Source organism: Kutzneria viridogrisea DSM 43870 (assembly GCF_000525635.1).
Classification (GTDB): domain Bacteria; phylum Actinomycetota; class Actinomycetes; order Mycobacteriales; family Pseudonocardiaceae; genus Kutzneria; species Kutzneria viridogrisea.
In genome coordinates this window covers 3,952,423-4,183,108 of the sequence record NZ_CP007155.1, presented here as the reverse complement: position 1 = coordinate 4,183,108, position 230,686 = coordinate 3,952,423, and the positions used below count along the sequence as shown (strand labels likewise).

Genomic DNA, 230,686 nt, shown 5'->3' with positions numbered 1-230,686 from the left:
AAGGCCCGCGCCGCAGAACCCGGCCAGGCTCCAGCCCGCGTGGAAGCTGGACATGACCGGCCGACCGTAGCCGTTCTCCACCACCACGGCCTGCGCGTTCATCGCGATGTCCAAAGTGGACTGGAAGGCGCCCCAGACCACCAGCGCCAGGAACAGCCCCAGCCAGGACTCCGCCAGCCCGAGCCCGACCGAGAGCAGGGCGTACCCCGCAAGCGACACGGCGACGACCGGCCTGCTCCCCCACCGCGACACCGCCAGGCCCGCGACGAACATCGCGCACACCGACCCGAACGGCGCACCCAGCAGGGCCAGGCCCAGCGTGCCGTCGGTCAGCCCGAGGTGCTGCTTGACGGCGGGGATGTGCGGGGTCCACGCGGCGAAGATCACCGCGTGCAGCGCGAAGACGGCGGTGGTCGACCACCTGGCGGCTCGCGGCGCTCGTAACTGCACACTCTCAGACAAGGACGACCTCCACCCCTTGGGCCTGGAACTGTTCCACTTGCTCGGCGGGCGCCGCGCTGTCGGTCACCAGGACGTGCACATCGCTCACCGGGCACACCCTGCCGAACGCGGTGCGCCCCAGCTTCGAGGAGTCCACCGCGGCGATCACCCGCTTCGAGGCGTGCACGGCCGCGCGCTTGACCTGTGCCTCGCCCAGGTCGTACGCGGAAACCCCGTCGCGGGCGGTGATCCCGCAGCAGCCGAGCACGGCGGTGTCCAGCCGGACCACGTCGAACACGTGCTCGGTCAGCGGGCCGACGAAGGACTGCTCGGCGGGACGGAGGTCACCGCCGGGCACGACCAGCCGCAACTGGTCCGAGCCGCGCAACACGTCCACGGCGTGCAGGGACAGCGGCAGCACCGTGAGCCTGCGGTCCACCAGGCACTTGGCCACCTCCAGCGTGGTCGTGCCGCTGTCCAGCGCCACCGACTCGCCGTCATCGATCAGGTCGGCCACCGCGGCGCCGATGCGCTGCTTGGCGGCCACCTGGTGTCGTGAGCGCGCCGGGTACGGGGTCTCCTCCCCGGTCAGCACGCCCACGGCCGCGCCCCGCACCCTGCGGAGCAAGCCGTTGCGCTCCAACAGGTCCAGGTCCCGGCGCACGGTCATCTCCGAGCAGCCGGTCAGCTCCGCCAACTCCGCGACGGGGACCCGGTCCCGGTCGCGGAGCGCACGCAGGATCAGCTCATGTCGCTCCGCACTGTCCACGCGTTCATATGAACACACTTCCTGTTCGCAGCGCCAGCCCGATAGGGTGCCGCAGTGGTATGGACCACACTGCGCCCAGGGAGGACCCCAGCATGGACTACGGCCAGTTTCTGCGCGATGCGCTGCACGAGGTCGAGGAGCACAACGCCGAGGCACTGGACCAGGTCGCCGAACTGCTGTTGAACTGCGTGCGCGCGGACGCCACCGTGGTGACCGCGGGCGCCGGGCACTCGCTGGCCGCCGTGGCCGAGACCTTCTACCGCGCCGGCGGGCTCGCCTGCGTGCGCCCGCTGTACCACCCCTCGTTGCTGCCCATGCACGGTGCGGTCGCCAGCACCACCGCCGAGCGGCGGTCCGGGCTCGCCGCCGAGGTGCTCGAGGAGGTCAAGCTCAGCGAGGACGACGTGCTGGTCGTCTTCTCCACCTCCGGGGTCAACCCGTACCCCGTCGAACTCGCGCGCGCCGCCCGCTCGGCCGGGACGCCCGTGGTCGCCTTCACCTCCGTGACCGCCAGCTCCGTCGCCCCGCGGCGTGCGGGCTCCACGCTCGCCGAGGAGGCCACCGTCGTGCTCGACAACCTCGTCATCTCCGGGGACGCCGCCTACCCGCCCGAGGCCCCCGCCACCGCGCCCTCCTCCTCGCTGGCCAACGCCTTCCTGTGGAACCTCGCGCTCGTGCGGCTGTCCGACCTCGCCGTACAGGCCGGTGTCGAACTCCCCCTGTGGCGCAGCGCCAACGTCGTCGGCGGCGACGCCGCCAACAAGGCCCTGCTCGCCAAGTACACCGCCCGCATCCCCGAACTGGCCTGACCCCGGCGCCGCCCCGCCCCGCACCACCACGTCATGAAGGTGCCCTTCACGACGCCCAATGCCCCAAAGGGCACCTTCATGACTCGGCCGCCAACCCAGGCCCGCACCCCTCGCGTCACGAAGGTGCCCTTCACGACGTGGTGAGCACGCCTCGGAAAAGCCCTGATCGGCACCTTCACGACACCCCCACAAACCCGTGACCGAGTCGACACCGGCTGTGCGTAGGACTACCCAGGACAGCGTGCCCCGCAGGCGTTACGGTCCGCCTGACGAGGTTCGACTAGGGGGGACGACAAGTCCATGCAGTCCAAGACAAGACGCTGGATCCTGGGCAGCGGCGGGGCGGCGGTGCTGGCGATCATCGCGGTCACCGGCTACCTGGTGTTCGCACCGGGACCTGCCTCGCGCGGCGGCGGCGGCCAGCAGGGCGTCGCACCGGTGAAGGCGACGGCGGATTCGGTGGCGACCAGCTACCTGGCCGCGTTCTCGGGGCAGTCGACCGAGGGCGCGGCAGCGCTGACGGACGACCGGACCACGGCGAGTGCGGCCTTGGCCAAGGTGTACCAGGGCATGGGCAAGGCCTCGCTGACCACCTCGCGCGACGGGGGGACGGAGACGGCGCAGGACGGACTGTCGGCCACGGCGCGCTTCGGCGTGAAGTGGACGCTGCCGGGTGGCGGCACGTTCAGCTACCAGGATTCGATGCAGTTGCGTCGCAACGGCGAGGACTGGCAGGTGCACTGGTCGGACGCGCTGGTGCACCCGGACCTGACGAAGGGGCAGAGCCTGGCGCTGCGCACGGAGACGGGCAAGTCGAGCCTGCTGGACCGCGCGGGCAAGCCGGTGACCTCCGACAGCGGCATCCCGGCGGGCGTGTTGCAGGGCGTCCGCCAGGAGGTCGGCGAGGTCAACGGCACCGACGGCTGGCGCGTGGTGGCGGTGGACTCCGCGGGAGCGGACGGCAGGACCCTCCAGGAGAAGAAGGGCAGCACCCCGGAGCAGTACACGGTGACCATCGACGCCAGGACGCAGAAGGCCGCGCAGGACGCGGTCTCGGCGCAGAGCGGGGCCGCGGCGGTGGTCGCGCTCTCCCCCGCCGGCGAATTCCTTGCCGTGGCAACGAATTCGGCCTACGACGCGCGCAACGAGAGCCCGCTGACGGGCCTGTACACGCCCGGGTCCACGTTCAAGATCGTCACAGCCACGGCCGCGCTGGAGCAGGGACAGGTCAGCGGGGGCTCCACGGTGTCCTGCCCGCCCACGATCACCATCGGCCAGCGCACGATCCCCAACGACGGCAACCCGCCGTTCGGCGGCGGCGCGGCCCCGGACTACTCGGTGTCGCTGCGCACCGCGTTCGCCCTGTCCTGCAACACCACGTTCTCCACGCTGGCGTCCAAACTGGACACTTCCGCCCTGCCCGCGACCGCGCGCCAGCTCGGCATCGGCGTGGACTTCACGATCCCGGGAGTCACCACCAACACCGGCAGCATCAAGCCGGTTTCCAGCCCCGCCGAGCAGATCGAGGACGGCTTCGGGCAGGGCACCGACACCACCAGCCCGTTCGGGCTCGCGGTGCTCGCCGCCACCGTGCAGTCCGGCAAGCTGCCAACGCCCACCCTGATCCGCGGCAAGCAGACGCAGGTCACCGGCCAGGTACCCGCGCCGTCTCCCGGGGTGCTGGCACAGGTGCGCCAGATGATGCGTGACGTGTGCACCACGGGTACGGCGAAGTCCCTGGCGGGCTTCCCCGGTCTTGCGGGCAAGACGGGCACGGCCGAGGTCGGCGCCGGGCAGAGCAAACAGGCCCACGGCTGGTTCGTCGGCTACCGCGAGGGCCTGGCCTTCGCGGTGCTCATGCCGGACGCGGGCACCTCGCACACCGCGGTGGACACCGCGGGCGCGTTCCTGCGCGGCCTGGGCTGAGCCAGGCCGCAGCTCCACTCTGGGTCCCCGGACGGCCGAACGGGTCGTCCGGGGCCAGTGCCTCGGCCTGGACCGGCCTACTTCTTCTTCGTCCTGGTGGCGCCGCCGCGACCGCGCAGCTGCACGCCGGACTCGGACAGCACTCGGTGCACGAAGCCGTACGAGCGCCCAGTGGACTCGGCCAGTGCGCGGATGCTGGCGCCCTTCTCGTACTTCTTCTTCAGGTCAGCGGCCAGCTTGTCCCTTGTCGGCCCCGTGATCCGGGCGCCCTTCTTCAGGTCAGCCACCTTGTCCCGCCTTCCGTGGGAGTGCAGGTCGGGCCGCTCGCGGCCCCTGTCGTCGCAATGATCGAACACGACGGCCGGGAACGCCAGGCGATCAAGCAAAATCTTCGCTGGGTGATCGACATGTCACCCCTGGCTGATCACTGGTGTGGGTGAAGTGATCAGTGGGGTGCGTGTGTCGGCCGGTGACCTGGACCTGGGGATCAGGCGAGTTCGATGAGTTCCAGGTAGTCATCCGACCAGTGGTCCTCCGTACCATCCGGCAAGAGGATCACCCGCTCGGGTTGCAGGGCGGACACGGCGCCCGGGTCGTGGGTGACCAGCACGACCGCTCCCTCGAAGCGGCGCAGCGCGTCGAGCACCTGCTCGCGGCTGGCCGGGTCGAGGTTGTTGGTCGGCTCGTCCAGCAGCAGCACGTTGGCCGCGCTGGAGACCAGCCCGGCCAGGGCCAGCCGGGTCTTCTCACCGCCGGACAGCGTGCCCGCGGGCTGGTCCAGCTGCTCCCCGGTGAACAGGAACGTGCCGAGCAGGGAGCGCAGCTGCTGCTCGCCGGTGTCCGGGGCGGCGTGCCGGATGTTCGCCCAGACGCTGGCCCCGTGGTCCAGGGTCTCGTGCTCCTGGGCGTAGTACCCGACCCGCAGCCCGTGCCCGGGCACCAGGCGCCCGGCGTCGGGCTGGTCCATCCGCCCGAGCAGGCGCAGCAGGGTGGTCTTGCCCGCGCCGTTGAGCCCGAGCACGACCACCTTCGAGCCGCGGTCGATGGCCAGGTCCACCCCGGTGAAGATCTCCAGCGAGCCGTAGGACTTGCTCAGCCCCTCGGCCATCAGCGGGGTCTTGCCGCAGGGCGCCGGTTCCGGGAAGCGGATCTTGGCGACCTTGTCGGCCTGCCGCGCGTCCTCCAGCCCGGACAGCAGCTTCTCGGCGCGCTTGGCCATGTTCTGCGCCGCCACGGCCTTGGTGGCCTTCGCGCGCATCTTGTCGGCCTGGGCCATCAGCGCCGAGGCCTTCTTCTCGGCGTTGGCGCGCTCCCTGCGGCGGCGCTTCTCGTCGGTGGCGCGGGCCTCCAGGTACTTCTGCCAGCCCATGTTGTACATGTCCACCTCGCCGCGCGTGGCGTCGAGGAACCAGACCCGGTTGACCACGTCGGCCAGCAGCTCCACGTCGTGGCTGATCACGATCAGGCCGCCGGTGTGGCTCTTGAGGAAGCTGCGCAGCCAGGCGATCGAGTCGGCGTCGAGGTGGTTGGTCGGCTCGTCCAGCAGCAGCGTGGTGCCGTCCTTGCCGCCCGCGCTGGACTCGGAGGCGCCGAACAGGATCCTGGCCAGCTCCACCCGGCGCCGCTGGCCACCGGACAGGGTGCGCAGCGGCTGGGCCAGGATGCGGTCGGCCAGGCCCAGGTTCGCGCAGATCCGCGCGGCCTCGGACTCGGCCGCGTAGCCGCCCAGCGAGCCGAAGCGCTCCTCCAGCCGCCCGTACTTGCGCACGGCGGCGTCCAGCTCGTTCTGGTCCACCAGCTCGGCCATGGTGGTCTGGGCCTTCTCCATGTCGCGCAGGATCTGGTCCAGGCCGCGGGCGGAGAGCACCCGGTCCTTGGCGGTGACCGACAGGTCGCCCTCGCGCGGGTCCTGCGGCAGGTAGCCCAGCTCCCCGCTGCGGCGGACCTCGCCGCCGTAGGGCTGACCCTCGCCCGCGAGCACGCGCAGCGAGGTGGTCTTGCCCGCGCCGTTGCGGCCGACCAGTCCGATGCGGTCGCCGGGCTGCACGCGCAGCGTGGCGCCGGAGACGAGGATGCGCGAGCCAGCACGCAGTTCGAGATCGGTGACGGTGATCAAGACAGACTCCGGGATGATGTGATCGCGGGCAGGACTTCTCGGCCCGTCGGCCGCGGCCGACGGGCGGCGTCGCCGCCTAGCAGATGAGAACGATCACGAACCCCAGTCTACGGGACGTTGCGAACGGTTTTCGCCACGGTGCGCGTAGTGGACGGGTGAGACCGGACACGGCCCTATGCTCGTGATCTCCCCGCTCCCGCACGGAGAACGGTGTGCCGCCCATGAGTCGCTCCGCCCGGCCGCGTGCCACCGCGCTGCTGGCCGTGCTGGCGCTGGCCGCCACGACCGCCACCCAGTGCGCGGGCCCCGAACCGCTCGGCTGGACGCGGGAGACGGGCGGCTCGAACTACGACTTCTACGGCCTGGCCGGGCGCTGCGACCGGGAGGGGTTCGGCGTCATCAACGGGTTCGCCAGGGGCAGGGACACCATCACCGCCCAGCTGGCGCAGATGTACCGGGCGGGCCAGCGCAGGCTGCGTATCGGCGTCTTCCACCACCGGGGGCCGGACACCGGCACGATCATGGACTCCACCGGCGGCGACCTGTCCCCCGCCAACCGCCGCAACCTGGCCGACCTGCTCGCCGCGGTGCGTGCGGCCGGGTTCGCCGAGGTCGAGGTGGCCATGCAGCCCTCGGACGAGAACCACCCGGACTGGTCGCACTGGCGGGAGGACCTGTACCAGGAGAACTGGAACCTGGTCGCCAACCTGCGGCCGGTCATCGCGGCGGCGGGCATCCCGTACCGGATCGACCTGCTCAACGAGGGCTCGCCGATGAGCACCGAGCCCGCGCTGCGCCGCTACGCCCAGCGGCTGTGGCAGGACTACACCGCCAACTTCGGCAAGGCCGACACCGTGGGCTTCTCCATGACGGTCTGGATCGCCGACCGGGCCACCCAGTTGGCCGCGGTGTACGGGGACAACCCGCCGGAGGTGTTCGACGTGCACCTGTACGGGGATGCGCACAACGGGGACGAGCGCACGCAGTTCGTGGACGCGGACCGGAAGATGCGTGAGCTGGGTTACACCCAGGACTGGATCATCGGCGAGGCGTACTTCGACGACCGGACCGCCGCGCGGGGCATCGCGCAGGCCATCGCGCAGACCGGCCGCACGGTGCGCTACCTGGCGCAATGGCCGCTCACCAGGGCCAGGTCCTGTGCCGACGTGGACGTGGCCGCACCGATCGCCTTCGAGGCCTACGGCCGTCTGCCGCGGTGACCCCCTAATCGGATGAGGGGTTGACTGCCCCAACCGTCGCACAGTTCACTCATCCGGGTTACAGCAACCGGGTGACACGGTCACTCTGTGCGACCAGTTTGGGGTAACCATGAAGCGGCTCTCCCACCTGTGCTGTGCCCTGGTCACGACCACCGTGGTCGGCACCACCGCGCTGACCGGCGCGGCGAGCGCACAGCCGATGGGCACCACCGCGCTCGCGGGTGGTTCGAACTACGACTTCTACGGCGAGAGCGGTTGCGACCGCGAGCCCTTCGGCGTGGTGAACTCCTTCGACACCGGCCGGGCCACCATCACCGCGCAACTGGCGCAGATGTACCAGCAGGGCCAGCGCAGGCTGCGCATCGGCCTGTTCCACCACCACGCGGGCGACTCCGGCACCGTCACCGACTCCACCGGTCCGGTCTCCGAGCACTACAAGCGCAACCTGGCCGACCTGCTCGCCGCCGTGCGCCAGGCCGGGTTCGCCGAGGTGGAGTTCTCCTACTACCCGGTGGACGCCAACAACCCCGGCAACTGGTCGCGCTTCGACGAGAAGCTGTACCAGGAGAACTGGAACTTCGTCGCGCAGGTGCACCCGGTGCTCGCAGCGGCGGGCATCCCGTACAAGGTGGACCTGCTCAACGAGGGCATGCCGATGACCGGCCAGCAGGTGCGGCTGGAGTACGCCAAGCGCCTGTGGGCCGACTACACCGCCAACTTCGGCAGGGCCGACACCGTGGGCTTCTCGATGACCGTGTGGCTGGCCGACCGCGCGAACCAGCTGAGGGCGGTCTACGGGGACAACCCGCCGGACCTGCTCGACATTCACCTGTACGGGGACACCCACAACGGGGATGAGTACACACAGTTCGTGAACGCCGACAAGAAGCTGCGCGAACTGGGCTACACCCAGGACTGGGTCATCGGCGAGACCTGGTTCAACGACACCAACGCCGCGCAGGGCATCGGCCGCGCCATCGCCGAGACCGGGCGGCGAGTGCGCTACCTGGCCCAGTGGCCGCTGGCCCGCACCCACCACTGCGACTTCGTGGACAGTGCCCCGCCCATCAAGTACGACGTGTTCCGCCAACTCCAGCCCTGACGGACAAGTACGTCACCGACTGATCAACTCCGCCACGGCGGCCGGGTCCTCGGCGTGCGCGTTGTGGCCGAGTCCGGGCAGCACGACCGCCTCCGGGTCCAGCGCGCGCAACTGCTCGGGGCGGCACATCGGGTCCTCGGCGCCCGCGGCCAGCACCACCGGGCAGCCCGCGCCGTCCAGCAGGGCCCGCATGTCCGGTGCGCCCACGCCGAACGCGCGGTTGTCCAGCGCCAACCCCCAGCCGCCGGGCTCCCGCACCAGGCCCGCGTCGGGGGCGTCGGGGCCGGTCAGCCCCGCGACCTTCAGGTAGCGCTCGGCGGCCTCCTCGCGAGTCGCGAAGAGCTTGCCGGGACGCGCCGCCATCGCCGCCGCCCTGTCCAGTTCCTCCTGTGCCCACACGACCTTCACGCCGATGGCCAGCACCGACCGCGCCCGCACCCGAGCGGCCAACGCCAGGGCGAGCACCCCGCCGAGCGAGTGGCCCACCAGCACCGGGTCCGGCGGCACGCAGGGCGCCAGCGCGTCCGCGAGCCGGTCGAAGGTGTACTCCGCCAGTCGCCGCGAGCCGCCGTGGCCCGGCAGGTCGGGCGCGATCCAGGAGCCGGTCAGCCGCTCGGTGACCCCGTCCCACACCTCGCTGGTGGCCCCCAGCCCGTGCAGCAGCACGATGTTCGGCTCTCCGGTGCCACCAGTCCGTACCCGCAGTTCGTCCACGCGGTGGATCTTTCCCGAACCGGGGCCGTGACGGCTAGCGTCGGGCCATGACCGGCATCCTCGATCCCGACACCTACGTGCGCGGCGTGCCCTACGAGCAGTTGGCGCTGCTGCGTGAGCGCGCCGCGGTGAACTGGGTCGAGGAGCCGGACGGCCCCGGCTTCTGGGCCGTCCTGCGGCACGCCGAGGTCCGCCACGTGCTGCGCACCCCGCAGGTCTACTCCTCACACCTGGGCACCACGCAGATCCGCGACCCGGCCACCGAGCAGGACCTGCGCTACGTGCGGCGCATGATGCTCAACACCGATCCGCCCGACCACTCGCGGCTGCGCGGGCTGCTCACCAAGGCGTTCACCCCGAAGGCCGTGGCCGCGATCTCCGAGCGGGTGAGCCGCTGGGCCGGGGAACTGGTCGCCGCCGTCGCGGACCGCGGCGAGTGCGACTTCGCCAAGGACGTGGCAGCCGACCTGCCGCTGCTGACCCTGGCCGAGGTGTTCGGCGTGCCCGCGGGCGATCGTGGGCTGATGTTCGACTGGAGCAACCGGGTCATCGGCTACCAGGACCCGGAGTACGCCGTCAGCGCGAGCGTGCGCGGCCCGGAGGTCAGCGACCTTGCCAGGGCCGCGCTGGCACTGCGACCCGAACCGGGTCCCGACGGGACCATGCCCGATCCGCGCACCCGTGCGGGCATGCCGGACCTGTACGCGTACGCGCACTCGCTCGGCGAGCTCAAACGCCGCGAGCCCGGCGAGGACGTCATGAGCAACCTCATGCGCAGTCCGGTGTCGATCGAGGAGTTCGAGAACCTGTTCTGGCTGTTCTCGGTCGCGGGAAACGAAACCCTGCGCAACGGTCTGCCGGGCGGAATGCTCGCCCTGCTGACCCACCCCGAGCAGTACCGGCGGTTGCTCGCCGACCGGTCGCTCGTGGACAGCGCCGTCGAGGAAATGCTGCGCTGGTGGACGCCCGTCATGCATTTCCGGCGCACTGCCGCCTCGGACACCGAATTGGCCGGGGTGCGGATCAGTCGCGGCGACAAGGTCGTGGTGTTCTTCTCCGCCGCGAACCGGGACCCGCGCGTGTTCGACTCCCCCGACATCTTCGACGTGACCCGCTCCCCCAACGAGCACCTCACTTTCGGGTACGGACCGCACTTCTGTCTCGGCGCGCACCTGGCCCGCGTGCAGATGCGCGCGATGTTCACCGCCGTGCTCGACCAACTCGGCCAGGTCGAACTGGCCGGCGACCCGGTACGCCTGCGCTCGACCTTCCAGAACGGCCTGAAGAGCCTGCCCATCCGCTGGCCCCCACCCCGCGAGTCCCGCTCTGGCGCACGCGAGTCCCGCTGAGCCGTGCGGCGAGTCCCGCCCAGCCGACTGCCCGAAAAGCACTCGCCACACCGGGCCGCGCCCTCGAGGCTGACGGCGTGCACAGCATTCGCGTGGCCAGGGCGGAGGACCTCGAACCGGTGATCGCGCTGCTGGCGCGGTCGCAGGCGCGGCCGGAGTACCTGATCGGCTACCACGGGGAAACGCCCGAGGAGCTGGCACAGGAACTGGCGGAGATCAGCCCGGACTGGGCGTCCTGCACCGTGCTCGCCGAGCGGGACGGGCGGCTCGTCGGGCTGCTCACGGTGGACGTGCACACCGAGCAGCGGCGCAGTTGGCTGCAAGGGCCGTACGCGGAGGTGGACACGGGGTGGGCCGAACTGGCCGACGCGCTGTTCGCGGCGGCCAGCGACCTGCCGGTGATGCGCGGCGTGCACCGGTTCGACCTGTTCGGGCACGTGCGGCACACCCGGCTGGCGGAGTTCGCGGGGCGGCACGGGTTCACCACGGGCAAGCCGGTGAGCGTGGTCCAACTGGACGGGGACGCACTGCGCGAGCTGATCAGCACGCCGAGACCCGCGCCCGTGCTGACCGAGCGGCAGCGCAGGGCCGTCACCGAGTTGCACGAAGAACTGTTCCCCGATTCGTACATGACGGGCACGGACCTCCTGGGGCGCACAACCGTCATCTGCGAAGAAGGTGGTTACGCGGCGGGCAGGGCGCACGAGGCGGAGTACTTCGTGGACTTCGTCGGCGTCGAGCCACGGCACCGCGGTCGGCGGCTCGTGGCACGACTGGTGGCCGACCTGCTCGCGGCGCTGGCGGCCGAGCACGGCCCGCGCCCCGCGGCCTGCGCCACGATCGCCCTGGGCAACACCGCCTCGGAGCGGTCCTTCGCCGCTGCGGGCTTCCGCGTGCTGCTCGATCTGGTGAGCTACCAGCGAGTAACATCCGCCGCATGACTGCACAGGACTTCGTCGGCAAGGCAGCCCTGGTCACCGGGGCGAGCCGGGGCATCGGGTACGCCATCGCCAGGGAACTGCTCGCCAGGGGCGCCTCGGTGACGATCACCTCGCGCAAGCCCGACGCCGTGGCCGCCGCCGTCGAGGAGCTGACCACCGAGGTCGCCGACAGCGAGAAGCGGGTGCTGGGCGTGCCCGGCAACGCGGGCAACGGCGAGGACCGCGAGCGCGCCGTGACCGAGACCCTGGAGCGGTTCGGCTCACTGGACGTGCTGATCAACAACACCGGGATCAACCCGACCTTCGGCTTCCTGCCCGACGCCGACCTGGACGCGGTGCGCAAGATCTTCGACGTGAACGTGGTCGGCGCGCTGGGCTTCGTGCAGCTGGCGTGGAAGGCGTGGATGTCCGAGCACGGGGGCAGCATCGTCAACGTGGCCTCGGTGGCCGGTCTGCGTTCCTCCGGCGTGCTCGGCGCCTACGGGGCGAGCAAGGCCGCGCTGATCCGGCTCACCGAGGAGCTGGCCTGGCAGCTGGGCCCCAAGGTGCGGGTCAACGCCGTCGCGCCCGCCGTGGTGAAGACCAAGTTCGCCGAGAGCCTCTACACCGGCCGCGAGGAGGAGGCCAGCCAGGCCTACCCGCTCAAGCGCCTGGGCACCCCGCAGGACGTGGCCTCGCTGGTGGCGTTCCTGGCCTCGGAGGGCGCCGGCTGGATCAGCGGTGAGACGGTCCGCGTGGACGGCGGCCTGCTGGCCACCGGCACGATGGGCTGAGCCGCTCAGCGATCACTCGTTCGGCGAGTACCCGGAAGGATCGCCCGTCCGGCAGGGTCGCAGGTCAAGGTCGGGGCCGATCCAGGTGGTCGGTCCCGTCACCGTGGCGACCTTCCGGGAGGATCCTGTGCGGCTACGACGCCTGCGCGGCATGACCTGCTACTGGCAAGACGGGTCCTTCGTGGTGCACTGCCATCCCGGTCCCGGCCCGGTCCGGGTGCGGCCGGCGGTGGTGGAGGTGCTCGCGGCGTTCGACACCTGGTCAACGGTCGAGGAGGCCAGCGAGGCGCTGGACCACCTGCGGCCCACCTCCGTCGCCGAGGCCGCGGGCACACTGCGCGAACTGGGCCTGCTGGTGGAGCAGGACGTCGAGGAGCACAGCGCCCCGCAGCCCCCGCGTGCCACGCGCATCCTGCTGCCACGCATTCCCGGGCCGCGCACCGGCAGCACCACGGGGGTGTCCAGCGCCCCGGTCGCACTGTCCGTGCTGTCCACACTGCTGGCGCAGGTCTTCGGCCAATCGGAGCTGGACGCCTACCTCGGTGTGGTCACCGTGGACGGGGTCGAACCGGGCGTATACCACTACAACTCGCAGGAACACAGCCTCGAACAGCTCGTGGACGGCTTCAGCCACAGCGAGGCCGCCCGCCTGTGCGCCGGCTGGCCCGGCATCGACCAGGCCGCGTTCGTCGTGTTCGTGACCGCCACGCTCGACCGCATGTGGACCAAGTACCGCGTGAGCCTGCTCGACGCCGGGCGGCTGGAGCAGCACTTCGCCCTGTGCGCCACCACGTTGGGACTCGGCACCTGCCGCGGCACCGCCTTCGACGACCGCGCCGTCGCACGCAGGCTCGGCATCGACGGTGTGTCCGACGTCCCCGTGCACGCCTTCGCCGCCGGCGTGCCCGCGAGCGAGGTGGTCGGCTAGCGGCGTGCTTGTGTCATGAAGGTGCCGTTCGCGGCGTTGGACGCCGCGAACGGCACCTTCATGACATGTCGGCGGGCCCGGCGCCGCCCCGACCTACCTGCCGGAGCGGGACTCACGCTTCCCAGGCAGGTACTCACGCTCCCCTGCGCGGGACTCGCCGGGTTCAGGCGACTGGGTCCCGCACGGTGATCTCCACGGCGCGGGCCTGCTCGGCGGCGTCGTCGAGCACGGTGCGGCGGGGTTCGGGCACGTCGAGCACGCGGGGTTCGGCGCGGTCCAGCAGGGCGGTGAGCCGCCGGTCGGCGCGCAGGGCCTCCAGCGCACGCCGGTCGCCGCCGAGCACGAGGGCGTCGAGTTCGTGGGCCACGGGCAACAGGACCCGCACGGCGTCCTCGGCGGCGGACTGGAGGGCGACGCGGGCCTGCCCCTCGCGGCGGCGGGCGAAGCGCTGCTGGGACCAGCCACCGGCCTTGTTGCGGCCGTGCACCTGCTTGCGGTCGGTCGTGGACACGAGCACGCGGCCGTCCTGCGCGACGCCGATGCTGTGGCCGCCGAGCCGGACCAGCAGCAGGCCGATCCGCCGCGAGCGGCTCACGTGCTCGACGAGCGCGGACACGGCGAGCACGGGGTACTCCCCCAGCCCCTCGGTGAGCGGCCCGTACGGCACCTCCGCGGTGGCGAGCGCACCGTCCACGGCCTGGACCCGTACGGACTCGCCGGTGATCACGGTGCTGGTCGTGCCGCCGTGCTGGCTGACGAACCGCTCGAACCACCCGGCGACCCGTTCGGGCGCGACCTCCACCGCCCGCCCGCCGCCCGCGACGGACCGGACCCGGCTCACCGGCTCACCTCACTGGCGCTCGTCGCACTGGCGAGCCGGACCGTGCTCACTGGTGCGCTCACGGCGCGACCGCCACCCACACCGGCAGCGGGTGGCCCGCCTCCTTGGGCGACAGGCGCTGCACGGCGGCGAACCCGGCGCCGGTCAGCGCCTCGGAGATCTGCTCCTTGGACAGCACCTGGTGCCGGGTGGCCACCGAGCGGACGAGCTCCCAGCGACCCGCGCTGCGGGCCAGTTGCAACACCTCAAGCCCGTAGGAGCTGCCGTCCTCGGCCCAGTCCCACAGCTGCACGGTGACCTGCCGGGCCTCGCCACGACCGGACACGCGGGGCGGTGGCGCGGTGGGCCGCAGCCTGCGCAACCGGTCCAGTTCGGGGACGGCGGCCACCAGCAGCCCGCCGGGGCGCAGCGCCAGCCGGGCCGCGTTGAGCGCCGCCTCCAGGCCGTTCTCGTGCGCGAGCCGGGGCAGCAGGTCGTCACCGGCGCGCACCACGTCCACGGGGTGGGCGGGCATCTGCGCCAGCACGTCGAGCAGGTCGGCCCCCGAGTGCGGGCCGGGTCCGAGTACGGCGGCGGCGACGTCGGCGAAGACGTCCTCGCGTGGCGGCCCAGGAACGGTCACCGCGCACACAGTACGGACCCGTGAACAAGTCACATCGGGTGATCCCCCGGGGCGCCGGCACACCTTCGGGAGAAATCCGGCACACTGGTGAACTCACCCAGTCGAGCGACCGTCTTACCGACCAACGCTAGACATTTGATAACCCGGTGTAATAGTTTACGCCGGAAGGAGTAGCTACTGACTCCGTTCAGAGGTGCCATGATCAAGCGCCCACCCAGTAGTGTCACTCCTGCGTGACAAGTTGACAGCGAGGAGTCACTATGACGATCGCTGCTGGTCATACGGACCTGTCGTTCGTCGACACCGTGCCAGCTGATCGGGAAGAGTTGGTGGGCCTGTTGGCCACCGGCCCGTTCCCCGATGCCTTGCGCGCCGCGATCAAGACCAGCAGGTTGAGCCTGGACCGCATCCAGCACCGGCTCGGCCTGCGGGGCATCACCATCAGCGTCGCGACCCTCAGCTACTGGCAGTCGGGCCGTCGCAGGCCCGAACGGCCGGAGTCGCTGGAGGCGCTCCGGCACCTGGAGGCGGTGCTGGGCGTGCCGCCGAGCGCGCTGACGGCACTGCTCGGGCCGCCCCGGCCGCGGGGTCGGCGCAGCAGGCCCACCCGGGTCCTGCCGATCGACGCGCTGTGGTCGCGGCGTGAGCGGCTGGCCAGCCTGCTCTCCAGGGTGGACACCAGCTCCGACTGCCGACTGGGCAGACTCAGCCAGCACGACCGGGTGGAGGTGGCCGCCGACGGCGGGCAACGCTCCCTGTGGGTGCGGCAGGTGCTGCGCGCCGAGCAGGACGGGGCCGACCGCTGGGTGCTGGTCTTCGACTCGGAGTCGGCGCCGGGCACCATCCCGGAGCTGGGCAACCTGAGCAACTGCCGGGTCGGCCGCACGGCCGTGGACGAGGAGGCCAGCATCCTGGTGGCCGAGCTCGTCTTCGACCGCACGCTGGCCCGCGGCGACACGGTCATCATGGAATACCAGCTGACCCACCCGGCACCGCCGTACCCGGCCAGTGGCAACGCCTACTGCCGCAAGTTCCGGCTGCCGGTGCGCGAGTACGTGCTGGAGGTGCGCTTCGACCAGTCCCGGCTGCCCGCGCGCTGCCAGCAGTACGCGGTGCCCGCGGGCGAGGAAGGTCCCTCGCGCCGTCGCAACCTGGCGCTGGACCCGTCCGGCGGGGTGCACTCGGTGGCACTGGGCTTCGGACCGGGTGTGTTCGGCATCCGCTGGGACTGGCCGACCCGCTAGCAACCAGTTCACGAAGGTGCCCTTGACGAGGCTGGACCTCGGCAAGGGCACCTTTTTGCCGCGCGGGCGAAGATGGTTGTCCACAGCCGCCGACCTGTCCACAGCAGCCCCCGTATCAAGATCAACCAGGGGGTGCGGGCGGTAGGCTGGGATCGGGGTCGCCCCCCAGGGAGTGGCGGGGGATGTTCATGGGTGGGTACAAGATCACCACATCTGTGGTACCCGGGGTCACCACCACACCCGTGGTGGTGACCCCGGCTCACATCAGGCCTCGTAGCCGTTGAGGTGCAAGGAAACCGCGCGGATCGAGCCGCTGTCGGCCGCTCCGCCGTCGACCACCTTGAAGGTCCACGTGCCGTCGGCGGTGTCGGCGAGCAGGCCGGACAGCGCGGTCTGCGGCTTCCACGTGCCGGTGAACGGCGCCTGCGTGGAGGTCACCGAGGCGAAGGCCGCACCGGCCCCGTCGTCGAAGACCACCTGGCACAGGTTGTGCCCGGTGCCGCCCTTGCGCTGGAACAGCACCGCCGAGGCACCCGAGGGCGAGGTGAGCGTGCCGACCAGGTCGCTGACGTAGCTGTGGTCGATGCCCACCGTGGTGGACCCGACCGCGGTGGAGCAGGCCGTGCCGTCGATGGAGAAGGTCACCTTGGAGGCGCGGCCGATCCCGCTGACGGTGATCGGCACACTGGCGCCCACCGTGCTGTTGTCCGGGATGGCCACCGGGGCGCCGGTGTAGGCGAAGTCGTGCACCACCGAGGAGGGCTGGCCCACCGGCACCGGGAAGCTCACCGTGGTCGGCGAGTGGGCCCCGGAGAAGGTCACCTTGGCGCGCAGCACCACCGGCACGCCCACCTGCTGGGTGGCGGGCACGGTCAGCCCGAAGGTGTTGATCACGGTCTGGCCCGACTCGATGGTGCCGTACCGCTTGGACCGCGGGGTGATCGTCACGCCCGGGGTCGGCGAGTCCAGCACCACGCTGGTGGAGGCGGCCGTGCCGTCACCGCCGTTGGACACCGGCAGGGTGATCGTGCCGGTGTCGCCGGGCTTGAGGTACGCGCCGCCGCTGGCGGAGCGCACCGTGGGCGCCTGCGCCACGGCGTAGGGCTGCGGGCTGGCGCCGGTGTAGGCGAGCACCTTGTCGGCGAGGATCACGCCCACGCCGGTGCGGGAGTCCACGCCGGGGGCGCCGATGTCCACCGCGGTCTTGGTCAGCGCCTCACGCACGTCGGCGGGCGAGATGCCGGGGTTGCCCGACAGCACCAGCCCCGCGATGGCCGCGGCGTGCGGGGCCGCCGCCGAGGTGCCGAAGAACGGCGCGAACCCGGCGACCGAGGTGGCCACGCCGTCGGCGGCGGTCAGGTCCGGCTTCTGGCGCACCTGGCTGCCACCGCTGACCGGGCTGCCGTCGGCGTTGAAGAAGACCTTGCGGGGGCCGTCGGAGGAGAACCGCTCGATCTGCGTGGCCGAACCGAACATGCCGGGGAAGGGACCGGCGGGGTTTGCCGGGTCCCCGGGCTCCAGCGGACGGCCGAACGCGGCGGCGGCGGGGGCCGCGGCCACGCTGTAGGCGTCCTTGGCCGCGGAGTGGCCGCTGGTCATGCCGGGGGTGACGAACTTCTTCAGCCCGTCGGCGGAGTCGGCGAACCGCCCGCGCAGCGCGGACAGCGACAGGTACTTGTTGGCGCCCTTGAACTTCACCACGGCCAGCCGCTGACCGGAGGCCGAGGTGGTGTTGATCCGCTCGTAGGGGTCCTGGGTGCCGTTCTGGATGTTCTGGCTGAACGAGATGACGTTGCCGTTGCCGTCCAGCAGGTAGAGGTCGTAGTCGTCGGTGGCGGCCCTGAGCGGGTCGTTCCACCACAGCGTCACCGGCACGCCCGCCGAGCCCGCGGACAGCGGCTCGTAGATCTGGGTGCCGCCCGCGCCCGCGAAGTTGTGCGCGGTGCCCGCGAACTTGGCCACGCCCTGGCCGGAGTCGACGAAGTCGCCCTCCCAGTGGCCGGAGGTGCCGTCACCGGTGTTGCCCTCGTTGCCCGCCGAGGAGAAGTACAGCGCGCCCGAGGCGGTCACCTCGTTGACGGCCTGGGCGATCGGCCCGTCCTGGAACGGGGCCTCGTTGAAGTAGAAGACGTCGTCCACGATGACGTCGCAGTGCTCCTGAGTGCGCAGCGCGCGGATGTTGTCGGCGAAGCTGGCGTCCCCGTTGAACGCCGTGGCGAAGCCCAGACTCGCGCCCGGCGCCAGGTCGTGCAGGATCTCCAGCATCGCGGTGCCCTCGTCGCCGCTGCCCTCCTGGCCGGGCAGCACGTCGACCGGGGACAGCTCGCCGGAGGCCACCGAGGCGGCCAGCGAGTCCACACCGTCGGACAGGGCGCACAGCTTGACGCCGACTCCGGTGACCCCGTTGGACTGGCGGGCCGTGTCGGCGGCGTGCACGCGGTCGCCCTGGCTGGTGACCGCGGCCGCCGCGGTGCGGGCCTGCTTGGACTGGATCGCGGCCTTGGTGCGCTGCTCGATGCGCGCGGTCTTCTCGGCCTTGGACTCGGCCTCGGGCGCGTCGGAGCGACGGCCGGGGGCTTGCTGAGAGGTCATCGCATCGGAACCGGACTCGACGCGCCGCACGTCCTCCCGGCCCGCCAGCGTGGTCAGCGCCGACAGCGGGACCTGCGCCCGCACGGTGGCCCCGCGCTGGGAGACGACGCGGACCTGGCCGCCCACCTTGCCGATGGCGGCCACGAGGTCCTCGCTGACCTTCGTGGCGCGCACGTCGACGAGCACGCCGCCGTTCGCGTCGACGTTGATTCCGGACTGCACGCGGGCCAGCGCCGAGTTGCTCGATTGGTTGGTGCGCTGCTTCTGCTCGACGAGCAGGCGGCTGTCCAGTTTGGACTCGGTCTTGGTGGCCGCGGTCTTCACGCTCTGCAACGCCGCGATCTGGGCCGCCGTGCTGTCCGACAGCGAGCCGGGCCCCGCGGCGGGTTGGGCCACGACGGGGGCGGCCAGCCCCAGCATGGCGGTCAGGCAGGCCAGCCCGGCAGCAGCCAGACCGGTGGTTCTGGAGGGTCTACGCACTCGTTCTCCCCAAGTCCGCGTGCCCCCGACGCACGCCCCAGCGGTCGGTGATCACCGACCGAGGAGGAGAACGTAAAGTTTTCGTACAGTGACAAACATCAGCCGGGCGGGTGACGCTCACCTGCGTTAACGGTCACAGTGCGTCACAGCACAAAGCTCTCGGTCCAGAGCTGGCCCGTGCGCCCGGACAACGCGTCGAGCAGGGCGGCGGCCTGTCCGTCGGTCAGCGAGGCCACGAAGTCCACCACCGCGCGGCCCCTCGCCAGCGCGCGCACCGCGTCGGTGCCGGTCGGTGGCTCACCGGCCGGACCGGCCAGCACGTGCGGTGCGGTGCGGGCCAGCGCCCGGTACTCGGTGTCGGCCAGTTCCACCAGGTCGTGCAGGCGGCGCGGCAGCCGGTCGGCCTCGTGCCGGTCGGACATCCACTGGTCGAGGGCGTCCACCAGCTTGGTCAGCAACCTGGCCTGCCCGCGCTGGTGCAGGGCCAGGTCGGGGCGCAGCAGCACGAAGCGCCGGTGCACGAACTTGAGCACGGCCACCTCGTGCCACTGTGCGGCGGCCAGCACCACGTGCCCCGACCTGGTCGTCGGGTTGAGCAGCACCTCCACGCCCTCGACGAGCCGGGTGCTCCACCGGCTGAAGAACCCGGCCACGGTCTGCTCGGCCTCGGCGGAACCGTCGAAGGGCACCGCGAGCAGCCCGTCGACCAGCTCCGCGCGGACCCGGGCCACGGCGGCGGCGAACGCGTCGTCGTCGACGATCCACGAGTCCTTGGCGTGCAGCCTGCGCCGCAGCGCCTCCAGCGAACGGCCCGGCCTGCGCGACTGGGCGGCCAGTTCGGCGTCGCTGAGCTCGGCCAGCGCGAGCGCCTCGGTCAGCCAGGTGCCCAGCTCGGCGGCGACGGTGGCGTGTTGCAGCACGCCCACCCGGTGGAAGTCCTCCACGTCGTGGATGGCGTAGGCGATGTCGTCGGCGGTGTCCATCACCGAGGCCTCGACGGTCTGCTGCCAGTCGTCCACCCGGCCCAGGAACGGGGCCCGCGCCTGCACGAAGTCGTCCAGTTCGGTGACGTAGGCGGAGAACTTGGCCGAGCCGCTGCCCGGCGCGTCCGAGGGTTCGGCGGCCCCGCGCGGCGGCTGGGCCATCGTGCTGGGGTGCGGGTCCGGGTGGGACAGCCGGGTCCACGGGTACTTCAGGATCGCCGCGCGCACCGCCACGGTCAGGTCCATGCCGACCCCACCGGGCCCGCGCACGTCGGTGGTGGTGACGATGCGGAAGGACTGCGCGTTGCCCTCGAACCCGTCGGCCAGGCCGAAGCGGTTGCGGGCGACGCGGTCCAGGATCTGCTCCCCCAGGTGCCCGAACGGCGGGTGACCCAGGTCGTGAGCCAGGCTCGCGGCCTCCACCACGTCGGGGTCGCAGCCGCCGAACTTGTCCACAGTGGCCGCGACCTCGGGCTTGGCGGCCAGCCGCTCGGCGATGGCGCGGGCCACCTGCGCGACCTTGAGGCTGTGCGTGAGGCGGTTGTGCAGCAGCAGGCCCGAGCCGCCGGGGCTGATCACCTGGGTGACGCCACCCAGCCGGGCGAAGAACGGGGAGCTGGCGATCCGGTCGCGGTCCGCGCGGTACGGGCTGGCCGCCAGGTCGGGGGTGTCCTGGCCGGCGGATCGGCGTTCCTGACGGCTCGTCTCCTCGTGCATGCACCGACGTTAGCCTGAGCTGGTGCTGGACGTGCTGGTGGTCGGGGCGGGCCCGGCCGGGTTGGCGCTGGCGGCGAGCTGCGCGCGGGTCGGGCTGGCGACGGCCGTGGTGGACCGCGCGCCGCAGCGGCCGTGGCGGGCCACCTACGGCGCGTGGGCCGACGAGCTGCCCGCGCTGCCCGACACGGCCATCGCCGCGCGGGCGAGCCGGGTGCGGGCCGTGGCGCTGACCGAGCACGTGCTGCCCCGCGAGTACGTGGTGCTGGACAACGCGGGACTGCGCGCGCACCTCGCCCACCCCGAGGTGGACCTGCGCACCGGGCGGGTCGTTGCCGTGCGCCCCGGCGAGGTCGAACTCGCCGACGGGACCCGCATGCCCGCGCACACCGTGGTCGACGCCAGCGGGGCACCGGCCGCTCGCGGCGCCGCCGAGCAGACGGCCGTGGGCGTGGTGCTGCCCGAATCGTGCGGAGTGCTCGCGCCGGGCGAGGCCGTGTTCATGGACTGGCGGCAGGTGGCGCCCGGCGAGCCGACGTTCTGCTACACGCTGCCGCTGGGTGGGGGCGAGGTGCTCGTCGAGGAGACCTCACTCGCCCGGCGGCCCGGCCTGCCGCTGCCGGTGCTGCGCGAGCGCCTGGCGGCCCGGCTCGCCGCCGCTGGGCTGTCCGCGGGAGGCAGGGAGGAGCTGGTCCGGTTCCCGCTGGACGTGCCGACGCCGCGGGGCCGCCTGGCGTTCGGGGCCGCGGCGGGCATGGTGCACCCGGCGAGCGGCTACAGCGTGGCCACCGCCCTGGGCGCGGCGCCCTCGGTGGCCGAGGCGATTGCCGTGACCAATTCACCTGTTCGGCGAAACATCTGGCCACTTCGTGCCAAGATGGTGCACGCACTGCGCCTGCGGGGGCTGGCCGTGCTGCTCCGGTTGCCCGCGCGGGACGTGCCGCTGTTCTTCGAGCTGTTCTTCACGCTGCCGCCTGGCCTGCAGCGTGCCTACCTCTCCGGGAGGACCGACCCGAGCGGAACTACCGCCGCCATGCTGGCGCTATGGCGAGCAGCACCCTGGCGGTTACGCGGCGTGATCGCACGCGCTGCTACGACTAGGTGAACACCTGGTGAAGGCACTCGGCAACTGCGCGTGAGTGCAGCAGGATCGTGCCCGTGACCGCGCTGCTGGACGACGTGCGCTTCGCGTTCCAGCCGCTGTTCAACCTGCACACCGGCGGCGTCGTGGCGATCGAAGCGCTGGCAAGACCCTCCGACCGATCCGCGTACGAGCTCCTTCGGGACGCGGCCAGAGCAGGCGTGCTGCTCGAGACGGACGCCGCGCTGGCCGCGGCAGCCGTCCGGGCGGCCGCCGAACGTGACACTCTGTTACCACTGCACATCAACCTGCTGGCCGCGACGGCGGCGAAGGCGGCCGAGGCCGTCGGCCCGTTGCTGGAGGCGTTGCAGGAGACCGGCCGCCGCGCCGAGGACGTGTGGCTGGAGATCGGCACACCGTTCTCCCGGCTGCGCCGCGACGCCCTGTTCACCGGGCTGGACCTGCTCCGCATGAGCGGGTTCCACCTGGTGCTGGACGGGGTCGGCGACGGGGACGTGCCGCTGAGCCTGTACACCGAGCTGGCGCCTGAGATGATCAAGCTGGACCGGCGGGTGGTGGCCGGACTGGCCGAGGACCCCGGCAAGGCGGCACTGGTCACGGCGCTGACCGTGCTGTGCGAGCACAACCAGGGCCAGCTGGTCGCCGAGGGCGTGGAGACCGAGCTGCAACTGGCCGCGGTGCGCAGGCTGGGCTTCGGCCTGGCCCAGGGCAACCTGCTGGCGCCGGCCAGCCGCCGGCCAGCGGTGGACGCGACCATCTCCCCCACGCTGACCAAGCTGCCCGAGCACGAGATGACCGGGCCGGTGCGCCGCGCGGCGGGCCCCCGGGTCACCGACTTCCTGCACCCGGCCACCGCGCTGTCGGTGGAAGCCACCGCCGAGGAGGTGCGGGCGGTGTTCGCCAACCAGGCCGCGGTCAGCGGGGTCGTGCTGGTCGACGAGCAGGGGCGGCCGAGCTGGACGGTGGACCGCAACCGGTTCCTGCTCGCGGTGACCGGGCCGTACGGGCACGCGCTGCACGCCAAGCGGGAGGCCGCGCGGCTGGCCGATCCGCCGTACATCGTGCCCACCGACGCCACCGCGCTGGACCTGCTCGACCTGCTGGCCCACGCCGAGCGCTCGCGAATGAGCGACGAGGTCGTGGTGGTGGACAAGAACGACCGCTGCCTGGGCGTGGTGCGGGTCTCCGACGTGGTGCGCGGCATCGCGGAGATGAAGGTGGAGCAGGCCGCCGCGCTCAACCCGCTGACCCGGCTGCCCGGCAACGACGCCCTGGCCCGCGAGGTGGACCGGCGCATCGCCGCCAGGGAGATCTTCGCGGTGGGCTGGCTGGACGTGGACGGGTTCAAGATCGTCAACGATTCGGCGGGCTTCGCCGCGGGCGACGACCTGATCCGCGAGATCGGGCGTGGGCTGGCCGACGCTGCCGCGGTGCTGCCGACCGTGCAGGTGGGCCACATCGGCGGAGACGACTTCGTGTTCGTCACCGGGCTGGACGACCTGGTGCCGCTGTCCTCCGGGCAGCTGGACACCCCGCGTTCGGCCGGGGGCATGGCGGTGTCGATGTCGCTGGCCACCCTGGTCTGCGCGACGGGCAGCGTCGCGGACTACCGCGAGGTGTCCCGGCTGCTCGCCCCGCTCAAGAAGCAGGCCAAGGCGCTGCGCGGGTCCAGTTGGGTGCTGGGCAGGCCGGGCTCGGACCGGATGGACGTGCTGCGCGGCACCGCCCCCGCATCGGCGGTGCCGCCAGCGCAGCGTGGGGCGGTCAGCGCCTGAACCGGGCGCTTACGTGAAAGCTTGCGCAATTTCGCAACAGAATTGCGCAAGCCTGGCGTAATTTTGCGACTTTGTGTTCAGTTATTGCATCCAGATTCGGCGGGCGCCTAGGTTTCACGGCACCCTGCAGCCGAACTGGAGACAATGATGTCCGCACATCCCACTCCCCTGCGCGCGGCCGCACTCGGCATCGGCGCGGCGGCATTGGCCGGACTCGCGTTCACCGCGATTCCGCAGACAATTCCCACAGCATCGGCCGCGATCGCCGGCGGGCGCGGCGCCACTGTTCCCTTCACCGAGTACGAGGCCGAATCGGCGGCCACCAACGGTTCCGTGATCGGCATGGACCGCACCGCGGGAACGCTGGCCAGTGAGGCCTCCGGGCGCAAAGCGGTCACCCTGTCCGGAAACGGCAAATACGTCGAGTTCACGCTGACCGCTCCCGCGAACGCGGTGACCGTGCACTACTCGGTTCCCGACGCGGCGGGCGGGGCGAACTACACCAGCCCGCTCGCGGTCTACGTCAACGGGGCCAAGAACCAGGACCTGACGCTGACCAACAAGTACAGCTGGTACTACGGCAGCTATCCGTTCACCAACGACCCGGGGCAGGGCAAACAGCACCACCTGTACGACGACGTACGCGCGATGTTCGGCAGCACGCTCGCCCAGGGCACCAGGGTGCGGCTGCAACTGGACGCCTCCTCGGTGCCGGTCACCGTGGACACCGCCGACTTCGAGTCGGTGGCCGCGCCGATCGGCCAGCCCGCGGGCTCGCTGTCGGTGACCTCCTACGGCGCGGACCCCAGTGGGGCCGCCGACTCGGGGCAGGCCATCACCAACGCCGTCAACGCGGCCTCCGCACAGGGCAAGGTGCTCTACATCCCGCCGGGCACCTACACGGTCAACCAGCACATCATCGTCAACAACGTGACGGTGCAGGGCGCGGGCCAGTGGTACTCGGTGCTGCACGGGCTCGGGGTCGGCGTGTACGGCAACTACGCGCCCAACCCCAGCGGCAACGTCAAGCTCAGCGACTTCGCGATCATGGGCGAGACGGTGGAGCGCAACGACGGGGACCAGGTCAACGCGATCGGCGGCGCGCTGGGCGGCGGCTCGGTGGTGGCCGACATCTGGATGCAGCACACCAAGTGCGGGCTGTGGCTGGACGGCCCGTTCGACGGGCTGACCGTCAGGGACAACCGGATCCTGGACATGACCGCGGACGGGCTCAACCTGCACAACGGGATCAGCCACGTCACGGTGACCAACAACTTCCTGCGCAACCTCGGCGACGACGGGCTGGCCATGTGGTCGGAGCAGAACGCCGACCACGACAACACCTTCTCCTTCAACACCGTGGAACTACCCATCCTCGCCAACAACATCGCCCTCTACGGCGGCCGGGACAACAGCGTCACCGACAACCTGCTCAGCGACACGCAGACCCAGGGCGGCGGGCTGCACGTGGCCAACCGCTTCAACGCCGTGCTGCTGGCGGGCACGACCACCCTGGCGCGCAACACCCTGGTCCGGACCGGGGTGCTGGACCCCAACTGGCAGTTCGGGGTCGGCGCGCTGTGGTTCGACGCGCAGAACGGCGCGCTCAACGGGACCGTGAACGTCTCGGACACGGACCTGATCGACAGCTCCTACGAGGCGATCCAGACCGTGGAGGGCTCCACGGTCAGCAACCTCAACTTCACCAACGTGCGCATCGACGGCACCGGCACGTTCGCACTGCAGTTGCAGACCGGCGGCTCGGCCACGTTCGCCGGGGTCACCGCGGCGCACGTCGGGGCGTCCAACCCGATCTACAGCTGCCTGGGCAGCGCGTTCACGATCAACCAGGGTGCGGGCAACTCCGGTTGGTACACCAGCACTCCCTACTGCGGACCGTGGCCCGCGCCGAACTACACCTACCCCGGCGATGGCGGCACGACCACGACTCCCCCGACCACCACCACGACTGAGCCCAACGCGAACCTGGCCGCGGGCAAGCCCGTCTCGGCCAGTGGTTCCACCCAGGTCTACGGCCCGGGTAACGCCGTCGACTCAGACGCCGCCAGCTACTGGGAGAGCGCCAACAACGCCTTCCCGCAGTGGATCCAGGTCGACCTCGGCTCGACGCGGACCGTGGGCCGCATGGTGCTGAGGCTGCCGCCCTCCTCGGCCTGGGGCGCGCGCACGCAGACCCTGTCGGTGTCCGGCTCCACCGACGGCTCCTCGTTCAGCACCGTGCTCGGCTCGGCCGGGTACCGGTTCGACCCGGCCACCGGCAACTCGGTGACCATCCCGGTGCCCGCGACGAGCCAGCGCTACCTGCGGCTGACCTTCACCGGCAACACCGGCTGGCCCGCGGGCCAACTCTCCGACTGGCAGGTCTACCAGTCCTGACCTGGCGGTGCACACCGCGTAAGCCCTCGCCATGAAGGTGCCCTTTGGGACGTTCAACGTCTCGAAGGGCACCTTCATGGCCTTGCCACCAGGCCGACGCGTGCGGTGCACGCCCTACGCACTGGACAGACTGGGCTTAAGCCGAAACCACACAGACAACCCCAAACCATTGACTATTCAATTAGCGACACCACACCACTGGGTGATTGCAACAAGGCTTAACTTAGGTCAAGAATCACCCCAAGGCTCTCGGCCAAAAAATCCACACATGCCGGAGAGCATCTCGAAAAATGGAGAACCTATACCAGATGGGCATTGACCCCGAGCGCACACCCTACGCCCACCAATTCACAAAGGAAGCTAATCAACGCGCAAAACGCGCACGAAATCTGACATGGCAGCTCACACATAAATACTTCACCCCACTCTCCCAAGAACTACTCAAAGAAGGCGTTCTTGAGCTTTTCGAGAAAGTGACTTCGATAGCTTCACGCGAGCCCTTTGAAACAGCTTCCGCAGTAGAGATCGGCGAATGGTTGATCGAGCAGCGCATCGGAAGCAGGGACTCACTACAGATAATCCTGAAGGCAATCGCGATAGAAATACAGCATAGTACTCCACGACACAAGCAAAAAGCTCTTCACGAACGCGCGACAGCGGTACTCGCAGCGGTTTCGCAAGGCTACATAAACAGGATAGGCGATGAAATTCTCGACCAGCAGTCGATGCTACATAGCGCCCATCTAAGAGTTTCACATGATCAATTCACCAGGCTGCATGCCGTCAACTACCTGAACCCCAAGGCCGCAGCCACATTTGGCAAGGATGGGCATTTTCTTGAAGCCAACCACGCATGGACCGACCTGGCCGGAGTCACTGCAGAAGAACTCACGCACACCAAATTGAGCTCTCTACTGTTACTGGGCAGCGAAGATCATGAGCTTGGCTACCCGAGAGACTTGTTCACAGGAAAGCTTCCCAAGTGCGTAGCAAAGTCGAAGATGCTCACCAAAGGTCGGGGTGAAGTTGCTGTAGAGCTAATCTTCTCCCCCTTAGCGCCAGGGGCGGTCCACGACAGCTACGCCGTCGTAGTTGCGGTTCCTGTCGCAAGAATCTCTTTAAAGAGAATACTTAAAAGAATCCTGCTGGAGCTCGGGCTAACTCCACCGAAACGCCCCTTGGCCGCCACGCAAGAAAAACTGGAGGATGCGGCGAATGCCGCCGTCAACCAAGCCTATAGCCACATAATCCGCGTAATCAATCGAGCAACCGAAGAGCAGTCTAAAATAGCTCACCACAAAGGTGGTAACAGGTGAGGGATCGAGCCACTATCAACTCAATTCCGGGCGATGAGTGGCTTGGAACCACCGTTCTCGACCATGTGCGCCAGCTCCACAACTACTCACCAGATATCGCAGATAAAGTACTTGAAATGGCTGCAGAACAGCTCAAGTTTCAACGCGAAATGGACGAGAAGCAAAGTCGACACACCTGGCGGCTCGAATGGGCATGGTTTGGCTTCAGAGTACTGATGGCCACTCTCGGATTCACGGCATTGGTAGTCTATTCCACCGTTTCTGTAAGGCTCATAGAGTCGGGTGATGCGCTGCATGCGAGCCTTGTTCTCGGCGCGGGTACAGCATCTGTTGTCGCCATCTTCGTGACAGGTCGTAGCGCAGGACCGCTTCTCGTCCGGAAGAGGGCGGATCACACCACGTCCGCGCCAGCAGACCGCCTGGACGACTAGTCAGATCGCAGTGGTCCAGCGAGCGGAGATCCTCCCGTCGTGAAGGTGCCCTTTGGGACGTTCAACGTCTCGAAGGGCACCTTCATGACGTGGATCAGAAGCCGTAGATCTGGAACTTGAAGCTGGCCGAACCGCTGGTGCCGTTGGCCTCCTTGGCGGTCACGGTGACCGTCGTGGTGCCCGCAGTCGTCGGCGTACCGGAGATCAGACCCGAGGAGCTGATCGTCACACCGGCGGGCAGACCCGTCGCGGAGAAGGTCAGCGCACCACCGTCACTGGCAGTGGCCTTCACCTGGATGTTCTGGAACAGCTTGTACCCCTTGAAACCCCACTGGTCACCAGGACTGGTCACCGTGACGGTACCGGTGGGCGGCGGGGTGTCGCCGACCGTCCACTTGAAACTGGTGTTGCCGGACGCCTTGGTGTCGTCGGTGACGGTCACCGTGACGTTCGAGGTGCCCGCGGTGCTGGCGGTGCCGGTGATCAGGCCGCTGGCCGAGTCGATGGACAGCCCGGCGGGCAGGCCGCTGGCGCTGTAGGTCAGCTTGGCGCTGGACGAGGAGTCGGTGGCCTTGATCTGGAGGTTCACCGAGCCGCCGACCTTGGTGGTCTGGTCACCGGGGTTGGTGACGCTCACGGTGTTGCCGGTGGGCGTGCCGTTGAGCACGGTGAACAGCCCGCTGCCGTTGTACGAGCCCCAGCCGGTGACCTGGTCGTAGCCGGCCTTCGCGCTGAAGTCGGTGTTGCTGCCGGAGGTGATGTCGTGGAACGCCTTGCCGTAGTCGGCACCGGCACCGATCTGGTAGAAGGCCTGGTTGCCGTTGCCGAGCTTCTTACCGGCCTTCTGGTTGTACAGCGCGGCCCAGCCGGCCCACATCGGCGCGGCGCAACTCGTGCCGCCGTACTGCTTCCAGCTGCCCTGGGTGTAGATCGCGTAGCCGGTCTGCGGGTCCGCGTCCAGTGCCACGTCGGGCTCGGTGCGCTTGCCGTTGACCCCGGTCTGCCAGCTCGGCGCGTCGAACACGGTGGAGGTACCGCCGCCGGAACCGCTCCAGCCCCGCTCGGAGCCGTAGGTGTTGTTGCTGCCCACGGTGAGCGTGGTGCCGCCGACACCGGTCACCGAGGGAGAGGTCCCCGGCCAGCCGGCCGAGACCACGCTGGACCCGGAGTTGCTGCGGGTGCAGCCGCGCGAGCCGTCGTCGCCGGTGGCGGCGAAGAAGCTCTGGCCCTGCGCCTCACCCTGCTTGTAGGCGTTGTTCACGTTGGTCATCTGCGAGGTGGCCATGTCCTTCTCGCACAGGCCCCAGGAGATCGACGTGATGGACGCCTTGTTGTCCTTCACGATCTGGTTGACCATGTTCAGCTCGCCGGGATCGCTGTTCTCGGCCTCGTACACCAGCGTGGACGCCTTGGGCGCCATCGCCTGCACCAGCTCGATGTCCAGGGTCACCTCGTCCTGGCCGGCGCCCGGGTTCGAGTCGTAGTTCTGGCCGTTGACCGGAACCGTGACCGGGGCCGAGGAGCCCAGGTTGTAGTTCTTGTCGTAGTAGGCGATGTCGGACTGCTTGTAGCCGTCGAACTCGTAGAGCACGACGGTCTGCCCGCTGCCGTCCCCGCCGATCGGGTTGGTGTTGTAGATCGAGCGCAGGGCGTCGGGCGCCAGGCCCGAGGCGTTCGGGTTGGCGCTGGGCGCGGCGACCTCGCTGTGCTTGCGCACCGCGTGGTTGTCCAAACCGGACACACCCTGCACCAGCTCGGCCACGCCGCTGGGCAGCAGCGGTGCCGAGTCGTTGGCGAAGAACTGGCGGTTGGCCGCCGGGTCCTGGTAGACGCCGAGCCTGGTGCCGAACGCGGCGCTGACCTGCTCGGCGCTGCCGGTGGCGTTGACGACCTGGTTGTTGGTGCCGGTGACGTGCAGGCCCTTGCCCGTCAGGAAGGAGCTGACGCGGTCCAGCTCGGCCTTGGTGGGGCCGAAGCGGTCGGCGAACTGCTGCGGGGTCAGGTAGTGCCCGTACATGGCGGATCTCGGGTTGCTGACCTGGGCCAGGAACCCGTCCAGCTCGGCGGTGTTGTGCAGCTTCAGGCCGACCGCGACCGACAGCTGCCGGTCGGCGGGCAGGTCACCGGCGCGGTGGCTGGTGGCCACGGCCGGGTTGACGTTGCCCGGCACGGCGACCTGGGCCTGCGCGGCCTGGGCGACGCCGCCCAGTGCCACCGCGGCGACGATCGGCAGGGGCGCGATCGCCAACGCGATCGCACGGACTTCTCTTCTCACAGGATCCTCCTGGGCAGGGCTGAGGAAACTCGGGACTCGCGGGAGTCGACGGCTGGCGCGGGCGGCCGGGTACCCCCGAACGCCACGCCCGGACCGGCCGCCGTAGGGGAAACACGGCAGCGGAGTCCGGTCAACTCCCGAAGCGGTTCAAGCACAGACCATTTCAGACAGGTCACCGACCCGTTCCACGACGAGCACAAATCCCTCTTGAACTGCACCGATCACACCAGGTGGCGAAATTGGCCGCAGGTGGACCGGAAACGGTTCAGCAGAGTTCGAGCAGGTCACCCGCTGGGAATCGGACATCCCGCGAGTCGGCGTTTCCCCGTGGCGACGCACGATGTTCACCGTGGTCACGGCCAGGTCAGGCTGGCAGCGGACAACACGGCCAAGTCCGAAAAAAGGGACAGAACCGACGTGCGACAACCAGTGAGGCGAACGACGTGCGGGCATTGTGGAGCTGTCCTTCCTTGCCGGGCGAAGGGGCAGGGACCTCGTCGAAGGACTGTTCTTAAGTGTTATGACGCATATTCAGTTGATCCTCACGAAGTAAATGCCAAGCCGCAACCGAACGTCAAGGGGCAAAGGAAGGGCTATTGTTCGCACTGCGTCAACGGTGAATGCGCGGAGCCCCGTCCTGACCCTGGGTTACCCCGCTCGGCGCACTCGGACCACGGCGGACTGGTCACCAGCCGCCGTCCGGCTTCCCCGCAGACACCGCGAGTGCGTGCGGTGCGTCCGTTCGGGGAGAGGGCGGAGCAGGTGCCCCCGATAGTGCGCAGCAGACCACACCAACGCCGGACGCGCGTAGAAGGTGATCACTCCTAGCATTGCCGCGGTGACAGAGCGCACTCTGCCACATTCCTGGTGTCCGGTCAGGCGGACGGGCGGGAGTTCCAGTGCAGACCAGCAAGATCGGAGAGAAATTAGCTTCGCCAGTGGGACCGACGGTGGTCCCCGCACCGCGCGCGGTGCCCAGCAGAACGGGGGTGGCCCAAGCACTGACAGTGGGCGTCGAGGAGGAGTTCCTGCTCGTCGACTACCGGACCCGGCGGGTCGCGGCACGGGCACCACTGGTGCTGAGCGCGAACGCGGGCAAACTGCCGGGATTGCACCCGGAGATCACCCAATTTCAGGTGGAAACGACAACAACGGTGTGCCACACCATGGAGGAGGTGTCCCGGCAGCTGTCCACCAGCCGGGCGAAACTGGCCAGTGCCGTGCGCCAGCACGGGCTGCGACTGGCCGCGGTCGGAGCCCCGGTGCTGGGCAGGGCGGTGCCACCACCGCTGACCGACAACCCCCGCTACCACCAGATGGCCGCGGAGTACGGCGCGGTCACCGACGGGCTGTCGATCTGCGGTTGCCACGTGCACGTGGGCATCCCGGACCAGGAGGCGGGCATCAAGGCCAGCAACCACCTGCGTCCCTGGCTGCCGATCCTGTTGGCGCTCAGCGCGAACTCGCCGTTCTGGGAGGGCCGGGACACCGGCTACGCGAGCTGGCGCTACCTGGTGTGGGCGCGCTGGCCCAGCGCGGGACCGCCACCGGTCTTCGAGTCGCCCGACCAGTACGAGCACGCCGTGCGCGCACTGCTACAGGCGGGCGCGGCGATGGACCGGGGCATGGCCTACTGGGACGTGCGGCTGTCGCACCGGCACCCGACGATCGAGCTGCGGGTGTGCGACGTGGCGGCCACCTCCGAGGAGGCGGTGCTGATCGCGGCGCTGGCACGGGCGATGGTGGCCACGGCGCTGGCCGATGACCGGCCTCCCCTGCCGATGCCGCAGCACGTGCTGCGGGCGGCGACCTGGCGGGCGGCCCGCGACGGGCTGGACGGCTACTGCGTCAACCCCGTCACCGGGCACACCCTGCCCGCACCGGTGCTGCTCAAGCAGTTGATCGGACGAGTGCGGCCGGCGCTGGAGGAGGCCGGGGACCTCGACCTCGTCCTGGACTCGGCCGCGGAGCTGGTGGCCAAGGGCTGCGGGGCACACCGGCAGCGCAAGGCATACGCCCGCACAGGCAAGCTCACCGACGTGGTCGACCTGCTGACCGCGCAGACCGCCGGCGCCGCGGACCTGGTCTAGGCGTCAGCGCAACCGGGGCTCACTCCCCCACCTGTCCGTCGGCCAACTCGCGCAGGACGTCGAGGTGGCCGACGTGGCGGGCGGTCTCCTGGCACACGTGGGCCAGGACCCAGCGCACCGTCCGGTGCTGCCCGTGCACCTCGCGCCGGGCCAGGTCCTCTGGGGCCATGCCGGACAGGGCATCGCGGGACAGGACCCACTCCCGCTGGTACGCCGCGACAACGGAGTCCGGCGTGTCCTGTTCGGACAGTCGGAAGTCGATGTCGCGGTCCGGGCTGTCCCAGGCGTTGGGCAGCTGGACCCCGCCGCCGACCAACGAGATCCACCAGCGCTCCACCGAGGTCAGGTGCTTGATCACGCCCAGCGCGCTGAACAGCGGGGAACTGGGCAGCGGGGTGGCAGCGGCCTGCTCCCGGCTGAGCCCGGCCAGCTTGTTCACCGCGGTGGCGCGCAGGAAGTCCAGGAACTCCCACTGCAACCGCAGTTCGTCCCGTGCGACCTGCTCCGGCCAGCTCCTCGAAACTGTGTTCGACATGCCCCGGATGCTAGTTCACCGTGAGTTTCGCGGTCAGGCTGCGGCGTCGGCCCAGGCCAGACGGATCGCCTGGATTTGTTCGGGGGTGGGGTCGTCGGTCAGGTCGGCACGGAATTGGGCGGCGATGAGTACGCGGCGGAGCTTGGTGAGCATGTCCTGGTAGCTAGGGGGGTTTGGTGGTGTACCAGCGGGCGCGAGGTCCGTGCTCGGTGACGACCTTGGGTGAATGCCCGGCCAGGTGGTACCAGACCACGACGAGGGTTTGGGCGAGCATCACAAACGGTGCGGTGCGCTCGACCGCTCGTCGGGTGCGGTTGCGGGCCTCTCCTGCTCCGGTGATGTGTTTGGCGTCGGCGAGGGCGACTTCGATGGCCCAGCGGGCGGCGTAGCACTCGATGATCCGCGCTGCGGGTGTGGTGAGGTCGGTGGTGACCAACGCGAAGCCGGGTTTGCGGGGTTCGCGTACGGCGAGCACGCGGATCGGTTGGCTGCGGAACACGCCGTACCACAGGCACCGACGTTCGTGCACGGTGACCGTGCTGGTCCGACCGTAGCGGGTCACCGTGGTTGGCACGCCGGGAGTTGCCGCGGCTAGCTCGGCCGGGGTGCCGATCCGCTCGCCGCGGACGCGGGGGCGGCCCCGCCGCCGCAACGGCCGTGCCTGGGCGGTGTCGGGGTGGGCCTCGTAGAGGCCGGCGTGGCGCGGCGGCGGGCCGGTGAGGGTGACGCTATCCGGCAGGTGCCGCAGCGTGCGGCACAGGTAGGCGCCGTCGGCGACCACATGGACACGCCGGTCGGGGCGGGCGCGGGCGATCAAGGTGACCAACTGGAAGGCCAGCGCGGGCTTGCTCGGGCCGCCCGGCTGCCACAACCGGAACAGCACCGACAGCGCGATCGGACGCTGCAGGAACGGCAACTCGACCACGAGGGCCGCGACGACGAACGTGGCGAACGTGGCGAAGGTGAAGCACGGCTGGAACGCGTCCAGTAAGCACCGCAACGACTTCGACAGGTGTGGCCGAGGCACAAGCCACGGATCCTGGCCCCGCGATCCGGCGCATGGGCACGCGACACGCCACCAGTACCACCAGCCGCCGCCTCATGGGCGATGTGGACACGATCACTGGTGCGTCGTGCGTTGCGGGGAGGTCAGGTAGGCCAGGGCCATCTCGGTGGTCTCGTCGGCCCAGCTGGTCCAGGTCAATCCGTCCGGCCAGGACTGGCAGGTGGCGGCCCGGTGCACGCATGAGCTGGTGATGGTGCGGGCGGCCACCCGCAGGGCCAACCCGGGGTTCGCCCTGCGGATGTCGTCCCGGTACGGCTCGGCGGCCTCGGCGAGGGCGTCCTGGATGACCGCGAGCGCCAGCAGGCCGCGCTCGACCCTTTCCGCGCGTTGGCCGCTGAGCAGGTCGGGGAAGATCCGGTCGTGGTGGGAGAACGTGCGTGCCATCGCGTGGGTGAACGCGGCGACCACGCCGTCCAGTCCGGACTCCGCGCAACGGAGTGCCTCCGCGACACCGGTTTCCAGCTGGCCGAGCAGCTGGTCCTTGACCGCGTGGAGCAGTTGCTCCTTGCCGGTGAACCGCCGGTAGATCGCGCCAACGGACACGCCAGCGTGTTCGGCGACCGCCGCGACCGTGAACTCCTCGATGCCGCTGGTGGCCAGCACGTGCTCGGCGGCGGCCAGCACCTTCCGCAGGGACATCCGGCTGCGGGCTTGCTGCGGAGGGCGGAAGGCGGGGTCGGCGTGCTGCTGGCTCACCGGTGTGACGTTACTGCCCGCCGAGGGACGGGTGGCCGCCACCCAGATGCGAATGATAATTTGCGTTCACATCTGGCGCGGCACCGTCGCCCGGCGCAGGCGCACGACAGGAGGGGGATACCCATGCGAATCGACCGCGACGTGACCGTCCCGACCAGGGACGGCACACCGATCGTCATCGACGTGTTCCGGCCCGACGGCGAGCAACCGGTGCCCGTGATCGCTTCGATGAGCCCCTATGGCAAGGACGTGCACTGGCCGGAGCGCTACCCCATGTACGAGCTGGTCGACCAGGGCGAGCACATGGTGTGGGAGACGCCGAACCCGCAGTGGTGGACCGAACGCGGGTACGCCGTCGTCCGTGCCGACGCGCGCGGCACCGGCAAGTCCGCCGGCCGCCTCGACGTCCTCAGCCGCAAGGACGCCGAGGACTTCTACGAGGTCATCGAATGGTGCGGCGTGCAGCCGTGGTCGACCGGCAAGGTCGCCAGCAGCGGCATCTCCTGGTACGCGATGATGGGCTGGCACGTCGCCGCGCTCCAGCCGCCGCACCTGGCCGCGATCGTCGCCTGGGAGGGCTGCACCGACTTCTACCGGGAATGGGGCCGCCAGGGCGGCATCTACACCAACGCCACCGAGAGTTGGTGGCAACGGCAGATCATCCCGCAGTTGGGCGGCGAGGACCACGCCAGCATGCCCGAGGACCTCAGATCACGCGAGCTGCTCGACGACTGGTACCGCGAGCGAACCGTCGACCTCACCCAGGTGCGGGTGCCCGTGCTGTCGGCGGGGAACTGGGGCTCGATCCACCTGCACCTGCGCGGCAACATCGAAGGGTGGCTCGACGCCGCCTCCGAGCACAAATGGCTCGTGGTCCACGTCGGCTCCCACATCGACCCCTACTACGCGGACTGGGCCAAGGACCTCCAGTTGCGGTTCCTGCAACGCTTCCTCGGCGGCGACCAGACCGCGATGGACGGCGTCCCACCCGTCCGGCTCGCGATCCGCCGCGGCCACGACGTCGAATGGCGCGACGAACAGGACTGGCCGCTTCCCCGCACCCAATGGCGCCAGCTCTACCTGGGGCAGAAGGAACTCAGCTGGCACCAGCCAGCCGAGGACCGGACGCCGTACCCGGCCACCTTCGACTTCACCGCCACCGAACGGCTGGAACTCACCGGCCCGCTCGCCCTGCGGCTGTGGGTCTCGCACATCGCCGACGACCTGGACGTCTTCGTCCAACTCGAACAGTACGAGGTCGACGGCCAGCGCATCCCCGCGATCGGTCCCGGCGGGACGGCCACACCGGTGCCGATGGGCATCGGCTGGCTGCGCGCCTCCCACCGCAAACTCGACCCCGAACGCACCCTTCCGCACCGCCCGTGGCACAGCCACGACGAGATCCAGCCCCTCGAACCCGGCGTGCCAACCCTGCTCGAAGTGGAGATCTGGCCCACCTCCATCACACTCGAACCCGGGCAACGCCTCCAACTGCGCGTCCAAGCCGAGGACGACAACATGGGACTGCTCGCCCACAACGACCCGGACGACCGCAAGAGCGGACACGGTGCCACCATCCACCTCGGCGGCGACCACGCCTCACACCTGTACGTGCCGGTCATCCCCCACTGACACGGCAAACCGTGTTGTGCCAACGTCGCTTGCTTACGGTGCGGTGGACGACTGGTGGCCGTTCAGCAGCACAGGCAGTGCACGATGTCCGTTGGAGATGAACGAGTCCAGGTGTCGTAGCTCGTCCGGGGCAATCGCGAGTGTCATGTTCGGGAACCGCTCGAACAACGCCGGTAGTGCGATCGCCGCCTCCAGCCGGGCCAGTGGCGCGCCGAGGCAGTGGTGCACGCCGTAACCGAACGCGACGTGCGACTTGTCGGTGCGGGTGAGGTCGAACTGGTCGGCGTCCTGCCCGTGCAGTGCCGGGTCACGGCCGGCGGCCGCGTAGCCGGCCAGAATCGCCTCGCCCTGTCGGATGACGACCTCGGCGACGTGGATGTCCTCGACCGCGTACCGCAATGGCAGGTGCGCGACGGGCGCCTGCCAGCGCAGCGTCTCCTCGACCGCGTCCGGCCAGCCGATCTGCCCGGCGCGCAGCAGGACGAGTTGGTCGGGATGGGTCAGCAGCGCGGTGATTGCCTGGTCGAGCAGGTTCACGGTGGTTTCGTGGCCGGCAGAGATGAACAGGATCAGGGTGTCCAGCAGTTCGGTCTCGTCCAGCCGGGCGCCGTCGTCCTCGCTGTGAGCGGCAATGAGCGCGGTGGTGAGGTCCTCGCCGGGGGTCACGCGTTTGGCGGCGACGAGGTCGGTGAGGATCGTGTGGATGTCCTGATACGCGGCCAGCACTGTCTGCTGGCCTGCCGAGGTCTGGAAGAAGGTATCGACGGCGTGGCGTAACCCGGGGCGGGCGGAGTCGGGCACCCCGAACAGTTGACAGATCACCTCGATGGGCATCGGATAGGCGAAATTCTCGCGCAGGTCAACGGGTTTGTCCGTGGGCATGGCCGCGAGCGCCGCCAGCAGGTCGGTGACGATCTCGGTGATCCGGGGTTGCAGCGTGGCGATCCGACGCGCGGTGAATGCCTGTGTCACCAGCGAACGCAGCCGTTTGTGGTCGGCGCCGTAGGCGGTGAACATGTTCCGCACCGAGACCCACACGAGCAACGGCCAGTCCTTGCTGACCTCGGCCAACGCCGGCCAGTGTTGCCGGGCGTCCTTGGACACGCGGGGGTCGCTGAGCAGGCTGCGCAGCAGCTCGTAGTTCGTCACCGACCAGGCCACCACACCGCCTGGCAGTTCGACCCGGGCAAGCGGACCGTGTTCGCGCAGCCGCTCGTTCTCGGCGTGGATGTCGTGGCCGTTCGGGTCCAGCGCGAGGGGGTGCGTCACCAGCGATCTCCCTTATCTAAGGGAAGTGAAGCGATTTCAGTGTGCCAGCGGACCCATCGTCCAGCTATTCGCCAATCGGTGATGTTTGACATCTTGTCGCCGCGAGCGGTCATTCGCTCAACAACGACCATCCGCTATTGCCGCTGAGTGCGCACCTCCGAGCATCGAACGCGTGGGCGACCAGGGCGCGAAGGTCGAGAGTTCACCCGGGCGCGCGGTGGTGCCCGCAGGCGACGGCACGGGACGATCAGCCCGTGAACCACGACGCCACCTCACTGGACGGCTTACGCTTCGAGGGCGACCCGCTGGCCGATGCCGTGATCGCCGACCTGGTGTCCACCGGGCAGATCGCGGCGGTCAACCGGGTCCTCGCCCAGTTCCGGCACAACGACCAGCCGGTGCCACAGGACCTGCCCGCCTCGGTGCGGGACTACCTGGTCACCACCGACGACCCGCCGGAGTGGGCCGACCTGGACCGAGTGGCACGGGCCTACGAGTTCTTCGTGGACGACGGGGTGCACGTGGCCTCCGTGCTGTCCTTCGGCGCCATGGTCAACTGCTACGCGCAGCCCCGCCCCTCGCGGGTGCTCACGCTGACGCACCGGCTCAACCAGCCCCACCGGCGCCTGTCGGAGACCTCCCAGTTCGTGCTGAACATGATGGGGCGCAACCCCTTCGGCTCCGGCGGCGCGTTCGTGCCGACCATCCAGAAGACCCGGCTGATCCACGCGGCGGTGCGGCACCTGATCACCGAGTCCGGGGAGTGGGACACCGCCGCCGAGGGCGTCCCCATCTGCCAACTGGACCTGCTCGGCGCGATGCTGATCTTCTCCGTGCAGGTGGTGCAGGGCATGCGCCGCATCGGCGTCTCGGTCACCGAGGAGGAAGCCGAGGACTACTACTACGTCTGGCAGGTCACCTCGGCCCTGCTCGGCATCCGCACCGAGGCCGTGCCGAAGACCTACGCCGAGGCGGCCGCGCTGAGCGCCACGCTGGTGGAGGCGAGCTACGGCCCCTCCCCCGAGGGCGTTGTGCTGACCCGCTCCCTGCTCGACCTGTACGAGAAACTGGTGCCGGGCAAGGCGTTCGACGGGGTGGTGCCCGCGATGGTCCGTCAGGTGGTCAATCCCGAGGTCGCCGACTGGCTGGGCGTGCCGCACTCGCGGGGCTGGACGAGGCTGGTCGGTGCCGGGACCCGCCTGATGCGGCTGCTGGAACGCTCCGAGGACAACAGCCGCGTGGCCCGCGCGGTGCTGGACAAGGCGGGGCAACTGCTGCTGACGGGCAGCGCACGCACCCTGTCCTCGGGCCAGCCCACCTCGCTGTGCATCCCGGAGGACCTGCGGCAGCGCTGGTCGGCCGAGGGGCGCAAGATAGGTCCATGATCACTCGTCGCGAACTGCCCACCGACCACGCGGCCGTGCACGCGGTGCACAGCGAGGCCTTCGGCCAGCCGCTGGAGGCCGATCTCACCGAAGCGCTGCGCGCCGACGAGGGCTTCATCCCCGAACTGTCCATTGTGGCCGTTGTCGATGATCACGTTGTCGGACACGTCATCTGCACCCGTGGGCACGTGGGCGAAGCCCCCGCGCTGGGGCTGGGACCGCTCGGGGTGGCGCGCGGGCACCAGCGGTCCGGGGTGGGCAGGGCGCTGGTGCACGCGGTGCTCGGCGCGGCCGACGCACTGGGCGAGCCGCTGGTGGTGCTGCTCGGGGACCCGGGCTACTACAGCCGGTTCGGCTTCGAGCTCGCGGTGCCGTTGGGCATCACCCCGCAGCAGGCCGAGTGGGAGCCACACTTCCAGGTCAGGCGGCTGACCACGTACCGGCCCGGACTGCGCGGACCGTTCCGCTACTCCGCGCCCTTCGACCTGATCTAGGGCTCAGCGCGCGCGGCCCGCATCGCGGCGCTGCCGCCAGCTCACTCCGGGCAACGCCTGCCCGCGCAGCGCCCCGTGCAGCGCGGGCAGGGTGGCCCCGAGCACGGCGCGCACGGTGTCCTCGCCGATCTCCGGTGAGGACAGGTAGAGCAGGTTCGTGGTGGAGGCGTGCGAGGCCAGCACGAAGGCGTAGTCCTCGTCGATGCCGGGCAGCCGCTGCCGGGTCTGCGCGATCTGGCCGTCGAACATCTCCAGGGTCTGCTCGTCGTAGGGCCCGGACAGGTAGTAGGCGGCGGCCCCCCGGTGGCGCTGGGCGATGCGCCGCAGCCGCAGGTTGACCGTGATCAGGTACTCGGTCCAGTCCGCCACTTCGGGCGCGGTCACCTCCAGCGAGGACAACACGCGCGCCCCGGCCAGCACACGCAGGGCCTCCCGGCTGCGCACGTAGTTGTAGATCGTGCTGTCGCGCACCTCCAGCCGCCGCGCCACCTCGGTGACGGTGAACGAGTCCAGGCCGACCTCCTCCACCACGTCCAGGATCCGCCCCAGCTCCAGGCTGGCCGGACGGCCGACAGCACGCTTGCCCATGCCCGGATCCTAGGTACGCCGCCACCGGCCCCTGGTCACCGACACGAGTTTATGAGACGCTCTCGTTAATCGAGTGCGAGGGGGATCCGGTGCGGCGCAGCGCGTGGTTGACGGCCGTGGTCGCGGGCATCGGCCTGCTCGCGGCCTGCGCCCCCTCCCCCGCGACGGGGTCGGCGCCTGCCGAGCCGGGCTTCCCGGTGACGATCAGCCACGCCAAGGGCTCGGCCACGGTCGGGCACCGGCCCCGGCGCGTGGTGGTGCTCGGCTCGGCGGACGCGCAGATCGCCTCGGCCCTGGACCTGCCGGTGGTCGCGGCGGTGCGCAGCCCGTCCAGCGCCGACGGCAACTGGCCGGGCCTGGCCAAGCCGCTGCCCGCCGCGGTGCTGACCCTCGACGCGCTCAACCCCAGGTTGGAGGCCGTCGCCGCGGCGGCGCCCGACCTGATCCTGGCCACCTCGGCCCAACCGGCGTACGGCGCGGTGTACGACAAGCTCGCCGCGATGGCGCCGGTGATCACCTACCGGCACGGGCTGTTGCAGGACGACGGGGACGAGCTGGTGACGATGATCGGGCAGGCCGCGGGCGAGGAGGCGCGGGCCCGTGAGCTGGTGGCGAGCTCGCACGCCGCGATCGAGGCGGTGAAGCGGGAACTGCCGGGACTGGCGGGCAGGAAGGTGGCGTTCGGGCAGTACACCGGGGGCAAGACCTACCTGGCCGCCAGCGATCACGCGCTGTCGGTGCGGCTGCTCGGGCAACTCGGGCTGCGCGTGCCGGAGCAGCTGTCCGCGCTGGCCGGGCAGGCCGAGGGCTACGCCGCCTCCTTGGGCATGGTCACGCCCAGCGCGGAGAACCTCGGTGTGCTCGACAGCGCCGACCTCGCGCTGATCAGCACGTACGGCAGCGGGGCCCGCGAGGAGTTCACCCGCATCCCGCTGGTGGCGAAGTCCTCGCTCGCGGCGAGGGGTCGGCTGAACCTGATCAACCAGGACCTGGCCACGACCCTGCTGACCCCGACCCCGGCGACCACCGGCTACCTGCTGGAGCAGCTCAAGCCCTTGCTGGCCAAGGCGGTGAGCTGAGGCGTGCACAGCATCAGCGCGGGCATCCGCAGGGTCATGGCGAGACGCGGGCACCAGGTGCTGACCTGTCCGGTGACCTTCGTGGGCAGCAGGCAGATCAGTGCGAACTACCACCGGGTCACCCTGCGGGGCGAGGGCCTGCGCGGCTACCGCGACCCGTTGCCCGGGGACGCGTTCAAGCTCGCGCTGCCCGCGGTCCGCTGCTACACCGTGCAGAGCTTCGACCCGGACAGCGCCACGCTGGAGTTCGACCTCTTCGTACGGCCACAGGGCTTCGGCGCGCGCTGGCTGCGCACCGCACGCCCCGGCGAGGAACTGTCCCTGACCGGGATGCGGGTGGACTTCCACCGGGTGCCGGACGCCCACCACCTGGTGATCGCCGACACGGCCGGGATTCCCGCCGCGGCAACGATCCTGCGGTCCTGTGTGCGCGCCGAAGCCGTGGCCCGGGCCGACCCCGGCGACCGCGGCCTGCTCCCGGAGCGCACCCGCTGGGCCAGCGGTGCACTGCTCGACGCGGTGCGACCGCCAGACCCCGGCACGCAGGTGTGGATCGGTGCCGAACACGCCGTCGCGCAACAGATCCGCAAGTACCTGCTGCACGAATGCGCCGTACCGCAAGAAAACCTGCACGCCAGTCCATATTGGACCAGTGGACTCGACTGGGAGAGGACCTTCGCCGAGTCCATGCGCAGGTTCACCGACGCGGCGGCGGCCGGACTCGACACGGGCGATCCGCTGCTGTTGCAGGCACTCGCCTTCGAGTGACCCACGAGCCCCGGGGGAGGGATCGTGTCCGCCAGCGCACACCCCCAGACTGCGCGGCGACACGAGGACCGGCGCGGCCGTTCCCCAGCAGCCGCGCCGGTCCGTTCACCCGGTACGACAGAAGCGCCCGGGATGTCCCGGGCGCTTCTGCGAATAGTTGCTCAGCAGTCAGTCGGCTGGATCAGGTCCCACCGGTTGCCGTACAGGTCGCGGAAGACCGCGACCGTGCCGTAGGGCTCGTGGCGGGGTTCCTCCTCGAACTCGACACCCGCCGCCTTCATGCGCGCGTGATCGCGGTCGAAGGACTCGGTGTTCAGGATCCAGCCCACGCACCCGCCGGTCTGGTCCCCGACCCTGGCCTGTTCCACGGGGGTCGAGGCCCTGGCCAGCAGCAAGGCGGTCTCCCGCGTGCCCGGTGGGCGCACGACCACCCACCGGGTCACCTCGTCGACCCGGGTGTCCTCCAGCAGGTCGAAGCCGAGTGCGTTGACGTAGAAGGCAATCGCCTCCTCGTACTCGCGCACGAGGAGGGCCACCAGTCCCAGATGGGCCATGCCTCAGACGGTGAAGCCGAGTGCCCGCAGCTGGTCGCGGCCGTCGTCGGTGATCTTCTCCGGGCCCCACGGCGGCATCCAGACCCAGTTGATCCGGAAGTCGGAGACCAGCCCGCCGCCGGGTCCGCCGGTCAGCGCGGCCTTGGTCTGGTCCTCGATGACGTCGGTCAGCGGGCAGGCCGCCGAGGTCAGCGTCATGTCCAGGGTGCAGACCCCGTCCTCGTCCACGCGGATGTCGTAGACCAGACCGAGGTCCACCACGTTGATGCCCAGCTCGGGGTCGACCACGTCGCGCATGGCCTCCTCCAGGTCCTCCACCGACGGTACGTCGGCACGAGGAGCCTGCTCGGGCAGGCTCGCGGCAGTCCGGTCCAGCTCGGACTCGCCTGTGGTGGTCACTGGTCCACCTTCCTCTCCATGCGCGCGTGGCAGGCGTGCAACGCGGTCAGGTCAACAGTCAACGGGAACGGGTAGTCGGTCTCGAACAGCCCCTCGGCCCTGGCCGCCACCCGGTACGCGCCCTCGTGCAGGCGGTACGCGGTCAGCGACCCGGCTCCGGCGAGGTCGACCACCCAGTAGTTCGGGATGCCGGCGCGGGCGTACTCCACCGGCTTGAGCACGGTGTCGGTGGACACCGAACCCGGGGAGAGCACCTCCACGGCCACCAGCACCTGCTGCGCGGTCAGCGCGGGCGCGTCCGCACCGACCAGGTCCTCCGCGTACACCACGACATCGGGTACCCGCACGCAGGCGGGGTACTCGGCCTTGGTCACGACCTCCACGCAGAACAGGCAGCTCCACGCGCCGGGCAGCTGCTCGTTGAGGGCCAGCGCCAGGCCGGACACGGCGCGCTGGTGCGCGAGCTCCGGGTGGGGGCGCGCGATCAGCACCCCGTCCTGGAGCTCGTAGTGGCGGCTGTTGTCCTCGGGGAGCTCCAGGAACTCCGCCAGGCCCAACAGGTGGTCCGCCTGCGGGATCATCAGGTCCCGGCCACCCTCGCCACCGCGTCCTTGAACGCCATCCAGCCCAGCAGCGCGCACTTCACCCGCGCAGGGTACTTCGCCACACCGGCGAAGGCGACCCCGTCCTCCAGCACGTCCTCGTCCGGTTCCACCTGGCCGCGGCCCTGCATCAGCTCCAGGAAGGACTCCATGGTGCCGAACGCGTCGTCCACGGTGCGGCCGATCACCAGGTCGGTCATCACCGAAGTGGAGGCCTGGCTGATCGAGCAGCCCTGCCCGTCGTAGGACACGTCGAGCACCTTGGCCTCGCCGCCGGAGCCCTCCAGCTGGACCCGCACGGTGATCTCGTCACCGCAGGTGGGGTTCACGTGGTGCACCTCGGCCCCGAACGGCTCGCGCAGGCCGTGGTGGTGCGGGTTCTTGTAGTGGTCCAGGATGATCTCCTGGTACATCTGCTGAAGCTGCATCTCAGGCCACCCCGAAGAACTTCTGTGCCTCGCGCACGGCGTCCACCAGCGCGGTGACATCGTCGAGGTCGTTGTACAGGTAGAAGCTGGCCCGCACGCTGGCGGGCACCCCCAGCCTGCGGTGCAGCGGCCACGCGCAGTGGTGGCCCACGCGGATCTCCACGCCCAGGCTGTCCAGCACCTGGCCCACGTCGTGCGGGTGCACCCCGTCGACCACGAAGGCCACCGGGCCGGTGCGGTCCACCAGGTCGGTGGGGCCGACGATGCGCACGCCGGGGACCTCGGCCAGCCCGGCCAGCGTGGCGGCGGCCAGGTCGTGCTCGTGCGCGGCGACGCGGTCCATGCCCACCTCGGACAGGTAGTCCACCGCGGCGCCCAGGGCCACCGCCTGCGAGCTCATCGGCACGCCCGCCTCGAACCGCTGCGGGGGCGGCGCGAAGGTGGAGTGCTCCATGAACACGGTCTCGATCATCGAGCCGCCGGTGAGGAACGGCGGCATCACCGAGAGCAGTTCGGTGCGCCCGTAGAGCACGCCGATGCCCGAGGGGCCGAGCATCTTGTGCCCGGAGAACGCCGCGAAGTCCACGTCCAGCGCGGACAGGTCCACCGGCATGTGCGGCACCGACTGGCAGGCGTCCAGCACGGTCAGCGCGCCGACCTGCTTGGCGCGGGCCACGATGCGGGCCACCGGGTTGATCGTGCCGAGCACGTTGGACAGGTGTGTGAAGGCCACGACCCTCGTCCGCTCGGTGACCAGTTCGTCCAGGTTGGACAGGTCCAGCCGACCGTCGTCGGTGACGCCGAACCAGCGCAGGGTCGCGCCGGTGCGCTGCGCGAGCTGTTGCCAGGGAAGCAGGTTCGCGTGGTGCTCCATCTCGGTGACGACCAGTTCGTCACCGGGACCGAGCACGAACCGCTGCGCGGCCTGGTCCCCCGAGGTGGCCGCGTTGCCCATGGCGTAGGCGACCAGGTTGATGCCCTCGGTGGCGTTCTTGGTGAACACCAGCTCCTCGGCCCGCGTCCCGACGAAGCGCGCGATCTTCTCGCGGGCCTCCTCGTAGGCGTCGGTGGCCTCCTCGGAGAGCTGGTGCGCACCGCGGTGCACGGCAGCGTTGGAGTTCTCGACGAAGAACCGCTCGGCGTCCAGAACCTGTTTGGGCCGCTGGGAGGTGGCGCCGGAGTCCAGGTAGACCAGCCGTTTGCCGTCGCGCACGGTCCGGCTCAGGATGGGGAAATCCGCGCGCAGTGCTGCGACGTCCAGGGGTGCAGCGGTGGTGGTCACTGCCGGACGCCTCCTCTCCAGTCGGGATGTGCTGCTGGGTACAACGTCAGCCGGCGCTGGTGACTTCCTGCTTGCCGGTGTACTTCACGTAACCCTCGTCCTCCAGGCGCGCGGCGAGCTCCGCGCCACCGGACTCGACGATGCGCCCGCCCGCGAAGACGTGCACGAAGTCCGGGGTGATGTGCTTGAGGATGCGGGTGTAGTGGGTGATCAGCATGACGCCGACCTCGCCGCTGGCCCGGTACCGGTTGACCCCGTCGGAGACCACGCGCAGCGCGTCCACGTCCAGGCCCGAGTCGGTCTCGTCCAGGATGGCGATCTTCGGCTTGAGCAGGGCCAGCTGGAGGATCTCGTGCCGCTTCTTCTCGCCGCCGGAGAAGCCCTCGTTCACGCTGCGCTCGGCGAACGACGGGTCGATCTCCAGCTCGGTCATCGCGCCCTTGACCTCCTTGACCCAGTGGCGGACCTGCGGAGCCTCGCCACGGACCGCGGTGGCCGCGGTGCGCAGGAAGTTGGACATGGACACGCCGGGCACCTCGACCGGGTACTGCATGGCCAGGAACAGGCCGGCGCGGGCCCGCTCGTCCACCGACATCTCCAGCACGTCCTCGCCGTCGAGCAGGATCGAGCCGGAGGTGACCTCGTACTTGGGGTGGCCGGCGATCGCGTAGGACAGCGTGGACTTGCCGGAGCCGTTGGGGCCCATGATGGCGTGCGTCTGACCGGCCTCGATCGTCAGGTCGACGCCCTTGAGGATCTCCTTGGGGGCGTCGTCGGTGACGACCGAGACGTGCAGGTCCTTGATCTCCAGGGTGGCCATGGGTCCTTCGTTCTCCTGTGTGGCGGTGCGAAACAAGTCAGTTGGTCCGGGTGTCCACGTCGACGTGCACGTCACCGTCGATCACGGTGACCGCGTAGACGGGCACCGGCTCGGTGGCCGGTGGTGTGGACGGCGCCCCGGTGCGCAGGTCGAAGCACGAGCCGTGCAGCCAGCACTCCAGGCCGTTGCGGGTCAGCTCCCCCTCGGAGAGCGAGACCTCGGCGTGGGTGCACTCGTCGCGCAGCGCGTGCACCTGCTCGCCCTGGCGGACGAGCACCACGGGGGTGTCCGCCAGCTCGACCGCGAAGGGCTTGCCCTCGTCCAGGTCCGCCAGCGGACACACCCTGTGCACGCTCACGCTCCGACGGCCTGCAGCTCGGCCTCGATCGCGGCCTCCAGGCGCTCGCGCACCTCGGGCACCGTGATCTTCTGCAGCACCTCGTGGAAGAAGCCGCGCACCACGAGGCGACGCGCCTGCTCCACCGGGATTCCCCTGGCCTGCAAGTAGAACAGCTGCTCGTCGTCGAACCGGCCGGTGGCGCTGGCGTGGCCCGCGCCCTCGATCTCACCGGTCTCGATCTCCAGGTTGGGCACCGAGTCGGCGCGCGCCCCGTCGGTGAGCACCAGGTTCCGGTTGAGCTCGTAGGTGTTGGTGGCCTCGGCCGCCGCGCGGATCAGCACGTCGCCGATCCACACCGTGTGCGCGCCCTCGCCCTGCAACGCGCCCTTGTAGACCACGTTGCTGCGGCAGTTGGGCACCGCGTGGTCCACGAAGGTGCGGTGCTCAAGGTGCTGGTCGGCGTCGGCGAAGTAGAGCCCGGTCAGCTCCGCGTCCCCGCCCTTGTCGGCGTAGGTCACGGTGGGGCTGACCCGCACCAGGTCCCCGCCGAGGGTCACCACGGTGTGCTTGAGCACCGAGTCCCGGCCGACCTTGATGTGGTGCGCGCCCACGTGCACGGCGTCGTCGGCCCAGTCGTGCACGGTGACCACGGTCAGCCGCGCGCTGTCGCCGAGCACGACCTCCACGTTGTCCGCGTAGGTGCCCGAGCCCCGGTAGTCCAGCACGACCACGGCCTCGGCGAAGGCCTCGGCGCGCACCTGCACGTGCCCGAAGGCCACCCCGCCCTGGCCGGGCCCGGTCACGGTGACCAGGGTGGGCCGGGAGGCCTTGGTCTCCTTCGGCACGGTGACCAGGGTGGCGGTGGTGAACGCCGACCAGGCCTGTGCGGCCACCCGGTCCACGGGCACCCCGCCCTCGCCGATGCGCTGGTCGTCTCGGGCGACCCGCTCCACGCGGACCTCCGGCGACTCCCGCACCTCCACGGTGGCGGTGCCGCTGGCGACCGCCGTGCCGTTGTGCAGGCCGTTCAGCCGCTTGAGCGGGGTGAACCGCCAGTCCTCCTCGCGACCGCCGGGCACCTCGAAGGCGTCCACGTCGTAGGAGGTGAAGCGGTCGCCGCGCGAACCCAGCGGGACGACCTTGCCGCCGCCGTGCGAGTGCTCCGACAGCCCGTGCTGCGTCGTTGGCGCTGCCATCTCAGCCAACGGCCCCTTCCATCTGCAGTTCGATAAGCCGGTTGAGCTCCAGGGCGTACTCCATGGGCAGCTCGCGGGCGATCGGCTCCACGAAGCCGCGCACCACCATCGCCATGGCCTCGTCCTCGGTCAGTCCGCGCGACATCAGATAGAACAGCTGGTCCGCGCTGACCTTGGACACGGTCGCCTCGTGGCCCATGGACACGTCGTCCTCGCGCACGTCCACGTACGGGTAGGTGTCCGAGCGGCTGATCTGGTCCACCAGCAGCGCGTCGCACTTGACCGTGGAGGCCGAGTGGTGCGCGCCCTTGTTGACCCGGACCAGGCCGCGGTAGGAGGTGCGGCCACCGCCGCGCGCCACCGACTTGGACACGATCGTCGAGGAGGTGTGCGGGGCCAGGTGCACCATCTTGGCGCCCGCGTCCTGGTGCTGGCCCTCACCCGCGAAGGCGATCGAGAGCACCTCGCCCTTGGCGTGCTCGCCCATCAGGAACACCGAGGGGTACTTCATGGTGACCTTGGAGCCGATGTTGCCGTCGATCCACTCCATGGTCGCGCCCTCTTCGGCCTTGGCGCGCTTGGTGACCAGGTTGTAGACGTTGTTCGACCAGTTCTGGATGGTCGTGTAGCGGCAGCGGCCGCCCTTCTTGACGATGATCTCCACGACCGCGGAGTGCAGCGAGTCCGAGGAGTAGATCGGGGCGGTACAGCCCTCGACGTAGTGGACGTAGGCGTCCTCGTCGACGATGATCAGCGTCCGCTCGAACTGGCCCATGTTCTCGGTGTTGATGCGGAAGTACGCCTGCAGCGGGATGTCCACCTTGACGCCCTTGGGCACGTAGATGAACGAGCCGCCCGACCACACCGCGGAGTTCAGCGCCGAGAACTTGTTGTCCCCGCTGGGGATCACCGAGCCGAAGTACTCCTGGAACAGCTCGGGGTGCTCCTTGAGACCGGTGTCGGTGTCCAGGAAGATCACGCCCTGGGCCTCCAGGTCCTCGCGGATCTGGTGGTACACGACCTCGGACTCGTACTGGGCGGCGACACCGGCGACCAGACGCTGCTTCTCCGCCTCCGGGATGCCCAGCTTGTCGTAGGTGTTCTTGATGTCCTCGGGCAGGTCCTCCCAGGAGGCCGCCTGCTTCTCCGTGGACCGCACGAAGTACTTGATGTTGTCGAAGTCGATGCCCGACAGGTCCGAGCCCCAGTTCGGCATGGGCTTGCGCTCGAACAGCTTCAGGCCCTTGAGCCGGTGCTCCAGCATCCACTCGGGCTCGTTCTTCTTGGCGGAGATGTCCCGAACGACGTCCTCGTTCAGGCCCCGGCGGGCGCTCGCGCCTGCCACGTCCGAGTCGGCCCAGCCGTACTCGTAGTTCCCGAGCGTCGCCAGGGTTTCCTCCTGGGTGAGCGCGGGCTGTGCCGTGGTGGGCGTGCGCTGCTCGGCAGCGGCAGTCATGCGAGCTCCCCTCCGTCCGGGGTGGGTGTACTTGTCGTGTTCGGGGTCGTGCTGGGTGCCGGGGTCAGCGGGACGTGCGTGGTGCACGCCGCGTCACCGCGGGCGATCGTCGCCAGCCGCTGCACGTGGGTGCCGAGCATCTCGGCGAACGCCGCCGTCTCGGCCTCGCACAGCTGGGGGAACTCGGCGGCCACGTGGGCCACCGGGCAGTGGTGCTGGCACAACTGCTCCCCCGCACCGACGTGGCGGGCCGTGGAAGCGTAGCCCTCACGGGTCAGCGCCACGGCCAGGGCCTTGGCCCGTTCGGCGGCGTCACCGTTGGCCACCACGGTGGCCCGGTGCCGGTCCACCATCGCGGCGACCCTGCGCTCGGCGAACGCCCGCACGGCCTGCTCCCCGCCGCTCTCCGCCAGGAAGCGCAGCGCGGCGACGGCCAGGTCGTCGTAGGCGTGCCCGAAGCGGGACCGCCCCGACTCGGTGAGCAGGAACAGCTTGGCCGGGCGACCACGTCCCCGGCGACCGCGCTGCGGCGCCTCCCTGGTGCACGCCTGGCCGTCGGCCAGCAGTGCGTCCAGGTGCCTGCGCACCGCGGCGACGCTCAGCCCCAGCTCCTCGGCGACCTCCACAGCGGTGGACGGCCCCCGTTCCAGCAGCAGCCGGGCCACGCCGTCGCGGGTGCGCCCGTCAACGGGCGTCGCGGTGCCCGACCCGGTGCGGGTCGTGGCCTCCTCCGCGAGCTCGTCAGCGGTCCCGGCGTTTTTCACAACACAAGTGTTGCCTATTTCCTCGCGGGGGGCAAAGCGAGTCCCGGTGATCAGTGACTCGACTCACACCTGGTCCCCCTCGCGGCGGCTTCCGCCCAGCTCACGACTCCACCCCGTGATCACCGCCACCGATCCGCAACACGCCGACACGGCGTACCGCAAGCGCCGACACGCGCTGTCAACCCCGCGTGTCGGCGCTTCCCGTGCGGTGTGTCGGCACTTCCCGTAGGCGTACACGGGCCCCACCCCGGCCCCGATAGGCTCGCTCGGTGCTGGTGGCCCGTCTCAAACACCTGGTGACCTGGCTGGCCGGGGATCCCCGGCAGCCCGTGCTCACCCCCGTCGAACAGACCCCGGTGCGGTTGGACCGCGCCGAGCGCCGCCAGCTCGACGGCATCCGCCGCTTCGGCACGGTCGGCTCCCTGCTGATGGCCTGCGGCGGGCTCGGCGCCGGGGCCTCGCCGGTGATCAACCCGCTGCCCGGCGTGCCGATGCTCGGCCTGTTCCCGCGCATCCCCACCGTGGCCATCGCCAGCGCCTTCACCGGCATGGCGATGCTGGTGCTGGCCTGGCTGTGGCTGGGCCGGTTCACCTGGCCAGGCAGGCCGCGGCTGCTGTCCCGCGCGCAGATGGACCGCACGCTGGTGATGTGGACCGTGCCACTGGTCCTGGTGCCGCCCATGTTCAGCCAGGACGTGTACAGCTACCTGGCGCAGAGCTGGGCCGTGGACAAGGGCCTGGACCCGTACACCAGCGGGGCGGCGGCCGGGCTCGGGCCCGACGACGTGCTCGCGCAGAACGTGCCCACGATCTGGCGGGACACGCCCTCCCCCTACGGCCCGCTCTTCCTCACGCTGGGCCGGCTGGTGACCTCGATCTCGGGCACCAACGTGGTCATCGGCGTGCTGCTGGAACGGGTCCTGATGCTGATCGGGCTGGGGCTGATCGTCTGGGCCCTGCCCCGCCTGGCGCGGCGCTTCGGGGTGCCGCCGATCAGCGCGATCTGGCTGGGCGCCGCCAACCCGCTGGTGATCTTCCACCTGGTGGTGGGCGTGCACAACGAGGCGCTGGGCATCGGGCTGATGCTGGCCGGGTTCGTGATCGCCCTGCACCGGCTGCCCGCGGTGGAACCGGGCGACCCCGTGCCGCCACTGGGACGGCACGAGCTGCTCGGGCTGCTGGCCGGGGCCGTGGTCATCACGCTCGGCGCGGGCATCAAGATCCCCGCGCTGGTCGCACTGGGTTTCCTCGGGGTGATGATCGCGCGCCGCTGGGGCGGCACGTTCCGGCAACTGGTGTGGGCCGGGGCCGCGCTGGTGGGCATCGCCGGGCTGGTGACCGCCGGGATCACCGTGGCCAGCGGGCTGGGCTGGGGTTGGACGGGCACGCTCAACGGCGGCACGATCGTGCTGAGCTGGCTGTCCCCGGTGACCCTGGTCGGGCTGGCCGCCAGCGGGGCGGGCATCGCGCTGCAACTGGGCAACCACACCAACGCCATCGTGGGCACGATCCGCTTCCTGGGCTGGCTGGTCTTCGCCGGGGGCAGCGCGCTGGTGCTGTGGCGCAGCTTCAAGGGCCGCTACTCCGCCATGTACGGCATGGGCCTGGTGCTGGTGCTGTTCGTGGTGTTCGGGCCGGTCGTGCAGCCCTGGTACGTGCTGTGGCCGATCATCCCGCTGGCCACCGCCGTGACCAACCCCAGGTTCCGGCTGTGGGCCACGGTGATCTGCGCGCTGGTGGCGATCGTCACCCCGCCGACCGGGTCCACCTTCGACGGTCGGGTGTTCGTGCTGCCGCAGTCGGCCGTGGCCGCGATCGTGCTGACCGCGATCCTGTTGCTGCTGGTCAGGGGCCGGTTGCCCGCCCGCGAACCGCGTGGCAAGGACGCCGAGGTGCGCCCGGTCACCGCGGAGCCGGTGGGGTGAGCCGGATCGAGACGCCCGTCCCGGACGGCCTAGGCTGCCGTGCCGTGACTACCCACCCCGATGCCCCAGTGGTCGAGGTGTCGGGTCTTGTGAAGCGCTACGGCTCCACCGTCGCGGTGAACGGTCTCGACCTGCGCGTGGAACGCGGCACCGTGCTGGCCCTGCTGGGGCCCAACGGCGCGGGCAAGACCACGACCGTCGAGGTCTGCGAGGGCTTCCTGCGGCCCGACGCGGGCAGCGTGCGGGTGCTGGGGCTGGACCCGGTGCGCGAGGGCGCCCAGTTGCGGGCGCGGATCGGCGTGATGCCCCAGGGCGGCGGCGCCTACCCCGGCGTGCGCGCGGGCGAGATGCTGCGGCTGGTCGCCAGCTGCGCGGCCAACCCCCTGGACCCCGCCTGGCTGCTGGACGTGCTCGGGCTGACCGGCGCGCACCGCACCCCGTACAAGCGGCTGTCCGGCGGCCAGCAGCAGCGGCTGTCCCTGGCCTGCGCGCTGGTGGGACGTCCCGAGCTGGTGTTCCTGGACGAGCCGACCGCGGGCATGGACCCGCAGGCGCGCAGGCTGGTGTGGGAGCTGGTGACCGCGCTGCGCGGTGACGGGGTGGGCGTCGTGCTGACCACGCACCTGATGGACGAGGCGGAGACGCTGGCCGACCAGGTGGTGATCGTGGACCACGGCCGGGTCGTCGCCGGGGGCAGCCCGCAGCAGCTGACCTGCGGCTCCGACGGGGAGCAGCAACTGCGCTTCCGCGCCCGCTCGGGCCTGGACACCAGCCTGCTGGTCTCCGCGCTGCCGGAGGGCTGCACGGTGGACGAGGTCGGCCCGGGTTCCTACCTGGTCGGCGGCCGGGTGGACCCGCAGGTGATCTCCACGGTGACCGCGTGGTGCGCGCAGCAGGGCGTGCTCGCCGAGGAGATGCGGGTGGCCAAGCGCAGCCTGGAGGACGTGTTCCTGGAGCTGACCGGACGGGAGCTGAGGTCGTGAGCTCACCATCGAGCACAGGGCGCCCGCTCGCGGGCCGACGAGCGTCAGCGAGGAGTGTCCCGTGAGCACGTTCGAACCGGGCATGTTCGTGCCCGCGCCGGGACGCGGCAGGCTGGGCCGGATGCTGCTGGTGCAGGCCCGCACCGAGGCCACTTTGGCGCTGCGGCACGGGGAGCAGGTGCTGCTGACCCTGCTCATCCCGCTGGCGCTGCTGGTGGGCATGACCCTGGTGCACGTGGTCGCGCTGCCCGAGCCGCGGGTGAACTCCGTGACGCCCAGCGTGTTCGCGCTCGCGGTGATGTCCTCCGCGTTCACCGGGCAGGCCATCGCGCTGGGCTTCGACCGCCGGTACGGCGTGGTCAAACGCCTTGCCGCCACGGCGATCCCGCGCTGGCTGCTGGTGGCGGGCCGCCTGCTCGCCGCGTTGATCGTCGTGGTGCTGCAACTGGTCGTGCTGGGTGCCGTGGCGCTCGCGCTGGGCTGGTCCCCCACTCTGGGCGGCATCGCCTGGACCGCGCTGCTGGCACTGCTGGGCACGCTGGCCTTCGGTGCGCTAGGCGTGCTGCTGGGCGGTTCGCTGCGTGCGGAGATCGTGCTCGCCGTGGCCAACATCGTGTGGTTCGCGCTGCTGCTGGCCGGGGGCATCGTCGTGCCGCTGAGCGCGCTGCCCAGCGGGCTGGCCGCCGTGGTGCAGTTCCTGCCCTCGGGTGCACTGGCCGAGTCGCTGCGCGCGGTGCTCGCCACCGGCGCGGCTCCCGGCGTGCAGCCCGTGCTGGTGCTGCTGTTCTGGTGCGTGGCCGGTGCGGGCCTGGCCGCCAGGACCACCCGGCTGACATGACGATGACCGCACGGAACGAGCCCTCGCTGGCCAAGGCCAGCGGCTCCATGGCGATCGCCACGCTGACCAGCCGGATCACCGGCTTCCTGTCGAAGTTCCTGCTGGCCTACGTGATCGGCCTGAGCGCGGGCGCGGTCAACGACTCCTACACCGTGGCCAACACGGTGCCCAACATCCTCTACGAGCTGTTGCTGGGCGGGGTGCTGACCAGTGTCGTGGTGCCGCTGCTGGTGCGCGCCAAGCACGAGGACGCCGACGAGGGCGAGGAGTACACCCACCGGCTGCTCACTGTCAGCTTCACCCTGCTCACCGCACTGACCGTGGTCGCGGTGCTGTGCGCCCCGCTGGTGCCCAAGCTGTTCGTGTCCGGCACCGACACCTCCAACCCGGCGCTGGTCACCGCGTTCGCGTACCTGCTGCTGCCCGAGATCATCTTCTACGGGCTGTTCGCGATGTTCGGCGCGATCCTCAACTCCCGCACGGTGTTCGGGCCGCCCGCCTGGGCGCCTGTGATCAACAACCTGGTGCTGCTCGTCACCATCGGCGTGTACTACGTGCTGCCCGGCGAGATCTCCACCAACCCGGTGGAGATGGGCAACGTCAAGCTGCTCGTGCTGGGCATCGGCACCACGTTGGGCATCGTGGCCCAGGCGGCCATGCTGGTGCCTCCCCTGCTGCGCAGCGGGTACCGCCCGCGCTGGCGGTGGGGCTGGGACCCCAGGCTCACCGAGTTCGGCGGCCTGGCGGCCTGGGTGGTCGGCTACGTGGTGGTCAGCCAGGTCGGCTACGTGACCATCACCCGCGTGGCCACCGGGCACGCCACCGGCGGCATCTCCATCTACACCTACTCCTGGCTGCTGGTGCAGATGCCCTACGGGGTGCTGGGCGTGTCCCTGCTGACCGCGATCATGCCGAGGATGAGCAAGGCCGCCGCCCAGCGCGACATCCCCGCGCTGATCGAGGACCTGTCCCTTGGCAGCCGCATGTCCGCGGTGATGCTGGCCCCGATCAGTGCGCTGATGACCGTGCTGGGACCGGCGATCGCGGCCGGTCTGCTCGTGTTCGGCAAGGCGGGCGCGGACTCGGGGCGGCTCGGGCTGGCGATCACCGCCTCGGCCTTCGGCCTGCTGCCCTACGGCCTGACCATGTTGCAGATGCGCGTGTTCTACGCGATGAAGGACGCGCGCACGCCCACCCTGATCAACATGATCATGATCGCGGTGAAGGTCCCGATCTGCGTGGCCGCCGCGTACCTGCTGCCCTCCCAGATGGTCGTGTTCGGACTGACCTTCTCCGACGCGATCAGCTTCACCGTGGGCACGGTGGTCGGCGAACTGTGGCTGCGCAAGAGGTTCGGCCGGATCGGCAGCCGCAGGGTGGCCCGCACCTACGTGAAGGTCGCCGTGTCCGCCGTGTGGGGCGCCGCGGCAGCGCTGGTGATCGAACTCGGTGTGGCCAAGTTCGTGCCCGGCGGGGTGCACGGTGCCGCCGGGGCGTGGATCTCCTTGCTGCTGGGCGGGATCCTGGGTCTGCTGGCGGCCTTCGGCATGATGGCCCTGCTGCGGGTGCACGAGCTGCGGCCCGCCCTGGACAAGATCACCAGCCTGGTGCGGCGATCCGCGTAGCGTTTCCTCGTCACAGCCTGGAATTCCGCGCTAGAGCGGTGCTCGAACCCGACTGGTTCGCGCCCGCGCGCGTCCGGATCGGGCCCCGGCCAAGGGTTCTCAGCAAGCCCGACCTACCATCGAAGGGTGTCGCTGAAAGCCTGGATCGACCGCCTGCCAGCTCTGCCCCGTCGTGCCGAGCGCGGGCTCGCGTTGGCCGCGGTGATCGGCCAAGTGGTCATCGCCGTGACCGGCGCCGTGGTCCGCGTCACCAGTTCCGGGCTCGGGTGCCCGACCTGGCCGCAGTGCGCCCCCGGCAGCCTGGTGCCGATCGCCGACCCGCTGGAGGGGCAGCTGCACCAGTGGATCGAGTTCGGTAACCGGATGCTGGGCGGTCTGCTCGGCGTGGTCGGCGCAGCCTGCGTTCTGATGGCCCTGGCCGCCCGGCCGCGTCGGCGGCGGGTGGTCGTGCTGGCCGCGATGATGCCGATGGGCGTGGTGGCCCAGGCGGTGATCGGCGGGATGACCGTGCTGGCCGGCCTTCAGTGGTGGACGGTGGCCCCGCACTTCCTCGCCTCGATGCCGCTGATCTGGCTGTCGGTGCTCCTGTACCGCTCGCTGGACGAGGGCGACGAGCCGCTCCGGCCGACCGTGCCGCGCCCGCTGCTGCACCTGCAGGCGGCGCAGGCCGTGGTGCTGGTGCTGCTGCTGATCGCCGGCACGCTGGTGACCGCGGCCGGGCCGCACTCAGGGGACCGGCGCACGCCCCGGTTGGACGTGCCGGTGGAACTGCTCGCCCAGATCCACGCCGACCTGCTGTTCCTGTTCCTCGGCATGATCGTGGCGCTGGGCTTCGGGCTGCGGATCACCTCGGGCAGCCCGGTGCTGTGGCGGCGGTACTGGCTGCTGGTGGCCGTGGTGCTCGCCCAGGGCGCGGTCGGGATGATCCAGTACTGGACGGGGGTGCCGGCCCTGCTGGTGCTCGGGCACGTGTTGGGTGCCGGCCTGGTGGTGGCGGCCGGTGCCAACCTGTGGACCGCCTGCCGCGACCGCGGCCCTGCTCCGCGAGCCGTCACCCAGCCCGCCACCGACCACGCCGAACCGGCCCCGGTGTAGTCAGGTACGGCGAGTCCCGCTGAGCCGCTGACGAGTCCCGTCCTGGGGCGGCCGAGTCCCGCCCAGCGGGCGGCGGCTACTTCGGCGGCGCGGGGCGGCGTTCCCACACCCCGGGCAGCTCCGCGGCCAGCCAGCCGTAGAGCTCGTCGATGGCCCGCAGGCGCAGCGCCCGCTGCGGGTCCCCGCTGAGCAGGCGCAGACCGGAGGAGGTCAGCTCCCTGGTCTGCGCGAGCGCACGCAGCCGGCGGTTGACCATGTCGTGCCAGCCCTGCTCGTTGAGCTTGTACTCGGCGGCCTGCCGCCCACGGCGGGTCGTCTTGGTCACCACGCCGAGGTTCATCAGCAGGCGCACGTTGGTGCTGATCGACCCGCTGCTGGCCTCCAGCTCCTCGGACAGCTCGGCGGCGGTGCGCTCGACCGGGTCGCACACCAGCAGGTAGGCCAGGATGCGCCCGCCGATCAGCGGGATGCCCTCCGGCACGAAGTGCGCGGCCATCTGCTCGATCCAGACCGAAAGCTGGCTCTCTCGGACCACCGGTGCCCCCTGAGATCGACTTCAATCGACACTGAAGTCCTAGTGTAACCGGAGGTTACGGAGCGAGCGAGTGGCCACGCGGCAGAACAGCGCGTGTCGGCGCTTCCCGCACGGTGTGTCGGCGCTCGGAGGACGGTTTCCCAATTCGTGGGATTTCGTACCGAAACCGCCGACACGCGGCACCGGAAGCGCCGACACGCGCTGGGGTTGAGCGGGGTTCGCGCGCGGCTGAGCGGGACTCGCGTGCGGGTCAGCGGGGTTCGCGCGCGGCTGGGCGGGACTCGCCGGTGGGCTGGCGCAGGGTGGCGGCGGCGTCCACGTCGCGCACGGTCAGCGCGGCCGCCGCGGCCAGCAGTGCCAGGGTCGCGGCGGTGAAGAACCCCGCGTGGTAGGCGATCAGCCCCGAGTCGCTGTCGGGTACCGGCCCGAACACGGTGACGACCGCGCTGAGCAGGGCCACGCCGATGGCCGACCCGAGCTGGCGGACCGTGTTGAACAGGGCGGCGGAGCGGCCCAGCTGCTCGACGGGCACGGCGGCGAAGGCGGCGGTCTGCGTGGGCAGGAAGACCCAGCCCATGAACACGCCGACCCCGAACATCATCGCGGCGATCAGCCACTGCTCGGTGCCCAGGTCCACGGTGCCGAGCAGGCTGATCGTCAGCCCGACACCGGTCAGGCCGAACAGCTGCAACCGGCGCGGGCCGACCCTGGGGTAGATCCGGCCGACCACCTGCACCGAGCAGAGCACGCCCAGGGCCTCGGGGAAGGTGGTCAGCCCGGAGGACAGGGCGGAGGCGCCCCGCACGTTCTGCAGGAACAGCGGCATCAGGTACAGGGTGCCGAGGAACCCCGCGGTGGCCAGGAAGATGACCAGCGAGTTGGACCGGAACAGCCTGCTGCCGAACAACCTCAGCCGCAGCATGGGCTCGGCGGAGCGCAGTTCCACCAGCACGAGCAGGACCAGCAGCGCCAGGCCGCCCAGGCCGGTGGCGAGCACGTCCGGGGAGCTCCAGCCGCTGATTGGGCCCTGGCTCAGCGCGTACATGCTGGCGCCCAGCCCGAGGCCGGTCAGCACGAAACCCGGCAGGTCGAACCGACCGGCTTCCGGCTCGCGGCGCTCGGTGAGCATGAACGCGCCGAAGGCGAAGGCCAGCACGCCCAGCGGGATGTTGATGAAGAAGACCCAGCGCCAGGACAGCCGGTCGGCGAGCAGGCCGCCGATCACCGGACCGCTGGCCGGGGCGAAGATCGTGGGCAGGGAGAGCAGCCGGGAGGCGCGGGCCCGCTCCGCCGGCGGGAAGGCGCGCAGCATCATCGCCAGGCCGACCGGGGTGAGCAGCCCGCCGCCCGCGCCCTGCACCACCCGGAACAGCACCAGCTGCGGCAGGTTGGCGGCCAGCCCGCACAGCACCGAGGCGCCGACGAACACCGCCAGCGCCACCAGGAAGACCCGCTTGCTGCCCCAGCGGTCACCGAACCAGCCCGAGGCGGGCAGGAACACGGCCAGGCTCAGCAGGTAGCCGATGACCACCGAGTGTGCGTCCACCGGGGCCACCCCGAACTCCGCGGCCATCTTGGACAGGGTCACGTTGACGACCGTCGAGTCCAGGATTGTCATGAACAGCGCGGACACGTAGACCACGCCGACAACGACCTTGGGGCTCACCCTGCCCGACACCACGCCACGTCCCCCACACCCGCACGGCCAGCCGATTCAGGCATCCTATGGCACGAACGGGTGAAGATCGGAGGTCTCAGGCCTTGCGGGCCCTCGGCCCCGCCATGCGCCGCCGGTGCTTCGCACCGATCTTCGCCGCCGCGGTGGTGTCCCGGTCCCACTCGGACTGCTCCAGGTCGGCGACCGCCGCGCAGAGCGCCTCCCCGGTGGCCACGTCGGCGACCACCACGTCGCCCATGGCACCGTCGGCCCCGACCAGCACCACCCGGGCACCCATGCGGCCGATGTTCTCCACCACGGCGCGCGCGGGCGTGCCGTGCGCGGAGACGAAGGACTTGGCCGCGGCCACCGCGCGGGCCGGTGCCGTGACGGCGACGGTCTGCTCAGACATGACACGGAGGTTAGTCGACGACGACTAGATTCAGTCCACGTGACCGAGCACACGCCCGACTTCGTGGCCGACTTCATGGCCTGGTACCTGGACGCGAACCCGATGCACGCGGCGATGTTGGGCCGCACCGAGCAGGAGCACACCTTCGGCGACCTCAGCGAGTCGGGCTGGCTCGACCGCGAGCGGCAGTCCGCGGGCTGGCTGGACCGGCTCGCCTCGGTGCGGCCAGCAGACCAGGACGCGGCCATCGACCGGGACCTGATCGTCTCGCACCTGCGCGGCCAGCGGGCCCGCGCGCAGTGGCCCACCTGGCGCCGCGATCCCGCCGTGTACGCCGGGTCGCCGATCCAGTCCCTGTTCGGCACCTTCCTGCACCGCCAGCAGCCCGAGCCCGAACTGGTCGCCTCCGCGCTGTCCAGGCTGGCCGAACTGCCCGGGGTCTTCGCGGCCTGCCGGGCGAACCTGGATCCCGAGCTGTCCTGCGAGCTGCTGGTGCGGCGCGCGCTGAGCTCGCTGCGCACGGCCCGGCAGTTCCTCACCGTGACGCTGCCTGGTGAGGTGGCCGACGAGTCCCTGCGGGCGAAGCTGGCCGAGGCGGGCGAGTCGGCGGCGGAGGAGGCGGAGTCGCTGGCCACCTACCTGGAGTCCTTCGCGGAGCGAGCCACCGGGGACTGGCGGATGGGCGAGCAGCTGTACTCGACCCTGCTCACCGAGTGCGAGATGCTCGGCTACGGGGCCGGTGAGCTGCACGAGCGCGGGCTGGCCGCCTACGAGGAGTTGGCCGCCGAGGCACGCGCGCTGGCCGGGGACGACTGGCAGCAGGCGATCCGCGCGTTGCAGGAGGACCACCCGGCCACGCTGGCGGAGCTGCTCGCCGAGTGCACCTCGGAAACGGAGCGGGCCAGGCAGTTCCTCCTCGAGCGCGACCTGGTGAGCTTCGCCGACGGGGAGCTGTGCCGCGTGGTGCCCGCGCCGGTCTTCCTGCGTCCGCTGTTCGCGGTGCCGTTCTACATGGCCCCGCGCCAGCTCACCGCCTCCCGCACCGGCCACTACTTCGTGCCGTTCACCCCGGAGGACGCCGACCAGGAGCAGCTCACTCACCGGTTGCGCGGCAACTTCCGCGCGCAGGTGACCTCGGCGGCGGTGCACGAGGCGTACCCGGGGCACCACTGGCACCTGTCCTGGCTCGCGGGCAACCCCAGGGCCGTGCGCAAGGCGCTGACCACCTCGTACTTCACCGAGGGCTGGGCGCTGTACGCGGAGAAGATGATGCGCGAGCAGGGCTACTTCACCGACCCGGGCCGCGAACTGGCGCACCTGGACATGCGGATCTTCCGCGCGGCGCGCATCGTGGTGGACACCGCGCTGCACTGCGGGGACATGACCGTGGCGCAGGCGGAGCAGTACATGGGCAGCAGGTCCTCGCTGAACGAGGGCATGGCCAAGGCGGAGGTGAACCGGTACTGCGCGTGGCCGACCCAGGCACCGTCCTACCTGACCGGGGCGCTGGAGATCGACCGGATCCGCGCGGACTACCTCGAAGCGGGGCTGGGTGACCTCAAGTCCTTCCACGACAGGATCGCCGGGTCCGGGGCGCTGCCGCTGGGGCTGGCCCGCCGCGCGGCGCTGGGAACAGCGGCGGCCTGAGCGCTGTTGGCACCGATCAGGTAGTTCGTCACGAGGAGGCACGGATGCGGGCGGTGCAGGTCCAGACCACGGGTGGCCCCGAGGTGTTGCGGGCGGTCGAGGTCGACGATCCGGTGGCGGGCGAGGGCCAGCTGCTGGTGGAGGTCGCGGCCAGCGGGGTCAACTACATCGACACCTACCACCGGACCGGGGTCTACCCGCTGCCGCTGCCGTTCACGATCGGCCTGGAGGGCGCGGGCACGGTCGTGGCGGTCGGCGAGGGCGTGACGCGTTTCGCCGTGGGCGACCGGGTGACCTGGGCCAGCGCGCCGGGCAGCTACGCGGAGAAGGTCGCCGTGCCGCAGGACCAGGCGGTGGCCGTGCCGGACGGGGTGGCGCTGGACGTGGCGGCGGGCGCGATGTTGCAGGGCCTGACCGCGCACTACCTGACCGCCTCGACCTATCCGGTGCAGGCCGGTGACGACGTGCTGGTGCACGCCGCGGCCGGTGGCATGGGGCTGCTGCTGACCCAGCTGGTCAAGGCCCGTGGCGGCCGGGTGATCGGCACGGTGTCCAACGCGGAGAAGGAGAAGCTGGCCCGCGAGGCCGGTGCGGACGAGGTCATCCGCTACACCGAGGTCGAGGTGGCGCCGGAGGTGCGCAGGCTGACCGGCGGCGAGGGTGTGGCGGTGGTCTACGACGGGGTCGGCAAGGACACCTTCGACGCCAGCCTGGACAGCCTGCGGGTGCGCGGGGTGCTCGCCCTGTACGGGGCGGCCAGCGGCCAGGTGCCGCCGGTGGACCTGCAACGGCTCAACAGCGGCGGGTCCCTGTTCGTGACCCGGCCCTCGCTGGGCCACCACCTGCGCACCCGCGAGGAGCTGGAGTGGCGGGCCGGGGAGGTGCTCGGCGCGGTGGCCCGCGGCGAGCTGACCATCAGCATCGGCGCGCGCTACCCGCTGTCCGACGCCCGCCAGGCCCACGAGGACCTGGAGGGACGCCGGACCACGGGCAAGGTGCTGCTTCAGCCCAGCGCGTAGCTGAACACGTGGGCCTCACCGCCAGTTGTGGTGGCGGGCAAGGTGATCGTGCGGACCTGCTTGCCCGGCGTCAGCGTGATCGGCGCCGTGGCGAACAGGTAGGCCTTGTAAGGCCGTTGCAGGCGGAACATGTAGCGCGGGAACGCCGAGTTCACGTACGGGGTGGTGGCGACGACCGCGTTGCCGAACTGGGGCTGTTCGGTGCCGCCCTTCAGCAGCCACTCGGACAGCCCCAGGTCGGCGGTCTGCGTGCTGCCGTCGGTGTAGGTGATCGTCACCGTGCCGTGCGCGTCCCCGCCGACCGCGGCGCCGAGGAAGGACAGCTTGGTGGCGCCCGGTGAGTCGGGGGCGGTCAGCGTCTGCCCGGCGGCGACCACGTTGTCCGGGTTGCCGCCGGAGGCGCTGGCGGGCCAGGTGAAGGCGAGCCCGTTGGCGTTGACCTGCTTGCCTGGCTGGACCCCGGCGGCGGCCAGGGCCTGCGCCGAGTAGGAGAAGCCGTAACCACCGGGGTACAGGTCGGTGGTGCCGAAGTCCCCCAGCCAGACCTTGCTGTCCTCGGTGACCCCGGTGTTGCCGTAGCTGGCGATCATGCTGCCCGGCTTGCCGATCGTCACGCTCAGCCGCGCCGCGAGCTGCCCACCGAAGGCCACCGGCACGGTTGTGCTGCCCTGCTTGGTATCCGCACTCGCCCGCAGGTGGATCTCCTGCTGCGCCTTGCCGTTCGAGCCGACCGTCAGCGTGCCGCTGCTCGGGGTCACGGTCACGCCCGCGGGCGGATTCGCCTGCCAGGTCACGGTTCCGCTGCCGGTGATGCCCTCAGCGGTGACCGTCGCGCTGGTGGACTGCCCGCCGGGGTCGAGCACCACGGAGCCCGGTCCGACCGAGCCGCGCACCGGCACCTCGCCCTCGCGGAAGGACGGCGGGGCGTCGGCCGCGGCGGCGCCCCAGCTCGTGTTGGGCGTGGCCGCCAGCGCGTAGTCCAGGGTGCCGCCGTCGACCGCGAAGGACTCCGGCAGCCAGGCCTTGCCGGTGCTCTTGCCGTTGACGCGCAGGGACTGCACGTACTTGCCGTCCCCTGCGGAGTTGATCGTGATGCGCTGGCCGGAGCCGCGGGTCACCGTGATGTGCGGGAACATCGGGCTGGCCAGCACCAGTTCGGCCCGGCCGGGCGCCTCCGGGTACATGCCCAGCGCCGCCCACACGTACCAGGCCGAGGTCGCGCCGAGATCGTCGTTGCCGGGCAGGCCGTCCGGGGTCGGCTTGAACAACTGCTCAGCCGATCGGCGCACGAGGTCCTGCGTGCGATACGGGGCGCCCGCGTAGGCGTACTCCCACGGCACCTCGAAGGAGGGCTCGTTGGCCATGAAGGCGTAGGGCTCGTCCGCGCTGGTGTTGAGCTTGGTGAAGAAGGTGTCCAGGCGCCGCACCGCCGCCTTGTCCCCGCCCATCGCGTCGAACAGGCCGCGCACGTTGTAGGGCACCATCCAGGTGTACTGCGCCGCGTTGCCCTCCTGGTAGCGCATCTCCTGGTGGTTGGCCGGGTCGAACGGGGTCAGGAACTGCCCGTTGCGCAGCCGGGTCTGCAGGTAGCCGCTGGCCGGGTTGTAGACGTTCTCCCAGTACTGCGCCCGCTTCATGAACTCCTGGTGCACCTGCGACTGCCCGAGCCGCTGGGCCAGCTGCGCGATGCCGAAGTCGGCGCTGGTCTCCTCCAACATGTCCGAGACGTTGTCCGGGTGGTAGCCCAGGGTCAGGTAGTCCCAGAGCCCGGGCCGCTCCAGTGCCCGCTCCCCCGCCTGCTGGACCCGTGTCGCCCCGCGCACCATCGAGGCCAGCGCGCCCTTCACGTCGAAGTCCTTGGCGCCGAAGGCAACCGAGCTCGCGATCATCGAGTGGTACGGGTCGCCCGCCATGACGCCCATGAAATCGTTGTTCTGCGACCAGCGGTCCCAGATGCCCCCGGCCTGCGTGGCCTGGTTGTACAGCGACTGGGAGATGTCCGAGGTCTCGTGCGGGGCCAGCAGCGCGAGCAGTTGGATCTCGTCGCGGTAGACGTCCCAGCCCGAGAAGTTCGCGTACTGCGCGTGGCCGGGCGCGGCCCGGTGCACCTTGTTGTCGAACCCCGTGTACCGCCCGTCCACGTCCGAGAACACGTTGGGCTGCAACAGGCAGTGGTACAGCGCGGTGTAGAAGGTCGTGCGCTGGTCGGCGGTTCCCCCGCCGATCCGCACCTGGTTCAACCGATCGTTCCACTGGCGGCGCGCCTGCTGCCGGACCTGGTCGAACGAGCGCTCACCCTGTTCGGCCGACAGGTTGCGCCGCGCGCCGTCAGCGTCCACATACGACAGTCCAACTCGGACGTTCACCGGCCTGTCCTGGGCGAAGGTCAGGTACGCACCCGAGCCACCGTCCGCCGTGACCACCTGCTTGTCCCAGGTCGCCTTGCTCAGGTTGCCGCCCTGCGCGCTGGTCGCGCCCGGCTTGACGGCACCGTCCTGCCACACCCCGTACGCCGTGAACGGCTGGTCGAACTTCGCCGTGAAGTAGGCCCGGTACTTGTTCGGCCCCGCACAGAAGTGCCCGCTGGACACCCAGCCCGACACGGTCCGGTTCGCGGGGTCGATCGTCACCGCGGCCTCGTCACTGCCCATCGCCGAGTCCGCGACGTCCACCAGCAGGTTCGCCGTCTTGCCCGCGGGGAACGCGATCCGCCCCAGCCCGGTGTGCGTGGTCGCCGTCAGCTCGGTGGTGACCCCGGCATCGGTCGTGACCTTGTAGTACCCCGGCGAGGCGCTTTCCCTGTCGTGCGAGAACGTGGCGTAGTAGTGCGCCTGGTCGGCCGCCGGTGAGGTCGTCACCTCGCCCGCGTATGGGATGAACGGCAGGTCGCCCGCTGCTCCGCCGCAGCCCGCACCGTTGAGGTGCGTGAGGCTGAAGCCCCGCAGGCGGTTGTCCTCCCAGGCGTAGCCGCCGTCCCGGTCCCGGCTGTAGTACCGGCCCGTGCCCTGCGGCGCCTTGGGCTGCAACGGGTTGTCCGGGCTCCACTGCACCATGCCGAACGGCACGTCCGCGCCGGGGAAGGTGTCCCCGGCGTAGGTGTTGCTCTCGGCCTGCTCGCCCGCCTTCGCCCCGACGAACGGGTTCACCGCGGCCGCCAGGTCCTGCCAGGCCTCGGTGTCCGCCGAGACCGGCGCGGCGACCGCCCCCAGCAACAGGGTCGCGGGGATCAGCAGCCCCAGTGTTCGACGCATCCCAGGGTGTTCCCTTCAGCAACGGTGACAACGTTGTCAGGACGGCTGGCGGCGACCCGGGAAGACAACCAGCCACCGAACACCCCGTCAAGGATCCTGTCCAGTACCGGACCCACCCGGTCATCCCGCGCACACCAGCAAGTCATGAACGTGCCGTTCGAGACATTTAGTGTCTCGAACGGCACGTTCATGACATCACCGCGGGCTGGCTGGGGGCTCAGCTCACGGTGATGGTGGCCAGTGCGACGTCCTGTCCGGGGTCCAGGGAGCACTGGGGGTCGAAGGTGCCCAGGCCGGTGGGCGTGCCGTCAGCCTTCTTCGGCGTGATCTGCGCGGCGAAGGTGCTGCCGAGCGCGAAGGACACCTGACCGGCCGCCTTCGGGGTCAGGCCGGGGATGGGTCCGCTCAGCGTGAGCGAGGTGGGGCCGGTCTCGGGAACCGGGCTGTTCGGGATGGCCAGGCCGTTGAGGGTCACCCCGATCTCGGTGTCGTTGATTTTCACGTCGACACCGGCGGAGGCCTTGTCGCCCTCGACCGTGGTGGCGCCAATGAGCCGCAGACCGGCGGTGGCATTGTCGGGCAGGGTGAGTCCGACACTGAAATCGGTGGGCTGAATGACCGATCCCACCGCGACCGAATCGGGGAAGGTGATGGCCAGGACGGCATTCACCTGCTGCTGGCCGATCAGCGGGAAGTTGCAGGTGTAGGTGAGGTTCTTGGTGACGGACCCGCTGGTCCGAACTGGTGCGGCGGCACTGGTGGCGGCAGTGGTCAGCGCGGCGAGCGCGAGGGCGGCAACCAGTACCGGAATTCTATGTCTGAACACAGGTGTCTCCTCAACCACGCACAGGGGAAGTGATCGATCTCACCGATGGCAGTGACGTTACCAACACGTATCGCGACCGGCAACAACCAATTTTGTTGTCACAAAGCGCGAATTCACGAATAGCGTGTTGACCGAATGGGACAGAGATGCGCCCTGCGGCGGGCGTGGGGCAGCACCTAAGCTGTGCGGCGGCAGAGGTTCCCGCGCGGGAAGGTGGTGTGGTGGCGGCAGGTCAGCTGGACCGGACCGGCTCGGTGCCACTGTGGCGGCAACTGCGCGAGGACCTGCTCGGCAGGCTCGGCGCGGGCGAGTTCGGCGAGCAGTTCCCCGGGGAACTGGCCCTGGCCACCGAGTACGGCATCAGCCGGTACACCGTGCGCCAGGCCCTGCACCAGCTGCGCGCCGACGGCACGGTCACCGCCGAGCGCGGGCGCCAGCCGCGGATCGCCCCGCCCGCGGAGATCCGCCAGCCGCTGGGCGCCCTGTACAGCCTGTTCGCCTCGGTGGAGGCGGCCGGTCTGACGCAGCGCAGCGTGGTGCGGATCTTCGACCAGCGCGCGGACGCACTGGTGGCCGAACGGCTCGGACTGGAGGCCTCCGCCCCGCTGGTCTACCTGGACCGGCTCCGACTGGCCGGGGAGGAACCCCTGGCGCTGGACCGGGTGTGGCTGCCCGCCGCGCTGGCCGCTCCCCTGCTCGGCGCCGACTTCACCCGCACCAGCCTGTACGCGGAACTGGCCGCACGCACCGGGATCCGGCTGGACAGCGGCCGTGAGGACGTGCGCGCCGTGCTGCCAACCGCGGCTGAGCGCGCGCAACTGCGCTGCCCGCAGGGCACGGCGGTGTTCGCGGTGAACCGACTCAGCCGCGCCGGAGACGTGCCGGTGGAGTGGCGGCACACGGTGGTACGCGGGGACCGGTTCGCGCTGACCGCCGAGTACTCCGCGGCCACCGGCTACCGGCTCACCGGGGCCTGACCGCGTCCACCAGCATGAACGCGGCCACCGCGAGCAGCAGCACGGCGAAGGCCCTGCGCAGTGCGGTACCGCTGAGCTTGGCGGCCAGCCGCTTGCCGTCCCAGGCACCGAGCACGGCGGCACCGGTGAACGGGGCCAGCGCCGACCAGTCCAGCGCGGTGTGCGCGGTGATGAGCCGGGCGCCCAGTGCTGCCACCGAGTTGACCGCGATCACCAGCAGGCTGGTGCCCACGGCGGCCCGCATCCGCAGTGACAGCACGGAGACCAGCGTGGGCACCACCAGGAAACCGCCGCCGACCCCCAGCAGCCCGGTCACCGCGCCGAGCCCGGCACCCGCGCCGAGGGCCATCGGCGCGCCGGCGCGGTGTACGGCCGGGCTTTCACCGCGCAGCATGGTGATCGCGGCCAGACCTGCCAGCACCGCGAACGCCGCGGTCAGCACCGCGTGCGGCAGCTGGCGCGACACCACGGAGGCCGCCACCGCGGGCAGCAGCCCGGCCGAGGCGAACACCAGGCCGGTACGCCACCGCACCGCACCGGCCCTGGCGTGGGTGCACAACGCGGTCAGCGAGGTCACCGAGACGATGACCAGGCTCGCGGTGGCCGCGTCGTTCGGGGCGACCCCGACCAGGTAGGTCAGCGCGGGCACCGCGAGCACCCCGCCACCTCCGCCGAGCGCGCCCACCGCCAGCCCGATCACGGCCCCGGCGGCCAGCGCCAGCAGCAACGCCGTCACCTGACCGGGAACCCCGCGTCCAGCCAGGCGCCGAACCCGCCCCTCAGGTCGGTCACCGAGGTGAACCCGTTGGCGCGCAACCAGGACGCGGCGGTCGAGGAGCGGTTGCCGCTGGCGCAGTACACCAGTGTCGGCCGTTCACGGTCCAGCTCGGCGACCCGGGAGGTCAGCTCCGGCAACGGGATCAGCTGCGCGCCGGGGATCGAGCCGGTGCCCGCGATCTCGCCCAGGCCGCGCACGTCGACCACGTGGAACTCGGGCAGCCGACCGGCCAGTCCCTCGGCGGTGGTCCGGTCGGCGGTACGCAGGCCGCCCGGCCCCAGCTCGTCGGCGAGGTGGCCCAGTACACCGTCGAACCCGATCCTGGCCAGCCGGGTGCGGGCCTCCCGCCGGGTGCCGGGCAGCCCGACCAGCACGATCGGGTCGGTCGGTCGCAGCACCTGCCCGGCCAGCTCGGCGAACCGGCCGCCGAGCCAGATGTTGACCGCTCCGGCGCGGTGCCCGGCCGCGAACTCCTCGGGCTCGCGGACGTCCAGGATCACCGCGCCCTCGGCCCGCTCGGCGGTCACCGGCTCGACCGGCTCCTGTTCGTCCAATGTGGACCGGTTCTCGCGGTTGCGTTGCGCGGTGTAGGAGAAGTACTGCGGCACAACAGGTTGATCGACACCCACTGCGCGCACGAACTGGTCCTCGGTCATCGGGGCGAGCGCGTAGTTGGCGAGCCGCTGCTCACCGATCGTGCTGCTCGTGCTGGCGGACAGGTTCCTACCACAGGCCGAGCCCGCACCGTGCGCGGGGAAAACCCTTGTGGCGTCAGGGAGAGTGAGCAGCCTGTCGTGGATCGAGCGGTACAGCGCCCTGGCGAGCCGCTCGGCCGACCAGCCACGAGCACCCAGCAGGTCGGGTCGCCCGACGTCGCCGACGAACAGGGTGTCCCCCGTCAGCACGCCGAAGGGTTCGGGCCCACCGGTCCAGACCACGGCGCAGATCGACTCCGGGGTGTGGCCGGGGGTGTGCCGGATCTCCAGTTCCACCTCGCCCAGTGCGATCCGCGCGCCGTCCGCGAGCCGGCTGATCGGGAAGTCGACCTCGGCCTCGGCCCCGTAGCAGATCCGCGCCCCGGTGGCCCGGGCCAGTTCCAGGTGGCCGGACAGGAAGTCGGCGTGCACGTGGGTCTCCAGCACCAGCTCGATGTCCAGGCCGCTCTCGCGCGCGTCCGCCAGGTACTGGCCGATGTCGCGCTGCGGGTCGACCACCACCGCCCGGCCGGTGCCGCGATCGCCGACCAGGTAGGAGGCGTGCGAGAGGCAGTCCAGGTAGTACTGCCGGAACACCAAGGGGTTCACGCCACACCCCGCAGCATCAGGTTCCAGTAGAACCACGGCAGGCCGTGTCGCTTGAGGTACCACATGTCGGTGCGCTCCTTGGCAGTGTTGATCAGCGGGAAGGACGGCCGCGGGCGCATCGAGTAGTCGAACTCGGCCAGCACCACCTTGCCGCGTGCGGTGGTCAGCGGGCACGAGGCGTACCCGTCGTAGCGGGCGACCGGTGTGCCGCCCCGCATCGTGGCGAGCAGGTTGGCGACCACGACCGGAGCCTGCTTGCGCACGGCCGCACCGGTCTTGGACGTCGGCGCGGAGCAGACGTCACCGAGCGAGAAGACGTTGGCGTACCGCACATGTCGCAAGGTGTGCCGGTCGACCTGCACCCACCCGGCGGGGTCCTGCGGATCGGTGAGCGGACCGCCCTTGAGCCAGTCCGGCGCGCTCTGCGGCGGCACGAGATGGGCCAGGTCGTAGGGCAGTGCCGTGGTGGCGCCGGAGGTGTTGTCGCGCACCAGGAGTTGGCGCGTGTCGGCGCGGACCTGCGTGACCTCACTGGACAGGTGCACGGTGATGCCGTAGCGGCGGACGACCTCGCCGAGGACTCGCCCGTACTCGGGGATGCCGAACAGGGCGGGGGTCGGCAGCACCAGGTGGATCTCGATGCGGTCGAGTAGGCCCGCCCGGCGCCAGTGGTCGGCGGCCAGGTAGGCGATCTTCTGTGGGGCGCCCGCGCACTTGATCGGCCCCGGCGGCATCGCGAACACGGCGGTGCCCGAGCGCAGATCGCGCACGAACCGCCAGGTCCTGGTCGCCAGCTCGGCGGTGTAGTTGCTGGACACGCCGTCCCGGCCGAGTGTGTCGGTGAGACCGGGGATGGCCGCCCAGTCGAGTTGGATGCCCGGGCACACGACCAGGTAGTCGTAGTCCAGGACCTGCCCGTCGGCCAGGCTGACCTCGCGCGCCTCGGGATCGATGCCGGTGGCGCGTCCGCGGACCCAGCGCACCCCGCGTGGCAGCACGGCGCTCTGCGGCCGGGCGCTGGCCGACACCGGGGCGCGTCCGCCGCCGACCAGGGTCCACAGCGGCTGGTAGTGGTGCGTGGCCGAGGGCTCGATCAGCACTACGTCGCGCTGCCCCGCCCGGCGCAGTCGCGCGGCCACCGACATGCCGGCGCTACCCCCGCCGACGATCACGACCCGGTGCCTGTCCATACATTTAAAGTACGGACATTTGTGGCCCGACTCAACCCGTGCGTGTCGGACGCTCCGGAACCGCGTGTCGGCGCTGGCCGTACGGTGTGTTGGCGCTTCCGGTACGGCGTGTCGGCGCTGGCCGTACGGCGAGTCCCGCTCAGGAGCACGCGAGTCCCGCCGAGCCGACGACGAGTCCCGCTCAGCGGGGTCGGAGCTCGGAGCGGGTTCGGTCGGCAGGACTCGCGTGCTGCGGAACGGGACTCGTTGTGCTGGTCAGCCGGACCGCAACGCCCCGATGGGCGGACCCGCGCACGGCAGGTCGGGACTCGCGTGGCCCAGAACGGGAGTCGGCCGCCGCCTGTGGGATTCGCGCCCAGTACGCCGGGACTCGGGGCACGGCGGGCGGGACTCGCGCGCCCGTGGACGGGACTCACACCCCAGTGACCGGGACTCGGGCCCACGTGGGCGGGACTCGCGCGCCGATGGGCGGGACTCGCACGCCCTGGGGGGCGGGACTCGGCCCGAGGGGCGGGAGTCACACGCCCCAGAACGAGACTCCCGCCCTGGTGAACGGGACTCGGGGCACAGCTGGCAGGACTCGCGGCCCCGTGGACGGGACTCCTGCTCCCGTGGGCGGGACCCATGCGCCGGTGAACGGGACTCACGCCCCGGCGGACGGGACTCACACGCCGGTGAACGGGACTCGCGCGCCCGTGGGCGGGACTCGCGCGCCGGTGAACGGGACTCGGGCCCATGTGAGCGGATTCGGGCACGGCGGGCGGGAGTCACATACCCAAGAACGGGACTCGCGCCCCAGTGACCAGGACTCCCGCGCCGGTCGACGGGACTCACACCCCAGTAACCGGGACTCGCGCCCCCGTGGACGGAACTCGCACGCCGGTTGACGGGCTCCTCCTCCCATGGGCGGGACTCGCGCGCCGGTTGACGGGACTCACGCCCCAGCGGGCGGGCCCCACGCGCCGCCGCGAACGGAACTCCCGCCCCAGTGAACGGGACTCGCGCGCCAGTGAACGGGACTCGCGTGCCCCAGAACGGGACTCGTCCACCTCAGCACGGGACTCACGCGCCGGTCGACGGGACTCACACCCCCGCGAGCGCAACTCACCGCACCGGAACGTCCAACACGCGCGACCGGAACGTCCGACACGCGCCACACGAAACGCCGACACGCGGCACCGGGAGCGCCGACACGGGGGGGCGCTGGGGTTAGTCGGGGCGGGTGGCGATGCGGGTCGCGGCCTCCTGGCTCCAGCCGAGCATGGCGTCGGTCATGCGCAGGGTGAGGTCCAGCGCCAGGTTGTGCGAGCCGTGCGGCGGGGACATGCGGGCACTGCGCTCCATCACCGCCACCAGGCCCGCCCGCTGCTCGGTCCACACCTGGACCTCCCGCTCCAGCACGGCGAGCGCGTCGTCACGGCAGAGCACCGTGGACAGCAGGAACGCCCGCAGGTAGATCTCACTGCGCATGGTGCGGTCCGGCTCCACCTCGACCAGCCAGCGACGCAGCTCCTCGCGGCCGAACTCGGTGATGGCATACGTGCGCCGCCCGCGGGCGCCCTCCTCGACCACCTCGACGTGCCCGTCGGCGGCGAGCCTGGACAGCTCGGGGTAGAGCTGGTGGCTGCGGGCGTTCCAGATGCCGCGCAGCGTGTACTGGAAGTGCTTGGCCAGCTCGTAGCCGCTGCTCGGCGAGAAGTTGAGCAGCCCGAGCAGTGCGTGCCGCAGCGACATCACGCCTCCTTCGCGGCGGGCGCGTCCAGGTACGCCGCGGCCTGCAGGGTGAACAGGTGCGCGTACTGGCCGTCGACCCGCATCAGCTCGGCGTGCGTGCCGGACTCGACGAGCTCGCCGCCCTGGAGGAACAGGATCCGGTCGGCCTGGCGCACGGTGGAGAACCGGTGCGAGATGTACAGCGTCGTGCGACCGTGCGAGAGCCTGCGCAGCCGCGCGAACAGGTCGTACTCGGCCTGGGCGTCCAGCGCGGAGGTCGGCTCGTCCAGCACCAGCAGCGGGGCGTCACGCATGAAGGCCCTGCTGAGCACCACCTTCTGCCACTCCCCGCCGGACAGGTTGGCGCCCTCGTTGAACCACCGGCCCAGCGGGGTGTCGTAGCCCCGTGACAGCCCGGTGAGCAGCTCGTCCGCGCCACCGGCGGCCGCCGCCGACTCCACGCGGGGCCGGTCCTCGACCCGGCCGAGGTCGCCGAGGCCGATGTTCTCCGCGGCGGTGGCCTGGTAGGTCACGTAGTCCTGGAACATGGCGCTGATGTGCAGGCGCAGGTCATCGGGGTCCAGCTCGCGCAGGTCAACGCCGTCGAGCAGGATGCGGCCCCCGGTCGGGTCGTACAACCGGCACAGCAGCTTGAACAGCGTGGACTTGCCCGCCCCGTTGCGGCCCACGACGGCGGCGGTCTCGCCGGGCCGGATCTCGAAGCTGACGTCGGACAGCGCGGGCCGCTCGCTGCCCTGGTAGCTGAAGGAGACGTGCTCGAAGACCACGTGCCCGCGCACCGGCTTGGGCAGCTCGCGGGGCCGCTCGGGGCGGGTGATCGTCGGCTCGGTGGCCAGCAGCTTGTACAGGTTGTCCAGGTACAGGTTGTTCTCGTACATGCCGGTGGCCCCGCTGAACAGCGCGGACACCGAGCCCTGGACCGAGCTCGTGGCCTGGGTGAACAGCAGCAGGTCGCCCAGGGTGAGCCTGCCGTAGACGGCCTCCAGCGCGATGTAGAGGTAGGTCAGCGAGCCGGTCAGCGTGGTGAGCATGCCCCAGCCGGTGCTGCGCAGGGTGCGCTCGGTGGACAGCTTGCGCTGCCGCGCGAAGTAGACCTTGCCCAGCTGGCGGAACCGGTCCACGAAGTAGGGCCCGAGCCCGAAGAGCTTGACCTCCTTGGCGTCCTCGTCGGTGGTGACCAGCCTGCCGAGGTAGTCCATGCGGCGGCGGATCGGCGAGGTCCACAGCGCGAACCGGTAGGTGCGCAGCCCGTACCGGGACTCGGCGATGAACGCCGGGATCGGCGCGAGCACCGCGACCGCGGCCAGCAGCGGGCTGATCGTCAGCAGCAGCGCGATCATGCTGCTGAAGGTGATCAGCGTGCGGATCAGCCCGAACGCCCCGTTCATCATGGACATCGGGCGGCTGGGCGCCTCCTGCTGGGCCTGCCGCAGCAGGTCGTAGGAGGCGGAGTCCTCGAAGAAGGCCAGGTCCAGCTTGCTGGCGTGGTCCATCACCTTCAACTGGATGGTGTGCGACACCCTGTCCTGCAACAACCCCTGGCTGACCTGGGACACGGTGTTCATCACGGTGGTCACGGCGGTCAGCAGCAGCTGGAGCACCGCCACCGCGATGATCATCTGCACGGTGTCCAGGGTGAACGGGCCCAGCACCGCCTGATCGGGCAGGTGCTGGGTGTGCACGAGTACCGCGTGGGTGACCGAGTCCAGCAGCAGCTTGGCCATGTAGGCCGTGGCCGCCGGGCTCAGGCCGCTGATCACGGTGGCCAGCGCGAGCCAGGTGGTCAGCCAGGGCCCGGCCTCCCAGGACAGCCGCACCACCCGGGGCAGCCCGCGCAGCACCGCCGAGACCGACTGCCGCAGCCGGGCCCACCGCGAGCGCAAGTCGTTGTCCTGCTTGGGTTCCTCCGGCTCCGGGATGTCCACCGAGCCGGTGAGCCCACTGTCCGGCACGGTGCTGATCATCGCGCGCCGACGAGCGCCTCCTCGCGCCACTCCCCCACCAGTCCTTTCCGACCTGTCGAGTTCGACTGGTCAGACGGTACCCGAATGCCCCCGGCACGTCACCGGAATAGTCGCCCGCCCGTCCCGTACCTTGTGATCGTGAGTTCCAGCCCCTTGCACGACGAGGAGTGCCAGGTCTGGTGGGCACGGCCCGACCAGGTCGACGAGCAGCGCATGCTCGCCGTGGTGAGCGAGGCCGAGCGCGCGAGGGCCCAGCGCTACCACCGCCCGGTGGACCGGCTGCGCTCGCTGACCGGCTGCTGGCTGCTGCGCACCGTGCTGGCGGCCAACCTCGGGGTGGACGCCAGGCAGGTCGTGCTGGACCGCACCTGCTCGGACTGCGGGCTGCAACACGGCAGGCCCCGGCTGCTCTCCGGCATGGGCGTGCACCTGTCGGTCAGCCACGCGGGCCAGCGGGTGGCCGTGGCGATCACCCGGCTTGGCGAGGTCGGGGTGGACGTGGAACACCTGCGCACCGACGGGCCGCCCTTCGACGAGGAGCTGGCCGAGAACACGCTGAGCGCGCAGGAGCTCAAGGCCCTGTTGGCGGCTGCGCCCGAGGACCGGCACACCGACTTCCTGCGGCTGTGGGTGCGCAAGGAGGCGCTGCTCAAGGCCACCGGGCACGGCCTGCGGCTGCCGATCGACCAGGTCGAGGTGAGCCCGGCCGACCAGGAACCGGCCCTGCTGCGCTGGCCGCTGCCGCGCCCGCCGGAGCAGGTGCGCATGGCCGCGCTGGACGCGGGCAGCGAGCACCTGGCCGCCGTGGCGGTGCTGACCGGCTCCCCGCTGACCGTGCGGGAACTGGGCGCCTCCACTCTGCTGTGAGGCTTGCGCGGCCGCCGAAAATTGGTTAAGAAGGTTTCCTAACAGTAAGTCTTCACTTGCCGCCGCCCCGGCCAGTACGGAGACGTCATGACCCTGCGAACACTCGCCACCGCCCTGTCCGCGACCCTCGCGCTCGCCGCACCCAGCGCGCACGCGGGTACCACCTACACCGTCGCAGCCGCCGGAGACATCGCCGAGCGGTGCAAGGCCAGCGACAGCAAGTGCATTCACCCCAAGACGGCCGCGCTGGTCAGCGCCATGAAGCCCAGCGCCGTGATCACCATGGGCGACAACCAGTACGACGACGCCCACCTGTCCGACTTCAAGAAGTACTTCGACACCACCTGGGGCAAGTTCAAGTCGATCATGCACCCGGCCCCGGGCAACCACGAGTCCTACGACGACACCCCCGAAGCCGGTTACAAGGCCTACTTCGGCTCGATCGCGACCCCACAGGGCAAGACCTACTACAGCTGGAACCTGGGCAACTGGCACTTCATCGTGCTGGACTCCAACGAGTTCGTCACCCACGACGACTTCAGCGCCGCGGAGTCGGCGCAGATCAGCTGGCTGCGCAAGGACCTGGCCGCCAACTCCGGGCACTGCCTGGCCGCCTACTACCACCACCCCAGGTTCAGCTCCGGCGACCACGGGGACAACATGGACAGCGCGCAGCTCTGGCAGATCCTGGTGGACAGCAAGGTGGACCTGGTCCTCAACGGGCACGACCACGACTACGAGCGGTTCGTGCCACAGGACGCCAAGGGCAAGCCCGATCCCGCCGGACCGGTGGAGATCGTCGCGGGCAACGGCGGGGCCGACCCGTACAAGGTGCACTCCGAGCACGCCACCACCGCCAAGCTGCTGGCCAACACCTTCGGCGTGCTGCGGCTGACGCTGACCGACAACACGTTCAGCACCCAGTTGGTGGGGCTGGACAGCAAGGTGAAGGACGCCAGCCCGACCTACACCTGCCACCACTGAGGTGTACCTGGCATCGACCCGCAGCCCCGTCTCCGGACGGGGCGGCGGTCAGGTCGCACGCACCGTGTTCGCGCTCGGACTGGTCAGCCTGATCACCGACGTGTCCAGCGAGATGGTCAGCTCCGTGCTGCCGCTGTACCTGGTGCTCGGGCTCGGGCTGAGCCCGTGGCAGTTCGGCTTCCTGGACGGGGTGTACTCCGGGGTGACCGCGCTGGTGCGGGTGCTCGGCGGGCACCTGGCCGACCGCTTCGGGCGGCTCAAGCTCGTCGCCGGGGTCGGCTACGCCCTGTCCGCGGTCAGCAAGCTCGGGCTGCTGGCCGCGGGCGCCTCCCCGGTGGCGCTGGGCGCGGTGCTGGCCGTGGACCGCACCGGCAAGGGCGTGCGCACGGCCCCGCGCGACGCGCTGATCTCGTTGAGCAGCAAGCCCGAATCCCTCGGCAGGGCCTTCGGTGTGCACCGCGCGATGGACACCGCGGGCGCACTGCTCGGGCCGCTGGTGGCGATGGGCGTGCTCTGGGTGGCGGTCGGCCGCTACGACGCGGTGTTCGTGGTGAGCTTCTGCTTCGCCGCGCTGGGCGTGCTGGCGCTGGTCGTGACCGTGCGCGACCACGAGCCAGGGCAGGCACGCCCCGCACCCCGCGTGCTGCTGTCCCTGCTGCGGCACAAGGGATTGCGCCGGATCTGCGCCTGCGCGGCGCTGCTCGGGCTGGTGACGATCAGCGATTCCTTCCTGTACCTGCTGTTGCAGCGCCGGTGGGAGCTGGCCGCCACGTACTTCCCCCTGCTGGCAATGGGTACCTCGGTGTCCTACCTGCTGCTGGCGGTGCCGCTGGGCCGGCTGGCCGACCGGATCGGCCGCTGGCCGGTGTTCCTCGGCGGGCACCTCGCCCTGCTCGCCGCGCTGCTGCTCGCGCTCGGCCCGTGGGCGGGCTGGCCGGTTCTGCTGCTGCACGGCGCGTTCTACGCCGCCAGCGACGGCGTGCTGATGGCGGCGACGAGTCCGCTGCTGCCAGAGTCGCAGCGTGCCAGCGGCATGGCGGTGGTGCAGACCGTGCAGGCAGCCGCCCGCAGCGCGTCCTCGGTGCTGTTCGGCGCCGCGTGGACGGTGTGGGGTCCGGAGGTGGCGCTGGCCGTCATCGCGGTGGCGCTGGCAGCGGCAGTGGGTGTGACGGCAGTGCTCCGACCGGTGCGAGGTCAGTGATGAAGATCCTGTTGGCGGTGCTCGCGGTGCTCGCGCTCGTGGGCGGCGGCACGCTGTACGTGCTCAACGCGCGGCAGGAGGTGCAGGCGGACAGTGTTGTGACAGCGGTGATAACGCCGGAGCAGCTGCCGTTCCGGGACAAGTCCGGGCAGGTCGCGCTCGCGCCGCGCACCGATCCCGGTGGCCAGCGGACGCTGACCGGCCTGCACTGCGATCGGTTCCACTTCGCCGCGAAGACCGCGGTGTGCCTGCGCGTCCGGGCCGGTGCGTTGACGCCGACCACGGACGTGATCGTGCTGGACGAGAAGCTGCACGAGCGCCAGCGCGTGGAGATCCCCGGCACGCCCAGCCGCGCACGGGTCTCCCCCGACGGCCGCATCGTGGCGTGGACCGCGTTCGTCACTGGTGATTCCTACGCCACTACGGGTTTCTCCACCCGTGCCGGGCTGCTCGACCTGTCCGACGGCCAACTGGTCAAGACGATCGAGGAGTTGCCGGTGCTCAAGGACGGGCGCCGCTACTTCGCCGCCGACGTCAACTACTGGGGCATCACCTTCGCCAGGGACAACGCCACCTTCTACGCGACCATGGCCAGCAAGGGGTCCACCTACCTGGTGCGCGGGGACTACCCCAGTTATCGCGGCAAGGTGTTGCGGGACAACGTGGAATGCCCCTCGCTGTCACCGGACGGCTCGCACCTGGTGTTCAAGAAGAAGGTGGCCGAAGGAGACCAGCCCTGGCGGCTGTACACACTCGACCTGGCCACGATGCGCGAAACCCCACTCGCCGAAACGCACAGCGTGGACGACCAGGCGGCCTGGTTGGACGAGCACACCGTCCTGTACGGGCTGGGCGGGGACGTGTGGGCCGTGCCCGCCGACGGCAGCGGTGCCCCGCGACAGCTGATCGCGGGCGCCTCCTCGCCCGGGGTCTGACCGGCGCGGCGATGCCGCGGTGACGGTCGGCGCCCAGACTCGGTCGCGCAGGAGCACGCCGTCCCGAGGAGGACCGCCATGTCCGATCTGATCACCGCCTGGCTGCGCACGGTCGTACCGGGCCTGTGGGCCTCGCTGCTCGGCGTGCTGGTGGCGCACGGGCTGCTGCCCGCCTCGCTGGTGGACCAGGCCACGGCGCTGGGCGGCACGCTGACCGTGGCCGCGATCGGGCTCGCGCTGGCCGTGTGGAAGTACGTCTGGTCCACGGTGGAGCACCACCTGCCGCCGTGGCTGACCGCGATCCTGTTGGGCAGCAACAAGACCCCGACCTACTCCCAGGCCAGCTCCTAGGCCACCGACACACCCGCGAGGCCGATGCCGCCGAACGGCGTCGCCGCCACGTCGTGCAGTCGCTCCGACCACACCGCGTGACCGTGCGCTGTCCACAGTGGAACAGCGGGCAGGTCGCGGACCAGTTGCGCCTCGACCACCCGGCAGGCGCGGCCCAGTTCCTCCGGGGAACCGGCGCCGTCGGCCGCGGCGAGCAGGTCGGCGAAGCCCTCGTCGGCGTAGCCGGTGGCCTTGGCGATCGCCGCGAACAACTCGTGCGGGCTCGGGCTCGCCAGCGACACGGTCAGCGCGAAGGGCCCGTCCGCGTCGGCGATCGTGACCGGCACACCCAGCACCCCGTGCACCTGCTCGCCCATCGGCTTGGCCCACACCTGGTCGCCAGCGGCCACGCGAACCGTTGCGGCACCGGTGAACCCGGACTGGCTCACCAGCGCCTTGGCCGCCGCACCATCGAAGACGCAGGCCCGGCAGGCATCCCCGGCCGGGCCGGGCGAGTCGGCGGGCGGCAGCACCCCGCGCGCCGGGTCGACCTGGCTGCCCAGCGGGCCGGCCGCCAGCTTCGCGCGGTCCACCGCCAGCGCGAACCCGTGCCGCACCGTCGGGTCCTCGAAGCGCTTGTCCGCCACCGGGAACGCCAGGTACGTCGCCTCCGGCAGCGCCCACATCGCGTGCCGGTCCGGGAAGTCGGTGTGCATCGCCCCGTGGCGGTCGCCGGGGACCTCGGTGGCCAGGTCCAGTTCGCCCGCCTTGACCTGGTCGTACTGTGCGGACGGGTCGCCGACGCGCAGGTCCACCTCGTGTGCCTTGCCGGGCACGTCGGCCACCCGCACCAGCGTGCCGCCCTGCCCTGGCCGCCAGGGTGCCGTGAGCCGGAACGGCCCGTTGCCCACCGGCTGGCGCGCGAACCCCGCCCAGTCGTGCGAGGTCAGCACGGACGCGGGCAGCGGTACCAGTCCCGGCGCCGACAGCACGGCGGGCACCTGGCCGAACGGCCGCTCCAGGGTGAGCGCGATCGTGGTGTCGTCGGGCGCGGTGATCTCCTTGGCGCGCAACGTGTCCGCCAGCAGGGCGGCGGTGGCCCAGTGGCTGGCGGAGATCGCCTGCCAGGTGTCCACATAGGACTTCGCAGTGACCGGCGTGCCGTCGTGGAACCGCCCACCGGGACGCAGCCGCACCACCCAGTGCACCTGGTCGGTGCTGGTGATCGACTCCGCGGCCCGGGGCGTGAGCTTGCCGCTGGCGGGGTCGTAGTCGGCCAGCGGGGTCCACAGTGCCGAGGTGACCAGCCGACCGGCCTGGTCGCGAACCTCGGCGGGCAGCAGGGTGGCCGGTTCGCGCAGACCCGCGGTGAGCACCCCGGGCTGGGACACGGTGGAGGTGCAGCCGCTGAGCAGGAGCAGGGCGAGGACCGGAGCGGCGAGGACGCGCAGACGCATGGAACTGTCATAGCAGCAACAGCATCCGACGAAAGCAGGTTGTAGGCGGCTGACTACCGAACGTAGAGTGCGGACGTCTCTCAGGGAGGTCCGTGTGCGCAGCCGACTGCTCCGATCCTGCCTCGTGATGGGCACCGCTGCCGTCACGCTGCTGGCGACCGCGCTCCCCGCCGCCGCATGCGGTGCGGACGACAAACCCGCCGACAGCGCCCCGCACCTGACCGGGACGCCGGGGGCGGTGCGGGGCGTCAAGACCGTGGGCAGCGTGCCCGACGCGCAGGGCGCCATCTCACTGAACTTCCTGCGCTACGGCGGCCGCGAGGTCATGGTCGTCTCTGGCGACTTCGGGCTGCGCGTCTACGACCTGGCCAAGCCCACCGCGCCCAAGCTGATCGGCCAGTGGAAGATGCCCGGGCTGTGGGAGACCGAGAACACCGAGGTCGACGCGCGGCGCAAGCTGGTGTTCCTGGCCCGTGACCCGCGTGCCTTCAAGGGCAACACGCACACCGGCGAGTCCGGGGTCTACGTGGTCAGCCTGGCCCAGCCGGACAAGCCGGAACTGCTGAGCTACACCCAGATGCCCGCGGGCCACACCACCAGCTGCGTCAACGACTGCCAGTACCTGTGGACCGGCGGCCCCGCCAAGGCCGACAACCAGCCCGCGGACTGGGGTGGGCGGCCCATCTGGGTCACCGACGTGCGCGACCCGCGCCACCCCGTGCTGTCCCCCGAGCCGATCGAACTGGCCCGCAACGACGGGCAGACCGACTACGCGCACGACGTGCAGGTGGACGAGGACGGGGTCGCCTGGGTCTCCGGCCGGGGCGGGGTCCGCGGCTATTGGACCCAGGGCTGGCACCACGATCCCGTGCAGAACGTGGACCGCGAGGCCACCGCGCTCAAGCCCGTGCCCTACGCCGGTGGCGGCATCGCCGAGACCGCGGCGCCGTCCAGGTTCATGCACAACAGCTACCACGACGGCGACCTGATCTACGCCACTGAGGAGAACTTCGTGGACGGCTGCGCGGGCGACGGGGTGCTGACCATCTCCTCGCTCAAGGGCTCCTACCACGGCGAGGGCTGGCGCTCCACGCCCGACAAGCCGTTCCGGCTGCGCGCCCTCAGCTCCTGGGGCGTGGCGGGCAAGGAGGGCAGCGACCCCGCCTCCGGTGACTGCTCCGCCCACTACTTCGACATCGACGAGCACGTGCTCGTGCAGTCCTTCTACGCCCAGGGCACGCGGTTCCTCGACGTCAGCGACCCCACCAACCCGCGGCAGATCGCCTACTTCCGGCCCGCCGACGCCAGCTCCTGGGCCCCGTACTGGCACCACGGCTACGTGTACGTGGCCGACCACACGCGCGGGGTGGACATCCTCAAACTGATGGTCTGAGCGTTCCCTGTCCAGGTGGTTCCGCTCACCCGTTGGAGGCTTTCCGGCTGACTGACCTGGGGGTGGCGCGGTTGACTCCCGGCATGGACACCGCACCTCGGTCCCGAACGCACCGACTGCTCGCCGCCGCACTGGTCGGCTGCGCCGCACTCCTCGCCGTTCCCGGCACGGCCGCCGCCGCGCCGGTCGCCGTGCACTCACCGGCCAAGAAGCACCTGACCATCTCGGCCAAGCCGGTCAAGGACCACGTCAAGGTACACGAGAAGACCCAGGTCAAGGGGCGCCTGGACATCAAGCCCTCGGCGCGCTCGGCCGAGGACCTGGAACTGCTCGTCGTGCAGCGGTTGCAGGCCGGGGTGTGGATCGACCTGGGCGGCACCGAAACCCCCTGCCAGCCGAACGGGAACTTCTCCGTCGACCTCAGCTTCGACGTCTCGGCCGAGCTCACGTTGCGGGTGTTCCACCCGGACTCCTCGCTGTACGCCGAGTCGTATTCGGACGTGTTCGCCTTCGTCGTCCTCTGATCGGTCCGGCCAGGGGCGCCCACCTCGCGGTGGACGCCCCTTCGCATGGGTTCACCGACCGCGCGGGGTGGACATCCTCAAGCTGACGGTCTGCGCCCGTACCCTGCCCCGCATGGGGATCGAGGCCAACAGCGGGTTGCGGAGACTGGGCTCGATCAGCGGGGTGAACTGCTGGATCGCCGTCAGTCGCACGCCGTGGAACCTGCCCATCGAGGCCATCGTGCTCTCGGTGGGCAGGGGCCTGGGTGATCTCGGCGCCGCCGTGGCCAACCAGTACCGGGGCGTGGACTGGGGCAGGGTGGACTACGGCCAGATCCGGCCCGATGCACCCGAGTTGCTCCCGCTGCCCGAGGTGCCGGGGCGCAGCCTGGACCTGGCGGTGCTGGCCTCGACCAAGCCCAGTCCCGGCCTGGATCCCGATGCCAGCTCGATCCGGACAGCGGCGCGGGCCAGTGTCCTCGCGGCGAGCCGGTCCCGGTCGATCGGGATCTCGTTGCTGGCGGCTGGGGCGCTGGGCTTCCCGGTGACCGAGTCAGCGCTGGCCGTGGTGACCGGGGCCGTGGACGCCCTGCACAGCGCCGAGCACAAGGCGCTGGGCGACCTGGTCTTCCTGTGCGGGGAAGCGGAGGCCTCCGAGGCGGTCCGCGCCGCGTGGCGGACCGTGCCTCCTCCGGAGCTGGCTGGTGGGATCAGCACCGACCTGGTGGACCCGAACCAAGCGCTGCCGCTGTCGGAGGACCAGCTCGGGATCGCACCGTACGTGTCCATGCTCGCCTCGGTGATCACGGCGCGGGACACGCCGCTGCCGCTGTCCATCGGGGTGTTCGGCGACTGGGGCTCGGGCAAGAGCACCTTCATGGCCATGCTGCGCGGCCAGGTGGACGCGCTGGCCGGGACCGACCCGCGCCGCTGGTGCGGGCAGGTGGTGCAGATCGGCTTCAACGCCTGGCACTACACCGACAGCAACCTGTGGGCCAGTCTCGCCGATGAGATCTTCACCCGGCTGGCCGGTCCCGGGCAGAGCCCGCAGGACCGCGCCGAGCGGCTGCGCGTGGAGCTGGCCGCCCTGCTGGACGAACGCCGGAGGCTGACCGCCGCCACCGAGCAGGCCCGCGCCACCGTGGCACGGCTGCGGGCCGAGGTGGACACCAGCCGTTCCCGTTCGGTCCGGGAACTGCTCACGGCGCTGCGCCGCTCGAAGACCGTGCGGACCGAGGTGGACCAGGTGTGGCGCCAACTGGGCGTCAGCGGGGAGGTGGAACAGGCCAGGCTGCTCGCCGAACAGCTGCGCGGCACGGTGGACGAGGCTGAGGCCCTGCGCCGCGTGCCGCGCACCCGCCAGGGCAAGCTCGTGCTCGCCGCCGCCACACTGGTGCTGGGCGGCGGCCTGATCGCCCCGCTGCTGGCCCCGGCGCTGGGACCGTGGCTGGCGGGTCTGGGCCTGCTGGGGCTGGGCACCGGGGTCGGCGTGCTGGCCAACGCCCGCGCCGGGCTGCGCAAGCTGCTTGCCCTGTGCGAGGAACTGCGCGCTGACCTGGCCGAGTCCGCGCCCCTGCGCGAGGCCGAGGCCGAACAGCAGGTGGCACAGGCCCAGCTGGCCCAGGTACTGGAGCAGGTCGGGGAGCTGGGCAGGCAGCTTGCCCAGCTGGAACCAGGGCAGCGGGTGTACTCCTTCCTGGCGGAGCGGGCCGCCAGCCCCGACTACTCCGGCAAGCTGGGGCTGATCTCCACCATCCGCAAGGACTTCGGGCAGCTGGTGGAGCTGATGCGGCGCTGGCGCGCGGAGCCGGACCCCAGGGTCAAGCCCATCGACCGCGTGGTGCTCTACATCGACGACCTGGACCGGTGCGGGCCCAAGCAGGTGGTGGAGGTCCTGCAGGCGGTGCACCTGCTGCTGGCCTTCGACCTGTTCGTGGTGGTGGTCGGGGTGAACCCGCGCTTGCTGCTGCACTCGCTGGGCAGGCACTACGAGGAGATCATCGCCGAGCACGGGATCAGTCCCGAGGACTACCTGGAGAAGATCCTCAACATCCCGTTCGTGCTGTCCCGGATGCCCCGGGGCGGCCTCGGGCAGCTGCTGCGCGCGCTGGCCCGCCCCGTCGGCCCGGCGCCCGTGACGCGAACCCCGTTGCCGGCACAGCGGTCCAGCTCAGGGGCGATCACCATCGAACCCGGCTCCGAGCTGGACACCGAGCAGCAGCGGCCCGCGCCCGCCCGGCACGCCCCACACCCACTGACCGAACCGGAACTGGACCTGCTGGCGGCGCTGGAGCCGCTGATCGCCACCCCGCGTGCGGCCAAACGACTGTTCAACCTGTACCGGATGATCCGTGCCACCCGGGACCTCTCCAGCAGTTCCCGGTTCCTGGGCGAGGACGAGTCGCCCGGGGAGTACCAGCCGGTGGCCCTGCTGCTGGGCCTGCTCACGGCCGACCCGCACCTGTTCGGACCCGTGGTCGAGGCGGCACCAGGTGAGCGGGCCGGGGGGCTGGCGCACCGGTCCCGTACCGAACTCTGGTCGCGGTTCGTCGCCGACATGGCACCCCGCGAGACCGAACTGGGCTGGGGCAACGGGATCCTGGGCCCGATCACTGAACGGGACCTGGGCCGGTGGCGGTGCCTGCACCAGGGCATCGCCAGCGCCTCGGAGTCCGCCGACGACCTGGAGCTGCGGTACTTCCAGGTCTGGGTGCCCCCGATCCGGCGCTTCTCCTACGCACTGGGCTCCTCGGCGGCCTGAGCTGCCCCTTCACACCGGTTCGCCAGCTGTTCGTCCCGCCTTCAACCCGAACGGCTGCCGGGACGGCGCTCGCCCTGGTACACCTCACGGCCGGGAGTTCGCCTGCCGCTGGGAGGAATTCGATGCTGTTACGCAGATCCGCCGGTGTCGCCGCCGCCGCGGTCGTTGCCGGGGCACTGCTGGTACCGACCGGCGGGGCCGCGCTCGCGGTGTCGCCGGACGTGGTGATCAGCCAGGTCTACGGGGGTGGCGGCAACTCGGGTGCGCCGTACACCAACGACTTCGTGGAGCTGTACAACCGGGGCGCCAGCAGCGTCTCGCTGGCGGGCTGGACGGTGCAGTACGCCTCGGCGGGCGGCTCGTCCTGGTCGCGGACCAACCTGACCGGCAGCATCGCGCCGGGCCGGTACTACCTGGTGCAGGAGGGTGCGGGCGCGGGCAGCGGCACGGCCCTGCCCACCCCGGACGCCACGGGCACGATCGCGATGAGCGCGACGGCGGCGAAGGTCGCGCTGGTGACCAACGGCACCGCGCTGACCTGCTCCACGGGCTGCGCCACGGCCGCTGGGGTGCGGGACTTCGTGGGCTACGGGTCCAGCGCCAGCTCCGCCGAGGGCTCGCCGACGGGGACGCTGTCCAACACCACCGCGGCCGTGCGCAACGGCGGCGGGGCCACCGACACCGACAACAACGCCGCCGACTTCTCGGTGACCGCGCCGACCCCGCGCAACTCCGCCTCCGGCGGGGGTGGCGGCGGCACGCGCATCCACGACATCCAGGGCGCCAGCCACCTCTCACCGCGCAACGGGCAGCAGGTCAGCGCGGTACCCGGCGTGGTGACGGCCACCAGCGGCACCGGGTTCTGGTTCCAGGACCCGCAGCCCGACAGCGACCCGGCCACCAGCGAGGGCCTGTTCGTCTACACCGCCAGCGCGCCCACCGTGGCCGTGGCCGACTCGGTCACCGTCAGCGGCACGGTCAGCGAGTACCGGCCGGGTGGCAGCGGGGGCAGCACCAACCTGACCACCACCGAGATCACCGCGCCGACGATCACCACCGTGGCGCACAACGTCGCACTGCCCGCGCCGACACTGGTCGGCTCCGGTGGCCGGGTGCCGCCCGCGACGGTCATCGAGGACGGCACCACCGGTGACGTGGAGACCAGCGGCACCTTCGACGTCACCGCGCACGGCATCGACTTCTGGGAGTCCCTGGAGGGCATGCGCGTCGAACTGGACAACGCGGCCGTGGTCGGCCCGCGCAGCAAGTACGGGGACATCCCGGCGGTCCCCGCGGGCAGCACCACCCGCACCGCCCGGGGCGGGATCGTGCTCCAGGCCAGCGACACCAACCCCGAGCGGGTGCTGGTGGCCAACGCGCTGGCGCAGACCCCGGTGGTCAACGTGGGCGACACGCTGACCGGTGCGACGGTGGGCGTGCTCGACTACTCGTTCGGCAACTACAAGCTGGAGGTCACCGCCAGCCCGACCGCGGCCAGCGGGGGCATCGCTCCGGAGGTCACCGCCGCGCCGGGTGCGGGGCAGCTGGCCACCGCCACGTTCAACGTGGAGAACCTCAACCCGACCAACCCGCAGTCCAAGTTCGACGGGCTGGCCGCGCAGATCGTGACGAACCTGCGCTCCCCCGATCTCGTCGCGCTGGAGGAGATCCAGGACAACAACGGGGCCACCGACGACGGCACGGTCGCCTGCGACCAGACGATGAGCAAGCTGATCAGCGCGATCAGCGCCGCGGGCGGCCCCGCCTACAGCTACCGGCAGATCAACCCGACCGACGACGCCGACGGCGGTGAGCCGGGCGGCAACATCCGGCAGGTCTTCCTGTTCCGCACCGACCGCGGGCTGGCGTTCGTGGACCGGGCCGGTGGCACCGCAACCACCGCCAACTCCGTGGTCAACACCGGCGGGGTGCCCTCGCTGCGCTACTCCCCCGGCCGCATCGACCCCGGCAACTCGGCCTGGAACTCCAGCCGCAAGCCGCTGGCCGGTGAGTTCACCTTCGGTGGCAGGACGGTCTTCGTGATCGCCAACCACTTCAACTCCAAGGGCGGGGACCAGCCGCTGTTCGGCCACTTCCAGCCGCCCAGCCACCCCTCGGAGACCCAGCGGCACAACCAGGCCACCGCGGTGAAGTCCTTCGTGGACCAGATCCTGGCCGTGGACGCCAACGCGGGTGTGGTCGTGCTCGGCGACCTCAACGACTTCGACTACTCCCAGACCACCGACATCCTCACCGCGGGCGGCTCGCTCACCGACCTGCCGCGCACCCTGGGTGTCGCCGAGCGGTACACCTACGTCTACGAGGGCAACTCCCAGGTGCTCGACCACATCCTGCTCTCGCCCGGCCTGTCGGCCAAGGCGTACAGCTACGACGTGGTGCACGTGAACTCCGAGTTCGCCAACCAGCTCAGCGACCACGACCCGCAGATCGTGCGGATCCCGCTGCCCTGACCCACCACCCCATGCCATGAAAGTGCCGTTCCTCGCGTTCAGTGCAAGGAACGGCACTTTCATGACACCGCAAGCACCGGTGTGTCGCGGGGCAGCGAATTCGGCCCGAAGATCCCTCGGCCCGAAGATCCGTTGACTGTGCCGCAACGGCATGGTGTCTGCTGGAGGGTGGGGCTGTTCGCGTCGGGCGGCCCGGTGTTCGGGGGAGTGGCGGCCGTGGGGCGCAACACCGGTGGACCTCTCGTGTCCAGACCGGTTTCCGGCTGCTACCAGGGAGGATTGCACCCTTCTCGTGGATGTGAGCCAGCCTCGTCCGGGTACCGGGTGGCCGGGGGCGATCGCTGAGCGAGGAGGAAGGCATGGAGACGGGCCAGTGGCTCAAGCAGTACTCGGAGAAGCTGGAGGGGCTCAAGAAGGCCGCCGCCGAGGTGACGGACAACCTCGCGGCCTCGACCGTGACGACGAGCTCGCAGGACGGGGCGGTGACGGTCACGATCGGCCCGAACGGCAGCCTGCGTGACCTGCGGTTCGGCCCGCGCGCGAGCCAGCACAGCCACACCCAGTTGGCGGCACTGGTGATGAAGACCGTGGCCCAGGGCCAGCGCGCGGCGGCCGAGAAGGTGGCGGAGGCCTTCGCGCCGATCGGGGCCGGTACCAGTGCGATGGACGCGCTCACCCGGTTCATGCCCGCCGAGGAGCCCGAGGACCGCCCGGGGCCCTCGGCCTACGACGCGCCAGCGGCCTACAACGCCCCCGCGCCGCCCCCTCCCCCGGCCGCCGCACCGCCGCCACCGCCGCGGCCCGGCCCGGCGCCGGTCCCCGCGGCCCGGCCGCGACCCGCACGCCCGGCCCGCGACGAGGCCGAAGACTTCGATGAGAGGCCCTGGTGAGCATGCAAGCACTGGCCGACCAGAGCCCCGGCAGCCAGGTCAGCGGCAAGATCTACAGCAACCACGACTCGGCCGTCAGCCAGATCGAGAACTCCGTTGAGCAGCTCGGGCAGAGCCTCATCGGCCAGTCCCCCTCCGACGCGGTGTCCACCGCCATCTCCTTCGCGACCGACCCGGTCGGCACGGTCATCTCCTTCGGCCTGGACTTCCTGATGGGGGCGGTCCAGCTGGTCATGGAGCCCCTGCAACACCTGGACGTGGACTCGGGCGAGGTCGGGTCCTCCGCCGACGGCTTCCACCAGCACGCGCAGGCGCTCGGCCAGCTGGCCCAGGAGCACACCGAGGACGCGAACTCCCTGAGCGGGGACTGGGACGGCGAGGCCGCGTCGAGCTACTTCCAGGTGGCCAGCGACACCAGCGACCGGCTGTCCTCCATGGGCCGGGTGCTGACCGGGGCGGGTCAGGTGACCAAGGCCTCCGGCGGCCTGGTCAGCGGAGTCCGCAGCCTGGTGACCAAGCTGATCAGCGAACTGGTCGAGCGGCTGCTGCCCGGCGGGCTGTCCGCGCTGGCCTCCGCCCCGGAGACCTTCGGCTTCTCCATCGTCGTGTTCGTGGCCGAGGCGCTGGGCACGGCCATCCAGGTCGGTATGGAGATCGCCAGCAAGATCAGCGAGCTGGTGAACGCCATGAGCCAGATCGGCCAGTTCATGGACGACCTGGGCGACATGGTGGAGCAGCTGGCCGACAAGCTGTTCGGGGATGGCGACGGCGGGTCCGACTCCGACGAGCAGGGGCCCCGCGCCGAGGTCGACGGACCGCAGGACCGGCCCGAGGGCCCGATCGGCCGGGTCGGCGGGGTCATCGGGACCGAGGGTGGCATCGGCTGGCCCGAGGACGAGGACCTCGATGACGAGCTGGACGACTCCGGACCGGAGAGCCCGCGCCCGTTCAACGTGGGCCAGCCCGGACCGGAAAGCCCGCGGCCGTTCAACATGGACCAGCCCGCACCGGTCAGCCCACGGCCGTTCAACATGGACCACCCCGCGCCGGAAAGCCCGCGCCCGTTCAACACGGACCAACCCGCACCAGTGAGCCCACGGCCGTTCGAGGCCGTCACCCGCCCGAGCACCGAGAGCCTCACGCCAGCACACGCCGGCAACTCGCCCGAGACGCCCCAGGCGCCCACTCACGCCGCGCCGAACATGCCCCCTGCGCCCTCGGCTCCCACCATGCCCTCGATCCCGTCGATGCCCACCATCCCGCCCCCGACCGGCGGCGCGGGCCCGAGCGCCACGGCTCCCGCCCACACCCCGCCCAGCGTGAGCGTCCCGCCGATCACCGCGCCCACCATGCCCAGTAGCAGCACCCCGGCCGCCACGCCACCCTCGATGCCCACGCCCCCGACGGCACCCGTGGCCCCCTCGGCCCCGCCGCCGAGCACCGGCCCCGCCTCCTACACGCCGCCCAAGATCACGGCGCCGCCCATGCCGTCCCCGGTGAACAGCACCCCCAAGCCCGTGACCTCGCCGACGCCACCGCCCATTCCGCACCTGACGCCGCCGCGCACGGACCCGGCCACCAGCACCCCGACACCCAACAAGACCGAGCCCCGGATCCCGCCGAGCTCCGGCTCACCCAGGCAGCCCGACAGCCTCACCAACGAGACCCTGCACAAGGTGGAGCAGGCCGTGGACAAGGCCATCGAGTCCATGCCGGGCTTCACCGACGGCCCCAACTCCGAGGTGCTGCACAAGGTGGAGGAGGCGGTCAACCGCGCGATCGAGTCCACCCCCGGCTGGCAGCCCGACCCGGCCCCGCCCGCGCCCGCCTCGGTCCACCCTGGCCCTGGCGGCACCACCTCGCTGCCCCACGCCACACCCGGACCCGCCATGCACGGCGGTGGCCCGGCCATGCCGGGTGGCGGTCCCGGCCAGTCCCCGTCCAGCCCGGGCACGGTCACCGGTGCGGCGCCCGAAGCCCCTGCGCCGCAGTCCGCGCCCGCGCCCGCACCCCAGCAGCACCCGACCGCCCCGCAGCAGGGCGGTGCGCCGATGGGTGGCATGGGTGGCATGCAGGGTGGCCGAGGTGGCGGGGGCGAGGACCAGACCCGCAAGTCCCCCGGGTACATCAAGGGGGACAACACCTTCTTCAAGCCGCAGGGCGAGGAACTGCCGCCCTCGGTCATCGGTGAGCGGCAACCCGGCCGGGCGCAGGACAGGAGCCAGTGATGCGACGCGGGGGTTTCTCCGTACACGCCCCGTCCCTGCACGAGCACGCGGGCAAGACGAGCAGGCGGGCCGAGCAGGTGTCCCAGGCTGGCAGCGGCGTGGGCAGCGCGGGCCTGTCCGGCAAGGGGCTCGGCCAGGTCGGTGCCTCGACCGCGGGCGCGCACCAGCGGCTGGTCTCGCGGATGCAGTCCTCGCTGGGGCGCTCCGGCGAGCGGCTGCGCGGCCAGTCCGACCGGCTGCGCCAAAGCGCGGACAGGTTCACCGCGGCTGACGAGGAGCACGCGGGCCAGCTCCGTAGCATCCACACCCGGTCCGGCGGACCGCCCACCCTGCCCGCGGGCAGCGGCGGGGGCGGACACCAGAGCACGAGCGCCGGTGGCCGCCCGATCCGGCCGCCCCGGCCGCACCAGACCGGCGCCGGGCGCCACCATCCCTATGCCCGCCCAGGTGGCGGTGGGTCCGGTCGGCCCGGCGGCCCCTCCGGTGGGTCCAGTCGACCCGGCGGCCCGTCCGGCGGGGCTGGGCGCCCACCGGCTCAACAGCCACCACCACCGCCGCCACCGCAGCAGCCACCACCGCCTCCGCCGCCCTTGCGGCCGGGGGACCCCGGCTGGCGCCCGTCCAACTTCAAGCCCGACATCCCCGGCGATGTCCACGAACACGTGGCCTACGGCGGCTGGAACGACAACACCGGCAAACCGACCGGTGGGCACATGCTGCACACCGATCTGCCGGGTCCGCACCCGAACCCCGCGGGCTACGCGGCCGGTTCCTCGGGCCACGGTTCGAGGCCGTCCGCGTACGGCACGCACAACATGCAACCCAACGGCGTCTACACCGCCGCCTACCCGGAAGTCAGGTTCGACGAGCAGTACGGCTCCGGCGGGTGGCACTCCAAGCAGTCGGACAACCACACGTACTTCCCGCAGGGGATCAGCTACCCGGGCAACCAGCAGATGGGCCACAACGCCTGGAACAGCCCCAACGCCCGGATCTGGGAGAACGGGGACGGATCGGGCGGTGGCTGGACGGGCCCGGCCACGATCCCGCCCGGGTACCCCGGCGCCGGTATGCCCATCAAGATCAACGGCAGGTACGACGGGGACGGGTACGTGACCACCTACCACCCCGCCCAGTACCAGTAGGAGGTGATCTGAGGCGATGTTCGACACCGGCGAGGAAATCAGCTTCGGCTACGACCAGTGGCACCGGCTGCGGATCACCATGGTGCCGGACTACCGGCCGCTCGCGGCCTGGCTGCACACCGACGTGCAGCCGAACCTGGCGGCGCTCGACCAGTTCTCGCGAGTGCTCCGGCAGGCCGCCAGCAACAGGGAGACCGTCAACGGCAACGGCTGCTGGATCGACTTCCAGCCCGCTGGGGTGCTCATCGGCAGCCTGTACGACCGGTGGCAGCCGCTGCCCGTGCCCGAGGCCCTGTTCTGGCCCGTGCTCTCCGGGCTGCGCGCCTTCCTGCTCAACTCCGCCGCCGACCCCGCGCTGGCCCGCCCGGACGGGTACCCGGCGGTGGGCCGGATGACCACGCACCGCACCCCGCCCACCGGCGGCCGTCCGGCGCTCGTGGACCGCACCCACTTCCCACCCGACTGGTCGGCACAGGAGGTGCAGGAGGCCGCCACCGGCGCGTGGCACAGCGCCGAGGCCCGCTACGACGAGCAGACCGGCGCCTGGTCCGGCCTGTGGCGTGACCTGGAACTGGCCGGGTACTACGACCCGGCCACCGGGGCCGTCCAGACCTACTTCCCGGTCCTGGCCCCCTAACTCGGTGCCATGAAAGTGCCGTTCCTCGCACTGAGTGCGAGGAACGGCACTTTCATGGCGTCCGGGTCAGGACTGGTAGGCCTCCAGCGGGGGGCAGGAGCAGACCAGGTTGCGGTCGCCCTTGGCCCCGTCGATGCGGCGCACCGGCGGCCAGATCTTCGTCGCGCCGACCCCGGCCGGGAACACGGCCTCGTGCCGGGTGTAGGGGTGCTGCCACTCCTGCTCGGTCAGGCAGGCCGCGGTGTGCGGGGCGTTGCGCAGCGGGTTGTCCTCCACCGACCACTCGCCCGAGCCGACCCGGTCGATCTCCCGCTTGATGGCGATCATGGCCTCGCAGAAGCGGTCCATCTCGGCCAGGTCCTCGCTCTCGGTGGGCTCCACCATGAGCGTGCCCGCCACCGGGAAGGACATGGTCGGCGCGTGCAGCCCGTAGTCGGCCAGCCGCTTGGCCACGTCGTCCACGGTGACGCCGGTGGCCTTGGTGATCGGCCGCAGGTCGAGGATGCACTCGTGGGCGACGAAGCCGCCCTCGCCCACGTAGAGCACCGGGAAGTGCTCGTCCAGCCTGCGGGCGATGTAGTTGGCCGCGGCGACCGCGGTCAGCGTGGCCCGGCGCAGGCCCTCGGCGCCCATCATGCGCACGTAGGCCCAGGAGATCGGCAGGATCGAGGCGCTGCCCCAGGGCGCACCGCTGATCGGGCCGACACCGGTGGCCGGGCCCGCGGTGGGCTGCAGCGGGTGGTTGGGCAGGAACGGCGCAAGGTGCGCGCGCACGCCGATCGGGCCGACGCCGGGGCCGCCGCCGCCGTGCGGGATGCAGAAGGTCTTGTGCAGGTTCAGGTGTGAGACGTCCGAGCCGAACTTGCCGTACTGGGCAAGGCCGATCAGCGCGTTGAGGTTCGCACCGTCCACGTACACCTGGCCGCCCGCGTCGTGCACCAGCCCGCATACCTCGCGCACGGTGTCCTCGTACACCCCGTGCGTGGACGGGTAGGTGATCATGATCGCGGCCAGGTCGTCCCGGTGGGCGTCCACAGTGGACCGCAGGTGCTCCAGGTCGATGTTGCCCTTGTCGTCGCAGCGGACCACGATCACGCGCATGCCCGCCATGACGGCCGAGGCCGCGTTGGTGCCGTGCGCGCTGGCCGGGATCAGGCAGACGTCGCGCTCACCGTGGCCCTGCGAGCGGTGGTAGGCGCGGATCGCCAGCAGACCGGCGAACTCGCCCTGGCTGCCCGCGTTGGGCTGGATGCTCACCGCGTCGTAGCCGGTGATCTCGGCCAGCCAGTGCTCCAGGTCGGTGACGATGCTGAGCAGGCCCTCGGCGTCGGCGGCCGGGGCGAACGGGTGCAGCTGGGAGATCTCCGGCCAGGTGATGGACTCCATCTCCGTGGTGGCGTTGAGCTTCATGGTGCAGGAGCCCAGCGGGATCATGCTGCGGTCCAGCGCCACGTCCTTGTCCGACAGCGAGCGCAGGTAGCGCAGCAGCGCGGTCTCGGAGCGGTGCTGGTGGAACACCGGGTGGGTCAGGTACTCCGAGGTGCGGCGCAGCGCGACCGGCACGGCGTCGGCGGTGTCGTTGTCCAGGGCGTCCACGTCGGGCACCGTGACGCCGAACGCCTGCCACACCAGCGCGAGGTGCGCGCGGGTGGTCAGCTCGTCACAGGCCACGCCCACGTGGTCGGCATCCACCAGGCGCAGGTTCACGCCCAGCTCGCGGGCCCTGGCCACGACCTGCTCGGCGCCACCGGGCACCTCGGCCAGCACGGTGTCGAAGAACTCGCCGTGCACCACGGTCACGCCGCCCTCGGACAGCCCGGCCGCCAGCACGGTGGCCATGCGGTGCGCGCGCTCGGCGATGCCGCGCAGCCCCTCCGGCCCGTGGTAGACCGCGTACATGGAGGCGATCACCGCGAGCAGCACCTGGGCGGTACAGATGTTGCTGGTGGCCTTCTCCCGGCGGATGTGCTGCTCGCGGGTCTGCAACGCGAGCCGGTAGGCGCGGTTGCCGTCGGCGTCCTCGCTCACCCCCACCAGGCGGCCCGGCAGCTGGCGCTCGAAGCCCTGGCGCACCGCCATGTACCCGGCGTGCGGGCCGCCGAAGCCCATCGGCACGCCGAAGCGCTGGCTGGTGCCGACCACCACGTCGGCGCCGATCTCACCGGGGGCGCGCAGCAGGGTCAGCGCGAGCAGGTCGGCGGCGACCACCGCGGCGGCACCGGCCTGGTGCACCTCGGCGATCAGCGCCTCCTGGTCGCGGACCACGCCGCTGGCGCCGGGGTAGGACAGCAGCACGCCGAAGAAGTCCCCGCCCAGGCCCAGGCCCTCGATGCCCTGGGACAGGTCGGCCACGACCACCTCGATGCCCAGCGGCTCGGCCCTGGTCTCGATCACCGCGATGGTCTGCGGCAGGGTGTCGGCGTCGACCACGAAGCGGCTGGACTTGGACCGGCCCGCGCGGCGCACCAGGGTCATCGCCTCGGCCGCCGCGGTGGACTCGTCGAGCATGGAGGCGTTGGCCACCGGCAGCCCGGTCAGGTCGGCGACCATCGTCTGGAAGTTGAGCAGCGCCTCGAGCCTGCCCTGGGAGATCTCCGGCTGGTACGGGGTGTAGGCGGTGTACCAGGCCGGGCTCTCCAGCACGTTGCGCAGGATGACCCCGGGCGTGACCGTGCCGTAGTAGCCCAGGCCGATCATCTGCACCAGCGGGTTGTTGCGGTCGGCCAGCGCGCGCAGCTCGGCCAGCGCCTCGGTCTCGGTGGCCGGCGCGGGCAGGTTCAGGGCCACGTCGCCGCCGCGGATGCCCGCGGGCACCGCGCGCTGGGCCAGTTCCTCCAGCGAGCCGACGCCGATCACGTCGAGGATCTTGGCCAGCTCTGCGGGGCGCGGTCCCACGTGTCGGTCGGCGAAGGGGGTGCCGTGCTCCAGCGCTGCGAGCGGGATGCGGTCCATCGTCATTCAGGGCCTCCGGGTACAGGGCACAGGCCGCACACGGGTGTGTGCTGCCGTTGCCCTCCCCCTCTGTCCCCGCCCGGCTACGGGCGCCTGAGAGCTTCACCCGCGAGCGGGCTTGCACCGTCGGCGGGGCCGGCACGAGGCCGACCCGCTTTCCAGAGGCGTCTCACCCGTGCGGTCCTGGCCGCCTGAGAGGTTCCGGGGAGGGGTTGCTCCTTCGGCGCCGAACCGGCTGGCTACCGGCCCGAACTCTCCCGCACGGGGTTTACGACTTGCGGGGCAAGCCTACCCCGCGAGTGTTACGACTAGCGAACACCGTGAGTCAGCCGGTGCGGCGGGCGCGCCTGCGGTGCGAGAGCTCGTCCTGGGACAGCGGCTCCAGCTCCTCGACGACCCCGTCGGCCCGTTCGGCCTGGAACTCGTGGATCGTGCCGCTGATCTCGCGCATGGCCCCGCTGACCGCGATGCCGAACACGCCCTGCCCGCCCTGGAGCAGGTCCACGACCTCTTCCGGGGACGTGCACTCGTACACGGTCGTACCATCGCTGAACAGCGTGATCCTGGCCAGGTCGCGCACTCCCCTGCGGCGCAGGTGGTCCACGGCGACCCGGATGTTCTGCAGGGAGACCCCGGTGTCCAGCAGCCGCTTGACCACCTTGAGCACCAACAGGTCCTTGAAGGAGTACAGCCGCTGGCTGCCCGAGCCGTGCGCGCTGCGCACGGTGGGCGCGACCAGGCCGGTGCGCGCCCAGTAGTCCAGCTGCCGGTAGGTGATACCGGCGATCTGGCAGGCCGCGGGGCCGCGGTAGCCGACCATCTCGTCGGGCAGCGAGGCGTCCGGGAACAGGGCACCCTGCTCGCCGGCTGCGGCCCTGCTGGGCCCCTCATTGTCGAGGCTCTGCTCGACCACGACTGCCTCCCCTCGCCCGGTCTGACGACCGGCGACGACACGGGACGCACTGGTGGCTGACCACGACGCGCGCCCGACTCCTCCCTGACGGTAAGTCGGGCCATGGGACGGGTCAACGCGACGCGCGGGAGGCCAAACCCTCAATGTCGACTTGATGGTGACGCTCCGCAGTGGAGCTTCCCCGAATCGATGAAGCGATCTACGGAGAGTGAGGAAAGAGTTTTCCCTGTCAACCAGTACCGGGAAAACTCTTTCCTCAAGATCACCGAGACGAGATCGACACGTGCCGGAAGCGCACCGAGAGGTTCGGGAAGCCGTCCCCGGGATTGTTCTGGTCGTCCTCACCGGCCGCGGCGATCTTGCGCAGCACGTCCATGCCCGCGGTGACCCGGCCGAACGGGGTGTAGGCCGGGGACAGCTTGGTGTCCTGCCAGACGAAGAAGAACTGGCTGCCGTTGGTGTTCGGGCCCGCGTTGGCCATGGCCACCGTGCCCGCCGGGTAGGTCGCCCCGGTCAGGTTCTCGTCGGGGAAGGAGTAGCCGGGGCCGCCGCTGCCGGTGCCGGTCGGGTCACCGCACTGCAACACGTAGATCCGCTGGGTGGTCAGCCGGTGGCAGTGCGTGCGGTCGAAGTAGGCGTGCTCGGCGAGGAAGCGGAAGGAGAAGGTCGTGCACGGGGCCTTGTCGGTGAGGGCCTGGAAGGCGATCTCGCCCTGGCTGGTGTGCAGTCTGGCCGTGTACGGCTTGGCGGCCTTGGCGGCGTCGAACACCGGGATGCCCTTGAACCGGTCGGCGGGCACCGCCTTGGTGTAGGTGCAGGCCGTGTCGGCGGCCGCGGCCGTGGCCGCCTGCCCCGACTGGACCGTGGCGGGTGCGGCGCTGGCGGACACGACTCCGGTCACGCTCAGTGCGATGGCGAGCGTGGCGATGGCGAGGACCCGGCTCCTGCGCATGGGTTGCTGACCTCTCGCTAGACGATGGCGGTCGGCCAGCCTAACCAGCACACCCCACCCCGACAGCCCCCAAAAGTCGGGAGCCCACCCACCCCGCCAGGAGCGCCAGCCTCGGGGGCCCCGCCGCGATCCGGAGGATCGCCAAGAGCGCAGCGGGCACCGTCTCCGCGCCGGTCTCTGGACCGCCCCGAGTCAGGCCGACCGCGTCTGTCCAGCAGTCAAAAGAGACCAGTCACGAGCGAGGGCACCACACTCCGCCAGCCCCGGGGGCCGCGTCTTCGCACCGGTCTCTGGACCTAAGCGGAGACGCCGCGATCCGGAGGATCGCCAAGAGCGCAGCGGGTCACGTATCGGCGCCGCGGAAGTCCTCTGGGGAGATCGAGTCCAGGAACTCCCGGAACTTCTCGACCTCGTCCTCCTGCTCGTCCGGGATGATCAGCCCGGCCTCGGCGAGCACGGCCTCCTCGGCGTGCACCGGCACGCCCACGCGCAGTGCCAGCGCCACCGAGTCGCTGGGGCGCGCGGAGACGCGGATGTCGCCCTCGAAGACCAACTCGGCGAAGTAGGTGCCTTCCTGCAGGTCGGTGATGCGGACCTGCTGCAACTGCCTGCCCAGTGCGCCGATCACGTCCTTGAGCAGGTCGTGGGTGAGCGGTCGTGCGGGCCGCACACCCTGCAGTTCGATCGCGATCGCCGTGGCCTCGGCCTGACCGATCCAGATCGGCAGGTAGCGGTCGCCGTTGGCTTCACGCAGCAGCAGGATCGGGCTGTTCGCGGGCAGCTCCACCCGGACGCCGACAACGCGCATCTCACTCATCGGGTCTCGCCTCCCTCAGTGCACGACCGTGGCGTCCCCGTACTCACGAGGATCCCCCACCGTGTGATCCGACGCTACCCGCCATGCGGGCACGACGCTCGCCTGTAATACAGTTGCCAAGATCACCAGGTCACCCACCGACGGCCCCTCGCAGCCCGGTCTTGACCAGGAGTACGTGCAGTGCCACCGAGAGCGAGGCCAGCTCGCGCACGACCTCGTCGGCGCGCTGGCGGGCGTCGGGGTCACGCTGGCGGTAGAGCGGGGCGACGATCTGCTGGAGCAGACCGATCTCCCGGTCCGCCGAGGCGCGGAAGGCCCGCAGGTGACGGGGTTCAACACCGAAGCCGGTCAACGCGACGGCGGTGCGCACCAACTGCGCGGCGTCGGCGTCGTAGAACCCGGCGGCACCGGGCCGGACCAGGCCATAGGTTTCCAGCTCGGACAGCATGCGCGCGTCCACGCCGGTCTCGGCGAACAGCTCCTCACGGGTCATCCGCACCTCGTGGCCGCCTGCGAAGTCCTCGGGGATGGGCAGGCCGTCGCCCTCGCGCAGTGCCCGCAACGGCCGCGGCTGGGCTGAGCCGTCCGCGGCGTCCAACTGCTCCTTGATCACCTTCAGCGGGAGGTACTGGTCCCGCTGGGCCGCCAGCACGAACCTCAGCCGAGCGACGTCGGCCTCGGTGAACTGGCGGTAACCCGAGGGTGTCCTCGCCGGGCGGACCAAGCCTTCCGACTCCAAGAAACGGATCTTGGAGATGGTCACGTCGGGGAACTCGGGGCGGAGCTGCGTCAGCACCGCCCCGATGCTCAACCCATCGCGCTGTGGCCGCCCGGCCGAGGTCACTGCGCCCCCTGGCCCCCGGAACCCGGGCCGGTGAGGAACACCAGGCGGAACTTGCCGATCTGCACCTCGTCGCCGTTGGCCAGCACCGCGTGGTCCACCGGCTCCCGGTTGACGTAGGTGCCGTTCAGGCTGCCCACGTCGATCACCAGGAACTCGCCGCCCTCACGGCGGAACTCGGCGTGACGGCGGGAGACCGTGACGTCGTCGAGGAAGATGTCGCTGTCGGGGTGCCGACCCGCGCTGGTGGTGTCCTGGTCGAGCAGGAACCGGGAACCCGCGTTGGGGCCGCGCTTGACGACCAGCAGGGCCGACCCGGCAGGCAGTGCGTCGACACCGGCGACAGCCGGTTCCTGGACCGGGGCCTCGACGCCCTCGGCGTCGGCGAGGAAGTCGGCCCGGAAGATCGTGGTCCGCTCCGGGGACTGCTCCGGCGGAACACCGGGCCCGTCGTTCGTGCTCACCTGAGCTCGCCTCCTGCTGGTGGATCCTTCGGGACCGCTCAAACCTACCGTGCCGGACTGATCGCGCCGGGAGCGGCTCCCCATCCAGCCGAACAGCTTCTGAAAGATCGACATCAGCCCTGGTCCACCAGTTCCCTGTAGCCCGCACCGTCCAGCAGCTCGTCGAGCGCGCTCGCGTCGTCCAGCCGCAGCTCGACCATCCAGCCCGCGCCGTAGGCATCGGTGTTGATCAGTTCGGGGCTGCCGTCCAGCTCGTCGTTGCGCGCGGTGACCTCACCGGCCAGCGGCGCGAAGATGTCCGAGACGCTCTTGGTGGACTCCACCTCACCCAGGGTCTGGCCCGCGGTCACCCGCTCGCCGACCTCCGGTAGCTGGACGAACACCACGTCCCCGAGCTGGTTCTGGGCGTAGTCGGTGATGCCGATGCGCACCACTGACTCACCGACCAGGACCACCCACTCGTGCTCGGGGGTGTACTTCAGTTGCTCGGGAACCACCTAACGAGCCTTCCTTCTGCCTGCTGATCACCGGATTGGGCGAGCGTAGAGGACGAGAATCCCATCAGGTCCGCACGCACCGCCGCTCCACGGGCCCCACCGTACCGAGATCGTGATCTACCGGGCCAGGCTGAGGCCGCCCGTTGAGCAGTTCGAGCACCCATTGGAGTCGCGGACCCAGCGCGACAGACCTCTGGGGCGCCGAACCGGACCACTGCCGCGCCGCTCCGCCAACACCGTACAGTAAGTGTGATGCGCGCCACATCTCCAGGTGTTGATTCGACGAGCACGGCGGAATTCTCGCGGACAGATCAGGGCGGTCGACGACGGACTCCACCAACACCCGGCGAGGTGTTGTGCGAGTTGGCACGAAGTGGCCACGATTCGATTGCCGTGGGGCGACGGCCCGGCATGCCGGGTAAATGGCCAGCACACCAATGGCAGGCGAGAATTCCTCGCCGAACTCGACTCCAGCCAGGTGATCTCGGCATCTCAACGCCGCGACGCGCGCGGCCGGGCCAGCACCGGGACCGGGTCGGTGGCCATGACGGTGACGGTGCGGCCGGTGCGGTGCCGGAACCGCTGCGCGGAGTCCTCGGCCGCGGCGGGCAGGTCGGTGGCCAGCTCGACCAACCCCCGGACCAGTTCGTCCAGGGCGCAGCGCCCGCCCCAGCACCAGCCAGCTCACCAGTGCCACCAGCGCGGCGATGACCGCGGTGCCCCGAGGACGTACTGGAGGAACGCGGTGTCTGTCCGGTCCGCCTCGGTGCAGTCCTGCGCCACCATCGCCGCGCCGCCACCGGGCAGCGGCCTGGTCAGCAGGCCGTGCGGCTGACCGGCGATGAGCAGGGCCTCCTGCGGGTCGTGCACGCCCTGACCGGTGCGCGCCACCACCAGGTCGGTCGCGGCGGCGGGGTGGCTCCGGCGCGGAACAGGGTGATCACGGTGTCCGCGCGGTCGCTGAGGCCGCGGTCCAACCGCGATCGACCGGGCAACCCCGTGCGGCGGCTGCCAGTTGACCACCGTGGTCGCGGTGCCGTGGCAGGGTCGAAGAAGCAGGACATGGTGGGATCTCCTCGAACCGGGAATCCCGACGCCTTCGACACTGCCACGCGCACAATCCAGTACCTGAGCCGTGGACTGTCCCGCGACTCGCGATGAGGACGCGGCGGATCCTGGGAGGACCGCGCACGCGGTCACAACGGGGGCAACAGATCCGCGATGGTCGCCACGTCCTTGAGCAGCGCGTCCGACGGACTGCCGTGCACCGGCTCGGTCTCCGCGACAACCATGAGCCGCCCGTCGGAGCGGGACGCGTAGTGCATTCCCGTGAACTTGATGCCGCCCAGCGCCAGTGCCTCGGTGCCGAACTGGGTCACGTCACCGCTGCCGCCAACGTCCTCAATGGACTTTAACTCAGCGGCCGACGCGGTTGAGGGCATCGTGACCCACACGACCGATCCGAGGATGTCGTTGCCCTGACCGTCACTGACGAGGAAGAGCAACTGGTCGAGCTTGTCACAGGGATGTCCCAGGAAGTACCGCTGGACCGCACCGGTGGACTGGACACCACAGCGGAGCTGATGGGTGACCTGCCTCTTGATCTCCTTGAGGCCAGCCCGTTCCCAGGCGGTGAGCCGGTCCCCGCGGCCCGCGGCGTCCCGGCTCTTCGCGGTGTTGCCCGAACCCGACCGCGCGCTCGCCCCGGCGTCCAGCGCGGACCCGATGGAGGCACTGGTCCCGGCGCCGCTCGCCGTGGCGACCAGTCCGGCCACCACAGCCGCCCCGACGACCGTCCCCGCCGTAGATCCCTTGACCCATCTTCCCTTCTCGTCCCTGGGTTGGTCCTGACCGCTGGGCACGTGCACTCCTCACGACGGCGGCGGTGAAGGCATCAGCATCGCCAGGGCCTCCGTCGACGTGCAGGACATTGGGCTCGGTCCACACGAATGTCGTAACACACCGTTGACCGCTGATTGCTTTGCGCAATAACAATGTCCCGGAGCGGGCTTGCTCCGTCCCGCTAGCCCTTGGGCGGTACAGCAGGGCAGTGCGTGCCAGCCCGAAGGTGCCCGTTGCCGGGTGCGCCCAGTCCAATGGGCAGGGTCAGAGTGGCGCAGTCCAGGGCGGTGTTCTCCGCACACGGATGTCAGGCGAGCAGGCTCGGTGTCGGCGCGATGGTGTTGGCGAGCAAGGACTTCCCGTTCGTGGCGCGCTCCAGCCTGGCAGCGGAGAGCCCCCTGGGGTAGTTCCCTCGCCTCCCGGTCGCGCGCATCCTGTTCTGCGGTAAGGGCTTCCCGCCGGAAGGTTCTCCTCGCTCGAGGACCTGCCCGAAGAGGACTTCCGGCACAGGTGGCGCTGGCGTGGGCAGTGGCTCGAGGTCGGCACGCGGGGCCCGGACGAGAACCGTGGATCCGATCCGGGTTTCGTTTCGCGGATGGTGTGGCCGCTGGGCTGCCATGACGCGGGTTCGTTTGGCGTGCTGCCCGGAGCGCGCGGGGACGGCAGACTGTCATCTGACGGTAAAGGTCACTGGGCAACTCGCCCCGGACCGCGTCGCCCCGCCCCCCGGGAGAGCAGACTCCGGACGGTTCCATGCCGCGGTCCGGAGTCTGCTCTGAGGCGGGCCAGGGTAGGTCGCGGAGCAGGGTCTGGTGGGGCGGTCGGCCGTAGGCTTCGCGGTAGTAGTGGGCGAAGCGGCCGGGGTGTGAAGAAGCCCCAGCGGGCGGCGACCTGGGTGACCGTGACCCCGGTGCCGGGATCGGTGGCCAGCAGCTCCTGGTGGGCCTGCCGCAGACGGGCCTGGCGGAGGTAGCCCATCGGACTGGTGTCGAGGTGACGTCGGAAGGCGTACTGCAGCGCACGGATGGTGACGTGGGCGGCCGCGGCGATGTCGGCGGCGCTGATGTCCAGGTGCGCGTGGTCTTCGATGAGGACGATGGCACACCGCAGGGTGCGCGGGTGGGCGTCGCGCCGGTCCTCGATCGTGGGCTCGGTGAGCGCGGTGTTCGGGAAGATCGCCAGCACTGTCGCGCTCAGCAGCCGCCCGGCCGCACCGGCCACGAGCGGTTCCCGCATGGCGCCGTCCAGGTAGTCGATCATTCTTGTCAGCGGGCCCGCGGCGGCCGATGTGCTGGGGCGCGGCTCGGTGAACCGGAGCGGCGTGTCCTCACGGGCCTCGGCAGTGGTGGCGACCTGGCCCAGCAGGATGTACCGCGCGGTCGTGGTCGGAGGTCTGGAACAGCAAGTCCTGGGACGGCGCAGGCGAGGCAGCCACGGATCACTGCTCCTGGACGGTGCAGGACAGCGTGTGGCCGGGAGACCGGCCGTAGGTCGCGCGGTAGAGGGCGGAGAACCGGAAGAGCGTGCCGAACCCCCAACGGCGCGCGATCATCGGGACGGTGTCGCCACTCGCGGGGTCGGCGGCGAGCAGGTCCTGGTGGGCGCGGTCCAGGCGCACCCTGCGCAGGTAACCCAGCGGGGTGGTGCTGTGGTGGGACCGGAAGGCGTACTGCAACGCTCTCGGGCTCACCCTCGCGGCGGCGGCGATGCCGGACAGCGTGAGCGGCTGGTCGGCGTGGGCCTCGATGAACGCGACCGCCCGGCGCAGCGTGGCCGGGCCGACACCACCGGGGCCGGGCAGGTAGTCGGCGGTCATGGTGGAGTTGGGGAACGTGGCGAGCGCCAGACCGGCGAGCAGGTCCATCATCTGGGCGTGGACCAGCGGCTCGCGCAGCACGCTGTCCGGCTCGCACAGTTGCCTGCGGGCGAAGTCGCCCGCGGACCTCCAATAGGCCTGCATCTGCGCGCTCACCGGGGCCATGGCCAGGAAGCGAACCTGGTCGTGGCCGAACCGCTCGGCCGCCACCCGCCGCACCGCGTCGGCGGGCAGTGCCATGACGTACTGGTCCAGGTCCCGCAGGGTGTAGGCAATCGCATCACGCGTCGGATGCGTGTAGGTGAGCCCGGTCTGGCCGCGCAGTTCCTCCCGCCGGGTGGTGCCGCTCCACCGGCCACTCCGCAGGAAACCGAACCACAGGTCCCGGAAGGGTTCGGTGTCCATCGACAGCAAGCCGCGGCACCGGACCTGGTCTATCCCCAGATCGCCAACCGCGTGACGGCTCACCCGCAAGGTGAAGCCACCTCTATTCGAGTGGTGGGTCCGGTTCTTCACGTACAGCTCGCCGATCTTCGCCTGCACGACCTCGGGATCCGAGGTCGCGAAGTCGAAGCGTTCGACCGCCAGCAGGGCACCGCGTTCGGGCACGACCGACTTCCCTCCACTACGACCGGATGATGCAGGGCACCGGTGCGCAATCCGGGTGAGGCGAGTGAAATCAGCACGGCGTGGAACCCGCGCCCCGGTGCGCCGCACAGTGTTCGCAGCCCGGTTGTACGACACCAGGGCCGAAATCCCCTAATCAGGAATCAGCTGCGGAGTCAGTTCGCGTTCCGAGAGCGCACACTCCGGAAAACCGTGTAACAATTCACCTGTTCGGACTCAGTAGTGCATACCACGAACGGACCCTGGCGGGCGACACCAAATCGACACTAGGCTGACCGGGACCGAAATTGAGGTAGCCTCATGAATCCCGTAGCGGACACTGCCCAGAATGTCATCCTGCCGAGCTCGGTCTTCGACGCGGGCACAACGCTGGAGAAGCTCCTCCAGACGGCTTTGCAGGTGGAGTTCTCGGCCATTCCGCCGTACCTGACGGCGATGTACTCGATCACGGACAAGACCTCCCGCGCCTACCAGCTGATCCGTAGCGTCGCCATGGAGGAGATGCTGCACCTGAACCTGGCGTGCAACCTGCTCAACGCCATCGGCGGCAAGCCCGAACTCGTCATCAGCGGAAAGTTCCCGCCGCGGTACCCCGCACATCTGTCGGACGAGGCCAGCGGCGGCGGGGTGTACCTCCAGCTGATGCCCGCCTCCCGGCAGCTGATCCGCGAGGTGTTCATGCGGATCGAACAGCCCGCGCAGCCCGACGCCCCCGCCCAGCCCGCGCAGTTCTCCACCATCGGCCAGCTCTACAAGGCGATCAAGGACAGGCTGGCGGACTACCAGGGTGGCTACGACACCAGCAGGCAGACCACGAGCTGGAACTTCGGCAACAACGGCGGAACCGTCATCGAGGTCCGCGACAAGAAGTCCGCGATGCAGGCGATCAATGAGATCGTCGAGCAGGGAGAGGGCGCGGACATGGCGCGGGAGCTGAATCCGGACGAATACCAGATCAGGCAACCATGGGGTCAGTACGAGTACTACGGTCCACGGGCCGACGGCACCTACGGCCCGGTGCTGGGCACCCCGCTGGAGATGTCGCACTACTTCAAGTTCAAGGCGATAGCCGACGGCACGACCCCGCTTCCCGAGACCTACCCGATGGCCCCCAACCCCTCGGTGGACAAGTTCGAGAACCAGCTTGCCGTCGAACTGGGCAACCTGTTCAACGCCAGCTACAGCATCATGGTCGACGAACTCCAGAAGGCGCTGCACGGTGACACCGAGGTCTTCTTCACACACGCGGTGCCGCTGATGCGCACGGCAATGCCCGTCCTGGCAACGCAACTGATGCAGACCCCCGTCGCCGCCAAGGGGTACACCAGTGTCGATCCCGCAGCTGGGCCCCCCTTCCGGTACGTGGCGGGCGTGACCGTCCAGGAGATCACCCGGGCAGTCGACCGGCTCGCCGAGGCCGTCACCGAGGGACGGCACCCCAGCGCTCCGAGCACGCTCGTGGCCGCGCTGTACAAGGTGCTCAGGAGCCTCTCGTGACCGGCGGCACGACCACACACCACGGGAGGTGACGACGATGTCCAGGTTCCAGGTCTTCCCGGCGATCGGCGTGGCCCGGGTCGGGAACGGCACCAGGGACTACTACCTCGCGCCCGAGACCCCCGGCGGCCTGCCCCTCCGAACGGACGGACTACCGTTCACGGTGGCCGACTTCCGGGACGAGGACCGCAAGCTGCGCAGGCAGGCGGCCAGGTTCCGGGTCCACCTCACCGGCGGCGACCTCCCGGTGAAACCCGGGGACACGGTGGACGGCAGGACCGTGCGGCACATCGAGTGGACCGTTCACCTGGCCAACAAGAAGGCGGTCTGGTACCGGTTCCAGCAGCTGGTCGGCGAGCGGGGCAAGCCACCGGACCGGCCACTGCGCAACCTCGGTGTCACCGGTGCGCAGGCGCGCAAGAAGCTGATCATCGATCCCGGTCCGCGCACGGTGCGCAGCACCGAGACCGGCACCGAGTCCAAGGAGTTCCACCGTTCCGGCGGCGGCACCTTCCCACCCGTCACCAAGCCGGACGAGATCAACACCCTCGGCGAGGTGATCGCCGACCGCAGCGGAACGCTGGTGGTGCTCGGCGGGCACGGTCACACCGGGTCCTGCTACCCCAAGCCCCGGCTCACCAGCGACACGAACAACGACGGCTGGTGGGACGACACCTCCGACGGTCCCGTCTCGGCCACGGTCGTCTTCACCGACGGCAGCCGCGTGGACGCGGGCACGGCGTGGGTACTGGTCGGGCCGCCCGCGTACGCACCGCAGATCCTCAACATGGTCAGCCTGTACGACACGATGTTCGACCTGCACGTGCGCCATGCCGGGCTGCGGCCGGCGATGTACCGCGATTCGCACTGGCAGTCCGACTACCGGCCCAGCTTCGACCTGGAGATCAGGCCCATCCTGGAGCGGGCGTCGAGTTACCGCTGGGTGGTGGCGATGCCGCCGAAGGTCCACACCTTCGACTTCAAGCGACTCGGGGACCCGCGCGCCGAGTACGACGAACTCCGCGGCTACTACTTCGAGGCGGTGCGGCCACCGGAGAAGACCAACTCCCTGAGTTCGCAGACCACGGGGTACCGGATGATGCCCTACCTGGCCGGGGACGACACGAGCAGCCAGGCGAGCTCGCGGTACCTGACGGTCACCGAGACCCAGTACTTCCTGCTGATGCAGTGGGCCAACGGGAACTTCCGGACCAGCGGCGTGAACGAGCGGTCCGAGGTGGAGACCGCGGCCGGGCACCAGCTGACGATCGCGGCACTGGAGAACTGCGTCGGCGGCTCGTTCTCCCCCGGGATCGAGATGGGTTGGCTGTGCCGCGACCGCGAGATCTACGCCGAACCGTTCCGCTTCAAGCCGGTCAGCCCGCTCCCGGCGCAGGCCGGTCAGCTCAGCCTCGAATCGGACCTGTCCGCGGGACTCGAACCGGGTGACGCCACCAAGCAGATGGCCGTGCCGTGGCAGGCGGACTTCAACGGTTGCGGGGGCGACGTGGCCCAGGACCACGTGCAGTGGTGGTGGCCAGCGCAGCGCCCGATCTTCGTCTACGCGAGGCACGCGGTCGACTCCGAGTGGAACCACGTGCCCTGGATCGGCACCGCTCGCGACCAGCGGGCCGACGACTACGTCGCCTTCGACGACAACTTCGACATGGTGACCCAGTGGAGTGAACTGGGGTTCGTCGTGCACAAGGCAACCCCGCGCCGCGGTGACCGCTCGCTCTCGGCCGGGCCCCAGGATCCCGACTACGTCGAGGTACAGAGGACCCTGCACCGTGACGGCTACCTCAGCGACTGACACCGAGGTGGCCGTCATCGGCGCTGGCCCGGCCGGTGCCGCCACCGCGCTGGTGCTGCGCCAGGCAGGCCGGGACGTGACCCTGGTGGCGCCGGACGGGGAACTGGACGGGCACCGCACAGTGGAGTCGGCGCCACCCGCGGTCCACCTCCTGCTCGACGAACTGGGGGCGCCGACAGCGGGGTACGCGGACTGCCTGGGCACGGCCTCGGCCTGGGGCGGACCCGAGCTGGCGTACCGGGACTACCTGGTCGACGGGCTCGGGAACGGCTGGCAGCTGGACCGGGCGCGCTTCGACCGGTCGATGCTGGACGCCGCGGGGCTGGCGGGCGCTAGGTTGCTCCGGACCCGGTCGCTCGGCGCGCTCCGGGCGGACGGCCGCTGGTCCTTCCCACACTCCGGTGGGCTGCTGACCGCGTCCTTCGCCGTCGACGCCACCGGGCGCAAGTCCACGTTCGGGGTTGGTCAGGGCGCGCGACGCCAGGTCGCCGACCACCTGGTCGCCGTGGCCGCCGTGCACCCGCGCTCCGGTTACCTCGGCCACAGCGTGGTCGAGGCCGTGGCACACGGCTGGTGGTACGCCGCCGCGCTGCCCGACATGCGGCTGCAAGTCGTCCTGCTGTCAGACGGTGACCTCGTGCGGCGTGCGGGGTGGGCCGAACCGACCGCACTGGCCAGGGCGTTGCGGGACACCCACCACGTCGGCCGCCTCGTCGACACGATCGAACCACGGCCCGTCACGGTTCGAGCCGCGAACTCGCAGGTGCTGACCCCGTGCGTCGGTGACGGCTGGATCGCGGTCGGCGACGCGGCGATGGCCGCCGATCCGCTGTCCTCAGCCGGTGTCCTGGCAGCGCTGCGGTCGGGCATGACGGCCGGGCGGGCGATCGTGTCCGGCGAACTCGCCGACGCGGCCGCCCGCCAGGACCACGACCGGTGCAACCGCCAGCGGTTCGCGACCTACCTCCGGCAGCGGCAGTACTACTACGGTCTGGAACAGCGCTGGGACACCTCCTTCTGGCTGCGTCGGCGTTCGGCGTGACGCCCCGCGCTGAGCCGGGTGGCGGCCAGGGTCAGCAGCACGCACCCGACGCCCATCACCAGCAACATGATCCGCGGGCTGCTGGTCTGCGCGATGGGCGCCAGCAGCGCGGTACCGGCGGGTATCAGGGCACGGTCGGTGTTGGCGATGCCCAGGATGCGGCCGCGGATCCCTTCGGGGAGCGCGAGTTGCAGTGCCGCGCGGTTCGCGGTGCGGTAGGTCTGGCCCACGATCCCCACGGCGACCATGGTCGCGACGGTCGCGGGCACCGCGGCCGTTTCCGGTGCCAGCAAGGCAGACAGCAGCAGACCCAGCAGCGCGCCGCCGAGGGCGACACCGGTGACCGCGGCGAGGCGGCCGGGTCTGCGCATGGGCCATCGGCTCAGGCTGACCGACGCGGCCAGGGCACCGGCCGCTCCGGAGGTGAGGAGCACACCGACGGTGGATGCGTCGCCATGGAGTAGGTCCGTGGCCAGCAGGGGCATCAACGAGGTGTAGGGGAAGGCGAACAGCATCGGGCCGACCGCCAACGCCAACTGGGCCCGCACCACCGGGTTGGCCCGGATGAAGTTCCACACCGAGACAGCTGCCCCTGCGGGCTTCGATGCCGCGGCCGTATGCGCCCCAACGGGGACAATGGTGAGACAGCACAAGGAGATCAGGCTGCACCCGGCGTTGAACCAGAAGACGGTGGTCAAGGGGCCGCAGGCCAGCAGCAGGGACCCGATCGCCGGACCCACCACCATCGCCAGGTTCAGGCAGGCGGAGTGCATGGCCACAACCGTCGCCAGCGGCCGGGTCCCCCGCAGCAACGGCAACATGGTCTGCCTGAGCACTGGTTCCGCACAGCCCGCCAGGGCACGGAACAGGACGGCCGCCAGAAGAATCCACAGTGGACCGTCATCGGCGACCGCGATGGCCACGCCCAGTGTGGCGGCGAACAACAGGATCCGGGTACCGGCGAGCAGCCGCCTGCGGTCGTAGCGGTCAGCCAGCCACCCGGCCGGAGCCGTGCAGAACACGATCGGGGCCAGGCGCAGCACGTTGACCAACCCGAGCAGCACCGGGGAGTTCGTGCGCTCCAACACGTACCAGTTCAGCGCGAGCAGGTCGGCGTTGTCGCCCACGCGTGAGGCCGCTGTCCCGGTCAGGAACACACCGAGCGCCGTGCGGGCGGTTCCCGTGGCCGTCACGGTTGGCTGTGGTGCAGCGGGTTGGATAGCCAGCAGTGCTGGGCTTCGCCCGCCCCGGCCAACCGCATTCTGGCCAGCGCCTTCTGCGGCAGCCTCGGCGCCAGCAAGGCGGTCAGGTCCTCACCTGCCCATGGCATTCCGGCGAGTACTCGCCGCATGGTCTGGCGCACGATGTCCCACAGCGGCCGGGCCGACGTGTCCGTGATGGTCACGAGCAGGTCGATCACGTCGGCGAGGTTGGCCTGGAGCACGGCGTGCGCGAGCTTGCCGTGGACCTCGCCCAGGTCCTCGGTGATGGTGACCGACCCCTCGTGCGGGATGAACACGACACCGGCTTGCCGCATCCGGCCGCGGTGCCCGCGCAGTCCAGCGAAGTCGCGCAACAGCAGTCGAACCGGCCGCCCGTGCCGCACCACCAGCAAGGTGTTCTGCAGATGGGCCTCAAGGGCGATGCCGTAGCGGGACAACAACGGAAGCGCGGCGCAGAGCAGCAAATCCGCGTAGGAGGTCAAGAACCGTTGTGCGGCAAGGCTGGGATCAGATGTCCGCTGGCAGCCCAGCAGGTCCGCGAGCAGGGGCTGCCCGCTGGACGGCGAAATCGCTCGAAGCGCACACGCGGAGAACGCCACCTCGCCGTCGGCGAGCAGGTCTGCGGGGTCCTCCCGGAGCAGGCAGGACAGCCCGCGCAGGCGAGCATCGGAGGCGAGGGAGCCCTCCGGTGGGCGGAAGGCGGATCCGGCGATCTCGGGCACGCAGGCGACCCGATCGCGGGCAAGCGGCTCGTCCGCGACCAGGCGGGCGAGCAGGGCGCTCAGTCGCGGCCCGTTGCGGGTGCTGGCCGGGGAAATGGCCCGCCTGGTCGAGGTGATGAGCACGTCCAGCGAGGTCTTGACGGTCAGTCGACGACCGTGGCGGCCGGGCGCGGCCGTCACCAGGCTGCGCAGGGAAACCGTTGGCCGACAAGCCAATTGTGCTTCGCGGATCGGAACCACACACCCCAGCGCCACCTCGTCCGCGTAGTGCCTTGGCAGCGCGTTCCTGACCTGCCAGGGATGCGCCGGGACGAGGTGGTACCGCTCGGGGTCGTACCCGCGCCGCTGGAGCCCGTTCACCGCCTGCGCGAGGACTCCCGGGTAGTGGTCGCCGATCAGGTCACCGACCGAACGGCCCGATTCGTCGGGGGTGTTCAGCACCAGGTCGCGGCGAACGGCGACCAGTTGCACGCCAACGGTTTCCGCGTTCTCGGCCGCGTAGGCCGTGGAATCGTCCACATCGAACTCGCCGCGGCCCCGGCCGCACGGGTGCATCAGGTGTCCCTCGGCGCACAGCGCGTCCAGGTCGAGAATGGTGTCGCTGGCCGAGCGGCCCGTGGACAACGGCTCGAACCACGCGGCGCGGTGGCCGGTCACCTCGCGCCTGCGCGCCACGCTGGCCCGGGACAGGGCGAGGTTCCTCACGGAGTCCGCCAGGTCCTGGTGGATTCCGGTCGGGAAGGTGTCAGGCAGCGCGCCGACCAGTCCCCCGACGGTGTCGATCGTCCGGACCTCGGTGCCGTCATCGACCAGTACCGGCCCGGTCACCTCGTTGAACCCGAACGCCGCGTCCGCCTTGGCACCGGCCACCAGCACCCCGCCGCCCACGAGGCGCAGGCACAACACTGTGCTCGTCCGACCTTGAACCTGCTCGGCCACGGCGCGGAACAGCCGCAGCGGCATCCAGTCCGGCACCTGGGACGCCGAGCACCGCACCCGCTCCACCTCGCCGAGAACACCCTCGCGGATCAGCGCTCCGAGCGAGCGGTACACAGTGGACAGTTCAGCACCCGCCAACTCGTTCAGCCATCGCGGTGCGAGGTCCGGGTCGGTATCCAGCAGCCGCGCCAGCATCTCGCGTTGCGGCACGTCGGGTCCGGCGCATTCGATCAACGGACGTGCGTTGCGCAGCGGATTCGGCGCGTCCACGTAACGCTGGTCGGTCACCAGCGAAGCCAGCCGCATCGCCAGCATGGTCTTGTACCGCCACGGCAGGTTCAGCAGCGCGTCGACGTCCTGCTGTGCGTCGGCGCGTTCCTCGGTGGAGGCGGCCGAGGAGATCAACCGGTTGGCCGTCGTGACCACGCACTGCCGGACGCCCGCCCACAACTGGTCCTGGTCGCACTGCGCCGCGGTGGCGATGGCGGCGATCAGCTCGCCGAGGTGGTTTCCGAAGAGCGGGAAGAAGAGCTTGGCACGCAGGGACTCCGCGTCGGTTGCCCGCAGCGCCGAACCCGTTGCCAGTTCGACGGAGAACCCCCTGCGGGCCAGCCTGGGCAGCAACAGCCGCGCGCCACCGAGATCACGGAGCATGCTGCGCACAGGCCGCTTGCCGCGTAGAACGACAACGGTGTTCTGTGGATGAGGTTCCAGGGCGATCCCGTATCGCACCAGCAGGGTGAGCGCCGGCGGAACGCACAGTTCCACGTGTTGGCGCAGCCAGTCCTGGGCGACCTCGGCCAGGGTCACCGAACCGTCCGCGGTTTCGGCGTGCAACTCGGTGAGCAGGTCGGCGACCACGGAGTTGCCGGTCAGCGGGGAGGTCGCCAGCAGCGCGGCGACGGGCAGCGCCAACTCGTCAGGCTCCACTTGGGACTCCACGTCCTCGCGGAGCACCGAGCACAGCGAGCGTTGCCGGGCAAGAGCCTTCTCCCCGTCCAGGGACTCCCACTGCTGGCAGCGCCTTTCCGTTGGGACGTAGCCGATTCCGGCGAGTTCCTCGCACACCGTGAACTGCCTGCGGCCGTCCGCGGTCGTGCGCGAAAGATCCAGGTCGCCCGCGACGATGCGTCCCAGCAGGGCCGAAACCCTGGGTCCGTTGCGAAGCGCCGCCTGGGAAACCCCGCGCACCGCTCCGGTGATCTGGACCTCCAGCGCCGTCTTGACGTGCAGCCCAACTGGTTCGGCCGGTTCACGGACCGACAGGGTGCGCACCGACATGAGCGGTTCGGCCGGGATCGTGGTGGTCAGGATGCGCACGGTGCCGTCGGCCAGCGCATCGCTGTGCAACGTGGGCACCGCGTTGTCCCGCTGGTGCGGGTGGACCAGGACGAGCACGTAGCCGTTCGGGTCGAGGCCGAGTGCGAGCAGTTCGGCCTCAGCGGCCGCGACCGCGCTGGGGAAGGCGATGCGGAGAAGGGCACGAGCGCTGTCCAGACAGGCATCCGGGTGCACGTCCTCGCCCGTGACGGCGACCGCCGCGTGTCGTGCCACCGCGATGAGACCGACCCCGAAGGAGGGCGCGAACTCCGGTCCGTACCGAACACTGTCCACTGAGGACATGCCAATCCTGATCTTGGCGCCCGGGTGCAGCGGATGGCCGTCGACGACGAGTTGTTCGAAGCAGACCAGCAGTGAGCCGTGCCCGCCGTCCGCACGGAGCCCGGCGACCAGGCCGGAGAAGGGCGCGCCGCGGTCCACCTGTGGCGCAGACCGGCGCAGGCGGTCCGCACGACACCCCGCGGCCACCAAGGCCAGCGCCTGCCCAGTGACGCTGTTGCCCACTTCCTCCCGAATCCGTTGCCACCCAGTGGGATCACCCGTCCCCAGGCCGAGATCGGTGATCACGTCGAGCAGGTGGACCGGATCGGTGACCACCGACTCCGCGCCCGCCCCGTCGCGGACCAGCACCGGTCCGGTCAGCACCAACCGTCCCGTGCTGGTGGCCTGGGCTACTCGTAGGAGAATTCCGTGTTCTGCTGCCGTGTTCTGGTCGAGTAGGCGCTCCCGGAGCAGGGCTGACACCAGTCGGCACAGTATCGATTGCCTGGCATATCCGAGCGTTGCCCGGAATTTGTCGGCCAGTGCAGTTCCGTTCACCGTGTCGTAACGTTCCAGCTCGGTGACTACCCGCTTCTCGTGGGGGGCGAGTACTTGCGGCCCAGAAATCTGACGCTCTCTGGTCGACATGACGCCAACCATAGGTAAGACAAGGGAAATCGAACAGGGCTGAGTAAGAGCGAGGACTGGCCGAACAGTGCCATGGCCACCCCGCGTCTCCCCCGAAACGCGCACAGGTGAGGAATCCGTCCATCACTTGATCTCGTGGCAGTGCAGCGAATCCGGGATTCCCGCCCTCACGCGGCGGTGACTCGTGCACCCCTCTCACCCAGCAACACCGCGGCTGCGGCGCCGACCTGTTCGCCGGGTATGAGGTAGTTGGCCGTGTGCCCGCCCGCGAAGCCGGCCAGTACCGGGATCGACGCAACCTGGAGTGCCCGCAGGCCCTCGTGCACCCGTCGTGCGCAGTCCCCGTCGTCCTGGCTGACAACCGACAAGCGTGCACAGTTCGCGGTGGCACCGGTGAGCAGGTCCGAGCAAAACTCGCCCAGCCGCTCCACCCCAGCGCGGGTGAGGCAGACCAGGACCACCTCGCTCGCGGCTACGGCGCTGTCCACCTCCGAGCCCAACCGCGGCAAGGCGGACAGCGCCCGCGAAGTGGGCAGCGGCGCGATCGTCAGCCCCGTCGTGCAGACCAGCGCCTGCACCCCGGCCCCGGACTCGTCGCTGAACTGGACCCCCTCGGTCGCGGTCACCTCCGTTCCGCACTGCGCGCCGACCCGTCGCACCAGCATCGGTACCCGGTGGCGCCACCCCGCGGACACGGCTCTGCCCTGCACCACCTGGTTGCCCAACGCGGCGAGCAGGCTCAGCGCCGGATAGCTGACCCGGGTCAGCCGCCTGCCCGCGGGGAGCAGGCCCGGATCGCAGGTCAGCACACCGTCGACGTCCTTGACAATCTCCACGCGGGCGCCCAGCGCCGCCCCCACCGCGACGGCGGTCAGGTCGCTGCCGCCCCGGCCGAGCGTGATGATCTCGCCAGTGCCGTCCACGGCCTGGAAGCCCGCGACGACCGGAATGGTGCCCGCGGCGAGGATCGTCCGCAGCCGCTGCGCGGTGGCCGCACTGACGAACGGCTCACTCCGCCGATCGGCTGCGCACAGCACGGCCTTGCCCGCGGCCAGCGTGACCGCCGGCATGCCGCTGGCGGTGAGCAGGTGGGCGGTGAGCGCCGTGGCGATCGCCTCACCGCAGGACAGCATGAGGTCACGGGTGTGTCGCGTTGGCCGGACGCCGTTGGCCAGCAACAGGTCCAACAGCGTGTCGGTGGCGTAGGCGTCACCGCGGCGTCCCATGGCCGACACCACGACCACGGGTGACATGCCGCGGTGCACCGCCCTCGCCACGTCCTGGACCACCAGTGCGCGGCTGACCTCGTCGGCGAGCACCGTGCCGCCGAACTTCATCACCAAGGGCAGCACGGGCTTCACGGGGACCCCACGGGGCTGCTCTGTTCCACGGCCGCGATCAGGATGGCGCAGGCGGTCTCCACCACCTCGGCGGTGACGTTGAGCGGCGGCAGTATCCGGACGACGCAGTCCTCCCGGCCACCGAGCTCGACGATCAGCCCGTTGCGCAGCGCACGAGCCTGCACCCGTGCCGCCAGTGCGCCCGCCGGGCGGCCGTCGGCCGGGTCGGCGAGCTCGACACCCCACATCAGTCCGCGCCCGCGCACCTCGCGCACCCAGGGGTGCTCGCGCAGTCCCGCGAGCAGGTCGGCGATCTGCTCCCCGCGTTGCCGCACGTTGTCCAGTATCCGGTCGCGCCGGACGATGCCCACCGCCACGGTGCCCGCGGCGAACGCCAGCTGGTTGCCGCGAAAGGTCCCGGAGTGGGCGCCGGGCGCCCAGGTGTCCAGCCGCTGGTGGTACAGGATCAGCGACACCGGGGAGCCGATCCCGCTCAGCGCCTTGGACGCGACGATCACGTCGGGTTCGATGTCGTACTGCTCGAAGGCGAACCACGTGCCCGTGCGCCCGCACCCGGTCTGCACCTCGTCCACGATCAGCGGGATGCCCAGCTCGCTGGTCAGCGCGCGGACCCGCCGGACGAAGTCCCCGCGGGCGGGCACGACCCCGCCCTCGCCCTGGACCAGTTCCAGGATCACCGCGGCGGGTGAGGCGATGCCCGCGTTGCCGTCCCGCAGTGATCGTTCGAGGTAGCTGACGCAGTTGGTGGTGCAGGTGTCCCGGACCAGGTCCAGCGGGCACCGTCCGCAGTAGGAGTACGGGAAGAAGTGCACCCCGGGCAGTCCGTTGGCCACCGGGCGCTTCTGCGCGACCGACCCGGTCAGCGCCATCGCGGCGTGCGTGCTGCCGTGGAAGCTGCCCTGGAAGGCGAGCACGTCGCCCCGTCCGGTCGCGGTCTTGCAGAGCTTGACCGCGGCCTCGACCGCGTTGGCGCCGGTCGGTCCGCAGAAGTGCACCTTCATCCGGTCGCGCAGGCCCGGGGGCAGCATGGACAGCTGGGCCTCGCTGAAGGCGTCCTTGGCCGGAGTGGGGAAGTCCAGGCCGTGGGTGAGCCTGCCGAGCTGGTCGGTGACGGCCCGGACCAGCTCGGGGTGGTTGTGGCCCAGGGACAGCACGCCAGCGCCGGTGAGGAAGTCGATGAACACGTTGCCGTCGAGGTCGCGGACGAAGCTGCCCGCGGCCTCGGCGATCGCGATGGGCAGACGCCGCGGATAGGCCCGTGCGCTGGATTCCCATCGCTCCTGGCGGGCGAGCAACTCGGCCGAGCGGGGACCCGGCAGGTCGCAGGTGACGTGCGGGCCCTGTCGGGCCGCGGAGTGGTCGAGCAAGGTCATGAGAGCTCCCGGGGTCGGGCCAGTGGGGCGTGTGCGATGGCTGGTGCCGGAGGCGCACCGATCTGCCTGGCCGGGTTTCCCCGCCACCTGCTGCCAGCGGCGACCTCCTCCCCCTTCATGAGGAAGGAGTCGGCGTCGAGCACGGCGCCCTCCCCCATCCTCACCGCGTAGTGGACAAGGGCGTTGATGCCCACCGTGCAGTCCGCGCCGATCGTGATGTGGTCGGATTTGAAGACGCCGTCCTCCAGCGAGTGGCCCTGGATCGTGCTGCCCTCGTTGAGGGTGCATCCCCTGCCCAGGGTGACCAGGGACCGCTCGGATATGACGCAGCCGTTGTCGAGGACACGGCCGCCCGTCCGCACTCCCTGCAACCGCAGCACCACGTTCTTGAACGTCGTGCCGTTGAGCACCCGCTGGTACTGCAACGCGCTGAACTTCCAGAACCGTTCGTGCAGCCAGTAGTAGGGATCGTAAATCGAGCAGAACCGCGGTCGGAGCTTCCGAAAGGCCATGGCCGCGCGTTCCATGAAAACGAAGTACCCGATCGTGACCACCGGGGCGACCACGATGTACAGCGCGAAGGTGGTCGGCCCGAACTCCGGGTAGAGCTCACCGGCGATCATCACCAGCAGCAGCTGCACGAGGAAATGGACCCAGTGCGCGAACAGGTAGATGCCGATGGTGGCGGCGTTGTGCCGGTTCTTCGCGGCAAGGCGGCGTCGTCGCAGCGGGCCGCCGGCCAGCTCGGTGAACCGCGCGTCGCGGCGGACCGATCGCGGTATCTCGAAGCTGGGTGATCCCAGCAGCCCGACGCCCTCGCGGGCCGGACCGTCGACCGGGACCATGACCTTCGTCGCGAACAGGCAGTTGTCGCCGGTCGTGGCGCGCGCGGGGTAGACGACGTTGGTGCCCAGGAAGCTGCGCGCCCCGATCCTGGCCCGCGACAACCGGAAGGAGCTGCTCGAGTAGTCGGCGTTGATCACCGACAGGCCGTCGGAGACCATCGTGCCGGTGCCGACGGCGACGTGGAACGGCGTCTCGTGCTTGAGCGCCAGCCCGAAGTTCGACCCCGTCTGCTCCACCACGCCCAGGTCGTACCCGAGCCAGATCAGGTAGTGCACGATGTAGGAGCTGTCGCCGAACAGGTTCATGAACGCCTGGCTGTTGGTCAGGCGCGCGATGACGCGGTGCGCCCAGTAGTGGAACCCGTAGAGCGGGTAGACCACGTCCGGGCGGAGCACCAGGTTCAGCACCTTGGGAACCGTGCCCACGAGTACGAGGCCGAGGAGCAGTGCGCCGAGGAACACCACGCCGGACAGCACCACGGCATCCCGGTAGAGGACCCAGTTCGACAGCACCGCGGCCGGGGATCCGGACAGTTCGGTGAAGGTCGGGAACAGCTGCACCAGCTTGACCACGAGCCCGACGCCCAGCGGCAGGTACAGGCACAGCACGCCGCACAACTGCGCCAGGCAGAACGCGATCCGCCGCACCGAGCCGCAGCCGACGGGGCCGATCACCCGGTAGTCCACATCGGACGGTTGCGCGGGCGAGCCGTGCCAGCTCTGCCCGGCGGGCACGGTCTGGGCGGTCTGGAGCGAGGAGTTGTGCCCCAGCTGGGACCAGTCGCCGAGCGAGGTGCCCAGGTCGAGCACCGTGGCCTCGCCGACGAGCACGTGCCTGCCCAGGTGGACGGGCCCGGTGTGGATCAGCCCCGACCTCGCGCGGTAGCAGGTGAAGTAGGAGTCCTTGCGGATGACCGTGTTCGCCCCGATGGTGAGCAGGTCGGTGCACACCGGCACGATCCTGGAGAAGATCACGACCCGTGGACCGATCGTGGCGCCCAGCGCCCTGAGGTAGAGCACGTACAGGGGGGACCCGGTGAACAGCACCAGTGGACTGGAGCGGATCAGCGCCTTGACCGCCCAGAAGCGCAAGTAGGCCAGGCTCCACACCTGGATCTGCTGCGGTTTCCAGCGGCCGATGAGCAACCATTTCGCGATGATCGGCACGGCGCACAGCCCGGTGAAACCGGCCACCCCGTACTCGACCGCGCGCAGGTAGGTGGCCAGCAGTCCGTCGCCCTGAGAGATCCAGGCGTACCCCCCGACGGCGAGCAGCGCGACACCGTAGGAGTAGGCGAGGAAGAACAGGAACTGCAACGCTCCACAAAGGACGTACCTCAGCGTGCTGACGGCCGGCTCGGTGGCCGCCTGGTCGCCGGGTTCCGGGGTGGCGGGCGTGCCGGGTGGCTGTGCGGCGGCCAGGCTCCGGATGGTCGGGTGCAGGTAGACCTCCCGCATCGACACCGGCATGAGGTCCCGGTGCGCCCTTGTCCGCGCGCACAGCCGTGCCATCAGCAGCGAGTTGGCGCCGAGGTCGTCGAAGAAGTGGCTGTCCACCGACACCTGCTCGACGCGCAGGATCTGGGCGAGTTCCGCGGCGAGGTACCGCTCGGTGTCCGTGGCCGGGGCGACGAGGTGGTGCGGCGCGGCGCCGCCGCGTTCCCCGCTGGGCGCGGGCAGCCGCTTGCGGTCGGCCTTGCCGCTGGCGAGCACGGGAATGGCGTCGAGTTCCTCCAGATAGGTGGGCACCATGTAGCCGGGCAGGTGGTCGGCCAACCACTGGCGGACCAGCCCCGGGTCGACGCGGCCCCGGCTCCTGCTGGCGGTGTAGTAGGCGACCAGTTCCGGCATCCCCGGCTCGGGCTCGTACGTGCTGACCACCGCCTGCGCGATTCCCGGCGCCTGGGACAGCACCGACTCGATCTCGGTCAGCTCCACGCGAAAGCCCCGGATCTTCACCTGGGTGTCGAGTCGGCCGTGGTACTCCACCTCACCTTGGTCGTTGACCCGCCCCAGGTCACCGGTGCGGTAGATCCGTCCCGAGGGGTTGTTCCCGATGCCGAGGAAGTCCGGCACGAACGCCCGGTCGGTGAGGTCCTCACGGTTGACGTAGCCCTCGGCAAGGCCCGGCCCGGCGATGCCGATCTCGCCCAGTTCGCCGCGGGCCAGCGCCCGGTCCTCGACCGGGTCGAGTACCACCACGGAGTAGGTGGGCAGCGGGACACCGATGGTCACCGGCCGGTTGGGGTGCAACGTGGTCCAGGTCGCGGTGACCGTGGCCTCGGTGGGACCGTAGACGTTGAGGAACCGGCGACCGGGCAGGTGCCACCGGTTGACCAGGTCCTGTGGGCAGGCCTCGCCGGAGACCAGCAGGAACCGCAGGTCCGGGAGGTCCTCCTCCAGCGTGGCCAGCAGTGTCGGCACGCAGCACAGCGCCGTGACGGCCCTGGCGGTCAGGAACTGGTGTAGTTCGGCGCCGATCAGCGGGCCGCCACCGGGTTTGGGGACCAGGGTCGCGCCGGTCACCAGCGGCACCCAGATCTCCTCCACGGAGAAGTCGAAGGCGATGGTCATGCCCTGGTAGACGCGATCCTGTGGGCGCAGCCCGTAGACCTCCGCTGCGACGCGCACGAAGTTGCAGATGCTGGCGTGCTGGATCGCCACGCCCTTGGGGCGGCCGGTGGACCCGGAGGTGTAGACGATGTAGCACAGCTCGTCGACCGGTTCGCCGCGTTCGGACTCGGTGAGGCAGCTGTCGTCCTGCTCGTCCACGAGTCGCTGCGCCTGGTCGAGGCTGACCACCGTGCGGGTTTCGGCGCGCTCGGGCAGGTCCGCCGAGCAGAGCACCATCCGCACGCCGGCGTCCCGCAGGATGTAGGACAGCCGGTCGGGTGGGAAGCCCGGGTCGAGCGGCACGTAGGCGGCGTTGATCTTGAGTACCGCCAGCATGCCGAGGTAGCAGTGCACCGGCTGGTCGAACAGCAGACCGATCCGGTCCCCCGGCCGGGCGCCGAGGGCGAGCAGGTGCCGGGCGAGTTGGTTGGCGCGCCGGTCCAGTTGGTCGTAGGTGAGCGCCTGGCCGTCGGCGTCCACGGCCAGGCGGTCGTGGTGGCCGCTGGCGCGCAGCACGCGGCAGCGCTGCTCGAACAGGTGGTGCAGTCGTTCACCGCGTCGCCAGCGCGGCCCGCGCTCGCTTGCCGCGCCCACCAGGACCAGCTCCGCGAGCCGAGTGGTCGATTCGATCCCGGTCACCAATCCTCCTTCTGCACAAGCCGCGACTGAATCCGCAGTCATGCCGGACAGACAGCCCACTGGTCGGCGCACGCGAAACGATCAGAATCAACACCCGACTCGGCGGCTTTAGATTTTCATTACCAATTCACGCCGTATTCGAAAGTAGCAACAATTCACGTGCCAGCGGCGTAACCGCCGCGCACGCCCATTTCCTGCTCGTTCAGCGCTCCAGTTCGCCCCGGATGAACCGTTCCACGGCCTGGTGTGCCTCGGCGTCGGAGTACTGCTCGGGCGGGGACTTCATGAAGTAGGAGGACGCGGACAGGATCGGGCCACCGATACCCCGGTCCAGGGCGATCTTCGCGGCGCGGATCGCGTCGATGATGATGCCCGCGGAGTTGGGGGAGTCCCAGACCTCCAGCTTGTACTCCAGGTTCAGCGGCACGTCCCCGAACGCGCGGCCCTCCAACCGGACATAGGCCCACTTGCGGTCATCCAGCCACGCCACGTAGTCCGACGGGCCGATGTGCACGTTGCGGGCGCCCAGGTCCCGGTCCACCTGGGAGGTCACCGACTGGGTCTTGGAGATCTTCTTGGACTCCAACCGGTCGCGCTCGAGCATGTTCTTGAAGTCCATGTTGCCGCCCACGTTGAGCTGCATGGTGCGGTCCAGCAGCACCCCGCGGTCCTCGAACAGCTTGGCCAGCACCCGGTGGGTGATCGTGGCACCGACCTGGGACTTGATGTCATCACCCACGATGGGCACCCCGGCCTGCGTGAACTTGGCCGCCCATGCGGGGTCGGAGGCGATGAACACCGGCAGGGCGTTGACGAAGGCCACCTTGGCCTCCAGGGCGCACTGGGCGTAGAACCGGTCAGCGTCCTCCGAGCCCACCGGCAGGTAGGACACCAGCACGTCGGCCCCGGTCTCGCGCAGTACCCGCACCACCTCGACCGGGTCCTCGTCGGACTCCTCGATCGTCTCGCGGTAGTAGCGGCCCAGCCCGTCCAGGGTGTGCCCGCGCCGCACCGGCACGCCCAGCGGGGGCACGTCGGCGATGGTGACGGTGTTGTTCTCGCTGGCCACGATCGCCTCGGACAGGTCCCGGCCGACCTTCTTGGCGTCCACGTCGAACGCGGCGACGAACTCGATGTCCCGCACGTGGTAGTCACCGAACTGGACGTGCATCAGCCCGGGCACCCTGCTGCCGGGCTCGGCGTCACGGTAGTAGTGCACGCCCTGCACCAGGGACGCCGCACAGTTGCCCACGCCGACAACAGCCACCCGCATACCCCGGTGGCGCCCGCGTACTTCTGGTTCCGTTCGTTGGTTTGTCATGTGGTCCGCACCCTGCCTTCCCGGTGAGCACTGGCGTGATCACCCAGATCCAGCTCGACCGGTTCGGTCGCATAGCGGTTCTGCTCGGCGAGCAGCCGCGCGAACACGCCTGCCCGCGCCTTGAGTTGCCGGTAGGTCCCCCGTTCGACGATCCGGCCGCCGTCCAGCACGGCGATCTCGTCCACGTGGCCGAGCATGGCCAGCCGGTGCGAGATCATGATCACCGTGCGGCCCTCGGTGAGCCGTTCGATCGCGCGCATCACCTCGACCTCCGCCTCGACGTCCAGGCTCGCGGTCGGCTCGTCGAGCACGAGGATGGGCGCGTCGCGCAGGATGGCCCGCGCGATCGCGATCCGTTGTCGCTGCCCGCAGGAGAAGTTGCCGCCGTGTTCGTGCACGGGAGCGGCGTAGCCGCCGGGCAGTTCCATGATCATGTCGTGCAGGCACGCCTGGCGTGCCGCGGCGACCACTTCCTCGTCGGTGGCCCCGGGTCTGCCCAGCAGCAGGTTCTCCCGGACGCTGCCCTCGAACAGCACCGAGTCCTGTAGGACCATCCCGATGTTGCCGCGCAGGAACTCCAGCGGGTGCTCACGGGTGTCCACACCGTCGACGGTGATCGAGCCCTGCCACGGCTCGTGCAGGCGCGCCAACAGCTTGACCATCGTGGACTTGCCGCCCCCGGACAGGCCGACCAGCGCCAGCCGAGTACCGACCGGTACCTCCAGGTCCACCCCGCGCAGCACCGGTTCGCCCGGCCGGTAACCGAAGACCACGCCCGCGAAGGCCACCTCGCCCCGCGCCCGGCCCGGCAGGACGCGAGCGGGCCCGCCCGGCAGCTGGTCCTCCCTGGGCTGGTCGAGCACTTCCTGGACCCGCTCCACCGCCGCGGCGGCGGCCGACACCTGCAACATGAGCTTGGACAGGTCACGCATGGGTTGGTAGAGCAGCTTGGAGTAGGCCAGGAACACCGTCAGTGTGCCCACGGTCAGGCTGCCCGCCGGGATCGTGACCAGCCACAGCGTGAAGTCGTGTCCGGCGGCGACCCACGCGCCGACCACGACGATCACCGTGTTGCTCACCGTCAGCAGGAGGATGACCAGTGGGCTGAACTCCGCCTGCCGCCGTCCCGCCCGCAGCGCGGGCCGGCGCTGCGCCTCGGCGCGCTCGGCGAACACGCGCCCGGCCCACCGCTCCAGGGTGAACACCTTGACCTCGGCGATGGCGCCGATCATCGAGGCGGCCACCTCGGCGACCCGGCCCGCGGCCCGGGCGGCCTGTTTGGACGCTCGCTTGGTGTGGTGCGTGTAGCAGGCGACGATCACGAAAAGCGGTGGCACCACGCACATCGACAGCACGGTGAACTGCCAGCTGATCGCCAGCATCACCACCAGGATGCCGACCAGGGTCAGCAGCCCGGACAACAGGTCCACCAGGCCGTCGGTGACCAGCTTGCCGATGTCGGAGATGTTGCCGCTCAACCGCTGCACGACCTCCCCCAGCCGCTGCCGGCCGTGCCAGGCCAGCGGGGTGCGCACCAGGTGGTCGAAGACGCGGGTGCGCAGTGCCGCCTCCAGGTCCTGGCCGACGAAGGCGGCCACCGACCGCCGGACGAACGCGACCAGTGCCTCGGCGGCCCCCAGGAGCAGCAACACCGTCGCGGAGGCGAGGATGACGGCGAACTGCGAGTGCCCCGGGGACACCGGCCGCGGCCCACCGGGCGCCAGGCCGTCCAGGGCGGTGAGCAGCGGGGCGAGCGGGGGCAGGCTCGGATCACGGTCGTTGATGATCTTGTCGAGTATCCACTTGAGCGGGAACGCGGCCAGCACGCTGCCCGCCACCCCCACGAAGGTCAGGCCGATCGCGGTCAGCACCAGCACCCGGCGCCCGCGCAGGCCGTGGAACAGGAACCCGATCATGCCGCACTCACCGCCCCGCTCTCGAAGCGCCGCAAGCAGTCCCATGCCACGGCCAGCGCGGCGTGCAGCGCCCGTGGCCGGGGGCTGGCGACGCGGCGGGAGTGCCGTGAGGCGATCTTGAGCAGTACGGCGGCCTCGTAGAGGTGGGCACGTCGGCGCACCTCGTCCACCTCCCCCTCGGCGAGACCGCCGGCGAGCAGGCCGTCGAGGTGCACCTCCAGGAACCGCTGCCGGGCGGCGTGGCACCACGCCCCGCTCTCCGCCTGCCGCAGCGCTCGGCCCCGTGGCCGCAGGTAGGCCAGGAAGTAGCCCTGGTCCAGCGCAGGGTCCCCCAGGCCGGTGCCATCGAAGTCGATCACCACCGGTCGAGTGGGTCCGCAGAAGACCACCTGGCTGGGCTTGAAAGCCCCGTGCACCGGGGTCCGCACAGTGCTCGGCGCGGACCGCAGCGCCTCGACCAGTGCGGAGGACAGCCGCGCCATCTCGCCCGCGAAGCCGGGGGCGTGTCCTGCCAGCGCCGCCGCCCACCCACGTGCGCGCCGGGCGTACGTGGCACCGCACGTCAGGTCGGCCAGGCCGTCGGCAGGGCAGTCCACGTGCAGCCGGGCCAGGGCCGTGGCGCAGGCAGCCACCGCCGCCACGGCCGTCTGGGGATCCTCGCTCGCCCAGTGCGGGCTCAGCAGCTTGTTGCCGTCGACCTGGCCTTGGCGGTCAGCGCCACCAGCGGCCTCGCTCAGCACCAGGTCGAGCTCGCGCACCACCGCCAGCGGCCGGGCCACGAAGGGCATGCCCGTACACCACAACGCCTCCGCGACCCGGTGCGCCACGAGCCCCACGCCGAGGTCCCGGTACACCTTGCCGTACACGACGAGCTCGCGCAGGTCGGCGCGATCCCTTGCGGCGGCGGTGATCTGGTAGCGGATGACGCACCGCGACCCCGGCTTGTACCGGATCGGGGTCGCTCGAACGGACACCACCCGCGCGGACGGATCGTCGAGGACGAGTCGGCACGCGTCGGCCAACCGAGTGCTCAACTGGTCGCCCGGTACGGGGCCGAGCGCGGCGGGCAGACCGGGCAGTCCCTCGTCACAAGGGAAGGACCGCACGGTAAGGCCGATCGAGGGCAGTTCCACCACGGTTGGCCGCACACCTCGCACCGCCAAGGACCCGACACCGGCCAGCAGATCGGTGACCCCCGGGTCGGCGGCGGCATGCTCGGCGAGCGAGGCCAGGAGCACTGGCCGGGCCGAGCCCGCAGCGTAGCTGACCACAAGCCCCTGCCCTGGCTTGCGCCGTACGCGGGACACCCGTAGCCGCACATCCGGGTCGCTGACCAGCCTGCCGACCGCGCGGTGCAGGGCGGGCAGGACGGTCGGGGCGACTCGAGGCGGTACGACGGGCACTGTCCCCGCCCGCTGAGCACGCCGACTCGCGACCTCGCGGACCAGCGCCGCGAGGGCCTGCGGTGCTCCGGACACGCCACGGCATCCGGGAAAGGCATTGATGTCAACGACAATCGGCCCACGAGCGGTGAGCAGCACGTCAACCCCGTGTACCAGCAAGGAGAAGGCCTCGCCGATGCGGCGGGCCAGCGCCCGCAGGCCGGACTTGAACGCCTCGTCCCCCACCGGGTGCGTCGTTGCCGGGGCATCGGGGTCAAGTCGGCTCCGGCGCCGTGCCAGGAACACCTCCTCGCCGATCGCCCACAGCTTGTAGTCCCAGCCGTCGTTGGGGAGGAACTCCTGCACCACAACGGGTTCACCGGCCCACCGCGCTTCCAGCGAGCGCAGCTGGCGGAGGTCGTCCACCTTGGCCACCAGGTCAGCGCGGCGGCTGCGCGTGCTCTTGACCACGACCGGGAACGCATGACTGGACGCCTGGCGGACGAACTCGGAAAGCCGAGTGAAGGCGTGGGTGGGCGCGAACGGCAGACCCGCCACGGTCGCGCGCCGGGCCATGCGAAGCCGGTGCTGGCAGTTGGCGGTGCCCACGGGGTCGTTGACGACCACGCCGCCGCTGCGGCGCAGCGAGTGGCCGAGGGCCACAGCTCGCGCCGAGCGCGACTTGAGCAGGTAGACGTCGGCGAACCGGACGGGGTCGGCGAACTCGTTGGCGTGGCTGGGATCCAGCACCTCCACGGTGTCCGTGGGCGCGAGGATCTCCGCGAAGGCAGTCAGCGTCGGGTGGTCCCTGGTGTCGCTCAGTACGCAGATGTGCATGTCAGCACCCGCTCTGGGCGTTCACCGGCCGCTGCGGGACAGGTGGCAGCTCGACACGCCGCTCGGCGGCCAGCCGCAGCACCCCCCGCGCCACCCGGCCCACCGCGTCCGGGACGCAGCGGAAACTCGGGAAGTCGTTGATGTCGACCACCATCCAGCCCTCCGGCCCCTCGACCAGGTCGACCCCGAACAGGTCGAGCCCGAACACCGCGCCCACCTCGGTGACCAGTTCGGCGACGTCGTCGGCCAGCGCGATCATCTGGTCCCGGACCGGGGCGTCGGGGTGCAGCGGAGAGCGTTGGGCAGTCGCGTACAGGGTTCCGCACGCCGCGTAGACCTTGATGTCCGTGCCCGGGTTGGTGATGTAGGGCTGGGCCAGCAGGAAACCCTCGCCGAGGACCTTTCCCCGCACCTTGGCCAGTTCCGCGCGGTCGCGCACCAGGTAGACCGAGCGGCAGGAGCTGCCGTTGGCGGGTTTGACCACCAGTGGGTAGTGCTCCAGCGGGACCTCGTAGAGCAGGTCGGGGGTGGACACGAAGTAGGTCAGCGGGAAGGGCAGGCCGTGGTGCCTGGCCACCGCCGCGGCCACCGCCTTGTCCCGCACCTTGCGGATCGCCGAGACCTTGTTGATCGTCGTCAGCCCGGCGACCGAGGCCGCCTCGAGCAGGCTCAGGCCGGGCCCGCCGGAGACCGTCTTGAGCACCCAGGCGTCGTGCTGGCTCTCCCACAGCAGTTCGGTGATCCTGGTGGCCGACCGTTCTGGTTCCAGGATGTCGACCTGGTGGCCCCAGTTGGCGATCTGTTTGGCCACGGCGATTGGCATGCTGTCGTTCCGATAGCAGTTCTCCACAATGAAGCACATCTTCAACTCGCACTCACCCCAACCCGGTTGCCTAGGTCGAACAGGCGATGAAGCCGCACCAGAAAGGGGTGGCCGCACGCGAATCCGCGCATCAGAGAAATGGCGATACAGGGCACCAATCGGTTTGACGCGTCACCTTCTACTGACTTTCCGATTTACACCGTCATGTCCGGGATCGCCACTGGCGAACCCATTGCCGGTAATGTTCTAGGCTACGCCCGGAAAACACGCGACAACCAGGAGGCCAACTGCGTGGCTGCACTGCGTGCGGGGCGCCGGAACAGCCCGGCGCCCCGCAGCACTGCCTAGTGGAACATCACGTCCTGGGCAGGTCCCCGTCCAGCAGCGCCTGCGCCCGCTGGGTGAAGCCCCAGCCGGTCCCGGTGCGGGTGAACAGCCAGATCTGGTCGAACCGGTCGCCCGACCACCTCGTCGGCGGGGCGGGTGACACCGGTCCCAGCAGCTGGCCGATGAGCGGGATCTCCCCGTGCTCCCAGCAGATCAGTGTCGAGCCGGTCAGCCTGGCCACCTCGGCGACCAGTTCCACCTCATCCCCCTTGGTGTAAGTGGTGTTGACCCGGAGGCCGAGCCGGGCCGCCAGCGGGGACACCGTCTGCGCCATGCGGTGGCGCTTGCCGTCCGCGGTCGGGGCGGCCGCGTAGATAGCCGTCGGGGCACGTAACCCGGCCCCCGCACCGGTGAACAGGCCGACCAGTGCGCCCGCCCTGGACCACCCGCGCGGGTTCAACGAGGAGCCGTCCTGCCTGCCGTCCGCGGTGACGCCGAAGGGCGGCCCGCTGTGCGCGGCCTTCTCACCGTGCCTGATCACCATGACGAGGTCAGCCGGGGCAGCGGCTTCGGCCGTGGCGGCGACAGGTAGAGCTGTGGCCAGGCCACCTGCCGCCAGCAACCGCAGCGCGGCACGACGCGAGGCCCTCATCGGCCCGTGGTGGTGTCGACGAGCAGCGGTGACGGGAACGATTCGGCCACGTGCTCCCAGCCGACGAACTTGAAGTCCGTGTTGTTCCGTTTCCCGCCATTGGGTGCGACGACCTCTGGTGTGTTGTCGCCGTCGTGCACCACGAGCAATCCCTTGGGGTATTTGTCACCGAGTGGCACACCGACGACCGCGGCACCATCGGAGTGTTCGGCCCCGTCGACGGTTTTTCCCGCAGCGACCCGGAACGAGCCAACGTAGGCGTTTCCGGGCTCACGCCGGTAGACCGCGAACGTGCTGTCCCCCTGGCTGGAACAGATCAGGTAGCCGGAACCGTCCCGCCCGTAGTACAGGGTGAGGCCTTCCACGTCGGCGGAGACGTGCTGGCCACCGAAACCGGGATCGCGCGGGTTGACGCACTTCCCGCTCTCCGGGTCGTAGGTCTGCGAGACCCCGAATTCCCGGACCTTGTCGACCAGGACCGGCGTGTCGTCCAGCCGGGCGGACATGCGCCAGATGCCCACGTCCTCCTGCCCGGCGTAGAGCACCCCGGTCTGCGCGTCCACGACCATGCCCTCGGCCTGGGGCCCCTCGTCCGGATCGGCGCAGGGCTGCCAGGTGGTGCCGTCGGGCAGCGTGAACCGCGCGGGCAGGTCCAGGGTGCGCACCACCTGGTAGCCGATCTTGTCCTGCTCGGCGACCAGTCGCAGCAGTGCGAGCCTGGTGCTGTGCCGCTGGGTCACCAGCACGTAGGCCGCGCCCTGCGCCCGGTCGTACCAGGCGGCCAGGCCGTAGGCGGTGTGCTGCCGGTCGACCTGGCCCTGATCAGCGGAGAAGACCAGCGGCACGTCCGGCGCGGTGAGGTCGGTCAGCGGCTTGCCGTCCTCGGACTTCCCGGCGATCCGGTAGATCCGGACCTGGTCCAGGCCCCGGTCGGAGACGATGGCGAGGTCCTGCTCCCCGGCACCGAGGGCGACTCCCTGGAGCACGTCGACGTTGTTGAACCGGCTCGGCTTGCGCGCCGAGGCGGGCGCGGCCGGGGTGGGGATGTGCTGCACGAGCTCGCCGGACAGCCGGTAGGCGTACAGGCCGCCCTGTTTCGCGGTACCGATCACGAGGCTGCGTTCGCCACGGTCCCGGTCCACCCAGATCCCGATGTCGTCCGCATCGGCGTACCCGCCCCTACGGTCGTTGAACAGGGCGGGGGTCTCGGCCTCGGCCGAAATGGAAGGAATCGCGGTCGGGTTGTCGTTCGGAGCGGCGATCGGGGGTGTCCCGATGCCCAGTAATGCCACGGTGAGCCAAGCGAGGGATGTGTTTCGCATTGGTCCTCCTGTCGCAGTGCACCGCACTGGTGGCGCGGAGTTCGCACAGAGTGGAGGAGGTGGGCGAACACCGAGTGGTACCCAACCGAACGAGAAGCGACAAACAGAAAGCGCGCGAGCCTCACACACCCGTTGACAGTTCACACAACATTTCGCGCGAGTTCCAGCCCTCGGACGTTCCCACAGAATTAATCCACAGACAGTGGCGCACGACAGCGAATGCCGCTGCTCGAATCAGCACCCCACAGGAAGAAACCTATGTCCAATTCCGGCCGGTGTCCACACCCTGCCAGCCGGTGCACTCCCCCGGCGCCGGAACGAGGACCTCCGCCAGTCGGCGCTCCACTCGCTCGGCGATCTCGAGCAGATAGGGTCCGCGCACCGCGTGCACCCGGGCGTGCGGGGAATCCGGGCCGTGCCGCCGCAGCACCTCGGCCAGCCGCTCGCGGATCGCCAGGCGTTCCCCTTGGTGCCCAACGGTCTGGTCGGCACAGGTGAGCGCGTCGGCCACCGCGGAGGACTCCTGCGGGTAGGCGTTGAGCAGCTCCGACACGCCGAGTTCCCGTGCGATCAACCGGGCGCCCGAGTGGTGGGCGACCAGGGCGCTGATCCGCGGCGGCCAGCCTTGGCGATCGAGGTAGCGGGCCCCGTCCAGTGGGTGGAACCCGGTGAGCACCAACGGTTCGGCGTATCCGATGTCGTGCAGCCAGGCCGCGGCGACCAGGACGGCGCGCTCGGCGATCGGGACGGTGAGGGCGAGTTCCTCGGCGCGACCGGCCACGCCCGCGGTGTGCCGCCAGCGGCTGTCCATGCGCGCGAGCAGTCGGTGCGCGAGCTCACGGGCACGGTCGACGCCGTAGGGGAAGCTCGCTCCCGTGACCACCCGGCCAGGCTAACCTCGTGTGTCGTTGCGACACAGAGAACACCGTGGCAACAATCCGCCAACTTCCACAGCGTCGTGCGCGCTGACGCCATCTGGCGCGCTGTGGCCAGGTCGGAACGATGACCGGCCGGGAGGACCCGGCTAGCCTCGCCCGGTGATCAGATTCCCCGTCCTGGCATTGAAAATCGACGACACCACGGCCGTGTGGATCGCGGTGGGCACCTGGTTCGGGGTGCTGACCCTCGCCGCCGCGGCGGTCACCGGCTTCTGGTTCGTCCGCAGGCACGCGGCGCGCGCGGACGCGGACCGCAAGCAGGTCTCCGTGCTCCAGGGCCAGCTCGCGACCCAGCAGCAGACGTGCGAGCACCAGCTCAGGATGGTGCGGGAACAGTTGGCGGACCGCAAGAAGGCCACCGAAGGGGTGCTGGAGGTGTTGGTGGCTCACCGCGAGGAGCTGCGCGGGGCCGCCACCGAACGCAGGCGGCACGCCGCTGAGCAGCGCGTGGCGCAGGCGCGGCGGGTGTTCCTGTTCTGCGAGCGCCCATCCTCCGGGGCGAAGTCGGGTGTGGTCACCGTGTCGGTCTACAACGACAGCCAGGAACCGATCCGCGAGGTCCGGCTCCGCTGGCACAGCGGCACCGGGCCGTGGCTGGTCAGGGGCACCGACATCGACGAGGTCCGGCTGCTGTCGGCCGACGAGTCGTTCGAGCGCGCCCGCGCGTGGCCGGGCGGCGGCGAGGTGGCCGAGGCCGGGGCGGTGCTGGAGTTCACCGACGTGGCCGGGGTGCGCTGGCAGCGCCGCGAGCACGGTGCGCCGATCGAGGTCGCCGAGCGCGATGCGTGATCGGGCGTTCAGGTGTCGAGTTCCCGGCGGGTCAGGACGAAGTCGTTGTGCGCCAAGGTGTTCGAGAGATCAACCCCACCTCACCGACGGGTGCTGAGCACGTAGCGGACCGCGTCGGCGCGGGAGTGGAACCCGCCCTTCGCGAACAGGTTGTTGATGTGGGTCTTCACCGTCGCCTCGCTGATGACCAGTCGCGCGGCGATCTCCGGGTTGCGCAGCCCCTCGCCGATGAGGCCGAGGACCTCCTGCTCGCGCGCGGTCAGGCCGAACTGCTGCTCCTGCCCCGCCGCCGGTGCCGGCCGACGCGTGGCCAGGTGCAGCAGCCTGCGCTGCACCTGGGGGTCCAGCACCGCCTGCCCGTGGCTGGCGCTGCGCACCGCCTGGAGGATCGTCGCCCGGTCGGCCTCCTTGGTCAGGTACCCGCTCGCACCGGCCTGCAGGGCCGCGAGGATGGACTCGTCGTCCTCGAAGGTCGTCAGCACCAGGACCTGCACCCGCGGTGCGATGCCCCGGATGCGCTCGGTCGCCTCGACCCCGGTCAGCACCGGCATGTGCAGGTCCATCAGCACCACGTCGGGCCCGTGCTCGGCGACCGCGGCGACGGCCTGCTCACCGTTGGTCGCCGTGGCGACCACCTCGATGTCCTCGGCCAGCCCGAGCATCACCGCGAGCGCCTCACGGACCGATGCCTGATCGTCGACGACAACCAGCTTGACACTCACGGGGTGGACCTCCAACTCGACATGCGGGACCACCGACAAGGCTATGGGTGGGGACGGGCGGCTGTCCTGGGGCCCGCGCCGTATCCTCCGGGTGGAGACGGACTCCACCCGGAGGGTGCCGGGCAGAGGAATCCGGCCCTGTCCGGAGCACGCCCCGGGCGTGGACCCTTCGCCGTGTGTCCCAGTTGACGGCAACGCGCAAGGTCGCCATCGTCGGCGCGGGCGCGGTGGGCTCGACCATCGCCTACGCCTGCCAGATCCACGCCGTGGCGAGCACGATCGCGCTCTACGACATCGACTTCGCCAAGGTCAACGCCCAGGTGCTCGACCTGCGGCACGGCAGCATGTTCGCGCCGCCGGTGACGATCGTCGGCGGTGACCGGGTCGCGGTCTGCGCGGACGCGGACGTCGTGGTGATCACCGCGGGCGCCCGGCAGCGGCCGGGGCAGAGCCGCATGGCGCTGGCGGGCAGGAACGTGGCGCTGTGCCACGAGCTGGTGCCGCGCCTGCTGGAGGTGGCGCCGGAGGCGATCCTGCTGCCGGTCACCAACCCGGTGGACGTGATCACCACAGCGGTGCTCGAGGCCAGCGGGCTGCCCGCGCACCGGGTGATCGGCTCGGGCACCGTGCTGGACTCCTCGCGGCTGCGCGCACTGATCTCCGAGCGGGCCGGGGTCGGTGTGCCCAGCGTGCGCGCGTACATCGCCGGGGAGCACGGCGACAGCGCGGTGCCGCTGTGGTCGGGGGCGTACATCGGCTCGGTGCCGGTGTCGGACTGGGTGGCCGGGGGCGTGCGGGTCTTCACGGACCAGGTGCGCGGGGACATCGCGCGGGCGGTCACCGCCGCGGCGTACGAGGTGATCGCGGGCAAGGGCGCCACCAACTACGCCATCGGGCTGGCGATGGCGCACCTGCTGGAGGTCATCCTGCGCGACCAGCGCCTGATCCTGCCGGTGAGCAGCCTGGTCGAGGACTTCCACGGCATCACCGGGACCTGCATGTCGCTGCCCCGGCTGGTCGGCCGTGCCGGTGCGGGCGCGGTGGAACCGGTCGTGCCCGCACCGGAGGAGATCGAGCAGTTGCGCTGCTCGGCGGCGCAGATCACCAAGGCGTGCCGGGATCTGCGGCTGTGAGTCGGGGGCGGCACGGCACCCGGGCCGTTGGTCCCTGCGGGACAGGGAAGGGTGACCCTCGCGCCCCTGGTGCGCGAGGAGTGTCCTGAGCGTGGGGGCGCCGCGACCGGCACCCCGAGGATTCCGAGCCATCATCACGAATTCGAGACGTCAGGAGATCAGCGCAATGGCACAGCACCTCGTCCGGCCACACAGTCCCTTCGGCAGCTGGGATCCCCTCCACGAGTTGGAGGACCTCTACGGCCAACTGGGCCGGTGGATGGACTCCTTCACGGACCGGGGCGAGGACATCTCGCAGACCGCGTGGTCACCGCTGGCCGACGTGACCGAGACCGCCGAGGACTACCTGATCGAGATCGACCTGCCCGGGGTTCGGCGCGAGGACGTCACCATCGACCTGGCAGGCAGCGAACTGACCGTCAGCGGGATGCTCGAGCAGGCCGAGCGGCGCGGGGCACACCGGCGCCGGGCACGCCGCACCGGGCGGTTCCTCTACCGCGTGAGCCTGCCGCAGGACCTGGCCGCGGACAAGATCGACGCCAAGCTGCGGGACGGGGTGCTCACCATCCGGGTGCCCAAGAGCGAGGTCGCCAAGCCGCACCGCATCGCCATTTCCGCGAAGTGACCGCTGGGTCAGCCGAGCACTGGTGGAGGACGTTGTGGTGTCGTACCTGGTGCAGCTCAAGGAACTCCCGCCGAGTGTCGTGCTGCGCGTGCGCAGCAGCGTGCCCGCGGAACAGATCGGTGAGGCGGTCCGGACCGCGTTCGCCCAACTCACCTCCGCCGCCGTGCAGGCCGGGCTCGATCCGGTCGGTCCGACCGAGGTGACCTACCTGAGGCAGTTCCGCCCCGGTGAGGTGGCGGAGATCGAGGCGGACCTGCCGGTGAGCGCGGACCCCGTGCGCGCCGGGGTCGGTGGACTCGTGCGGCGGCCGGGACGCATCGTCGCGCACGTCTTCCACAAGGGGCCCTACGAGGACATCACGGGCGCCTACCAGGCCCTCATCGACTGGATACAGCGCACCGGGCACCGAACGGTGGGGCATCCCACCGAGGTCTACCTGGTGGGGCCGAACGAGGACCCGCTGCCGGAGAACTACCTCACCGAGGTGGTCATCCCCGTTGAGTGAGCGGGAAGCCGCCACCGGTGTGCCTGTCCGATCGTTCGGCGGACATCGGGTCGGACCCGTGGCAGCATGGGGCCGTGCGCGTTCCCAAGGGGTTGACCACAGCGGTCGCAGAAGCCTTTTCCGCAGTGCTGGCAAGGATTCCAGGCCCACCAGCGGCGGATTTGGGCCGACACCGGTTCGACGGCACGCACGATCAGCACCAGACGCTCGTGCAGGCGGCGCAGCGTTCACTGGGCCCGCTGCTGGCGACCCGGCTGCTCGGCGCACTGGAGCTGACCGTGGCGGAACTCCACATGGGAGCGCCTGGTGGACTCACCACCGGTCTCGTGCAGCGGACCTCGGGCATGTTCGCCTTCCTGTCCTCGAACGACGAGCCCGAGACGACCAAGGCCCTGTCCCTGCTGGAGATCACTCATCCCGGCGCGACCGACCTGGTGGTCGAGCTGACCCGGTACCTGGCGCGCGAGGCGGGCATCCGGGAACTGCTCACCGTCGACCCGGAGGTCACGGGTGAGCAGGAGATCATGGCGCGACACGGCAGGGCCTACCTGGCGCTGGCGGTCACCACGGCCAGCGCGGTGTTGCGGGAACTGGACGTCGACTCCCCCGCGGTGATCGGGACGGCGCTCGGCGCGGCCGTGCTGGTGCTGCGCGAGGCACCCGAACCGCCCGCCTACGCCGCGGCCATGCTCGACAAGCGCCGGGCGGAGTACCTCGTGCCGCGGATGTCCACCGTGCAGGCGGAGATCACCGACAGCCGCTACGCGTTGGCCGAACGCGGAGTTCCCCCGGAGGTGGACTTCACGGAGAACGGCCTCGTGGCGGCGATCCCCGGCGGGCTGGCGGTCCGCGTGGGCGCGGAAACGGGCCGGGTGCCGGTCGGACTGAGCGTCCTGGCCGAGCCGCCGTCCGAGGTCATGCTCGCGATCTGGGACGAGGTCGTGGAGGTCAGCTGGACGGCGGACACCGGGTTCGCCACGATCACCGGCGGCCGGCAGGAGGATTGCGCGCCACCGTGGCCGGGTGAGTACCGGGCCAGGGTGCACGCCCGAGGCCGCGACGGTGACGACGCGGAGCGGTACGAGGTGGTGGTGTGGTCGGCGCCCGCCGCGCCACCGATCGTGCACAAGCGCACGGACCGGCTCGGGCACCGGCTGCGAGGTGAGGCCGAACCGCCCGTCGTGCTCGCGCCAGAGGCCGAGTTCCGGTGGATCGAGCAGAGCCAACTGTCCGTGGCGGCCACCGTCACCGTGGTCGACGGGTTGACCGCGGAGGAGGTCGTGGCGGCCTTCGGCGCCGATCCCGAGGACCCGTTGTCCCTGTGGGAATGCCTGGAATCCGGGGACTGGACCCCGGCAGTCGCCGTGCAGGCCTGCGACGGGGTGGTCTTCGCGGTCGAGGTGAACGGGTTCCAGGGCTCGAACCACGAGGTGCTGCGAGCACTGTCCCGCAACGGCAGGGCGGCCAGCATGTTCTGGAACGTCAACGCCCTCACCCAGTTGTCCTTCGCCCGCGGCGGCGAGGTGCTGTGGGCGGAGGAACTGCTCGGCGAGCTCCCGGCCAGCGAGGACCCCGAGGTCGCGCGGGCCCTGGCGGGGCTGGACTTCGAGGACCACCGCCACCTCGAAGCCAAGGGGGTGACGGCCGTTGCCCGGTTCACCGGACGCGGTCCGACCGAACGGGAGGTGGACCGCCTCCTGTACGAGGACGTGGGCTACCAGACCCCCTGACCGAGTTCTCGGCTCACGAGGTGCTCGGCGAACCGGGCGTGAGGCTGAAGTAGCCCTGCTCCTCCTGAGCGAAGTGCAGGGCCAGCACGGCGCCGAGACCGTAGAGCGTCGCGCGCAGGTCGTCGACCTGGCTTGGTTCGAGGTGCCCAGCTGACAGGTGCCGGGCAAGCCTGCGCACGAGGCGCTCGATCTCGGCGTGCCCGCGGCTCATGGTCGTGGTGGTCTCGGCGGTGCCGAACAGTTCGCCCAGCGCGGGGTACAGCTCGTGCTCCTCGGCGCGTTCGTGTGGCAGCAAGTGGTCCACGAGCAACTGGTACGCCCGCCGGACCTGGACCTCGGCCTGCTCGGTGGGCCCGTCCGACAGCGAGTCGGCCGCACTGCGCACGGCCGAGAGCACCGGCATCAACAGCCGGTGTTCCTCGGCGAAACGCCGCAGCAACTCCTGGTCGCGCTGACCGAGGCGCACGGCCTTGGCAGGCAGCACGGCACGCAGGCTGTTGAGGATCACGGCCACGTCGATGACCTCCTGCACGAGGGCACCGACAACCGGGACCAGCACACCGAACGCGGCCAGCCCCATGGCGAGCACGGACAGCCCGAGCCCCGCGCCCGCGCTCTGCACCGCGATCCGGCGGGCCCGCGCAGCCGTCTCGACCGCCCCGGCCAGCGGATCGATCCGGTCGCTGAGCACCACGGCGTCAGCGGCCTGGGCCGCCGCGGTCGCGCCCCGTGCGCCCAGTGCCACACCGACATCGGCCGCGGCGAGCGCCGGTGCGTCGTTGAGGCCGTCGCCGACCACCACGGTCACGCCGCGGCGGCGTTCGGCCTCGACTCGACGCACCTTGCTCGCGGGCGTGCAGTCGGCCCGCACCTCGTCCAGACCGAGCAGACCGCCGACCTCGGCCGCGGCACCGGCGCGGTCGCCGGTCAGCAGCACGATGCGCCGCAGGCCCACCGCCCGCAGCCGGCGCAGCGTGCGGGCGGCGTCCGGCCTGATCTCGTCCCGGGCGAGCAGGGCCGCGACGGGCTCGCCGTCGACCGTGACCCAGATCGGTGTGGCGCCGTCGAGTTGGGCGCGCCGCAGTGCCGAGGCCGCCCACCCGGTCGCGGGCTCCTCGGTCCACGGTGGCTTGCCCACGGTGACAACCGCGCCGTCGACGATGCCGGTGACGCCCGTACCGGGTTCCTCGCGGACGTCGACGGCCGGTGTGCCGCCCAGTGACCGCGCGGCCCGCACGACCGCCCCCGCGAGGACGTGGGACGACAACAACTCCACGGAGCCCGCCATGCGCAGCACCACCTCGCGGTCCCAGCCCGGCGAGGTGAGGACCTCGGTCACCGAGGGCGCGCCCGCGGTGACGGTGCCGGTCTTGTCCAGCACCGCGATCTCGGCCCGGCCCAACGCCTCCAGCGCGCGGCCGTCACGCACCACCACGCCCTGCCTGCTGGCGCGGGACATGCCCGCGGTCACGGCGATCGGCACGGCCAGCAGCAGCGGGCAGGGCGTGGCGGTCACCAGCACGGCGACCGCGCGGACCGGATCACCGGTCACCAGCCACGCCAGCCCGGCGACCGCCACCGCGAACGGCAGGAAGGCGGCCGCGAACCGGTCGGCCAACCGCGCGACCGGCGCACCGCGTGCCGCTGCCGCACCCGCCAGCCGCACGACACCCGCGTAGGTGCTCTCGGCGGCGGGTCTGCTCGCGACGAGGTCCACGGCGCCACCGGCGTTGACCACACCGCTGCTGACCTGCTCGCCCGCCGCACGGTCCACGGGCAGCGGCTCACCGGTCAGCGCCGACTCGTCGAACGTGCCGGTCCCCACCAGGCAGCCGTCCACCGGCACGACCTCGCCGGGCAGCACGACCACCCGGTCACCGGCCGCCACGCGGTCCACGTCCACCGCAACCAGGTCCCCACCGACCCTGCGCCTGGTCCGCGCCGGTGACCGGTCCAACAGCGCGGTCAGGTCGTGACCGGCGCGCCGCTCGGCACCGGACTCCAGGACCCGGCCGGTCGCGAGCATCACGCCGATCACCGCACCAGCGAGGTGTTCACCGACCAGCAGTGTGCCGCCCAGCGCCAGCACCGCGAGCACGTCCGCGCCCATGCGGCCCGCGCGCAGGTCCGCCGCCGCCCACCAGACGGCGGGCAGCAGGGCCGCCACCGCTCCGGCGGCCCACGCCACCTCGGCCGACGGGGACCCGGCAGCCCACAGGACGCCGCCGCCGACAGCCGCGGCGAGGGTCAGCGCCAGCAGCACCCAGGCCAGGCGTTCCGGTCGCATCCGGCCTCCGATCAGTACAGCGGCTCCGGGGCTGCCTGGACCACCACCGGGTTGGGACGCTCCTGCTGGACCGGCTTGCGGGCCGGGACGACCACGACGGGGCAGCGCGCGTGCCGCAGGCAGTACGCGCTCACCGATCCGAGCAGCTTCTCCGCCACCCACGAGTGGCCCTGCCGCCCGAGGACGAGCAGGTCGGCACCGGTCGACAGGTGCACCAGGGCGCGCGGCGGCCACTGGCTGACCATGTGCCGGTACACGGTCATGCCCTGTGCCTCGCCCGCGACACAGGCCATGGCCTGGTCCTGCTGGGCCTGCTGCGCCGTCAGCGCTTCCTCCGCCGCGTGGTAGGGCATGCCGACCACCGGTGGCGGGCCTTCGACCGGTGGCGGATCGGTGTGCCACGCCGTGACGACGTGCACCTCAGCGTCCCTGCGTCTGGCCTCCTCCAGTGCCCAGCGCAGGGCGTCCACGCTTGCCTGGGAGCCGTCCACGCCGACTACGACCTTTCCCTTGGCATCCATCACTGTTCCCCTTCCCGAATTCGGTCCCACAGTGGCCGCAACAGTGCCCCGCGCACAGCGGCGGCAGGCCCTGCCCAGTCGGGACCTTCGCCCCTCCGCAGGGTTCACGCCGTTCGGCCGGACCGCGCCGGGGCTTTGTCCTCTGCTGGGCGGGCCCGCGGTCGAGTGCGATAAGTCGAGTGCGACAAGGCGCACGGGTCGAAGGAGGCTGCCATGAGCGGGTCGCCGATCGTTGACGGCGGCGGTGGCCGTGAGGTGGCTGCGGCAGCGGCACCAACCGGTCTGTCCAGCCAGGAGGCCGCACTGCGCCTGACCGCGCACGGGCCCAACCTGCTTCCTGCCCCGCCGCGTCCCGGCGCGTTCGCGGGTTTCCTCCAACAGTTGAGGGATCCGCTGGTTTACGTGCTGCTGGCGGCCGCGGCCGTCTCGGTGCTGCTGGGCCAGCCGGTCGACGCGTCGGTGATCCTCGGCGTCGTCCTGGTCAACGCCGTGATCGGGCAGGTGCAGCGAGCACGCGCCGAGCACGCGCTCGCGGCGTTGGTCCGCATGTGCCCGACGTGGGTCCGCGCCCTGCGCGACGGTGTCGTCACCCGCGTGCGGGCCGAGGACCTGGTCCCCGGCGACGCGGTGCTGCTGGCCCCCGGCGACCAGGTGCCCGCGGACTGCCGGGTCCTGACGGCCACCGGTCTGCTGGTCAACGAGTCCGCGTTGACCGGTGAGTCGGTGCCGGTCCTCAAGCAGCCGGGCGACCTGCCTCCCGGCACGCCGGTGGCCGACCGGACGGACATGGTGCACGCCGGAACGCTGGTGACCGGCGGGGACGGGACCGTGCTGGTCACCGCGACCGGTGGCGACACCGAGTTGGGCGCGATCAGCGACCTCGTGGCGGCGGCACGGCCACCGGTCACCCCGCTGACCCGTCAGCTGGCCCGGTTCAGCCGCCAGCTCGCCCTCGCCATCACGGTGCTGGCGGCGGTGACGTTCGTGGTCGGCCTGCTGCGCGGGCAGCCCGTCGGCGAGGTGTTCACCGCCGCCGTCGCGATGGCGGTCGGCGCGATCCCGGAGGGACTGCCCGCGGCGGTCACCATCGTGCTGGCCGTCGGCGTCGTGCGGATGGCGGGCCGCCACGCCATCGTGCGCCGCCTGCCCGCCGCCGAGACCCTGGGCAGCACAACGGTGATCTGCACCGACAAGACGGGAACCCTGACCGCCAACCGGATGACGGTGCGGACCGTCCTGGCGGAGGACGAGCACGAGTGCCTGCTGGCCGGTGTCCTGTGCAACGACGCCGCGATCGGCTCGGACGCGGAGGTGATCGGCGACCCGACCGAGGGCGCGCTGCTCGGTGCGGCGTCCTCGGCGGGGCTGTCCGTCGAGCGGGTGCGGGCGCGCTACCCGCGGCTGGCGAGCCTGCCCTTCGACGCAAGCGCCCAGCTCATGGTCACCGTGCACGACGGTCCGGCGGGACTCGTCGGCTACGTGAAGGGCGCGCCCGAGCGGGTGCTGCCGCTGTGCGACCGCGAGCTGGGACCGAACGAGGTCATCGGCCCGGTCCGAACCGCGGTCGCGTACGCGCGGGCCGAGCAGGAGGCAGCCCGCGGTCTTCGCGTGTTGGCGCTGGCCAGGTTCACGCCGCGATCCGTCGAGGACCTCATACCGCACAACCTCGTGCTGGTGGGTTTCCAGGCCATGCTCGATCCCGCGCGGCCGGAGGCGGTCGCAGCCGTGGCCGCGTGCCGGGAGGCGGGCGTCGAGGTCAAGATGATCACTGGCGACCACGCGGCGACGGCGCGGGCGGAGGCCACCGAGTTCGGGCTCCTCGGCCCGGAGGACACCGTGCTGTCCGGGCCTGAGGTCGGCCGCGCGGACGAGGAGGAGTTGCTGGCCGCGAAGGTGCTCGCGCGGGTGTCGCCGGAGCAGAAGCTGCGGCTGGTGGAACTGCTGCAACGGCGCGGGCACGTGGTGGCGATGACCGGGGACGGCGTGAACGACGCGCCCGCCCTGCGCCGCGCGGACATCGGGGTGGCGATGGGGCTGACCGGCACCGACGCCGCCAAGCTGGCCGCGGACGTGGTGCTGGCCGACGACAACTTCGCCAGCGTCGAGGCCGCGGTCGAGCAGGGCCGCGCCGTGTACGACAACCTGCGCAAGTTCATCGCCTGGACACTGCCGACCAACATCGCCGAGGGCGTGGTCCTGATGGTCGCCGTGCTCGCGGGCGTGACGCTGCCCCTGCTCCCCGTACAGGTGTTGTGGATCAACATGACCACTGCCGTGCTGCTCGGCCTGCCGCTGGCGTTCGAGTCCGTGGAACCGGGTGTGATGGCCCGGCCGCCGCGACCACCCGGCCGGTCGCTGCTGTCCGGCGATCTGGTCCGCCGGATCGTGCTGGTCGGCCTGCTGCTGGTCACGGCCTCGTTCGCGGCGTTCCAGTGGCAGCTGTGGACCGGGGCGAGCACCGCTGCCGCGCGCACGACCGCGATGGCGGTGTTCGTGGTGGCTCAGATCGGCTACCTGCTCAGCTGCCGCAGCCTGGACCACCTGCGCGCGGTGGGCCGCAACTGGTGGCTGATCGGCGGTGTCGGCCTGATGGCGCTGCTCCAGGCCGCGATCACCTTCCTGCCGGTGGGCAACGAGCTGTTCCACACGGCGCCGCCGAGTACCGGTGCCTGGCTGGTGGTGGCGGTGATCGGCGCGGCGACGTACCTGGTCGCCCAGGCGGACAAGCTGCTGTGGGCGCCTCGTCGCTGACCGCCCAACCCCGGGACGCGGGCGGGATCCAGCTCAGGGCGCGGCAGACGAACCCGCTTTCGGCAGCGGCACCAGCAGCCGCACCGCACCCGCCGCGTGGCTGAGCCCACCCCCGGCCTCAGCCACCCGGCCCCGCAGCTCCGCCAGCCTGTCCTGGGTGGTGGCGGTCCCGTCGCAGGTCACCTCCAGCACGAGGTCGTCACCGAACTCGATGAGGACCTCGGCCTCGGTGGCCCGATCGCCGCGCAGCGTGTCGGCGAGCGCACCGCGCAGCACGGCCGAGATCAGCTCGGCGACATCACCGGGTACCTCGGTGTCCACCGGTCCGCGCACGCGGGTGGTCAGTCTCAGGTCGGTGTGCGCGGTCATCTCGACCACCAGGCCGAGCAGGGTGCTCCGCAGGTCCCGGACACCGGCCGGCGGTGCCGGGTCCAGGTCGAAGATGGAGGTGCGAATGGTCATGATCACGTCGTCGAGCTCGCGGATGACCTCGGTCAGGCGGCGGCCCGTCGCACCGGTGACGGTCGGCACCAGGGACTGCAACCGCATACCGGCCGCGAACAGCCGTTGCAGCACGTGGCCGTGCAGTTGCCCACCGATCCGGTCGCGGTCGGCGACGAGGGCGAGTCGGCGTGCCCTGCTCTGCTTGACCGCCAGTTCCAGTGCGAGTGAGGCCTGGCTGCCGAAGGAGGCCAGCAGCGGCGGTTGTTCGTGCCGGAACGGCGGGCGTCCCTTGCCCCGCAACACGATCAGCACCCCGGTGATGTGCTCCCCCGACCGCATCCGCACGGCCATCGTGCGCTGGAAGTCGGTGAGCAGGCCGCCGAGAGCGCTGTCGGCCCGGTTGTGCGCCAGGTCCGTCTCGATCACCGGCACCCCGGTGGCGAGGACCTCCGCGATGAGCGCGTCCGCACTGGACAGACAGCGGCCACCCACGGCCCCGTCGATGTTCCCCGCCCAGGCCTGCACCACCAGCCGGTCCCGCTGCTCCGGCGGGGTCAGCAGCAGCAGTGCCGCGTCCGCACGGGCCAGGTCCACCGCGCGGCGGGCCACCAGGTTCAGCGCCTCGCCCTGCGCCACGCCGGACAGGAGTTCGGTGGCCAGGTCCGTGGTGGCCTCCAGCCAGCGCTGCCTGGACTGGGCCTGTTCGAACAGCCGGGAGTTGTCCACCGCGATCCCGGCCGCCGCGGCGAGGGCCTCCACGACCCGCTCGTCGGCGGCGGTGAACGCCCCGCCACCGCGCTTGTCGGTGAGGTAGAGGTTGCCGAACACCTCCCCGCTGATCCGCACCGGCACGCCCAGGAAGGTGCGCATCGGCGGGTGGTGCGGCGGGAACCCCGCCGAGGAGGGGTGCGTCGACAGCCCGGTGATCCGCAGCGGTCGCGGGTCGGCGATCAGCGTGCCCAGCAGTCCGTGGCCGGTGGGCAGCGGGCCCATCAGTGCGCGAGTCGGCGCCTCGATGCCCACGGTGACGAAGGTGCACAGCCTGCCGTCGGCGCCGAGCACACCCAGTGCCCCGTACTCGGCGTCGACCAGTTCGGTCGCGGCCACGACGATCCTGTGCAGGGTCGAGTCCAGTTCCAGTCCGCTGGAGACCGCCACCACGGCGTCCAGCAGGCCCTGCACCTGGCCCTTGGCCGTGTTCAGTTCGGCGACTTGCGTGGAGAGCTCGGTGAGCAGTTCGTTCAGCCGCAGGCCGGACAGGTCGATCGGGTGTCTGCCACTCGCCGAGTCGGGCATCGGCTGACCTCCGTACTCGTTCTGTCGCGCAAGACATGCGTAGTCACATCGGCAAGAGCACACAAGGAGCCAGTCCAGTGGCCCTTGGCGGCGGAGCCCATGGCCGGACGGGGTCGGAAGGCACTGCCGCGCTGGGCATCCCGGCACTGCCGGTGGTGGTCCGGCGGTTCCTAGCCTGGGTCCAGCAACAGCCAGGCGGGTCGGGCAGGAGGTGGGTCATGACGGTGCTGGTCGGTTACGCGAGCGAGGGAGGATCGACCGAGGAGATAGCCGAGCACATCGCGGCGGACGTGAGCGCGCAGGGGCACCAGGTGCTGCTCTGCTCTGCGGACCGGGCGCCGGATCCGGCGGGGTTCCAGGCGGTGGTGCTGGGCAGCGCGATCCACAACCAGGCGTGGCTGCCGGAGGCGATCAGCTTCCTGCGGGAGTATCGCGACGCCCTGGGCGCACGACCGGTGTGGCTGTTCGGGGTGGGCCTGCCGGGTGCGCTGCACGGCCGGATGCGGGCGCTGGCGTTGCGGGAGAAGCAGAAGGTGTTCGAGGGGCTGGCCAGCGCGGTGCACCCGGAGGACTGCGCCCTGTTCACCGGGGTGGTGCGGCCCGAGCAGATGCCGTGGTGGGGCAGGCTGGCCTTCCGCGCGGCGGGCGGGCACTTCGGTGACTTCCGGGACTGGGCGGAGATCGCGCGCTGGACCGACACGATCTGCGCACGACTCGCGCCGGTCGGGGGCTGACGGGCCGTTAGGGGACTTGGTCCCTGCCCGTGGAGTCCGCAGTCACTGCCAGGACCACCGTCGGACCGGGCACGGTGAAACGCATGGCGTACGAGAGCACATCCCAGTTCCCGACGCAGGTGCGGGAGACGCACTGCGCCACGGTGTTCTTCCTGGGCGACCGGGCGTACAAGATGAAAAAACCGGTGGCACTGGGCTTTCTCGACTTCAGCACGCCCGAGGCACGACGCGCGGTGTGCCACCGGGAAGTGGAGCTCAACCGACGCCTGGCGCCGGACGTGTACCTCGGAGTCGCGGAAGTGCTGGACACCGAGGGCACGCCGTGCGAGTGGCTGGTGGTGATGCGCCGCATGCCGGCCGAGCGCAGCCTTGCCGCGCTGGTCAGGTCGGGGGCGCAGGTGCGCGGGCAACTGCGCGATCTCGCGCGTCAGCTGGCGGCGTTCCACGCCCGCGCCGAACGCGGCCCGCGGATCGAGGAGGCGGGGTCCGTGCGGGCGCTGCGCGAGCGGTGGGGTTCGACGCTGGCCGAGCTGCGGACCGCCACCGGCGAACCGCTGCGGGCCGAGGTGCTCGCGGAGATCACCACATTGGCGCAGCGGTACCTGGACGGCCGGGAACCGCTGTTCCGGGCACGGATCTCCGCCGGGGCCGTCTGCGACGGGCACGGGGACCTGCTGGCCGAGGACGTGTTCTGCCTGCCGGACGGTCCGAGAGCCCTGGACTGCCTGGAGTTCGACGACCGGCTGCGCTGGGTGGACGGCCTGGACGACGCGGCCTTCCTCGCCATGGACCTGGAGCGGCTGGACCGCCGCGACCTGGCCGCGTGGTTCCTGGCCCAGTACCAGGAATTCAGCGGCATGCCGTGCCCACCCTCGCTGACCGACCACTACATCGCCTACCGGGCCGTGGTGCGCGCCAAGGTGGCCTGCCTGCGCCACGCCCAGGGCGCCGCGGGGCAGGCCGAGCAGGCGCGGCTGCTGGCCGACATCGCGCGGCGGCACCTGCGGGCGGCCGCGCCCAGGCTGGTCCTCGTCGGCGGTCAGCCCGGCACCGGCAAGTCCACGCTGGGGGGCGCGCTGGCCGACCGGATCGGCGCGGTGCTGCTGCGCTCGGACCGGGTCCGCAAGGAGATCGCCGACCGCAACCCGTTGGCCCCCAGCGCATCGGGCTGGGAACAGGGCCTGTACTCCCCCGCGCACACCGCGCGGACGTACCAGGAGTTGCTGCGGCGTGCTCGACACCTGCTCGGCCACGGGGAGAGCGTTGTCCTCGACGCGAGCTGGCGCGACGCGGCCGAGCGCGAGCGGGCCGGTGAGCTCGCCCACGCGGTATCGGCCGCGCTCGTGGAGCTGGAGTGCCGCGTGCCGCGGGCACTCGCCGACGCGCGCATCCGCACTCGCACCGCGGACCCCTCCGACGCGACCACCGGGATCGCCGGGGTGATGGCGGCGCACTTCCACCCCTGGCCGCGGGCCGGGGTCATCGACACCAGCGGCCCCGTTGCGGGTGCCGCCGAGCAGGCCGCCCTGGCCTGCGCCACTCCCTTCCACCACCTGGAGGCCCCATGCGCACCACCTTCCGCCATGAACTCGACCAGCTCCACGAGCAGCTGATCGGCATGCTGAACCTGGTCGAGGCGGCGATGGGCCGGGCGACGGCCGCGCTGCTGGACCCCGATCGCGCGCTGGCCGAGCAGGTGCTCGCCGAGGACGCCACGATCGACGCCCTGCGCGCGGAGATCGACGAACGGGTGCTCACGGTGCTGGCCACCCAGCAGCCGGTCGCCGCCGACCTGCGGGTGCTCGTCGCCGCGCTGCGCATGAGCGGGGACCTCGAACGCATGGGGGACCTCGCACGCCACGTGGCCGAGACGGCCCTGCTGCGCTACCCCGAGTCGGTCGTCCCGGCTGACCTGCGGTCGCTGGTGCGCCGGATGAGCGTGGTCGCCCAGCACCTGGTCAGCGAGGTGCGCGACTGCGTTGGCTACCCAGGAGGGCGCAGCGGCCAGCTGGCCGACCGCGACGACGACCGCATGGACGAGTTGCAGCGGCAGCTGTACGAAGCGGTGCTGTGCGGGGACCGCCGTGCGGAGAACACAATGGACGTCACACTGGTCGGTAGGTACTACGAGCGCTACGCCGACCACGCGGTCGCGGTGGCCAGGCAGGTCGACTTCCTGGCCGGAGTGGGCTCGTGAGCGGATCCGAGCGGAAGGAGCACGTGTGGTGCGGCACCAGAGCTGGCACGACCTGACACCTGGACAGCGGCGCGCGGTGATCGTGCTGGGCGCGGCGCAGTTCACCCTGGCCGGGGTCGCCTGGCTGGATCTGGCCATGCGACCGGCCTCGGAGGTCACCGGGCGCAAGGGCATGTGGGCCGCGGTGATCGCGGTGAACTTCCTGGGGCCGCTGGCGTACCTGCGCTGGGGCCGTCGGCGGTGATCAGGCTGCCGGGTGCAGCAGCACGTAGTCGCCGTCCCTGCGGTACAGCAGGCGGCCGCGCTGGCTGGTCCGCTCCCGGAAGAACAGGGAGGGCTCGCCGGTCAGCTCCAGCCGCTCGATCGCGCAAGCCTCGCTGAGCACGAGCGCGTCATCGGTGTTGGCCGCGAACCCGTAACCGTCCTCGGCGGTGCGCCACACGGCGCTGTCCCGGTCGGTCGAGGTGTCCAGGTAGAGCCCGAACCGCTGACCGGCCCGCACCAGTTCCAGGACGGCCTGCTCGGGTGAGGCACAGCCGGGCATGGTCGTGACGTGGCGGACCAGCACCCGGGACGGCACGGTCCTCGGCCCGACGCGGGCGCGCCGGTGGTGTGCGAGGTCGACCAGTTGCCTGCGCAGTGCGGTGCGGACCTGGTCCGCGGCCTGTCGCACCGTCGCACCCGTGGCGAAGGCGACGAGCTGGATGCCGCCGACCAGGAGCGTGGCGTGTCCGATGATCGCGGCCCTGGATCGAGCGCCGGGCTGGGAGAACCAGACGGTCCCGCAGTCGATGGGGCGGTGCGCGTAGCGGGCGAGTTCGGCGATCCTGCCGCGCACGTGCTCGGCGGTGTGCTCGTCGACCAGGCCGTTGGTCTGTACGGTGATCAGCGGCGCGGGTTGTGCTGCTCGCTGGGTTCGCATGGCAACTCCGTTCACGGTCATCAGCCTCGGGTGTGCGTGCTCGCACGGGAGTGGGTCAGCAGGCTGTCCACGTCCACCACTGCGTCCAGGGCGCCTGTCGCGGGATCACGCCCCCGTCGGTGGTCTTCACTGCCTGGACCTGGCTCTGTCGCACGGTTGTGCCCCTTCCAGCGGTGGTCGGTCCGGTCAGCGGTGGCGGTAGTGGTGCACGGCGTCCTGCCAGGCCGCCGCCCACTCGACCCGGCAGCGGGCGCGTTCACCGCGTTGCAGGGCGAGGAGTTCACCGGCGGCCACCGCGCACTGCGGCAGGGCCTGGGCCATCGAGCGCAGCCAGGACTCGGCGAGCACGGCGTCCTGGTGGTCACCGAGCACGTCCTGTAATCGCGCCAGCGCCCTGGCCAGTCGCGCGTTGTGCCGACCGTACGCGGCCTCGGCGGCGTAGCGGCACCGCTTGGTGCGGATCCGGATGCGGTGGAACTCCTGGTTGGCCGGTTCCGCGCTGGTGCCCCGGACCACCCGGGCGAGGCGTTTCCACTGACTGGCGACCAGCTCGTCCAGTTGGCCGGTGTGCTCGGTGAGACGCGGATTCTCCACCGAGTCGAGCAGGCGGTCGTACCGGGTGCCGCGCAGGGCGTCCAGCATCCGTTCGCGGGCACGGGCCCGGTGTGCGCACAGCTCGGTGAGCAGCAGTTCCACCGCCTCGGCGTCGCAGGCTGGCAGTGACCGGGCCTGCCGCCGAAGCCGCTGCACCAGCACGTCGTCGTCGCGGACGGGCCCCACCTGGGCACTGAGCCAGCCCAGTTCGGCCTGCACGTGCGCACGCCAGTCGGCCTCCAGCACGGGGGCGAAGGTCCGCAGATCCGACCGGTACCGCCTGGCCGCGACCCGGAACTGGTGCACGGCCTCGGGGTCCTCGCCCAGGCGCACACCGAGGTCGTGCCGGACCAGGGCTGCCGCCGACCTGGCGAAGGCCTGCTGGGCCGCCTCGCGCACGGTCGGGTGCTTGCCGCCCGACCGCGGTGCGGGCGGCTGTGGCGGTGCGGCGCCCAGCACGCGCACGAGCTTGGGCTGGGCAGAGCGCAGCAGGCAGCCGGCGTGCACCAACCGGTCGACGACCTCGTCCAGCAGGCGGTGCGCGACGGGCAGCTCGGTGAGCAGTTCCACTTCGACCTCGCGGAACGCGGCGACCGGGCGCCCACCGCGGGTGGCCGTGACGAGATCGTCGACGACCTCGGCCAACGGGGTTTCGCCATTGCCGCGCAAGGGGATTCGGGTCCGCACGGTGCGCAGCGCGGCGACCGGCGCCAGCGCGCGGCCGCGCAGGTGCGCACGCACCAGGTCGACGGCGGCCGCCGGGGGCTGTCCCGCGGCGCCGGGGAAGATCAGTTCCCGCCGCACGAGTTCGGCGCCGTCAACCGAGTCGGGCACCTTGAGCGTCCACCTGGGACCGCCGTCCCCGGTGCGGTGGCGCAGGGTGATCCCAGCGCGCAGCAGCAGGAGGTCGGCGCAGTCGTGGTAGGTGGCGTCCAGCACCCGCGTCTCGGCCTCGCCCGCACCGAACTCGGTCAGGTCCGGCAATTCGAACCGCTGCGGAGGTGAGAACTTCGCCTCGTGCTCGGTCCAGGAACGGTCCACATCGGATCCGGTCATGGACTCGATGCTGGTCCCGCCGCTGCCCCGCCTCCAGGGTCCGCAGATTCCGTCCGACGGGGTCTTTGGACACTCCTGGTGGACCGGGCCCGCCCTCTAGTCTCTCCGCATGACGGACGTGGCCGGTGAGGTGATCGACCTGCTGGGACGCCTGCGCGGCAGCGTGGTCGACTCGGGGACGTTGGCGCGACCGCGCCACCCGACCCGTACCTCGGTGTCGGCCGGGGAGCGCACGCCGCCCCTGACGGAGCCGGTGCCGGGGCGCACGTCGGGGGCGCCGGGCACGAGGTGCCGCGGCTGCCCGGCACCGGGTGCACCGTCACTCCCCTGATCTGGCTCGCGGCCGTCGTGGTGGCTCTGACGGCCGCGAGCCTGCCCGGCGCTGGGCGCCGAGTCCGATCTTCGATACGGTGCCGCGCGTTCAAGTTCTGAGCAGTGCTCACTTTCCGCTGGCGGGCCGCTCCGCACTCGGAGCGTGCTCGACGTGCGCGTCCTCACCGGGGAACACCACGCCCTCGTGCTCGGTGTCCAGCCACCGGACGTGGTAGGGCGGCGCGCCGTCCGGGGAGTGGACCTCCAGGACCAGCGCCCTGCGGGGCGGCAGCCCACAGCCGGATCGGTCGACGACCAGCCAATCGCCGGGTCTCGCGTGCATGGCTCCTCCTCGTACTCACGGCACTGGCCCTGTCTGTCTAGCTCGCGACCGCACCTGGTTCGCAGGGTCCGAAGTCCTCACCGGTCCAGGACCGGGCGAGGGCTTTCAGCTCTGCCAAGTCACCTTCGTGCGCTGCGAGGCTGGAGGTACGAGAGCGGAGGTGCACGATGATGCCCTGGTACTACGGGTCCGAGGCCGGGTGGCTGGTGCCGCTGACGATGACCCTGGGCATGCTCCTGTTCTGGGGCGGCCTGGTCGCGGTGATCGTGGTGGTGCTGCGACACAGGCAGTTCGCCCGGCGAACCCCGCAGGAGGTGCTGGCCGAACGGCTGGCCAAGGGTGAGATCGACGAGCAGGAGTACCAGCGGCTGCGGGACCTGGTGCGAGGCTGAGATGTCCCACTACACCAAGGCATTCGCCGCACTGGGCAAGGAGGACACCGCGATCGCCGGTGGCAAGGGCGCCAACCTCGGCGAGCTGACCCGCGCGGGGCTGCCCGTGCCGGAGGGCTTCGTGGTGACCGTGCGGGCCTACCTCGACTCGCTGGAGTCGGCCGGGTTGCACGAGGAGGTCCGCGCAGCCTTCGACCAGGCCATGGCCGCGGCCTCCTCCCCCGAACTGGCCGCGGCCTGCGAGCGCGTGCGGGCGCTGGTGCACAAGGCGGGCGTCAGCCAGCAGGTGCGCGAGCAGGTCGAGCGGGCGTACCGGGAGCTGGGCGCGGACCAGCCCGTGGCGGTGCGGTCCTCGGCGACCTCCGAGGACGGGGCGGACACCTCGTTCGCGGGCATGAACGCCACGTACACCAACGTCATCGGCGTGCAGGAGGTGCTGGCCCGGCTGACCGAGTGCTGGGCCTCGCTGTTCGGCGCGCGGGTCGTGGCGTACCGGGCGAACCGCGGCATGGCCGAGGAGCCCGCGATCGCCGTCGTGGTGCAGCGGATGGTGGACTCGGAACGGTCCGGCGTGGCGTTCACCGCCGATCCGTCCACTCAGGACAGGAACCGGATCGTCGTCGAGGCCGCGTTCGGGCTCGGCGAGGTCGTGGTCAGCGGGGCCGTGGAGCCGGACACCTACGTGCTGGACAAGAACGGCCCTCGGCTGCTGGACACCCGGACGGGCAGGCAGCGGTTCAAGATCGTGCGCGGCCCCTCCGGACACGACCTGCGCGTGGACCTGTCCCCGGAGGAGGGCGCGGAGCAGGTGCTCACCGAGGACGAGGCGATCGCCGTGGCCCGGCTGGCCGCCGAGGCCGAGCGGCACTACGGCTGCCCGCAGGACGTGGAGTGGGCCATCGCCGAGGGCAGGACCTGGCTGGTCCAGGCCAGGCCGATCACCACGCTGACCGACGGCGGTGTGCTGGCCCGCGGGCTGGCGGCCTCCCCCGGTACGGCCACCGGCCGGGTGCGCGTGCTGTCGGATCCTTGCCAGGGCGGGCAGTTCCTCGACGGCGAGGTGCTGGTCGCCCGGATGACCAGTCCCGACTGGGTGCCCGTCATGCGCAGGGCGGCGGCCCTGGTCACCGACGGCGGGGGCATGACCTGCCACGCCGCGATCGTGGCCCGCGAGCTGCGCGTGCCCTGCGTGGTCGGCACCCGGGAGGGCACGACCCGGCTGCGCGACGGTGACCTGGTCACCGTGAACGGCTCCACGGGCGAGGTGCTCGCCGGCCGGCTGGACCGGCCGGCCCGCACCGAACCCCGTCCGACCGCGGCCGGGTGGGCACCGGAGTCGTTGGGCACCAAGGTGTACGTCAATCTCGCGGTACCCGAGCGCGCGGAGGAGGTCGCCGCGCTGCCGGTGGACGGGGTCGGGTTGCTGCGAGCGGAGTTCATCCTCACCCAGGCCCTGGGCGGCGAGCACCCCAGGCAGCTGCTGGCCGCGGGCGGGGACGCGGAGTTCGTGGCACGGATGAGCGAGGCGCTGCTGCGGATCACCACGGCCTTCGCCCCGCGCCCGGTGGTGTACCGGGCCACCGACTTCCGCACCAACGAGTTCCGCGCGCTGGCGGGCGGCGAGCGGTTCGAGCCGGTCGAGGCCAACCCGATGATCGGCTACCGGGGCTGCTACCGGTACGTGCGCGAGCCGCAGCTGTTCGGCCTGGAGCTCGACGCGCTGGCCGCGGTCCGCGAGCAGACCCCGAACCTGCACCTGATGCTGCCGTTCGTGCGGACCTGCTGGGAACTGCGGGAGTGCCTGCGCGTCGTGGACGCCAGCCCGCTGGGCGCCCAGCGCGGCCTGCACCGCTGGGTCATGGCCGAGGTGCCTTCGGCGGCCTACTGGATCCCCGAGTACGCGCGGCTGGGTGTGGACGGGATCTCCATCGGCAGCAACGACCTCACCCAGTTGGTGCTCGGGGTGGACCGCGACTCCCAGCTGTGTGCCGAGCTGTTCGACGAGTCCGATCCCGCGGTGCTGGACATGATCGAGCGGATCGTGCGCGCCGCCACCGAGGCGGGCATGACGACCTCGCTGTGCGGCCAGGCCCCGTCCACCAGACCGGGTTTCGCCGAGCGGCTGGTGCGCATGGGCATCACCTCGGTGTCGGTCAACCCGGACGCGGTCGGCGCGGTCCGGTCGGAAATCGGTTCGGCCGAGCGCGGCCTGCTGCTGCGCTCGGCACGGGAGAGGTGAGCGGCCATGGCCAACGGTCCTGACCGGCAGACGATCCGTTCGGCGGTCGCGCTGGCGACCAGGGCGCCGTCCCTGCACAACTCGCAGCCCTGGCGCTGGCGGGCGGCTGAGCACTCGCTGCACCTGTTCGCCGACGCCTCGCGGCTGCTGCCCGCCACCGACCCGGAGGGCAGGGACCTGTTGCTCAGCTGCGGGGCGAGCCTGCACCACCTCCAGGTCGCGCTGGCCGCCGAGGGCTGGGCGAGCACGGTGCACCGACTGCCCAACCCCAACCGTCCCGACCACCTGGCGGCCGTGGAGTTCCACAGCAAGGAGCCCGAGCGCCGCGATGTCGAACTGGCCGCGGCCATCCCGCGGCGGCACACCGACCGCCGCGGCTACAGCTCCTGGGAGGTGCCGGTCGCACTGCTCGACGAGCTGGCCATCGTGGCATCCGACCAGGGATCGGCACTGGTGGCGGCCACGGACGCCACCGCCCGGTTCCAGCTCGCCTCCGCGATGGCGAAGGCGGCGCTGCGGCAGGAGGCCGACAGCGAGTACGCCGCCGAACTGGCCACGTGGACCGGCCGCAGCCCGTTCGTGGTGGAGGGCGTGCCCGCCACCGTCATCCCCGCCTCGGGCCGTCGGCACGAGGACACCACGATGCGGGCCTTCCCCAACGGGCTGCTCACCGAGCCCGCGGGCGAGGAATCCGACGCGGGCGCGCTGCTGGTGCTGGCCACGGCGCGCGACGACGTGGTGTGGCGCCTGCGGGCCGGGGAGGCGATGAGCGCGGTGCTGCTCGCGGCCACCGACTTCCGGCTCGCGACCTGCCCGTTGAGCCAGGTGTTCGAACTGCCCGACACCAGGACGCTGGTCCGCGACCGGGTGCTGGGCGGGTTCGGCTACCCGCAGGTCGTGCTGCGGGTGGGCTGGGCACCGGTGCGCAGCGCCCCGCTGCCCGCGACGCCACGGCGCCCGCTGGACGAGGTGTTCGGCTCCTTCGAGTGCTGAGAGGAACAGGACGTGGTGAAGCGGATCGGCATCAACGGGTTCGGCCGGGTCGGCCGGGACTTCCTGCGCTGCGCGCTGGCGCGCGGCGGCGAGGTGGTCGAGGTGGTGGCCGTCAACGACCTGGCACCGGTGGGGACCCTGGCGCACCTGCTGCGCTACGACTCCACCTACGGCCCACTGCCGCTGCCGGTGGACAACGACGAGGAGTGGCTGACCGTGGACGGGCACAGCGTCCGCGTGTGGGCCGAGCGCCAACCGCAGGACATCCCGTGGCACGAGGTGGGCGTGGACGTGGTGATCGAGTCCACCGGCCGGTTCCGCGCCAGGCAGGACGCGGCCGGGCACCTGGGCCACGGGGTGCGCAAGGTGCTGCTGTCCGCACCTGGCAAGGGCGTGGACGTCACGGTGGTGCTCGGCGTGAACGAGGACGAGTACGACCCGCACGAGCACCACGTGATCTCCAACGCCTCGTGCACCACCAACTGCGTGGCGCCGATGGTGCGGGTGCTGCACCGGACGTTCGGCGTGGTCCGGGCACAGATGACCACGATCCACAGCTACACCAACGACCAGGTGCTCGTCGACGCCCCGCACTCCGACCTGCGGCGCGGCCGGTCGGCGGCCATCAGCATCATCCCGACCAGCACCGGCGCCGCCCGGTCGGTGGGCGAGGTGATCCCCGAGCTGGCCGGCCGGGTGGACGGGGTGGCGATCCGGGTGCCGGTGGCCGACGGCTCCCTGGTCGACCTGTCCGCGCAGCTGGCGGTTCCCGCCACGGTGGGGCAGGTGAACCGGGCGTTCGCGACCGCGGCCGCCAGCCACCTCAAGGGCTACCTGCGCTGCACCGAGGACCCCATCGTGTCCCGCGACATCATCGGCGACCCGTCCTCCTGCGTGTTCGACGCCTCGCTGACCAAGGCCGACGAGCACCTGGTGAAGGTGTTCGGCTGGTACGACAACGAGCGCGGCTACACCAGCCGGCTGATCGATCTCGCCGAGCACGTCGCCCGGCTGCTGTAGGCCGCCAACCCGGGGAACGGGCCTACCAGAACGCCGTGATCCACTGGAACTGAAGTGGTGGGTGGCCCACCGGGGTGGGCCACCCACCATCGGCTCAGACGCCGGCGACCTGGCGGATCCAGGTCCGGTACCGGGTGATGTTGGTGTAGTCGGTGACGCTCTGCCGGTCACTGGTGGAGGCCACGCCGACCTGGCGGCCGTTGCTGAACATCGGGCCGCCGGAGTCCCCGCCCGCGGTGATGCCGTTGCCGTATGTGGCCTGCACGGAGACCCCGCCGAAGTTGTCCTGGGAGTTCACCGAGTTCACCCGCACGCTGGCCACCTTGAGCCGCCGCGACTGGCAGTTGATCTCCGAGCCGCAGCGGCTGGTGGCGCCCCAGCCGTAGACCTGCACGGTCTGGCCGACCGACACGTCACCGGTACCGCCCAGCGGGGAGTAGGTGGCCTGCACACTCTGGTCCAACTGGATCAGGGCCAGGTCGGCGCCGTTGGGGTTGATCACGGCGTCCACTCCGTTGGCCACGGTCCCGCCGGTGGTCTGGTCCAGGCTGCCCACCCGGAACGAGTAGCTGTTGCCTGCCTCGGCGCAGTGCCGCGCGGTCAGGATCCAGGTCGGCGCGATGATGGTGGCCGAGCAGGCCTGCTGGCCATCCACGAACATCCGGGCCGCCCACGGCCCGCTGGTGGCGTAGGAGCCGCCGATGATGGCAGGGTTGGCGCCTGAGGCCGCGGCCGGTGCGGCCAGTGCGAGCACCGCGCCGACCACGGCAAAGCCCAGTCTCATCAGTTTCATCAATCGCTCGATTCCGCGACACAGGGCCGCATGCAGGGGAAATGAGACGCAGTTCAGTGTCACGCGACCGAGTCGGCCCGGGGTACCCGACGAAAGTCGGAAAGCGGCATCAAAGCGGCATCAAGGATTAACTATCACATTCGAGATGAAAGTGAACCTTTTTCGACCTCAGTTTCCGCGGGTCAACCACGTGCTCCGCTACGCCCGTCAGGTGGTCGGGTAGGACTGGAAGCACAGGTCAGACCGGCCTGCCAGCGACTCTTCCCATGCTTGGCAACCTCACTACCTGAGGCGCGGGCCAGGGTGGAAAAGGCTCAGTGAACGATACAGACAAGCCGTCTTGGCCTGGTTCCACCGATGATCTTGTGGTGTGGCGGTGTGGCACATGGCCCCAGGCCACGCTACTCGCCCTGGGGAGCGGGATAGAGGGTGCCGTCGGCGGTGCGGACCCAGTCGCAGTGGCCACCGCCATCGATGATGAGTTCGGCTGAGGGGGCGGACGGTCGCCGGGGCTGCGGCGTCGCGTATCACGTTGGCCCCCGGGCGGAACGCTGGTGCGGCGGACACGCAGGTTCGGGCACGGCCGTGCGGCGGGCTTGTCGCTGACGGAATCCGCCGATCTGCCGAACGGCAGGGCGACACAACACAGGCCGAACCACTGTGTGCGGTCGGCACGCAACCGGTTCGATCGGCTTGCGCCCCAACTCCCCTTGCCCGAACGCTACGCCGACAGACTGGTGCCCCCGGCGGTGAGCCAGGGGCACCGAACTGGCCTGCTACCTAGGGAACCACTGGTTGTTCCCCCAGTACTCGTTGGCCACGTCGTTGTGGTGGTTGCCGTCCCAGTCGTTGTCGTAGTTGACGATGTGATTGTGCGGGTAGTCCAACGGATTCGCGGAGGAGTCGCAGATGTAGTCCCAGTTGCAGGTTGTGGAAGCGGTCGGTATTCGGCCGGCTGCCGGTGCCGCCGACCGCGATGGAGTAGGTCCCCTCACACGGTGCGGTGGCGTGCGCGGGCGGCCCCTCGATCAAGGCCACCCCCGTGGCGACCAGTAACCCGACCACTAGCACTGAAGCCCTTTTCATCTCGATCTCCCCAGTTCGATCGGCCTGGGCTGGTCCGCCCTGCAGCGGCATCCGGACCAGCCCAGATCACGGGGCGAAAGTTAGCGGCGAGCGATGAAATTCCGATGAAACCCAACGACCAGAGACCTCCAGAACCCAGGCAAAGTCGGGTTTCGGCAGTTCAAGCGAGCTACGAGCAATTCACGTTCTCAGTGCCCGTTTCCGATCTACGGGCTCTGTGTCAGCCGGCGACTGGTGATGCGGATCATGGCCCAGCGGACCATCGCCTCGTGGTGGTGTGAAAGTCGTTCGTAGTCACGGACACAGCGCCGGTGACCGACGATCCACGCCAGGCTCCGCTCCACCACCCAGCGACGGGGCAACACCGTGAAGCGTGGCAGATCGGGGCGTTTGACGATCTCCACCACCACGCCAAGCGTTGTCCGCGCCCACTCCAGCAAGGTGCCGGTATAGCCACCGTCGGCCCATACCAACCGGATCCGGTCACCGACCGTGGCCCGCAGCCGCAGCAGCAGTGCACGGGCGGCGACCCGATCCTGGATCGAGGCCGGCGTCACCAACACCGCCAGCACGAACCCGACGGTGTCCACCACGATGTGGCGCTTGCGGGGCGTTGACCTTCTTTCCCGCGTCCCACCCGCGAGTGGCGCGGCTGACGGTCTCGGCCGCGCGGACCGACTGCGAGTCGATCACCGCCGCCGACGGCGCCGCCACCCGGCCCGCCGCCAGCCGGGCACGGTCCTGCAGCCCATCCAGTACCCGTTGCGTCGCACCGGATTTCTCCCAGATCGCGAACCGTTTGTAGACCGTCTGCCAGGGCGGGAAGTCCGCCGGCAGGGCCCGCCACTTGATGCCGTTGTCCACCACGTACACGATCGCGTCCACAATCACCCGGCGGCAGTGCTTCCCCCGACAGCCGCCACGACCGCCGAACCAGGCTGGATCGGGTAGCAGCGGGTCCAGCACCGTCCACTGCGCGTCGGTGACATCCGATGGGTACCGGCGCACACGCCGCGTGGGTTAGTGGGTCGCGGCTAGCCGGCAGCACGGGACGCACGCGGTGGCGTCACCCGCAGGCACCGGGCCCGATAGCAACGGAACTCCTGATGGAACGGTGCTTCGACAACGTCCGATCTACCAGGAGTTCCTCTGTCACGTCTTCCAGACCCGCGCCCCCACTAAGTCCGGAAACAGGCGCTGGGGGACGGCCCGGCTACGAGAGGCGTTCGGGGTGGCGGCTCGCTTCTGACTCCAGCCACGGCACGACGGCCCGGACGAAGCCGTCGGGGTTCGTCATGGGGCGGCCGTTCATACACGCGACAAGGTGGCCGACACCGAGGAGGGCGTCCCAGGTGCGGGCCCGGTGGAACACCTCGGCGGGGACGGCCCGGCGAACGGTGTCCCAGCCGTGCCAGGCCATCAATGCCACATCCAGGGCGGGGTCGCCAGGCATGGCCAAGTCCCAGTCGAGGATGCCGAGCAACCCACCGTCCGCCGACCAGTGGACGTTGGGGCCGCCGAGGTCGCCGTGCACCAGGGCATCGGGGACGGGTTCCAGGGCCAGTGCGGCGTCGAGGCGGCGAAGGACCTCGGGCTGCCAGCGGGCCGGCAGGCGGGGAACGATGTCCGAGGTGATGATCTCCGACCAGTGGCGGCCCTCGGGGCGGCCGTCGAGTGCGGCCAGCAGATCACCGTCGAGAGGCACAGCGCGGACGGCCGCTAGCACCTCGGCGATCTGGGCGACGGAGCCGACGCCTTCGGGCAGGGCGGTGCCGTCGATCCACGAGACGGCGACAGCGGCGCGGTCACCGAACATGGCGACGGGGGTCAACGGCTCCGGAACCTGAAACGGCAGACCGGCGGAGGCCAACCGACGCAACACCTCCATCCGCCGGGGCATGGCGGCCGCAGCCAACGGGCGCTTGCTGACCCGGACGGCGGCGACGCCGGGGATCAGCAGCACGTGGTGGATGTTGCCGTCGACCGCGGGGACGGCTCGATCGAGGCGGACGCCGGGCAGCAGGGCGGCGGCGATCTCCAGCAGGTCGTCCACGGGATTCCCCTCAGCGGCGGATCGGGCGGGCGATCTCCGTGCGGAGGCGGACGAAGGCGTCGCTGCCCCGAGTGGTGATCGGCGTCCCGCGGTGAAGGCCGGTCGACCTTCGGCGTCTCGACGACGGTAGCGGGTGACGACGACAGGACGAGCACCTGGTCGGCCAGCTAGACGCTGTCTCAGGCTGTCAATGGCAGCTTGACATGGCTGTCCTCGGAACTGGTTGTGGCCGCACACCTCTCTGTCCTCTTTGGAGGGGCAAGGGCTGATGGCCACGTCCCGATCTGAAGGCGCTGAGATGCGGGTATGTGACTTTGCCGGGGCCCTGGGAAGTCCGCGGTGGCCACCGAGTTCGGCATCAGCGGGAGACGATGTACAGCAACCCGCGCGCTGGTGGCCGCGTATAGGAGTGAAGATCGGCGAGGCCGTCGCCTTGAGCGACGTCCTTGACCTGCGCTGGATGGACCTCACCGCGCAACCGCATGTGAGTCGCCACCACGCCGAACTGGCGGCGGTCAACCGCAGGGTGAACCACGCCTACACCATGATCAAGGAGGCGGCCGCGGCCTACCTCGGCGCGCAGATCGATCTCTCGCTCACCGTGCGCACGGCACGAGACGCCGGCCTCCCCCTCGCCGAGGTGCACACGAGCTGGCTCGACATTCCCGCAGAGCGTGCCGTCATCGAAGCGCGCGTCGAATCAGCCCAGAAGGAGGCAGTCCCATGCAGCAAGCCGCGGTCGACGCGATCCTGGCGGCCCCGCGCGAGCAGGGCTACGAACCCCCGCGCCCAGAAGACTGGACAGCTGAGGGAGGAGAGTCCGCGCCCGGCAGTGTCGATCACGATGCTCAGGCGGAGCCGGTCGAATCGTCTACTTCTGACACTGACGAGTGTCAGAAGTAGTAGGGAGGAGGGAAGTTCGCCTCGTTCTACTCGTGAGTTACTTGGCCGCTGGTGACACGGACTCGAGAACCGGGCCGTGGACGCCGCGGTGCCCGGCCGCGAACCGGTCGTGGTGCAGACCCTCGGGCCAGGTGAGGTGGTCGGCTGGTCCTGGCTCGTGCCGCCGCACCAGTGGCACTTCGGCGCCGTGGCCCTCAGCCCGACCACCGCGATCGCGCTGGACACCCGCCAGCTGCGCGCCCTCGCCGACCACGACCCGAACTTCGGCTACCCCCTGGCGATGTGCCTGCTCGCGGTGCTGCTGGACCGGTTGCAGACCACCAGGGCGCGGCTGCTCGACGTGTACGGCCAGCACCGGTGAGCCTCGATCACCTGTCGCCCACGCCCTACGTGGTCACCGGCAACACCAGGGAGAACGCCGACACCGCGCCCCTGCGGCTCGCCCCGCTCGACCGGGCCGTCCCGCGGTTCCACCCTGGCCAGTTCGCCATGGTGCGCGCCGGGTCGATCGGCGAGATCGCACTCGCCACCAGCGCCGATCCCTCCACTGTGGACAGCACGCTGGCGCACACGGTGCGCGCGGTCGACCCCGTGAGCACGGCGCTGCGGCACGCGCGGCCCGGTGCGGTGGTCGGCGTGCGCGGGCCGTTCGGCACGGGCTGGGACCTGCCCGTCGCGGCCCAGGGCGACGTGCTGGTCGTGGCGGGCGGGATCGGCCTGGCCGCGCTGCGCCCGGTCGTGCTGGCCGCCCTCGCCCAGCGCTGGCGCTACCGCAGGCTGGTCCTGGTCCTCGGGGCGCACAGCCCGGGCGAGTTCGTCTACCGGCCCGAACTGGCGGCGTGGTCCGAACGGGAGGACATGACCGTTGTGTCCACAGTGGACATAACGGCGGCGGGTTGGCGAGGGCAGGTCGGGTTCGTCACCGAACCGCTGGCCTGGCTGCCGCTGGAGCCCGCCACGACCACGGCCTTCGTGTGCGGGCCGGAGCCGATGACGCGGTTCACCGCCCAGTCCCTGCTGCGGCGGGGTGTGCCCGCCCACCGGATCCGGGTCTACCTGGACCGCAACATCCAGTGCGGGGTCGGTCAGTGCGGCCTGCGCCGACTCGACCCACTGCTGCCGTGCTGGGACGGCCCGGAGCTGGACTGGGCCACGGCGGGCGAACTGCTCACAGCTGCGCCATCCTGACCGACTCGACCTCGGTCCGTTCGGACCAATGGCATCGGCCTTCCGGGTGTGACCGCGCCCGTGCGCACCCGTTGGGCCGGGGCACGAACCACCCACACGGTCGTGTCCCCGCTGTCGGCGCGGCCCCTACCCTGGGTTTCCTCGCGCCCCAGTCCCCGGCGGTCGATCACAGTGGGCCGCGTCCACTAGGGTGCCGGTGGAACGACTGGAGCTCGCTGACAGCCGTGGGGGCGGATCATGACCAGCGAACCGGACGACACTGCCGCCGTGCCGGGACCTTCGGGCCCGGTCCGTCAGAACTGGCGAGTGGAGTCCAGAATGCGGGAGGGCGGGTACCCGTGCGGCTGGCTGGTCCGCTACCGCCACCGCTGGCACAGCACGCCGCGGGGGCCGGCCGCCGCGAAGCGGGTGCTGTCGGAGGCCACCGGCACCGTGTCCGGTCACTGCCTGCACGACCTGCACACCGGCACGACCTGGGTACCGGTGCGGCAGCACGAGGACGACCTGGGCGCCTCCCGGACGGTGATACGGGCCGAGGACATCCTGCACGCGTGCCCACCCTGCGAGCAGTAGTCGCGGACCTCACGGTGCACCGGTCGTCCCGCCACGCTCCGAGGTGGCGGTCACCTCGCCCCGCTCACGGGTGTTCCCGGACCGGGGCACCCCCGGTTCGCCCTGTTCCGCGGTTCTGGCCGCCGGGAGCAGGTCGACGCTCAGCCGCCCGTCGGACTCCTCGATCCACGCCAACCCGCTGGCCAACATGAGTTGATCAAAAATCGGTGTTCGCATGACACCCCCACACGCGCGTTCGACAGCACCTGTTCCTCTTGCCTACCCCGCAACTGCCCGCGGATCACCAGCCACAGGCCCTCAATCACTCGTCCGTGCGGAGGCCGTTGTCCTCCTGAGATCGAAAAGTCGCCAACACGTCGCCTGCCCGGCGCGCCGCTGACGGCGCTACCCCAGCGGCTCCGGCCTGTGCTCGACCGGGGCCGGGACGATCGCGACGGGGCAGTGCGCGTGCTGCACGCAGTGGGCGGTGACCGAGCCCAGCAGCTTTCCGGTCAGCCTGGTGTACCCGCGCCTGCCCAGCACGAGGAGTTCGGCGTACCTGGAGCGTTCCTCGAGAACCTCGGGCGCCCAGCCTGGCAACAGCACCTCGCGGACCGGTACGGCGGGGGCCCCTGGTCCGCAGACCGCCTCGACCGCCTGGGACAACCGGTGGCCCGGCTCGACGATCGGGGGCGGGCCCGTGACCAGCGGATCGGCCTGCCAGGCGGTGACGGCCTCGACCTCGCAGTCCCTGCGCTGCGACTCGGCCAGCGCCCAGCGCACCGCGCCCAGGCTCGACCGCGACCAGTCGACCCCGACAACGATCATGCGTGCGCCCACCACGCACCTCCTCTCGCTCACCACCGAGGATTCCGCTTACCGGCCCTGGTCGACACCAGCCCCGGACCTCGCCGGAGCGGGCCTTTGGACTCTGCACGTCGTTGTGCGCGCAAGGTGACATAGAGGGGTGACCGGCGACATCGAGGAGGACTCCGTGACAACACCCGTTCGCACCCTGGTCAGCCGCACCGAGTCGAGGAAGCCATGACCGACAAGCCGATCGTCGTCGGGCACGACGGATCCGAGTCGGCCTCGCGCGCGACTGCCTGGGCAGCGGCCGAGGCCGTGCGCAAGGGGGTCAGCCTGGTGATCGTGCGGTGCTGCCCGCCCGTGCAGGCCGACGTGCCACACCTGGTCCCGCTGCCCCGGTCCTTCGACGAGGCGCTGGTGGAGCAGGCGAAGTCCGAGCTGCAAGCGGCCTGGGAGGTGACCAGTGCGGCCGCGCCCACCATCAGCGTGAGCACGGTGTTCACCCGGGCGCAGCCGGTACGGGCCCTGGTCGAGCAGTCCAGCCTGGCGCAGCTGATCGTGCTGGGCTCGCGGGGTATCGGTGGGGTCACCGGCATGTTCATCGGCTCGACCGCGGTCGCCCTGGCGGCGCACGGCAGGTGCCCGACCGCTGTGGTGCGCTCCGGCACGCCGAACACGGGCCCCGTGGTGCTCGGCGTGCACGACTCGCTTGGCGCCGAGGCGATCGAGTTCGCCTTCGACGCGGCCCAGCGCAGGGACGTGCCGCTGCTGGCGGTGCACACCTGGCAGGACAGGACGCTGGCCACCGGCTTCAGCCCGGTGCCCTACGTGGTCGATGCCGATGTGGTGACGGCAGCGGGCCACAAGCTGATCGACGAGACCCTGGCACCCGTGGTGGACCGGTACCCGGGTGTGGCCGTGCACCGGGTGGTGGTGCGCGAGCGACCTGCCCTGGCGCTGATCGAGCAGTCCAAGCACGCGCAGCTCGTCGTGGTGGGCTCGCACGGCAGGCACGCGTTCAGCGGTGCCGTGCTCGGTTCGACCAGCCACGCGCTGCTGCACCACGCCGAGTGCCCGGTGGTCATCGCGAGGAACCCGGTGTGACCCTCGCACCCGGCGAACAGGTCACCGTCACCACGTCCCCTCCGCCCAGCTGTCGAAGCGCCGCAGGCAGTCCCGCGCCCCGGCCACCGCGGCCCCGATCTCCTCCGGCCGCGGGCTGCCCAGCCTGCGGGCCTGCCGCGAGGCGATCTTGAGCAGGGTGGCGGCCTGGAACAGGTCGGCGCGCCGCCGGATGCCCGCGACCACCGCGGGCGCCAGGCCGGCCGCGCGCAGGTCCTCGACGTAGGCGCCGAGAAAGACCTGCCGCACCGAGGAGTACCAGGCCCGTCCCTCAGCAGAGCGCGCCCAGTTGCCCCTCGGACGCAGGTGGGCGAGGAAGCAGCCGAGGTCCAGCGCCGGATCTCCCGCGCAGGCGCCGTCGAAGTCGCCCACCACCGGGCTGGTGGGCGAGGTGAAGATCAGTTGGCCGGGCTTGAACGCCCCGTGCACGAGGGCGCGGGGCGTGGCGACCAGCACGGACAGTTCCGCGGTCAGCGGCGCGAGGAGCCGCCCCAGGTCACCGGCGAGTTCGGGGACCTGCCCGGCGAGCAACTCGGCCCACTCGCGCACACGCACGGCGGTCCGGGGGCCGGAGGCGATCTCCCGGACACCGTCGGGCACTCCGCTGGTGTGCAACCCGGCCAGCACCGCGGCCGCCGCGGCGAAGGGCCCGGGATCGACCTCGGTCCGACCGGGCCTGAGCACCTGCCTGCCGTTGACCGAACCGCGGTGCGCGGCACCGCCCGCCGCCTCGCTCAACGCCAGCCCGAACTCGCGCAGCGCCGCCAACGGCCTGGCGACGAACGGCGCGGCGGCGCGCCACAGGTGGCTGGCGATCAGGTGTGCCGCCGCCGCGTCAGCGATGTCCCGGTACACCTTGCCGTAAAGGACCAACTCCCCGTGCGGACGCGAGGCGGTACCAGGTCGCACGGCGATCCGGTACCGGACGAGGCACCGCGAACCGGGCTCGTACCGGACCGGCGTGGCCTGAATCGACAGGACGCGCAGCCCGGGGTCGCCCACGGCCAGCCGGCACGCCGCCGCGAGCTGGTCGGCCAGCCGACTGCCGGGCACGGGTGCCAGGGCGGCACGCATGCCGGGCAACCGCTCGTCCTCCGCGAGGGGCCGGACGACAAGCCCGCACCGCGCGGACCGGAACGTGTTCGGCCAGGTGTCCCGCGGCTCGGCCGGTCCGAGATCGGCCAGTTTCGCCCCGATCCCGGGGACGGACACGGCGCGCTCGGTGAGGGAGGCGACCACGATCTGCGGGGACGCGGCGGCATCGCCCGGCGCTGCCAGGTAGGTGGCGACCAGTCCCCCGCCCCGCTTGCGGCGAACCCGGGTGACCTTCAGCTCCGCCCTGCCATGGCCCGCGCGGACGAGCTTGGTCACCGCATGGTGCAGTCCCGCCAACGCCCCGGGTTCCGGGACGACGGGACTGGGCCGCAGCACCGCGGGCGCACCACGCCCGGAACTCGTCCACAGCCGCCGCGCCCGCCGGGCCGCGGCGTCCAGCAGCAGTGCCGCCAGTGCTTCGGGCACGCCGGGTAGGGCAGCACAGCAGGGGAACGCGTTGACGTCCACGAGCACCGGACCGCGCTGGGTGAGCAGCGCGTCCACTCCGCAGACCTCCAGGGAGAACACCTTTCCGGCGTGCAGGGCCAGTTCCCGCAGCCGCCCCGAGGTCTCGACCTCCGGCAGCGAACTCGTGCCGGGCGGGTTGTCGGCGTCCAGCGGGCTGCGGCGCAGGGCGGAGTACACCTGTCCACCGACCACCCACAGCTTGCGTTCCCACCCGTCGTTGGCGAGCAATGACTGCACCACAACAGGTTCCCGTGCCCAGCCTGGTTCCAGGGCGCGCAGCTCGTGCAGGTTCTCGACCTGGACGACGAGTTCACCGCGACGGCGCCGCGTGCTCTTGACGACCACGGGGAACAGATCGGCCGTGGTCCTCCTTCCCGCCCTGGACATGCGCGCGACCAGCTCCGAAAGCCGGGGGAAGGCAAGGGTCGGGGCGAAGGCCAGTCCCCCGGCGGCAGCGCGCCGTGCCATGTGCACCCGGTGCTGGCAGACCGCGGCGGCCGTCGGGTCGTTGATGACCAGCGCACCGCGTTCCCGCAGACCCCGGCCCAGCGCGATCGCCCGGGCCGTGCGGGCGGTGAGCAGGTAGACGTCGGCGAACGCGTCCGGGCCGGACAGCACGGCCGCGTCCGTCGCACCGGTGTGGGGATCGAGGACCTCCACGGAGTGAGCAGGGCTCAGCACCTCCCGGAGAGCGGTCAGGGAGGGGTGATCGGCAGTATCGCCGAGCACGCACACGTGCACGTTCAGGCCGCCCTTCGCATGTACATGTAGGTGGGCCTGCTGCGCCCCCGGTGGCAGCACTCCACAACAGAGCACTTGTTCATCTCGCGTTCACACCGCCTTGGCCGCCACGAGCGATCAGGTGGTGAAGTGGCACCAGACAAGGGATCCGCAACGCGAAAGCACGGCGGTCGGGATCGAAAATCCGCGCGACTTCTCACTCCACAGTTCTCCAGTTGCCACCACCCGCCGACACCATCCGATCACGGGCGCCAGCCGGTGATTTCCACCCTACGCCGACATGAGCGGCTCTGGCCAGGAGGCCATTCAACCGGCCCGCCCCGGAAGCCGGGCTTCACATTCACCGCCAGCAAGCCCCCCACCGGCCGTGAGGCGCGAAAACGCCACTGGCACAACAGTGACAACAAAGCACTCGATGCCAGACGTGATGAAATCTCATGATCCAGTGGATGTCGTTCCGTGCCATCACGAGGGGAAAACAGGACACCGGCCCCGCAAAAGCCCCTCGCCATCACGAATCCCAACGGAATCCCAACGCAGAACGAAGTTGGAGCTGTCTTTGTGTTGCCAGTGGCACGAAGACGCCAGCGGTACACGTTTCGACACCCCGTCGGCGGCGCAATGCTCCTGGAAGAGCTGGCAGGTACAACAGGTCAGCCCGGGGAGGAAAACATGGCGCCGTCACTAGCAACACCGTCAAGAGATCTCGCAACCGTCTTCGTCTCACGCCGCCGCGAACTCGAAGCAGCCAGGCAGGTGCTGCTCGACGGCCGACTGGTCACGATGACCGGACCCGCCGGGATCGGGAAGTCCCGGCTAGCCAGGAAACTGGCCAGCGACGTGCACCGTCTGTTACCCGACGGCGCGAAGTTGGTCGAACTGTCCGCACTGACAGACGAGAGTCTACTCGTCCAAGCGATCGCGGCGAGCCTACGCGTCAGCGACCAGGCTGAGATGTCCACGATGGACAGCCTCATGGCACATGTTTCCGGCCAGCACGCGCTGCTCGTGCTGGACGGTTGCGACCACCTCCGTGAGTCCTGCGCGGTACTGGTGCGATCCCTGCTCAGTGCCGCGCCGCAACTGCGGGTGCTGGTGACCTGCGACTCGGCGCTGGAGGTGGACAACGAGTCGGTCTTCCCGGTGCTGCCGCTGTCCGCGCCGAGCCAGGACCGCACCCAGTGGCTGGGTGGCACGCCGCACTACGGGGCAGTCGCACTGTTCGTGACGCGCCTGCGTGCCGTGTCACCGGGATTCCTGTTGAACGCCAACAACGCCACCGTGGTGGGAATGATCTGCCGCCGAGTCGAGGCGGTGCCGCTGGGGATAGAGCTGTGTGCGGCGCAGACCGTGTCCCTCGCCCCCCAACGCACGCTCCGGCGGCTGGAGCACAGGCTCCAGGCATACATGGACATGCCGCACGGATCGGCCAGGACCAAGGCGGTCACCCGAGCGGTCATCGACTGGAGCCACAGCATGTGCGCGCTGCGCGAACAGCGCCTGTGGATCGACCTGTCGGTGTTCGCGGGCAGTTGCGACCTCGCTGCCGCGGCCGCGGTCTGCACCGCGGACGCGACCTCCGTCGATGACGTCTTCGCCCTGTTGAACAGCCTGGTGAACCGCGGGGTCGTGCAACGCCACCGCAGCGGCCAGCGGTCCGCACAGATCCGCTACAAGCTGGTGGACGAACTGCGCAGGTGGGGCCGGGACAGGCTGCCGCCGAGTTCGGCACGCACCAGCCCGCAGTCCCGTCACCTCGAACACTACTCGGCACTGGCGGACAAGGCGGCCCTCGCGCTGGCCGGTCCCGAGGAGAACCAGTGGATCGAGACGCTGAGCCACGAGCGGGACAACCTGCGCGCGGCCCTCCAGTTCAGCGCGGACACCCCCCGGTTCGCCGCGGAGGGGCTCAGACTGGCCACGGCGCTGACCTCCTTCTGGCCGTTCACCGCGACACTGTCGGAGGGCATGCACTGGCTACGCAGGATGCTGGCGCACAACGCCGAGTTGAGCTCGGCACGGGGAAGCGCGCTCACGGCACTGGCCGAGCTGGCGATCAGCGTCGGATCGATGACCGAGGCCTCCCTGGCACTGTCCGAGGCCACGCAGCTGGGCAACCGGCTTGGCGACGTGTCCGTGCTGACCAGTGCGACACGAGTGCTCGCACTGGCGCGGGCCCGGGTGGGAGACCTGCCCGGAGCGATGGTGCTGGGCAGACGTGCGCTGCACGAACTCCGGGAAACGAGTTCGCCTTCGGACATGTGCAACACCCTGTTCCACCTGTCAGCGCACTCAGCGCTGCTCCGCGACGCCGGCACGGAATCGCTCATGCGGGAGTACCTGGCCCTGACCACGGATCAGCAAGCCGTGCGGACCAAGGGATACGCGCTGTGGGTCGGCGCACTCGCCTCGTGGCGCAACGAGGCCTTCGACCACGCGACCGCTCACGTGCGCGAGGCCTTGGCCCTGCTGCGCTCCTCCTCCGACCTGGTCGGCAGCGCCCTGTGCCTGAAGCTGATGTCGTGGATCGCGGCCTCCAGCGGTTCCCATGAGCGGGCGGCACACCTGTTCGGCGCGCTCCGCTCGGGACGGCTGCCGCAACGCGTACCGCACGCGGAATGGCTCTACTACCGCAGGTTCGACGAATGCGCCGAGCAGCGCGTGCTCGCCAGCCTCGGACGGGACCGGCACCTCGCGGCCTGTCGCACGGGAGCCGAACAGGGCCCGTGGCAACAGATCAGGAACATTCTGGGAGATCCCTCGTTCGTCGCCGCGGCGACGACCGAGCCCGACTCGTCCCGGCTCACTCCCCGCGAGCAGCAGGTCGCCTCCCTCATCGCGCACGGTCTGCGCAACAAGGAGATCGCCAGTAGGCTGACCATCGCGCTGCGCACGGTGGAGAGCCACGTGCAGAGCATCTACACCAAACTCGGCGTCGCCTCCAGGACGCAGATCGCCTCGTGGATCACCGAGCGGGCGGTCAGCTGAGCCGTCCTGGAGTCCCGGCGTGCCGCCGTGCGGCGGTTGCGAGGTTGATTCGTCGCGTCTTCAACCACTCCAGCTCACACAATCCCAGGTGAACGGGCTGGGCATGAGGGTGCAATGGCGTACCGGCACGCGGTTACCGAGCCAGGCTCGTCCTCGTGGCCGCGTGGCGTATTGCAGCCACTGACAGGTGCACGCCGCTGGTTACCGTTTCACCAAAGCGTGAACGAAGTCACGATCAGGGGGCCTCGCAGCTGGCCGCCACCTGAACAAAAGGAGAAACGCACTCGCACTGGGTTCGACCACACCACCAGGACAGGTCAGCTCCGAGGCAACGCGGCAACGTTCTTCGGTCGCTTAGGAGAGATCATGCTTACTGGACTGGTAATCCCTGTCGAAAGTGCGGGCCGCAAGCGGCGTACGGCCTTCACAGCCGCCGTCAGCCTGGTGATCGCATCCCTGCTGACGTTCTCCACCCAGCCTGCGGCTGCCCTGCCAGGGCAGCCGCAGCGCCTCGGTCCGACACCACCCACGAGCACGGCGACGTCCCAGCCGGGCGACGGATCCTCGTACCGGGTCACCCTGCTGACCGGCGATGTCGTCACCTACCGCACCGCGGCGGGACAGACGTCGACGACCGTGGATGCCACCACGCGCAGTGGGCCGCCACCGGTGTTCGCGACGAGTTCCACCCCGGAGGGCTACTACGTGGTCCCCTCCGACGCGCAGCCCTACATCGCGGCGGGCAAGGTCGACCGCGAGCTGTTCAACGTGCGAGCACTCATCGCGCAGGGGCTGACCGACGACGCGAGCCCCACGATGCCAGTGCTGGTCAGGTACGGCGACGCTCCTCAGGCACCGACCCTGGAGCGCCGGGCGCGCGCCCTGCCCTCGACCACGCGCGAACGAACGTTGCCAGCAGCCGAATCGATCGCCGTCAGCGTGCAGCGGACCGAGGCACAGGGGTTCTGGCGGTCACTGACCGGGACCCAGCAACCGGGCGCCGGCCAGCCGGTGCTGACCGAGAGCGCCAGCAAGGTCTCCCTGGACCGCCGGTTCAAGGCGAGCTCGATCGCGAGTTCGACGGGCACCCAGCAGATCGGCGCCCCGACGGCCTGGGCGGCGGGGTTGACGGGCACCGGCGTGAAGATCGCGGTGCTGGACACCGGTATCGACACGACACACCCCGACCTGGCGGGGCGGGTCGGTGAATCCGCCAACTTCACCGGTGACCCCGACGCGGTGGACCACTTCGGCCACGGCACGCACGTAGCCTCCATCATCGCCGGCTCGGGTGCGGCCTCCGGCACGACCTACCGGGGTGTCGCCGGCGGGGCACAACTGCTCAACGGCAAGGTGCTGGACAACTCCGGGTACGGCTCGGAGTCCGCGGTGATGGCCGGCATGGAATGGGCCGTGCGGCAGGGCGCGCGCGTGGTGAACATGAGCCTTGGCGCGACCACCACCGACGGCAACGACCCGATCAGCCAGCTCGTGGACACCCTCAGCGCCCGCAGCGGAGCGCTGTTCGTCGCGGCGGCGGGCAACGACGGTGCCGCGGTGCACGTGGAGGCCCCAGCCGCGGCGAGTGCCGCGCTGGCGGTCGGCGCGGTGGACTCGACCGACCGGCCGGCGCCCTTCACCAGCTCCGGTCCGAGGCTGGGGGATGCCGGGGCCAAGCCGGAAATCGTCGCGCCCGGGGTGGACATCATCGCGGCACGGGCCGCGGGTACCTCCATGGGTGACCCCGTCGACACCAACTACACCAAGCTGTCGGGCACGTCCATGGCGACGCCCTTCGTCGCGGGGGCGGCCGCACTGATCGCCCAGCAGCACCCCGACTGGCAGGGCCCGCAGATCAAGTCCCTGCTCGTCTCCAGCGCCAAGGACGTCGGCGCTCCCTGGTACACGCAGGGCAGCGGTCGCGTCGACCTGACGAGCGCACTACGCAGCAAGGTTGTCGCCACGGCAGCGGTGTCCCTGGGCAGGCAGTCCCCCTCCGGGAGCCCGAAGACTCAGGCGCAGCAGGTCAGCTACACCAACCTGACCGGCGAACCGTTATCCCTCAAGGTGACGATCGGGCTCACCGACTGGTCGGGGCGGCCCGCACCGGCTGGAACGGTGGCCGTCTCCACGGAGATCCTCACCGTGCCCGCCAACGGGTCGGCCTCGGTCACCCTCACGGCGAACCCGGTCAAGGCGGCGTCAGGTCCCTACGGCGGCACGCTCTCCGCGGCAATGCCGAACGGCGACCCCATGTCGAGGACCGTGGTCGGCCTCTACGTCGAACCGGCCACCTACCCCGTCAAGGTCACGCTCACCGACTCGCTCGGCGCGCCGGCCACACCGGCGACCGGGCAGGTCTCGCTGGTCGACGAGGGTTACGACTGGAGCAACCCCAAGGCCAACGACCCGTTCCGCAGCCCGATGATCGCCGTCTCGCTGACGGATGGCTCGGGCACGGTGCAGATGCCCAAGGGCACGTACTCGGTGCTGACCTCCGTGATGGAGCAGGGGATCTCAGCACGACGGGTCGACCTGTTCGCCACGGCGGGAACCGTCGTCGACCGGCCGTCCACCATCGCGCTGGACGCCAGGTCGACCGTCGCGATGGAGGTGAACACCCAGCATCCCAGCGATCTCCGCGAGCGCTACGTCTCGGTGCTGCGCACGCTGCCCGGCCAGACCCTGCCGCTGGGCAACGGATTCCTGTCCCCGCCCGGCTGGAAGGTGTACGTCAGCCCGGCCAGGGCCGCCGCGAAGGGCCTGATCTCCACCCAGGACAGGTTGACGCTGAGCGAGCCGGTGATCGGGTTCAGCACCCCGGGCCTGCACCCGATCTACGACCCGTTCGCCGCCCCGAAGCTGGCGAACGCCAAGCAGCTCCCGCTGGTCGCGGTGGGCTCGGGCCAGCAGGCGGACTTCGCCGCCACCGACGTGCGGGGCAAGGTCGCGGTGGTGGGCCTGCCGGTGCCGGACAAGTCCCCCTCCGCAGTCTGGCAGGCGGCACAGCAGGTCGCCGCGCTGGCCGCGCAGAACGGCGCGGCGGCCGTGCTGAGCTACGTGGACATGCCGGACGCCGTGCCCCTCGTCGGGCTCACCTCGGCGCCGCTGCCCCAACTGTCGCTCAACGGCGAGGAGGGCCGTCGGCTCACCTCGCTGGTGCGCACCTCGCGAGGATCCATCTCGTTGCAGGCCAAGGCGAGTCCCACCTACATGGACAACCTGTTCCTCCAGGACCGCAACGGCATCCCGGGCAGCCACGTGAGCCAGGTCGACCGGAACAGGCTCGCCGAGATCAAGACCGCCTACCACGGTGATCGCCCTGATCTGATCCTGAAGAAGCAATGGTTCGCCTTCCCCATCGACGTGCCCTCCAGCATGGCGCTCGCCGGCACCCTGGTCCAGGGTCCAAGTGCCCTGACCGAGTACGTCGGACCGGTGGACGCGAACACGTACTGGAAGCGCGGGGTCACCGAGTTCGCCCCCGATGCCGCCGGTGCCCCCGACAGGATGACGGGGGTCAGCCAGATCTCCGACGACGTCTACGACCGCGCCGGACCGAAGCCCGTCGAGGACTGGTTCGAGGCACCGGTGCGCACGGGAGCCGCGGAGACCTCGGCGCAGCGCGCGCCCAACTCCACCAAGCTGTGCTCGCTGTGCCTGAGCGACACCGGGACGTTCGCACCCGCCCTGCAGTTGATGGACTCGACCCGCGGGCACTCCGTTGACCCCTGGCAGAGCGGGCAGTACCCCACCGCCGTGCGGATGTTCCGCGACGGCAAGCAGATCCCAGCGACCTCCGCGTGGCCGTTGCCGGTGCCGATGTTCACCCTGCCCGACACCAACTCGGTCTACCGCCTGGAGTCAGAGGACGTGATCCCGGCCAAGCCCGTGTTCGGCTGGCCGAGCGCCGCCGTGCAGCGGACGGCGACCAAGATGACCAGCTCGTGGACGTTCCGGCCGATTGTCCCCAGTGGACCGCTGCCCAGCGGCTACCGGTGCCTGGACGGCTGGAACCGGTGCGCCTACCAACCGTTGCTCCAGGTGCACTACGACCTCGGCCTGGACCTGAACAACCGTGCTCCGGCCGGACGCGACCACTCCTTCGAGATCACCACCAGGTACCACGAAGCGGTCGCGACCCGGGCCCAGATCACGGCCTTGCAGGTCTGGTACTCCACCGATGACGGCGCCAAGTGGCAGCCGGCCACGGTCAGCGCGGGGCATGCGGGCAGTTACCAGGTCCGGGTGCACAACCCCGCTGCCTCCTCGGGAACGGGGTTCGTGTCGCTGCGCGTCGAGGCGGCGACCGCGGACGGCGGCCGCCTGATCCAGACGGTGCAGCGGGCCTACGGCCTCACCGGCTGACGGGGCGAGGTGGGCGGGGACTCTCCCGCCCACCTCCGCTCAGAACTCGAACACCGGTCCGGTGGCCAGCAGCAGCCTGCAACGGTTGGGGTAGACTTTGCTGTAGGCCACCGGACTTCCCTTCCAGTACCCGTCGGCCTGCACGGTGATCGGCAGGTACACCTCGAGCCCCGCGGCACAGGTACCGGTCCGCCCTGGCAGGTTGTCCAGGGCCCCCGCGGCGGCTTCCAGATCGCGGCACGCGAGCGCCCGGTTCGGGTGATCTCCTCCCACCGGCTCGCAGAAGAGATCTCGTCCCTCGCTCTTGGCGGTGCTTCCCGCGCCGACCGTCACGGTCAGCCGCAGGTCCACCCCGTGCACGTGGGCCATCCCTCCAGTCAGGCCGCGAGCGGTGCCCGCACCGGCCACCAGGGTGGCGAACGCCGCGTACACGGCGAGGAAGTGGATCACACCAGAACGCACCATGCCACTGCTCCGATTCCATCGTGACTCGCCGGTTCCTCCGGCACAGCCTGGGCGCCGCGGGAGCCGCGCTGCCCGGGCGCCACCGCGCGACTACGGAGAAGGATTAGCACAGCGGATCACCAGTAGCTATTGCCCCACAACAAGAGTCAACCGTTCGCCCGCACGAGGGCTGAGCCGACAAGAGCAACGGGCATGTGGTAGGGAGCGGCGGGAAGGCACAGCCCGCTACACCGATTCAGCGATGTTGGCTCAACCGCCGGCGCACGCAGCGCTACACACTGACCTGAGATCGATTCAGCACGGCCTCGCGCCGCGTGCGGTGCTGGCCCGCCAAGTTCCGAGCTGACAACGTCGGCTGCTGTGAACAGCAAGCTGATCCCGGCTTCCGAACTCGACGAGACGGGACACCCCCCGAGCAGTCGAAGGTCACCGAACGCAGGAGCACCAACGCCGTCCAGGCCCCTCAACGACCGGACAGCGGAGGGCCCGCACGCGGAGACCGCCCGGCGCAGCACGTACTGGCGGGAGTGTGTCCTCGCACGCCCCCTGCTGTTGCGCATCGCGCGTCGGCGGTGCCGCACGTCGGCCGATGCCGAGGACATCGTGCACGAGGCGTTCGTCCGCGGTGCCGAGTTCCGCGACCTCGATCTCGGGCGCTTGCGCCAGTTCCTGTCCAAGCTCGTCGTTCACCTGTGCGTGGACGAAGCGCGCAGGCAGTCGGTGGAGCGCAGGGTCACCCAGCACCGCGGACTGCTGCCCGGCGCCCTGGTGGATCCCGCCGAACTGGCGTGTGACCGGGCCGAGGCGAGGTGGCTGGCCTCCCGGATCGCCACCCTGCCCAACGGCGACCGGCAACTGGTCCTGATGCTCACCGAAGGTCTGTCCAATCGGGACATCGCGGCGCAGCTGCGCACCACCACGCAGTGCACGCACTCCTCCCTCTATCGGATCAGGCTGCGCGTGCTCGGGGTCCGCCGCGGGCAGATCCGCCGCAGGGCCCGCTGACCAGAGACCGGTGTGGGAGCGGTGCAGCGCGCGCTGCACCGCTCCCACATGATCGGCTCTCTCGTGCCCACCGAACCACCGTCGCGGTGGTCACCGTGACCCGGGCGGCGAGATCACCGTTGACCGCATCAGCTCACAGGGCCGTGAAGGTCAGACCTTGATGGTCAACCAGACCCAGATGTCCCCGTGGTCGTCACCGCAGGCGGGCGCTGACGTGGTGAGACCCTGCAGGCTAAGCACGTGGTCCATGAACTCTCTCTCCTCGTAGTGGTTCATAGTGGTTGGTGGAACATCCGCCGGCACCTGAGGCCGGGGTCAGTGAACCGCCTGTGGCGGTATGTGCGGCCAACCCGTCCTGGCCAGGAACGGCAGCACGGCGTCGGTTTGGCCCTCCGCCGCGGCGATCGCGCACAGCACTCCCGCGCCCCCTGTGGCCAGGTCCATGGACAGGCGCAGCATGCGGTCACCGGGAAATGCGAGCGATCCCAGGTAGTGCGTGCCGTGCAGGGCGATCAACAACAGCAGGTGGTGTTGCAGCGCTTCCTTCCCGGCGCGGTCGTGGCGGCGGGAGGGTGAGGCGGCCAGTGCCCCGATGAGGCCCGCGCGTCCGGAGAACAGCCCGGCCTCGGGGACGAACTCCACCCGGCAACTGCGCCACAGTGCGGGAAGTCGGCTGGCACAGGGCGAATCAGGTGCGTGCAGGAGGAACTGGTCGAGCACCAGCGCGATGCCCGCCGCTCCCGCCGCCAGCCCGGGGTTGCCGTACCCACGGCCACGCGGGCCGGTGTCCAGGTCCAGCAGCAAGGCCTGCCCGGCCCGCTCCAGCCACACCGAGTCGGTGGTGTGTTCGTACAGCCTCAGGAAGAACAGCGCGGGACCGGTCCACCCGTACAGCAGACCGCGACGGCGCCTGCGGGAGATCGACACCGCCTCCAGGGCCGCGGTCAACCGGTCGGCGAGGATCAGGACCCTGGCCAGGTGGGCCGGGCGCGACTGGGTTTTGCCCGAGTGCAGCAGGGCAAGGCCCACGCCCGCCAGCCCCGCGAACAGGCTGTGGTCACCGACCTGCTCGGTCAGCGGGACCGCCTGGTCGGCGAGTTCGAGGGCCTGCTCGTGGTAGCCGAGTTCGTCGAGCACGTGGGCGATCCCGTGCGCACCGTCGTAGAAGCCGGTCCTGCGGGGTGGCTCCCTGACCACGGCCTCGAGCAACCACTGCTCGTAGTCCGGGTGACGCCCGCCGCCGCTGGCGAACAGCGCGTGGATCACGCCGGCCGCGCCGTAGGCGAAGCAGGTCCCTCCCGCCGCGAACTGCTCCACGTCACCGGGGAAGAGCCGGTCACGCCGCTGCGGGGTCGCGCTGAGGGTGATCGCCTCGACCACCGAGTCGCGAACGGCCTGCCAGTAGCGATCGGACCACTCGTGGCCGACCTCGGCCACGGCCGCGCCGCGCCCGGTGCGCTTGGTCGCCGTCCTGCCACGAGCGCCGCGCTGGGCCGCCTGCTTGACCTGGGGTCGTTCGCCGCCGCGCAGGACCGCCAGGACACGATCGGCGTACCCGGCGGGCAGCGGGAACCGTCGTGCCACGAAACTGAGGTGTGCTCGTGTCTTCTCCGGTGCGAGCTGGAGCAGGGAGACCATGGGCAGGAACACGCACAGCCTGAGCACGGCCAGGGCGTAGTGGTCGATGTCGAACCCGGTCCGGTCGGCCGGAGCGACAAAACCCGGTGCGCCCCCGATCGTCCGCAGCCACGGCTTGTGCACCGGGAAGGACAGCTCGAAGTCCACCAGGGACACACAGCCACCGTCGTCGACGATGACGTTGCCGGGGTGCAGGTCCCCGTACACGATCCCGCGTTCGTGCACCGCGTCGAGCAGCGCCTCCACCTTGTCGAGCAGGTCCAGCGCCCGCTCGGTGTACTGGCTGACCTCCCGCCGCCCCGCGCCGGGTTTCGCACACGGGTACTCCTCGGCCAGCCACCTCGCCAGCGTCCGCCCCGGCACGTACCCCATGACGAGAAAGTGGTGCTCCCACATCGTCACGAAGTCGAACACCTCTGGCACACCTGCGACTCCGGCCAGCTTCCGCATGACGCACCGCTCGTGGTACAGCCTGCCGACCGAGTCCTGCCCGTCCCCGTCCAGACCCGCGTACGGGCGCGCTTCCTTGAGCACCACCGTGTCCTGCGAGGTCTGCGCCCGGGCGAGGTACACGCCGCCGGAGTTGGAGAAGTGCAACGCGCGCAGCACCTGGTACGGCGGCTGATCGGCGGACTGTAGCCCGCGGCGCACGAGCTGTGCTCGCAACACGGACGGAAGCCGCACCCAGTCGGGCAAGGTGAACACCGGATCGCGCTCGTCGGGCTCCAGCACGCCGTCCGGCCTGCGCAGTGCGGGAATCACGGTTCCCTGATCGGCGATCGTGCACTGGCCGGTGAACTGCCCGTAACGCACGTACAGCGGCCCCTGCTCGTACCGGAGGTCGGTGAGTACGTGCGGCCCGTGCTCACCGACCAGTGCCAGTGACAGATCGGTGAGCACACGTTCGAGTTCCCGTTCTCCCACCGGGTAGATCGTGATGAACTTGCCGCTTCCCGTTCTGGGGGCGTACTTCGAGTTGCACGCGACGAGCAGCTTCTCGTTGGACAGGAACTTGAAGGTGATCCCCCGGTCGGTGCAGTACTCCCAGACCGCCCCCAGCACGCGCCACGCGTTGTCGGGCACCGCGGAGACGTGCACCTTCCAGCCCTGTTCGGGCAGCACGGCGGCCCTGGGCGACATCGAGGTCCAGGTTCCCTGGTTGACGCGGTCCCACCCGGACGGCACCGGCGGCAGGGAGGAATCGAACGCGGGCTCACCACTGTCCCAACGGGACGGTGTCTCGTAGAAGAGCGGGTCCGCAAGGCAGAAGACCTCGTAGCGGACATCCATGTGGAAACCTCTCCCCAAGGTAGGCGTGGCCAGTTGAGATCGACCGGTACTCGCCGGGCGCGACTGCGCACATCGCGTCTTCAACAACCTCGTCGCTCGGTTGCGATTCCCGGACTCTTCCAGAGGAACACTCACACCCACGCCTTCCAGTCGAGTGAATCACCACACTCCGCCGTCCGGTCGACACCCCACTGTCGCAGCGCACTGGACACCCCCTCCGCGCATTGCCAAAACCACACCTGGAACATGTACAAGTTTCATGTAAGTGTCTGCGCAACGATTTTCTGCTACACCGAATGACTACCGAAGAACCACCCAACCGGGCGTTGTCACCGGTCTCACATGACGCGACGATGGACGACGCTCTCAGACCGATGGGCCAGTCAGCGCATTACCTGACACCGTATGGCCTCTTGTGAGGACCGACAGGGGGATTTGTGGACAACCTGCCCACCGACCGTGAGGTCAGGGACGGCAGCAACATGGCGCGACACTGTCGCACCTCGACAGCAAATGATTCTCGGATGGAGACATGTCCAACAGGTGGTGCAATCAGCTCGCAGACCTCGTGGGCACAAACAAGCCGGTGTTACGAGGGGACCTGTGACAGTGCGGAAGAGGTGGTCGGCAGCTTTGGTGACCGGTGCCACCGATGGCATCGGAAGGGCAGTGGCGCACCGTCTGGCCGGCATGGTCGACACGCTGCTCGTGCACGGGCGTGGCGCAAGATCGGTAATGGATCTCGCCGCCGCACTGGCCCCGGCTCACCCCGGCACGACGATCATCCCGCTGAAAGCCGACCTGTGCAGCATGGCCGAGATCCATTACATGATCAACAGGGTCTGCACGGCCGTGGATCAGCTCGACATCGTTGTCAACAACGCGGGAACTGCGGGTATCTACCCCAGGACCGTCACCAGGGATGGCAATGAAGCGACACTGCAGGTCAACTACCTCGCACCGGTGATGATCACCGCGGGCCTGTTCGACCTGCTCTGCCTCGCCGAGCACGGCAGGGTGGTCAACGTGACCTGCGATTCCTACCGGAACGCGAAGTTGCGCTGGCACGACCTTTCCCTCGAGCAGCGATACCACCCCATGACCGCGTATGCCCAGTCCAAGCTCGCAGTCGTTCTGCACACCCAGGGGCTGGCGGACCGACTGTCCGCCAGTTCATGCGACGCGGTCTGCGTCAATCCCGGTAACGCCGATACGAAACTGCATCGCCGGGCTTTCGGTTGGCACGCGGAATCAGTCACCGGGGCGGTGGACAACGTCCTCTACGCCATCACGGCCCCGCTCGACGGCACTGGTTTCTACTTCAACCGGAAGGAACTCACGACGCCGGCCGTCGAACTTTTCCGCCCGCACGTACAGCGACACCTCGATCGGGTAACGGCCGGCCTGCTGAGCACGCGCCTTCCTTGGCTGGAACGCGTGCACGTGCATCTGCCGCGGTCGACCGCCAGTTGAAAAACGGCTCCGGCGCGTTCAACGGCCGGAGGCGAGAACCGATCCGACGTTCGGTTCCCGCCCCGCGTGGCTCCCTGCCAGCCACGCCGCGTGGGGAGATGCGGCTACCCCACCATGGCGCCGCAGTGGTGAAAATGGAACACTGGAAGTTGGCGCACCCACGCCACTAGCACATTTCGGCCTCGCTGTGGCGCGGTGCATTGTCACCTCAGTGTCCGAGGATCACTCCCATGCTCGAAATCGTTGGGCTCGACGCCACCGCCGAAGCCGTCTACGGGGTACTCGTCGACCGCTCGCCCTGCACGGTTGACGTACTCGTGCGCTGTTCCGGATCCGATCCAGGTACTGTCAGCCGAGCGCTGCGCGCGTTGGAGGAGCGCGGCTTGGTAGTGCACAGCGCGGACGACCCCGCGCTGCTGACCGTGCCCCCACCCGACATGGCGCTGGAAGTCCTGCTGCTGGAACAACAAGAGCGCATCAAACGGGCGCGGCTGTTCTCCGACCGGCTCGCGGAGCGGTACCGTCGCGCCGCGTCCAGCCGCAGCCCCGCCGAACTGGTCGAGGTGGTCTCGGGCCGCAAGGACGTGGCCCGCCGCATCGAACAGATCCTGCGCAGCACCACCGAGGAGGTCAGGTTCATCGACAAGCGGCCCTACGTGGTCGCGCCCGAAGACCTCGCCGGGGTCGAGGCCGAGATGCTGCGCCGTGGGGTGCCCTACCGGGGTCTGTACGATCCGGAAGGGCTGTCCACGCGCGACATACAGGGCAGGCTGGAGCCCACGATCACGCAGAGCGAGCAGGCGCGCGTGCTGCCCGCGGCGCCGATCAAGCTCATACTCGCCGACGACCGGTTGGCGGTGCTCCCCCTGCGGTCCTCGGCCACAGCGGTGGAGAGCGTCATGATCGTGCACGCCCCAGCGCTACTCGAAGCACTGAGCGTGCTGTTCGAGGCCCTGTGGCGCAGCGCTTTGCCGCTGCCCGCACCGGGCGCACCGGCATCGACCACGCCCGCGGACGCGCCGACCACCGAGGACCGCAGACTCATCGCCCTGTTGACCGCCGGGCTGCCCGACCGGATCATCGCCCGGCAGCTGGGGCTGTCCTACCGGACCTTCCAGCGGCGCATCGGTTCCCTGCTGGACCGGCTCGGGGTCAGGACGCGCTTCCAGGCCGGGTTGCAGGCCGCCTTCCGGGGCCTGGTACCCGCTCCGGAGCCGCAGTCCTCCCTGGAACCCACCGGCCAGCCGCCCCGGCCGGACAGCGGCCCGCCGCATGGCCACCTGCGGTGATCGGCCACGCCAGTGCAGACTGGGCACGGGGAGGCGCCGCAGGATGCCGACGCAGGCGTGTGGTTGACCGTGACCGCCGCGTGCGACGACCACGAGGACCCGCAACCATGTCAACAACGCTCGCCCTTGCCACCGGAGCTCGGACCCGAGACCTGGTCGGTGCCCGCATCGGCCGTTCGGCCGCGCTGCTCAACCCCACGCCGGCACAGCAGCCGGTCGCCGTCATCGGCAGAGGACGGCTGGCCAGTGGCATCGCGGAACGGCTGCTGGACCACGACTTCGAGGTCCGGGTGTGGAACCGGTCCCCGACACGTGCCCGCAGGTTGGCGGTGCTGGGCGCGCGCGTGACCTCGACCCCGGCCGAGGCCGCTTCCGGCGCGGGCGCGCTGTTGTTGTGCGCCTCGGGCTCGGAGGACCTGCGCGCGGCCCTGCACGGCCCCGGAGGCGTGCTCGCCGAGGACACCGTGCACGGCGTGCTGGTGTGCATGAGCGCGGTGTCCCCGCAGGAGGTCAAGGCGCTGGCCTTGATGACCGACGCCGTGGTGGACGTGGGCGTGCTCGGCACGGCGAACCAGGCACGCGCAGGCAGGTTGCAGCTCTACACCGGTGGCCGGTGGAAGGAGGTCCGCGAGATCGCCCGCATACTCGACCCGTTGGCCCACAGGGTCAAGCACGTCGGTCCACTCGGCGCGGGCACGTTGGTGAAGCTGCTCAGCTCGGTGTGGCACGAGGTCGGCGTCCAGCTCATCGCGGAGTTGTCCGCGCTGGGCGGGGCGGCCGGGTTGTCACAGTCCGTGGTCGCCGAGGCTCTGCGCGAGACTGACGTGGGTGAACCCGTACTCGCCTCCGAGGCGGTGTGGCAGGACCACAAGCGGGTGCGGACAGCCTCAGCGGTGTCCCCACTTGCGGCCGCTGTCGCCGAGGCGGACCGGTCCGACCTCCCGCTGCCGCTGGTGCGACGAGCCTCCCAGACGGCGGCTCCGTCCGCCGGGTCCTGAACTCCGCGAGCAGCCCGTGATCCCCCCTCCACCGCGACGAGCGCAGGCGCGGTCGACCGGTCGTGCGCCCCGGTCGACTGGCACGCCGCGGTGGAGCGGGCGCTCGGGCGAACCGCTGCGGGTCGGCACTGCCAGTACGCGAGAGCCGACCCGCAGCGGGATGGGCACCAGATCAGCCGGTCGAGCTCATCACGAGATCGCCCTGCGGTCCTGGCACGCCCCGCTGGTCCCGGTTGGACGTGCTGAACCACAACCTGTCATCCGGTCCCGCCACCACGGCGCGCAACCGGCCGAAGTAGTTCTGGTAGATCGAGCCTGGCTCGCCGAGCTCGCCGTCCTCCAGCACCGGGATCCGCCACATCCGTTGGCCCTTCAGCGCGGCGACGTAGAGGTTGCCGTGGTAGTAGGCGGCCCCGCTCGGCGACGCCTCCTCGGTGTTCCACTGGATCAGCGGGTCGACGAAACTGCTGTTGGGCACCGCGCACCGGCCCTCGCACACCGGCCACCCGTAGTTCCTGCCCGGTTCGATCCTGTTCACCTCGTCCCAGTGCTCGTCGCCGAGCTCGGTCGCGTACATGTGACCGCGGTCGTCCCAGGCGAGCCCCTCGACGTCGCGGTGGCCGTAGGAGTACACCAGCGGCGCCGTGGGGAACGGGTTGTCCGGCGCACCACGGCCGTCCCCGGTGATGCGCAGGATCTTGCCCGCCAACGAGATGAGGTCCTGCGCGCGGGGTCCGGCCATCGCGTCCCCCGTCGCCACGTAGAGGTAGCCGTCCGGCCCGAAGGCGATGCGGCCGCCGTTGTGCGCCTCACCCCTCGGGATCCCGGCCAGCACCGCGACCGGGGCGCTGTCCCCGGTCAGCCGGACCACCCGGTTGTCCACAGTGGTCGAGTAGTACACGAACACGGATTTGTCCGACTCGTAGTGCGGGGACACCGCGAGGCCGAGCAGTCCACCGGTGCTCCCGGTGCCGACCGCGTCCTGGATCCGGCGCAGGACCGAGGCGCCGCTCCCGGACAGCCGCAGCACGCGGAAGGTGCTGCGTTCGGTGATCAGTGCCGTCGCGTCGGGCAGGAAGTCGATCTCCCACGGGACGCTCAGGTTGCTCGCCTCGGTGCGGACCGCCGCTGCCTGACTGGGAAGCGCGCCCGCCGACACGGTGCAGAACCCGAGCACAGCAGCACACACGAAGGCGACACTTCGCCCAAGCCTCATCTGCTCTCCTGACGTCGAGAAGTGGTTGCTGGAACCGGCCGGCCCAGACCCAGCTGGGTGGCTCCCGCATCGAATCACCGCGACGCTCGGTCACGTACCGCCTGCCAGGGGGCCAGCGGTCTACTCCGGTTGGCAGAACCTCCTTGGCTCCCAAGGAACTGCGCTCGACCGGAGCAGTCGGTGCGAGCCCGCTACCGCCCGTGTCAGGATGCGGCGCGCGCAGGTCAACACCTGACGCGAGGGACCAATCAGAAAAGTGAGGATTCCTGCTATGACGAAGTCGTTGTCCCATGGCGAGATCGACACCGAACCGTCACCGGCCGACTGGGTGAAGCCGGACTTCAGCGAGTACGAGACGCCGATGGAGGTCACGGCGTACTCCGGCCGCGCCTGAGCCAGTCCGGTCCCATCGCCGCGCGACTACCCGAACGGGGAGTCGCGCGGCGCCCCCTTTCCCCACCCAGGAGTTGTCGCATGTGCAGCAACGAACCGTTGCCCGTCGAGGAGTTCGTCGCGAACCTGCAAGCCGTCGGCCCGCGCTATTGGCATGATCATCCGTTTCATCAGCGGCTGCACCAGGGCCTGCTGAGCAAACACGAACTCCAGTCCTGGGCCGCCAACCGCTGGTACTACCAACGCAGCCTGCCCCAGAAAGACGCCGCGATCCTGGCCAACTGCCCACTCCCCCACATCCGCCGACACTGGCTGGACCGCATCACCTACCACGACGGCGACCGCCCCGACACCGGCGGCACCGAGAACTGGCTCCGCATGGCCGAAGCCCTCGGCCTGGACCGCACCGAAGTCCTCGACGAACGCCACGTCCTACCCGGAGTCCGCTTCGCCGTGGACGCCTACCTCACCTTCGCCCGCACCAAACCCTGGCTGGAATCGGTCGCCTCCGGCCTGACCGAGATGTTCTCCCCCGGCCTGATGCGCCGCCGCCTGGCCGACATGCGCGAACAGTACCCCTGGATCGCCGAGGACGGCTTCGCCTACTTCACCTCCCGCCTCACCGTCATCGCCGACGAGGGCACCACCACCCTCGACCTCGTCGTCGAACACGCCACCACCCGCGCCCAACAACACGCCGCCATCGCCGCCCTGACCTTCAAATGCGACGTCCTGCGCGCGATCCTGGACACCGTGGACTACTACTCATGACCACCCCCCACGCCACCCCCCAGGCCATCCCCCGACTGCGCCGCGGCGTCCGCTGCGCCTACGACCGCACCCGCGACACCGACGTCGTCCTGTTCCCCGAGGGCGTGCTGCTGCTCAACCCCACCGCCTCCGCGGTCCTGGACGCCTGCGACGGGGCCACCAGCATCGCGGCCATCACCCACACCCTGGCCACCGAGTTCCACGGCGTCCAGGCCACCGACATCCTCGACCTGCTGACCCGGCTGGCCGCCCGCAGGGTGGTGGACCTTGACTGAACCACCCCTGGGCCTGCTGGCCGAACTGACCCACCGCTGCCCCCTGCACTGCCCCTACTGCGCCAACCCCCTGGACCTGGTCCGCCGCGAGAACGAACTGGACACCCCCACCTGGCGGCACATCCTCGACCAGGCCCGCGACCTCGGCGTCCTGCAAGTCCACCTGTCCGGCGGGGAACCCCTGGCCCGCCCCGACCTACCCGAGATCCTCGGCCACGCCCACCACCTGGGCTGCTACACCAACCTGGTCACCAGCGGCCTGGGCCTGACCCCGCACCGGCTGGCCGACCTGATCGACCGCGGCCTGGACCACGTGCAGCTGTCCATCCAGGACGCCGACCCCGCCACCGCCACCCGCATCGCCGGCACCAAAGCCGTCGAGCACAAACGCCGCGCCGCCGACCTGATCACCACCGCCGGACTCCCCTTAACCATCAACGTCGTGCTGCACCGCGCCAACCTCGACCACCTCCCCGCCATCATCGACCTGGCCGAACAACTGGGCGCCGACCGCCTGGAACTGGCCAACACCCAGTACTACGGCTGGGCCCTACGCAACCGCGCCGCCCTGCTACCCACCCCCGCGCAACTGGCCGCGGCCGCACCCGTCGTGGCCGCCGCCCAGGCCCGCAGCCGGATGGACATCGTCTACGTCCTGGCCGACTACCACCAGGCCACCCCCAAACCCTGCATGCACGGCTGGGCCGCCCGCCAACTGACCGTCACCCCCAACGGCGACGTCCTACCCTGCCCCGCCGCCACCGCACTCACCGACCTCCCCATCGAGAACGCCACCCACACCCCACTAGCCCAGATCTGGTACCAGTCCCGCTCCTTCACCGCCTACCGCGGCACCGACTGGATGCGCGACCCCTGCCGCAGCTGCCCCCGCAACACCATCGACCACGGCGGCTGCCGCTGCCAAGCCTTCCAACTCACCGGCGACGCCACCAACACCGACCCCGTCTGCACCCTGTCCCCCCACCACCACCTGATACAAACCATCCTCACCGAAGAGGTGCACGGCGGTGCCTTCGTGCCACGGCGCTGAACGTGGCTCAGCGGTGCGGCCCTCCCCTGTGACCGGGGAGGAGGGCCGCACCGCCGCCCGGGGCCTGTCAGCCCACGCTGTTGTCGACCACGTCCAGCTCGAACTGGTTCACTGCCAGCCTGCGATAGAGCGGACTGGTCACCGCCAACTGCTCGTGCGTGCCGCTGGCGCAGACCCGGCCACCGTCGAGCACGACGATCCGGTGGGCACTGCGCACAGTGGACATCCGGTGCGCGATGACCAGCAGCGCGCAGTGCCGCGCGATGCGCTGCAACACCTCCGTGAGCGCCCGCTCGGTGACCGAGTCGAGCTGCGAGGTCGGCTCGTCCATCAGCAGCACCGCCGGATCCGGCAGCAGCGCCCGCGCGATCGCGACGCGCTGCCGCTCACCGCCGGACAGCAGCACCCCGTGCTCACCGACCTGGGTGTCCAGCCCGGCGGGCAGCCTGCGCACCAGGTCCGTCAGACCCGTCAGCTCCACGATCCGCCGGACGGACTGCTCGTCGGCCTCCGGTGCGGCGTAGGTGATGTTGTCCCGGAGGCTGCCGTGCAGCACTGGCGCGTTCTGCTCGACAAGGCCGATCTGCCCGCGGCAGTCCGAGGTGCTCAACTGCCTCCCGTCGACCCCGTTGACGAGGATCTGGCCCCGGTCCTGGGCGTAGAAGCGCTCGATCAGGGCGAAGACCGTCGACTTGCCCGCCCCCGAGGCGCCGACGAGTGCCACGTATCCCCTGGCGGGCACCGAGAACGAGAGCCCGCGCAGCACGTCCTCGTCCTTGTCGGGATACCTGAACCAGACCTCCCGCAGGTCCAGTGCGGGCGCGTCCGGCCGCACCGGGTCGCGCGGGCCGGGGTCCGCCGCCCCCGCCGGCTCGGCGGGCAGCGCGGTGACCTCGTTGATCCGCTGTAGTGCGGCCACGCCCTTCTGGAGCATCGCGCCCACCTGGAACAGCCCCACCATCGGTGCCGCGATGTAGGTGACGTAGAGCAGGAACGCCACCAGGTCCCCCAGGGAGATCGCACCGCCAGCCACGCGCGCGCCCCCGACGATCAGCACGAGGATCAACGATCCGTGCGCGGCGAACCCGATGGCCGGACCGATGATCGAGTCCAGCCGGGCGACCCGCAGGTTCGCGCGGTAGGTGGCGTGGGCCCGCTCACCGATGCGCTCCTGCTCACGCTCCTCCGCCCGCGCCGCGCGCACGGTCCTGATGGCGGTCAACGCGCGGTCGAGGTCGGCCGACATACCGCCGAGGTTGTCCTGCGCGTGGGCCGTGGCCCGACGCACACCGGACATCATGAACAGCAGGAGCGGTCCGGTCAGCAGCACCGTGCACAGCACGAGCAGGAACAGCGGGGGGTCGATCGCGATCATCATGACGGCGCCGCCGATGACGACCACGCCGCCGCTGAGCACGTCGACGATGTCGTAGGCGATGACGTCGCGCAGCAGCGTGGTGTCGGCGGTCGTGCGGGAGAGCAGGTCGCCGGTGCGGCCGCGGTCCAGGGTCCTGACCGGCAGTCGCAGCAGCCTCGCGACCATCCGCAGCCGCAGGCCGAGCACGATGCCCTCGCCGCACTGCCGCAAGGTGTAGTGCGAGAAGGCGTCGACCACGGCCTGGGCGATGAACACGGCCACCAGCAGCACGGCGGCCGAGGTGATGTCGGCCCCGACCCCCGCCGTCTCGATCGCGCGCATGGCCAGCAACGGCTCCACGAGCGCGAGCCCCGCGGCGAGGACGGCCAGCAGCAGGGCCGTCGTGATCCGGGACCGGTGCCCCCGGGTGGCCGCCAGCAGGTCCCGCACCCGGGCTCTGGGCGCGGCCCCCAGCTGGGCCGCGTCGTCCGCGGAATCGCTCTCCGAGTCCCCGCCGGAGGGATCGCTCTCCTCGTCTTCGATCCTGTGCCGATCCGACAGCGACGCGAGATGAACAGAGGTCATGCTGGAACCATTCCTTTTTGAGAACTGTTCAGTAGGGAGTTGACGCAGTTCGTGTTGGTGCACAAAGGGGTTCAACGAATTCGTTGCGGCGTGCGGAACTCCGCCCGCTCACGTGCTGACCAGGAGATCGGCCTCGCGCAGCCGCCGCACGAAGTCGTCCACGTCGGCGGCCGCCTCCTGCGCGGAGATCTCGTACAGGTCCACCAGCACGGCCACGGCCGCCCAACGCCCCGCGGCGAGCAGCGCGCGCAGTACCAAGCCCCCACAGGGATTCATCCGCCAGTAGCCGCCGACACGCTGGTCGAGCAGGACGGTGTCGTCCCGCTCCTCGACGAAGACGACCTGGGCTGCCAGGGCGAAGTCCACTCGTCACCCCATCACTTGCCGGTACCGCACTTGAGGAATCCTCAGATGCGACAGCTGGGGTGGGCTCGGCGTCCGACGCCACGACGAACCCACCCCCGCCGTTTTGGAAGGGAGCGCGCACACCCGGCCGCCGCCGGTCCGTATGCTCGGCGACGGGTAAGCGCTCTCAACCACACCGCCCGTTGACTCGGCTGTGGCCGCTGCGCGCGCGAGTACCAGTTCAGGCACAGACCTGACTGGTGGATCTGCCCATGGCCACTCCTTCCCGGACCGAGGGGCGGGCTCCTCCCCTCTAGCACATCACCGCCGATTCGACGGACATGAGTCAAACCCGCCCCGACTGGCGGTCGAATCGTGTCATCCGCATTGACACATTCGGCCCGATTTAGTTAATGCGCCTCCATCCCGTCACCCCGTTTTGACACAAAGCTTATACGCCACGGTCTCACACAATCCATGTCACTGGAGCCGAAAACTGTGACACGCCGCCTGTTCGTACCCACCGACGCGGCCGAGAAAAACCGCTCCACGGGTACGCCGAACGAGGCGACCAGGATTCGCCGTCGGCGACATCACGCCAACGCGAATCGCTCAACCGGACTCAACAGCCGTGAACCCCCACTTCGTCGCGAGCACGATGGCCTGCTGCCTGTTCTTCGCGCCGATCTGGTGGTACAGCTGCTGCATTGTCCGGTACATCTGCCGCTCGGAGTAGCCGGCGCTGCGCGCGATGCTGGCGATCGACTCACCGTGGGACAGGGCGCGGAGCCAGCCCACAGCGGCGTCGGGCAACCGCAGTTCGCTCGGCGCCTGACCCGGATGCCGCACCAGGCCGTGCGCGATGCTCACCGGGAGCAACGTCCTGCCGTCCATCGCGGTCTTCAGCACGTTGATCATCTCCGGCAGTGCCACGTCCTGCGGTGCGACCCCGTCGGCCCCGGCCGCCAGTGCACTGCGGTAGCTGGTCACCGACGGCTCGTCCACCACCACGACCACGGCGGCCTCGGGGTAGCGGGCGCGCAGGTCGGCCACCCCTTTCGACTCGCCGACCACGTCGAACTGCACCAGGCAGGCGTCCCAGATGGCTTTCTCCGTCCCGTCGAGGCTCGAGGCCTCGGCAACGTCGAACCCCTCCTTTCCCAGTCCGAGCGAGAGGCCGATCCGATAGAACGGGACCTGGTGGACGACCAGGACCGCAGGACGGTTCGGCGACTGCGCTTCGCCAATGATCGAGCTCACCACTCTCCCTAGAGCTGTCGAAAATTCTGGCCATCCCGCTGCGGGGCGACCACTCGATGCACTGCACCGAATTATCTCGGAAAACCCATGCTAGGGCTCAGGACCTGCGGGTGTGCTCGACTGGTCGGCCCACCCCGTTGCCGCGTTCGGCCGATTTCGGTCCCACCTGAACCATCGGCAAGAAGTACCCGTCGGGATGCATTTCACCGACCAACTCGCCTTGGGCCTCGATCCAGGCGTGTCCGGCGAAGGGGCCGATCCGTCGAATGCCCACGATCCACACCGGCCAGCACCCCCATGCCCGGCACAGCAGGGCCGTGGCGATCGACCGGGGCAGGCATCCCCTGGGCCCCCGGCAGCGCCGACTGACCGCCATGACGGCGTTGAACGCCCGCAGCGCCTCGGCGTGGGTGGCCGGCCTGGCCCCCAGGCTGGTCTTGTCGAGCACCGCTCGGATCCGCGCCGGGCTCCGCCGGGCCAGCGTGCGCGCCAGTGCGACCGCCAGCAATGCCTGCACGCGCAGCGCGATCGGCTGCTGCGCGGGCGGCGGGCTCAGCTCCATGGGCGTGGTCATCTCCTGCGGTCCTCCTCCTGTGCCACGTGGGGCACTACGCCGGCCTGGTCTTGAGCAGCCCCGCCGCGCCCAGTTGCGCGAGCAGGTCGTCCACGTCCGCACCCGCGGTGCCGGAACTGACCTCGTAGTGCTCGGTGATCTGCGTGACGGCCTGATCCCGGTGTCCCTGCTCCAGCAGCACTCGCAGCGCGAGCGCCGCGGTCGGGTTGAGGCTCCAGAACTGCCCCGCGCGCTCGTCGAGCAGCACACCCCCGTACGAGGTCTCGGTGAACACGATGTTCTCGCGGAGTTCGACCATGCGCGGTCGCACCGCCCTTCCTGTGTCGATCAGCGTTGTCCCTCGACCGTCCCGCGCCCGATGACCCTGCGCAGCCAGACCTCGCAGGCCATCGTCTGCTGCAACGGTTCGTGCAGGCGCTGCGGTCCGAGCGAGTACCGGCAGCCGGCTCGCAGCTGGTCGGCGTCCACGAACCCCAGGCGCGCCAGCTGGGAGTCGGCGCACAGCGCGAGCAGGTCGGCCCGGTTGTTCCGGATGCCGGCCTCCTCGTCGGCGGAGCAGTCCGCCTTGGTCGTCCGCGCGCGCAGGTGGTCGGGCACGGTGTCGCGCATCGCCTCGTTGAGCAGTGCCTTGTAGCGCCAGGGCGTCAGGCGCACCATCGGGTCCACCGACAGGCAGGCCTCGATGACGCGGTCGTCCAGGAACGGGGCCGCCATCGGGAGCCCGGTCGGGGCCACCAGCTGTGCGACGGAACGCACGAAGCGGGCGCTGCCCCTGATCGCGGACAGGTCGGCGTGCCGTCCCCTCGGGGAGGCCAGCGGTGCGATCGAACCACCGAGTTCCCTGAAGCTGTCCAGCACGAGTGCCCGCGCGTCCTCGGTGACCCACGGCGGCAGCCGCGGGGTGACCTCCCACTCCAGGTCCGGGACCGTGCGACGCGAGTGGTCCCCGGACAGCCGTCCGGACACCTCGTGCAGCCATGCCGAGTAGGGCTCCGAGCGCAGGACGGTACGCATCGAGGGCAGCACCGGCCACCGCGAGTTGAGCCGGACCGCCCGGAACAGCTTGAGCGCGTCGACCAGGTCCGACCGCGCCAGTGAGTGCAGGTGGTTCGGGGCCGCTTCGAGTACCTCGTCTCCCCCGTAACCGGTCAGGTGCACCGTCGACCCGCGCCGGGCCAGCCGACCGTACGCGGTCAGCAGCTTGGCCCGGTCCACCACGCCGACACAGGGTTCGTCCAGGTCGTCGCTGGCCGTGCTGATCCCGTGATAGGCCAACGGAAGGGCGCTGCTGGGCAGCACGTCGTGCACGACACCGGGCAACTCGCCCATCGCCATGCGCGCCCAGGCCAGGTCGTCGTCGGCGGGGTCGTAGGCCGTCGCCGTGTACGCGACGAACCTGGTTGGCTCGCGCGCCGCGAGGAAGGCCACCGCGGTGGAGTCCACCCCACCCGAGAGGTCGAAGCTGGCCACCTCCGGCCCGCGCAGCCGGGTGCGCACCGCGTCCGAGAGCGCACTGGCCAGCTTGCGGGCGCCCAGCTCCAGAGTCAGCACCGGCTCGGGCGCATGCCACCACTGGACGTTGCGCGGTCGCCCGTTCACGCCGACGAGCAGGTAGCGGTCGGCGGGCACCGGGCTCACGCCCTGCCACATCGGCACATCGTCGAGCGGGTGCGGCCGCATCGGGTCGAGCAGGCTGAGGGCGACGGCCCGCAGGTCGATCTCGGCGTCGAGCACGGCGGCCAGGACATCGACCCGGTCGCTGGCCACCACCTGGCCCTTGAGCCGGCCGTGGAAGACCCGGCGGACCCCGGAAGCCGTGCCCTGCACGCGCAACCGGTCGCGGGCGGTGGCCACCACGTGGTAGCTGCCCGCCGCGCTGCTGAGCACCGAGTCCAGGGAGGTGACGTCGTCCAGCCGTTGGGTCACGTGCGCCAGGCACTCCTGCGTCACGGAGGAGTGCCCGATCAGCGCGACACGCGAGGTTCCCTCGACAGCCACGACCGCGTGGTGCTCGGGCCAGTTGCCCACCAGCCACGGCCGGCCGGACGCGTAGGCGATGTTGTGCGCCGCGCGGTCGAGCAGTGCGTCGAGGACCTCGCCGGGTACCGGTGTGTCGGGCAGAACGACGAACCACGGCACCTCGGGTGCCAGTAAGGGGAATCGCATCGAGTCGACAAGCCTTGCTGTTGTTGGGGCACGCGTGTTCGCCGCGGCGGCCGAACAGGGGTGCGAGGTCCTCGGCAGGTCGGGGTGGTGGCGGCCAGCACGGCCGACCGCCACCACCCCAGGGTTCCCCGGGCCAGCCCACCCGGTCTCGAGCACCGGGTGCAGGTACCGGATCCAGCGCCATCACGGCGGTGTCCGCCCCTGGCCGTGGGCCGCCTCACCTCACGACGGCGGCCCGGGGATCACCTCACCGCTGGCGTTACCGTCAGCAGTCGTGGACGCGACGACGGCAGCAGTGGTCCCGGCCGTGGCCCCACTTGCCGTGGCCACCGCCGCCCTGCCCCTGCACCGGCCCGCCGGCAGTCACCTTGGCGAACGAACCAGCAGCGATGAGCGCCGGCGCCTCGTATACGGACTTCACGCTGAATCCTCCAATTGAGTGTTCCCATTGTCCGCCGGAGCCAATTTGGAATCTCCGGCCGAACACTTGACAGTCTGCCACGAGGCCATCCAGGAAAGGCCCAACAAGGGCACAGGTGATCATGCCCGCTCAGCGGGCACTGAGTGCGGGCGAGTCCGCCACGGCACCCACCGTCAAAATCTCCTGGTGAATCCTCTGAAGCTCGAGACCCGGTTCGATGCCGAGCTCAGAATTCAGCAGGTGGTAGATCGCCTGGTAGGCCGACAGGGCCTCGGCGCGCCGCCCCGTCCGACACAGCGCGGTCAGCAACTGCGCCCACGGGCGCTCGCGGGTGGGGTGCTCGGTGGTGAGCGAGCGCAACAACGGGATGACCGCCCCGCTGTGGCCGAGGGTGATGCGCGCATCGACCATGTCCTCGCTCGCCGCTCGCAGGTGCTCCGACAGGTAGGCCCGTTCCGAGCGGACCACCTCGTCGGGCAGTTCGTCGTAGGGCTCGCCGCGCCAGAGGTCGAGCGCCTCGCGCAGGTTGCCCGCGGCCTGCTCGGGCCGGCCGCCCCGCAACTGCTCGCCCCCCATGTCGACCAGCTTCTCGAAGCAGGTGACATCGAGCTCGTCCGGCTCGACGAGGATCCGGTACTCACCCGCCCGGCTCTCGATCCGTCCCATCGGCATGCGCGGCGGCAGGTCCCGCCGCAGCTGCGAGACGTAGGTCTTGATGTTGCTGGCCGAGGACCGTGGCGCGCTGCCACCCCACAGCACCTGCCTGATCGTGCCGACGCTCACCCAGGTGCCCGACCGCAACAACAGCAGGGACAACAGTGCTCGCGGTTTGCGGTGGCGCACGTGGACGGGTGCACCGTCCCACCCGCACACCTCAAGGGGCCCCAGAACACGGAAAAGCATCAGAATCTCCAGAACTCCCACACCAGGAACCAAAAGACGCGATTTTGGGCGAACTTATCGCATGTGAGCCGATCGGAGGAGAGGCCAAACCACTGGCCCCCGAAACATGCGCGAGGACTCACGACTGCGACGAACAGGTGACGAAACAGAACCGGCCCCCCAGCAAAGGAAGCAAATTCACCGGACGCCTCTCCCGCGAAAACTCACCGGAACGCGCCGTCGCTATGGTTTCGGCAAATCCGATCCCCAGAAGGGAACATCTCGTGTGCATCGCGAAACTGAGCGTGGACCGCGTCGAACTGGCCAAGGGCTCCTACTCCACCCGGCTCGTCCAGCTCGGCGAGGCCGCCGGCCTGACCCGGCACGAGGTGCACCCCCAGCCCGGAGACGTACTGCTGGCCAGGGTGACCGAGGTGGGCGAACACCGCTACCTGGAACGCCCCGACGGCAGGCTGGCCAACCTGTTCGACGACGACGAGGTGCTGCTCTGCTACGGAGAGCACGAGCAGGCCCAGGTCCCCGACGACCTCGGTCCCTGCCAGCTCGTGGCGGCCGGGGGCGTCGCGGCCCGCACCGAGCGCGAGGGCACGAAGGCCCGGACCTCGTTGGTACCGCTCGGATTGCTCGTCGACGAGGAGGGCCAGGTGCTCAACCTGCGCCGCTGGGCGATGCGGATGCCGGTGCCGTACCCGTCGCGACCGGTCACGCTGGTGATCACGGGTACCGGCGCGGGCACGGGCAAGACCTCGGCCGCGGCCGCGCTCATCCGCGGGCTGAACAAGGCGGGCTTCCAGGTCGGCGCGGCCAAGGTGACCGGAACCGGCATGGGCGTGGAGACCTGGGTCATGCGTGACGCGGGGGCCAAGACGGTGCTGGACATGACCGACGCGGGGCTGGCCTCGACCTACCGGGCGAGCCTGCCGACCCTGGTGCGGACCTTCGAACTGCTGGTGGCGCAGCTCGCGGCGACCGGGGTCGGGGTGGTCGTGGTGGAACTGGCCGAGGGCATACCGCAGGCCGAGACCGGGGCGCTGCTGGCCACGCCGGACTTCGCGCACTGCGTGGACGGGGTCCTGGTCGCGGCGCACGACGCGGTCGGGGCGGGCAGCGGGGTGGCGCGACTGCGGACCTGGGACCTGCCGGTGATCGGGGTGACCGGGCGGCTCACCCGCTCCACGGCAACGGCCGGGCAGGCCGCACAGCTGACGGACCTGCCGGTGCTCACGCTGGCGGACCTGCGCGGCCCGGAGACCGCGGGCTCGCTGGCCAAGCCGCTGGCGCGCTGAGCCCGGGCGGCGGGTGGGCGACGAGCACCGCCCACCCGCCGACGCGTCACGGGAAGGGATGCGGGTACGGGTTGACCTCGTCCGGGGACAGCGGGGCGTCCCGGTACCCGAGCAGCTGCGGCACCTGGTGCAGCCTGGGCAGGCCGTGCACCCGCCGCAGGTGGTGGCCGAAGCTCATCGGCATCGTGCCGGGAATGACCACCTTCACGCAGTGGAACCCGCCGACGCGCTGCTCCGCGGTGGTCTGGTCCACCACGATGACGTCCAGTCCCGTCGTGAGATAGCGCCGCACCAGCTCCAGCAGGTCCGCGCGCAGATCGTCCTGCTCGGCGAAGCCCGCGTTCGCGGCGATCTCCGCGAGACTCCGCGCGGGGCGGTCGGTGTCGAGGAAGTCGAACCGGTGGAAGACCTCGGGGCAGGCGTAGAGCAGCGAGTGGTCGTGCATGTGCCGTACCAACGTGGAGTCCGCGGCCATGGCCCGCGCGCGCTCGGCGTCCTGCGCGTAGCTGCGGGTGATCCCGCCCATCACCGGTCCCAGCTCGAACAACGCGTTGCGCAGGGCCTTCTCGGCGATCAGGTGCGATCCGCCGGTGCAGATGGACCTGGCGACCGCCTGCCCCTGCTCCGGGTTCACCGCCATCAGCCAGACGCAGGGGATCCGCTGCTCGACCGTGGTGTCGAAGGCCCTTATCCGCCAACCGGTCTCGTCCTCCACCCGCCTGCGGATCACCGCGATCAACCGGTCCTCCGAGGAGTCCAGGTCGATGGGTGGCACCGGCATCCTGCCGTACCAGGTCAGCAGGAACGCGTCCCGTTCGGCCACCTCCAGGATCGCGTGCAGGATGGCCTCCTCCAGGCAGCCGCCGAGCGCACACCCGTTGGAGGTCTCCATGACGAAGGTGGACCGGCGCGGCTTGACCCGGTGGATCCCGTAGTAGGCGTAGGCCTCCGGGACCAGCACCGGCTCGTCCCTTGCGAAGGAGTACCCCCACACCCAGTCCAGTTCGAGGTCCTCGTCGAAGGCGGTGAACGGGAAACCCGGCCCGTGGTTCTCCGGCGGGTGGGTGCCCAGGGTCCTCGGGTCGACCGCGTGCTCCCGGACGGCGGCGAACGAGGCGTGCACCGCGGTCCGCTTCCCGCCCGGCTGCATGCCCGCCCACCGCTCCAGGGACTCCAGCACCGAGGTGGTCAGGCTGGTCCGGTAGTTGTCGCTGCGCCCCCAGCTCCACTCCACACTGTCCGGTCCGCGCAGGCCCATCGGCGCCGCCGCCACGGCGAGCCCGGCCTGGTCGCTCAGCTCCACCCCGCGGACCAGTCCGGCCACGGGGTCGACGTAGGTGTCGAGCAGGTGCTGGTGCTCCAGCTCCGCGGAGCGCACCCGGAAGCGGTCCCGTGCGGGCTTGATGCGCCTGCTGAGCGTGATCCGCGCGCGCTCGGCGCTGTCCTCGGGCAGGTCGGCGCAGTCCGGGCAGACCGGGTCGGGCAGGAACCGGTGCCGGTTCACCGTGAGGTCGCGCAGCCCCACCCGGAGCAGGGCGCCGACCGTCCTGGGCGGGGACTCCACGTCGCCGACCCGGGCCACCTCGTCGGCCACCAGCGCGCCCACGAGGTCGCAGGCCAGGCCGGTCAGCAGCGAGGAGGGCCTGGCACGCAGCGCGGCACCGTGTTCGCGGCGCACCTCGTCGTGTGCGGCGGGGTTCTGGCGAGCCCGTCGCCTTCGCAGTTCCGCACAGGTGTGGCAGCCCGGTGTGCCAGGGGTGGTCAGCGGGCCGACGACCACGTGGCCGAGCTCGGCGACAACCGGCAGCCACGGGTGCCCGGCGGCGGTGCTGCCCGCACCCGCCGCGGCGTGCCCGCCGGTGTCCCAGGAGTCGCTGGCGAGTACCAGCGCGGTACAGCCGGGGACCCCTTCGGCGAGTGCGGTGTCGACGACCTGGGCGATCCTCAGGTTGGCCGCGGCGAGTGCGCTGTGGATCGAGGTGTGCAGGGCGCCCGACCCCGCCAGTGCGACCGATCGATCAGTCATCGAGCAACACCACCTGTGCGACGTGGGGCAGGATCCCGCTCATCTCCGGGTCGTGGTCCAGCGGCACCGCCACCGGCGTGAACCCCTTGCGGCGCAACGCGCTGACCGCGGTGGCGAGGTCCACGTCCGGGCGCGGACCGACCGGCTCGGCACCGACGAGGGCCAGCGGCAGCGGGTCCACCTTCGGTGGGGCGTACTCCGGTTGCCGGTGGATCTCGGCCTGGCAGGCCAACAGCGCGGACTCCAGCCCCTCGTGCAGGGCATCGGCGAACCTGAGTGCGCTGGCACAGCAGACGGCGGTGCCGTCGAGGGAGAGGACCAGGGTCGGCACGCCCAGTTCGCCGGTGACGTCGTGCACGGTCAGCGACCGGCCCGCGGCCGCCACCAGCCGGAGGTAGTGCGTGCCCCGGGCGTCGAGCTCACACCGGTCCAGGGCCAGCGGCACGGCCCGGTCCAGCGCGGCGAGGGTCAGTTCCCGGCAGCGCCCCACCAGGCTCGCGAGGACCGCCTCCTGCCAGCTGTACCCGGCTGCCGCACCGGAGTACACGACGTCCTGGGCCGACCCGGTGTCCAGCACCGGGAACACGGACCGGACCTCCACCTGCCGGGGACGGCCGTCGACCAGGCTCACCCCCCACAGCCAGCCGCGGTGCCCGCCCTCGACCAGCCTGGCCAGGCCCTCGTCCGGATCGGAGCCATCGCCTGCCCCGCCGTCGGTGTAGAGCAGCCTCGGGTCCACGACCATCGAGCTGTAGGCGGCGAAGGCGCGCAGCGCGGCCCGGTGCCGCGCGGTGCTGAAGTCGTGCCCGGCCGCCGTCACCGACACCTCCTCGCCCTGCACCAGGCCGAGGGGATCGGCCAGGACCGCCTCGCAGACGTTCAGCGGCAGCTGGCTGAAATCACGCTCCCCCAAGCGAAGCAGCGGTCCCACCCGGCCGTCGACCACCTTGGCCGCCCGCACCGAGAACTCCTCCTCGGACAGCGGCTCCCTGGTGGCCAGCACGGAGATCATCTGGTGGAACTCGGCGATGCCCAGCGCTCGGGCCGGCCGCCCGAACGGATGTGGCACCACCCGGTGCGAACTGCTCGCCGGGCCGCTGAAGTCCAGGCGGGTGACGCTGCGCTGGGCGGGGTCGGTGAGGGAGGTCGCCCCGGTCAGCTCGCAGAACACGCGGTGCACGAGGTGTGCCGCCATCGTGGCGGTGGCGAGGGAGCCGGGGCGCTCCGGCCCCTCGCCACCAGCCGCCCGTGGCCCCAGGACGCGGCGCCACACCGCACCCCGGTCCGTCCCTCCGGACAGCGGCAACGGCCCCACCCAGGCACCGTCGCCGTCCACGAACGCTTGAACGAGCAGCGCGCCGCTGTCCACGCAGGCACGGGCCAGCGCGTCCGCTCGGGTGGGCACGTACCGGTCGGAGACCTGCATGACCAGGCGGACCCCGTCGAGCAGGTGCATCAACCGCCGGTAGTCGGGTTCCCCGCTGAGGATGTGCTCGTTGCGCAGCACCGCGAGCCCCTGGGTGGGCGTGGGCGCGGTGGACTCGAGCTCGCTCAGGTCGGTCGGGCACTCGTCGGTGATGGCCACGGTCACCCGGCTCAGTCCGGAGCGCAGTGCCGCGTTCACCGCGGCGGCCAGGCTCCGCCCCGCGCCGATCACCAGGGTCCGCGTGCCACGGTAGCGCTGGAACCAGGAGACGGCGAAATCCCGGTAGTAGTCGACAAAACCGACCTCGGCCGCGAAGGGGGCGAGCAGCCGGGCCGGGGGCAGTTGGGTGGGCGGGGCCTCGCGCGCGACGCCCCGGTCCAGCAGCGTGCGCACCAGGCCGCCGACGAACTCGGCCCGGTCCGCGGACAGCCCGGCGAGCAGGTCGGTCAGGGAGTTCTCCCCGTCCAGGTGCGGGGCCAGCCGTCGCACCCACTGCGCGATCGAGTCCCCGGACAGCAGCACCGGCCCGTCGTGGGTGAGCCAGAATGCCCCCTCGGGCAGCGAGGCGAAGTAGGCGTCCGGTCGCAGCATCGGCCTCATCGGACGCTCTCCTGGGACGGGGCGGCGACCTGGGGCACGCTGCCGACGCAGAACGCGCCGACGCCCGCCTCCACCATCTGGTCGATGCCCGTGGCCTCGGCGAAGTACTCGTTGCCGCCCAACGCCAGCGCGCAGGGCGCCAGCCCCATGGCCGTGGCGACGAGGTACAGGGTCTGGTAGAGGACGCCGACGTTCTTGAGGGTGAGCGAGTAGCCCATGCCCTGGTACTTCCACATCACCCTGCCGAACCGGGTCGTGATCACGAACAACACCTGCGGAGCCCCCGCCCAGTTGAGCAGTGCCCGCGTCGAGGTCGCGTGCGCGGGCACCTGGTTGAGGCGGTGCTCGTACGCGTCGTAGTGGTAGAGCCCGGGTTCAAGTCCGTCCACCTTCCTGACCAACGGGTAGATCTCCAACTCGTGCACGCTGCCGCCCGTGGGGTGCGGGCGGTCCGAGACCTCCTGGCCGCCGTGCCAGCCCGCGCCGCGGACCCGCGCGCACCGGTAGAGCAGCTCGCCCAGTTGCGCCGCGGTGAGCGGGGCGTCGTCGTCGTGCTCGCGCACCGACTTGCGCGCCTCGATCGCCTCGGTGAGCGTGATGTCCTCGCGGCGTAACCGGTCGAGGTCGGGCCTGGGCAGGTCGACCAGCGGTCCGCCGAAGGGCGGCCGGCGCCCGGGCAGCGGGTCGAAGTGCCGCCTGGCCCAGTAGGTCCCGCCGAACCGGCCCCCGGACTCCGCCGCCGACCGGTTGCTGATGTGGTGGAACCACAGCTCGTGCGTGCTCCACTGGGCGGACCGCATCTGCTCCGCCTCACCCCTGGGCACGAGCAGACCGGCGCACCACAGGTCGGCCAGCAGCCGCCTGCCCACCCGGCTCGGCACGGGTTCGGCCCTGCCGGGTTCGGACAGCATCGTCAGTGCGCCGAGCCAGGCCAGCGCCCCGGGGTCGTGGAAGGTCACCTCGTAGCCGGCGACCGGGGACTCCAGCAGCATGCGATCGCCCTCGCGCCGCAGCACCGCGAACCGGGACAGGGTGCACGAGGAGGGCAGCGGATCGCCGGTGGCGACCTGGCCGGTGCCCTGCGGGAGCAGCGTGTACACCGGCTCGCCGTTCCAGCTGATCTCGGTGGTCAGCCAGCCGCCGTCGCGCAGCCGCTCCAGCATCCCGCGCACGGTGTGGTGGCTGCCGTAGCCATCGTCGGCGAGCAGGTCGGCCACATCGCACGGGGCGGCCAGCGCGCGCAGCAGCGCCGACTCCCCCGCGTCCAACTGCCCGAACGACTGGCTGAACGGCTTGGCAACCAGGAACACCTCCTGGTTGCCGCTGACTGCGCAGTGCACGCCCGGGCGCAGCAGCACGACCTCCCGCAGACCCGTGCGCTCGGTCACCAGCTCGCTCACGCCGTCTCCCCCAGTTCGACCTCGCGGGTGGCCGCGGGGTCCCCTGGCACCGGGAAGCGGACGTCCAGCGCGCGCACCCCGAAGATCTCCTCAGCGGTGTTGGCCGCGAGGTGGCACAGCAGGAACCGTTCGACCGGGGTCAGCCCGAGCCGGGTCAGGTGCAGGTAGGTGTAGTTGAGCATCAGCCGGTACTTGCCGAACCACAACCGGTCCACCTGCGAGTGCTGCCAGCTTCCCTTGCTGTGCATCGGACTGCTGGCCAGCTTCTCGAAGTACTGCCTGCTGCCCGGCGGCGGGCCGGGCGGGTCGAGGGAGATCTGCCCGGAGGCGATCAGTTGCCCGCCGAGCCTGCGGTAGGGCACCAGCGCGCGCACCCACTCGTGCACCCAGGGCACCGCGGAGCCGCCGGTGTCCAGGGAGTCGACCACCTGACGCGCCTGCGCGACCAGTGATCGCGAGTGCAGCCGGTAGTGGCGCTGCCAGGCCGGCCGCAGACCGCCCGCCTGCGGGACCCAGGACAGGAACGCCTCGGCGTGCGAGCGGAACGACACGAACCCGCGGGCATAGCCGATGCCCGACAGGGTGTGCGCCGTGGCGATCATCAGGTCGAAGGCAAGGCGCAGCCGTTGCATGCCCGACCGCAGGGCCTCGGTCATGGCGAAGGTCAGTTCCGTGGTGTCCACGTAGAAGTCGGCGAGCAGGCTGGCCGCCTCGGTGCTGCCCAGCACGTGCAGCCGCTGGTCGTACGGGGCCTCGTGTAGCGAGTTGTCCTCGGCCAACGGCTCCAGCTGGCCGCGCTCCTGTTCGGACTCGATCAGCAACCGGTGCCCGGCCAACATCTCCTCTTTGTCGTACACGGCCGTCGAGGGGTGCTCGGCCAGGTAGCCGCCGATGACCTCGTGCACGGCGGGCAGCACGAGGTCGGCGTACTGCCTGGACCCCGTGTGGAAGTTCAGGCGCAGGTGCGGACCCCGCAGCCAGTGCGGCACGTGGTACGCGCGGATCTCCGGTCCCAGCCGCTGGAACAGCGGTCGGACCGCGTCCAGCACGAGGTCGTACTTGCGGTCCTCGTAGTAGTAGACGTGCACGCTGCGCCAGGTCATGGTTCAGCTCTCCTTCACGAAGTCGGACACCGCGCGCGAGGCGAGGTAGCGCAGTGCGCTCTCACCGCCGAGCGTCACCCCGAGCCGGTTGCACATCAGGTGTGCGCACTGGTCGAGCACGGTGAGCGCGCCGTGGGAGGGCCCCAGCTCACCGGCCGGCCCGACCGGGGTGAACCGCTCGTGGGCGATCTCCTCGACCAGCACCTCGCGCGTCTTGGCCACCGACAGCGCCCACCGGGTGACCGCGCCCGACCTCGGCAGCCGCTCCATGGTCGAGGCGGTCAGCCGCATCTGCTGGACCACTGCCAGCAACCTGGCCCGCTGTTCCCCGTAGTGCCGGTCGAAGGCGACGTGCGTCTGCTCGTCCCAGCCGGGCAGGTGGGACCACGCGGCGGGATCCGCCTCCACTGTGGACACTTGGGTCTCGACCCCGCACAGCAGCCAGGTCAGCACGAGCAGAGCGAAGGCCGCCGTGTCGCGCTGTTCGGTGGAGGGACTCGAACCCAGCAGTTCCAGGGTCACCCGGCTGGACACGTCGAAGTGCTTCTCCACCGCGTGGATCGAACGCCCCGCGCCGAAGCGGTGCTCCTCGCGCACGTAGGGGATGAACTCCACGGAGTTGTTCGGGAACATCACCGGAAGCGGGGTGGTGGACTCCAACTGGGAGAGGTAGGACGAGGACTGTTCGTACTGCTCCGCGCTCATCTGCTGCTGGGAGGGGTGGTCGCGCAGGTAGTCGGCACAGGCCCTGGCGACGCACCTGCGCACCAACTCCGCGCGCCTGGCCGAGGTGGGCAGCACGCGGAAGCGGATGTGCGGGCCGCCGTCCCAGTAGCGCAGGAAGAAGTAGCGGTGCGCGAGCCTGCGCCGTTGCAGGTCCTCGGCCAGCGGAGCGATCAGGCGCACCAGCACCGAGTCCAGGTCCCCGTGGTGGAACACGTGCGCACTGACCCAGTTGTCCAGGTTCATTCAGCCCTCATTCGTGGACAGTTCGACGATGAACTCGGTGACCGAAGGGGTTGCGGGATCGGGGCAGCAGCCCAGCTCCGGTACCGGCAGGGGTTCCTCGAACACGACCTGTCCGGTGCGATCGGCCAGCAGGTGTTCGAAGGTGAGCAGCAGGAAGGGGTTGGCGAAGTCCACGAAGACGGGCTTGCGCGACTTGGCGAACAACTGGTCGGCCCACTCCCCTTCGGGTTCCAGCACGCGCACGTAGCAGCGGTCGGGGATGCCGTGCGACCGGAGCCATCCGGCCAGCCGGAGCAGGTGGTCGGCCTCGTCCCCGCCGTTCTCGCGCGCGGGAACGCTTGCGGCCGCGACGATCCAGCGGGTGCGTTGCAGCACCACGCGTCCCACCTCCACCCGGGGCAGCCGGTAGACCTCCGTCTCGTTCTCCTGCTCCTCCAACGGGTAGACCGTGGGCGCCGAGGGATTCACCAGGTGCGAGGGGCCGAACGCGGTCAGCAGCAGCCGGATCGCGGGCGGCAGCAGCGGGTCGCCCATCATGCCCAGGTGTGCCGGGCGCACGCGGATCCCCCTGCGCGGGTCCACCAGGTCGAGCAGGTCGGCGTCGGGCTCGTGGACGACGACCAGCTCGCACAGCGGGATGCGTTGGGCCGCAGGGCGATCGCTGGCGGTGAAGGGGTAGTCCACCTCCAGGGGTGCCAGCGGGGTGCGCAGGTTGACCGAGGCGTCGAAGGTGCCCGACAGCTCGGCCACGGCCAGGTCGGGCGCGGTGGAGGTCCGGTACTGCCACTCCGGCACCACCGAACCGGACTGCGCGGCCAGCCGCAGCCAGCGGGCACGGCCCCGGCCGTATCCCCCGGCAACCATGTTGACCACCACGCGCAGGTCGTCCTCGACCAGGAATGGTTGCAGGTAGCAGGCGATCGAAGCGGTGGGCCGCACCCAGGAGGGCCAGGACCCGGCGAGGTCGGCGAGCTCGCGCGGGTCCACCCGGAGTACCCCGTCGTGCTCGGGGACCGCGAGCACGGTGCGCGCCGAGTCCAGGCGCAGCTGGTACAGCTCGGCGATCCTGGGCACCGTGGACTGCTCCAGCTCGTGCGGCCACACCGGTGTGCTCGGCCGCAGGAACGGCCTGGTGGCGGCCAGCCACGGCGGGCACTGCGACTCGGGCAGCGCCAGGTCCTTTTGCACGGCCCGGTGCAGCATCGGGAACGGCACGCTCGCGCCCGCGCCGAAACGCCTACGCACGTAGGTACCCAGCGCCAGCCTGGTCGGCAGCAGCCAGTCGTGCACCGCCAGCCAGCTCCGGACCACGTTCAGGTCGTCGAGCGCGGGACGCCAACTGGCCAGTGAGCACTGCACGCGGGCGTTGGTGAACATCGCGGTCTCGTGGAAGGTCCGCTTGCGCAGCAACTCCGGCGGCGTGCTGGGCAGGTCCAGCGCGGTCTCCAGGCCCGCCATCGCCCGGGCGGCGCCGTCCCGCCGTGCGAGGCCCGCCGCGATGTCGCCGGTCTCCACCCCGTGGTCGAGGATCCTGCGCAGGTCACCGATCAGCGCGATGGCCGCCGAGTGGCCCTCGTCCACGGGCGGGATGGACTCCAGCCAGCGCAGCAGGCCGTCGAGCGGGTCGCTGGACTGGTCCGGCACGGCCGGTGAGGTGTTCAGCAGCCCGCACTCGACCAGCTTGTCCAGGTAGCCGAGCAGGTCCGCGGGATCGGCGGCCAGTTCCTCGGACAACCGCGCGCTGAGCTGCGCGAGGGTGCCGGGCGCGGCAGACGCGACGCGCATGCACTCGGACAGCGCCGGGGACAACGGGAGGCTGAGGATGGGCTCCTCGGGCCAGGGGCCGAGGAAGGTCACCGCCTTGCCGGCGACCGTCGCACTGGGGTTGAGACGGACGGGCAGCTCCGCGCGGAGCCCAGGCCGGCGCTCCAGCGCCCGCACCACGCGACCCAGCACCCTGCGGTCCAGCTCGACGACCCCGCGCACGTCCAGGTCGCCCCGGAAGCGCACCGCCGGACCGACCTCGGTCCAGGTGCCCAGCGCACAGTAGGTGAAGGTGCTGAACGGGCTGGTCTTGGCCGCCGCGCGGGACAGGAACCTGGCCAGTCCGACCAGTGTCCGCCTGCGCAGGGACCGGCGCCCGTCGGCGAGCCACTTGCGCACCTCGTCGAACAGGGCGGGGCTGGCGTGCAACAGCGCGTGCTGGAACATCGGGTGTGCCACGGCGGCGCGCAGTTCGGGCACCTTGTCCTGGTATTCCGAGTTCAGGACCGACCTCAGCTGGACGAGCAGCCGCTGTCGTCCACCCAACTGCCCCAGCCACTGGTGCACGGCCTTGGCGAGTTCCCCGGGCAGCGCGGCGGCGATCTCCTCGTTCCACTCCCGCTCGCCGGGTGTTCGCCGGTTGTGCACGGCCCGCCGCAGCGCGACCAGCCTCGGCTTCACCGGATCCGTTGACAGCGCACCGATGTGGTCGAACAACGCCTGGCCAAGGTCGCTGCCCTCGCGTTCCAGTGCCGCGTCCGCGCCGAGCAACTGCTCGACGAGCGCCCAGGAGGCATCCATCCGCAGGGGCGCCAACACCGAGGCGGGCAGCCCGGCGACCCTCGCCACCACCGGGCTCTCCACCCGGTACGCGCCCCCTGCCGCTTCGCTGTTGCCGCTGTCGTTCCTCGGACCAGCTGCCAGTACCACCGCACCATCCCTCGAAGTCGCTTTGGGGCACCTAGCGCCTGTGGGCACGGGCGCGCAGAATGCGCCCGTGCCCACAGGCCGTTTCACTACTAGTGCGAGCAGGAGCCGCCGCAGGAACAGGAGCCGCCGCCACCGCAGAAGCCGCCGCCACCGCAGCTGCAGCTACTGCTGCTGCTACCGCCACCGCAGAACCCGGAGCAGAAACCCGAGGAGTCCGAGGCGCCGTTCTCCGCCATGCCGTGACCGACGGTCAGGGACTCGACGGTGAGCCCGCGGTCGGCGAGCTCGAAGACGTCCATGGGCAGGTCAGCGATGTCGAACCGAAGAGAACCCACGTTAGCCATCACGCATCTCCTAATCTTGTTTGTGACCAAAGAATTGCGAAGGACCCGAACGGCCGCGGGGCCACGAGAACCGGGTCACCCGCACCTGAATCCCCGGCCGAGTAAACGGCGAGGAGCGAGGATTCAGTGTTCTGAACGAACAATTCAACCCTAACGAACAGATCAAAAATCACACAGAGGCCAATCGACCGGCCCCTCCGACAATTGATTGGCAGCACAAAGGAAAACCAGGTTCCCTCACGCGGCGGTGCGCATCACCCGCGTGCCCCCGTGGTCCTGCAACGCCTGCAACGACCCGCGGGCGACCAGCACGGGGGGCGCTCCCCCACCCCGGGGCGGACCACCCCGGCGACGGGCGTTGAGCTTGTCGATCACCAGGGCCGCACCGAGCACGCTCGCGAGGGCGAGCGCGAAGCCGCCGCCGATGTCGGTGGCGTAGTGCTGGTGGGTGGCGACCAGCGCGAGCGCCATCGTGGCGCACTGCGCGAGAACCCCGCACAGCAGCAACACCCTGAGCACACGCGGGTACCTCCTCGACGTGTCCAGCAGCAGAACCGCGACCACAGCGCACACCGAGGCGGTGGCCGAGGTGTGACCACTGGGAAAGGCCAGTGAGCCGCCAAGGGTCCGCCCCACGACGGGCTTGACCACCAGCTCGGTCAGCAGCACCGCCGCGATCGGCCCAACGAGCGAGAGTTGAGCCATCCTCGGATTACCGCTGAGCAGCCCGCCCAGGGTGAGACCACCGACCACCATGGCGAACGGGACCGGGTCCGCCATTCGAGCCACCCAACCCAGCAGCGGGTTGTTGTCCACCACGCTTCCCCGCAACAACCGCGAAACCAGGTCGTCCACCCGATCGGGCTCACTGCCACCGTGCAGCAGTACCCCCAGGGCCACCACCACTCCCGCGCACAGCGCAACGGTGACCAGGGCGTGAGTTCTGAGCCGATCGGGCAGCAGTACGTGTGATTCGTGACGTTGTTCTTCAGCGTTCACGCCTCACGCTAACCCGCCCGAGTGCGGCACAACCGGTTGTCCTCCCGCCGGCCGACGACCATTCGGAGTCCACACGAATGCACTACCCGTGCGCGATCCGGGCCGGCACTGCGCCGGAGGAGTTCCGCCAGGGCATCAGCATTCGGCGCAGGGATCCGACTACCGTTGTGGCGTATGTACGCTTCCGTTCGAGCGGTACATACTTCTGCTTGGACACGATCCGCACACTGCACAGAGCTCCTCCACCGGACTTCGTGCGAACAACACCTCTTCGAGTGCTGGCCCGAAGGCGTGCGACAACTCGCCCCAGTCCGTTCACACGCTCGGCGCAGCGCCGGGTGACCATCCCCACCGCTTCTGGTGCCGTGTGCCCTTCTCCCCTCCCTGGAAGACGGCACCAGCGCGGTCGGACGGCGGCACGGCCGTTTCCCCGTTCCCGTGCCGGTCGCCGCCGTCCGGCACTGCGGCCGCGGTGGGGTCGGGACGTTGAGCGAATCCCCCGGCCTCACCGCGCCCCAGCACCCAGACCAAGGAAGAGGTGAACCAAGATGTCCGACGCTGCCGCCACCTTGCACAAGACCGTGGAACGCATGGAGGCCAGAGCACTGGCCTACCAACGCATCTACTCGTGGCCGGCGTGCGTCGACCCGTCGAACGGCGCTCTCATGCTCGCGCTGCACGCGGATCTGGACGCGATCACGGTCCCCGCCGAACTCGGCGTGCGGACCCAGCGAGTGCTGTGCCTGCGGATGCTGGCCGGACCGGTGCTGTTGCTGCCGACGGGAAGCGGCACGACAGGACCGGACTGGCTGTTCCTCACCGGACCCGCACAGGCCCTGCGCCACCGCACGATCGTCGAGCTCGGCCGTATCGGGGCGCGCTTCCACCAGCGGTCCACCTTCGTCCCGCTGCCGCCGACCAGGGTCAACGGCTCCGAGGTGCGCTGGTCCACCTCACCGGTCAGCGGCCGTGAGCTGCCGCCGTGGGCTGCCGTGATCGCGGCGCTGCGGTCGGCGGCGCTGGGCTGCACGCAGTAGTGGACGCCGCCTGCTGCATGTTCGCCTTCCTCGTCATGATCTGCGCGGCCGCGGGCCCACTGCTCGTCGACCTGACGACCGCCGTTCGGGACTGGCCTTCCCGCAGGCCGAACCGGTCCTGTCAGCGCAACGCCCCACCCTGTCGCGGCAGCGGTACTGACCGGGCGGCCGTCAACCGGCTGCTCCGGCTCGCGCTGGCCCCGTGCGAGCACCGCTGCCGACAGGCACGACCAACACCGCGATACACCAACAGCACAGTGAGTACCGAGCGGGAGCGCTAGATGGAATACCCCCAGTGGGGAAACGGGTCCGTCAACGGTCAGGCGCACAGCGGAACGCTGCTGCCTGACACAACGGGCCCGGAGGTGCACCTGGTGGGCGGCAGCCGCGCCGAGGCGATCAAGCTGGCACCGGTCGTGGACTGGATGCACCGACGGGCGAGGATGCGTCCCGTGCTGGTGGACTCCGGTCAGCACGACTCGATGTTCGAGCAGGCCCTCGGCTCCTTCGCGCTGCGGCCGGACCTGAGGCTGCGCAACGACCAGGGCTGCACGGGGCAGGCGAGCCACGCCGAGCAGCTCAGCGGGATGGTGCGCCTGCTGGACGAACACCTGATGCTGCGCAGGCCCGCGGCGGTGGTCGCGCAGGGCGACACGACCACCGCGCTGGCCACGGCCCTGGCCGCGTTCTGGCGCGGCATCCCGGTGGTGCACCTGGAAGCGGGCCTGCGCAGCCACAACGTGCGGGCGCCCTTCCCCGAGGAGACCACGCGCAGGCTCGTGGCCCAGGTGAGCACCCTGCACCTGGCGCCCACCTCGCGGGCGGCGGAGAACCTGCGCTCGGAGGGACTGGGTGGCTCGGGCGTGCTCACGGTCGGCAGCACCGCGGTGGACGCGGCCATCCGGGTGAGCGGGCGGCCGGTGGCGTTCACCGATCCCCGGCTGGAGGCCGTGGAGTGGCGTGCCCGCTGCGGGAACTGCCGCCTGCTGGTGGTCACGGTGCACCGCCAGGAGTCGTGGGGCGCCCCGTTGGCCGGGGTGCTCAACGCGCTGACCACGTTGTTGCAGCGGCACCCGGACCTCGAGGTGGTCCTGCCGATCCACCCGCACCCGGCACTGCGCAAGCAGGTCATGACGGGCTTGTTCGGCACCGACCGCGTGCACGTGACCGCCCCGCTGCCCTACGACGCCTTCTGCCGTCTGCTGTCGACCGCGCGCCTGGTGCTGACCGACTCGGGCGGTGTCCAGGAGGAGGCCCCGATCTTCGGCGTGCCCGTGCTCGTGCTGCGGGAGAACACCGAACGGGTGGAGGCCGTCGAGGCGGGCTGCTCGGTGCTGGTGGGCACCGAGCACCGGCGCCTGGCCGACCACGTCTCGCGGCTGCTTCAGGACAGCGCCGACCGCCAGGCGATGGTCTACGCGGGCAACCCCTTCGGTGACGGGCACGCGGGCCACCGAGTCGAGCACGCCATCGCCTGGATGCTCGGGCTGGAGCAGACTCCGCCCTGTCCGCCGCAGTCCGTGCGGTACACCCCGTCCGAACGGCTGCGCACCGAGTGACCCCGCCCGGTCCGGCCGCGGTCGCGGCCGGCCACACCGCGCGCGGGCGGTGCCCGTTCGGGGCGCGGCCATTCGGCCGACCAGATCGGGTCGACCGGCCCCGCCGATGTGTGACACCGCCAGCGGCAGACGTCCCGCCCCACACGCGCTAGCGTGGACAACGCACTCGTCGGCCCGATTCCAGGAATGCGACGAGCGCTCAAGTCAACAACTGACACCGCCGCCGGGCACTGAAACCGGCGGCGGTGGCACATCCACTAGAACAGCACTCCGAATGATCTTGGATACAGCACGGCCTAATATGCCGATTGCCGTCGAATTTCCCTCAGATGCACCGAACCTGCCTGCGACAAAACGTCGACAGCAGGTCCCCGCACCACACTGACAGGAGAACCGGAAGTGGAGGCCAAAGAAACCTTTGAGCTGATTTCTGAATTGATTAAGTCCAGCCGAGAAGAGAACAACCTCAGCCAACGCCGCCTCGCCGAAGCGCTGGCAGCGGCCTCGGGCCAGGATACGATCACCCGATCGGACGTGTCGAGGTGGGAACGCGGCAAGCGGATTCCGACGAGGCACTGGCTGAACTGGATCAGCCAGGTTCTCGATGTTCCGCTGTCCCGCCTGGAATACGCGGCGAACTGGTCGCGCAGGTACCGCACGATGACCGACACGGCCGCCGCGCTCCGCGAGGCGCACAAAGTGGCGCCACTCAGCACCCGGCCGCAGAACCACACTGCGCCCACCGCCTGGGAATACCCGCAGGACAGGACGGGATAGGCCTATCCGTTCAGGGGCCAAGTCCTTGGCCACTTATACGGACGACGTCTCACGGTCAAGCTATTCACCGAGGTTCGAAGAATCGATTGCGGGCCTCGAAAAGATCAAAATATTTCCACTTGCACCAGTTTAGGAGAAGACCATGATGCGTTCCCTCGCTGCCATCGTGGCGGCAGGTGTCGCTGCTGTGTCGCTGCTGTCCGGCACCGTCGCCAACGCGGCCGAAACGACCGCGGTCAAGGCGACGACTTCCTTCACCTTCGTCATCGACCAGTTCGCTACGAGGGGCCCGGCCGGACCCCAGGACCAGTACATCCAGATCAAGAACATCAGCCTGGTCGCCCAGGACCTGAGCAACTTCAAGATCTCGGCTGCGCCGAGCTTCTCGCAGATCTTCGACCTGGCCACCATCCCGCTGGGCACGGTGCTTCAGCCGGGCCAGGTGTACGTGGTGGCCAACGCTCAGGGCTACAGTGGCGGCGTGGTGGACCAGTACTTCACCACGACCATCCCGCTGACCGACCAGACCGGCATCGCCCTGGTCACCCCGTCGAACGTCAGGATCGACTCGGTGGGCACCACCCCGCTGTCCCCCTTCACCGTGGGGCGTCCGGCCACCCCGCTGACCTCGAACGCCCCGCTGGCGCTGGTGCGCCACTCCAACACCGGCAACAACGCTGCTGACTTCAGCGTCGCGATGCGGACCCCGGGTGTTCCCGGGCCCGTGACTGTCTGAGCACACCGCTGAGCAGCCACTGCCACTGACACGAGGAGCTCGGGTCACTTCGGTGACCCGAGCTCCTTGTCGCGCCTGGTCAGTTCTCACGCGGGCCGAACCGGCGGTGCAGTGCGCGCACCGGCGCCGGAGCCCACCAGTTGAGCCGGCCGCCCAGTGACATCAGTGCCGGTACCAGTACCGGCCGCACGATCAGCGCGTCCAGCAGGACCGCCAGCGCGGCACCCAGACCGATGAACTGGATGAACGACACCTGAGAGGTCACCATGGCGAAGAAGGACACGCACAGCACACCCGCGGCGGCGCTGATGACCCGCCCGCTGGAGGACAGCCCCAGGACGACCGCCGAGCGCAGGGGCAGCCCCTCGTTGTGCAGCTCGGTGATCCGCGCGAGCACGAACACCTGGTAGTCCATGGACAGCCCGAAGCTGACGCAGAAGACCAGCACGGGGAACACTACCGACATGGTCGTCGGGGTGAAGCCGAGCAGGCTGGCGAGGTGTCCGTCCTGGAAGACCCAGACCAGCACGCCGAACACGGCGGCCATGGTGAGCAGGTTGATCAGCAGCGCCTCCACGGAGAGCAGCACGCTGCCGGTGAGCAGGAGCAGCAGCGCCAGCGCGGTCAGGGCGATCAGCCCGAGCGCGAGCGGCACGCGGGCGGCCACCTCGTCGCTGACGTCGACCAGCTGGGCGGGTTGCCCGGTGACCAGCACCGAATGACCGCCGGGGACCGGTACGGCCCGCACCTCGCGGGCGATGTTCGCGGCGGCCGAGGAGTAGGGCTCGACGTCGCTGACGACCGACAGCCAGGTCGAGTCCCCCAGGCGGTGCAGGTCGCGCGCCATGGCCGGGGTGGGCGATCCGTACGCGTACGAACCCGCCGCGCTGTCCACCCGGCGAACCCCCGGCACCCTGGACAGCGCGCTGGCGTAGTCGGCGACCTGGCTGGTGCTGCGCGCGGTGGTGGGCCAACTCTCGGCGACGACCGCGAGCGAGCCCATTCCGCCGGTGGCGAAGTGGTCGCGCAGCTGGTCGGCGACCTGGCGGCTCTCCGCCGTCGTGGGCAGCACCCGCTCGTCGGCGAGTCCGAAGTGGACGTGCGAGATCGGGATGCTCAGCAACAGCAGTCCGGCCAGTACGGGAACCCCGAAGGACAGCGGTGCACGCAGCACCTTGCCCGCCACCTTGCCCCAGAAGCCCACGTCCGGCTCGAGATGCACCGCCCGGCGCCACGGCAGTCGGCCCCGGTTTACGCGGTTGCCGAGCAGGGCGAGCAGGGCGGGCAACGCCACCAGTGCCCCCGCGACAGTCACGGCCACGACCGCGACCCCGGCGTAGGCGAAGGAACGCAGCAGGTATTGCGGGAACACCAGCAGGCAGGACAGGGCCACGGCCACCGTGGCCCCGCTGAACACGATGGTGCGGCCCGCGGTGCGCATGGTGACCACCAGTGCGGAGGTGGTGTCGGGCCGCCTGCCGAACTCCTCGCGGTAGCGGGAGACGAACAGCAGGCTGTAGTCCACGGCGAGCCCCAGACCCAGCGCGATGGCCAGGTTCACCGAGAACACCGAGACGTCGTAGAACAGCGCGAGTGCCCGCAGCACGCCGAGCGTGCCGATGATCGAGAGGATCCCGATGAACAGCGGGAGCCCCGCCGCGACGACGGTGCCGAACACGATCAGCAGCAGCACCAGGGTCAGCGGGATCGCCACGGACTCCGCGGTGGCCAGGTCCTTGGTGGCCTGGGCGTTCATGTCGTTGTTGGCCTGGGTCACCCCGCCGAACTGGACGCGGACCGGTCCGGCCGCCCGGCTGAACCGGGTGTGCAGCCGCTGTACCACCTTCGCGCTCTGGTCCTCGTCCCCGCTGACCCGCAGCATGATGAGCGCGCCGTAGTTGCCTCGGTTGCGCAACTGCTCGACCGGGGTGTCCCAGTAGGACGCCACGAGGTTGACCCCGGGTTCGTTGGCCAGCTTGGCGGTCAGCTCGTGGCCGATGTCGGTGATGTCGCGGTCCTCAAGCCCACCACCGGTCTTCTCCACGTACACGACCAGGTTCGGGTTGGCCGCCGGGAACTTGTCCGCGAGGATCCGACTGCCCACAGTGGACTGCGAGTCCGGCAGGTCGTATCCGCCGACCTTGAGCGAGGACAGCGCGTCCACACCGAGTACACCGGCGATCACGATGAACAACAGGCTGACCAGGAGCACCACCTTGGGCCTTGCCACCACCACGCTGAGCAGTCCTCGTGGCACGTGGTCGGGCAGTGCCTGCGACCCGATGAAGGTCGCGGTGGTCCTGTTGTTTTGCTCTACCAAGGAAGTCACCTGTCACAGAGAAGTAGGGTCTTTTTCGGGTGGGTCATTCGCAGACCGCGAAGGACTCGCGGGGCAGGTCGAGCCGGTCGAGTTCGCCGGCAAGGGCGTCGACCACGTAGGCGATCTGTTCGGGGCTGTGCTCGCTGGTCACGAAGAACCTCAGCCGCGCCTGGTGCTCCTCCACCGCGGGGTGCAGGATCGGGCAGACGCAGATGCCCCGCTCGCGCAGGGCGTCGGCGAGCAGCACGCACCGCAGCGAGTCACCGACCAGGCAAGGCACGATCGGGGTGTCGGCGCTGCGTCCGGTGCGGACGCCGGCCTGCACGGCCAGGGTGAGGAACAGTTCGGACCGCTGGTGCAGCCGGGCGATGCGGTCGGGCTCGGCGCGCAGCTGGCGGATGGCGGCCAGCGCGGCGGCCGTGTTGGCCGGGGTCATGCCCACGCTGTAGACGAAGCCCGGCAGCGTGTACCGCAGGTAGTCGATGAACTGGCCAGCGCCCGCGATGTAGCCGCCACAGCTGGCGAACGCCTTGGACAGGGTGCCCATCCACACGTCGACCTGGTCCCGGTCCACCCCGAAGTGCTCCCCCACCCCGCCGCCGCCTCGGCCGAGCACCCCGATGCTGTGCGCCTCGTCCACCATCAGCAGCGCACCGTGCCGCTTCTTGATCCGGATCAGCTCGGGCAGGTCGGCGATGTCCCCGTCCATGCTGTAGACGCCCTCGACGACGATGAGCACCCGGCGGAACCGGTCGCGGACCTGCACGAGCATGGCGTCCAGCGCGTTGAGGTCGGCGTGTGGGAAGGGCCTGCGGGTGGCGCCGGAGAGCCGGCACCCCTGCAACACGCTGTCGTGCGCGAGCGAGTCGTGCACGATGAGGTCGCCGGGGCCGAGCAGGTGGCCGATCAGGGTCACGTTGGTGGCGTGCCCGCTGACCAGCGTCAGCGCGTCCTCGGTGCCGAGCAGACCGGCCAGCTCGGCGTCCAGTTCGCGGTGCGGCGGGCGGTCACCGGACAGCATCCGGGCCGCGGAGACCGAGGAGCCGTAGCGGTCGATGGCCTCCTTGGCCGCGGCGTTGACCGCCGGGTGGCCGGACAGACCGAGGTAGTTGTAGCTGGCGAAGGAGATCAGCTCGCTGCCGTCGACGGTGGTGCGGTCGCGGGCGTTGCCCTCGTGCACCAGGAAGTAGGGGTTGCGGATCTCCAGCCGGTCCATCAGCCCGATCCGGTCGAGGTTGTCCCGCACCTCGGGGAAGGCGGTCAGCTCGGTGTGCTCGGGCGAGAGCACGGCCACCTCGGCCTTCGCGGGCAGCGCGATCTCGGTGCTCACGGGCACCGCGACCTCGGCGGGTGCCGCGGCCCCGACCTGCTCGACCACGGCGCGCACCAGGCTGGTGACCGTGGTGTCCCCGTTGAGGACCGCCTCGTCCAGCGACAACTGCGGCCACCGCCGCCGCAGGCCCGCCACGAGGTCGGCGAACATGATCGAATCGAGGCCGAGATCGCCGCCGAGGGCCTGGTCCTCCGCCAGCCGTGCGACCGGGTAGGCACTGATCTCGGCCAGCACCTGGAGCACCTGGGCGCGTACCTGCCCGGCCTGCTCGCCGCTCGGCGGCTGGTGCGGCCTGACCTGTTGTGCGGTCGGCTGTTCCGGCACGGACTCGACGGCCTGCCCGGGCACCGCCCTCGGCTCGGGCACCGCACCGCCCGCCCAGCGCAACACCCGCAACTGCTCGCGCAGCAGGGCGACCATCTCGTGCATCTGTGGCTCCTCGGGATCAGGGGAACTCAACGGGGTGCCGACGGGCACCGCAGGGACCGCGTTCGCACCGGCACCCCGACCGCAGCGGATCGTGTAGCGCCGTTGGGCCAGCGGTGAGGGCGGCAGGGTCACCAGGTGCCGCTCACCGGATTCGAACAGGGGCCGGGCGTCCACCGGGACGCCCAGGACCGCCAACCGGCCAAGGCCGAGCAGGAAGCTGCGCCCGTCATCGGGTGCGGCGCCCGCCGTGCCGACGAAGTGGCAGGCCGTGGGATCGGCGAGGGACCGCCTGGCAATCGACAGCAACCCGGTTCCGGCGTAGGGCTGGACGAACACCCGGCCCCCGGCGGCCTCGGCGGCCGACACGGCCGAGCTGAAGCGGACCGGTGCCGAGACCGACCTCGACCACTGCTGACGCACCTGCTCGACCAGGGTGAGGCGGGTACCGCTCACGGTGGAGAAGAAGGCACGCTCGGGCGCGCGCAACGGCAACCGGTCGATCAGCTCGGTCAACCGCCGGTCCCCCTCGGCGACCAGCGGGGAGTGGAACGCGTGGGACACGGGCAGTGTGGTGGCGGCGACCCTGCGCTGGTCGCACCGCGCGGCGAGCGCACGCAGCGCGGGCACCGAGCCGCTGGCGACGACCTGGGACGGGTGGTTGAAGCAGCCGGGCCAGACCTCGCCGATGCCCTCGGTCAGCTCGGCGAACAGGTCCTGATCGGCTTGCAGCGCAAGCATTCCCCCTGTGCCGGGCGGCGCGGTCGCCGACACGGCAGCGCCCCGCCGCACCAGGAACTCGACCGCGTCCTCGCCGTCGAGCACGCCCGCGGCGACCGCGGCGCCGAACTCACCGACGCTGTGCCCCACGGCCATGTCGCCACGAACCCCGCACACGGCCAGCAGTTCGGCCGCCGCCACCCCGACCAGTCCCAGTGCCGCCTGCCACAACCGGGTGTCCGCGAGCGCGTCCGGCGAGTCCGCGCCGGTCCGGCGGGAGTCCCAGACCAGTTCGGCCGCCGACTCGCCCGCGACGGTCAGCACCCGCGCGTCGAGCCGGTCGACCACCTGGCGGAACGCGCTGAACCGTCGTCCCAGATCGCCGAGCATGCCGAAGGTCTGGGTCCCCTGGCCCGGGAAGACCAGCACGAGGGTGCGACTCTGCTCGGCCAGCGGGGCGCGAGCGGCCAGCACACCGGGAGCCAGCTCCCCTTCCTCGCCCGCGCGCAGTGCGGCGGCGGCGCGCCCGAGGCAGTCCTGCAACTGCTGCCGATCCGCCGCGACGAAGGCCAGGCGGGCGCTGAGCAGGGCACGGGTCGCCAGCGTGTAGGCCACCTGGCCAGCCGCCAGCGAGGCGTCGGCGGCCACCAGTTCGCGTAATCGGTCGGCGTGCTCGGCGAGCAGGGCGAGGTTGTCGGCGGAGAGCAGGAACAGGTGGGGCTGCTCGCGCTGGGACACCGGTGCGGCAGGCGCCTCCTCCAGCAGGACGTGGGCGTTGGTGCCGCCGAAACCGAACGAGCTGACCGCGGCCCGCCGGGGGTGCGCACCCGGGTGCTGCCAGTGCAGTGGGCGGTCCGGGATGCGCAGCCCGGCGCCGGTCAACGCGGCACACGGCTGGGTGGGCGGCTGCGGCGGTATCGTCGCGTGGTGCAGCGCGAGCGCGGCCTTGACCAGGCCCGCGATGCCCGAGGCCGCCATCGTGTGCCCGATCAGCGACTTGACCGAACCCAGGTAGGTCCTCGTGCCACCCGGCCGGGCGTCGGCGCGGCTGGCCACCAGGGACTCGATCTCGACCCGGTCGCCCACGGCGGTGCCCGTGCCGTGCGCCTCCACCAGCCCCACGGTGGTGGGGCACACGCCCGCGTCCACGTGGGCGGACTCGATCGCGGCCAGCTGCCCGCGCACGCTCGGCGTCATCGGGCCCTGGGCGTGGCCGTCGTTGGACGCCCCGATGCCCTTGATCACCGCGTACACGCGGTCGCCCGCGTGCACGGCGTCCGCCAACGGCCGCAGCACGACCATCGCGCCGCCCTCACCGAGCACGAACCCGTCGGCCCGTTCGTCGAAGGGACGGCAGACACCGGCGGCGGACACCGCGCCGACCCGGCACAGGCTCACCAGCCCGTCCGGGGTGAGGTTGAGGAAAACACCGCCGACCAGCGCGACGGTGCAACTGCCGGACCGCAGGTGCTGCGCGGCCTCCTGCACCGCTATCAGCGCGGAGGAACAGGCGGAGTCAACCGCCAGCGCGGGGCCGCCCAGGTCGAAGGCGGAGCTGACCGAGCAGGCCGCCATGTTCATCAGCGTCCCGGACAGGGAGAACGCCTGTAGCGGGGCGATCGCGGCGTCCGAGGCCCGCTCGACCGCCGCGGCCAGGGCCGCGTCGCGGCTGCCACCGTGCAGTGAGCCGTCGGCCAGTTGCAGCGCCCGCAGCTTGGTCGCCGCCAGGTCCTGGTAGTCCGAGGAGTTGAGCCCGACGAACACCCCGGTGGAGGCCCGGTCGAAGCGGTTGCGCTCCCAGCCCGCGTCCTGCAGCGCCTGCCTGGCCAGGTCGATCATGAGCCGGTGTTGCGGGTCCATCGCCACCGCCCGGCGCGGGGGTATGCCGTAGTGCGCGGGCGCGAATTCCTCCACCTCGTCGAGAAAGGCGACCCGGTCGGTGTACGCCTTGTGCGGCGAACGCCGGTCGACGGGGTCGAAGAAGGTCTCGTGCCGCCACCGTCGCTCTGGTACGGCACGGAACTGGTGCCGAGCCCCCCGGATGAGGTCCCAGTAAGCACCGGTGTCGGCCGCGCCGGGAAATCGGCAGGCAATGCCGATGATTGCGAGATCCTTCACCAGCCGCCTCCGGGCACGGTCCCGCCAGCGGTGAAGGCATTACTGTCATTCCAGCGAAAGAATGACAACCAGCCTGGAAGTAAGTCCACGCGGGTCAGTCTGCTTGCTGCCAAGCACCGACAGAAGGGGGCCACACCAGCGGCCCCAAGCGCTACCGCCCCACCGAACGGACTCCCGATCCGCGGGCAGCTCTGGTCATCGGTGATCGCTCGCTGGCCACTTCCTTTCGCCGAGGAATGCCTCCGCGCCGCCAACTCCGGCGGCCCAGACGAGTTCACGCACCAACTTGCTCCGAAAGCAGAGCAAACCCAAGAGGCCGCACCACTGGCCACCACGACCCGCACTCACAAGCATGGCGTGTTCTGGCATTTGGCACAGGCACGCCACGCCTTTCTGTTCACAGACAAGGGAAAACCTTGACACAATTGAGGCGAGTGATCCTCACAGAATCGGAACTCAGCGACCCCACGAACGGCGAACACTGCATGATCAAGGCACCACGTCACAGCAACCAGCCCGTCGCCCTGTCGAGTTTCGTCGGACGCAAGCAGGAGATCGCCAGAGCGAAGAGAGCACTCTCCGTCGGTCGGCTGCTGACACTGGTCGGTGAGGGCGGGATAGGCAAGACCAGGTTGGCCCAACGGGTAGCCAAGAACATGCAGCGCTCCTTCGGGGACGGGGTCTGGGTGGTCGAGCTCGCCAACCTGACCGATCCGGCGTTGCTGGCGTGTGCGGTGGCCACCGCGTTCGGCATCGGTGACCTGTCACTGGGCAGCGTCGAGCACGCGGTGCGCGACCACCTGACGGACAAACAGGCGCTGCTGGTACTGGACCAGTGCGACAACCTCCTCGGCTCCTCGGCCGACCTCGTGGAACGCGTGCTGGCCGCGGCCCCGGGCGTGCGCGTGGTTGCCACGGCACGGCTGCCGCTGGAAGCACAGGACGAACGGGTGATTCGGGTACCGCCCCTGTCACTGCCCAGTGTGCAGGCCCTGCGGCAGCGCGAGGTGCTGGACCGCGAACTGCTGTTCGGCTACGAGTCGACCCGGCTGTTGACCGAACGGGCGGGCGGCGCGCTGGTGGGCCCCGGGCTGACCCCGGACGAGGTCTTCGACGCGGTCCAGGTGTGCCAGCAGCTCGAAGGTGTCCCGCTCGCCATCGAGATGGCCGCGGCGAGGCTGCGCACGATGTCGCTGTGCCAGCTCAACGAACGCCTCAACGGCCGACTGCGCGTGTTCACCAACGAGGGCAGGGCCGTGACCGCGCAGCACACCGCGGTACGGGCCTCGATCGGGTGGAGCTACGACCTGTGCGCACCGGCGGAACAACTGCTCTGGTCCCGGCTCTCGGTCTTCGCGCCGGGCTTCGACCTCGAGGCGGCGCAGGACGTCTGCTCCGGTGACGGCATCGAACGCGATGCCGTGCCCGAGCTGCTCATCAGGTTGGAGGAGCGGGCCGTTCTCCGCAGGCAGCGTGGGGACGCACCCGGGCGAACGCGGTTCCACGTGGCACACCAGGTGCGCCGACACGGCGGGGAAAGGCTTTCCGCGTCCGGGGAGCAGCGCGGGCTGCGCGCCCGGCACCTGCACTGGTACACGCGGTTGTGCGAGCGAGCGGCGGCCGACTGGTTCGGCCCGATGCAGCGGGAGTGGCACGACCGGGTGCGCATCGAGTACCCGAACATCAGGCTGGCCCTCCAGTTGTGCGTCTCCGACCGGGAGTACACCCGGGACGGACTGCGGTTGGCGGGATCGCTGTGGTTCCTCTGGACGGTGCTCGGCAGGCTCACCGAGGGCAAGTACTGGCTGGACGAGTTGCTGCGGCTGGACACCGAGCCGAGCCTGGCCCGGGGCAGGGCGCTGTGGGTCCGCGGCTGGATCAACGCCCAGCTGCGCGACGAGCAGGGCTCGGCCACCGACGCCGCCGAGTGCGGCGTGATCGCGGGCTTCCTGGGTGATCGCAGGCTGTCCGCCGACAGCCTGCACATGAGCGGACGATCGGCGCTGTACCGCGGCGAACTCGGCAGTGCCGCGACGCTGTGCAAGCAGGCGTGGGAGGTGTACAGCAGACAGGCCAACGTCGACGGTATCGCCGCGATGTCCCTGGTGCTACAGGGATTGGCGGCGTGCATGAGCGATGACCTCGACCTCGCGGACTCGGCGGCGGCCCTGTGCCTGGACATGGGCTCGGAGCGCAGGGAGGAGTACGTGCGCTCCTGGGGCACGGGGTTGCTCGGGTTCGTGCACTGGCGCAGGGGCGACAACGGCCGCTCCGCGTCACTGCTGCGCAAGAGCATGCACGCCAAGCGAACCCTGCGGGACCTGCACGGGCTCACTGTCGTGGGCGAGTTCCTGGCCTGGCTGCTGGTGTCCGAGGGCTGCTGCGCCGAGGCCGTGCACCTGTTCGGCGCCCTGGACAGGTTGCAGTCCCGGACCCGGTCCCCGCTGGTCGGTTCCGAACGCTTCCTCTCCTACCACGACAACGCGATCGGCACCGCGCGCGATGCCATGGGCGAGGCGGCGTTCACCGCGAGCCTCGCCAGCACCGGCGGCCTCGCCCCGTTGGAGGCGCTCGACCGCGCGCTGTACGGCGAGAGCACCCACCTGCCCACCCGCAAGCAGGCCGGGACGCCCTGGGCCCCGCTGACGCTGCGCGAGCGGCAGGTGGCGGAACTGGTCTCCCGCGGCCTGCCGAACCGGATCATCGCGGAGACGCTGCGCATCGCCGCACGCACCGCGGAGGGGCACGTGGAACACATCCTGGTCAAGCTCGGTTTCAACTCACGAGCCCAGATCGCCGCCTGGGCGGTCGAACAGCGGCGCAGGCTCGATCTGCGCACCAGGGGCTGAGGCCCCCCGCAGCGCCCCGGTGTGGCAGGACTTCCTCTCTCCCCGGCAGAGAACTGCCGCCGCGGTCACGGCGAGCACGTGCCTGGCATGACGTGACGGGTGCTCATCCGCTCCCTGTCCGCGTGGGATGGACTTTCGCCTCTGCACAAACGATCCCGGCGATGCTGCGCTGGCACGAGACCAACACGGGAGCGGAGTGGGCGCGATGATCGGATCCCCGTCATCCAAAAGAGTTCTCGTCGGAACCGATGGTTCGGTGATCGCCCGGCACGCCGTCGAGTGGGCCGCCGCGGAGGCCGCTCGCCGCGGGGCGGAACTGACGATCGTGCACGTGCGACCGGGCAGCGACCTCGATGCGCCACGTCTGCCAGCGCTTCCCGCCGACACCGACATCGCGTTCGCGCGGTGCCTGGCCTGGCTCAACGAAGCGGTGGCAAGCGCAGTCCAGGCGGCACCGGGGGTCGAGGTGAACACCGCGCTGGTGCGCGGGGACGTCACCCAGACCTTGATCGCGGCCTCACAGCACGCCGAACTCGTCGTCCTGGGCGCGCGCAACCCGAACCGGATCACCGGCCTGCTGCCCGGAGCGCTCACGGTGTCCCTCATCGCCCACGGCCACTGCCCCGTGGCCGTGGTGCGCTGGGCGGCGCCCCGCACACGCCCGCCCATCAGGGGCCCGGTTGTCCTTGGCGTGGACGGGGCCCACGCCGAGGCCGCCATCGAGTTCGCGTTCGACAGCGCGGCCCGCAGATCGACCTCGCTGGTCGTCGTGCACGCCTGGTCCAGGTGCCTGCTCAACAGCCGGTGGCACAACACCGTGGAGAACTCGGCCACTGAGGTGGTCGACGAGGTGATCCGCACCGTGCTCACCGACCGGCTGGCCTGCTGGCAGGACAAGTATCCGGACACCCTGGTCCGCATGGTCACGTTGCAGGACAAGGCGGTCAGGTCCCTGGTGGAGCAGTCAAGACAGGCGCAACTCGTCGTGATCGGTTCGCGTGGCCGGGGAGGCTTCAGCGGTCTCCTGCTCGGATCCACCAGTCAGGCCATGCTGCATCGCTGCGCCTGTCCCGTGGTCGTGGCACGGGCACCGAGATGACCGTGCGGTGCTCGGCCGAGCACCGCCGAGACCCGAGGAGGTACACCTTGAACACGCAGGAGAACTCACCCCGTCACGAGAACGTCCCGAGCTACCGGCGACCGTTCTCGCCCGGGGCCGGCTGGGTCTGGTTCGCGGCGGTCATGATGGTCCTCACCGGAACCTTCAACGCCGTGGAGGGACTCGCCGCCCTCTTCCAGCAACGGTTCTACGTCGTGAGCCCGGACCAACTGCTGGTGCTCAACCTCACCGGGTGGGGTTGGGTGCACCTGGCGGTCGGCGTGCTGATCGCGGCGGCCGGCTGCGCGCTGTTCACCGGGGCCCTGTGGGCCGGAGTCGTGGCGGTGCTGGTCGCCGCCGTCAACGCGATCGTGCAACTCGCCTTCCTCGCCGTGTCCCCGGTGTGGTCGGTGCTCATCATCGCACTCAACGTGATCGTGATCTGGGCACTGGTGGTCAACGGGAGCGAAGTGCTCTTCTCCGGTGGTACGCGCCCGCGCCCGACCAGCAAGCGGTGACGGGCTGCGACAAGAACTGAGGTAGCATCACCTTGTCGGCCGATGGGCGACCGAACTGCGGCGACTAGAGTGGTCACCGACGCTGAGTACGGCAGGCACGGTGGCAGTCCGGAAGCGTGGCTGACGCCTTCTCCACCACGAGGGAAGACGCATTCATGCACGGCACGGCAAGTTCCAACAGGCAGACCGCACTCCCCACGGCGGCCACGGCGGCCACGGCGGCCACGGCGGCCACGGCCCAGGAAACCCTGGCCGCCGCGTGCGCGCGGGCCGGTCTCGACCACACCAACGCGCACACGCTGAAATCCTGGGGAAACCCGGTTTTCCTGCTACGCCGTGACAACGTTGTCGCCAAGGTCCACCTCCACCCCGGACTGCGGCACGAGGCCGACACCGCCGTGCGGGCGGCACAAGTGCTCGCCGCGCACGACATCCCCGCGGTGCGACTGGCTGAGACGGCCGCTGTCCAGCCAGTCCGCACAGGCAGGTACGCGGTGACCTTCTGGCAGCACGTGCCCAACTGCGGCTGGCCCGTGCGGCGCGGTGAACTGGCGAGACTGCTCAGGAGACTGCACGAGGTGCCCGCCAGCCCGGAGTTGACCGACTGGGACCCCATCACCGCCCTGCGCCACCAGATCGACGAGGCGGTGGGGCTCGACGCCGACCACCTCGGTTGGCTGCTGGCGCGCTGCGACGAGGCCGAGCAGCGTCTGGCCAGGCTGCGGTACCACCTGCCCCGCACGGTCATCCACGGCGACGCGCACCCGACCAATCTCATCCCGGGTCCGGCCAACACGGTGCTCTGCGACCTGGACACCACGTGCAACGGCCCTGCGGAGTGGGACCTCGTGCCCACGGCGGTGGCGGCCCTGCGCTTCCCGGGCGGGATCGCGGCGCACCGGGAGCTGGCCGACTTCTACGGGTACGACGTCACGGACTGGGAGGGCTTCGAGGTGCTCCGGCTGGTGCGCGAGTTGACGCTGGCGACCTTCGCCTTCACGCACGTCCCCCAGTCACCCGAGGTTCGCGACCAGTCGCGCCTGCGCCTGCGCACGCTGCGCTCGGGGGACAAGGTGTCCTGGTGGACGCCCTACCAGTGACGACCGGCCGCGGCTACGCGCGGAACCGCCCCGGCCTCGGCGGGCCGCCGCTGGCCGAGGCCATGATGGCGGTCGCGATGGAGACCAGCTTGCGGTTGGTGTTCTGCGAGGCGGCGCGCAGCAGGTCGAACGCGGTGTCGGCATCGCACCCCCGCTGGGCGACGACCACACCGATGGCCTGGTCGATCACCGCACGGCAGGCCAGCGCCTCGCGCAGCTGCGCCGCCGACTCCGCCTGATCGATGGCCTGCACCGCCGCGGCCAGCAGCACCCCCGCGTGCGCCGCGGTCAGCCGCACCACCTGTCGTTCCCGCACACCGAACCCCTGCCGCACCGGGGAGTACAGGTTGAGCGAGCCGACCACCTCGCCATCGGACCGCAACGGGTGGCAGTAGATGCTGTGCACGCCGTCCGCGAGCATCCTCGCGCGGTACGGCCCCTGGCTCAGCTCCTCGCTGACATCCTTGACGTAGCAGGGTTCCGCGCGACGCGGGCACTCCGTGGCAGGCCCCCGCCCCTGCTCGCGCCGACCTCGATCGAGCAGGTCCGCGAGCGCCGGTGAGGAGGTGGCGGTGGTCACCCGACCGCGCCTTTCCAGCCACACGCCCGTCATCGGCTCGCCGCGGACCAGCAGGGAGGTGATCTCCGCGATGTGCCGCAACGACTCCGCCAGATCAGTGGTCGACAGCACGAGCGCCGTCAACTCGTGCAATCCCGTGGCCAGTTCTCGGTCCTCCGCCATGGTAACCATCCCCGCGTCACATCCTCGCCACCTGCGACAGTAGAACGGTTTTCACCGCGATTCCCGGGCTTGACACGTACTGCCGCACAATGGTCAGCGGGCGGACACCCAGGATGGCCAGATGTGGTCAGTGGCAGGCGATGTCGCGCACGGTCACGAGGTACCCCGTCGGGCGGACCTGGCGTGGAGCGTGCGGGCACAGGCGTCGAGCAGGGCGCTCATCCGGACCGCGGTCGCCCTCCCGTGCAGTCCCCAGGGCACGGTCGGCCGCCGCAGGCGCTCGGGCGCGACGAGCATGACGGGCAGTTCGGCACGCGCCGCGCAGATCGCACCGAACTCGCGAACGGTCATCTCCGTACCGCCCGCGCGCACGTCCACGAGCAGGTCCACCCGAGGTTCCCCGTCCAGCGGGCAGCGGCGGGCCGAGGACATCGCGGTGCACACGCCGCCCGCGTCGTGGCAGGTACTCACCACGCAGCCCAGTTCTCGCAGTGCGTGGACCAGGTCCGCGCAGTCCCCCGCGATCTGCTCGGTGACCAGCACGTGCATGACAGCCTCCTCATCCCAGGCTCCAGGCTGCGCCGTCGTGGACTGGCACGGCAGTCGCCCGAGACCCTGCCCCGCAGTGACCTTCTACCCTTCCCGGCAGAAGTGTCCTCAATGGACGGTCTCGGGCCGGACCACGGCCAGCGGGCACCGCGTGTGGTGCAGCAGTGCCTGGCTCGTCGAGCCGACCAGCATGCCGGTGAACCCTCCCCTGCCCCGGGCGCCGACCACCAGCAGCCGGGCGTTGGCCGACTCCGCCAGCAGTCTGCGCACCGGCCTGTCCTGGTGCACCACGCGGTGCACCACCACGTCCGGGTACTTCTGTGCCCACCCGGCCAGCCGCTCGGCGAGCACCCGGTGCTCGTGGGCCTGCTGGGCGAACCAGTCCGACTCGGGCAACGGGATCGACTCGCCCCAGGCCAGCATCAGGTCGCTCCAGGTGTGCACGGCGACCAACTCCGCGTCGTGCAGGGCCGCGGTCTCATAGGCGAACTCGAGTGCGGCCTCACTGGCGGGTGAGCCGTCCACGCCGACGACGACCGGGCCGCGCCCGGGTGGCGGGGTGTCCGCGGTGGCGCCTCGGACCAGGACCAGCGGGCAACGGGCCGTCGCGGCGACACCGACCGAGGTGGATCCGACGAGCAGGCCGGTGAAACCGCCGAGCCCCCTCGACCCGAGCACGACCATCCGCGCCGCGGCCGATTCCTCGACCAGCGCCCGGACCGGGGCCTTGGCCTTGAGGTCCACCGACACGGCGAGGCCCGGGTGTTCGCCGCGGACCACGTCCACGGCCTCGACGAGGCACTTGCGCGCCTCGGCGACGATCTGTGCGTGGGCGACGGTGGACAGTTGCATGGCGGGCACGGCGTAGGCGTGCACCACCTTCAGCCCCAGCCCCCGGGTTGTCGCCTCACGGGCGGCCCAGCGGACAGCGTGCAGCGCGTGGGCCGAACCGTCCACGCCGACGAGGATCGTGGTGGACATCGTGCCGCTCCTCAACAGGTGACAGGCGGGCTGAGGCCGAGCAGGGCCTGCGGGAAGCCGCCCAGCCCCAGTTCGGTCATCAGCCGCAGGCGGAGGTCGCGCAGGTGCATGGGGCGCACGACCGGGTGCAGACTCATCCCCCACTGGCGCAGGTCCTCGGCGGCCAACTGCATCGCCGCGCCCGCCAGCACGTGGTCCCGGCGGTCGTCCCCGTCGGTGACCGCGATGACCATCGGCCGGGCGAGCAGGTTCGCGGCGATCGCGCAGACCGCGTCGGGATAGGGCTCGACGGTGACGTGCCGATGCGCGGGGACCGTGACGCGGGCGCGGGTCGCCTGGGTGAGCCAGGGGGCGAGTTCGCGGGCGCACAGGTGGTCGCCGTCCAGCCTGCGGCTGGCGTCCAGCAGCACAGCGGCCAACGCGGCGACCCGGCCGCGGTCGTTGATCAGTTCGAGTCGTGCCTCGCGCAGGCACGGCGGCACGGACAGCGGAGACACGCGGTGCTCGGTGGGCACGACGGCGGCGACCAGGTCGGGTGCGGCGGGGTCCTGGTCCAGGTCGACCTCGACCTGCCAACCGAGTTCCCGCACCGCGTGCACCACGGCGACCAGTGCCATGCCGCAGGTCAGCAGGCGGTCCAGGCCCGCGCTGTCGTGCCGCTCCTGCCCGACCTTTTCGTACAGCCGCACGGTGTGCCCGTCGAACTGCACCACCCAGGGCCGTTCGGGAGACAGCACGGGTACGCGCCGTGCCGCCGCGATGATGCGCGCGCACTGCCTGCGCGTCCAGCCCCTCACCGCGCGCCGCCTCGACGGGCCGCGATCACGCCGACCAGTGCCAGCAGTGCCCGGTCACCGCCACGTCCACGCATCGTGCTCACCTAGACCTTTCCCTGGTTCCAGTTCGTGTCGGCGCGGTACCAGTCAACCGCCCACAGGTGCTCCCGCCACTTGTCCAGCGGCCAGCGCAACAGCCAGAACAGGACCAGCAGCACCGCTTCCGCGCCGATGACGAGAACCAGGTCCACGGCGACGGCGACGGCCGTGGCGTCCCCCGGCCGCAGCGGCGGGCCGGTCACGTGACCCGAGGCGTCCAGCCAGAGGGACACGCGGTCACCGGCGTGCTGTCCACGTGCCACCGAGACAGTGCCGGTGTGCGGCGTGCCGTCCGGCGCGGTCCAGCTCGCCCGCGCGGTGGCACTGCCCTCGCTGGGACGCATGCCGTGGGAGTCGGCCTCGGTCACCAGCTCGGCCGTGACCGAGGTGCGGGTGGCCAGCTGCTCGGCGGACAGCCCGGCCTCGTAGTCGAGCAGCTGCCGTCCGAACAGGACTCCGCCGACCGGGATCGCCAGCGCGGTCACCAGGGTGAGCCCGATCAGCAGCGAGTCGACACGATCAACGCAGCGCCGCAACGGGTTCTGATCGAATCCGAGTGTGCGGGCCAGTCGGGTCAACACAACCATGGCGATCAGTCCTCGTGGGCCGGGGGCACGATCACGACCGGGCAGCGGGCGCGGCGCACGCACTCGGCGCTCACCGAACCGAGGATCAGCCCGGCCAGCGGGCCGCGCTGGTGGCTGCCCAGCACGAGCAGTTCCGCCTCGCTCGCGGCGTCCACCAGTGCCCGTGCCGGATTCCCGCGCACGCTGCTGCGGCGGATTCCCTTGGTGTGCGAGCGGCCCCGCACCGACTTGACCTGATCGTGCAGCAGCTGCAACGAGTTCTCGTGCAGCTCCTCAGCGGGCAGGAGGTCGGACTGCGGGTCGAAGGTCCATGCGTGCACCACGTGCACCACGCAGTCGCGGACCGCGGCCTCCTCGACGGCCCATTCCAGCGCAGCTCGCGACACGGCTGTGCCGTCGATCCCCACCACGATCATGATCGCCTCCTCGGGTCGCGGTGGCGGCGACGCCACCGGTCGAGTTCGTCCACGCCCCACACCAGGAAGGGGAAGGGCAGCATCAGCAGCAGCACCCAGCCGGGCAGCGCGGCGGTGCCGAAGACCTCCTGCAGGGGCGGCCAGTACACGAGCGCGGCGGTGAAGGCGATCTCGAAGCCGCAGCCCCACAGCAACAGCCGGTTGCCGGTCAGCCCGACCGAGGCCAGCGAGGCCCACTCGGTGCGGGCGGCGAAGGCGGTGCCCAGCTGGCAGGCCACGATGGCCACGAAGGTGGCCGTGGTGGCCTGTAGATACACCTGGTGCAGCGGGGTTCCGCCACCGACCGGCGCTCCGGGCGACCAGCCACCGGCCAGCAGCACGGCGAAGTAGGCCACCAGCGCGAGCACCGCCGAGACCGAACCGAGCAGCCCCCACGCGCGCCAGAGCAAACGCTTGGTCACGACTCCCTCCGACCGCGCGCGGGGCGGCCTGCCCATCAGCCCCGGCTCGGCCGGTTCACGCCCCAGCGCCAGTGCGGGCAGCGTCTCGGTGCCCAGGTCGATGGCCAGGATCTGCAACACCGTCAGCGGCAACGGGATCGCGCCGCCGGACAGCGCGAACAGCAGGAACGGCACGACCTCCGGCACGGCGTGGGCGAAGATGTAGAGCACGAACTTGCGCACGTTGTCGAAGACGCGGCGGCCTTCCTCGATGCCCGCGGCGATGGTGGCGAAGTTGTCGTCGGTGAGCACCAGGGTCGCCGCCTCGCGGGCGACGTCGGTCCCGTTGCGGCCCATGGCGACGCCGATGTCCGCGCGCCGCAGGGCAGGGGCGTCGTTCACCCCGTCGCCGGTCATGGCGACCAGGTCGCCGCGGTGGCGCAGGGCGTCGGCGATGCGCAGCTTGGTCTCGGGGGTGGCCCGCGCGAAGACGATCTCGCCACCGCGGGCGAGCAGCTCGTCGAGCTCGGGCTCGGACATGGCCTGCACCTGCGCGTCCTCGAGGACGCGGTCGGCGGCGATGCCGACCTGCCTGGCGATCTCGGCCGCGGTGCGCCCGTTGTCGCCGGTGACCACGTGCACCCGGATCCCCGCGCGGTGCACCGATTCCACGGCAGCGGCCACCTCGGGACGGGGCGGGTCGAGCAGGCCGACCACGCCGACCAGGCGCAGCTCCCGCTCGGCCGCCTGCTGATCGGGCACCTGCCCGTCAGGGCAGGACTTGCGCGCCACGGCAAGCACCCGCAGCCCGCGCCCGGCCATCTGCTCGGCAAGTCGCTGGTACCCGGCCGTGTCCTGCGCGCAGCGGGCGAACACGGCCTCGGGTGCGCCCTTGAGGTTGACCACGACCGCACCGGCCACCGAGTCCACTGTGGACATCATCTTGCGGCGCGGGTCGAACCGGTTGACCGCGAGCCGCTCGGTGTCGCGGACCTCGATCGGATCGGTCACGCCCAGCTTGCGCGCGTGGGCCAGCAGGGCGACCTCGGTCGGGTCACCCGCGCCGTCTGTGGCGGTCCCGCAGCGGTAGAGCACCTCGGCCAGTTCCCGGGTCGCCGGGTGTGCCTCCACCACGTGCATCTGGTTCGAGGTCAGGGTTCCGGTCTTGTCGGTGCAGATCACCGTGACCGAGCCGAGCGTCTCCACCGCGGACAGCCGCTTGACCACGGCGCCACGGCGCGCCATCGCGCGGACCCCGACGGCCAGCGCGAGCGTGATCGTCGGCAGCAGGCCCTCGGGCACGTTGGCCACGAGCAGTCCGATGGTGAACAGCAGGGCGGCCGAGAGGGTGAGCCCGGCCAGCAGGCCGAGCGGCAGGAACGCGACCCCCGCGCCGAGGGCGACGGCGGCGATCAACCAGGCCACGCGGCGGACTTGGCTCTCCAGCGGGCTTTCCTCGGTGTGCACACGTTGCGACAGCGCCGCGATCCGGCCCAACTCGGTGTGCGTGCCGGTGCCGAGCACCACCGCCCGGGCCGATCCCCCGGTGCACACCGTGCCGCTGAAGACGAGCGCGGGCGAGTCCAGGCTCCTGGTCTGCGCGGCGGCCGGGTCGGCGCTGCGCACCACTGGCACCGACTCGCCGGTCAGCGCCGAGTTGTCCACCTCCACGGTGCCCTCGACGAGCAGGGCGTCCGCGGACACGCGTTCGCCCTCCTCGACCAGCAGCAGGTCGCCGGGGACGAGCCCGGCTGCGGGCACCCGTAGCCGGCGGCCGTCGCGCACGACCTGGGCGTACTGGGGCAGGTAGCGGCCGAGCGCCTCGACCGCGTGCTCGGCCTGGCGCTCCTGGGCGAAGGCCAGCAGGGCGTTGAGCAGGATCACGACCAGGATCGCGACGGCCAGTTCGGTGGACCCGGACCCGGCGGCCAGCGCCGCGGCGCACCACAGCAGCAGGGCGAGCGGATGGGTGAACTGCCTGCCCAGTTCCCGCCACCAGTGGCCGGTGGACCGCTGGGGCAGCTCGTTGGCGCCGTACACCTGAAGGCGACGGCGGACCTCTCGGTCGGAGAGTCCCGCGGTGCTGAACTCCACGGTGGTGGTCATACTCCCGAGCGTGGCCGCCACCCGACCGCACCAGACAGGGTCTCAGGACCCTGCGGACTCGGGTGTGAAGCCCTGCCCGGACCTGGGATAGTGGTCGCCATGACGACGCGGGTGTTCCTGGTGGACGATCACGAGATCGTCCGGCGCGGCATCGCCGACCTGTTCGAGGGCGAGGCAGACGTCACCGTGGTCGGGGAGGCCGCGTCGGTGGCCGAGGCACTGGCCAGGATCCCCAGGGAGCAGCCCGATGTGGCCGTGCTGGACGTGCGGCTGCCCGACGGCAACGGGGTGGAGCTGTGCCGGGAACTGCGCGCGGTGATGCCGCGACTGCGATGCCTGATGCTGACCTCGTACTCCGATGACGAGGCCCTGTTCGACGCGATCATGGCCGGGGCGGCCGGGTACGTGCTCAAGCAGGTCCTCGGTGGCGACCTGGTCAACGCCGTGCGCACGGTGGCCTCCGGGCAGTCGCTGCTGGACGGCAGGACCACCACCGCGCTGCTCGCCCGGCTGCGCCGCGACCAGGACCGCGCTGATCCGCTGCGGCAACTGTCGGCCCAGGAGCGGGCCGTGTTCGACCTCGTCGGTGAGGGGCTGACCAACCGGCAGATCGCCGAGCGCATGTTCCTGGCGGAGAAGACGGTGAAGAACTACGTGTCGCACATGCTGGCCAAGCTCGGCATGCAGCGCCGCACGGAGGCCGCGATCCTGGCCTCCGAACTGCGGTCGAACCGGAGCGGGCGCCAGGGCCAGGAGTGACACCTCAGCGCCGGGGGCCGGTCAGTCCCCGGCGGCGGGGTCGAGCAGGACCGCGGGCGGGTAGACACTGACGATCGGCAGTGAGCCGAGTCCCCTGGCGACGAGGTCCGCGCGAATCTGCTTGCTCGTGCAGTGCCCGTAGACCAGGTGCGTGACCCGGCCGGGGCGCTGGCCGCGAGGCGGGTCGGTGACCACGCTGAGCACTCCGTCGCCGACCCTGCGGTGGGTGATCTGCTGGCCCGGCCGGCAGTACTCGGCGGCGATCGCGTCCCGGTAGTCCTGGCCCCCGCCCGCGGCGAGCATTCCGAACAGTTCATCGACCAGCGCCTTGACCTCAGGGGCGTGGTCGATGTGTCGCGCGATCACCGTGGGTCCCGGGTGCGCGCCGGGATCACCGGCATTGTCGTGCGGGCTGTGGTGCTCATCGTCATCACGCACCTCTCGGTAGGCAGGCCCGTCTTCGACGTTAGGTCCGTCCGGACCGGCCCCGAAGGGACGGACGGACCGCCGGGACAGGGCACTTCGGCCCCCAGGGCAGTGCGTCAGGGCAGTGTCCTCACGGCAGCGGGACCCGCCACACGAACCGCGTGCCACCAGTGGGTTCCGAGCCGACCTCGATCGAGCCACCGCACTCGCGGGCGCGGGCCTCCAGGTTGCCCAGCCCGCTGCGGGCGAGGACCTCGGGCATGCCGACGCCGTCGTCGAGGACCTCGATCACCAGGTCCTGTTGGGCGTCCACGGTGACGACGATCGACTTGGCCCTGGCGTGCCGCACCGCGTTGGACAGCCCCTCGCGCAGCGCGGCCTCGGCGTGCACGGCGATCGCGGCGGGCACGATGGTGTCCACGGCACCGGAGATGCGCACCGAGGGAGCGGGCGTCCCGTCCCCGGCCACCTCCGAGACGATGCCGAGCAGTCGGCGGCGCAGGCTGTCCCCCTGCTCGCTGGCGTGCAGGTCGAAGATCGAGGTGCGGATCTCCCGCACCGTCTCGTCCAGCTGCGCCACGGCCTCCTGGACCCGCTTGCGCACGGCCGGGTCGGTGATCAGCCGCAGGGTGCCCTGCATGCTCAGCCCGGTGGCGAACAGTCGCTGGATCACGTGGTCGTGCAGGTCGCGGGCGATGCGGTCGCGGTCGGCCAGCACGTCCAGCAGCCGCTGGGCGCTCTGCTTCTCGGCGAACTCCAGCGCGAGGGCCGCCTGGTCGGCGAAGGAGGCCACGACGGGCACGTCGGCGGGCAGGTACTTGGGCGCACCGGTGCCCCGCGCGGCGACGAGCAGCCCACCGATCCCGTTGGCGGTGCGCAGGGCCACCACCACCGCGGGGCCCGCACCCAGGTCCGCCAGCTGGTCGCCGAACACCTCGGCGAGGTCGGTCAGGACCTGCGCGGTGTCGTCGGCGGTCGAACACGCACTGATCTCCCGTCCGGCGACCAGCTCGGCGTTGCCGCCCGCCGCGGCGCCGACCTTGAGCTGGTCCTCCTCGGCCAGCAGGACCAGCGCGGAGTGCGAACCGGTGACCTCCAGGCAGCGCTGGGCCACCAGCAGCAGCGCGTCCTGCACCGAGCAGCCGCCCAGCAGCTCCGCCCGGATCTCCGAGGAAGCCTCCAACCAGCGCTGGCGGAACTGGGACCGTTCGAACAGGCGAGCGTTCTCCACCGCGACGCCCGCCGCGGCGGCCAGCGCGCGCAGCACCACCTCGTCCTCGGCGGTGAACTCGCCGCCGCCGCGCTTCTCGGTCATGTAGAGGTTGCCGAACACCTCCTCGCGCACCCGTACCGGAACGCCGAGGAAGCTGTTCATCGGAGGGTGGTTGGCGGGGAACCCGACCGAGGCGGGGTGGCTGCTCAGCTTGGCCAGCCGGATCGGCTTGGGGTCGTGGATCAGCAGACCGAGCAGGCCGCGGCCCTCGGGCAGGTGGCCCATCAGCTGGCGGGTCTCGGCGTTGATCCCGATGTAGACGAACTCCGAGAGCCCGTCGTCCCCGCCGAGCACGCCCAGTGCCCCGTAGCGCGCGTCGACCAGGTCGGCGGCGGCCTGGACGATGCGGGCGAGCGTGGAGTCCAGCTCGATGCTCGACCCGACGGCCAGCACGGCGTCGAGCAGGCCCTGCAACCGGTCCCTGGTCCTGGCGATCTCGGTGAGCCGCTCCTGCACCTCGCCGAGCAACTCGTCCAGCCGCAGCGAAGCCAGTGCGGCCAGGCTCCCGGAGGTGCGGTCGGGCATCGGCACTCCCTTGTGATCGGCGACCGGACAAGCCTGCCACGTGGACCACTGGGTACCAAGACGTGTGACCGAGGTGGAGGACCGGCCCTAACCCGAAGGGACTTTGGCCCGTGTCGGCGGCAGTCCCCGCTGCCGCACCGTTGAGCCGAAAAGGAGGGAGGTGTGGCCGTGGACGAGATGATCCCGGGTTCGATCGGGCTCAGCCCCGACGAGGTCCTCGACGTGTTGGAGGCCGCCAGCAGGGCGCCCTCGGTGCACAACACCCAGCCGTGGCGGTTCCGGGTCCTGCCGGATCGGATCGAGCTGCACGCGGACCTGGCCCGCAGGCTGCACGCGACCGATCCGACCGACCGCGAACTGCGGCTGGCCTGCGGCGCGGCACTGCTGAACCTGCGGGTGGCCGTGGAGACCTACGGCATCAAGCCGCTGGTGAGCCTGCTGCCCGGTGCCAGCGCGGACCACGCGCTGGCGGTGGTGCGCCATGGCGGACACGTGCCACCCAGCGCCAGTGCGCAGGCGGCTCGCCGGTCGATCGACCGGAGGCGCACCAACCGCAAGCCCTTCCACGACGTCGCCGTGCCCGCGACGCACACGACGGAGCTGGTCAAGGCCGCCCAGCAGGAGCGGTCCTGGCTGCACGTGGTCACCGGCAGGGACGAGTGGGCCGAGCTGCGCAGGCTGGTGGCCGCGGCGCACCGGGTGCAGATGGCCGACGCGGCCTTCGTCGGTGAGCTGATCACCTGGACCGGGCGGGGCGCCGACCAGTTCGACGGCGTGCCCGCGACGGCGGCGGGCCCCAGCCCCGAGCCACAGGACGAGTGGGTGCTGCGCGACTACAACGCCAGGACCCTGCGCCCGCGCCGTGAGGGCAAGGACTTCGAGCACGACCCGCTGCTGGTGGTGCTGTGCTCCTACTACGAGGGGCCACTCGCCGAGTTGCAGACCGGGCAGGCGCTGCAACGGGTGCTGCTCACCGCGACCGAGCTGGGCATGTGTGCTTCCTTCCTGTCCCAGCCCATCGAGGTCCCCGCGCAGCACGCCCGGCTGCGCCGGCTCCTCGGCTCCGGCGCGGTGCCCCAGGTGGTGCTGCGGGTCGGCTTCGGCAGCCCGGTGCCCGCCACGCCCCGCCGTCCCGTGACCGACCTGCTGACCGGGATCTGCCCGGCGATCCCCGGAGGTGTCTGATGACCGGTCCTACCGTCGTGGCGGGACTCACCCCGCAGCACTGCTCGCTGGCCACCGTCACCTGGGCGGCCGAGTACGCGGCCAGAACCGGCTCCCCGCTGCGGGTGGTGCTGGCCGAGGCGGACACCGGCGACCCGACCGCGGCCATGCGCGCGGCCGGCTGTGCGGTGACCGACGTGCGGACCAGGTTCCCCCAGCTGGCGCTGACCGTCGCCATCGAGGCACAGCCGGTCGTGGACGCCCTGGTCGCGTTGTCGGACACCGCACACCTGCTCGTGGTGGACCAGGACGTGCGTCGGCGCCCGCTGGTCGCGGGCGCGGCGGCCGAGGCCTTCTGCCCGGTCGTGGCCGTCGGGTCCTCGGTGCTGTGGTCCGAGCAGGACGAGCCGGTGCTGGTCGGCGCGGACGGCACCGAGCGCTCGCGGCCGGCACTGGAGTGGGCCTTCGCCGAGGCGGACCGGCTGGGCCGGGCCGTGCGGGTGGTGCACTGCCAGGTGCAGCGCTCCACCGCGGGGATCCGGCTTCGCCACGAGGTGCTGGCCGCGGTGGCCACGCTCGCGGTCCGCCACCCCGCCGTCGAAATCCAGCTGCGCACCCTGGACTGCCCGCCGGACGAGGGATTGAGCTGGCACTCCCAGTTCTGCGCGATGGCCGTCATTGGGCACCGCGCGGGCACGGCCACGGGCCGCACCGAACGTGCCGTGCTGCGCAACGC

189 protein-coding genes, 3 pseudogenes and 1 riboswitch (2 of these 193 running past the window's edge) are annotated in these 230,686 nt (G+C 70.7%); of the genes and pseudogenes, 87 read left to right on the top strand and 105 right to left on the bottom strand.

All coding sequences use genetic code 11. The annotated features are described in order from the left end of the window. Nucleotides 1–462: the 5' end (the start) of an MFS transporter gene (locus KALB_RS18625; protein ID WP_042220524.1), read on the bottom strand. Its footprint begins 684 nt before the window's first position; the window shows 462 of its 1,146 coding nt (coding positions 1–462); it begins with the start codon at nt 460–462; its stop codon lies beyond the left edge, outside the window. Beyond that, on the bottom strand, nt 455–1,210 hold the full coding sequence (locus KALB_RS18620) for a DeoR/GlpR family DNA-binding transcription regulator (protein WP_025357228.1): 756 nt from the start codon (nt 1,208–1,210) through the stop codon (nt 455–457). The genes KALB_RS18625 and KALB_RS18620 overlap by 8 nt, the downstream gene beginning before the upstream one ends. A gap of 92 nt (nt 1,211–1,302) precedes the next feature. On the opposite strand from KALB_RS18620, the gene KALB_RS18615 reads away from it, so the two are divergent. Continuing rightward, complete coding sequence (locus KALB_RS18615; protein ID WP_025357227.1) at nt 1,303–2,019, top strand: sugar isomerase domain-containing protein; 717 nt, start codon at nt 1,303–1,305, stop codon at nt 2,017–2,019. Nucleotides 2,020–2,319: 300 nt separating this feature from the next. Beyond that, nucleotides 2,320–3,945, top strand: a complete 1,626-nt coding sequence (locus KALB_RS18610) for a penicillin-binding transpeptidase domain-containing protein (protein ID WP_051913344.1) — start codon at nt 2,320–2,322, stop codon at nt 3,943–3,945. Between the two features lie 77 nt (nt 3,946–4,022). Here KALB_RS18610 and KALB_RS18605 read toward each other — a convergent pair whose 3' ends face one another. Both KALB_RS18605 and KALB_RS18600 read right to left on the bottom strand, forming a co-directional pair. Continuing rightward, nucleotides 4,023–4,232, bottom strand: coding sequence for a helix-turn-helix domain-containing protein (locus tag KALB_RS18605; RefSeq protein WP_025357225.1), 210 nt, complete (start codon nt 4,230–4,232; stop codon nt 4,023–4,025). Nucleotides 4,233–4,432: 200 nt separating this feature from the next. After that, the gene (locus KALB_RS18600) at nt 4,433–6,061 is read right to left on the bottom strand and encodes an ABC-F family ATP-binding cassette domain-containing protein (protein ID WP_025357224.1); all 1,629 of its coding nucleotides are present in this window, start codon (nt 6,059–6,061) and stop codon (nt 4,433–4,435) included. Between the two features lie 221 nt (nt 6,062–6,282). Between KALB_RS18600 and KALB_RS18595 the strand changes: the two genes are divergently transcribed. Further along, entirely contained in the window at nt 6,283–7,281 is a 999-nt protein-coding gene (locus KALB_RS18595; RefSeq protein ID WP_025357223.1) for a hypothetical protein, read from the top strand. Between the two features lie 109 nt (nt 7,282–7,390). Next, nucleotides 7,391–8,383 (top strand): hypothetical protein, encoded by a 993-nt coding sequence (locus tag KALB_RS18590; RefSeq protein WP_025357222.1) that lies wholly within the window; start codon nt 7,391–7,393, stop codon nt 8,381–8,383. Nucleotides 8,384–8,395: 12 nt separating this feature from the next. On the opposite strand, the gene KALB_RS18585 is transcribed toward KALB_RS18590, so the two are convergent. Continuing rightward, on the bottom strand, nt 8,396–9,097 hold the full coding sequence (locus tag KALB_RS18585) for an alpha/beta fold hydrolase (RefSeq protein ID WP_030111189.1): 702 nt from the start codon (nt 9,095–9,097) through the stop codon (nt 8,396–8,398). Between the two features lie 47 nt (nt 9,098–9,144). Here KALB_RS18585 and KALB_RS18580 point away from each other — a divergent pair, with 47 nt between their 5' ends. The 4 genes from KALB_RS18580 to KALB_RS18565 all read left to right on the top strand — a co-directional run bounded on the left by KALB_RS18580 (nt 9,145) and on the right by KALB_RS18565 (nt 13,088). Next, entirely contained in the window at nt 9,145–10,446 is a 1,302-nt protein-coding gene (locus KALB_RS18580; RefSeq protein ID WP_025357221.1) for a cytochrome P450, read from the top strand. Nucleotides 10,447–10,523: 77 nt separating this feature from the next. Beyond that, nucleotides 10,524–11,387 (top strand): hypothetical protein, encoded by an 864-nt coding sequence (locus KALB_RS18575; RefSeq protein ID WP_042220521.1) that lies wholly within the window; start codon nt 10,524–10,526, stop codon nt 11,385–11,387. Next, on the top strand, nt 11,384–12,160 hold the full coding sequence (locus tag KALB_RS18570) for an SDR family oxidoreductase (RefSeq protein ID WP_025357219.1): 777 nt from the start codon (nt 11,384–11,386) through the stop codon (nt 12,158–12,160). The genes KALB_RS18575 and KALB_RS18570 overlap by 4 nt, the downstream gene beginning before the upstream one ends. Before the next feature lie 127 nt (nt 12,161–12,287). Further along, a complete protein-coding gene (locus KALB_RS18565) occupies nt 12,288–13,088 on the top strand; it encodes a SagB/ThcOx family dehydrogenase (RefSeq protein ID WP_148309522.1) in 801 nt (266 codons plus the stop codon). A 163-nt stretch (nt 13,089–13,251) separates the two neighbouring features. Here KALB_RS18565 and KALB_RS18560 read toward each other — a convergent pair whose 3' ends face one another. Together KALB_RS18560 and KALB_RS18555 are read right to left on the bottom strand one after the other, a co-directional pair. Further along, nucleotides 13,252–13,929, bottom strand: a complete 678-nt coding sequence (locus KALB_RS18560) for an acVLRF1 family peptidyl-tRNA hydrolase (RefSeq protein WP_025357217.1) — start codon at nt 13,927–13,929, stop codon at nt 13,252–13,254. Nucleotides 13,930–13,987: 58 nt separating this feature from the next. Further along, nucleotides 13,988–14,551 (bottom strand): hypothetical protein, encoded by a 564-nt coding sequence (locus KALB_RS18555; RefSeq protein ID WP_025357216.1) that lies wholly within the window; start codon nt 14,549–14,551, stop codon nt 13,988–13,990. Nucleotides 14,552–14,811: 260 nt separating this feature from the next. Here KALB_RS18555 and KALB_RS18550 point away from each other — a divergent pair, with 260 nt between their 5' ends. After that, nucleotides 14,812–15,795, top strand: coding sequence for a helix-turn-helix domain-containing protein (locus KALB_RS18550; RefSeq protein ID WP_025357215.1), 984 nt, complete (start codon nt 14,812–14,814; stop codon nt 15,793–15,795). A 264-nt stretch (nt 15,796–16,059) separates the two neighbouring features. Here KALB_RS18550 and KALB_RS18545 read toward each other — a convergent pair whose 3' ends face one another. Then, nucleotides 16,060–18,807: a S8 family serine peptidase gene (locus KALB_RS18545; RefSeq protein ID WP_081789390.1), complete on the bottom strand. Its 2,748-nt coding sequence runs from the start codon at nt 18,805–18,807 to the stop codon at nt 16,060–16,062. 203 nt (nt 18,808–19,010) lie between these two features. Beyond that, a complete protein-coding gene (locus KALB_RS18540; RefSeq protein ID WP_025357213.1) occupies nt 19,011–20,567 on the bottom strand; it encodes a deoxyguanosinetriphosphate triphosphohydrolase family protein in 1,557 nt (518 codons plus the stop codon). Nucleotides 20,568–20,589: 22 nt separating this feature from the next. On the opposite strand from KALB_RS18540, the gene KALB_RS18535 reads away from it, so the two are divergent. The 5 genes from KALB_RS18535 to KALB_RS46565 all read left to right on the top strand — a co-directional run bounded on the left by KALB_RS18535 (nt 20,590) and on the right by KALB_RS46565 (nt 27,585). After that, on the top strand, nt 20,590–21,669 hold the full coding sequence (locus KALB_RS18535; protein WP_025357212.1) for a lycopene cyclase family protein: 1,080 nt from the start codon (nt 20,590–20,592) through the stop codon (nt 21,667–21,669). Nucleotides 21,670–21,722: 53 nt separating this feature from the next. After that, nucleotides 21,723–23,441, top strand: coding sequence for a GGDEF domain-containing protein (locus tag KALB_RS18530; RefSeq protein WP_025357211.1), 1,719 nt, complete (start codon nt 21,723–21,725; stop codon nt 23,439–23,441). Between the two features lie 147 nt (nt 23,442–23,588). Further along, entirely contained in the window at nt 23,589–25,838 is a 2,250-nt protein-coding gene (locus tag KALB_RS18525) for a discoidin domain-containing protein (RefSeq protein ID WP_025357210.1), read from the top strand. 290 nt (nt 25,839–26,128) lie between these two features. Further along, on the top strand, nt 26,129–27,154 hold the full coding sequence (locus tag KALB_RS46570; RefSeq protein WP_148309521.1) for a hypothetical protein: 1,026 nt from the start codon (nt 26,129–26,131) through the stop codon (nt 27,152–27,154). After that, nucleotides 27,151–27,585 (top strand): hypothetical protein, encoded by a 435-nt coding sequence (locus tag KALB_RS46565; protein WP_148309520.1) that lies wholly within the window; start codon nt 27,151–27,153, stop codon nt 27,583–27,585. Before KALB_RS46570 ends, KALB_RS46565 begins: the two co-directional genes overlap by 4 nt. Before the next feature lie 94 nt (nt 27,586–27,679). Here the strand turns inward: KALB_RS46565 and KALB_RS18520 are convergent, their stop codons facing one another. Further along, nucleotides 27,680–29,860: a protease pro-enzyme activation domain-containing protein gene (locus KALB_RS18520; protein ID WP_025357209.1), complete on the bottom strand. Its 2,181-nt coding sequence runs from the start codon at nt 29,858–29,860 to the stop codon at nt 27,680–27,682. 989 nt (nt 29,861–30,849) lie between these two features. Here KALB_RS18520 and KALB_RS18515 point away from each other — a divergent pair. Next, entirely contained in the window at nt 30,850–31,950 is a 1,101-nt protein-coding gene (locus tag KALB_RS18515) for a carboxylate-amine ligase (RefSeq protein ID WP_025357208.1), read from the top strand. A gap of 19 nt (nt 31,951–31,969) precedes the next feature. On the opposite strand, the gene KALB_RS18510 is transcribed toward KALB_RS18515, so the two are convergent. From KALB_RS18510 to KALB_RS18500, 3 genes are all read right to left on the bottom strand, one after another. Next, nucleotides 31,970–32,485 (bottom strand): DinB family protein, encoded by a 516-nt coding sequence (locus tag KALB_RS18510; protein WP_025357207.1) that lies wholly within the window; start codon nt 32,483–32,485, stop codon nt 31,970–31,972. 163 nt (nt 32,486–32,648) lie between these two features. After that, on the bottom strand, nt 32,649–33,512 hold the full coding sequence (locus KALB_RS18505) for a transposase (protein ID WP_025357206.1): 864 nt from the start codon (nt 33,510–33,512) through the stop codon (nt 32,649–32,651). Nucleotides 33,513–33,605: 93 nt separating this feature from the next. Continuing rightward, entirely contained in the window at nt 33,606–34,247 is a 642-nt protein-coding gene (locus tag KALB_RS18500) for a TetR/AcrR family transcriptional regulator (protein ID WP_025357205.1), read from the bottom strand. A 123-nt stretch (nt 34,248–34,370) separates the two neighbouring features. Between KALB_RS18500 and KALB_RS18495 the strand changes: the two genes are divergently transcribed. Further along, nucleotides 34,371–35,879 (top strand): CocE/NonD family hydrolase, encoded by a 1,509-nt coding sequence (locus KALB_RS18495; RefSeq protein ID WP_025357204.1) that lies wholly within the window; start codon nt 34,371–34,373, stop codon nt 35,877–35,879. A 33-nt stretch (nt 35,880–35,912) separates the two neighbouring features. Here the strand turns inward: KALB_RS18495 and KALB_RS18490 are convergent, their stop codons facing one another. Beyond that, nucleotides 35,913–37,148 carry a cytochrome P450 family protein gene (locus KALB_RS18490; RefSeq protein WP_025357203.1) on the bottom strand — a complete coding sequence of 412 codons (1,236 nt, stop codon included), beginning with the start codon at nt 37,146–37,148 and terminating at the stop codon, nt 35,913–35,915. A 254-nt stretch (nt 37,149–37,402) separates the two neighbouring features. Here KALB_RS18490 and KALB_RS18485 point away from each other — a divergent pair, with 254 nt between their 5' ends. Further along, nucleotides 37,403–38,533, top strand: coding sequence for an oxygenase MpaB family protein (locus KALB_RS18485; protein WP_025357202.1), 1,131 nt, complete (start codon nt 37,403–37,405; stop codon nt 38,531–38,533). Next, complete coding sequence (locus KALB_RS18480; RefSeq protein ID WP_025357201.1) at nt 38,530–39,027, top strand: GNAT family N-acetyltransferase; 498 nt, start codon at nt 38,530–38,532, stop codon at nt 39,025–39,027. Before KALB_RS18485 ends, KALB_RS18480 begins: the two co-directional genes overlap by 4 nt. Before the next feature lie 3 nt (nt 39,028–39,030). Here the strand turns inward: KALB_RS18480 and KALB_RS18475 are convergent, their stop codons facing one another. Further along, nucleotides 39,031–39,615 carry a TetR family transcriptional regulator gene (locus KALB_RS18475; RefSeq protein ID WP_025357200.1) on the bottom strand — a complete coding sequence of 195 codons (585 nt, stop codon included), beginning with the start codon at nt 39,613–39,615 and terminating at the stop codon, nt 39,031–39,033. Between the two features lie 89 nt (nt 39,616–39,704). Here KALB_RS18475 and KALB_RS18470 point away from each other — a divergent pair, with 89 nt between their 5' ends. Continuing rightward, a complete protein-coding gene (locus KALB_RS18470) occupies nt 39,705–40,694 on the top strand; it encodes an ABC transporter substrate-binding protein (RefSeq protein ID WP_025357199.1) in 990 nt (329 codons plus the stop codon). 3 nt (nt 40,695–40,697) lie between these two features. Further along, on the top strand, nt 40,698–41,462 hold the full coding sequence (locus KALB_RS18465; protein WP_025357198.1) for a siderophore-interacting protein: 765 nt from the start codon (nt 40,698–40,700) through the stop codon (nt 41,460–41,462). A 161-nt stretch (nt 41,463–41,623) separates the two neighbouring features. Here the strand turns inward: KALB_RS18465 and KALB_RS18460 are convergent, their stop codons facing one another. From KALB_RS18460 to KALB_RS18415, 10 genes are read right to left on the bottom strand one after another with little or no spacing between them, the layout of a single operon-like run. Continuing rightward, nucleotides 41,624–42,016, bottom strand: coding sequence for a VOC family protein (locus KALB_RS18460; RefSeq protein ID WP_025357197.1), 393 nt, complete (start codon nt 42,014–42,016; stop codon nt 41,624–41,626). A 3-nt stretch (nt 42,017–42,019) separates the two neighbouring features. Next, nucleotides 42,020–42,415: a metal-sulfur cluster assembly factor gene (locus tag KALB_RS18455; RefSeq protein WP_025357196.1), complete on the bottom strand. Its 396-nt coding sequence runs from the start codon at nt 42,413–42,415 to the stop codon at nt 42,020–42,022. Then, nucleotides 42,412–42,996 carry a Uma2 family endonuclease gene (locus tag KALB_RS18450; RefSeq protein ID WP_030111426.1) on the bottom strand — a complete coding sequence of 195 codons (585 nt, stop codon included), beginning with the start codon at nt 42,994–42,996 and terminating at the stop codon, nt 42,412–42,414. Before KALB_RS18450 ends, KALB_RS18455 begins: the two co-directional genes overlap by 4 nt. Beyond that, on the bottom strand, nt 42,996–43,445 hold the full coding sequence (gene sufU, locus KALB_RS18445; RefSeq protein WP_025357194.1) for a Fe-S cluster assembly sulfur transfer protein SufU: 450 nt from the start codon (nt 43,443–43,445) through the stop codon (nt 42,996–42,998). Before sufU ends, KALB_RS18450 begins: the two co-directional genes overlap by 1 nt. A 1-nt stretch (nt 43,446) precedes the next feature. After that, a complete protein-coding gene (locus KALB_RS18440) occupies nt 43,447–44,727 on the bottom strand; it encodes a cysteine desulfurase (protein WP_025357193.1) in 1,281 nt (426 codons plus the stop codon). 46 nt (nt 44,728–44,773) lie between these two features. Further along, complete coding sequence (gene sufC / locus KALB_RS18435) at nt 44,774–45,547, bottom strand: Fe-S cluster assembly ATPase SufC (protein ID WP_025357192.1); 774 nt, start codon at nt 45,545–45,547, stop codon at nt 44,774–44,776. 37 nt (nt 45,548–45,584) lie between these two features. Next, entirely contained in the window at nt 45,585–45,905 is a 321-nt protein-coding gene (locus tag KALB_RS18430; protein WP_025357191.1) for a Rieske (2Fe-2S) protein, read from the bottom strand. Then, nucleotides 45,902–47,083: a Fe-S cluster assembly protein SufD gene (gene sufD / locus KALB_RS18425; RefSeq protein WP_025357190.1), complete on the bottom strand. Its 1,182-nt coding sequence runs from the start codon at nt 47,081–47,083 to the stop codon at nt 45,902–45,904. Before sufD ends, KALB_RS18430 begins: the two co-directional genes overlap by 4 nt. A gap of 1 nt (nt 47,084) precedes the next feature. Continuing rightward, nucleotides 47,085–48,539, bottom strand: a complete 1,455-nt coding sequence (gene sufB / locus KALB_RS18420; RefSeq protein WP_025357189.1) for a Fe-S cluster assembly protein SufB — start codon at nt 48,537–48,539, stop codon at nt 47,085–47,087. Beyond that, a complete protein-coding gene (locus tag KALB_RS18415; RefSeq protein ID WP_025357188.1) occupies nt 48,536–49,303 on the bottom strand; it encodes a helix-turn-helix transcriptional regulator in 768 nt (255 codons plus the stop codon). Before KALB_RS18415 ends, sufB begins: the two co-directional genes overlap by 4 nt. 269 nt (nt 49,304–49,572) lie before the next feature. On the opposite strand from KALB_RS18415, the gene mptB reads away from it, so the two are divergent. The 5 genes from mptB (at nt 49,573) to KALB_RS18390 (ending at nt 55,769) form a co-directional block, all read left to right on the top strand. After that, complete coding sequence (gene mptB, locus KALB_RS18410; protein ID WP_025357187.1) at nt 49,573–51,228, top strand: polyprenol phosphomannose-dependent alpha 1,6 mannosyltransferase MptB; 1,656 nt, start codon at nt 49,573–49,575, stop codon at nt 51,226–51,228. Between the two features lie 44 nt (nt 51,229–51,272). Next, nucleotides 51,273–52,211, top strand: coding sequence for an ABC transporter ATP-binding protein (locus tag KALB_RS18405; RefSeq protein ID WP_025357186.1), 939 nt, complete (start codon nt 51,273–51,275; stop codon nt 52,209–52,211). A gap of 82 nt (nt 52,212–52,293) precedes the next feature. Continuing rightward, nucleotides 52,294–53,049 carry an ABC transporter permease gene (locus KALB_RS18400; RefSeq protein WP_042222241.1) on the top strand — a complete coding sequence of 252 codons (756 nt, stop codon included), beginning with the start codon at nt 52,294–52,296 and terminating at the stop codon, nt 53,047–53,049. A 2-nt stretch (nt 53,050–53,051) separates the two neighbouring features. Next, nucleotides 53,052–54,674, top strand: coding sequence for a murein biosynthesis integral membrane protein MurJ (gene murJ / locus KALB_RS18395; RefSeq protein ID WP_051913106.1), 1,623 nt, complete (start codon nt 53,052–53,054; stop codon nt 54,672–54,674). A 126-nt stretch (nt 54,675–54,800) separates the two neighbouring features. Then, nucleotides 54,801–55,769 (top strand): COX15/CtaA family protein, encoded by a 969-nt coding sequence (locus tag KALB_RS18390; RefSeq protein ID WP_025357183.1) that lies wholly within the window; start codon nt 54,801–54,803, stop codon nt 55,767–55,769. 76 nt (nt 55,770–55,845) lie between these two features. Here the strand turns inward: KALB_RS18390 and KALB_RS18385 are convergent, their stop codons facing one another. The 3 genes from KALB_RS18385 to KALB_RS18375 all read right to left on the bottom strand — a co-directional run bounded on the left by KALB_RS18385 (nt 55,846) and on the right by KALB_RS18375 (nt 58,373). Then, the gene (locus KALB_RS18385; RefSeq protein ID WP_030110363.1) at nt 55,846–56,304 is read right to left on the bottom strand and encodes a GbsR/MarR family transcriptional regulator; all 459 of its coding nucleotides are present in this window, start codon (nt 56,302–56,304) and stop codon (nt 55,846–55,848) included. 250 nt (nt 56,305–56,554) lie between these two features. Then, nucleotides 56,555–57,982 (bottom strand): MDR family MFS transporter, encoded by a 1,428-nt coding sequence (locus KALB_RS18380; protein ID WP_025357181.1) that lies wholly within the window; start codon nt 57,980–57,982, stop codon nt 56,555–56,557. Nucleotides 57,983–58,058: 76 nt separating this feature from the next. Then, nucleotides 58,059–58,373, bottom strand: coding sequence for a hypothetical protein (locus KALB_RS18375; RefSeq protein ID WP_025357180.1), 315 nt, complete (start codon nt 58,371–58,373; stop codon nt 58,059–58,061). 39 nt (nt 58,374–58,412) lie between these two features. On the opposite strand from KALB_RS18375, the gene KALB_RS18370 reads away from it, so the two are divergent. After that, nucleotides 58,413–60,020 (top strand): DUF885 domain-containing protein, encoded by a 1,608-nt coding sequence (locus tag KALB_RS18370; RefSeq protein WP_025357179.1) that lies wholly within the window; start codon nt 58,413–58,415, stop codon nt 60,018–60,020. A gap of 44 nt (nt 60,021–60,064) precedes the next feature. After that, complete coding sequence (locus KALB_RS18365) at nt 60,065–61,039, top strand: quinone oxidoreductase family protein (RefSeq protein ID WP_025357178.1); 975 nt, start codon at nt 60,065–60,067, stop codon at nt 61,037–61,039. On the opposite strand, the gene KALB_RS18360 is transcribed toward KALB_RS18365, so the two are convergent. The 3 genes from KALB_RS18360 to KALB_RS18355 are packed head-to-tail and all read right to left on the bottom strand — an operon-like array spanning nt 61,024 to nt 65,134. Continuing rightward, nucleotides 61,024–64,290 (bottom strand): GH92 family glycosyl hydrolase, encoded by a 3,267-nt coding sequence (locus tag KALB_RS18360; RefSeq protein WP_025357177.1) that lies wholly within the window; start codon nt 64,288–64,290, stop codon nt 61,024–61,026. The two genes, KALB_RS18365 and KALB_RS18360, sit on opposite strands and share 16 nt — an antisense overlap. Beyond that, on the bottom strand, nt 64,266–64,481 hold the full coding sequence (locus KALB_RS46560; protein ID WP_148309518.1) for a hypothetical protein: 216 nt from the start codon (nt 64,479–64,481) through the stop codon (nt 64,266–64,268). Before KALB_RS46560 ends, KALB_RS18360 begins: the two co-directional genes overlap by 25 nt. A gap of 26 nt (nt 64,482–64,507) precedes the next feature. Continuing rightward, nucleotides 64,508–65,134 carry a DUF6801 domain-containing protein gene (locus tag KALB_RS18355; RefSeq protein WP_042220510.1) on the bottom strand — a complete coding sequence of 209 codons (627 nt, stop codon included), beginning with the start codon at nt 65,132–65,134 and terminating at the stop codon, nt 64,508–64,510. A 203-nt stretch (nt 65,135–65,337) separates the two neighbouring features. Here KALB_RS18355 and KALB_RS18350 point away from each other — a divergent pair, with 203 nt between their 5' ends. Then, entirely contained in the window at nt 65,338–66,093 is a 756-nt protein-coding gene (locus tag KALB_RS18350; protein ID WP_025357175.1) for a GntR family transcriptional regulator, read from the top strand. On the opposite strand, the gene KALB_RS18345 is transcribed toward KALB_RS18350, so the two are convergent. From KALB_RS18345 to KALB_RS18325, 5 genes are all read right to left on the bottom strand, one after another. Then, nucleotides 66,080–66,829, bottom strand: a complete 750-nt coding sequence (locus tag KALB_RS18345; protein ID WP_025357174.1) for a sulfite exporter TauE/SafE family protein — start codon at nt 66,827–66,829, stop codon at nt 66,080–66,082. The genes KALB_RS18350 and KALB_RS18345 overlap by 14 nt on opposite strands. Continuing rightward, nucleotides 66,826–68,175, bottom strand: coding sequence for an MBL fold metallo-hydrolase (locus tag KALB_RS18340; protein WP_236650283.1), 1,350 nt, complete (start codon nt 68,173–68,175; stop codon nt 66,826–66,828). The genes KALB_RS18345 and KALB_RS18340 overlap by 4 nt, the downstream gene beginning before the upstream one ends. Then, complete coding sequence (locus KALB_RS18335; protein WP_025357172.1) at nt 68,172–69,365, bottom strand: NAD(P)/FAD-dependent oxidoreductase; 1,194 nt, start codon at nt 69,363–69,365, stop codon at nt 68,172–68,174. Before KALB_RS18335 ends, KALB_RS18340 begins: the two co-directional genes overlap by 4 nt. 1,209 nt (nt 69,366–70,574) lie before the next feature. Next, nucleotides 70,575–71,099, bottom strand: coding sequence for a PadR family transcriptional regulator (locus KALB_RS18330; RefSeq protein ID WP_025357171.1), 525 nt, complete (start codon nt 71,097–71,099; stop codon nt 70,575–70,577). Further along, nucleotides 71,099–73,063, bottom strand: a complete 1,965-nt coding sequence (locus tag KALB_RS18325; protein ID WP_148309517.1) for an ABC transporter ATP-binding protein — start codon at nt 73,061–73,063, stop codon at nt 71,099–71,101. The genes KALB_RS18330 and KALB_RS18325 overlap by 1 nt, the downstream gene beginning before the upstream one ends. Nucleotides 73,064–73,201: 138 nt before the next feature. On the opposite strand from KALB_RS18325, the gene KALB_RS18320 reads away from it, so the two are divergent. From KALB_RS18320 to KALB_RS18300, 5 genes and pseudogenes are all read left to right on the top strand, one after another. After that, nucleotides 73,202–73,930, top strand: coding sequence for a 4'-phosphopantetheinyl transferase family protein (locus tag KALB_RS18320; RefSeq protein ID WP_158510767.1), 729 nt, complete (start codon nt 73,202–73,204; stop codon nt 73,928–73,930). A 174-nt stretch (nt 73,931–74,104) separates the two neighbouring features. After that, nucleotides 74,105–74,914 (top strand): annotated as a pseudogene (locus KALB_RS18315) (metallophosphoesterase family protein); the annotation flags it as partial. 1 nt (nt 74,915) lies between these two features. Beyond that, on the top strand, nt 74,916–76,115 hold the full coding sequence (locus KALB_RS18310) for an MFS transporter (RefSeq protein ID WP_025357167.1): 1,200 nt from the start codon (nt 74,916–74,918) through the stop codon (nt 76,113–76,115). After that, a complete protein-coding gene (locus KALB_RS18305) occupies nt 76,115–77,050 on the top strand; it encodes a TolB-like translocation protein (RefSeq protein ID WP_030111213.1) in 936 nt (311 codons plus the stop codon). The genes KALB_RS18310 and KALB_RS18305 overlap by 1 nt, the downstream gene beginning before the upstream one ends. A gap of 78 nt (nt 77,051–77,128) precedes the next feature. After that, nucleotides 77,129–77,401: a hypothetical protein gene (locus KALB_RS18300; RefSeq protein ID WP_025357165.1), complete on the top strand. Its 273-nt coding sequence runs from the start codon at nt 77,129–77,131 to the stop codon at nt 77,399–77,401. Here the strand turns inward: KALB_RS18300 and KALB_RS18295 are convergent. Then, nucleotides 77,398–78,837 (bottom strand): peptide ABC transporter substrate-binding protein, encoded by a 1,440-nt coding sequence (locus KALB_RS18295; RefSeq protein WP_025357164.1) that lies wholly within the window; start codon nt 78,835–78,837, stop codon nt 77,398–77,400. The two genes, KALB_RS18300 and KALB_RS18295, sit on opposite strands and share 4 nt — an antisense overlap. 127 nt (nt 78,838–78,964) lie before the next feature. Here KALB_RS18295 and KALB_RS18290 point away from each other — a divergent pair, with 127 nt between their 5' ends. The 8 genes from KALB_RS18290 to KALB_RS18255 all read left to right on the top strand — a co-directional run bounded on the left by KALB_RS18290 (nt 78,965) and on the right by KALB_RS18255 (nt 90,865). After that, nucleotides 78,965–80,230: an LVIVD repeat-containing protein gene (locus KALB_RS18290; protein ID WP_030111212.1), complete on the top strand. Its 1,266-nt coding sequence runs from the start codon at nt 78,965–78,967 to the stop codon at nt 80,228–80,230. Nucleotides 80,231–80,313: 83 nt separating this feature from the next. Continuing rightward, entirely contained in the window at nt 80,314–80,754 is a 441-nt protein-coding gene (locus KALB_RS18285; protein ID WP_025357162.1) for a hypothetical protein, read from the top strand. A gap of 112 nt (nt 80,755–80,866) precedes the next feature. Next, nucleotides 80,867–83,494, top strand: a complete 2,628-nt coding sequence (locus KALB_RS18280; RefSeq protein ID WP_148309515.1) for a P-loop NTPase fold protein — start codon at nt 80,867–80,869, stop codon at nt 83,492–83,494. A gap of 122 nt (nt 83,495–83,616) precedes the next feature. Further along, the gene (locus KALB_RS18275) at nt 83,617–85,965 is read left to right on the top strand and encodes a DUF8508 domain-containing protein (RefSeq protein ID WP_030109387.1); all 2,349 of its coding nucleotides are present in this window, start codon (nt 83,617–83,619) and stop codon (nt 85,963–85,965) included. A 359-nt stretch (nt 85,966–86,324) separates the two neighbouring features. Next, on the top strand, nt 86,325–86,855 hold the full coding sequence (locus KALB_RS18270; protein ID WP_025357159.1) for a YbaB/EbfC family nucleoid-associated protein: 531 nt from the start codon (nt 86,325–86,327) through the stop codon (nt 86,853–86,855). Next, on the top strand, nt 86,852–89,083 hold the full coding sequence (locus tag KALB_RS18265; protein WP_025357158.1) for a WXG100 family type VII secretion target: 2,232 nt from the start codon (nt 86,852–86,854) through the stop codon (nt 89,081–89,083). The genes KALB_RS18270 and KALB_RS18265 overlap by 4 nt, the downstream gene beginning before the upstream one ends. Further along, nucleotides 89,083–90,228 carry a WXG100 family type VII secretion target gene (locus tag KALB_RS18260; protein WP_025357157.1) on the top strand — a complete coding sequence of 382 codons (1,146 nt, stop codon included), beginning with the start codon at nt 89,083–89,085 and terminating at the stop codon, nt 90,226–90,228. The genes KALB_RS18265 and KALB_RS18260 overlap by 1 nt, the downstream gene beginning before the upstream one ends. A gap of 16 nt (nt 90,229–90,244) precedes the next feature. Next, nucleotides 90,245–90,865, top strand: a complete 621-nt coding sequence (locus KALB_RS18255; protein ID WP_025357156.1) for a hypothetical protein — start codon at nt 90,245–90,247, stop codon at nt 90,863–90,865. A gap of 66 nt (nt 90,866–90,931) precedes the next feature. Here the strand turns inward: KALB_RS18255 and gcvP are convergent, their stop codons facing one another. The 10 genes from gcvP to KALB_RS18210 form a co-directional block, all read right to left on the bottom strand. Continuing rightward, entirely contained in the window at nt 90,932–93,817 is a 2,886-nt protein-coding gene (gcvP, locus tag KALB_RS18250; RefSeq protein ID WP_035967197.1) for an aminomethyl-transferring glycine dehydrogenase, read from the bottom strand. Between the two features lie 168 nt (nt 93,818–93,985). Continuing rightward, a riboswitch (glycine riboswitch) is annotated at nt 93,986–94,087 on the bottom strand. Nucleotides 94,088–94,142: 55 nt separating this feature from the next. Then, nucleotides 94,143–94,730, bottom strand: coding sequence for a MerR family transcriptional regulator (locus KALB_RS18245; RefSeq protein ID WP_025357154.1), 588 nt, complete (start codon nt 94,728–94,730; stop codon nt 94,143–94,145). 262 nt (nt 94,731–94,992) lie between these two features. Then, nucleotides 94,993–95,682 (bottom strand): peptidylprolyl isomerase, encoded by a 690-nt coding sequence (locus KALB_RS18240; protein ID WP_025357153.1) that lies wholly within the window; start codon nt 95,680–95,682, stop codon nt 94,993–94,995. A gap of 343 nt (nt 95,683–96,025) precedes the next feature. Next, a complete protein-coding gene (locus tag KALB_RS18235) occupies nt 96,026–96,499 on the bottom strand; it encodes a bifunctional nuclease family protein (RefSeq protein WP_025357152.1) in 474 nt (157 codons plus the stop codon). A gap of 130 nt (nt 96,500–96,629) precedes the next feature. After that, entirely contained in the window at nt 96,630–97,343 is a 714-nt protein-coding gene (gene ftsR, locus KALB_RS18230) for a transcriptional regulator FtsR (RefSeq protein ID WP_081789386.1), read from the bottom strand. Further along, a complete protein-coding gene (gene garA / locus KALB_RS18225; RefSeq protein ID WP_025357150.1) occupies nt 97,340–97,804 on the bottom strand; it encodes a glycogen accumulation regulator GarA in 465 nt (154 codons plus the stop codon). The genes ftsR and garA overlap by 4 nt, the downstream gene beginning before the upstream one ends. A gap of 113 nt (nt 97,805–97,917) precedes the next feature. After that, the gene (gene gcvH / locus KALB_RS18220; RefSeq protein WP_025357149.1) at nt 97,918–98,301 is read right to left on the bottom strand and encodes a glycine cleavage system protein GcvH; all 384 of its coding nucleotides are present in this window, start codon (nt 98,299–98,301) and stop codon (nt 97,918–97,920) included. Between the two features lie 492 nt (nt 98,302–98,793). Next, nucleotides 98,794–98,934 (bottom strand): hypothetical protein, encoded by a 141-nt coding sequence (locus tag KALB_RS47625; RefSeq protein ID WP_158510766.1) that lies wholly within the window; start codon nt 98,932–98,934, stop codon nt 98,794–98,796. Between the two features lie 51 nt (nt 98,935–98,985). Further along, on the bottom strand, nt 98,986–99,192 hold the full coding sequence (locus tag KALB_RS44020; protein WP_148309514.1) for a hypothetical protein: 207 nt from the start codon (nt 99,190–99,192) through the stop codon (nt 98,986–98,988). A gap of 305 nt (nt 99,193–99,497) precedes the next feature. Next, entirely contained in the window at nt 99,498–100,163 is a 666-nt protein-coding gene (locus tag KALB_RS18210) for a hypothetical protein (RefSeq protein ID WP_025357147.1), read from the bottom strand. Nucleotides 100,164–100,397: 234 nt separating this feature from the next. On the opposite strand from KALB_RS18210, the gene KALB_RS47620 reads away from it, so the two are divergent. Then, nucleotides 100,398–100,550, top strand: a complete 153-nt coding sequence (locus KALB_RS47620; protein ID WP_158510765.1) for a hypothetical protein — start codon at nt 100,398–100,400, stop codon at nt 100,548–100,550. Between the two features lie 280 nt (nt 100,551–100,830). Here KALB_RS47620 and KALB_RS18205 read toward each other — a convergent pair whose 3' ends face one another. After that, nucleotides 100,831–101,403, bottom strand: coding sequence for a helix-turn-helix domain-containing protein (locus KALB_RS18205; protein ID WP_051912895.1), 573 nt, complete (start codon nt 101,401–101,403; stop codon nt 100,831–100,833). A gap of 178 nt (nt 101,404–101,581) precedes the next feature. Continuing rightward, a complete protein-coding gene (locus KALB_RS48540; RefSeq protein ID WP_025357146.1) occupies nt 101,582–102,568 on the bottom strand; it encodes a helix-turn-helix domain-containing protein in 987 nt (328 codons plus the stop codon). A gap of 318 nt (nt 102,569–102,886) precedes the next feature. Here KALB_RS48540 and KALB_RS44010 point away from each other — a divergent pair, with 318 nt between their 5' ends. The 3 genes from KALB_RS44010 to KALB_RS18185 are packed head-to-tail and all read left to right on the top strand — an operon-like array spanning nt 102,887 to nt 106,938. Continuing rightward, nucleotides 102,887–104,083: a ferritin-like domain-containing protein gene (locus KALB_RS44010; RefSeq protein WP_025357145.1), complete on the top strand. Its 1,197-nt coding sequence runs from the start codon at nt 102,887–102,889 to the stop codon at nt 104,081–104,083. Between the two features lie 37 nt (nt 104,084–104,120). Next, nucleotides 104,121–105,896, top strand: a complete 1,776-nt coding sequence (locus KALB_RS47615; protein WP_025357144.1) for a LodA/GoxA family CTQ-dependent oxidase — start codon at nt 104,121–104,123, stop codon at nt 105,894–105,896. After that, nucleotides 105,874–106,938, top strand: coding sequence for an NAD(P)/FAD-dependent oxidoreductase (locus KALB_RS18185; RefSeq protein WP_025357143.1), 1,065 nt, complete (start codon nt 105,874–105,876; stop codon nt 106,936–106,938). Before KALB_RS47615 ends, KALB_RS18185 begins: the two co-directional genes overlap by 23 nt. Here KALB_RS18185 and KALB_RS18180 read toward each other — a convergent pair. The 12 genes from KALB_RS18180 to KALB_RS18120 form a co-directional block, all read right to left on the bottom strand. Beyond that, entirely contained in the window at nt 106,881–108,131 is a 1,251-nt protein-coding gene (locus KALB_RS18180) for an MFS transporter (RefSeq protein WP_030111659.1), read from the bottom strand. The genes KALB_RS18185 and KALB_RS18180 overlap by 58 nt on opposite strands. After that, nucleotides 108,128–111,907 (bottom strand): IucA/IucC family protein, encoded by a 3,780-nt coding sequence (locus KALB_RS45385; RefSeq protein ID WP_158510764.1) that lies wholly within the window; start codon nt 111,905–111,907, stop codon nt 108,128–108,130. The genes KALB_RS18180 and KALB_RS45385 overlap by 4 nt, the downstream gene beginning before the upstream one ends. A 332-nt stretch (nt 111,908–112,239) precedes the next feature. Next, nucleotides 112,240–113,433: an amino acid kinase family protein gene (locus KALB_RS44000; protein ID WP_025357141.1), complete on the bottom strand. Its 1,194-nt coding sequence runs from the start codon at nt 113,431–113,433 to the stop codon at nt 112,240–112,242. Further along, nucleotides 113,430–114,806, bottom strand: coding sequence for an aspartate aminotransferase family protein (locus tag KALB_RS18160; RefSeq protein WP_025357140.1), 1,377 nt, complete (start codon nt 114,804–114,806; stop codon nt 113,430–113,432). Before KALB_RS18160 ends, KALB_RS44000 begins: the two co-directional genes overlap by 4 nt. Continuing rightward, a complete protein-coding gene (locus KALB_RS18155) occupies nt 114,803–118,903 on the bottom strand; it encodes a Pls/PosA family non-ribosomal peptide synthetase (protein ID WP_025357139.1) in 4,101 nt (1,366 codons plus the stop codon). Before KALB_RS18155 ends, KALB_RS18160 begins: the two co-directional genes overlap by 4 nt. 202 nt (nt 118,904–119,105) lie before the next feature. Then, complete coding sequence (locus KALB_RS18150) at nt 119,106–120,176, bottom strand: inositol-3-phosphate synthase (protein WP_025357138.1); 1,071 nt, start codon at nt 120,174–120,176, stop codon at nt 119,106–119,108. A gap of 44 nt (nt 120,177–120,220) precedes the next feature. Further along, on the bottom strand, nt 120,221–122,140 hold the full coding sequence (locus KALB_RS18145) for an ABC transporter ATP-binding protein (RefSeq protein ID WP_025357137.1): 1,920 nt from the start codon (nt 122,138–122,140) through the stop codon (nt 120,221–120,223). Further along, entirely contained in the window at nt 122,137–124,359 is a 2,223-nt protein-coding gene (locus tag KALB_RS44835) for a phosphotransferase (protein ID WP_025357136.1), read from the bottom strand. Before KALB_RS44835 ends, KALB_RS18145 begins: the two co-directional genes overlap by 4 nt. A gap of 1 nt (nt 124,360) precedes the next feature. Continuing rightward, nucleotides 124,361–125,170: an ATP-grasp domain-containing protein gene (locus tag KALB_RS18135; RefSeq protein WP_158510763.1), complete on the bottom strand. Its 810-nt coding sequence runs from the start codon at nt 125,168–125,170 to the stop codon at nt 124,361–124,363. A gap of 367 nt (nt 125,171–125,537) precedes the next feature. Further along, the gene (locus tag KALB_RS18130; RefSeq protein ID WP_063750697.1) at nt 125,538–126,161 is read right to left on the bottom strand and encodes a hypothetical protein; all 624 of its coding nucleotides are present in this window, start codon (nt 126,159–126,161) and stop codon (nt 125,538–125,540) included. Continuing rightward, entirely contained in the window at nt 126,158–127,483 is a 1,326-nt protein-coding gene (locus KALB_RS18125; protein WP_025357133.1) for a phytase, read from the bottom strand. The genes KALB_RS18130 and KALB_RS18125 overlap by 4 nt, the downstream gene beginning before the upstream one ends. Before the next feature lie 256 nt (nt 127,484–127,739). Beyond that, entirely contained in the window at nt 127,740–128,366 is a 627-nt protein-coding gene (locus tag KALB_RS18120) for an HD domain-containing protein (RefSeq protein ID WP_025357132.1), read from the bottom strand. 154 nt (nt 128,367–128,520) lie between these two features. Here KALB_RS18120 and KALB_RS18115 point away from each other — a divergent pair, with 154 nt between their 5' ends. Continuing rightward, on the top strand, nt 128,521–129,210 hold the full coding sequence (locus KALB_RS18115; RefSeq protein ID WP_025357131.1) for a hypothetical protein: 690 nt from the start codon (nt 128,521–128,523) through the stop codon (nt 129,208–129,210). A gap of 80 nt (nt 129,211–129,290) precedes the next feature. Here the strand turns inward: KALB_RS18115 and KALB_RS18110 are convergent, their stop codons facing one another. Continuing rightward, nucleotides 129,291–129,932 carry a response regulator transcription factor gene (locus KALB_RS18110; protein WP_025357130.1) on the bottom strand — a complete coding sequence of 214 codons (642 nt, stop codon included), beginning with the start codon at nt 129,930–129,932 and terminating at the stop codon, nt 129,291–129,293. Nucleotides 129,933–130,108: 176 nt separating this feature from the next. Here KALB_RS18110 and KALB_RS18105 point away from each other — a divergent pair, with 176 nt between their 5' ends. From KALB_RS18105 to KALB_RS18090, 4 genes are all read left to right on the top strand, one after another. Next, nucleotides 130,109–131,065 (top strand): L-lactate dehydrogenase, encoded by a 957-nt coding sequence (locus KALB_RS18105; protein WP_025357129.1) that lies wholly within the window; start codon nt 130,109–130,111, stop codon nt 131,063–131,065. 166 nt (nt 131,066–131,231) lie between these two features. Next, nucleotides 131,232–131,690, top strand: coding sequence for an Hsp20/alpha crystallin family protein (locus KALB_RS18100; RefSeq protein WP_025357128.1), 459 nt, complete (start codon nt 131,232–131,234; stop codon nt 131,688–131,690). Between the two features lie 37 nt (nt 131,691–131,727). Beyond that, nucleotides 131,728–132,195: a GyrI-like domain-containing protein gene (locus tag KALB_RS18095; protein ID WP_158510762.1), complete on the top strand. Its 468-nt coding sequence runs from the start codon at nt 131,728–131,730 to the stop codon at nt 132,193–132,195. 161 nt (nt 132,196–132,356) lie between these two features. Then, nucleotides 132,357–133,925 carry a DUF6461 domain-containing protein gene (locus tag KALB_RS18090; protein WP_025357126.1) on the top strand — a complete coding sequence of 523 codons (1,569 nt, stop codon included), beginning with the start codon at nt 132,357–132,359 and terminating at the stop codon, nt 133,923–133,925. 13 nt (nt 133,926–133,938) lie between these two features. Here KALB_RS18090 and KALB_RS18085 read toward each other — a convergent pair whose 3' ends face one another. Beyond that, nucleotides 133,939–136,212: a heavy metal translocating P-type ATPase gene (locus KALB_RS18085; RefSeq protein ID WP_025357125.1), complete on the bottom strand. Its 2,274-nt coding sequence runs from the start codon at nt 136,210–136,212 to the stop codon at nt 133,939–133,941. Nucleotides 136,213–136,223: 11 nt separating this feature from the next. After that, a complete protein-coding gene (locus KALB_RS18080) occupies nt 136,224–136,733 on the bottom strand; it encodes a universal stress protein (protein ID WP_025357124.1) in 510 nt (169 codons plus the stop codon). A gap of 213 nt (nt 136,734–136,946) precedes the next feature. On the opposite strand from KALB_RS18080, the gene KALB_RS18075 reads away from it, so the two are divergent. Continuing rightward, on the top strand, nt 136,947–139,484 hold the full coding sequence (locus KALB_RS18075; RefSeq protein WP_025357123.1) for a cation-translocating P-type ATPase: 2,538 nt from the start codon (nt 136,947–136,949) through the stop codon (nt 139,482–139,484). Between the two features lie 33 nt (nt 139,485–139,517). Here KALB_RS18075 and KALB_RS18070 read toward each other — a convergent pair whose 3' ends face one another. Beyond that, nucleotides 139,518–141,224, bottom strand: coding sequence for a sensor histidine kinase (locus KALB_RS18070; RefSeq protein ID WP_025357122.1), 1,707 nt, complete (start codon nt 141,222–141,224; stop codon nt 139,518–139,520). Between the two features lie 218 nt (nt 141,225–141,442). Between KALB_RS18070 and KALB_RS18065 the strand changes: the two genes are divergently transcribed. From KALB_RS18065 to KALB_RS18050, 4 genes are all read left to right on the top strand, one after another. Continuing rightward, nucleotides 141,443–141,958: a flavodoxin domain-containing protein gene (locus KALB_RS18065; RefSeq protein WP_025357121.1), complete on the top strand. Its 516-nt coding sequence runs from the start codon at nt 141,443–141,445 to the stop codon at nt 141,956–141,958. Between the two features lie 83 nt (nt 141,959–142,041). Then, on the top strand, nt 142,042–143,571 hold the full coding sequence (locus KALB_RS18060) for a bifunctional aminoglycoside phosphotransferase/ATP-binding protein (protein WP_148309510.1): 1,530 nt from the start codon (nt 142,042–142,044) through the stop codon (nt 143,569–143,571). Further along, complete coding sequence (gene phoU, locus KALB_RS18055; protein WP_030109587.1) at nt 143,523–144,155, top strand: phosphate signaling complex protein PhoU; 633 nt, start codon at nt 143,523–143,525, stop codon at nt 144,153–144,155. The genes KALB_RS18060 and phoU overlap by 49 nt, the downstream gene beginning before the upstream one ends. A gap of 25 nt (nt 144,156–144,180) precedes the next feature. Then, nucleotides 144,181–144,399 (top strand): PLDc N-terminal domain-containing protein, encoded by a 219-nt coding sequence (locus KALB_RS18050; protein ID WP_025357119.1) that lies wholly within the window; start codon nt 144,181–144,183, stop codon nt 144,397–144,399. Here KALB_RS18050 and KALB_RS18045 read toward each other — a convergent pair whose 3' ends face one another. Together KALB_RS18045 and KALB_RS18040 are read right to left on the bottom strand one after the other, a co-directional pair. Continuing rightward, on the bottom strand, nt 144,400–145,077 hold the full coding sequence (locus tag KALB_RS18045; protein WP_025357118.1) for an HPF/RaiA family ribosome-associated protein: 678 nt from the start codon (nt 145,075–145,077) through the stop codon (nt 144,400–144,402). It abuts the gene before it with no gap. 186 nt (nt 145,078–145,263) lie between these two features. Beyond that, nucleotides 145,264–146,727, bottom strand: a complete 1,464-nt coding sequence (locus tag KALB_RS18040; RefSeq protein WP_025357117.1) for a CYTH and CHAD domain-containing protein — start codon at nt 146,725–146,727, stop codon at nt 145,264–145,266. Between the two features lie 109 nt (nt 146,728–146,836). Here KALB_RS18040 and KALB_RS46555 point away from each other — a divergent pair, with 109 nt between their 5' ends. After that, nucleotides 146,837–147,058, top strand: a complete 222-nt coding sequence (locus KALB_RS46555) for a hypothetical protein (RefSeq protein ID WP_030110220.1) — start codon at nt 146,837–146,839, stop codon at nt 147,056–147,058. Between the two features lie 108 nt (nt 147,059–147,166). Here KALB_RS46555 and KALB_RS18030 read toward each other — a convergent pair whose 3' ends face one another. Further along, nucleotides 147,167–147,382: a DUF1918 domain-containing protein gene (locus KALB_RS18030; protein ID WP_025357115.1), complete on the bottom strand. Its 216-nt coding sequence runs from the start codon at nt 147,380–147,382 to the stop codon at nt 147,167–147,169. Nucleotides 147,383–147,552: 170 nt separating this feature from the next. On the opposite strand from KALB_RS18030, the gene KALB_RS18025 reads away from it, so the two are divergent. Genes KALB_RS18025 through gap form a run of 4 tightly spaced genes read left to right on the top strand, consistent with a single transcriptional unit; the run spans nt 147,553 to nt 152,026 of the window. After that, a complete protein-coding gene (locus KALB_RS18025) occupies nt 147,553–147,774 on the top strand; it encodes an SHOCT domain-containing protein (RefSeq protein WP_201771936.1) in 222 nt (73 codons plus the stop codon). Nucleotide 147,775: 1 nt separating this feature from the next. Then, complete coding sequence (gene ppsA, locus KALB_RS18020; protein ID WP_025357113.1) at nt 147,776–150,013, top strand: phosphoenolpyruvate synthase; 2,238 nt, start codon at nt 147,776–147,778, stop codon at nt 150,011–150,013. Nucleotides 150,014–150,019: 6 nt separating this feature from the next. Further along, nucleotides 150,020–151,006, top strand: coding sequence for an Acg family FMN-binding oxidoreductase (locus KALB_RS18015; RefSeq protein ID WP_025357112.1), 987 nt, complete (start codon nt 150,020–150,022; stop codon nt 151,004–151,006). Nucleotides 151,007–151,018: 12 nt separating this feature from the next. After that, on the top strand, nt 151,019–152,026 hold the full coding sequence (gene gap, locus KALB_RS18010; RefSeq protein ID WP_025357111.1) for a type I glyceraldehyde-3-phosphate dehydrogenase: 1,008 nt from the start codon (nt 151,019–151,021) through the stop codon (nt 152,024–152,026). 94 nt (nt 152,027–152,120) lie between these two features. Here the strand turns inward: gap and KALB_RS18005 are convergent, their stop codons facing one another. From KALB_RS18005 to KALB_RS17995, 4 genes and pseudogenes are all read right to left on the bottom strand, one after another. After that, a complete protein-coding gene (locus KALB_RS18005) occupies nt 152,121–152,819 on the bottom strand; it encodes a S1 family peptidase (protein WP_411931104.1) in 699 nt (232 codons plus the stop codon). Between the two features lie 1,292 nt (nt 152,820–154,111). After that, nucleotides 154,112–154,522, bottom strand: a pseudogene (locus KALB_RS48535) (transposase); the annotation flags it as partial. Between the two features lie 151 nt (nt 154,523–154,673). After that, nucleotides 154,674–154,913, bottom strand: a pseudogene (locus tag KALB_RS50195) (transposase); the annotation flags it as partial. 205 nt (nt 154,914–155,118) lie between these two features. Continuing rightward, nucleotides 155,119–155,958 (bottom strand): phosphotransferase family protein, encoded by an 840-nt coding sequence (locus tag KALB_RS17995; protein WP_025357109.1) that lies wholly within the window; start codon nt 155,956–155,958, stop codon nt 155,119–155,121. 409 nt (nt 155,959–156,367) lie between these two features. On the opposite strand from KALB_RS17995, the gene KALB_RS17990 reads away from it, so the two are divergent. From KALB_RS17990 to KALB_RS17975, 4 genes are all read left to right on the top strand, one after another. Further along, on the top strand, nt 156,368–156,916 hold the full coding sequence (locus KALB_RS17990) for a hypothetical protein (RefSeq protein WP_025357108.1): 549 nt from the start codon (nt 156,368–156,370) through the stop codon (nt 156,914–156,916). Nucleotides 156,917–156,937: 21 nt separating this feature from the next. Further along, nucleotides 156,938–157,222, top strand: coding sequence for a cyclic nucleotide-binding domain-containing protein (locus tag KALB_RS17985; RefSeq protein WP_025357107.1), 285 nt, complete (start codon nt 156,938–156,940; stop codon nt 157,220–157,222). After that, nucleotides 157,219–158,049, top strand: coding sequence for an FAD/NAD(P)-binding protein (locus KALB_RS17980; RefSeq protein ID WP_025357106.1), 831 nt, complete (start codon nt 157,219–157,221; stop codon nt 158,047–158,049). The genes KALB_RS17985 and KALB_RS17980 overlap by 4 nt, the downstream gene beginning before the upstream one ends. Nucleotides 158,050–158,367: 318 nt before the next feature. Next, a complete protein-coding gene (locus KALB_RS17975) occupies nt 158,368–158,622 on the top strand; it encodes a hypothetical protein (RefSeq protein ID WP_025357105.1) in 255 nt (84 codons plus the stop codon). Nucleotides 158,623–158,631: 9 nt separating this feature from the next. Here the strand turns inward: KALB_RS17975 and KALB_RS17970 are convergent, their stop codons facing one another. Both KALB_RS17970 and KALB_RS17965 read right to left on the bottom strand, forming a co-directional pair. Then, nucleotides 158,632–158,838, bottom strand: coding sequence for a hypothetical protein (locus KALB_RS17970; protein ID WP_148309509.1), 207 nt, complete (start codon nt 158,836–158,838; stop codon nt 158,632–158,634). A gap of 168 nt (nt 158,839–159,006) precedes the next feature. Beyond that, nucleotides 159,007–159,441 carry a universal stress protein gene (locus KALB_RS17965; RefSeq protein ID WP_025357103.1) on the bottom strand — a complete coding sequence of 145 codons (435 nt, stop codon included), beginning with the start codon at nt 159,439–159,441 and terminating at the stop codon, nt 159,007–159,009. Nucleotides 159,442–159,645: 204 nt separating this feature from the next. Between KALB_RS17965 and KALB_RS17960 the strand changes: the two genes are divergently transcribed. Next, a complete protein-coding gene (locus KALB_RS17960; RefSeq protein ID WP_025357102.1) occupies nt 159,646–160,515 on the top strand; it encodes a universal stress protein in 870 nt (289 codons plus the stop codon). Nucleotides 160,516–160,542: 27 nt separating this feature from the next. Here the strand turns inward: KALB_RS17960 and KALB_RS43995 are convergent, their stop codons facing one another. Continuing rightward, a complete protein-coding gene (locus tag KALB_RS43995; RefSeq protein WP_201771933.1) occupies nt 160,543–162,777 on the bottom strand; it encodes a phosphotransferase in 2,235 nt (744 codons plus the stop codon). An 816-nt stretch (nt 162,778–163,593) separates the two neighbouring features. Between KALB_RS43995 and KALB_RS17950 the strand changes: the two genes are divergently transcribed. Further along, on the top strand, nt 163,594–165,825 hold the full coding sequence (locus KALB_RS17950; RefSeq protein ID WP_025357100.1) for an ATP-binding protein: 2,232 nt from the start codon (nt 163,594–163,596) through the stop codon (nt 165,823–165,825). A gap of 444 nt (nt 165,826–166,269) precedes the next feature. Continuing rightward, nucleotides 166,270–170,193: a S8 family peptidase gene (locus KALB_RS17945; RefSeq protein ID WP_025357099.1), complete on the top strand. Its 3,924-nt coding sequence runs from the start codon at nt 166,270–166,272 to the stop codon at nt 170,191–170,193. 39 nt (nt 170,194–170,232) lie between these two features. On the opposite strand, the gene KALB_RS17940 is transcribed toward KALB_RS17945, so the two are convergent. Then, a complete protein-coding gene (locus KALB_RS17940) occupies nt 170,233–170,658 on the bottom strand; it encodes a subtilase-type protease inhibitor (RefSeq protein ID WP_025357098.1) in 426 nt (141 codons plus the stop codon). Nucleotides 170,659–171,210: 552 nt separating this feature from the next. Here KALB_RS17940 and KALB_RS47610 point away from each other — a divergent pair. Then, complete coding sequence (locus KALB_RS47610; RefSeq protein WP_158510761.1) at nt 171,211–171,663, top strand: RNA polymerase sigma factor; 453 nt, start codon at nt 171,211–171,213, stop codon at nt 171,661–171,663. A gap of 315 nt (nt 171,664–171,978) precedes the next feature. Here the strand turns inward: KALB_RS47610 and lanKC are convergent, their stop codons facing one another. Next, nucleotides 171,979–174,591 (bottom strand): class III lanthionine synthetase LanKC, encoded by a 2,613-nt coding sequence (lanKC, locus tag KALB_RS17930; protein ID WP_025357096.1) that lies wholly within the window; start codon nt 174,589–174,591, stop codon nt 171,979–171,981. Between the two features lie 636 nt (nt 174,592–175,227). Here lanKC and KALB_RS43990 point away from each other — a divergent pair. The 3 genes from KALB_RS43990 to KALB_RS17915 all read left to right on the top strand — a co-directional run bounded on the left by KALB_RS43990 (nt 175,228) and on the right by KALB_RS17915 (nt 178,351). Further along, on the top strand, nt 175,228–176,064 hold the full coding sequence (locus tag KALB_RS43990) for an SDR family NAD(P)-dependent oxidoreductase (protein WP_051913306.1): 837 nt from the start codon (nt 175,228–175,230) through the stop codon (nt 176,062–176,064). Nucleotides 176,065–176,294: 230 nt separating this feature from the next. Further along, nucleotides 176,295–177,353: a helix-turn-helix domain-containing protein gene (locus tag KALB_RS17920; protein ID WP_025357094.1), complete on the top strand. Its 1,059-nt coding sequence runs from the start codon at nt 176,295–176,297 to the stop codon at nt 177,351–177,353. Between the two features lie 107 nt (nt 177,354–177,460). Next, the gene (locus tag KALB_RS17915) at nt 177,461–178,351 is read left to right on the top strand and encodes an NAD(P)-dependent oxidoreductase (protein ID WP_025357093.1); all 891 of its coding nucleotides are present in this window, start codon (nt 177,461–177,463) and stop codon (nt 178,349–178,351) included. Between the two features lie 172 nt (nt 178,352–178,523). On the opposite strand, the gene KALB_RS17910 is transcribed toward KALB_RS17915, so the two are convergent. Beyond that, nucleotides 178,524–179,567: a PQQ-dependent sugar dehydrogenase gene (locus KALB_RS17910; RefSeq protein ID WP_025357092.1), complete on the bottom strand. Its 1,044-nt coding sequence runs from the start codon at nt 179,565–179,567 to the stop codon at nt 178,524–178,526. Nucleotides 179,568–179,838: 271 nt separating this feature from the next. Here KALB_RS17910 and pqqA point away from each other — a divergent pair, with 271 nt between their 5' ends. The 4 genes from pqqA to pqqE all read left to right on the top strand — a co-directional run bounded on the left by pqqA (nt 179,839) and on the right by pqqE (nt 182,057). Further along, nucleotides 179,839–179,961, top strand: coding sequence for a pyrroloquinoline quinone precursor peptide PqqA (gene pqqA / locus KALB_RS49235; protein WP_063750761.1), 123 nt, complete (start codon nt 179,839–179,841; stop codon nt 179,959–179,961). Nucleotides 179,962–180,041: 80 nt separating this feature from the next. Beyond that, the gene (gene pqqC, locus KALB_RS17905; RefSeq protein ID WP_025357091.1) at nt 180,042–180,731 is read left to right on the top strand and encodes a pyrroloquinoline-quinone synthase PqqC; all 690 of its coding nucleotides are present in this window, start codon (nt 180,042–180,044) and stop codon (nt 180,729–180,731) included. Beyond that, nucleotides 180,728–181,006: a pyrroloquinoline quinone biosynthesis peptide chaperone PqqD gene (gene pqqD, locus KALB_RS17900; protein ID WP_025354464.1), complete on the top strand. Its 279-nt coding sequence runs from the start codon at nt 180,728–180,730 to the stop codon at nt 181,004–181,006. The genes pqqC and pqqD overlap by 4 nt, the downstream gene beginning before the upstream one ends. After that, complete coding sequence (pqqE, locus tag KALB_RS17895; protein ID WP_025357090.1) at nt 180,999–182,057, top strand: pyrroloquinoline quinone biosynthesis protein PqqE; 1,059 nt, start codon at nt 180,999–181,001, stop codon at nt 182,055–182,057. The genes pqqD and pqqE overlap by 8 nt, the downstream gene beginning before the upstream one ends. Nucleotides 182,058–182,124: 67 nt before the next feature. Here pqqE and KALB_RS17890 read toward each other — a convergent pair whose 3' ends face one another. From KALB_RS17890 to KALB_RS17860, 8 genes are all read right to left on the bottom strand, one after another. Continuing rightward, nucleotides 182,125–183,999, bottom strand: coding sequence for an ABC transporter ATP-binding protein (locus KALB_RS17890; protein ID WP_025357089.1), 1,875 nt, complete (start codon nt 183,997–183,999; stop codon nt 182,125–182,127). A 108-nt stretch (nt 184,000–184,107) separates the two neighbouring features. Continuing rightward, nucleotides 184,108–184,365 (bottom strand): PqqD family peptide modification chaperone, encoded by a 258-nt coding sequence (locus KALB_RS17885; protein ID WP_025357088.1) that lies wholly within the window; start codon nt 184,363–184,365, stop codon nt 184,108–184,110. Between the two features lie 591 nt (nt 184,366–184,956). Beyond that, nucleotides 184,957–185,604: a helix-turn-helix domain-containing protein gene (locus tag KALB_RS17880; protein ID WP_025357087.1), complete on the bottom strand. Its 648-nt coding sequence runs from the start codon at nt 185,602–185,604 to the stop codon at nt 184,957–184,959. Between the two features lie 97 nt (nt 185,605–185,701). Further along, the gene (locus KALB_RS17875) at nt 185,702–186,178 is read right to left on the bottom strand and encodes a lasso peptide biosynthesis B2 protein (RefSeq protein WP_025357086.1); all 477 of its coding nucleotides are present in this window, start codon (nt 186,176–186,178) and stop codon (nt 185,702–185,704) included. A 34-nt stretch (nt 186,179–186,212) separates the two neighbouring features. Further along, entirely contained in the window at nt 186,213–186,488 is a 276-nt protein-coding gene (locus KALB_RS17870) for a lasso peptide biosynthesis PqqD family chaperone (RefSeq protein WP_236650282.1), read from the bottom strand. A gap of 17 nt (nt 186,489–186,505) precedes the next feature. Next, complete coding sequence (locus tag KALB_RS17865) at nt 186,506–188,344, bottom strand: asparagine synthase-related protein (RefSeq protein WP_025357084.1); 1,839 nt, start codon at nt 188,342–188,344, stop codon at nt 186,506–186,508. A gap of 265 nt (nt 188,345–188,609) precedes the next feature. Then, nucleotides 188,610–188,888, bottom strand: coding sequence for a keywimysin-related RiPP (locus tag KALB_RS50190; RefSeq protein WP_148309506.1), 279 nt, complete (start codon nt 188,886–188,888; stop codon nt 188,610–188,612). 6 nt (nt 188,889–188,894) lie between these two features. Continuing rightward, nucleotides 188,895–189,608, bottom strand: a complete 714-nt coding sequence (locus KALB_RS17860) for an AfsR/SARP family transcriptional regulator (RefSeq protein WP_201771932.1) — start codon at nt 189,606–189,608, stop codon at nt 188,895–188,897. Between the two features lie 323 nt (nt 189,609–189,931). Here KALB_RS17860 and KALB_RS17855 point away from each other — a divergent pair, with 323 nt between their 5' ends. Then, nucleotides 189,932–190,954 (top strand): hypothetical protein, encoded by a 1,023-nt coding sequence (locus KALB_RS17855; RefSeq protein WP_025357082.1) that lies wholly within the window; start codon nt 189,932–189,934, stop codon nt 190,952–190,954. 46 nt (nt 190,955–191,000) lie between these two features. Here KALB_RS17855 and KALB_RS17850 read toward each other — a convergent pair whose 3' ends face one another. The 8 genes from KALB_RS17850 to KALB_RS43985 form a co-directional block, all read right to left on the bottom strand. Beyond that, on the bottom strand, nt 191,001–192,980 hold the full coding sequence (locus KALB_RS17850) for a TOMM precursor leader peptide-binding protein (protein WP_025357081.1): 1,980 nt from the start codon (nt 192,978–192,980) through the stop codon (nt 191,001–191,003). Continuing rightward, nucleotides 192,973–195,006 carry a YcaO-like family protein gene (locus tag KALB_RS17845; protein ID WP_148309505.1) on the bottom strand — a complete coding sequence of 678 codons (2,034 nt, stop codon included), beginning with the start codon at nt 195,004–195,006 and terminating at the stop codon, nt 192,973–192,975. The genes KALB_RS17850 and KALB_RS17845 overlap by 8 nt, the downstream gene beginning before the upstream one ends. Beyond that, nucleotides 195,003–196,406 carry a SagB family peptide dehydrogenase gene (locus tag KALB_RS17840; RefSeq protein WP_025357079.1) on the bottom strand — a complete coding sequence of 468 codons (1,404 nt, stop codon included), beginning with the start codon at nt 196,404–196,406 and terminating at the stop codon, nt 195,003–195,005. The genes KALB_RS17845 and KALB_RS17840 overlap by 4 nt, the downstream gene beginning before the upstream one ends. Continuing rightward, entirely contained in the window at nt 196,403–197,509 is a 1,107-nt protein-coding gene (locus KALB_RS17835; protein WP_025357078.1) for a thiopeptide maturation pyridine synthase, read from the bottom strand. Before KALB_RS17835 ends, KALB_RS17840 begins: the two co-directional genes overlap by 4 nt. 3 nt (nt 197,510–197,512) lie before the next feature. Beyond that, a complete protein-coding gene (locus tag KALB_RS17830; RefSeq protein WP_025357077.1) occupies nt 197,513–198,478 on the bottom strand; it encodes a lantibiotic dehydratase C-terminal domain-containing protein in 966 nt (321 codons plus the stop codon). Next, on the bottom strand, nt 198,479–201,094 hold the full coding sequence (locus KALB_RS17825) for a lantibiotic dehydratase (RefSeq protein ID WP_025357076.1): 2,616 nt from the start codon (nt 201,092–201,094) through the stop codon (nt 198,479–198,481). It abuts the gene before it with no gap. Nucleotides 201,095–201,261: 167 nt separating this feature from the next. Then, nucleotides 201,262–201,507, bottom strand: coding sequence for a thiomuracin/GE37468 family thiazolyl RiPP peptide (locus KALB_RS17820; protein WP_201771931.1), 246 nt, complete (start codon nt 201,505–201,507; stop codon nt 201,262–201,264). A gap of 246 nt (nt 201,508–201,753) precedes the next feature. Next, nucleotides 201,754–202,515, bottom strand: a complete 762-nt coding sequence (locus KALB_RS43985) for a phosphatase PAP2 family protein (protein WP_148309504.1) — start codon at nt 202,513–202,515, stop codon at nt 201,754–201,756. 548 nt (nt 202,516–203,063) lie between these two features. Here KALB_RS43985 and KALB_RS17810 point away from each other — a divergent pair. From KALB_RS17810 to KALB_RS17795, 4 genes are all read left to right on the top strand, one after another. Further along, nucleotides 203,064–203,552 (top strand): bifunctional DNA primase/polymerase, encoded by a 489-nt coding sequence (locus tag KALB_RS17810; RefSeq protein ID WP_025357074.1) that lies wholly within the window; start codon nt 203,064–203,066, stop codon nt 203,550–203,552. 281 nt (nt 203,553–203,833) lie between these two features. Beyond that, nucleotides 203,834–205,111: a non-hydrolyzing UDP-N-acetylglucosamine 2-epimerase gene (gene wecB / locus KALB_RS17805; protein ID WP_025357073.1), complete on the top strand. Its 1,278-nt coding sequence runs from the start codon at nt 203,834–203,836 to the stop codon at nt 205,109–205,111. A gap of 399 nt (nt 205,112–205,510) precedes the next feature. Then, complete coding sequence (locus tag KALB_RS17800; RefSeq protein ID WP_025357072.1) at nt 205,511–205,888, top strand: helix-turn-helix domain-containing protein; 378 nt, start codon at nt 205,511–205,513, stop codon at nt 205,886–205,888. Nucleotides 205,889–206,030: 142 nt separating this feature from the next. Continuing rightward, the gene (locus KALB_RS17795; RefSeq protein ID WP_081789376.1) at nt 206,031–206,624 is read left to right on the top strand and encodes a lamin tail domain-containing protein; all 594 of its coding nucleotides are present in this window, start codon (nt 206,031–206,033) and stop codon (nt 206,622–206,624) included. Nucleotides 206,625–206,703: 79 nt separating this feature from the next. Here KALB_RS17795 and KALB_RS17790 read toward each other — a convergent pair whose 3' ends face one another. Together KALB_RS17790 and KALB_RS17785 are read right to left on the bottom strand one after the other, a co-directional pair. Continuing rightward, nucleotides 206,704–208,944, bottom strand: a complete 2,241-nt coding sequence (locus KALB_RS17790) for an MMPL family transporter (protein ID WP_158510758.1) — start codon at nt 208,942–208,944, stop codon at nt 206,704–206,706. Nucleotides 208,945–208,987: 43 nt separating this feature from the next. Continuing rightward, complete coding sequence (locus KALB_RS17785; RefSeq protein ID WP_025357069.1) at nt 208,988–213,541, bottom strand: type I polyketide synthase; 4,554 nt, start codon at nt 213,539–213,541, stop codon at nt 208,988–208,990. A gap of 434 nt (nt 213,542–213,975) precedes the next feature. On the opposite strand from KALB_RS17785, the gene KALB_RS17780 reads away from it, so the two are divergent. From KALB_RS17780 to KALB_RS17765, 4 genes are all read left to right on the top strand, one after another. Further along, nucleotides 213,976–216,390 carry an ATP-binding protein gene (locus KALB_RS17780; RefSeq protein ID WP_025357068.1) on the top strand — a complete coding sequence of 805 codons (2,415 nt, stop codon included), beginning with the start codon at nt 213,976–213,978 and terminating at the stop codon, nt 216,388–216,390. A gap of 127 nt (nt 216,391–216,517) precedes the next feature. Then, nucleotides 216,518–217,489, top strand: coding sequence for a universal stress protein (locus KALB_RS17775; protein WP_081789375.1), 972 nt, complete (start codon nt 216,518–216,520; stop codon nt 217,487–217,489). A 47-nt stretch (nt 217,490–217,536) separates the two neighbouring features. Continuing rightward, nucleotides 217,537–218,007 carry a DUF7144 family membrane protein gene (locus KALB_RS17770; RefSeq protein ID WP_025357066.1) on the top strand — a complete coding sequence of 157 codons (471 nt, stop codon included), beginning with the start codon at nt 217,537–217,539 and terminating at the stop codon, nt 218,005–218,007. Between the two features lie 155 nt (nt 218,008–218,162). Next, the gene (locus tag KALB_RS17765) at nt 218,163–219,107 is read left to right on the top strand and encodes a phosphotransferase enzyme family protein (RefSeq protein ID WP_025357065.1); all 945 of its coding nucleotides are present in this window, start codon (nt 218,163–218,165) and stop codon (nt 219,105–219,107) included. A gap of 13 nt (nt 219,108–219,120) precedes the next feature. Here KALB_RS17765 and KALB_RS17760 read toward each other — a convergent pair whose 3' ends face one another. From KALB_RS17760 to KALB_RS17730, 7 genes are all read right to left on the bottom strand, one after another. After that, nucleotides 219,121–219,849 (bottom strand): GAF and ANTAR domain-containing protein, encoded by a 729-nt coding sequence (locus KALB_RS17760; RefSeq protein WP_025357064.1) that lies wholly within the window; start codon nt 219,847–219,849, stop codon nt 219,121–219,123. 153 nt (nt 219,850–220,002) lie between these two features. Then, nucleotides 220,003–220,398, bottom strand: a complete 396-nt coding sequence (locus tag KALB_RS17755) for a hypothetical protein (RefSeq protein ID WP_025357063.1) — start codon at nt 220,396–220,398, stop codon at nt 220,003–220,005. A gap of 108 nt (nt 220,399–220,506) precedes the next feature. Beyond that, the gene (locus KALB_RS17750) at nt 220,507–221,379 is read right to left on the bottom strand and encodes a universal stress protein (RefSeq protein ID WP_025357062.1); all 873 of its coding nucleotides are present in this window, start codon (nt 221,377–221,379) and stop codon (nt 220,507–220,509) included. A gap of 11 nt (nt 221,380–221,390) precedes the next feature. After that, a complete protein-coding gene (locus KALB_RS17745; RefSeq protein ID WP_025357061.1) occupies nt 221,391–222,176 on the bottom strand; it encodes a hypothetical protein in 786 nt (261 codons plus the stop codon). Between the two features lie 83 nt (nt 222,177–222,259). After that, entirely contained in the window at nt 222,260–222,841 is a 582-nt protein-coding gene (locus KALB_RS17740; protein WP_025357060.1) for an Rv1733c family protein, read from the bottom strand. A 5-nt stretch (nt 222,842–222,846) separates the two neighbouring features. Then, nucleotides 222,847–223,257, bottom strand: a complete 411-nt coding sequence (locus KALB_RS17735; protein WP_025357059.1) for a universal stress protein — start codon at nt 223,255–223,257, stop codon at nt 222,847–222,849. Next, nucleotides 223,254–225,803, bottom strand: a complete 2,550-nt coding sequence (locus KALB_RS17730) for a cation-translocating P-type ATPase (protein WP_025357058.1) — start codon at nt 225,801–225,803, stop codon at nt 223,254–223,256. The genes KALB_RS17735 and KALB_RS17730 overlap by 4 nt, the downstream gene beginning before the upstream one ends. A gap of 99 nt (nt 225,804–225,902) precedes the next feature. Between KALB_RS17730 and KALB_RS17725 the strand changes: the two genes are divergently transcribed. Further along, entirely contained in the window at nt 225,903–226,562 is a 660-nt protein-coding gene (locus KALB_RS17725; protein WP_025357057.1) for a response regulator transcription factor, read from the top strand. 21 nt (nt 226,563–226,583) lie between these two features. Here KALB_RS17725 and KALB_RS17720 read toward each other — a convergent pair whose 3' ends face one another. After that, nucleotides 226,584–227,000, bottom strand: a complete 417-nt coding sequence (locus KALB_RS17720; protein WP_025357056.1) for a hypothetical protein — start codon at nt 226,998–227,000, stop codon at nt 226,584–226,586. A gap of 118 nt (nt 227,001–227,118) precedes the next feature. Continuing rightward, nucleotides 227,119–228,786 carry a sensor histidine kinase gene (locus KALB_RS17715; protein ID WP_025357055.1) on the bottom strand — a complete coding sequence of 556 codons (1,668 nt, stop codon included), beginning with the start codon at nt 228,784–228,786 and terminating at the stop codon, nt 227,119–227,121. A 177-nt stretch (nt 228,787–228,963) separates the two neighbouring features. Here KALB_RS17715 and KALB_RS17710 point away from each other — a divergent pair, with 177 nt between their 5' ends. Both KALB_RS17710 and KALB_RS17705 read left to right on the top strand, forming a co-directional pair. Beyond that, nucleotides 228,964–229,971: an Acg family FMN-binding oxidoreductase gene (locus KALB_RS17710; RefSeq protein WP_025357054.1), complete on the top strand. Its 1,008-nt coding sequence runs from the start codon at nt 228,964–228,966 to the stop codon at nt 229,969–229,971. Next, nucleotides 229,971–230,686, top strand: partial view of a universal stress protein gene (locus tag KALB_RS17705; protein ID WP_025357053.1) — the 5' portion only. It continues 79 nt past the right edge of the window; only the first 716 of its 795 coding nucleotides appear in the window; it begins with the start codon at nt 229,971–229,973; its stop codon lies off the right edge, out of view. The genes KALB_RS17710 and KALB_RS17705 overlap by 1 nt, the downstream gene beginning before the upstream one ends.

What these genes read in the sequence shown, in the direction of transcription:
- KALB_RS18615 (WP_025357227.1), top strand. Translation starts at nt 1,303, where the DNA reads ATGGACTACGGCCAGTTTCTGCGCGATGCGCTGCACGAGGTCGAGGAG.
- KALB_RS18610 (WP_051913344.1), top strand. Translation starts at nt 2,320, where the DNA reads ATGCAGTCCAAGACAAGACGCTGGATCCTGGGCAGCGGCGGGGCGGCG.
- KALB_RS18595 (WP_025357223.1), top strand. Translation starts at nt 6,283, where the DNA reads ATGAGTCGCTCCGCCCGGCCGCGTGCCACCGCGCTGCTGGCCGTGCTG.
- KALB_RS18590 (WP_025357222.1), top strand. Translation starts at nt 7,391, where the DNA reads ATGAAGCGGCTCTCCCACCTGTGCTGTGCCCTGGTCACGACCACCGTG.
- KALB_RS18580 (WP_025357221.1), top strand. Translation starts at nt 9,145, where the DNA reads ATGACCGGCATCCTCGATCCCGACACCTACGTGCGCGGCGTGCCCTAC.
- KALB_RS18570 (WP_025357219.1), top strand. Translation starts at nt 11,384, where the DNA reads ATGACTGCACAGGACTTCGTCGGCAAGGCAGCCCTGGTCACCGGGGCG.
- KALB_RS18550 (WP_025357215.1), top strand. Translation starts at nt 14,812, where the DNA reads ATGACGATCGCTGCTGGTCATACGGACCTGTCGTTCGTCGACACCGTG.
- KALB_RS18545 (WP_081789390.1), bottom strand. Translation starts at nt 18,807, where the DNA reads ATGCTGGGGCTGGCCGCCCCCGTCGTGGCCCAACCCGCCGCGGGGCCC.
- KALB_RS18540 (WP_025357213.1), bottom strand. Translation starts at nt 20,567, where the DNA reads ATGCACGAGGAGACGAGCCGTCAGGAACGCCGATCCGCCGGCCAGGAC.
- KALB_RS18525 (WP_025357210.1), top strand. Translation starts at nt 23,589, where the DNA reads ATGTCCGCACATCCCACTCCCCTGCGCGCGGCCGCACTCGGCATCGGC.
- KALB_RS46570 (WP_148309521.1), top strand. Translation starts at nt 26,129, where the DNA reads ATGGAGAACCTATACCAGATGGGCATTGACCCCGAGCGCACACCCTAC.
- KALB_RS18510 (WP_025357207.1), bottom strand. Translation starts at nt 32,485, where the DNA reads ATGTCGAACACAGTTTCGAGGAGCTGGCCGGAGCAGGTCGCACGGGAC.
- KALB_RS18495 (WP_025357204.1), top strand. Translation starts at nt 34,371, where the DNA reads ATGCGAATCGACCGCGACGTGACCGTCCCGACCAGGGACGGCACACCG.
- KALB_RS18480 (WP_025357201.1), top strand. Translation starts at nt 38,530, where the DNA reads ATGATCACTCGTCGCGAACTGCCCACCGACCACGCGGCCGTGCACGCG.
- KALB_RS18475 (WP_025357200.1), bottom strand. Translation starts at nt 39,615, where the DNA reads ATGGGCAAGCGTGCTGTCGGCCGTCCGGCCAGCCTGGAGCTGGGGCGG.
- KALB_RS18460 (WP_025357197.1), bottom strand. Translation starts at nt 42,016, where the DNA reads ATGGCCCATCTGGGACTGGTGGCCCTCCTCGTGCGCGAGTACGAGGAG.
- KALB_RS18450 (WP_030111426.1), bottom strand. Translation starts at nt 42,996, where the DNA reads ATGATCCCGCAGGCGGACCACCTGTTGGGCCTGGCGGAGTTCCTGGAG.
- sufU (WP_025357194.1), bottom strand. Translation starts at nt 43,445, where the DNA reads ATGCAGCTTCAGCAGATGTACCAGGAGATCATCCTGGACCACTACAAG.
- sufC (WP_025357192.1), bottom strand. Translation starts at nt 45,547, where the DNA reads ATGGCCACCCTGGAGATCAAGGACCTGCACGTCTCGGTCGTCACCGAC.
- sufD (WP_025357190.1), bottom strand. Translation starts at nt 47,083, where the DNA reads ATGGCAGCGCCAACGACGCAGCACGGGCTGTCGGAGCACTCGCACGGC.
- sufB (WP_025357189.1), bottom strand. Translation starts at nt 48,539, where the DNA reads ATGACTGCCGCTGCCGAGCAGCGCACGCCCACCACGGCACAGCCCGCG.
- KALB_RS18400 (WP_042222241.1), top strand. Translation starts at nt 52,294, where the DNA reads ATGTTCGTGCCCGCGCCGGGACGCGGCAGGCTGGGCCGGATGCTGCTG.
- murJ (WP_051913106.1), top strand. Translation starts at nt 53,052, where the DNA reads ATGACCGCACGGAACGAGCCCTCGCTGGCCAAGGCCAGCGGCTCCATG.
- KALB_RS18375 (WP_025357180.1), bottom strand. Translation starts at nt 58,373, where the DNA reads ATGTCTGAGCAGACCGTCGCCGTCACGGCACCGGCCCGCGCGGTGGCC.
- KALB_RS18365 (WP_025357178.1), top strand. Translation starts at nt 60,065, where the DNA reads ATGCGGGCGGTGCAGGTCCAGACCACGGGTGGCCCCGAGGTGTTGCGG.
- KALB_RS18360 (WP_025357177.1), bottom strand. Translation starts at nt 64,290, where the DNA reads ATGCGTCGAACACTGGGGCTGCTGATCCCCGCGACCCTGTTGCTGGGG.
- KALB_RS46560 (WP_148309518.1), bottom strand. Translation starts at nt 64,481, where the DNA reads ATGAACGTGCCGTTCGAGACACTAAATGTCTCGAACGGCACGTTCATG.
- KALB_RS18335 (WP_025357172.1), bottom strand. Translation starts at nt 69,365, where the DNA reads ATGGACAGGCACCGGGTCGTGATCGTCGGCGGGGGTAGCGCCGGCATG.
- KALB_RS18330 (WP_025357171.1), bottom strand. Translation starts at nt 71,099, where the DNA reads ATGTCGCTGCGGCACGCACTGCTCGGGCTGCTCAACTTCTCGCCGAGC.
- KALB_RS18325 (WP_148309517.1), bottom strand. Translation starts at nt 73,063, where the DNA reads ATGATCAGCACCGTGCCGGACAGTGGGCTCACCGGCTCGGTGGACATC.
- KALB_RS18305 (WP_030111213.1), top strand. Translation starts at nt 76,115, where the DNA reads ATGAAGATCCTGTTGGCGGTGCTCGCGGTGCTCGCGCTCGTGGGCGGC.
- KALB_RS18300 (WP_025357165.1), top strand. Translation starts at nt 77,129, where the DNA reads ATGTCCGATCTGATCACCGCCTGGCTGCGCACGGTCGTACCGGGCCTG.
- KALB_RS18295 (WP_025357164.1), bottom strand. Translation starts at nt 78,837, where the DNA reads ATGCGTCTGCGCGTCCTCGCCGCTCCGGTCCTCGCCCTGCTCCTGCTC.
- KALB_RS18290 (WP_030111212.1), top strand. Translation starts at nt 78,965, where the DNA reads ATGGGCACCGCTGCCGTCACGCTGCTGGCGACCGCGCTCCCCGCCGCC.
- KALB_RS18285 (WP_025357162.1), top strand. Translation starts at nt 80,314, where the DNA reads ATGGACACCGCACCTCGGTCCCGAACGCACCGACTGCTCGCCGCCGCA.
- KALB_RS18280 (WP_148309515.1), top strand. Translation starts at nt 80,867, where the DNA reads ATGGGGATCGAGGCCAACAGCGGGTTGCGGAGACTGGGCTCGATCAGC.
- KALB_RS18275 (WP_030109387.1), top strand. Translation starts at nt 83,617, where the DNA reads ATGCTGTTACGCAGATCCGCCGGTGTCGCCGCCGCCGCGGTCGTTGCC.
- KALB_RS18270 (WP_025357159.1), top strand. Translation starts at nt 86,325, where the DNA reads ATGGAGACGGGCCAGTGGCTCAAGCAGTACTCGGAGAAGCTGGAGGGG.
- KALB_RS18260 (WP_025357157.1), top strand. Translation starts at nt 89,083, where the DNA reads ATGCGACGCGGGGGTTTCTCCGTACACGCCCCGTCCCTGCACGAGCAC.
- KALB_RS18255 (WP_025357156.1), top strand. Translation starts at nt 90,245, where the DNA reads ATGTTCGACACCGGCGAGGAAATCAGCTTCGGCTACGACCAGTGGCAC.
- gcvP (WP_035967197.1), bottom strand. Translation starts at nt 93,817, where the DNA reads ATGGACCGCATCCCGCTCGCAGCGCTGGAGCACGGCACCCCCTTCGCC.
- KALB_RS18240 (WP_025357153.1), bottom strand. Translation starts at nt 95,682, where the DNA reads ATGCGCAGGAGCCGGGTCCTCGCCATCGCCACGCTCGCCATCGCACTG.
- KALB_RS18235 (WP_025357152.1), bottom strand. Translation starts at nt 96,499, where the DNA reads ATGAGTGAGATGCGCGTTGTCGGCGTCCGGGTGGAGCTGCCCGCGAAC.
- KALB_RS47620 (WP_158510765.1), top strand. Translation starts at nt 100,398, where the DNA reads ATGGGCAGGGTCAGAGTGGCGCAGTCCAGGGCGGTGTTCTCCGCACAC.
- KALB_RS18205 (WP_051912895.1), bottom strand. Translation starts at nt 101,403, where the DNA reads ATGATCGACTACCTGGACGGCGCCATGCGGGAACCGCTCGTGGCCGGT.
- KALB_RS44010 (WP_025357145.1), top strand. Translation starts at nt 102,887, where the DNA reads ATGAATCCCGTAGCGGACACTGCCCAGAATGTCATCCTGCCGAGCTCG.
- KALB_RS47615 (WP_025357144.1), top strand. Translation starts at nt 104,121, where the DNA reads ATGTCCAGGTTCCAGGTCTTCCCGGCGATCGGCGTGGCCCGGGTCGGG.
- KALB_RS18160 (WP_025357140.1), bottom strand. Translation starts at nt 114,806, where the DNA reads ATGACCTTGCTCGACCACTCCGCGGCCCGACAGGGCCCGCACGTCACC.
- KALB_RS18150 (WP_025357138.1), bottom strand. Translation starts at nt 120,176, where the DNA reads ATGCGGGTGGCTGTTGTCGGCGTGGGCAACTGTGCGGCGTCCCTGGTG.
- KALB_RS18145 (WP_025357137.1), bottom strand. Translation starts at nt 122,140, where the DNA reads ATGATCGGGTTCCTGTTCCACGGCCTGCGCGGGCGCCGGGTGCTGGTG.
- KALB_RS44835 (WP_025357136.1), bottom strand. Translation starts at nt 124,359, where the DNA reads ATGCACATCTGCGTACTGAGCGACACCAGGGACCACCCGACGCTGACT.
- KALB_RS18130 (WP_063750697.1), bottom strand. Translation starts at nt 126,161, where the DNA reads ATGAGGGCCTCGCGTCGTGCCGCGCTGCGGTTGCTGGCGGCAGGTGGC.
- KALB_RS18125 (WP_025357133.1), bottom strand. Translation starts at nt 127,483, where the DNA reads ATGCGAAACACATCCCTCGCTTGGCTCACCGTGGCATTACTGGGCATC.
- KALB_RS18100 (WP_025357128.1), top strand. Translation starts at nt 131,232, where the DNA reads ATGGCACAGCACCTCGTCCGGCCACACAGTCCCTTCGGCAGCTGGGAT.
- KALB_RS18085 (WP_025357125.1), bottom strand. Translation starts at nt 136,212, where the DNA reads ATGCGACCGGAACGCCTGGCCTGGGTGCTGCTGGCGCTGACCCTCGCC.
- KALB_RS18080 (WP_025357124.1), bottom strand. Translation starts at nt 136,733, where the DNA reads ATGGATGCCAAGGGAAAGGTCGTAGTCGGCGTGGACGGCTCCCAGGCA.
- KALB_RS18075 (WP_025357123.1), top strand. Translation starts at nt 136,947, where the DNA reads ATGAGCGGGTCGCCGATCGTTGACGGCGGCGGTGGCCGTGAGGTGGCT.
- KALB_RS18070 (WP_025357122.1), bottom strand. Translation starts at nt 141,224, where the DNA reads ATGCCCGACTCGGCGAGTGGCAGACACCCGATCGACCTGTCCGGCCTG.
- KALB_RS18065 (WP_025357121.1), top strand. Translation starts at nt 141,443, where the DNA reads ATGACGGTGCTGGTCGGTTACGCGAGCGAGGGAGGATCGACCGAGGAG.
- KALB_RS18060 (WP_148309510.1), top strand. Translation starts at nt 142,042, where the DNA reads ATGGCGTACGAGAGCACATCCCAGTTCCCGACGCAGGTGCGGGAGACG.
- phoU (WP_030109587.1), top strand. Translation starts at nt 143,523, where the DNA reads ATGCGCACCACCTTCCGCCATGAACTCGACCAGCTCCACGAGCAGCTG.
- KALB_RS18045 (WP_025357118.1), bottom strand. Translation starts at nt 145,077, where the DNA reads ATGCGAACCCAGCGAGCAGCACAACCCGCGCCGCTGATCACCGTACAG.
- KALB_RS18040 (WP_025357117.1), bottom strand. Translation starts at nt 146,727, where the DNA reads ATGACCGGATCCGATGTGGACCGTTCCTGGACCGAGCACGAGGCGAAG.
- KALB_RS46555 (WP_030110220.1), top strand. Translation starts at nt 146,837, where the DNA reads ATGACGGACGTGGCCGGTGAGGTGATCGACCTGCTGGGACGCCTGCGC.
- KALB_RS18030 (WP_025357115.1), bottom strand. Translation starts at nt 147,382, where the DNA reads ATGCACGCGAGACCCGGCGATTGGCTGGTCGTCGACCGATCCGGCTGT.
- KALB_RS18025 (WP_201771936.1), top strand. Translation starts at nt 147,553, where the DNA reads ATGCCCTGGTACTACGGGTCCGAGGCCGGGTGGCTGGTGCCGCTGACG.
- ppsA (WP_025357113.1), top strand. Translation starts at nt 147,776, where the DNA reads ATGTCCCACTACACCAAGGCATTCGCCGCACTGGGCAAGGAGGACACC.
- KALB_RS18015 (WP_025357112.1), top strand. Translation starts at nt 150,020, where the DNA reads ATGGCCAACGGTCCTGACCGGCAGACGATCCGTTCGGCGGTCGCGCTG.
- KALB_RS18005 (WP_411931104.1), bottom strand. Translation starts at nt 152,819, where the DNA reads ATGAAACTGATGAGACTGGGCTTTGCCGTGGTCGGCGCGGTGCTCGCA.
- KALB_RS17975 (WP_025357105.1), top strand. Translation starts at nt 158,368, where the DNA reads ATGCGGGAGGGCGGGTACCCGTGCGGCTGGCTGGTCCGCTACCGCCAC.
- KALB_RS17970 (WP_148309509.1), bottom strand. Translation starts at nt 158,838, where the DNA reads ATGCGAACACCGATTTTTGATCAACTCATGTTGGCCAGCGGGTTGGCG.
- KALB_RS17960 (WP_025357102.1), top strand. Translation starts at nt 159,646, where the DNA reads ATGACCGACAAGCCGATCGTCGTCGGGCACGACGGATCCGAGTCGGCC.
- KALB_RS17940 (WP_025357098.1), bottom strand. Translation starts at nt 170,658, where the DNA reads ATGGTGCGTTCTGGTGTGATCCACTTCCTCGCCGTGTACGCGGCGTTC.
- lanKC (WP_025357096.1), bottom strand. Translation starts at nt 174,591, where the DNA reads ATGGATGTCCGCTACGAGGTCTTCTGCCTTGCGGACCCGCTCTTCTAC.
- KALB_RS17920 (WP_025357094.1), top strand. Translation starts at nt 176,295, where the DNA reads ATGCTCGAAATCGTTGGGCTCGACGCCACCGCCGAAGCCGTCTACGGG.
- KALB_RS17915 (WP_025357093.1), top strand. Translation starts at nt 177,461, where the DNA reads ATGTCAACAACGCTCGCCCTTGCCACCGGAGCTCGGACCCGAGACCTG.
- KALB_RS17910 (WP_025357092.1), bottom strand. Translation starts at nt 179,567, where the DNA reads ATGAGGCTTGGGCGAAGTGTCGCCTTCGTGTGTGCTGCTGTGCTCGGG.
- pqqA (WP_063750761.1), top strand. Translation starts at nt 179,839, where the DNA reads ATGACGAAGTCGTTGTCCCATGGCGAGATCGACACCGAACCGTCACCG.
- pqqC (WP_025357091.1), top strand. Translation starts at nt 180,042, where the DNA reads ATGTGCAGCAACGAACCGTTGCCCGTCGAGGAGTTCGTCGCGAACCTG.
- pqqD (WP_025354464.1), top strand. Translation starts at nt 180,728, where the DNA reads ATGACCACCCCCCACGCCACCCCCCAGGCCATCCCCCGACTGCGCCGC.
- KALB_RS17890 (WP_025357089.1), bottom strand. Translation starts at nt 183,999, where the DNA reads ATGACCTCTGTTCATCTCGCGTCGCTGTCGGATCGGCACAGGATCGAA.
- KALB_RS17875 (WP_025357086.1), bottom strand. Translation starts at nt 186,178, where the DNA reads ATGACCACGCCCATGGAGCTGAGCCCGCCGCCCGCGCAGCAGCCGATC.
- KALB_RS17865 (WP_025357084.1), bottom strand. Translation starts at nt 188,344, where the DNA reads ATGCGATTCCCCTTACTGGCACCCGAGGTGCCGTGGTTCGTCGTTCTG.
- KALB_RS50190 (WP_148309506.1), bottom strand. Translation starts at nt 188,888, where the DNA reads ATGATCACCTGTGCCCTTGTTGGGCCTTTCCTGGATGGCCTCGTGGCA.
- KALB_RS17850 (WP_025357081.1), bottom strand. Translation starts at nt 192,980, where the DNA reads ATGACTGATCGATCGGTCGCACTGGCGGGGTCGGGCGCCCTGCACACC.
- KALB_RS17845 (WP_148309505.1), bottom strand. Translation starts at nt 195,006, where the DNA reads ATGAGGCCGATGCTGCGACCGGACGCCTACTTCGCCTCGCTGCCCGAG.
- KALB_RS17835 (WP_025357078.1), bottom strand. Translation starts at nt 197,509, where the DNA reads ATGACCTGGCGCAGCGTGCACGTCTACTACTACGAGGACCGCAAGTAC.
- KALB_RS17830 (WP_025357077.1), bottom strand. Translation starts at nt 198,478, where the DNA reads ATGAACCTGGACAACTGGGTCAGTGCGCACGTGTTCCACCACGGGGAC.
- KALB_RS17810 (WP_025357074.1), top strand. Translation starts at nt 203,064, where the DNA reads ATGTCCGACGCTGCCGCCACCTTGCACAAGACCGTGGAACGCATGGAG.
- wecB (WP_025357073.1), top strand. Translation starts at nt 203,834, where the DNA reads ATGGAATACCCCCAGTGGGGAAACGGGTCCGTCAACGGTCAGGCGCAC.
- KALB_RS17795 (WP_081789376.1), top strand. Translation starts at nt 206,031, where the DNA reads ATGATGCGTTCCCTCGCTGCCATCGTGGCGGCAGGTGTCGCTGCTGTG.
- KALB_RS17775 (WP_081789375.1), top strand. Translation starts at nt 216,518, where the DNA reads ATGGACTTTCGCCTCTGCACAAACGATCCCGGCGATGCTGCGCTGGCA.
- KALB_RS17765 (WP_025357065.1), top strand. Translation starts at nt 218,163, where the DNA reads ATGCACGGCACGGCAAGTTCCAACAGGCAGACCGCACTCCCCACGGCG.
- KALB_RS17760 (WP_025357064.1), bottom strand. Translation starts at nt 219,849, where the DNA reads ATGGCGGAGGACCGAGAACTGGCCACGGGATTGCACGAGTTGACGGCG.
- KALB_RS17755 (WP_025357063.1), bottom strand. Translation starts at nt 220,398, where the DNA reads ATGCACGTGCTGGTCACCGAGCAGATCGCGGGGGACTGCGCGGACCTG.
- KALB_RS17750 (WP_025357062.1), bottom strand. Translation starts at nt 221,379, where the DNA reads ATGTCCACCACGATCCTCGTCGGCGTGGACGGTTCGGCCCACGCGCTG.
- KALB_RS17740 (WP_025357060.1), bottom strand. Translation starts at nt 222,841, where the DNA reads ATGGTTGTGTTGACCCGACTGGCCCGCACACTCGGATTCGATCAGAAC.
- KALB_RS17735 (WP_025357059.1), bottom strand. Translation starts at nt 223,257, where the DNA reads ATGATCGTGGTGGGGATCGACGGCACAGCCGTGTCGCGAGCTGCGCTG.
- KALB_RS17730 (WP_025357058.1), bottom strand. Translation starts at nt 225,803, where the DNA reads ATGACCACCACCGTGGAGTTCAGCACCGCGGGACTCTCCGACCGAGAG.
- KALB_RS17725 (WP_025357057.1), top strand. Translation starts at nt 225,903, where the DNA reads ATGACGACGCGGGTGTTCCTGGTGGACGATCACGAGATCGTCCGGCGC.
- KALB_RS17715 (WP_025357055.1), bottom strand. Translation starts at nt 228,786, where the DNA reads ATGCCCGACCGCACCTCCGGGAGCCTGGCCGCACTGGCTTCGCTGCGG.
- KALB_RS17710 (WP_025357054.1), top strand. Translation starts at nt 228,964, where the DNA reads ATGATCCCGGGTTCGATCGGGCTCAGCCCCGACGAGGTCCTCGACGTG.